The sequence below is a fragment of the Streptomyces monticola genome (genome assembly GCF_042665355.1).
GTDB classification, from domain to species: domain Bacteria; phylum Actinomycetota; class Actinomycetes; order Streptomycetales; family Streptomycetaceae; genus Streptomyces; species Streptomyces monticola.
On record NZ_JBHTCF010000001.1, the window covers coordinates 1,148,765 to 1,335,771 of the forward strand.

The following is a 187,007-nucleotide window of genomic DNA, read 5'->3' on the forward strand; positions in this document are numbered from 1 at the left end:
CCGCCTTGTCGCTCGCGCGGTACGCGACCGTGTGGCGGCCCGTGCGGTCCACCACCAGGGGCTGGGTGTACGCGAGGTAGGGCGCCCCGTCGAGCGAGTACTCCACCTTGTCCACGCCCGAGTCGGCGTCCGTGGCGGTCACGGTCACCGTCGCCCTGCCGACGTACGCGCCATCGGAGTTGAGGGTCCCGTCGACCTTCGCGGCGGTCTCCGGCGGCGTCTTGTCCTCGGCCGGCGGCGCCACCACCACGAAGTCCACGGCCTTCTCGGCGGCCGCGTTGCCCGCCTTGTCGGTGGCCCGGTAGCGCACCTTGTAGGTCCCCGGGTCGTGGAACATCACCGGCGCCGTGTACGCCTGCCACGCACCCGAGTCGCCGACCGCGTACTCGACCTTGTTCACCCCGGAGCCCGCGTCGGACGCGGCCACGGTCACCGTCGCCATGCCGACGTACTGGCCCTGGTCGTTCTTCTCACCCGTGACGGTCGCCGAGGTCTCCGGCGGCGTGGTGTCGTCCGTCGGCGGCGCCACCACCGCGAACTCCACGGCCTTCTCGGCCGCCACGTTGCCCGCCTTGTCGCTCGCTCTGTAGCGGATCTTGTGGCTGCCTACCTGGTTCACGACGACCGGGTTCGTGTACGGCTGCCAGGCACCGGAGTCGCCGACCGCGTACTCGACCTTGTCGACCCCGGAGCCACCGGTGTTGTCCGTGGCGGTCACCGTGACCGCGGCCTGCCCCACGTACGCGCCGTCGGCGTTCTGCGTCCCGTCGACCTTCGCCGAGGTCTCCGGCGCCGTGGTGTCCTCACCGCCGCCCTCGGTCACCGTCAGGATGCCCTGCATGGAACCGTGGCCGGGGATCGTGCAGTGGTAGCGGTAACGGCCGGGGGAGAGGGTGACCTCGGCGGTGTGCTTGCCGCCCTCCGCGTCGGACGGGTTGGCGAGGATGTTCAGCGGTACGTCGTTGTTGTACTCGGGGTCCGAGACGTCGAACGTCAGCGTGTGCGGCATGCCGGTGGTGTTGCCGGTGGCCGCGCTGTTCTCGAAGACGATCGTCGTCGCGCCCGCCACCGCCGTGGTCGGCGCGGACAGATACTTGTCGATCGGGTCGCCCGCGGTCCAGGTCAGCACCTGTTGTGCGGCGGCGGCACCGTCCTGGACCGGCCGGGAGCCCGGATCGGGCTGCCCGTAGGCGGCCGGCGCGGTCAGGCCGAGCACCATCAGGAGCGCGGCGAGCAGCAGCTGCAGAGAGTTCCGTCTGTGTCGTCCGTTTCTCACCGGTCAGCCCTTCCTGGCCAGCTGGTCGGCGCTCGGCGTGGCCGCACCGCCCTGGTAGGTGACGCGCCACAGCGCCGACTTGGCGTCCGAGGTGAAGAAGCCGCGGCCGTAGTCCAGGACGTAAAGGACGCCGTCGGGACCGAACTTCCAGTCCATGAGGTTCTTGATGCCGTCATTGCCGATCGGGACGATCTTCTTCAGCGACTCGGCGTGCACCGGGAGACCGCCCTTGCCGACCGTCCTCGGGTCCGTGAGCACCGCGTGCCGCGGCTGGTCGGTGTCGTAGAAGTCCCCGACGAACCACTTGCCGTCCCAGTACGAGGGCCAGGTGCCCTCGCGCGCCGTGTCCGCGTCGTACCGGTAGACCGGGCCGTTCATGGCGGCCTGCCCGCCGCCCTTCAGCCACGGGAGCCGGAAGATCTGCTCCTCGGTCTTGTACGAGGGCACGCCGTCGGCGTTCCGCGGGAAGTCGGGGCCGCCGCCCTGCGGTGAGTACCAGATGGTGTTCGCGGTCACCGGCGGCAGCTTGACCAGGCCGTCGTTGTTCGGCGACTCGTTCTTCGGCTGGTCGCAGTCGTACCAGCCGAGCGGCTTCGTCGGATCGGGCAGATTGCGGTCCCGGTAGGGCTGGTTGTTGCCCATGCAGTACGGCCAGCCGTGGTTGCCGGGGCCGGTGATCGCTGCGAACGTGTCGTACTTCGCCGGGCCCCATGTCGTCGACGGGGCACCCGCGTCGGGGCCGACCCAGCCCGCGTAGAGGATGTCGGTCTTCCGGTCGACGGAGATCCGCGCCGGGTTGCGCACCCCCATCACATAGATCTCGCCGCGCGTCTTGCCGCCGCCCTCGTCCTGCTCGTCACCGGTGAAGAGATTCCCGGCGGGCAGCGTGTACGTGCCGTCCGGCTCCGGGTGGACCCGCAGGATCTTGCCGTTGAGGTTGTTGGTGTTGCCCGCGGTGCGGCGCGCGTCCGCGAAGGAGACGCCCTTGTAGTTCGGCTCCGGGTTGTTGCCGGAGTAACCGTCGCTGAACCGCGATGAGTTGTTGTCACCCGTCGCGATGTACAGGTTGTTCTTCGAGTCCCAGGCCATGCCGCCGCCCGCATGGCAACAACTGTGGATCTGCACCGGCCACTTGAGCAGGACCTTCTCACTGTTGAGGTCCAGCTTGTTGGTCGCCAGGTCGAGCGTGAAACGGGAGACGCGGCGCTCGGCCATCCGCGTATCGCGGTTGATCTGCGCGTGCGGTGTGTAGTGCAGATACACCCAGCCGTTGGTCTGGAAGCCCGGGTCGAGCTCGATACCGAGCAGTCCCTCCTCGACCTTGATCAGCTCATCGCCGCCGCCCTTGTTGCCGAAGACGGAGAGCGCTCCCGCGAGCGTGACCTTCTTGGTCCTGGGGTCATAGACATGGATCTCGCCCTTGCCCTTGCCGATATCCGGGTTGTTCCAGTCGGTCACCACGGGCTGTGCGGCGTCGGCGCCGCCACGGCCGATGTAGAGCACCCGGCCGTCCTCGGCGGTGACCAGGCCGTGCGGCTCGCCGATCTGGTCGTTCTGGCCCGGCTGGTTGGGCTGGGTCAGGCGCTCCGCACGGTAGTTGGCGTTGATGGCCGCCTTGCAGTCGGCGCGCGCCAGACGCGTGGTCCACAGCAGGGCGCCGCGCAGATGCGTGCGGAAATCGCTCTCCGCGTAGGTGTCGACGGTGCCGCCCATGCCGGTGTAGAAGGAGCGGCCGCCGTCGTAGTCACGGCACCACGACACCGGGTGGTCCGCGCCGTTCGCGCCCTCGCCCGGCTTGTAGGTCGACTCCCGTACCCGCGCCACGGTGTGCACGTCGCCCGACGGGTTCTTCTCCCAGTTCAGCCACTTGTCGGGGCGTTTCCACTCAAGCGGCAGACCGGAGTTGGCGGGGTGCTGACGGTCGCCGACCTCGACGGTCGCGCGCTGCGCCGTGGCCCCGCTGCCCTTGGCGGGCCTGGCACCGACCAGACCGGTGAACCAGTCCGAGTACGGTTCGGCGCGGGCCGCGTCATGGACGCCGAGGAAGCCGCCGCCCGCCTCCATGTAGGCCTCCAGGCCCAGCTCCTGCTCCGGGTCGAGGACATCGCCGCCGCCCGTCAGGAAGACCACGGCGTTGAAGCGGCCGAGCTGCCTCTCGTCGGTGAAGACCGAGGCGTCGTCGGTGGCCCTGATGGTGAACCGCTGGTTCTCCGGGCCCGACTGGCCGATCTTCTCGATGGCTTCGATGCCGGCGTTGACGAGCGGGGTCTCCGGGCTCGCCGAACCGTGGAAGACCAGTACACGTACGTTGGACCCGCCCGGCGGAGACGGCAGAGACATCGTTGTCACAGGCGGCTCGGGATAGGGCCGAGCCGTGGCGGGGCCGGCGGCGAGCAGCCCTCCGGTGAGCGCTGCCACCGCGAGACCGGCCGCCCAGATTCTGCGGGATCTGCGTCTGCTTCTGCCCAACTGCCCTAACGCTCCGGGCTTTTGACGCGGTGCGCTGCGCATATGGTCACCCACCCCTCATCGGTCACAGCAACGGCGCCAAGGAAGTTAGACCTCTTTCGGCGGTACGCCAATAGCTATGACCGTGATGACACAAACTTTGTCCTGAGTGTGGATAAACGAAGATCCCGGAGCTACGGTGAGGCCGTCTCGGGGCCGCTGGCGCCCCGTCAATCCCGATGCGGCCATGGGGAGTTCGGTGATGTCGGAAACACTGGGCGATGAGCTGGGCAGACGTGGCTTCAATCGGCGGCTCTTCGCCGGGGGAGCGGTGGTGGCGGCCGGTCTGACATCGATGTCGGCCTCCTTGCCGGGCGCGGGCTCCTCGTCCGCCGAGAGCGCTCCCGCCGCCGCTCAGGCGGAGGCCAGAAACGAGACGCGGCACATCAAGCTGTACGCCGAGAAACTCGCCGACGGACAGATGGGCTACGGCCTGGAGAAGGGCAAGGCCTCGATACCGGGGCCCCTCCTGGAGATGGTCGAGGGCGACACCCTGCACATCGAGCTGGAGAACACCGCCGACGTGGCGGTCAGCCTGCATCCGCACGGCGTCGACTACGAGATCAGCAGCGACGGCACCCGGCACAACAAGAGCCATGTCGCGCCGGGCCAGTCCCGTACGTACACCTGGCGCACCCATGCCCCCGGCCGCCGCAAGGACGGCACCTGGCGGGCGGGCAGCGCGGGCTACTGGCACTACCACGACCATGTCGTCGGCACCGACCACGGCACCGGCGGCCTGCGCAAAGGCCTGTACGGACCGCTGATCGTGCGCCGCGCGGGCGACGTCCTGCCGGACGTGACGTACACGATCGTCTTCAACGACATGACCATCAACAACCTCCCCAAGGGGCCCGACCTCAAGGCCACCGTCGGCGACCGGATCGAGATCGTGATGATCACGCACGGCGAGTACTACCACACGTTCCATATGCACGGTCATCGCTGGGCGGACAACCGCACCGGCACCCTCGCCGGACCGGACGACCCGACCCCGGTCATCGACAACAAGATCACCGGGCCCGCCGACTCGTTCGGCTTCCAGATCGTCGCGGGCGAGGGGGTCGGGGCCGGTGCCTGGATGTACCACTGCCATGTGCAGAGCCACTCCGACATGGGGATGGCCGGGATGTTCCTGGTGGCCAAGCCGGACGGGACGATTCCGGGCCATGGGGCGGCCGGGCACGAGGGGCACTGATCCTGCCGCGGAACCCTGGAGTTGGCCGAGCAGTGCCGCGCCATCCCGGCGCCGCGCCGCTACGCTGAACGGCCCACCAGGGAGGCCGACTTGACCGGACCACATGGCACAAGCAGCGGTTACGACTACGTCGTCGTGGGCGCGGGCTCCGCGGGCTGTGTGCTCGCCGCGCGCCTCAGCGAGGACCCGGCCGTGCGGGTGGCGCTCATCGAGGCCGGGCCACGGGACCGCAAACCCGAGATCCGTATCCCCGCCGCGTTCCCCAAGCTCTTCAAGACGCCCTACGACTGGGACTACACGACCACCAAGCAGTCCGCGCTCGGTGGCCGCGAACTGTACTGGCCGCGCGGCCGCACCCTCGGGGGCTCGTCCTCGATCAACGCCATGATGTGGGTGCGCGGCCACCGCGACGACTACGACGCCTGGGGCGAGGCGGCCGGCGAGGACTGGTCGTACGACGCCTTCGAACGCTACTTCCGGCGCGCCGAACGCTGGGCGGGAGCGCCCGGTTCGGGAACCGCCCACGGCACCGGGGGCCCCGTCTGGATCTCGCCCCCGCGCGACCCCAACCCGACCACCGCCGCCTTCCTCGCCGCCTGCAGGGAAGCGGGACTGCGCGAGCTGTACGAGCTCAACGGACCCGACCACAGCGGCTTCGCCGTGACCCCGCTCAGCCAGCGCCGCGGCCGCCGCTGGAGCGCCGCCGACGCCTATCTGCGCGGCGCGCGCCGCCGCCCCAACCTGCGGATCTTCACTCAAGTGCAGGCGCACAGGCTTGAGTTCGACGGGGACCGTGTGACCGGGGTGGTCGCCGAACGCGGCGGTGTCACCCGGCTCCTGCGGGCCGGCCGCGAGGTGATCCTCAGCGCGGGCGCCATCGGGTCCCCGCAGCTGCTGCAGCGGTCCGGTGTCGGCGACCCGCAGACCCTCGCCGACGCCGGCCTGGTGAGCCGGGTCGCGTCGCCCGACGTCGGCCGCCATCTGCAGGACCACCTCTCCTACGCGGTGACCGTGCGCTGCCCCGAGCCCCTCACTCTGACCGGTGCCGACACCCCGGCCAACTTCGGCCGCTTCCTGCTCGCCGGCCGCGGGCCGCTCACCTCGAACGTGGGTGAGGCCGTCGCGTTCATCAAGACCCGGCCCGAACTCGACGCCCCCGACATCGAGTTGATCTACGCGCCGGTGCCGTTCGTCGACCACGGTCTCACCCCGCCGACCGAACACGGCATCACCATCGGTGTGGTCCTGCTGCAGCCCGGCAGCGAAGGCCGCATCACCCCGGCCGCCGACGCCACCGGCGCACCCGGCATCGACCCCGGCTATCTGACCGACCCGGAGGATCTCAGGACCCTCGTCGCCGGGGTGCGCCGCGCGGAGGAACTGCTCGCGAGCCGCTCCCTCTCCGCCTATACGTCAGGGCCGTTCGCCCGCTACCCCGGTGTCGTCGGCGACGAGGCGCTCGCCCGCGCGGTCAGGGAGGGCGCCGAAACGCTCTACCACCCCGTGGGCACCTGCCGGATGGGCGCCGACGAGGAGTCGGTCGTCGACCCGCGCCTTCGGGTCCGCGGCACCCGGGCCCTGCGCGTGGCGGACGCCTCCGTCATGCCGCGGATCACCCGTGGTCACACCAACGCGCCCACGATCGCCCTCGCCGAGAAGGCCGCCGAGATGATCATGGAGGACGGCGACCAGGACGGCTGAAGCTTGAGGGCCCGAGGAGCTGAGGGGCCTGAGGGGCTGACAGGCCTGAGGGGCTGGCGGGCCTGAGGGGCCTGAGGGGATGACAGGCCTGAGGGGATGACGGGCCGAGGGGCTGGCGGGCCTGAGGGGCTGGCGGGCCTGAGAGGCGTCAGGGCCATGAGGGGTCGGGGGTGAGAGGAGGCGTGACAGGTGCGGCCTCTGGCGTCTTCACCAAGTCTCCGGCCCCTTCACCAACGAGGTGCACCCGGAATATGAGAGCGCTCTGAACGGCCCAGCCGACGGTGACTATTCTGACGTCAGCCGCCGTACGCAGCCGTGAGGAGACCCAAGGTGACCGAGCCGTCAGGCGCCGTGCCGCGCCCCACCCTGGAGGCGGTGGCCGCACACGCCGGAGTCTCCCGCGCGACCGTCTCCCGCGTCGTCAACGGCGGTGCGGGAGTGCGTACTTCACTCGCGGAGAAGGTGTTGCGCGCGGTCGACGAGCTCGGATACGTACCGAACCAGGCGGCCCGCAGCCTGGTCACCCGCCGCCACGACGCGATCGCCGTCGTGATCGCCGAACCGGAGACCCGGGTCTTCGCCGATCCGTTCTTCGCCCAGCAGCTGCGCGGGATCAGCAAGGAACTCACCGCCCACGACTCACAGTTGGTGCTGCTCCTGGTGGAGGGAAAGGATGACTACGCGCGCGTGGGCCGCTACTTGGCGGGCGGACACGTCGACGGCGCCCTGGTCTTCTCCGTGCACCTGGACGACGAACTGCCCGCGATCATCCGCAAGGCGGCCCTGCCCACCGTCTTCGGTGGCCGCCCCGAGGTGAACGAACAGCGGGTCCCGTACGTCGACTGCGACAACCGCGGCGGCGCCCGTGAGGCCGTACGCCATCTGCGGGCCCTCGGCCGCGGCTTCATCGCCCATATCAGCGGGCCCCTGGACCAGACATCGGCCGTCGACCGGCTGGACGGCTACCGCGACGTCCTGCCCGACGCGGACCCCGCCCTGATCGTCCAGGGCGACTTCACCCCCGCCGGCGGGGAGCGCGCCATGCGGGAACTCCTCGACCGGTGCCCCGATGTGGACGGGGTCTTCGCCGCCAACGACCTGTCCGCCGCGGGCGCCCTGCGTGTGCTGCACGAGCGCGGCCTGCGGGTGCCCGACGAGGTGGCGGTGGTCGGCTTCGACGACATGGAGTCCGTGGCCACGCAGACCGATCCGCCGCTGTCCACGGTGCGCCAGGACATCGAGGAGATGGGGCGCCTGATGGCACGGCTGCTCCTGCGCGGCCTGGAACGGGGCGCCGCCGGGAACGAGATCCCGGGCAGCGCCCCGTCATCGATCGTCACGCCCACGTCACTCGTGCTGCGGGACTCTGCCTGAGCTGAGCGCTCCGCGGGAAGTCCGGTGCATCATCTGCGGGTGCGTCGTGGCGGCTCGCGCAGTTCCCCCGCGCGCCTTTGGGGCCGGGGCCACGAAGAGCCGTACCGGACTGCCCCGAAGCCGCTCAGGACCCCACCGCGACCGTGAACCGCCGCGGGTTGCCGTCGTGTGCGGCGCCGGACACATCGGGCTGGCCGTCCGGGCGCACGTCGTCGTACGGGAACGCGTACCCGATGGGGGAGTTGGCGTGGACGACGCGCGCCCAGTGATTGGTGACCGGGTCCTTGTAGTAGTCCGCGGCCGTGGCGCCGTTCGGCTGCTCGGGGTGGCTGAGCATGATGCTCCGGTTGAAGCCGGCGGCGAGCCGGGCGAGCAGTCCCTTCTTGTCGTCCGGGTCGTTCGGGTTGTTGGTGAACGGCCCGTGATTACAGGTGAAGATGTCCTTGGAGGTCGGCTTGGAGAAGGTGTGGCCGCCCTCGAAGGTGAGGGTGTCGCCGCTGACCCGGCCGACCTTGACGCCGCGGCCGCCCTGCAGATCGATCCGCAGGTCGGTGGAGCGGTACTTGTCCCAGACCTGGTCGATATGGCCGTTCCACAGATCGCGGAAGGGCATCTCGGCGGGACGGTCGAAGTAGGGGGCCATCAGGTTCTGCGGTGAGATCACCCGCAGGACGCCGCCGCCGTCACCGCGGATGACGAGCTTGTCCCAGGGCTGGCCGTCCTTCGCGGCCTGTGCCACCAGGTCGTCGGCGATCTTCTGCACCGCCCCGTCCGGCAGCGGCGCCACGTCATGGGTGCCGTCGCCCTCCAGGCGCAGACCGATCGGCAGCGCGGTCACCAGATCGACATAGCTGATGTTGGCGTACAGCTGCTGCGGGTTGAAGGTGAACTCGCAGAACGACCAGGTGCGGCCGTAGTTGGGGTCCTCCTTGGTGGCGAAGGCGGGCTCGACCAGGGAGGGGCCCGGGTTGAGGAAGAAGTCGAGCTTGTCGTCGCGCACGAAGTAGACCCGGGCGCCGAACATCTGAGGCAGCGTCAGTACGACTGGGTCCTCGCCCGGTCCGCGCAGCGGGATCGCGCAGTCGACCGGGAGCGGGGTCTGCGGCTGCGCCGGGGACTCGGGCCGGTAGACGCCGCCGTCGGGCTTGAGCAGCACCCAGCGGTCGGTTCCCTGCTCGTGCCCGGTCACGTAGGCGTGCACGGTGCCGGACAACGACTTGTTCTGCAGGGCGAGTTCGCAGGTCTCCGGTGCGGCCTTGGCGCTCGGGCTGAGAGCGCTTCCCCAGATGGGATAGGTCAGTGCGGTGGTCGCACCGGCTGTTGCGGTCAAGAACACTCTGCGCGATATCACGGAGTCTCCTGGGAGATGTGGGGGAACGCGGGGTGGGGGGGGCGCCCGCGGATGCGACCACCATTGCCAAGTCGGGCTGTGTCGTCAAGAGTTGTTGCTGAGAGCGCTCTCACTCGAAGGAATCCTTCACAAGTCGGTGGAGGTGAAAGGCAGTTGAGGGTGGCGAGGTCGAGCAGGGGGGAGGCCGGAGCGGGACCGGAGGGCGCCTGCGGCGGTGCGGGCCCCGGGTTCGGAGGGCGATTGTCAGTGCCCGGTGCCAGACTCGGAGGCGGCAGAAGAAGAGGGGTCCGCACGGTGCGGATCCCGGAGGAGCGGACATGCTCACTACCCGTTTTGTCACCGGCTCCCTCGTCTGGGCGGACTTCAGCACCCCGGACATCGAGGGCGCCAATGCCTTCTACGGCACGCTGTTCGGCTGGGACGCCGAGTCGTCGGGCGAGGAGTTCGGCGGATATGTCATGTACCGCAGCGACGGCAAGGACGTCGCCGGCGGTATGGCCGTGCCCCCGGAGCAGGGTCCCGCGGCCTGGTCGCTCTATTTCCGGACGCCCGACGCCGATGCCGCCGCCAAAGCGGCGGAGCAGGCCGGCGGCGCCGTCGTCTTCGAGCCCATGGACGTCGGGGATCTGGGCCGGATGGCGGTCCTGAAAGACGCCGAGGGCGCCTCCTTCGGCGTCTGGCAGCCCGGCGTGATGCAGGGCTTCGGAGCGGTGCAGGTCCCGGGCTCGCTGTGCTGGGCGGAGCTCTATGCGGCGGATGTGCCCGCGGCGGCGGCGTTCTACAGCGCGGTGCTCGGCCTGCAGTCCTTCGACGTGCCCTTCCCCGGCGGCAGTTACACGACGCTGCACCCCGCCGGCACCGAGGCGGACGCGATGTTCGGCGGCATCCTGCCCGCCGCCGCGGCCCCGGCAGGGGCGGACGGCGGGGCGCACTGGCTGCCGTACTTCGAAGTGACCGACTGCGACAGCGCGGCCCGCCGGGCCGGGGAGCTCGGCGGTGCGGTGCGCAAGGCGCCGACGGATCTCGAAGGTGTCGGCCGCACGGCGCACCTCGCCGATCCTTACGGCGCGCGGTTCGCGGTGCTCAAGAGCGTCCCGCAGGAGGGCAGCGGGGCGGGCGCCAAGCCGTAGCGCCAAAGCGTAAGCGGAAGACCGTAAGCGGAAGACCGTAAGCGGTGGGTCCCATGCGGCGCACCGTGCGCCGCAGGACGTAAGCGGTCCCGGAGTCAGGGCAGAAGGTCCCGGACCTTCTGCCCTGGTTTATAGGTGACGGTCATTGTTTATATTCATTGCATGACCGAAATGACCGGTAGTGAGGCCGCTGAGCGTGTGCATCGCGCCCTGGCTGTTCCTTCGCGACGGCGTCTGATGTCCCTGCTGCGGGAGGCGGACGGCCTGCTGGGCGTGGACGAGCTGGCGACCGCTACCGGCCTTTCGGTGGCGACGGTCCGGCATCATCTGGTCGCGCTGGCCGACGCCGGACTGGTACGGGCCACCGCAGCGGCGGGACCCGGGCGCGGACGGCCGAAACTTCGCTATACGGCCGTCCGCGCCACCGACGCGGAAGCGGCCGGGGCCGGGGCCGGGGACAGTGCGTACCACGACCTGGCGGCCGCCCTCGTCGAAGCCCTGGCCGAGCAGACAGCGGGCGGCGTGAAGCCCGCAGGCGGCGTGACGTCCGTGGACCACGAGAAGACCGCGAGCGGCGTGACGCCCGTGGACGGCGAGAAGACCGCGGCGCGTGCCGCCGGGCGGGCCTGGGGTCGCCGCCTCACCCGGAGCGGGGCCACCGGCACAGCGCCCGCCGAGCGGGTGTTCGCGCATGCCGCGCGCATGGGCTTCGACCCGGAGCAGGTGCCCGCGCCCGCGGGCACCGCGCGCGTGCTGCTGCACGCCTGCCCTTATCGCGACCTTGCGCGGCGAAGCCCCGAAGTCGTCTGCGCCCTCCACCAGGGCGTACTCGACGGGCTCTTGGAGGACGGCGACACCCGGGCGGACCTCACGCCGTTCGTCGGTCCCGACCTCTGCCGCGCGGACCTGCGCCGGGCGCCCGCGGCCACCTGACCCACCACCCGCACCACCCGCACCACCCTGACTCACCTCACCTCACCTCACCCCACCCGACCCGGGCCGCAAGGTCCGCCCCCTCACGAAGGAGGACCGCCGTGTTTCCCATCAGCATCGGCACCCAGTACGTCCGCGGCGATATGCCCGTGGTCCGGATCGACCCGCAGGGTGCCCCCTTCAAGGAGCTCGCCGCGGGCCGTATCCAGCTCCTCGCCCACACCGACCTGGAGGCGCACTCCTACGACGACTCGGAGCTGCTCCTCACCGGCGTCGACGGTGTGGTGGAGGTCGGCAACCCGGGGCGCGGCACCGTCGCCGTCGGCCCCGGCGCCTGCGTCATGGTGCCCAGGGGAGAGCTGTTCACCCTGGCCAACCGCACCGCCCAGCCCGCCACCGTCCTCGCGGTCTTCTCGCGCAGCGACTTCGTCGACAACCTGCCGCGCCCGCGACGGCTGCGCGAGCGCGGCGAGGACCGCGCCCGACTGCAGGCCGTGGCCTGAGCCCGACCCTGCGGACCTTGCGGCACCCGTCCCTGCGGCACCCGTCCCTGCGGCACAGCCCCCGCCGCATCCGCCCCCCCCGCGGTAACCCGCACCCCACACAAGAGAGTTCAGGAATCCCATGTTCGGCATGACCATCGACACCGCCCACGACACCGAGTCGCTGAGCCTCGCGCTGCGCCTCGACCCCGAGAACGGCCCCTTCCGCAGCCTTGCCGCGGTCCGGATCCAGGTGCCGGCGAACGGCGGCATACCCGCGCACGCCCACGAAGGCTCCGAGCTGCTGCTCACCGGCGTCAAAGGCGTGGTGGAGGCCTCCTGCAAGTGCGGTACGAAGGTCGTCGGCCCCGGCTCCTTCGCGATGCTGCCCGCCGGCAAGGAGATCACCCTGGTGAACAAGGGCAACGAGGACGCCACCCTGCTCGCGGTGTTCTCGCAGAGCGAGTTCACCGAACGCCTGCCGCGCGCGGCCGCCCAGGGCTGCGGCTGCCACAGCGGACACGACTCCTGACCTCGCTGACACGACTCCCGACCTCGCGGACATGGCCCCTGACCTCGCGGGCATGGCTCCTGACCCGCGCTCTGTCCAGGCCCGACACCCCGGTGCGAAACGGCCGTTGATCGTTCATTGATCGGTTGTTTCGCGGCGCCCGGCAGCATGGCAGTCATGATCGGCAAGTCATCTACCCAGGCCCCGCACACCGGGGCGACCGACCGCGACCAGAGCTGGCTCGAACTCGCCCTGTGCGCACAGACCGGGTCGGCCTTCTTCTTCCCCGAGCCCGGCAGCTCCGTACGCGAGGCCAAGCAGATCTGCCTGGCCTGCGAGGGGCGTGCCGCGTGCCTTGAGTACGCCCTCACCAACGACGAACGGTTCGGCGTCTGGGGCGGCCTCTCCGAAAAGGAGCGCGACCGCCTCAGGCGCGGCCCGGCCCCGCGTGGCTACGAGGGCACGTGAACAGTCACCCGTACTCGGCAGTCACCCGTACTCGACCATGAACTGCCGTGTCCCGGCGGGCACTTGTACGTCGTTGCCGATGGCCTCCAAGGGTTGTCGCCCGGCCCAGGCCTGGAGCACCGTGCCGAAGCGGCACGGATAGACGAAGCGCACCTGGGACGGGGCCCGGGTGATCTCCACGGTGACCGTGTGATCGGTGGCGTTGTGTGTGAGGCGGTAGCCGAAGGGTGCCCCGAACAGCGTCGGCGCCTCGTCGACCGCGACGCTCTCGCCGTCCGGCACCCAGTGGGGCCGTACGCCGGGAGCGAGATAGAGGTGCGGATCGCGGTCCTCGTCGGCCTCGAAGAAGAGGATGTCGCGCAGGAGCAGCAGATACTCGGCGGCGGCCCAGCCGTGCGGGATGTCGCCCATGTACCAGTGGCGGCCGGGTACTTCGGCGTAGTCGGAGGCGATCGGAAAGGCGTGCTGCTCGTTCCACGCGCCGAGCGCCACCGCCCGCTCCTGTGTCCGCGGGAAGGCGGCGGCCACCGTCCAGCCGAGCAGCCGGTCCATCTTCTCCGCGTCCCCGGCCAGCAGATACGCGTGCGCAAGCTGCATCGTCAGATACGGCCCGTACGCGTTCCAGGCCGCCTCGTGCCGGAAGCCGCCGGTGACGAAGCGGCCGTACATCGTGTCGAGCGTGTACCGGGCCGCCCGGTCGATGTCGTCGCCCAGCTTGCTGCCCATGTGCAGACGCAGCGGATGGAAGTACGCCGCCGCCCCGATCATCGTCGAGTCGCGCCGGCCCACGTCGCCGGGCCCGGTCGGGATATAGGTCTCCCACTCGCCGCGCCTGGCCTGTTCGGCGAGCACCCAGCGGATGGACGCGGCGGTGGCGGCCTTCAAGTCGTCGAAGGCGCCCCACAGTTCGGGCACTTCGGGCGCCCCGAGCCGCTCCGCGAGCCGGGCCGCCTCGTAGAGACCGGCGAGGCCCCACAGGTCGTCCCAGTAGTGCGGCTTGTCGCGTTCGCCGAGGTGTTCGGCGCTCCAGCCGCTGTGCAGCAGGCCGTAGCCGTCGCGGTTGTCACGCAGCCAGCGGGCGCCGTCCACGACGTACGGCGTGTAGAGCTTCGCGCCGAAGGCGGCGGCCTGCCCCTGCGTGCGGTCGTAGCGTCCGATCGCCCACAGCGCCTGCCCGTTGGAGTCCCACTCGCGGTCGTCCTTCTCGTGCGGCCCGCCGAAGAAGCCGTATTCGGCGCACGGCCCGATCCGCCCGCCGCCGCGGTTGAACTTCAGCGGATAGTGCGTGCCCAACTGCCGCCCCGCCAGGGCCCCGTCACCCACCAGGGAGCACGCGGTGGCCTCCACCGAAGAGTCCCGGATCCAGAAGGAGTCGTACACGGTCGGGCCCGGATGGATCTCGCCGTGGTCGGAGAGGACGAGGAGCTGCGAGCGTGACTGGCGGAACATATCCGTCAAATGAGTGACGGGGGAGGGGAGTTGGGGCTGCACTCCCTGGTGCAGCAGCTTGGCGTCCCAGAACGCCCGGTTGGCCGCCTCCAGATCGGCCGCGGGCACCGAACGCAGCTCTTCCAGGTCGTCGGGACCGTCGTAGAGATCGACGGGCAGGCGTACGTCGAGCGCGAAGACCTCGTCCTGCGCGACCCGGAACGGCCAGGCGAACACCGCGCTGCACAGCCCGGCCACCTGGTCCTGCGCCTCGGGCGCGCCGTTCAGCTTGCCGCCGCCCGCCAGGTCGTGGAACGGGCTGCGCCGCAGATACGCGTCCGGGTCCAGGGAGAAGTCCGGGTTGCCGTAGACCCCGAACTCCGCGGGCGCCGTGTCGAACAGCGGCCCCCAGCCGGAGTTGGTCTCCACCCGGGCCTCCTGCGGCACATACCGCAGATGGGTCAGGCGCCGGTCGGTGATCTGCCGGCCGTTGCGGTCGTGCCGCTGGAAGCCGCTCGGTCCCGCGGGCAGGACGGCGGCGCACAGCCAGCCCTCGCGCTGCTCTCCCGTGGGCGTGCCCACGGTCAGCCGGGTCACCGTGACATCCCGCTGTCGCGCCCCGAGCGCCGTGGCGAAGGTGCGCTGCACGAACTCCACACCGTTGGGGGCGCGGAAGGTCGTCAGGACCACCGGCAGATGCGGGGCCTCCATGCGCTGCTCGACGGGCGGGCCGCTGTTCCTCCCGTCGGTGTGCGGCAGTTGGGGAAGATGCAGCTGCCCCGCGACCGGGTCGTAGAGGAAGAAGGAAAGGCAGTACTTGTCGTAGACGGGCTCGATCTCACCGGCCTGTCCGATGAGGCTCTCCTGGCGGTGGTCCTTGACGCCCACCATGTGCCAGTACCGGTACAGGGCGTTGGAGGCGAAGGCCGCCTCCTTCGATTCGTAGGTGCCGCGGTCGAAGTCGTCGCTCCAGTGCCGGAAGTTCGCCTGGGCCCACCAGGGCACGGGATACGGCACCCCTTCACGACCGGCCCAGCCGCGCCACATGACCTCGTAGAACATCCACTCATGGGTCTGTGCCATGACGGTCACCCCCTGCGGGCACAGTTGCACCGCAGGGGGTGGACGTAAATGGCCGTATCGGGCCGTACTGGAGCGGCGGCCCCGTCGGTTCTGGAGTGGCGGCCCTGTCGGACCGTGCCGGGAACTCCGTCAGCCGGCCGCGCGGGCCGCGAGGCGGGCCTTGCGGGCCGCGAGCTTCGCGTCGAACTTCGCGGCCTCGGCGTCGAGTCCGCCCATGTACAGGCCGAGTTCCTCCTGCGCCTTGAGACCCTCGGGCCCGAGGCCGTCGATCTCCAGGACCTTCAGGTGGCGAAGGACGGGCTGCAGGACGTCGTCGTGGTGGATGCGCATGTTGTAGATCTCGCCGATGGCCATCTGCGCGGCGGCGCGCTCGAAGCCGGGCATGCCGTGGCCGGGCATCCGGAAGTTGACCACGACATCGCGCACGGCCTGCATCGTCAGGTCGGGGGCGATCTCGAAGGCCGACTTCAGAAGGTTGCGGTAGAAGACCATGTGCAGGTTCTCGTCGGTGGCGATCCGCGACAGCATCCGGTCGCAGACCGGGTCGCCCGACTGGTGGCCGGTGTTGCGGTGCGAGATCCGGGTGGCGAGCTCCTGGAAGGCGACATACGCGACCGAGTGCAGCATCGAGTGCCGGTTGTCCGACTCGAAGCCCTCGCTCATGTGCGCCATCCGGAACTGCTCCAGCTTGTCCGGGTCCACGGCACGCGAGGCGAGCAGATAGTCGCGCATGACGATGCCGTGCCGGCCCTCTTCCGCGGTCCAGCGGTGCACCCAGGTGCCCCAGGCGCCGTCGCGGCCGAAGAGGCTGGCGATCTCGTGGTGGTAGCTGGGCAGGTTGTCTTCGGTCAGGAGGTTGACGACCAGGGCCGTCTTGCCGATGTCGGTGACCTTGGACTGGCCGGGCTCCCAGGCTTCGCCGTCGTCGAAGAGGCCGGGGAAGTTACGGCCGTCCGTCCAGGGGACGTACTCGTGCGGCATCCAGTCCTTGGCGACCTTCAGATGCCGGTTGAGCTCCTTCTCGACCACTTCCTCCAGGGCGTAGAGAAGCCGGGCGTCGGTCCAGGTGTCCGGGCTGCCGAGGTGGGGAGAGGCGATCGTCACGGGGGCTCCTGCGGGGACGGAGGTGCTTACCTTGGGGCTTACCTACGGCTACGTAGGTTACGAGACCGTAGGTTAAGTGGCGGGTAAAGGAGATCCCTGATCAGGGGGGTCCGGGGCACTTTTCGTCCGGTTATGTCGTATTGAGTTGCGGTCGATATACGCGGTGGTGTGCGCTATGCCCGGCTCAGGCATACAGCCCGCGCAGCCGGACCGAGAGACACGTCACGCAGCCTTCGAGCTTCTCGAACTCGCCGATGTCCACGAGTACCGGCTCGTAGCCGAGGTCGGCGAGCAGCTCCGCGGACTTGGGCGCGCTCGCCGCCATGAGCAGCTTGTCGCCGCCCAGCCGCACCACGTGGGCGCCCGACTCCTCGGGCACCGGCAGGAACGGGGCGAACAGCGACGGGGTGTCCACCAGTGGTTCGTGCCCGATCACCGTGCCGTCCGGCAGCGCCGTCACCGCGGACTTCAGATGCAGCACCTTGGCGACCGGCACCGCCACCACCCGCGCTCCCAGCGGCTCGAAGGCGGCCCGCAGCTGCTGCACCCCGGCGGCGTTGGTGCGTCCGCCGCGCCCCACGTACACCGTGTCGCCGATCTTCAGGACATCGCCGCCATCGAGGGTGCCCGGCTCCCACACCCAGTTGACGGAGGCGCCGAGCCCGGCGACGGCCTGCTCGACAGCGGTCGTCTCGGGACGCCGCGACTGCGCACCCGGGCGCGCGATCAGGGCGACATTGCGGAACATCACCACGGTGTCCTCGATGAACACCGAGTCCGGGCAGTCGTCGGCCGGCTCGACCTCGACGGTCTCCCAGCCGTGTGTCCGCAGCGCCTCGACGTACGCCTCCCACTGTGCGAGCGCGAGCCCGGCGTCCACCGGAGAGCGCTCCAGATGCGTCACCAGTCCCTCGGACAGACGGGGGCTCGGACGGCGGATCAGGGCCTTCTTGCTTGCCACGGGCGGTGACTCCCTCTGCGACACGGGCTGCGACACGGGTGCGTGGCGGCCATCATGCAGCCCGCCGCCCGCTTCGCGGAACCCCGCAATCCACACGCGGAAGGGGTCTTTCGCCTGCCGCTGCCGCTTCAGGTCCGCCCCGTCCCGTCGGACCCCGTCCCGTCCCGCTGATCCGTGGCGCGGTAGTCCGTGATCCGGTACTCCGCCTCGTCGTCGATGGCGTCCTCCTCGTAGTCGAGGGAGATCCGCACCGGGTGCCCGTCGGCGGCGTAGCGCGCTTCGGCCCGGTCGGCGTGGTGCTCCGAGCGGGCGGCCTCCAGTTCGTCGAGGAGGTCGCCGATGGTGGGCACCTCACCGAGGTCGCGTACGAACTGCCGGCCCGGTTCGTCGTGCCCGACAGCCGCCACCACCTTGTGGCCGCGCACCGTCACCGTGTAGGTGCCGAGCCCCGAGCGCTCACCGGCGCTGGATTCGACCGTGTAGCGGTATGCGGCCGGCTCCCGCCACTCGTTCGACCGGCCGCCGGTGTCCTCGGCGGCGCAGCCCGCCGTGCCCGCGACCAGCGCGAGCACGGCGGCCCCCGGCCACCCCCTCCGTCCCCTCATGCCCCCTGCTCCCCCCGGTCCCTACCGCTGCTGCGATGCCCCTTGGACGGTGGCGGTCAGCCGGCGGTTCCCGGTTCGCGGCGCAGGTATTCAGCCGTGAAAGAGCCCTCTGCGCCGAGGAGCCGGGCCGGGGTGCCCTCGAACACGACCTGGCCGCCGTGCTTGCCGCCGTCCGGGCCGAGGTCGATGATCCAGTCGGCGCGGCGGACCACATCGAGGTTGTGCTCGACCACGATCACCGTGTTGCCGGCGTCGACGAGCCGGTCGAGCAGCGCCACGAGCCCGTCGATGTCCGCCATGTGCAGTCCGGTCGTCGGCTCGTCCAGGACGTACACCGCGCCCGTGCGGTGCAGCTGGGTGGCCAGCTTGATGCGCTGTCGCTCACCACCGGAGAGCGTGCCGAGCGGCTGGCCCAGGGTGAGATAGGTGAGCCCCACATCACGCAGGGCGCGAAGCCGGCGGCGTACTCCCTTGTCGGGCAGCGCGGCGAAGAACTCGAGCGCGTCGTCCGCCGTCATCTCCAGTACGTCGACGATCGAGCGGCCCGCCACGGTCAGCCGCAGCACCTCGTCCTTGAACCGCCGCCCCTCGCACGCCTCGCAGGTCGTCGTCACCGGGTCCATGAACGCCAGGTCGCTGTAGATGACCCCACGGCCCTGGCAACTCTCGCACGCCCCTTGTGAGTTGAAGCTGAACAGGCCCGGTTCGCTCCCGGTCTCCCGGGCGAACAGCTTGCGCACCGTGTCCATGATCCCGAGATAGGTCGCCGGTGTGGAGCGCGCCGAGATGCCGATCGCCGACTGGTCGACGACCACCGCCTCGGGGTACGCGGCCGTGAACGCCCCTGACACCAGGGTCGACTTGCCGGAGCCCGCGACCCCCGTGACCGCCGTGAGCACCCCGGCGGGGAACCGCACCGTCACGTCCTTGAGGTTGTGCAGCTCCGCGCCCTTGACCCACAGGTCGCCCGTAGCGGTGCGCGGATGCTCCTTGACGCCCGAACTCCTGCGCAGACAGCGGCCGGTGAGGGTGTCCGAGGCACGCAGACCGGTCACCGAGCCCTCGTACACGACCTGCCCGCCGCCGCTGCCCGCGCCGGGGCCCATGTCCACGACGTGGTCGGCGATGGCGATGACATCCTGGTCGTGCTCCACGACGAGCACCGTGTTGCCCTTGTCGCGCAGCCGCAGCAGCAGGTCGCCCAGGCGTCCCACGTCCCGCGGGTGCAGCCCGACGCTGGGCTCGTCGAAGATATACGTCATGCCGGTGAGGCTGGAGCCCAGATGCCGCACCATCTTCAGGCGCTGCCCCTCGCCGCCGGACAGGCTCGGCGTCGGCCGGTCGAGGCTGAGATAGCCGAGGCCGATCGCCTCGATCCGTTCGAGGGCGGTGACGGCGGCCGCGGCGATGGGCCCGGCGACCGGGTCGTCGATGCGCGCGAGCAGCGGGATCAGATCGGAGACCTCCATGGCGGCGGCCTCGGCGATGTTGAGCCCGTCGATACGGGAGGCGAGCGCCGCCTCGTTGAGGCGCGCCCCGTGGCAGCGCGGGCAGACGCCCTCGCTCAGAAATCCCTGCACGAGGTCGCGGGTCTTCTGGCTGAGTGCCGACAGATCCCGCTTGAGATAAAGCCGGTCGAAGCGGTCGGCGAGGCCTTCGTAGTCGTTCTCGACCTCGAAGGTGGAGCCCTTCACCCACACCTTGCCGCCGCGCCCGCGCATCAGGAACTCCCGCTCCTCGGCGGTGAACTGGGCGACCGGCTTGTGCGCGTCGAGGTCGAGGCTGTTGATGTACGTCTGCCCGTGGAAGGTGCCGGGCCGGAACGGCGGGAAGACGATCGCGCCGTCGGCCAGGGACTTCGACTCGTCCAGGATGCGCGTGTAGTCGGGCCTGACCGTACGGCCGAGGCCGTCGCACTCCGGGCACATCCCGGACGGGTCGTTGAAGGAGTACGCCGTCGCCGGGCCCGCGCTCGGCGTGCCGTACCGGGAGAACAGCACCCGGATCACCGAGTAGATGTCCGTCATGGTGCCGACGGTGGAGCGGGAGTGGCCGCCGATCGGCTTCTGGTCGACGACGATCGCGGGCGCGAGGTCCTCCAGGCCGTCCGCGTGCGGCCGCTCGTACTTGGGCAGCCGGTTGCGGACGAACCAGGTGAAGGTCTCGTTCAGCTGGCGCTGTGACTCGACCGCGATCGTGTCGAAGACGATCGACGACTTTCCCGACCCGGACACCCCGGTGAAGACCGTGAGGCGGCCTTTCGGGATGCGCAGGCTGACGTCCTTGAGGTTGTTCTCGCGGGCTCCGGTGATGACGATGTGCTCGGGCAGGTAGGACATGGCCTTGACGCTAACCGGGATACCCGACAGCTACTGTCCGGTTTTATTGCACGCTTCTGTCCCTTTTCCCGGTTGCTTCTCTGTCGCTGTCACCCGTCGCTGCTTCCGGTCGCTTCCCGTCGTTTCCCCTCGGTCCCGACGTTTCCCGTCACTTCGACGCCATCAGGTCCCGTACCTCCTCCTCGGACGTGTCCGTCAGCTCACCGTCGAGCAGCAGCCAGCGGGTGATCCCGATCGACTCCAGGAACGGCAGATCGTGGCTGGCCACGATCAGGGCCCCCTGGTAGGCGTCGAGTGCCGATGTCAGCTGTCCGACGCTCGCGATGTCGAGGTTGTTGGTCGGCTCGTCGAGCATCAGGAGCTGGGGCGCGGGCTCCGCGAGCAGCAGCGCCGCAAGCGCGGCCCGGAAGCGCTCTCCGCCGGAGAGCGTCGCCACTTCCTTGTCGGCCTTGGCCCCCTTGAACAGGAACCGGGCAAGGCGCGCCCGGATCCGGTTGTTGGTGGCGTCCGGCGCCATCCGCGACACGTTCTCGACGACGGTGAGGCCGTCGTCGAGAACGTCGAGCCGCTGCGGCAGGAAGCGCAGCGGCACGTGCGCCGTGGCCTCGCCCGCGACCGGGTCGAGCTCTCCGGCGAGGGTGCGCAGGAGCGTGGTCTTGCCCGCGCCGTTACGGCCCACCAGTGCGATCCGCTCCGGCCCGCGCAGCTCGAACTCGCCCTGTACTTCCGCTCCGTAACGGAGTTTCAGCTCGCGCAGCGTGAGCACGGACCGGCCCGGCGGTACCGCGGTGAACGGCAGGTCGACGCGGATCTCGTCGTCGTCCCGTACCGCCTCCACGGCTTCGTCGAGCCGTTCCTTGGCCTCGGTGAGCTTCTCCTCGTGCATGATCCGGTGCTTGCCGGCGGCCACTTGGGCCTCCCGCTTGCGGGCGTTCATGATGATCTTCGGCTCGCGCTTGTTGGCGGACATCTTGTTGCCGTAGCGCACACGGCGTGCCAACTTCATATGAGCCTCGGACAGTTCGCGCTTCTGCCGCTTCAGATCGGTCTCGGCGACGCGCACCATGCGTTCCGCGGCCTCCTGCTCGACGGCGAGTGCCTCCTCGTACGCGGAGAACGTGCCGCCGTACCAGCGGACCTCGCCGGCCCGCAGATCGGCGATCTGGTCGACCAGGTCGAGGAGTTCACGGTCGTGGCTGACCACGACGAGCACTCCGGACCAGGCCTGGACGGTGGCGTAGAGCCGCTGCCGCGCGAACAGGTCCAGGTTGTTGGTCGGTTCGTCGAGCAGCAGCACGTCGGGCCGGCGCAGCAGCAGGGCGGCCAGCCTGAGCAGCACGGACTCGCCGCCCGACACCTCGCCGATGGTGCGGTCGAGGCCGATGTGGCCGAGTCCCAGCTGGTCGAGGGTGGCGGCGGCGCGCTCCTCGACGTCCCAGTCGTCGCCGACCGCGGTGAAGTTCTCCTCGCTCGCGTCGCCCGCCTCGATGGCGTGCAGGGCGGCCCGGGTCGCGGCGATACCGAGCGCCGCGTCGACCCGGAGCCCGGTGTCGAGCGTGACGTTCTGCGGCAGGTAGCCGACTTCGCCTGTGGTGCGCACGGTGCCTTCGGCCGGGGTGAGGTCCCCGGCGATCAGCTTCAACAGGGTTGATTTCCCTGAGCCGTTGAGGCCGATCAGACCGGTCCTGCCGGGGCCGAAGGCGATCTGTAGGCCGTCGAAGACCTCGGTGCCGTCGGGCCAGGTGAAGCCGAGCGAGGTGCAGCTGATGGATGGGGAGTAGGTAGACATGAGCGGTCCTCCGATGCACGCCGGGATGGGGGCAGTAGCTGGCGCGTGCGGGACACCGGAAGGGGCGGCGGCCCGGGCAGGGAGGTCCGAAGGTCCGCCGGGGCGGGGATTCCATGAAGAGGTCCTGGACTGTGAACAAGTCCGGGTCTCAAGAGGCCGGGGGCGAAGTGCCCCGGGGCCATGGAAGAACCCTGCTGCGCGGAGACGGCTCACCGCCGAGGTCGCACCGGGCGTACGCAGGAGTCAGCACTGCGCTACGCGGTGTCCCAAGACCTCAGATGAGCAACGTCCCACTCCGATCGACGACAACAAGGCTTGTGAACCGTAAGGGAAGGTTTTCGCGGCGGTCAACTGATTAATCACGACCGGGCACCGGCGGGCGGCGGAGGGATGTCGGCTGCCGCAACAACGGGCGGCAGCCGATGTCGATGTCGGAATTCCGCCAGACGCCGCGCCCGGCGGACTGGTTGAGTGACGCTCATGCCGATCACGCCTGACCCGACAGGACTCCGCAGCAAGGCCGAAACCCTGCGCGCTCTGCACATTCCCGGTACGCCCCTGGTGCTGCCCAACGCCTGGGACGCGGCCAGCGCCCGCATCGTCGAAGCGGCCGGAGCCGCGGTCGTGGCGACCACGAGCGCCGCGGTCTCCTGGGACCAGGGCGCCGCGGACGGCCGGCATCCGGACCGCGACCGTGCGGTCGCCGTGGTCGCACGGATCGCCGCGGCGGTCGATGTGCCGGTCACCGCGGACATCGAGAGCGGTTACGCCGACGACGCGGAAGGCGTGGCCGTGACGGTACGGGCCGTGCTCGCGGCCGGCGCCGTGGGCGTCAACCTGGAGGACGCCCCGGGCCCGGACGGCGAACCGCTGCTCCCCGTCGAGGAGCAGTGCCGGCGGATCGCCGCGGCGCGGGCGGCTGCCGACGCGGTGGGTGTACCCCTCTGCATCAACGCCCGCACCGACATCCATCTGCGCGCGGTGGGGGAGCCGGCGGAGCGGCTCGCGCTGACCCTGGACCGCGCGGCGGCCTTTCTCGCGGCCGGGGCGGACGGGATCTTCGTGCCGGGCGTGGTCGACCCGGTGCCGGTCAAGGCGCTCGTCGAGGGCATCGAAGGACCGCTGAACGTGATGGCGGGACCGGGAGCGCCGCCGGTGGCCGAACTGGCCGGACTCGGGGTGGCCCGGATCAGCGTCGGCGCGGGCATCGCACAGGCCGCCCACGCACTCGTACGCCGGGCCGCGCAGGACCTGCTCACCACGGGCGGTTACGAGGCGCTGGCGGGAGGCCTGGCCTACAGCGACCTGAACCCGCTGCTCGGGGGCGGTCGGTAGGGGCCCGGAGCTCGGCGGGAGCGAGTCCGGTACAGGTAGAGGTTGAGGCATCGGGCCTCGGCGGGTGCCGCGGACCTCAGCAGGCGTCCCGCATCAGTTCCGCCAGGTCCTCGTCCATGTCCAGGTGCAGATGCTCGCGGCCCGAGGGCACGAGGTCGTCGGCGCGCTTGAGGAAGCGGCGCAGCTCGGCGGTGCGCACATGCACGATCGCCGTGCCCTCGGGGGCGTGGAACTCCAGGACGGTGCGGTCGTAGCCGTACGGCCGCACGCGTACGTCACCTTCGCCCGAGCCCTCGTCGACGCCGGCGGCGAGCAGGTCGCGGGCGAACGTCCAGGACACGTCGACGCCTTCGAGCGTCGCCGGGGCCGGGAAGGCCATCCGCACGGCGAACGGGTCACCCACGTCGTAGTGCAGGGTCGCGGGAATGGTGGCCATGCGCGGCGCGGCGGCGACGAGGCGGGCCTCAACGGCTTGCTCGATGACGAGGGACAACGCCTGCTCCCTTACGACTGCTGGGTGGATGGGCCTGGCACATGCATAGACGGTGGAACGCGGAAATCCGTGCACGCGGTCGCCCGTGACCTGTGTCACCGAGGCGTGGCCCGTACCCGATGTGTGCGCGCCCCCGGCCTCGTCTCCCGCGGCGACGCCACGCTAGAGCCGGGCGCGGGCCGCCGCGACCGCCGCAAGGGGGACAAACGCGCGGCCGTGGGCACGGCGCCGCACGCACCCTGGACGGCCCCTGCGGGGTGGGCTAGCTTCGCGGCCCATGAGGGGGCTGAGGGGGCTGAGGGGGCTGAGGGCTTTGAGGGGGCTGACGGGTATGAGGGTTCCGAGGCGCATGGAGAAGGAGAAGTCGGTACGCGTGCGGCGCGCGGTCTCCGCGGGGGTGTGCGGCCTGGCTCTGGCGGCCGCACCGACGATGCCGACGACGGCGTACGGGAGTACGGGGACCACGGCGAACGGCAGCGGCGGGCAGGCGGCAGGCGCGAGCGCCGGAGCCGCGGCGCCCGCGGCGAGCGGCGCCGCGGCCATGCTCGCCTGGCAGCTGAAGCCCAGCGGAACGACCGCCCGGTTCCGGGGACTCGCCGCGGTCAGCCGCTCGGTGGCCTGGGTGGCGGGCTCGAAGGGGACGGTGCTGCGCACATCCGACGGCGGCCGCAGCTGGCGCGATGTCTCGCCGCCCGGCGCGGGAGCCCTGGAGTTCCGTGACGTCGAGGCCTTCGACGGGCGCAGGGCGGTGGTCCTGGCCATCGGCGAGGGCGAGGCGTCGCGGGTGTTCACGACCGAGGACGGCGGGGCGAGCTGGACGGAGTCGTTCCGCAATCCCGACCCGAAGGCGTTCTACGACTGCATGACGTTCTTCGACCGCAGGCACGGGCTAGCGATGAGCGACCCCGTCGACGGCAAGTACCGCATCCTGTCCACCGCCGACGGCGGCCGCTCCTGGAAGGTGCTGCCGAGGGACGGCATGCCGCCGGCGCAGGAGGGCGAGGCGGGCTTCGCGGCCAGTGGCCAGTGCCTGGTGTCGGCAGGGACGAGAGACGTGTGGCTGGCCACCGGCGGCGGCGCCCACGCGCGCGTGCTGCACTCCGGGGACCGCGGCCGCACCTGGACGGCCACGACGACACCGATCCCGGCGGGCGACCCGGCCCGCGGGGTCTTCGCGCTTGCCTTCCGCGACCGCACGCACGGCCTGGCGGTGGGCGGCGACTACCGCCCCGACCAGGCGTCGCCGGACGCCGCCGCCCGCTCCACGGACGGCGGCCGCACCTGGACAGCGGCCGGGGTGCCCCCGCCCGCCTACCGCTCGGGCGTGGCCTGGCTGCCGCACAGCCGGTCCGCGGCCCTCGCGGTGGGGCCCACGGGAACCGACGTCACGACGGACGCGGGCCGTACCTGGCACACCGTCGACACGGGTTCCTTCGACACCGTCGACTGCACCCCCGACCTCAGCTGCTGGGCCTCGGGCGAGAAGGGCCGCATCGCAGGGCTCGGCCCCGGACACCACTGAGGTGGTTCCGCCAGTTCAGGCGGGCAACTCCTGCTTGTAGGCGGCGAGTTCGGGTGCCGTCTTGGTGGCGGTGAACTCGGTGATCCGGTACGCGCACACTCCGGCGACGGTGAAGGGGTCGGCCGCGGCGATCTTCTCGATCCGCGCGCGGTCGTCCCCGGCGGCGAGGATGATCCCGCCGTCGCGCGGGTTCTTGCGGCCCGAGGCGATGAAGGTGCCGTCGGCGTAGTGCTGGTCGAGCCAGTCGACATGGGCCTGCAGATGCTGGTCGACGTCGGTCACCGGCGCGGTGTAGGTGAGCTCAAGAACGAACATGCCCGGGAGGCTACCCGGCCCGCTCACCCCTGCTGACAGGTGCCCGCCAGATGTCCAGAGGTGCTCACCGGATGGCCGGAGACGCCCACCGGGTGATACGTGAGCGCTGCAAGTGATACATTTATGTCTCATTCGCAGAAAGGTTGACTCACCATGTACACCCCCGCCGCGCCTCCGGTCGTGGACCGGATCCATGCGCGCCGGTGGATCGTCCTCGCCATCCTGTCCGGCAGCCTGCTGCTGATCGCGATGGACACCACGATCCTCAACGTGGCCTTCCCGTCCCTGGTCGCCGATCTCGAACCCGGCGCCGTGGAGCAGCTGTGGATCATCGACGCGTATGCGCTCGCCCTGTCGGGTCTGCTGGTCACGGCCGGTGCGCTGGGGGACAGGTGGGGCCGTAAGCGGCTGCTGCTCGCGGGCTTCGCGCTGTTCGCGCTCGCCTCGCTCGCGGCGGTGTTCGCCACCGAGCCCTGGCAGGTCATCGCCGCCCGCGCGCTGCTCGGTGTCGGCGGCGCGGCGATCATGCCGGCCACCCTGTCGATCCTGCGCCATGTCTTCACCGACGCCCGTGAGCGCGCCTTCGCCTACGCGGTGTGGGCGGCCGTCATGGGCGGCGGCATGGCGCTCGGCCCCGTCGTCGGCGGACTCCTGGTACAGGACTACGGCTGGACCTCCGCGTTCCTGCTCAACATCCCCATCGCTGTGGCCGTCATCGGCTTCGGCGCCTGGCTGCTGCCCGAGTCGCGCTCGCCGCGCACCGGACGCTGGGACTGGGCGGGCGTGGGCCTCTCGGTCGTCGGCATGATCTCCCTCGCCGGCGGCATCAAGCAGCTGGGCAAGAGTGGCCTCACCGCGCCCGTTCCGTGGCTGCTGCTGCTCCTCGCGGCCGTCGTCCTGACCGTCTTCGTGCGCCGCCAACTGCACCTGGAGTCACCGCTGTTGCAGGTTCGGCTGTTCCGCAGCCGGGCCTTCAGTGTCTCCGCGCTCGCGCTCTTCCTCGGCATGATGGCGCTCGGGGCGGTGCTGTTCCTGCTGACCCAGTGGTTCCAGTACGCCCAGGGCTACTCGCCGCTCGAAGCCGGTCTGCGGGTACTGCCCGCGCCGCTCGCCCTGGTCGTGGCCTCGATGGCCGCGCCGTGGCTCATGCGGACACTGCCCATCCGGCACGCCATGGGAGGCGGCCTCGTCCTGATGGCCGCCGGGCTCGCCCTGCCGTGGCTGGCGCAGGGCTCCGACGGGCGTCTCGGGTACCCGGCGATGGCCCTGGCCCTCGCCCTGCTCGGCCTCGGCGCCGGGGTGGCCACGACCGTCGCCTCGGTGACGCTGATGGCGGCGACCCCCGCCGAGGACGTCGGTGGCGCCGCGGCCCTCGAAGAGACCTGCTACGAACTGGGCGCCGCCCTCGGTGTCGCCGCCCTCGGCTCCCTGGCCGGATCGCTGTACCGCGCCCATCTGCCCGCCGGGCTGCCCGATTCGGTGCGCGGCTCGGTGGGCGAGGCGGCCCATACGGCCAGGGAGCTCGGCGGTGCACAGGGTGCCGGTCTCCTGCAGCAGATCTCGGACGCCTTCACCCGGGGCATGACCCCCGCGTTCGCCGTCGGCTCGGCGCTCGCCCTGGCCGCGGCGGCGATGGCGTGGACCTGGATCCCGCGCGGCATCCGCCCGGCGGACAGCGCGCACTGACCGCACGCCCGTCCCGGCTGCACGCCCTTCCCGCCCGCACCGTTCGCGGGCGGGGTCGGCGGGGCCGACCGGCCGAAGTGCCTCAGTGCCGGTGCCGGACGAGACGGATGTAGCCGTCGACCTGCTCCCGGTCGTAACCCCTGCGGACGAGGTCGAACTCGGGGGCCGGTGGCGTGAGTCCGGCGAGAATCTGTGTCACATACGCATCCACCTGCCGGGTGTCGTAACCCCTGCGGACCATGTCGAAGTGCGGCAGAGGGGGCGTGTCCTGCGGGGCCGCGCTCTGCGCCTGTGGCCGGTTCGCGCTCTTCGCCTGCACGATCTGCGCGAGGGCCTGGTCGACGTCCGAGATCCGCTGGTGATCCAGGCCCGTGCCCTGCTGCGGTTCCAGGCCCGCGCCCTGACGGCCGTCACCCGAGTTCTGTGTCTGCGCCGAGACCGCCGCGCCGGCCAGCTGGGCGAGCATTTCGCGGACATTGGTCAGCTGGGTGTTGATCGAGTCACGACGCTGCATGAGCGCCGCCAGTTCGCGCTCGGATTCGCTGCGGATCCGGTTGGCCTGGGCGTTGGCGTCCGCCACGACGTCCTCGGCCTGCCTCTGCGCCGTCTCCACCGTCACCCGGGCCCGGCGTCCGGCGTCGGTGCGCAACTGCTCGGCCTCCAGGCGCAGTTGCTCCGCGCGGTGCTCGATCTCCGCGAGCCGCTTCTCGGCCATGGCCTGACGCGAGGCCAGATCGCGCTCGGACTGCTCGCGGCGCCTGGCGAGGTTGGTCTCGAAGTCGGAGGCGGCCTGCGCGGCCTTCGCGCGGGTCTCCTCGAACAGTGTGTCGGCCTCTTCGCGCTTCGCCTGCGCGTGCCGCTGCGCCGACGTGTACTCGTCCTCCGCCTCGGCGCGCAGCGCGGCCGCCGCCTCCTCGGCCTCCTGGCGGACGAGCCGGATCTCCTCCTCCGCCTGCGCGCGCAGGGCGGCGACGGACGTCTCCACGTCCCCGCGGACCTCCCGGGCGGCCGACTCGGTCAGCTCCCGGTGCTCCTGCGCGGCCCGGTGCGCCGCCTCCCGCAGCTCCCGCGCCTCCTCCTTGGCGCGGCGGCGGATCTGCCGGGCCTGGGTGAGCAGCCCGCCGGCCAGGGCGGAGCCCAGGCCGAGGTGCAGGGGGTCGGGGCCCTCGTCGGCCGGGTCGTCCGCGGCGTGCTCGAGGAGCAGGGTGCTCAGCTCCTCGTGCACACGTGCCGCGTCGTCGGGCCGCTCCTCCCGGTCCTTGGCGAGGAGGCGCAGGATCAGCGCGTCGAGCGGCGCGGGCAGACCGGTGCGGAGCGTCGCCGGAGGCTTGGGGGCGTCGTCGATCTGCATCCGCAGGACGGCCATCTGGCTGGTGGCCGTGAACGGCGGCTTTCCGGTGACCGCGTGGTAGAGCAGACAGCCGAGGGAGTACAGATCGGTGCGGTGGTCCACCTCCCGCTCGCCCAGGGCCTGTTCGGGCGACATGTAGTGCGGGGTGCCGAGGTAGGCGCCCGTCGCCGTCAGGCCGTGCGCCTGCAGCGTGTCGTCGATGAACTTGGCCACGCCGAAGTCCAGGACCTTCGCCGTGCCGTCGCCGGTCAGGAGTACATTGGCCGGCTTGATGTCCCGGTGCACCACATGGCCGCCGTGCGCCGCGTGCAGCGCCTCGGCGATCTGCAGGGCCCAGCCGACGGCGACCGGCCAGGCGGGCACCTCCTGCTTGAGGATCCGCTGCAGGGAGTCGCCCGACAGCAACTCCATTACCAGGTAGAGGGTTTCGTGGCTGCCGATGGTCGTGCGGCCCCAGTCGTGGACCGTGACGATGTTGCGGTGGACCAGGCGTCCGGCCAGCTGCACCTCGCGCTGGAACCTGGTCTGCGTCTCCGAATCGCCCATCACCGGAAGGCTGTTGACGACCTTGACCGCGACCTCGCGCTGCATGTGCTCGTCGAGCGCCGCGTAGACCTGGCCCATGCCGCCCGCACCCAGCAGGTCGTCGATCCGGAACCGCTGATCGAGCAGTGTGCCCCGCACGCGTGCCCTCCCCGTCGGCGGGCGGTCGTCGCGGCCGCCCGGTTCTCAACTCCAGTATCACCCGCGCCGGTTGGTCACGAGCCCGCCGAACTCCCGGAACTGCCGTAGGAGCCGCCCGCGAGCCGCCGAAGCCGCCGCGCCTCGTCCTCGATCCGGTGCGAGACACCCTCGCGGCCCGCGCTGTCGTCGAGCCCGGTGGCCCGCAGCTGCGCCGCCAGGGAGGTGAAGTAGTGGGCGGTACGCAGGAGATGGTCCTCCGGGTCGGTGACCCTGCCCTGCGCGGAGGCGTCCCCGGCGCCCCCGCCCTGCACGGAGACGTCCTCGATCACCCGGTTGATCTCCCCGGCGATCTCATCGCGGGCGCCCTGGGCGAGCCCGACGGCCCGCCCGACCTGGGAGAGGATGGAGTGGCACGAGCGGGTCAGCTCGCCGAGCAGCCGGAAGTCGCGGCCCATCGGACTGGTGCCCTGGGAGTAGGGGCCGATGTTGCCGGACATGATGCGCCCGCCCGCGGCCGTGGGCTCGTAGCGGTGCACGTCGATCGCGCTGGTCGCGCCGAGTGCCGCGCGGAAGCACGGATGCACATGGAGTTCCGGCTCGTACGGCTGCACCGGCAGCTCCGAACCGCCGGTGAAGACCACGCTGTTGCCGCGCCGCACCCCCAGGAAGCCCACCGAGTACAGGACGTCGACGATGTTGTCGACCGCCAGGGCCTCGGCGTACGCGGGAAACAGCCGGTGCAGGGTCGCCGCGGCCGCGTCGAAGCGGTTGCCGAGGGCTGCTCGTGTCACGACGTATCCGGTGTTCTGGAACAGCGGGAAGAGGCTCTCCAGGAAGGGGTGGGCGACCAGATACTCCTGCACCAGGTCCTTGAGCTTCCAGGCCGAGAACTGCCGGCCCGCCGCCAGCACGTCCTCCTCCAGGATCCGGTCGCGGCCGTGTGTCAGCCAGGCCGTCTCCTGGCAGAGGTTGAGGAACTGGATGGCGTCCCGGGGCCGCGGCAGACAGCGGTCGAAGACATACGTCGCGGTCTCCTCGCCGTTCACCGTCGGCGGGAAGATCTCCCGCCACAGCTGGTCCTCGGTGAGCCCGGCGCCGGCCGCGGCCCTGGCCCGCGCGAGAGCGAGCCGGCGCAGCGCCTGGTCGGTCCAGGCGATCCGCAGCTCGTCGCTGTGGAACTTGTCGCCCTCGCCGAACAGCAGCGAGTCGTAGATGTCCGCCCGCAGGAACAGCAGACAGCGGGCGGCTCCCGCGTAGAGCCCCGCCGCGTGCTTCGCGGCGAGCAGGAGACCGATCACCATCGAGTTGCTGTCCGGCTCGGCGGACCACACCTGCTCCAGCTGGTCCACCAGAAGCAGCAGCGGCGCATGCGACCCGGCGCAGCCCAGGTCGGCGAAGGCCTGCGCCACGCCCTGCTCCACGACGGCGAGCTGCCGCGCCGCCCGGCTGCCCTCCGAAGCCGTCTGGGCGATGTCCACACCCGCCTTGAAGCCGAACGCCTCCAGCGAGAGGGAGGTCTGCAGTCCGCTCGTCGCCTGCGCGAGCCGGTCGCCGAGGCCGTCGCCCGGCAGCTCGTCGTTCTGCTTGAGGAAGCGGCGCAGCGCCTTCACCGAGGCCGGCGGCCGGCCGTGGGCGTCCTTCGCGTGCTCCACCACATGCCGCGCGGCGTGCACGGCGAAGAGGTACCGCCAGATCAGCGCCTTCGCCGAGTCGCCAGGCAGCCCCTGCAGTTCGAACCTGCGGATCTCGTCGCCGGCGGCGTCGCCCGGGGTGATCAGGGCCTTGCCGCCGTCGTAGTTGCCGTCGGCCATGAGATGCATGCAGATGGCGCTCTTGCCCGAGCCCTTGCGCCCGATGATCAGCATCTTCTCCCCGGACAGCGCGGCGCGCGAGGCCGCCGTGGGCAGAAAGCCGCCGCGCAGCAGCAGCCCGTCGCTCACGTCCCGCTCGGCGTCCTCACGCCCGAAGCGGAGCCGTGCGAGCACTGCCTGATCCGCCTGACCTGCCTGATTCGCCTGATCCGCCATGTCCGGCGCCCCCCGGTCCCGGTCCCAGTTCCCGTCCAAGGCCTGGCCCCAACTGGTGACGTGTGTAGGACAGTTGTATCCCAATCGTCCATGTGCCGGGGCGCGGGATCCGGAGTCGGGACGGGCGGTCCGGAGGAGGGGGCGCTCAGATGAGTTCGCGGGGCCCGTAGCGGGCCGCCTCCGCGCCAGTGAGCAGGGCCCAGTAGCGGTCGCCGTAGGACCAGTGCCACCACTCCGTGGGGTAGTTGACCAGGCCGGCGGCGGTCAGCGCGGCGGCCAGGGTGGTGCGGTTCGCGCGGGCGCGGTCGCCGATGTTCGGGGCCTGCGTGTAGCAGGCGCCCTCGCTGTCCTCGGGGCTCGCGTCGATGGGCGTGCCGAGGTCCAGCTCGTGGCCGTCGGCGTCGGCGAGCGTCAGATCCACGGCGGCCCCCGCGCTGTGCGGCGCGATCTCCGGCGGTGAGACGAAACGGCTCGCCGCGGAGCGCAGCCGACCGTCCTGCCAGTCCGGATGGACCGACCGCAGGCGCTCCGCGTACCCCTCGAAGTACCGCCGCTGCAGGGCGGGCGGCCGGTAGCCCTCCACGAACAGCAGCCGCAGCCCGTCGGGCAGCAGCGCCTGTGCCTCCAGGAGCCGCCGCAGCACGCCCTCCCGCAGATGCGCGAAGGCGCCCACCGCGTCCGTGCCCTGCTCCCGTGCGTCGACGAGGAGTTCACCGCCGCGACGCACATCCACGAGCCGCTCATCGCAGTCCTGCACGGGTACGGCGGCGACCCGGGCGTCCGACATCAGGATGATCTCGCTCCGCTCACCGGCCGCGGCGGCGGGCGCGGGCCCGGGGGCGGCTCCCGCTGCGGCCCCGGGTGCGGTCGGGGATGCGGATACGCCGGCCACGGCGGCTTCCGGCTGCTCGTTCGTACTCATACGGAGATCATCTCCCGCCCGCCGCAAGGGTCTTCGCGCGGGCCCGCTCATCCGACATGGATGCGCGGCCGCCGCTCCGGATCCCGTTCCACGCGGCGCAGCACCTCGCGGGTGACCGGGGCGACCTCGCCGTCGCCGAAGACCAGGAACCGCAGGAGATGGCTGACCGGGTGGCCCTCGGTCCAGTTGAAGTAGGCGTGCGGGATCTCCTCGGTGCGGTCGCGGAGTTCGAGCAGGACCGCCGCGATGGTGTTGCCGACGACGGGCCCCGCGACGCGCAGCCGCCGGGCGCCGTGGCTCTCGTCGCCGTGTACGACCAGATCGGTCCTGAACTCCGAGGAGTCCTGGACGTACACCTCCAGGAAGAGCACCGGACGGCCGTAGGGGATATGGGTCTCGTCGCGCTGGCTGTGCTCCTTGGCGCGGTACTCGACGGCGGCACGCTTGGCCGGCGGGTCGTCGAGCTTGCTGCCGGCCCGCGGCTCGTGGGCGATGATCTGCAGCGGCCCCTGGCTGGCGGCCGCGTCGATGAGCCGCTGCGCCGTGGCGTCGAACGTGACGTCCAGGGCGCGCAGTTCGAACGCCCGGTGGATCCGTGAGGCGAACGAGAACAGCATGATCGCGAGGATGAACAGGGCGGCGATCCGGATGCCGTCCGGCCGCTCCACCACATTGTCGACCAGGGTGTAGGCGAGGACGGCCGTGATGGCCCCGAAGCCGTAGACGGCCTTGCGCTGACCGGCGTGCCGGGCCGCAGCCGTGCACGCGAAGGCCGCCGAGAGCATCAGGACCAGGACGCCGGTCGCGTAGGCACCGCTCTGGTCGTCGACGCTCGCGTTGAACCAGAGCGTGATGAACACGGCGATCGCCATGAAGACGAGGACCAGGGGCCGCACCGCCCGCGTCCACTCCGGCGCCATTCCGTAGCGCGGCAGATAGCGCGGTACGAGGTTGAGGAGACCGGCGAGCGCGGAGGCGCCGGCGAACCAGAGGATCGAGATGGTGGAGACGTCGTAGACCGTGCCGAAGGCCTCGCCGAGGTGCTGGTGCGCGAGGAACGCGAGGGCCCGCCCGTTGGCCTTGCCGCCGCTCTCGAACTCCTGCTGCGGGATGAGGATCGTCGTCGCCAGGCTGGAGAGCAGCAGGAAGCAGCTCATGATGACGGCGGCCGTGGTCAGCAGCTTGCGGGTGTCCCTGATCCGTCCGTCCGGATGCCGGTGCGTATCCGTGGCATCGCCCTTGACCTGCGGCATCACCGCGACCCCGGTCTCGAACCCGGACATGCCGAGCGCGAGCTTCGGGAACACCAGGAGCGCGACGCCGATCATCGCGAGCGGCGAGGAGTGCGCGGCCGTCATCGCGTGCGTCCAGTCGGTGATCTGCACCGGCTCGGTGAGGATCTCGACGGCGGCCGTGGCGAGCACCACCACGTTGAGGGTCAGATACGTCGCCACGAGCACCACCGCGACGCCGATCGCTTCCTTGAACCCCTTCAGGAACACGGCGCCGAGGGCGGCGATCAGGACCAGTGTGATGAGGGTGTGCTCGCCGTCGAGCCAGCTGGGCGCGAAGGGGTTCTCCGCGACATGGGCGGCGCCGTCGGCGGCCGAGAGCGTGATCGTGATCATGAAGTCGGTGGCCGCGAAGCCGAGCAGCACGAGGACGAAGATCTTCCCCGACCACCACGGGAGCAGCCGCTCCAGCATGTGGATCGAGCCCTCGCCGTGCGGGGACTCCTTGGCCACGCGCCGGTAGACCGGCAGGGCGCCCAGGAGGGTCAGGGCGATCAGGACGACGGTGGCGAGCGGCGAGAGCAGCCCGGCCGCGAGGGCGGCGATGCCCGGCTGGTAGCCCAGGGTGGAGAAGTAGTCCACACCGGTGAGGCACATGACCCGCCACCACTTGTGGCCCTTGTGCTCCGCCGGAAGGGTGGCGTGCGGTCCGGGATGCCGGGCCGACTGTTCGCTCAGCCCGTCGAGCAGCCAGCCACGCCCCCGCCCGCCCCGCTGTGCGGACGCGGCCGGGCCGTTGGTCGGGGAGGCGGTCTCTCTGCGGTCCACCCGCACATATTCACCCGGGCCCCGGACAGGGGCGACCGCAGCCGGACCGGGGCCCGGGCCGGTGCTACTTCAACCCGGAGATCCGGAACAGCAGATGGGCCGTCTCGCTGTCGATCCGCCGCGACAGCTGCCGCAGGGCCGTCGCCCCGCAGGTGAGCAGCCCCCGCTCGGCGGAGCAGCGGGCACCCTGCTCCAGGAGGTGCCACAGGTCCGGGTTGGAGGTGAGCACCCTGGGGTCGAGTTCGATCCGGGTGCCGTACAGATCGCGCAGGACGAGGCGGCGCGAGACGCCGTCGAGCCAGCGCAGGGAGACCAGGCAGTCGGTGCGCACCCGGCGCTCGCGCAGCCCCCCGCGCGCGGCCAGCCAGCCGGTGCCCGCGGTCACCCGGGGCGGCAGCAGCACGAGGAACAGCAGCAGCGCGAGCCCCGCCCACAGCGCGGCCCGGGCCGCCGAGAGATCTCCGGCGGCCAGATCGACCAGGAGCAGCAGACCGAGCAGCGCCACCGAGCAGACCGCGCCTTCGCGCAGGGCGGCTCCCCAGTACCGGTCGTGAGCGAGGGCGCGGTGGCCGTTCCCGTCGCTGTCACGGTGACTGTCGCTGTCACGGTGGCCGTGGCTGCCGCTGTGTCCGTGACCGTGGCTGCCGAGGTGTCCGTCGGGTGCGTCCCCGTCCCCGTCCCCGTGTCCGTGTCCATGTCCGTGCCGGTGGCCGTCGCTGTCGCCGTGTGCGCCCATGGAGCCGCCTCTGAGGCCGTCCGCGAAGTCGTCCGTCATGAGAGGGACGCTAGGACTCACCGGCCGGGCGCACAGCCCCTGTTGACGGTTCGCTGACGACGGCGGGTCCAACCCTGACGCGTCATGGGCGCGTATCCCGGCTCGCTGCCGGTTCACCGCCTGTTCGGGTGCACTGCCTGTTCCCGCCTTGACGCCACCCGACGCGACTCGCCGCCGCTCGACGCCGCATAAACTCGGGCCATCATGACGACCATGAGCATCACCCCGGCCGGCTGGCCCACCACCGAAGCCCGGGCGCGCGAGGTCCAGGACGAACTGCGCACCCGCGTCGAACTCCACGAGCCGGGTCCGCCGCCGGGCACCGGAACGGTCACCGGGGTGGACGTGGCCTACGACGACGAGCGCGATGTCGTCGTGGCGGCCGCGGTGGTCCTGGACGCGTCGAGCCTGCAGGTCGTGGAGGAGGCCACCGCCGTGGGCCGGGTCGCCTTCCCGTACGTCCCCGGACTGCTCGCCTTCCGCGAGCTGCCGGCCGTCCTCGCCGCCCTCGGCCGGCTGACCGCCCCGGCAGGCCTGGTGGTCTGCGACGGCTACGGTCTCGCGCACCCGCGCCGCTTCGGGCTCGCCAGCCATCTCGGGGTGCTCACCGGCCTGCCGACGATCGGCGTCGCCAAGAACCCCTTCACCTTCGCCCACGAGGAGCCGGGCGCCCTGCGCGGCAGTACGTCGCTGCTGGTGGACGACGTGGCGGGCGCCGAGGAGGTCGGCCGCGCGGTCCGCACCCAGGACGGCGTCAAGCCGGTCTTCGTCTCGGTGGGCCACCGCGTCGCCCTGGACACGGCGGTGGCCCACACCCTCCACCTGGCACCGCGATACCGGCTCCCCGAGACCACCCGCCGCGCGGACAGCCTGTGCAGACGAGCCCTGACACAAGCAACCGGCTGACCCCGGTCGGACGAGCCCTGACACAAGCAACCGGCTGACCCCGGCCGCCACCGCGCGCGGGGGCCCGCCTCAGCCGGTCCGCGTCGCCGCCACCCGGAAAGTGATGCCCGCCGCCTGCAGGCGTTCGCGGAGGGCGTCGCCCATGGCGACTGCCGTGGTGACCTGTCCCGAGGTCTCCGGCAGGCTGTCGAAGGCGAGGCACAGCGCGGACTCGGCGAACATCTTCGCCGTCTCGCCGTAGCCGGGATCGCCGCCCGCCACCTCGGTGTAGACGCGCCGGCCGCCGCCGTCGCCCACGAAGCGCACCGAGAACCAGCTCTTGGCCCTGCGCTCCTCGCTCGGGCCCTCTCCCGGCTTGAGCCGGTCCGACAACCAGCGCCGCGCGGGCGGCAGTTGGGCCGCCGTGACCAGGGCGCCCGCCGCCGCGGCGCCGCCGAGCGCCACCGGCAGGTGCTTGACGGCGGCGTAGTGGCGGTAGCGGAAGTCCGGGCCGTACCGCTCCAGGTCGCGCGCCGACCGCTGCACGATCTGCGGGTCGATCGTCGGCAGCGGCAGTGCCCACGCGCCGACCTCCTTGCCGTAGCGCGGCACGCTCAACGGTGCGTACGCGCGCCGCCCCACCAGGCGCGGCTGATGGTGCTTGCGCTCCTGCGCGGCCGCCAGGGCCTGCCGCCCGCGCGACATGACGGTGAGCGCGGAAGCGAGAGTCCCGCCGGAGAACGTCGCGTTGGACCGTACGAAGCCGTCCACCCGCAGCGGTACGCCCTCGGGCAGCTGCTGCACCGTGAACTGCACACCCAAGTCGTGCGGAATGGAGTCGAAACCGCAGGAATGCACCAGGCGTGCCCCGGTCTCACGCGCGCGTGCGTCATGCCGCACATAAGTGAGGTCGATGAACTCCGGCTCACCGGTGAGATCCAGATAGTCCGTGCCCGCCTCGGCGCAGGCCGCGACCAGCTCCTGCCCGTACGAGATGTAGGGCCCCACGGTGGTGGCCACCACGCGCGCGTGCCGGGCGAGTTCCGCGAGCGCGGCCGGATCGTCGGCCTCGGCGCGGAGTACCGGCAGCTCGGCGAGCTCCGGGTCGATCCCGGCGAGCCGCTCGCGCAGCCGCTCCAGCTTGGGCGTGCTGCGCCCCGCGAGGGCCCAGCGCAGTCCCTTCGGGGCGTGCGCGGCCAGATACTCCGCGATGAGCACGCCGACAAAGCCCGTCGCCCCGTACAGGACGACGTCGTAGGTCCGCTCTGTCTTGTCCCCTGTGGCCATGACACCCCTCACCTTGCTCGATTCACCTGTGCTCGACCTGTGCTCGCGCCGCTGTCGGTGGCCGAGGCTAGCGTGAGCGGGACGAAGGAGTCCGAGCACCCCGGAGAGTGCCATGGTCGAGCGGAAGAGTCCGGCGCGTAAGGCCCCGAAGGCGGTTCGTGACACATGGGGCAAGGTGCGCGCCTTCGCCCTCGGGATGCCGGGCGCCGTCGAGGAGTTCCCCTGGGGCGAGTCCGTCGCCAAGGTGAACAAGAAGGTGTTCGTGTTCCTCGGCGTCGAGGACGGCAGCTGGCCCCTGGGCGTCACCGTCAAGCTCAAGGACCCGGAGGTGCATGCCCACGCCCTGTCCTGCCCGGGAGCGGAGCCCGCGGGGTACGGCCTGGGGAAGGCGGGCTGGGTGCGCGTCCCGCTGGAGGAGAAGGGTGCTCCCGGGGCCGAACTGCTCTGTGACTGGGTGGAGGAGAGCTACCGCGTCATCGCGCCGAAGAAGCTGATCGCGGAACTCGACGCCCAGTAAGTCGACGCTCGGCAACTCGAGGCCCAGTAACTCGACGCCCAGTAACTCGACGCCCATCAGCCCCGCGTCCCCGTTCACCCGCACCCCGTTCACCCGCACCGCGATCAGCCTCCGTGACCGGCCGAATGCGAGGTGATTTCTAAGCGCTTGCTCGCCAACCCTTGTGCGGAGTGGAACGCGTTCTTAACATTACTGATGTTACATCAGTTGTGTCACAGTGCTGGGGGCTTGATGGCAGGGACAGCAAGGGGACAGCACGGCCCGCTCGACGGGGTCAGAGTGGTCGAGCTGGCAGGCATCGGGCCCGGCCCGTTCGCGGCCATGCTCCTGGCCGACCTCGGCGCCGACGTCGTCCGTGTCGACCGCCCCGGCGGTGGCGGACTCGCGGTCAACCCGGAGTATGACGTCACCAACCGCAATAAGCGCTCGGTCCTCGTCGACCTCAAGTCGGAGCACGGCCCGGCACAGGTTCTCGATCTCGTCGAGCGCGCCGACATCCTCATCGAGGGCTACCGCCCGGGTGTCGCCGAGCGCCTCGGCGTCGGCCCCGAGCAGTGCGCGGCCCGCAACTCCCGCCTGGTGTACGGGCGGATGACGGGCTGGGGGCAGGAAGGCCCGCTCGCCCAGCGCGCCGGGCACGACATCGCGTACATCGCCATCACCGGCACCCTCGGCATGATCGGCAAGCCGGACGAGGCCCCGGCCATCCCGGCCAACCTGGTCGGCGACTACGCGGGCGGCTCGCTCTATCTCGTCGTCGGCGTCCTGGCCGCCCTGCAGCACGCGCGCGTGACGGGCGAGGGCCAGGTCGTGGACGCCGCGATCGTCGACGGAACGGCCCATCTCGCCTCGATGATCCACGGCATGATGGCGGCCGGCGGCTGGCAGGACCGGCGCGGCGCCAACCTCCTCGACGGCGGCTGCCCGTTCTACGGCACCTATGAGACGGCGGACGGCGGCTACATGGCCGTGGGCGCCCTGGAGCAGCAGTTCTACGACGAGTTCGTCGAGCTCCTCGGTATCGCGGACCGGGCCCCCGCCCGTAAGGACCTCGCCGCGTGGGGCGAGTTGAAGGACGCCATCACCGCGCAGTTCAAGACGAGGACCCGGGACGAGTGGACCGCTCTCTTCGAGGGCTCCGATGCCTGTGTGGCCCCGGTCCTCTCGCTGCGCGAGGCCCCGCACCACCCGCATATGGCCGCCCGCGGCACCTTCACCGACCACGGGGGCATCACCCAGCCGGCGCCCGCGCCGCGTTTCTCCGCGACCCCGGGCGCGGTGCGCAGACCGCCCGCGCAGCCGGGCGCGGACACCGAAGAGGTCGCCCGTGACTGGGGCGTGGACAGTCTGACCGGGGGCGGCGCGGACGCCCCGACCAAGGAAGCCAAGGAAGAGGCCTGATGGAGCTGTCGATTCCGCTCTCCTACGCCGGCGACCCGCGCGAGGCCTGTGACCAGGCCGCGGCGCTCGAAGCGGCCGGCGTCGACGCGGTCTGGGTGGCCGAGGCCTATGGCTTCGACTCGCCCACGCTCATGGGATATCTGGCGGCCCGCACCGAGCGTATGCGGATCGGCGCCGCCATCCTCAATGTCTACTCCCGCACCCCCGCCCTGATCGCCCAGACCGCCGCCGGGCTCGACGCCATCTCCGGCGGCCGCGCCCTCATCGGGCTCGGGGCCTCGGGCCCGCAGGTCGTCGAGGGCTGGCACGGCAAGGCGTACGACAAGCCGCTCGGCCGCACCCGCGAGGCCATCGAGCTGACCCGCCGCATCCTGCGCCGCGAGGTCATCGACCACCACGGCATCACGGATATGCCGCTGCCGCCGGAGAAGGGCGGCAAGCTGGGCAAGCCGCTGAAGATCCTCACCAAGCCGGTACGCGACCAAGTCCCGCTCTACGTCGCCTCCTTGGGTCCCGCCAACGTCCGGATGACCGCCGAGGTCGCCGACGGCTGGCTGCCCACCCTGTTCATCCCGGAGAAGGCGCACGACGTATGGGGCGCCCCGCTCGCCGAGGGCGCGGCCAAGCGCTCCCCGGAGCTCGGGCCGCTGCAGACCGTCGCCGGCGGACTGCTCGCCATCGGTGCGGACGCGGCGGCCGTACGGGACTTCGCGCGCCCCCAGATCGCGCTCTATGTGGGCGGTATGGGCGCACCCGGCAAGAACTTCTACAACGACCTCGCGGTCGCGTACGGGTACGAGAAGGAAGCGAAGCTCATCCAGGAGCTGTATCTGTCGGGGAAGAAGAAGGAGGCCGAAGCGGCCGTCCCCGACGAGTTCTGCGAGCTCGTCTCGCTGTGCGGGCCCGCGAGTTACGTACGGGAGCGGATCGAGGCCTTCCGCGAGGCGGGCGTCACGATGCTCAACGTCATCCCCGTCGGCCCCGAGCCGGCCAAGTCGATCGAAACCGTCAAGGGCTGGCTCTAGGAGGCCGAAGGAATGACGTCACAGACACCATCGGGCATGAAGCGGACGCTCTACGAGGCCGAACACGAGGCCTTCCGTGAGACCGTGCGCACCTTCCTCGCCAAAGAGGTCGCGCCGCACTACGAACAGTGGGAGAAGGACGGCATCGTCTCCCGCGAGGCCTGGCTCGCGGCCGGAAAGCAGGGCCTCCTCGGGCTGGCCGTACCCGAGGAGTACGGCGGCGGCGGGAACGACGACTTCCGCTACAGCGCCGTACTCGCCGAGGAGTTCACCCGCGCGGGCGCCGCCGGACTCGCCGTGGGCCTGCACAACGACATCATCGGCCCCTATCTGACGGGCCTCGGCACCGACGAGCAGAAGCGGCGCTGGCTGCCGAAGTTCTGCAGCGGCGAGACGATCACCGCCATCGCCATGACGGAGCCGGGCGCGGGCTCCGATCTGCAGGGCATCCGTACGGCCGCCGTGGACCAGGGCGATCACTGGCTGCTCAACGGCTCGAAGACCTTCATCAGCAACGGCATCCTCGCCGACCTCGTGATCGTCGTCGCCAAGACCACCCAGGAGGGCGGCGCGCACGGCCTGTCGCTGCTCGTCGTCGAGCGCGGCATGGAGGGCTTCGAGCGCGGCCGCAACCTCGACAAGATCGGCCAGAAGGCCCAGGACACCGCCGAGTTGTTCTTCAACGACGTGCGCGTGCCCAAGGAGAACCTCCTCGGCGAGCTCGACGGCGCGTTCATCCACCTGATGACCAATCTCGCGCAGGAGCGCATGGGCATCGCGGTCGCCGCCATCGCCGCCGCCGAGTATCTCCTGGAAATCACCATGCAGTACGTGCAGGAGCGCGAGGCCTTCGGGCGCAAGCTCGCCAAGCTGCAGCACATCCGCTTCGAGATCGCCGAGATGGCCACCGAGTGCGCCGTCACCCGGACGTTCCTCGACCGCTGCATCACCGATCACTCGAACGGTGAACTCGACGCCGTGCACGCCTCCATGGCCAAGTGGTGGGCGACCGAACTGCAGAAGCGGGTCGCCGACCGCTGTCTGCAACTGCACGGCGGCTATGGCTACATGACGGAGTACCGCGTCGCCAAGGCCTTCACGGACGGCCGTATCCAGACCATCTACGGCGGTACGACCGAGATCATGAAGGAGATCATCGGCCGCTCCCTGCTGCCGTGACCCGCTGACCTTCCGACCCGCCCGCCCCTCGCCGGGCCACCCTCATCCCGCACCCGAAAGGCTTGAGACCTTGAGCACCGAAGCGTACGTGTACGACGCGATCCGCACCCCGCGCGGGCGCGGCAAGGCCAATGGGGCCCTGCACGGCACCAAGCCCATCGACCTGGTGGTCGGTCTGATCCATGAACTCCGGGAGCGCTTTCCCGGCCTGGACCCGGCCGCCATCGACGACATCGTCCTCGGCGTCGTCGGACCCGTCGGCGACCAGGGCTCCGACATCGCCCGGATCGCCGCCATCGCCGCGGGCCTGCCCGACACCGTGGCCGGCGTCCAGGAGAACCGCTTCTGTGCCTCGGGCCTCGAAGCCGTCAACCTGGCCGCGATGAAGGTCCGTTCGGGCTGGGAGGACCTGGTGCTCGCGGGCGGCGTCGAGTCGATGTCGCGGGTACCGATGGCCTCGGACGGCGGCGCCTGGTTCGCCGACCCGATGACCAACTTCGAGACCGGCTTCGTGCCGCAGGGCATCGGCGCCGACCTCATCGCCACCATCGAGGGCTTCTCACGGCGCGACGTCGACGAGTACGCCGCCCTGTCGCAGGAGCGTGCAGCCGCCGCGATGAAGGAAGGGCGCTTCGACCGCTCCGTCGTCCCGGTCCGGGACCGCAACGGCCTGACCGTCCTCGACCAGGACGAGTTCCCGCGCCCCGGCACCACCGCCGACTCCCTCGCGAAGCTCAAGCCGTCCTTCAAGGACATCGGCGACCTCGGCGGGTTCGACGCGGTGGCGCTGCAGAAGTACCACTGGGTGGAGAAGATCGACCACGTCCACCACGCGGGCAACTCCTCCGGCATCGTCGACGGCGCATCCCTGGTCGCCATCGGCTCGAAGGACGTGGGGGAGCGGCACGGCCTCACCCCGCGCGCCCGGATCGTCTCCGTCGCCGTCTCCGGCTCCGAGCCGACCATCATGCTCACCGGCCCCGCGCCCGCGACCCGCAAGGCGCTCGCCAAGGCGGGCCTGACCATCGACGACATCGACCTGGTCGAGATCAACGAGGCCTTCGCCGCGGTCGTCCTGCGCTTCGTCAAGGACATGGGCCTCGACCTGGACAAGGTCAACGTCAACGGCGGCGCCATCGCGCTCGGCCACCCCCTCGGCGCCACCGGCGCGATGATCCTCGGCACGCTCGTCGACGAACTGGAGCGCCAGGACAAGCGCTACGGCCTCGCGACCCTGTGCGTCGGCGGCGGCATGGGCATCGCCACCATCGTCGAGCGCGTCTGAACGTCCTTTCCCGCACCGGCATTTACGGAGCCTTTGACTATGACCGAGAGCACGACCATCCGCTGGGAACAGGACGACACCGGTGTCGTCACCCTCGTACTCGACGACCCCAACCAGTCCGCGAACACCATGAACCAGGCGTTCAAGGAGTCGCTGACCGCGATCGCCGACCGGCTCGAAGCCGAGCGGGAGAGCGTCCGGGGCATCATCTTCACCTCGGCGAAGAAGACCTTCTTCGCCGGCGGTGACCTGCGCGACCTCATCGCCGTCACCCCCGAGACCGCCGAACTCGCCTTCGCCGCGGGGCAGGGCATCAAGCGCGACCTGCGCCGGATCGAGACCCTCGGCAAGCCGGTCGTCGCCGCCGTCAACGGCGCGGCACTCGGCGGCGGTTACGAGATCGCGCTCGCCTGCCACCACCGTGTCGCCCTCGACGCGTCGAGCACCAAGATCGGCCTGCCCGAGGCCACGCTCGGGCTGCTGCCGGCCGGTGGCGGCGTCACCCGTACCGTACGGCTCCTCGGCATCGCCGACGCGCTGCTCAAGGTGCTGCTCCAGGGCAACCAGTACAACCCGCAGCGCGCCCTCGAGAACGGTCTCATCCACGAAGTGGCCGCCGACAAGGACGAGTTGCTGGCCAAGGCCCGCGCGTTCATCGACGCCAACCCGGAGTCCGCGCAGCCCTGGGACAAGCCCGGCTACAAGATCCCCGGCGGCACTCCGGCCAACCCGAAGTTCGCCGCGAACCTGCCCGCCTTCCCGGCCAACCTCAAGAAGCAGACCGGCGGCGCCAACTACCCGGCGCAGCGCAACATCCTCGCGGCCGCCGTCGAGGGCTCCCAGGTCGACTTCGAGACCGCCCAGACCATCGAGGCCCGCTACTTCGTGGAGCTGGTCACGGGCCAGGTCTCGAAGAACATGATCCAGGCGTTCTTCTTCGACCTGCAGGCCGTCAACTCCGGCGCCAACCGGCCGAAGGACATCGAACCGAAGACGGTCCGCAAGGCCGCCGTGCTCGGCGCGGGCATGATGGGCGCGGGCATCGCCTACTCGTGTGCGCTCGCCGGCATCGACGTGGTCCTCAAGGACGTCTCCCAGGAGGCCGCCGACAAGGGCAAGGCCTACTCCGAGAAGCTCTGCGCGAAGGCGGTCTCCCGCGGCCGTACGACCCAGGAGAAGGCGGACGCGCTGCTCGCCCGCATCACCCCGACCGCCGACCCGCAGGACCTCGCGGGCTGTGACGCGGTCATCGAGGCGGTGTTCGAGGACCCGGCGCTCAAGCACAAGGTGTTCCAGGAGATCCAGGACGTCGTCGAGCCGGACGCGTTGCTGTGCTCCAACACCTCGACGCTGCCCATCACCCTGCTCGCCGAGGGCGTCTCGCGCCCCGTCGACTTCATCGGCCTGCACTTCTTCTCGCCGGTCGACAAGATGCCGCTCGTCGAGATCATCAAGGGCGAGCGCACCGGCGACGAGGCCCTGGCCCGCGCCTTCGACCTGGTCCGGCAGATCAAGAAGACCCCGATCGTGGTGAACGACTCGCGCGGCTTCTTCACCTCCCGCGTCATCGGCCACTTCATCAACGAGGGCGTCGCGATGGTCGGCGAGGGCATCGAGCCCGCGTCGGTGGAGCAGGCGGCGGCGCAGGCCGGCTACCCGGCCAAGGTCCTCTCCCTCATGGACGAGCTGACCCTGACCCTGCCGCGCAAGATCCGCAACGAGACCCGCAAGGCCATCGAGGACGAGGGCGGCAGCTGGCCCGAGCACCCCGCCGACGGCGTCATCGACCGCATGGTCGACGAGTTCGGACGCACCGGGCGCAGCGGCGGCGCGGGCTTCTACGACTACGAGGACGACGGCAAGGGCAAGCGCGCCGGCCTGTGGCCCGGTCTGCGCGAGCACTTCACCAAGCCGGGGTACCAGATCCCGTTCCGCGACATGCAGGAGCGGATGCTGTTCTCCGAATCCCTCGACACCGTACGGCTGCTGGAGGAAGGCGTCCTCACCTCGGTGGCCGACGCCAACATCGGCTCCATCTTCGGTATCGGCTTCCCCGGCTGGACCGGCGGTGTGCTGCAGTACATCAACGGCTACGAAGGCGGCCTGTCCGGCTTCGTAGCCCGCGCCCGCGAGCTGGCCGAGCGCTACGGAGAGCGCTTCGAGCCGCCGGCACTGCTCGTCCAGAAGGCCGAGAAGGGCGAGAAGTTCAGCGACGCCTGAGCCCTGCGCACCGCGCCCGGAGCCCCGCGCTCCGGGCGCGGTCGTGCGCCTGGTAGAACGGTGCGGTACTTGGAGCTACGGGGGAGGGCCGAAGTGGTGTCGAGGCTGGGCAGGACGGGGCGGACGAGCGCGGTCGCGGCGGTCCTGGGAATCGCGCTGACCGTCTCGGGCTGCGCAGCAGGCCAGGGGAGCACGGCCGAGGACGATCCGGCCCCGCGGAGCAGCGCGCCGACGACACCCGCCGCCGAGCGACACGACATCCCGGCCGTGGGGGTCGTGCCGCTGGCCACCGACATGCCCGAGCCGCTGAGGCTGACCCGCAGCTCCGAGCACTACGGCGAACTCCAGGGCGTCAAGGGCACCATGAAGTGCCCGAAGAGCGAGAAGCGGTGCGAGGGCGTCATGGGCGGGGGCAACACCGAGTACGGCGAGGACGCGGACGACAAGAACGCCCAGCGCGCCAAGTTCTCCGTGTGGGAGTACCCGAGCTCCGTCAGTGCCCGGGTCGCCTTCGACCACTGGGGCAAGTACCTCGGCAGTCTCGCGAAGGGCTATATGCCCCTCGCCCAGGGCGAGTTCGGCGAGGGCGCCACGGCGGTCAGCGACGCGGCCGCAGGGCAGATGGGCGAACGCGCGATGGTGGTGCGCCAGGGCAAGTACGTCGGCGTGGTCGTCACCTACACGAAGGCCGACATCGCGGACGACGGCAGCCCCGGCCCCACCGCGCTCTACGGACTGACGAAGATGCTCGTGGAACGGATGCGCCGGGCCGATCTGAACCAGGTGCCCACGGCCTCGGCGCACCACCTCGACCTCACGTCACCCTGACGCGGACCCACCCGCGTACCGCGCCCGCAGCTCCTCCTTGAGGGACCGCTGGAAGGCCGTCACCAGGGCCTGCACCACCATCGGCTGCATATGGGCGGAGAGCGATTTCATCGCCGCCACCGCCTCCGGGTCCCGCTCGCGTTCGCTGTAGGGACCCCACACCTCGTCCTGGAAGAGCCGGGTCAACTCCCTTGCGGCCTCGCGTGAATGCTCCAGCATCACCGTGCGGGCCGCGAGGATCGTCTCCAGCTCGATCGGTACGTCGAGCAGACGCACTCCCAGGTGCAGGATGCCCGGGTCGATCCTGAAGGTGTCCGGGGCGTCGGTGCGCTCCAGGACGTTCATGGCGGCGAGCCGGTCCACATCGGAGTCCGTCAGCTCCCGCCCGGCCCGCCGCTCCAGCTGCTCGCGGCTCGCCTCCTCGGCGCTGTCCGGGATCCAACTCGCCACCAGGGCACGGTGGATGGCCAGATCGTGCTCGCTCATGTCGGGCGGCAGCTGCTCCAGATAGCGCTCGATCGCGGCGAGGGTGAGGCCGTGGTGCTGCAGCTCCTCGATGAGCGCGAGCCGCGAGAGATGGTCCGGTCCGTAACGGCCGACGCGGCGCGGCCCGATGACCGGCGGGGGCAGCAGTCCGCGGGTGCTGTAGAAGCGGATGGTGCGCACGGTGACGCCCGCCCGCGCGGCCAGCTCGTCGACGGTCAGGGCCGGCTCGGCGGCCCCCGGGTCCGTGACGGTGTCCGTTTCGGTCGCCATGACAGCGCTCCCTTTCCGCACCTGTGGGGGTGCACCCGCGTTGTGCATCAATCCAGTGCAACAGTATTGCTGTCTCACCACTGTTGTGAAAGTGTCCGGGCCAGCTGCGATACACAGTGGCCGCAGACCGAGCGGCACGGCAGAGCAGTCCGGCGGCCACGCCCCGCAGTGCCACGGCCCTGCAGCTGCACTGCGCCACAGCCCCCCGATATCCACAGCGCCACAGCCCTGCAGATCCGTACATCCGCACTCGCAGAGCCGTAGTTCCGTAGATCCGTAGATCCGCACCCGCAGATCCGTACATCCGTAGATCCTGTCGATGACGACGCCAGGAGGCGGTCATGACCACGATCCTGCGCCTTCCCGGAGAACCCTCCGAACTCACGCTCCCCGCGCTCCTCTTGCGCAATGCCGAGGACCACGGCGAGCGGCCGGCCCTCTCCTGGCGCACCGGCACCGAATGGTCCACGCTCACCTGGGCCGAGGTCCGCCGCAAGGTCGGCGTTCTCGCCGCCGGGTACGCGGCGCTCGGCGTGGAGCGCGGCGAGCACGTCCTGATGATGATGGGCAACAGGCCCGAGCACTGGCTCACCGACCTGGCCCTCGTGCACCTGGGCGCGGTGCCCGTCACCGTGTACGGCACGTCCGCGCCCGAGCAGATCGCGCATATCGCCCGGCACAGCCGTGCCCGTCTCGCCGTGATCGAGGGCGAACGTGAACTGGCGCGCTGGGAGCCGCTGTTGACGGACCCCGAGGCGCCCCTGGGGAAGCTGGTCGTCGTCGAGGCGGAACAGGCCGGGGGCCATGGGACCTACGCCTCCGTGCAGGCCACCGGCGCCGTGCGCTATCAGCCCGACGGCTTCGAGAAGGCCTGGCGGGAGACCAGGGCGGGCGACCCGCTGACCGTCGTCTACACCTCGGGCACCACCGGGGACCCCAAGGGCGTACGGATCACCCATCGCAATATGGTCCTGAACGCGCTCTCACTCGACCAGGTCGTGGAACTCCCCGACCATGTCGAGCACATCAGCTACCTCCCGTTCGCCCATATCGCGGAGCGGATGCTCGGTATCTACCTGGTGACCTTCCGTGCCGCCCATGCCCACCTCTGCGCCGACCCGGCCGAGGTCGCCGCCACCGCCCGCGAGCTGCACCCCGCGCAGTTCTTCGGGGTGCCACGGGTCTGGGAGAAGCTCGCCGCCTCCGTACGGGCCGCTCTCGCCCAGCTCCCGGAGGAGCAGCAGCAGGCCATCGCCGCCGCCGGTGAGACCGCCCGCGCCCACGTCGGGTACCGCGAACGGGGCGAGGAGCCGCCCGCCGAACTCGCGGCCGCGTACAGCCGGGCGAAGGAGCGGGTGCTCGACCCGCTGCTCGCGATGGCCGGGTTCGACCGCCTGGTGTGGACGGCCAGTGCCTCGGCGCCGATGCCGCCGGACGTCGTCCGGTTCTGGGCCGGCTTCGGGATCGTGATCATGGACGCCTGGGGGCTGACGGAGACCACCGGTGTGGCCACGACCAACTGCCCCGCCGGGTTCCGGCTCGGCTCGGTCGGCCGCCCCATCGAGGGTGTGGAGGTGAAGACCGCCGACGACGGCGAGATCCTGGTGCGCGGCGCGAGCGTCTTCGACGGCTATCTGCGCGCCGACGGCACCGTCGACCCCGCGGTGGACGCGGAGGGCTGGTTCGCCACCGGTGACATCGGGCGGCTCGACGAGGACGGCTTCCTCTGGCTCACCGACCGCAAGAAGGAAATGATCATTACCTCGACGGGCAAGAACGTCTCACCGGCCCTGGTCGAGAACGCTCTCAAGGAGCATCCGCTGATCGGCCAGACGCTGGTGCACGGCGACGGCCGCTCCTATCTCGTCGCCCTGCTCGTCCTGGACTCCGAAATGGCCCCCGTCTGGGCCGCGTCCCATGGCATCGAGGCACCCGAAGGGCCCGCCGGCCTCGCCGCGCTGGCCGAACACCCCGCCGTACAGGAGGAGATCGACCGCGCCGTCGAAACCGCCAACTCCCGCCTCAACCGCACCGAACAGATCAAGCGTTACCGTCTGCTCGCCGAGGAGTGGGGCCCGGAGACGGGCGAGCTCACCCCGTCCCTGAAGCTGCGCCGCCGGGTGATCAGGGACAAGTACCAGCAGGCGATCGACGACTTGTACGGCCCCTGACCGGTTCCCGTACAACCCCTGATCGCGACCTGTACAGCCCCTGATCACCATGTGAGATAGAACGCTATGTGACATGCGCCACCGCATAGATCGTCAAATCCAGGTGAAGGTGTGCCGTTGGTCCATGCCGCGATCAGGGGCGGCGCGGACCAAGGTCCCTCGTCGAAGTGGTGGACGCCGCTCCTCCCGCGGACGTCACCGAACGGCTTCGACGACGGCCTGGCACTGCCGCACCAGAGAAAGTTGAACCACCCCGTGAGCAAGGAAGCCGTCAACACGGCCGAGGACGCGTCCCGCGCGGATGCCGCCCACAAGCCCGCGGATGCGGGCGACGCCGGTTACAGCAAGGACCTCAAGGCCCGTCACATCAACATGATCGCCATCGGTGGCGCGATCGGCACCGGGCTCTTCCTCGGCGCCGGAGGCCGCCTCAACTCGGCAGGCCCGGGTCTCGCCCTCGCCTACCTGGTGTGCGGCATCTTCGCCTTCTTCGTCGTCCGCGCCCTCGGCGAGCTCGTCGTCTACCGGCCCTCGTCCGGTTCCTTCGTCTCGTACGCGCGTGAGTTCCTCGGCGAGAAGGGCGCATACGTCGCCGGCTGGGCGTACTTCCTCAACTGGTCGACCACCGGCATCGCGGACATCACCGCGATCGCGCTCTACACGCACTACTGGAGCTTCTTCACCGATATCCCGCAGTGGGTTCTGGCCCTGATCGCGCTCGCGATCGTGCTCGCCGTGAACCTCATCTCGGTGAAGATCTTCGGTGAGATGGAGTTCTGGTTCTCCATCGTCAAGGTCGCGGCCCTCGTGGCCTTCATGCTGATCGGCATCTTCCTGCTCGTCACCCAGCACGAGGTCGGCGGCCAGACCCCCGGCCTGCATGTGATCAGTGAGAACGGCGGCTGGTTCCCCGAGGGCATCCTGCCCGTGGTGATCGTGATGCAGGGCGTCGTCTTCGCGTACGCCTCGCTGGAGCTCGTCGGTGTCGCGGCGGGCGAGACGGCCGAGCCGCAGAAGATCGTCCCGCGCGCGGTGAACTCCATCATGTGGCGCGTCGGCCTGTTCTACGTCGGTTCCGTGGTCCTCCTGGCCCTCCTCCTGCCGGGTTCGATGTACTCCGGCGACGAGAGCCCGTTCGTCACGGTCCTGTCCAAGATCGGTGTCCCGGCGGCGGGCGACGTGATGAACCTGGTCGTCCTGACGGCCGCCATGTCCTCGCTGAACTCCGGCCTCTACTCCACCGGCCGCATCCTGCGCTCGATGGCGATGGCGGGCTCGGCCCCGAAGTTCACGGCCCGGATGAACCGCTCGAAGGTGCCCTACGGCGGCATCATGCTCACCTCCGCGGTGTGCGTGGCGGGTGTCGGCCTGAACTTCCTGATGCCGGAGAAGGCCTTCGAGATCGTTCTCAACGTCGCCTCGATCGGCATCATCACCACCTGGATCACGATCATGGTGTGTCACATGGTGTTCGTCCGGCGCACCAAGCAGGGCCTGATCGAGCGCCCGAAGTTCCGCCTCCCGGGCAGCCCGGTCACGGAGATCGTCACGATCCTCTTCCTGCTGACCGTGCTCGTCCTGATGTGGCAGGACCCGGAGATCGGCCGCCGCACCCTGTATCTGATCCCGGTCGTCGCGGCGGCCCTGGTCGCCGGCTGGTTCGTGGTCCGCAAGCGGGTCGCGCAGAACCAGCTGGACCGCGACTACGAGGAGCTGGGCATCAAGTAGCCCGCACGGCCCTCGGCGCCCGCACGGCTCCCGGCGCCCGCACGGCTCCCGGAGCCCGCCCTGTCAGCGGGGCCCCCTACGGTGGCGTCATGCCGGAGATCACATATCTCCGGCATGACGCCACCGTTCTGTTGGGCGAGGGCGCCTGTACAGGTGGGCGCGGGGAGCGTTGTCAGACCTTCGTGTCACGATGCGGATCATGAGCACTTCCGAACGCACCATGCCGCCCCTGAACGCCGACGACCGGACCGGTCTTGCCAGTTGGCTCGACTTCTACCGCGCCACCCTCGTCCAGAAGTGCGAGGGTCTGGACGAGCGCCAGCTGCGCGAGGCGTCCGCGCCGCCGTCCACGATGACGCTGCTGGGCCTCGTCCAGCACATGGCGGAGGTCGAGCGGAACTGGTTCCGCCGGGTCCTCGCCCAGGAGGACGCTCCGCCGATCTTCGACCCCGAGGCCGGCACCGAGGGCCACGACGGCGGCTTCGACCTCGCCGATGACGCCACGTATGAGAAGGCGCACGCCATCTGGGAGGCGGAGACGGCCCGTGCCCGGGAGAACTGCGCGGCCCGCGGCCTCGACGACACCAGCCCCTTCATGGGCGGCCGGGTCACCCTGCGCTGGATCTACACCCACATGATCGGCGAGTACGCCCGCCACTGCGGCCACGCGGACCTCATCCGGGAGCGGATCGACGGGGCCACGGGCGTGTAGCGCGGGCGGCCGGAGGCGGGCGGGTGGCGGGCGGGTGCTGCTGGCCTCGCCGCTACGCGAGGTGGTGGGCGAGCGCCGCATGCGGATCGTGTGCCGTATGCGAGTCATGTGCCGTATGCGGCGCGTGGTCCACATGGACCGTCGCCGCCGTCAGGCGGGGGACCGCGTGCAGCAGCGCGTGTTCCGCGGCGACCGCCACCGCGTGCGCCTCGACCACGGTCAGCCGCGGGTCCACCACGATCGCAGTCTCGGCGCGCAGCGTATGGCCCAGCCAGCGCAGCCGCACCGAACCGACCCCGCGGACGTCCTCGACGTGTGTGAGGGCGTGCTCGGCCGCGTCCACCAGGCCCGGGTCCACCGCGTCCATCAGGCGGTGCCAGATCTCGCGTGCCGCCGAGCGCAGGACCAGCGCGATGGCGGCGGTGATGGCCAGGCCGATCAGCGGGTCCGCGAGCCGCCAGCCGAGGGCCGCGCCACCCGCGCCGAGGAGCACGGCGAGCGAGGTGAAGCCGTCCGTGCGGGCGTGCAGTCCGTCGGCGACGAGGGCCGCCGAGCCGATCCGGCGCCCCGTGCGGATCCGGGCGCGGGCCACCCACTCGTTGCCGAGGAAGCCGACGAGACCGGCGGCGGCGACGGCCGGCAGATGGGCGACGTCCTGCGGCGAGACGAGGCGGCGCAGCGCCGCGTAGCCCGCGAACAGCGCGGAGGCCGCGATCACCAGAACGACGAACACCCCCGCCAGATCCTCGGCACGGCCGAAGCCGTAGGTGTAGCGGCGGGTCGCCGCGCGCCGGCCGAGGACGAAGGCGAGGGCCAGGGGGAGCGCGGTCAGGGCGTCGGCGCCGTTGTGCACGGTGTCGCCGAGCAGCGCGACCGAGCCCGACAGCGCGGCGATCACCGCCTGGACGACGGTGGTCGCCGCGAGTACCGCGAGCGAGAACCACAGGGTGCGCAGACCGGCCGCCGAGCTCTCCAGGGCCGCGTCGACCTTGTCGGCGGTGTCGTGACTGTGCGGGGTGACGGCGTGCGCGAGGCGATGGCGGAGCCGGGCCCACCGCCCCGGCCGGTCGACGTGCTCATGCCCGTGCTCATGCCCGTGTTGATGACCGTGACCGTGCCCGTGTTTGGGACCGTGACCGTGCCCGTGTTCATGACCCTGGCCGTGCCCGTGTCCGCTCGTCATGCGGTCACCGTGGCACCCCAACTCCCCTGCAGCAACTGCCGAAAAGCGGTCTCCGGCCAGCTGCGCAACGCTCGCAGCTGCCGCCCCTGGGCTACTGCCCCGACGCCGTCACCGGGTAGTGGTCGGACAGGTTCGTGTACGTGTACTCCTTGCCCCAGCTGGAGACCGTCCACGGCGCGCTCTGCTCCTTGACGACGTGGTTGTTCCAGCCCGCGGGCCGCGCGTGCCCGGTGCGGTGCAGGACGTAGTCGAGGTCCTCGCGCGGGTCGTCGGGGTAGCGGTCCGCGGCGACGGAGTTGTCCCGGGTGTCGAAGGAGTACGTGTGCCCGGTGCGGGACTCGGCTCCGTCCAGGCCCCCGTCCTTCAGCATCGAGGCGTACTCGGCGCTGTGCGAGTCCACATTGAAGTCGCCCGCGACCAGGACCTGTTCGGAGGCGGGGATGTTCTTGGCGTCGAGGAACGCGTCGATCGCCTTGAACTGCAGGCTGCGCGTGCGCACCGACTCGCCGTCGCCGCAGCCCGGGTCGGTGGACTGGGTGTGGGTGCCCACCACGTGCACCTTCTTGCCGTTCACGTCGAGTACGGCATAGACGAAGCCCTTGTTGGAGTACCAGTCGGAGCCGCACGCGTCCGGGAAGACGTACTGCTCCTTGCGCACGATCGGCCACTTGCTGAGCAGCGTCACGCCGCCGTCCTCCGGCGTGGTCGCCGAGAAGTTGCCGCCGGTCGCGTCCCAGCCGTCCTTGCTGCGGCCCACCACCGGGGTCTGGTGCGGATAGGCGCCCGCGGCCTGCTTCTTCAGGGCGTCGGACGAGGAGTTGTCGAAGGCCTCCTGCAGGACGACCACGTCCTGGCCCTGGAAGAAGGAGGTCTTGGGGATCTCGGCCGCGCGGTGGTCCTGCCCCCAGTTCGGGTAGAGCGACTTGCTGAAGAGGAAGGCGTTGTACGTCAGCACCTTGAGGTTCTGCGCCTGCTGCGCCGCGCCGGAGTCCGCGGTCGCGGCCGTGGCCGGTGCGGTCGCGGCGAACGTGGTGGCCGCGACCGCGGCGGCGAGAGCCGCACCGGAGGTACGGCCGAGCAAGGACTGGGGCACTGGTGTCTCCCGGGGTCAGTGGGGGGCAGGAATCGCGCCCCCATCCAACCAGCCAAAGTTACTTCCGGGTAGCCCCAGGCTTGAGCCCGGGTTACAGTCCGTAGCTCTTGCCGATGATGTCCCGCTGGATCTCACTCGTTCCGCCGTACACCGTCGACACCACCGCCGCGCGCAGATGGCGTTCCATGTCGTACTCCGTGGCGTAGCCGTAGCCGCCCATCATCTGCATGCCTTCGAGTGCCGCGTGCTTGGCCGTCTCGGTGGCCTTGAGCTTGGCCATCGAGGCCTCCCTCGGGAACAGCCGGTCCGGCTCGGCGTCGCACTTCGCCGCCACGTCGAAGACGAGCAGCCGGGCGCACTCGATCTCGGTCGCGAGGTCCGCGAGGCGGTGGCGCAGCGCCTGGAACGAGCCGACCGGACGGCCGAACTGCTCGCGCCCGCGGACATACGTGAGGGTGTCCTCCAGGATCCGCTCCGACAGGCCGAGCATGTTCGCGGCCAGGAACAGGCGCTCCGCGTTGAGCCCCGCCATCAGCTGCTGCCAGGCGCCGCCGACCCGGCCGACCACGGCGTCGGCCGGCAGATGTACGTCGGTGAAGTAGACGTCGTTGACCTCACGGCCGCCCATCGTCTCGATGCCCCGCACCTCGATCCCCGGCGCGGCCGCGGGCACATGGAACATGGTCAGGCCCTCGTGCTTGGAGTCGCCCGAACCGGTACGCGCCACGAGCAGGATGTACTCGGCGAGATGCGCGTTGGAGATCCAGGTCTTGTGGCCGTTCACCAACCAGCCACCGCTCGGCTGCTGTTCGGCGCGGCAGCGCAGCGCGCCGACGTCCGAGCCCGCCTCCGGCTCCGACATCGCGATGGACAGCACCTGCCCGGCGACCGCCCCGCCGACCGCGGCCTTGCGCTGGGCGGCGCTGCCGAAGCGCTCGTACGCCTTGGCCGTGATCACGGACGTGACGAAGCCGCCCGCCGGCACCAGGCCGCGTGCCGTCTCCCGCAGGAACAGACAGGCGTCGGTCATGCCGCCGCCGGCCCCGCCGTACTCCTCCGGCAGGCATACGCCGAGCCAGCCGAGCTCCGCCAGCTTGGCGTACAGGGTGGGGGAGTGCGGGCCGCCCGTCTCGGCGGTGAGCGCGTCGCGCTGCTCGCGCGTTCCGCACTCGCGGCGGGCGAAATCGCGCAGAGCGGCGGTGAATTCGCGCTCGGCGCTGCCGACCGTCATGAACGCCTCCGTCATGAACGCCTCCTGAAGTGGGATGAGTTACAAAGATATTGAGTTAGTCTCTGTGCATCTTTGGATCTGTGGTTGAGTGGGCAAGGAGATATGGGGAGGCGCCATGGCGGGGGTACCGCAGACCGGTGAAGCGCTGCTTGCCGGCGCCGTCGACGGATCGGCCGCGCCGCCCGACGACCCGCTGATCGAGCAGATACTCGACGCGGCACGCGAGCAGTTCACGACCTTCGGCCTGCGCCGCTCCACCGTCGACGACGTGGCCAAGCGCGCCCGGATCTCCCGCGTCACCGTGTACCGCCGCATCGGCGGCAAGGACGCCCTCGTCTCGGCCTGCCTGATGCGCGAGTACCGGCGCTTTCTTGCGGAGGTCGACGCCGCGGTGGCGACGCTGCCCACGATGGAGGACCGGCTGGTCGAGGGCTTCGTCGCCGTCCTGCGGCATATCCGCGACCATCCCCTCGTGGGCGGCCTCCTGCGCCTGGAGCCGGAGACGATGCTGCCGTTCCTGACGCTCGAGTCGGGCCCCGCGTTCAAGGCGATGCGGGCGTATCTGGCGGACCGGCTGCGCCGGGCGGAGCGCGCCGAGGGCAGGCCGGAGCGCGATCCCACGCCGGTCGCCGAGCTGATGGTGCGGATCACCGTCTCCTTCCTGCTCAATCCGGTGAGCTGCTTCGAACTCGACGACGACGACCAGGCGCGGAACTTCGCCCGCCGCTACCTGGTACCGCTGCTCGACTCCTGACCGGTCAGATCCGTGCGTGGATCCTGCGCCCCAGTTCCACGGCCCGTTCCGCCCGCTCACGGGCGGTCGCGAACGACGTGAGATCGGCGTACGGCGCGAACCGTCTGACCGTCACGGACCGCGGCACCGCGAACGCCCGCAGCCCCTCCTCGCCGTGGATCCGCCCGTACCCCGACTCCCCGGTCCCGCCGAACGGCAGCGAGGGCACCGCCGCGAAGCCGAGCACCGAATTGACGGCCACGGCACCGGAGTCGAGGCGCTGGGCCACCGCGAGGCCGCGCGCCCGCGAGCCGCTGAACACGGCGGCCCCCAGGCCGTACGCCGAGGCATTGGCCCGGGTCACCGCCTCGTCCAGGTCGCGGACCCGGTTCACCGCCACCACAGGCCCGAAGGTCTCCTCGGTCATCGCGGGCGAGTCCTCGGGGACGTCCACGAGCACCACCGGGTGTACATAGGGCGGCCGTACCGACTCGGGCCCGCCCAGGGGCGCCCGGGCCCCGCCGGCCAGAGCCTCCTTCATATGCCGGTCCACGACGTCGAGTTGACCGCTCAGCGTCATCGGGCCGTACTGCGTGCCGGGGGCCAGTTCGCGGGCCGCCCGCACGATCCGCTCGCACAGCTCCTCGTGCACGGACTCGACCGCGTACACCCGCTCCACACCCGCGCAGGTCTGCCCGGCGTTCGCCATCGCGCCCCACACCACGGCATCGGCGGCCGCGCCCAGGTCGGCGTCGGCGTCGACCAGGACCGCGTCCTTGCCGCCGCACTCGGCGAGCAGCGGGGTCAGCGAACCGGCGCAGACGGCCGCCACCTTGCGGGCCGTACCGGGCGAGCCGGTGAAGGCGACCTTGTCGACGCCCGCGGCGGCGAGGGCCTGCCCGGTCTCACCCGGCCCTGTCACGCACTGCAGGAGATCGGCACAGTCGGGCGCCGCGTCCGCGAACGACGCGGCCAGGAACTCACCGACCCCCGCGGTCAGTTCGGAGGGCTTGAAGACCACGGCGTTGCCCGCGGCGAGCGCATAGCCGATCGAGCCCATCGGGGTGTACACGGGGTAGTTCCAGGGGCCGATCACCCCGATCACACCGAGCGGCCGGTAGCCGAGCAGCGCCCGCTGATGGGCGGAGAGCGGCCCGGACGGCACCCGGCGCACCTTGAGCACCCGCCTGGCGTTGCGCGCCGCCCAGTCCAGATGGACGACGGCGAGCAGCACTTCGGCCCTGGCGTCGTGCACCGGCTTCCCGGTCTCCTCGGCCACCAGGGACGCCAGCTCATCCATCCGGCGGGCGAGAGAGCGCTTCCAGGCGAGCAGCCGCTGCTTGCGCCCGGACCAGCCGAGGCCCGCCCACGCTGCGGCGGCCCGCCGGCCGCGCGCCACCGCGGCGGCCACTTCCTCCGCACCGTGCACGGGATGCTCGGACACCACCTGCCCCGTGGCGGGGGAACGGACGGCGAAGACGGAGCTCGCTCCGGCCGGGCTCTGTGCGGCCGGACCTTGCGCTGTCGGACCTTGCGCGGATGGACTCTCTGCGGTCATCGGGGCTCCAGCGGCTGCTCGTCGGAGAGCGGGGTGAGCGGTCGGCCATGGGCCCAGTGCGGACCCAGGTCGTCGAGGGTGTAACCGAAGGGATACGAACGGGGCTTGGGCTTGCTGGGCCACCAGCGGGGCCGCGGCGGCAGCGCCCGGACGAACTGGGAGCGCGCCCGGACCGCGCGTTCGGCGAGCCGGCGTATCCAGCGCGGCTGCGGTTCGTAGCCGATCGCGCGCAGCAGCGGCTCGTCGAGGAGTGCCAGGGTGAACCGGGCGATCAGCGGGCGCAGCGGCCCCGGATACCAGGAGGACGTGACCCGGAAGGTGGCGGTGGCGACCCGGTGGTTGGCGGGGGAGTAGGCGAACATCTCGCGCTCGTAGTCGTCGAGCAGCTTCTCGAAGCCGTCGTACGTCGTCGGGGCGCCCTCGATGTTCATCAGCTGCGCAAGTTTGTGGCCGACCAGGGCGAGCGACTCGACCTCGTTGGCGCACAGGCGCCGCCAGCCGAAGCGGTCGATCCAGCGCTTGGGGCCGACGACGGTGGTGGCGAGGACGTACAGGAAGTCCTCGTTGGCGATCTTGTACTTGCCGTGGATGCGGTTGAGGTGGCGGGCCGCGGCCCGGCCGCGCTCCGAGTCGAAGCCGTCCTCGGCCATCTCGTAGGCGAACAGCAGTGTGTCGTCGTAGCGCTTCTGTCCGGCCTTCTCGAACTCCTGGGTGCGGTCGAGGAGTTCGGCGATCCGGGGCACTCCGTAGTCGCGTATGAAGGCGACAGCGATGCCCTGGCTGTAGTCCCAAGGGAACTCATACTGCGAGATGAGCTTGTGTATCTGTTCGTAGTCACGGTGCGGATCCATCCGGCGGATGGCCCGCAGCCGGCTGTAACGGCCCATGCTGCTCCTCTGCTCTCTCTGCTGCGGCTTCCCCGATTGCTGTCGCCTCTGCGGGCGACTTCTCAACTGCCCCGCAGAGGGCTGCTGTTGAGAATGGTGTAGCGGACATCGGCAGCATCCACGAGTACCTGCCCGGCTGTCACCGGTGCCAAGGTGAGTTCGGGAAGTTGGACGGCGACGGGCAGATTCGCGGGGATCACATCCGCGCCGACGCAGATCCGCGGGGTCCTGACCCTGAGATGCGGAATCTCGATCGCTCCCTTCAGGTAGGTCGCGTAGACATCGACGTCACGGATGTCCAGCTGCACGTCCAGCACATGCGTACGGCCGCCGGGTCCCTTGACCTCGAAGTGGTAGTCACGGGCGACGATCCGCTCGGCGTGCACCCACAGCACCTTGATCCGCCCGCCACCGGCCGTCGGCAGATAGGTGGATCCGTGAATGATCGCGTCAGTGGCGGCGAGCCGGGCGGCGTCGACGGTGGGGTGATAGGGGCTGACGGGGTAGGTCGCGCGGCCGGGGCCCGGCTGATCGCCGACGACGAGCGGTGGTTTGAGCGCGGTGAGGTCGTCGGGCGCGCCCGTCCTGCCGCGCCCGGCGGTCTTTTCGGGGACGCCGTTCTTGCCCCCGGAGGAGGGTCCGGCCCCGGAGGGCGGCTCGCCTTCGGGCGGCGGGTTGTCGAGGCCCCCGGTGTCGACGCCGGTCAGACACGGCAGCGAGACCTCGGCGCCGCCGCCCTCGCCCCCGTCCTCGCCCCCGTCCTCTGCTCCCTTGCCGTCCTCGCCGCCCTTCTCGTCCGTGCGCTCGGCGTCTTCATCGGTACGGGGGCCGCCTGCGGGGTTCGACGGGCCGCCGCTTCCTGGGCTCAACGGGCCCCCCTCGTCAGGCACTTGACCGTCCCCGGTGCCGTCGGGGCACAGCGGCAGATCGCGCTCCCAGGGCAGCGGGGGCGCCGGCAGATGGTTCAGGGGCCACGGCAGCCGCTTCGGTTCGCGGCAGCGTTCCGCGGCCACTCCGGTGCCGGGCGCACCGGCGAGCAGGCCGGCGGCCAGCACGAGGACGAGAGCCGCGCCGCCCCCGGCCGACAGGGCCGGGGTGCGCCGTGCGGGGCGGCTCTCAGGCGCTTTTGGGGACGCCACCTCACCCACCGGGGTGGGGGCGGCGACGGCCCTGGAGTCCGGTGCGGCGGGACGCCGGTGCGGCAGCCAGCCGAACGCCATCGACGAGCCGAGCAGGCCGAGCCCCACGCCGATACCGAAGCCGCCCAGATTGGTCGTGGCGAGCGACACCAGCGAGGCGATGGCCGTCACCACTGACACGAACATCCGCTGCGCGGGCGCGAACACGAAGAAGAGACCGCCCGCGATCAGCACCAGGCCGACCCCGATGGCCGACATCGCGCCGACGCCGACCTTCAGCATGAGCGGCAGCGGCGCCAGCGGCAGAAAGATCATCTCCAGCCCGCCGAGCACGGTCCACAGACCCGCCCAGAACGGCCTGCGCCGCCGCCAGGACCGCAGCCGCGCCCGCGCCCGCGGCGCCGGAAGCAGCCGGTCGAGCCACGCCCCCGTCTCCTTGGCGAGCTCGGCGCCGAAGCCGAGCACGAGTCCGATCACGGTCGTCCCTCCGTCCCTGTGCGTCCTGTGCGTCCTGTGCGTCCTGTGTGTCTTGTGCGTGTTGTGCGTGCTGGGTGTTCCGGCTGCCTCGGGCCCTGCTCAGTAGCACTCTTTGCCGTCATGGCTCAGCTCGATCTCCACCTTGTCGAGGGTGAGCGAACCCCCGTTGGACGCCCAGGCGGTGGACTTCACATCGCGTGCCAAGGCCGTGCCCGCCTGCACGCCGAAGAGGCCCTCGGGGCCCGAGACGCCGGGTGCGGCATCGAGCGTGGACGCGTCACGGCCGGCCTGTACGCCGGTCACGCGACCGCCGCTGCTGGTCAGCGCGTCGGCGTTGACGACCAGGTTCTCGCCCCGAATGGGCCTCTGCGCACCGGACTTGACGAGCAGGGAGACCTCGCCGACGAGGGGAAGGCGCTGCTTCATCGACAGGCAGACGCCCTTCGCCGTACCGCTCTTGATGCCCGCGAGCAGCACCGCATGTCCCTTGCCGTCCTTGGAGCCGATCGACGAAGGGAAGCTGGATATCCCCTGGCCCGTGATCTCTTCGGCCGAGACCTTGAAGTTCTTGCCGGACACCGCGAACGACGCGGCCATCGCCCCCTGCGCCAGGGCGATCACCACGGCGCCGACCGCGAGCACGCCGGGCACGAGCATCACTGCGGTGCGCTTCCAGTGTGTACGCCCCTCGGGAGCCAACTCGCCTTCTCTGTCGGTCATCTGACGTTCCCTCACAGCTGGAGAGTCAAAGTTACAAAGACTATTGACTTGTTTCACCGGCCGCGTCAACACTGCTGACACGGATTCAACGAAGGGAGCTGCCGGCATGAGTGGCGCAAGCGGCCCGGACGGCATGGGCAACCCCACGTACGCCTCGTCCATACGAGCTCCGCGACGTGGCGGTGCCGCCTGGCGGTACTTCGGCGACACCCGCAACTTTCTGATCTCGCCCCAACTCCTGCTGCTCCAGGTCGCCCACCCCGTGGTGGGCGCGGGCGTCGAGCAGCACTCCCAGTTCCGCGCGGAGCCCTGGCAGCGCCTGTGGCGCACCGTCAGCTCCCTCAGCACCGTGATCTACGGCGGGCAGCAGGCCGCCACCGCGGAGGCCGACCGGCTGCGCGCGGTGCACCGGGACATGAAGGGCGTCGACGGCCAGGGCCGCCGCTACCACGCCCTCAACCCGGAGGCGTACCACTGGGTGCACGCGACCCTGGTGCGCGGCGCCTTCGACGGTCACCGGATCTTCGGCAAGGGACTCGACGACGCGGAGGCGGAGGCGTACTACCGCGACATGCGGGACGTCGGCCGGGTCTGGGGCCTCAAGGAGCACCACATGCCCGCCGACTGGAAGTCCTTCTGTGCCTACTACGACGAAATGGTCCGCGACCGCCTTGAGTTGAACCAGTCGGTGCGGGATGTGCTCGACGAGCTGGCCCGTCCGCAGAAGCCACCGGTGCGGCTGCTGCCCGGATTCGTGTGGCGCCCCTTCGCGGCACTCTCGGCGCACTACGCACTGCTCGTGAACATAGGCACCCTGCCGCCGGTGCTGCGCGAGCGCCTCGGCCTGTCCTGGACCCCGCGCCAAGAGCGCTCTCTGCGCCGCTTCCGCCGGGTCGTACGCGTAGTGATGGCCCTGGTGATACCGCCCCTGCGGATAGCCCCGACGATGGCGGTCGCCTACTGGAACACCCATAAACCGGGCACGGATCCAGGAGTGAGGCGCCCCCTGGGCGCGGGGGAGCAGCTCGCATGAAGGAGACTCCGCGGCCCCCTTCCTACTCGCCTCCGCGCCCCCCCTCCCCCTCGCCTACGCCGCCGCCTCCGCCCGGAGGGATCCTGTGGAGCATCGCCGGCGATCTCCGCATGCTGCTCACGCTGCCGTCCGCGCTCACCATGCAGGTCGCCCACCCGGCGGTCGGAGCGGGCGTCGATGAGCACTCGGTGTTCCGGACCGACCCCTGGGGCCGCGGAGAGCGCTCCCTGCGCTCGGTCCAACTATGGGTCTACGGCGGCGAATCGGCCGCGGAGGAAGGCCGTCGGCTGCGTGCGCTGCACAAGACGATCCAGGGCACGGACACCCGGGGGCGGCGCTACCACGCGCTGACACCCGCGTACTACGCGTGGGTGCACGCCACCGGCTTCCCCGTGTTCCAGCACACCGGCAAGTACCTGAACCGCCGCCCGTACACCGAGGCCGAGGAGCGGCAGTTGTACGCGGAGTGGCTGCAGGTGGGGCGGATCCTCGGGATACGCGACCGGGACATGCCCCAGACGATCGAGGAGTTCTGGCCGTACTACCGCAAGGTCCTCGCCGAGGAGCTGGACGAGACGGAGGTCGTACGCGAACTCATCGCCGTCGACCGGCCGGTGCCGCCGCCCGGACGGGGCCTGGTGCGGCTGGCGTGGCCGTTGCTGCTCCCCCTCCTGGCCCGTTTCCGCCGGTTCATCACGATCGGGCTCATGCCGCCGGATGCGCGTACGGCGATAGGTCTGCCGTGGTCGCCGGCCCAGGAGCGCCGCCTGCGCCGCTTCGGGCGGGTGGTCAGGGTGTTGGTTCCGCTGCTGCCGGAGCGGCTGCGGTATCTGCCGCTGGCGAGAGAGGCCCGGGCGCGGGAACGCCGGAGGGGCTGAACGACCAGCCCCTCCGGCGTCTGAACGGAGCCGAGGAAAGGACCCGAGGAAAGGACCCGAGGAAGGGCCCGAGGAAAGGCCCGAGGAAAGGACCCGAGGAAAGGGCCCGCGGTCAGTGGTCGTGCACGGAGTTCGTCGCCGCGATCTTCTTCCACGACTTGGGCCGGGCCACATCCGCCCCCGAAGGCGCCACCTCGGCCGAACGCGCCGCGGGCGAACCCGGCTTGGCGGCCTGGTACAGCCACGTGTCGAAGAGCGCGGCCAGCGGCTTGCCCGACACCCGCTCCGCGTACTTCACGAAGTCCCCCACCTTCGCGTTGCCGTACGCGTGCTCACTCGGCCAGCCCTTGAGGATCTTGAAGAAGGACTCGTCGCCGATCTCGTTGCGCAGCGCCTGCAGGGCGAGCGCGCCCCGGTCGTACACGGCCAGGTGGAACTGGTTCTCGGGGCCGGGGTCGCCCGGCTTGACCGTCCAGAACTCGTCGTCCGCGGGGTGCGAGGCGTACACGTAGTCCGCGAGTTCCTGGGCCGTGCCCTCGCCCTCGCGCTCGGACCAGAGCCACTGGCTGTAGCGGGCGAAGCCCTCGTTGACCCAGATGTCCTTCCAGCCGTCGACGGAGACGCTGTCGCCGTACCACTGGTGCGCCAGTTCATGGACGACGACGGAGACGTTGGAGCCGTTCGCGAACTGGCGCGGGCTGTAGAACGGCCGCGTCTGGGTCTCCAGGGCGTAGCCGCTCGGCACGTTCGGGACGTATCCGCCGAGGGCGTTGAACGGGTAGGGCCCGAAGACCTCCTCCAGCCACTCCGCGACCTCCCCCGTGCGCTCGATGCTGGCGCGGGCCGCCCCCGCGTTGTCGCCGAGGTCCTTGCTGTAGGCGTTGAGGACCGGCAGGCCGGTGGCCGTCTTGTCCGTGGTGATGTCGAACTTGCCCACGGCGAGCGTCGCCAGATAGCTCGCCTGCGGCTTGTTGGAGCGCCAGCTGTAGCGGGTCCAGTCGGAGCCCACGGGCCGGGTGCCCTGCAGGACGCCGTTGCTGATGGCCTGGGTGCCGTTGGGCACCTGGACCGAGACGTCGTAGGTCGCCTTGTCCAGCGGGTGGTCGTTGGACGGGAACCACCACACGGCCGAGTCGGGCTCCTGCGCCGCGACCCCGCCGTCGGGCGTACGGTGCCAGGCCGTGAAGCCGTTGATCTCGAGCTCGGACGGCTTGCCCGCGTACCGCACGACGACCGTGACCGCACTGCCCTTGGGCAGCGCGGCGGCCGGGGTGATCTCCAGCTCCTGGGTGCCGGACGTGGTGAAGGCGGCCTTCTTGCCGTTCACCCGGATCTCGCTGACCTTCAGACCGAAGTCCAGGTTGAAGCGGGACAGATCCTGCTTGGTGGTCGCGAGGATCGTCGCCGTGCCCTCCAGCAGGTCCGTCTTCGGCTGATACTTGAGGCGCAGGTCGTAGTGGGAGACGTCGTATCCGCCGTTGCCGCTTGCCGGGTAGTAGGGGTCGCCGATCCCGGGTGCGCCCGGAGAGTAGGTCGCGGCCGATGCCGGGATCGCCAGCAGGAACGAGGCCGCGAGCACGCTCGGGACGATGAGTCTGCGGTGCACGAATAGCTCCAGAGTTCTCAAATAGGAGGTCTGCAGGGACTGTTCGACCCTATTCAGACCCTCCCGTCCGGGTCATGTCCATGGTCACGACTGTCACACGATCGCCATTCGGCCGACATGTGCGAAAACGTCTCATGCCCCTTTCTCTGCCTCGTACTGTCGGCTACTGCCCTCTTTTGCGCGGGAGTTGACCGGAGTACGTTCCGCGCATGCCGATACGCGCGCTGCTCGCCGTAGCAGTCCTGTTCGCCGCCGTACTGACCGCTCCGGCGCACGCTGCCGACGTGAGCACACAGAGCCGCGAAAGCCGGGAGAGCAAACCCGTCTACTCCTACGCCGACGCGATCCGTGAATCCGTCTGGGTCGACACCAGGATCGACGGGGACGGCGACGGGAAGAACGACCGCGTCGCCGCCGACATCATCCGCCCGCGCGAACCCGCGCAGCAGGGCCGCCGGATACCCGTGATCATGGACGTCAGCCCGTACTACCAGTGCTGCGGGCGCGGCAACGAGAGCCAGAAGAAGACCTATGACGCGGACGGCAGGGTCGTCCAGTTCCCGCTGTTCTACGACAACTTCTTCGTCCCGCGCGGCTACGCCTTCGTCGCCGTCGACCTCGCCGGCACCAGCCGCTCCGACGGCTGCGTGGACGTCGGCGGCCGCTCCGACGTGCAGTCCGCCAAGGCCGTCGTCGACTGGCTGAACGGCCGGGCCCGCGCCTACACCAGCCGCACCGGCACCGCCCGCGCCCAGGCGAACTGGACCACCGGCGCCACCGGAATGATCGGCAAGAGCTATGACGGCACGGTCGCCAACGGCGTCGCCGCCACCGGAGTCGAGGGCCTGAAGACCATCGTCCCGATCGGCGCCATCTCCTCCTGGTACGACTACTACTTCCAGCAGGGCGCCCCGCTCTACGACTCGGGCCCGGAGTGGCTGTCCAACTATGTCGAGAGCCCCGAGGCCCGCGCCCGCTGCGCCGCCGTACAGAAACGTCTGGTCGACGGTGCGCCACGCAGCGGCGACCGGACCCCGCTCTGGGACGAACGCGACCATGTGCCCGACGCGGACGACGTACGGGCCAGTGTCTTCCTCGTGCACGGCATGCAGGACCTCAATGTCCGCGCCAAGCACTTCGGGCAGTGGTGGGACGCCCTCGCCGAAGCGGGGGTCGAGCGCAAGATCTGGCTGAGCCAGACCGGCCACGTAGACCCCTTCGACTTCCGGCGTGCGGACTGGGTGCGCACCCTGCACCGCTGGTTCGACCATGAACTCCTCGGCTACGACAACGGCGTGGACGACGAGCCGATGGCCGACATCGAGCGCGCCCCCGACCGCTGGACCACCGACCGGCACTGGCCGCCGCGCGGCACGGCCACCACGACGCTGCGTCCCGGCAAGGGCGCACAGGCCGGCGTCGGCACTCTCGGCCCGAAGCCCGCCCCCGCCGGGGCCGCGGAGTCGTTCACGGACGACCCGAAGCGCGGCGAGGCCGACTGGGCCGCGCAGATCGACACCGCTACCCCGGACAAGGCAGGCTTCGTCACCAGGCCGCTGGCCAAGGACCTGCGTCTGTCCGGCTCCTCACGGGTCACCGTGACCGCCACCCCGTCCACTTCGAGCGCCCATCTGTCGGCCGTCCTGGTCGACCTGGGACCCGACACCATCCGTGACTACACCGGTGCGGGCGAGGGCATCACCATCCTCACCGAGCGCAGCTGCTGGGGCGCGGCCAGAACCGGCGACAGCCCCTGCTACAAGGAGACCCGGGCCGACACCGCGGACGTGGACTTCACCGTGGTCAGCCGCGGCTGGGCCGATCTGGGCACCTACGCGGACCCGGACAAGGGCCGTCCGCTCACCCCGGGCAGGCCCTACACCCTGACCATCGACGTCGCCGCGAGCGACCACGTCGTACCGGCCGGGCACCGCCTCGCCCTGATCGTGGCCGGCACCGACGCCGGGCTCATCGAACCCCCGGACTCCACCCCGAGGTTGAGCCTCGACCTGGCCCGCACCAGGGCGGCGCTGCCGCTCGTCGGCGGTGCCCGTGCCTTCGCCGCCGCCACCGCAGGGAGCACGGAGCAGGCCGCACCGCGCGAGAGCCGCTACGAAGGCCTCACCGATCCGCCGGCAGGGCGGCGCGTCCCGTAACGCAGGCCCGTTCCGCCGCCGGCCCGTTCCAGTCGCCGGGCCGTTGCGCCGCAGGACTCACTGCGCCCCCAGCCCCACCGCAACCCCAGCCCCACCGCACCCGATCGTCCACCGTCAGGGAGGCCCCGCCCCGTGAGACCCCGCACCCTCGTCCTCGCCGTCGCGACCGCGCTCGCGGCCCCGCTCCTCGTCACCCCGGCAAGCGCGGGCGCCGCCACCACCCCGCCGCGCACCGGCTTCGAGACCACGAACGGCGCCCGCTGGACCACGCAGCCCGAGGAACAGGACTTCCTCGCGCGGATCGACCGGGACAAGCACGACGTCTCCATCGACCGCATCGGCACCACCAAGCAGAACCGCCCGCTCCAACTGGTCCGGATCGGCGCCGGACACCGCACCGCCAACACCGTCCTGCTGGTCTGCAGCCAGCACGGCGACGAGCCGTCGGGACGCGACGCCTGTCTGTCCAGGACGCGTGACCTCGCCTACGCGAAGGACGCGGCGACCCGGGCGTTCCTCGCCACCACGACCGTCCTCGTAGTGCCCACCGCCAACCCCGACGGCCGCGCCGCCGACACCCGGGGCAACTCCGACGGCGTCGACATCAACCGCGACCACATGGCCCTGAAGACCGCGGAGGGCCGCGCCCTGGCCGCCGTCATCCGCGACGAACGGCCCGAAGTCATCTACGACCTGCACGAGTACGGTGCCACCCCGCCGTACTACGACAAGGATCTGTTCGACCTGTGGCCGCGCAACCTCAACACCGACGCCGCCGTGCACAAGGAGGCCCGGATCCTGTCGGGGCGTCATGTGCGGCCCGCGGCCGAGGAGGCCGGGTACTCGACGGGGACGTACGGCATCTGGACCGACCCCGCCACCGGTGAGCCGATCAAGCAGGTCGCAGGGGACGGGCAGGAGCGCATCCTGCGCAACGCATCCGGTGTGAAGCACTCCGTGGGCCTGCTCATCGAGAGCCGCGTCGACCCCCTCACCGACGCTGAGAAGGCCGACGAGGCATACAACAACCGGCGCCGGGTCCACTCCCAACTCTCCGCCCTCGACGGACTGTTCGGCTTCACCGAGGAGCGCGCGGGGCGGATCGCCGCTGCCACCGCGGCGGCCCGCAGGGCCGGTCACGCCGACCGCGGACCGGTCTATCTGGGCGGCGCCGACAACGACCCCGCCGAGCCGGCGGAGACCCTCCAGGACCCGCCCTGCGGCTATCTCCTCGACGCCGCGCAGTACGCAGAGGTGCAGGACGAACTGCGGCTGCACGGGGTTGCGATCAGGTCACGCGGCGACGGTGCCTTCGTCCCCGTAAAGCAGACGATGCGGGCACTTGTACCCCTGCTCCTGGACGAACGAGCCGCCTATCACCTCGTCAAAGCGCGTCCCGCTACGGACTGTTGATGGGTGATAGTGCCGCCACCTGTGGTAAGGGGTAGCGGAGACCGAAATTCGCTGCCCCGAAAGGTGCACTTGTGACGCAGGACGCAGACAAGACGGCTGACCGGGGAGAGGAGCCGCCGCCCGTGGTGGCGGACCTCCCCGGCAGCCCGCACGAAACACGACCACCCCAGACCGACCGCATCGTGTTCGGCGTCACCGCCGTGCTCACGCTGCTCTTCGTGTTCTGGGGCGCCCTGTGGACGGACAGCCTCGAGGACCTCTCGGGCAAGATGCTCAACGGGCTGATCCACAACGGCGGTTGGGCGTTCGTGCTCGCCGCATCCGGCTTTGTGATCTTCGCGCTGTGGCTGGCGATCAGCCGCTACGGAAAGATCACCCTCGGTGCGGAGGGCGAGGCGCCGGAGTTCCGTACGGTGTCGTGGGTCGCCATGATGTTCAGCGCCGGTATGGGCATCGGCCTGATGTTCTACGGCGTGAGCGAGCCGCTCAGCCACTACACCACGCATCCGCCGGGCACCGACCCGGCGGACTCGGCGGCGGCCATGGAGACCTCCCTGGCCACCACCCTCTTCCACTGGACGCTGCACCCGTGGGCGATCTACGCGGTGGTGGGCCTCGCCATCGCCTACAGCAGCTTCCGGCGCCGCCGCCGGCAGACCATCAGCGCCGTGTTCACGCCGCTGATCGGCGAGCGCCACGCCAACGGCGGTGTCGGCCGGGCCATCGACATCCTCGCGATCTTCGCGACGCTGTTCGGCTCGGCGGCCTCCCTGGGCCTCGGCGCGCTGCAGATCGGCAGCGGCATGAGCGAGCTCAACTGGGCCGAGAAGGTCAGCACCGGAGTCCTGGTCGCCATCATCGCGGTCCTGACCGTGGCCTTCGTGGCCTCGGCCGTCTCCGGTGTGGAGAAGGGCATCCAGTGGCTGTCCAACATCAACATGGTGCTCGCCGGAATCCTGGCGTTCTTCGTGTTCATCGTGGGCCCCACGGTCATCGTCCTCGATCTGCTGCCGACCTCGCTCTTCTCGTTCCTGGGCGACCTGCCGCAGATGGCCGGGCGCACGGAGGCCGCCAGCGGTAAGGGCATCGCCGACTGGCTCGGCAGCTGGACGGTCTTCTACTGGGCCTGGTGGATCTCCTGGACGCCCTTCGTGGGCATGTTCATCGCCCGGATCAGCCGGGGCCGGACCATCCGCCAGTTCATCGGCGGTGTGATCCTGGTGCCGTCGACGGTCTCGCTCCTGTGGTTCGGGATCTTCGGCGGTACGGCGATGAAGCTGCAGGAGAACGGCAAGCTCGCCGGCGAGACCACGCCTGAGGGCCAGCTCTTCGCCGTGCTGCAGCAGTACCCCATCGCCACCGTGATGAGCCTGCTCGTGATGATTCTGGTCGGTATCTTCTTCGTCTCCGGAGCGGACGCCGCCTCGATCGTGATGGGCACGCTGTCGCAGAAGGGCTCCTTCGAACCGACCAAGTTCGTCGTCATCTTCTGGGGCTGTGTGACCGGTGCGGTCGCGGCCATCATGCTGCTCATCGGCGAGGGCAAGCCCGACGCCCTGGAAGGTCTGAAGAACCTCACCATCCTCGTCGCGGCACCGTTCGCCATCGTGATGATCGGTATGTGCTGGGCCCTCATGAAGGACCTGCGCCGCGACCCGCTCATCGTGCGTGGCGAGCGGGGCGAGGAAGCCGTCGAGATGGCCGTGATCGCGGGCCATGAGAAGTACGACGGCGAGTTCGAACTCCGCATCGGGCCCGCCCCGGTGGAGGCGGAGGCGGAAGCGGGGACCGGCACCAAGCAGTCCTGAACCCCCGCACCACCGCATACGGCGCTGCCCCTCGGTCACACCCGGGGGGCAGCGCCGTTTCCTACGGGCGGATGCGGCGACGGCCCCGTGTCCGGCCCGGACGGCGGTTCGGGGCAGCACGGCGGCGGAACGGGGCGGCGCAGGCGGCGGAACGGGGCGGCTCAGGGCACGAGGCCCGCGGCCGTGTCCGCGCACCCCCAGGCCACGGTGACGCCGGCCCCGCCGTGCCCGTAGTTGTGCACCAACAGGCCGCCGCCGGCCATGCGTTGACGCTCGATCCGGACCGCGTGGCGTGCCGGGCGCAGGCCCACCCGGTGGGCGAGCACCCGCGCGTCGGCGAGCCCCGGATGGATCCGTGAGCAGCGCTTGACGATCGCCGCGGCCATCGCCGGATCGGGGGTGCGCTCCCAGGAGTCCTCGTGCGCGGTACCGCCCAGGATCACGCCGTACGGCTGCGGGAAGACGTAGGTCGTCTCCGTCGGCGACTCGGTGGCCACGAACCACTCGTCGATCCCCGGGTTCTCCACCACGACCAGCTGTCCGCGCACCGGCCGCACCGAAGGGTCGGGCACCAGTGAACGCGCCCCGAGCCCCGTGCAGTTGACCACCGTCCGCGCCTCGTTGAGCGGCTCCTGCAGATCGCTCACGTCCCGCCGCTCGACCACACCGCCCGCACCCTCCAGACGCTCCGACAGATACCGCAGATGTACGGGCATGTCGAGCAGCGGCACCGTCGCCCGCAGGCCCGGCGCGAACCCCGGGGGCAGTTCGCCGGGCCGGGCCTCGCGCAGCCCGGTCAGCCGCCGTGACCACTCGCCCAGGGCGGCGGGCGAGGTACCGGCCATGACGCCCGGGACCATGCGCACCCCCGTCGCCACCGGATCCTGCGCGAGCGGCACATAGGCGTCGAGCGACCGCAACGACCAGGCGCCGACGAGCAGTCGGGGCTCGATGCGGTACGGCCAGAACAGTGCGCCCGCCACCGCCGATGTGGTCTCCGCGGCCGGGTTCCGGGCCCACACCCGCACCCGCTCGCCCCGCTCGGCGAGTACCACCGCTGTCGTCAACCCGATGACCCCGCCGCCCACCACGATCACATCAGCACTCATGTCCGGACCCTAACCGGCACACCACAACCTGCCTGGTGCTGCAGGTGAATCCCGGCCGTCGCGCTCAGAACACGCCGCGGCCGGGGATACTCACCCCATGTCTGCCGAGTACACGACCTTCGGCCTCGCACCGGCGGTCCGCGCCGGGGGAGTCCTCGCGGACGGTGGCTACCAAGTGCACCGGGATTTCCTGGACTTCATCGTCGACGGCCGCCCGCTGCTGTTCCAGCTCTCCGACCTCGACGCCGTCTCGCCCCTCGCCTCCGACGTGGCGCCGGCGATCTTCACCGCACATGTGCGCCGGCTCCTTCTGGAAGCCGAGGCCCCGCTGCGCGGCGGCCGCTATGTCATCTACGGCTGCCCGGAGTGCGAAAGCCTCGAATGCGGAGCCGTCACGGCCGTCATCGAGCGGGCGGCGGACGGCAGCGACGACTACGTCTGGCGGGACTTCGCCTGGCAGACCGGCGAGGACGCCGATCTGGAGCGCAACGGCTACCACGGAATCGGCCCGTTCCGCTTCCGCGCCGAGCAGTACCGCAGCGAGCTGAACCGGCTGCTCGGCGCGCCGGAACCCGAACGCGCCCTGCGCCGCCGGGTGCTGCTGATCGGCGCCCGTGCCGCCCTCCTCGCAAAACTCGCCGCGGCCCTGCGGATCATCGGTGTCGGCGCGGAGATCGCCGCCCCCGACGCCCTGGACACCCCCGCCGACGAGCTCCGCACCTACGGCGCCGTGGCCTTCGGCCGCGCCGTCACCGAGGAGCAGCGCGCCGCCGTCCGCCGCACGTTCGAGAGCGCAGGTGTGGACGTGGCGTACGTCGACGGCCTCGCCCCGATCGTGCCGCTCCTCGTCGCCCAGATAGAACACGCCCTGGACCGGGTCCCGTTGGCGCAGCGGCGCCTGACACGACTGACCGCACGGCCCGGCGAGGCCGAGGTGGAACTCACCTCGGCCTGCCGCATCCGTCTCACCGCATACCGCCTGGACCGCTTCTACCGCCCCCGCACCCACGAGTTGTACGACGGCACACTCGCCCCCGGCGTCCACCGGATCCCTCTGGACGCGAAGTCGACGAAGGGGGAGTCATTCCTGGTGGCCCGGGCAACGGGAAGCGTTCTGGTGGCCAAGCAGCAGTAGGCCTGCCGGCGTTGGACCGGCATCTACAGCCCTTCCGGCGTTGGCCGGTCATCCATAGCCCCTCCGGCGTTCGACCGGGCATCCCATAGCCCCTCCGGCGTTCGACCGGGCATCCCATAGCCCCTCCGGCGTTCGACCGGGCATCCCATAGCCCCTCCGGCGTTGGCCGGTCATCCATAGCCCCTCTGGCGTTTGAGGAGCGGGGTGGGGGGCGGCGCCCCGAGCGGGGGCCCGGGGGCGCAGCCCCCGAAGCCGTCCGCAGGACTTCAGGGAAGGGGCGGGGTGGGGAAGAAAACCCCGTCACCGCCCCCGCTTCGGATCCTGCACAAGCCCCGCCTTCCGCAAGGCATCCGCCATCGCGCTGTTGGCGGGCGCAGGCGCCGGCCGCCCACCACCGCGACGCTCGCCACCGCCACCACGGCGCTCACCGCCACCGCCACCACGGCGCTCACCGCCGCCACCGCGCCGGTCACGCTTGCCGTCACCATCACTCCCGCCGCGCTGCTGCGGAGGCCGCCCGCCCTGGCCACGGCCGCTGCCCCGCTCGCGCCGCTGCCCCTGCCCGGAGGACTGCCCGGACCGGCCGGAACCCTCACCGGGGGCGGAGGCCGCCGCCTCGTCATCGAGCCGCAGCGTCAGCGAGATCCGCTTGCGCGGAATGTCGACGTCGAGCACCTTCACCTTGACGATGTCGCCGGGCTTCACCACGTCCCGCGGGTCCTTGACGAACGTCTTGGACATCGCCGACACATGCACCAGACCGTCCTGGTGCACACCGATGTCCACGAAGGCGCCGAACGCCGCGACATTGGTGACGACACCTTCCAGGACCATCCCGGACGACAGGTCGCCGAGCTTTTCGACGCCCTCCTTGAAGGTGGCCGTCTTGAAGGCGGGCCGCGGGTCGCGTCCGGGCTTCTCCAGCTCACGCAGGATGTCCGTCACGGTCGGCAGGCCGAAGGTGTCGTCGACGAACTCGGCGGGCTTGAGGGAGCGCAGCGCCGACGTGTTGCCGATCAGCGAGGCGACCTCGGCGCCCGTCGTCTTCACCATGCGGCGCACCACGGGGTACGCCTCCGGGTGCACGGACGACGCGTCCAGCGGGTCGTCGCCGCCGCGGATACGCAGGAAGCCCGCGCACTGCTCGTACGCCTTCGGGCCGAGGCGGGCCACGTCCTTGAGGCCCTTGCGGTTCCGGAACGGGCCGTTGGAGTCGCGGTGCGCCACGATGTTCTCGGCGAGCCCGGCGCCGATGCCGGAGACACGGGCGAGCAGGGGCGCGGAGGCGGTGTTCACATCGACCCCGACGCCGTTCACACAGTCCTCGACCACGGCGTCGAGCGAGCGTGACAGCTTCACTTCGCTCAGGTCGTGCTGATACTGACCGACACCGATCGACTTCGGGTCGATCTTGACGAGCTCGGCCAGCGGGTCCTGCAGACGCCGCGCGATGGACACCGCGCCGCGGATCGACACATCGAGGTCCGGCAGCTCCTGCGAGGCGAACGCGGAGGCGGAGTACACCGAGGCGCCGGCCTCCGACACCATCACCTTGGTGAGCTTCAACTCCGGGTTCTTGGCGATGAGTTCACCGGCAAGCTTGTCGGTCTCGCGGGATGCCGTGCCGTTGCCGATGGCGATCAGGTCGACCGAGTGGTCCGCGGCGAGCTTCGCAAGCCTGGCGAGGGCCTCGTCCCACTTGTTGGCCGGGACGTGCGGGTGGATCGTGTCGGTGGCGACGACCTTGCCGGTCGCGTCGACGACGGCGACCTTCACGCCGGTACGGAAACCGGGGTCGAGGCCGAGGGTCGCGCGCGTGCCCGCGGGGGCGGCGAGCAGCAGATCGCGCAGGTTGGCGGCGAAGACCTTGACCGCCTCGTCCTCCGCGGCGGTGCGAAGGCGCAGGCGCAGATCGATGCCGAGATGCACCAGGATCCGGGTCCGCCAGGCCCAACGCACGGTGTCCTGCAGCCACTTGTCGGCCGGACGGCCGCGGTCGGCGATCCCGAAGCGGTGCGCGATGATCGGCTCGTACGAGGACGGGGCGGACGGCGATGTGGCCGCGGCGGCCGGGTCCGTGCTCGGCTCCTCCGGCTCCAGGACGAGGTCGAGAACCTCCTCCTTCTCGCCGCGCAGCATGGCGAGCACCCGGTGCGAGGGCAGCTCCGTGAAGGGTTCGGCGAAGTCGAAGTAGTCGGCGAACTTGGCGCCTTCGGTCTCCTTGCCCTCACGGACCTTGGCCGCGAGCCGCCCGCGCGTCCACATGCGCTCGCGCAGCTCACCGATCAGGTCGGCGTCCTCGCCGAACCGCTCGGTGAGGATCGACCGGGCGCCGTCGAGCGCGGCCTGCGGGTCCGCGACGCCCTTGTCGGCGTCGACGAACGCGGCGGCAGCGGCGAGGGGGTCCACGGAAGGGTCCGAAAGGAGTCCTTCGGCGAGGGGTTCGAGCCCCGCCTCCCGCGCGATCTGCGCCTTCGTGCGCCGCTTCGGCTTGAAGGGCAGATAGATGTCCTCCAGGCGCGCCTTGGTCTCGGCGCCCCTGATCTGCGCTTCGAGCGCCTCGGTCAGCTTGCCCTGCTCGCGCACGGACTCGAGGACGGCGGTGCGCCGCTCCTCCAGCTCCCGCAGATAGCGCAGCCGTTCCTCGAGCGTGCGCAGCTGCGCATCGTCGAGCATTTCGGTCGCTTCCTTGCGGTAGCGGGCGATGAAGGGCACGGTCGAACCGCCGTCAAGGAGGTCGACGGCCGCCTTCACCTGCCGCTCCCGCACGCCGAGCTCCTCGGCGATCCTGCCCTCGATGGACCCTGCGACGGACGCCGTACCTACGGATGCCGTACCTGTGGTCACGATTCCCCTACCGCCTTCTCGCTGAGCTTGAAGTCAGCCTTGCTGAGCTTGAAGTCAGCATTGTGGCAGGTGGCGGTGACAGTCGAGGGGCGGGGCGGTCAGACCCGGCGTGCCCGTCCGGTGCGCCGCCCGCTGCGGGAGGCCCCGCCGAACAGCCGGGCGAGGGCCCGGAACGGCAGCGTCACCACGGTGGCGATCGCTCCGGCGATCTGGCGCAGTACGTCTGCGATGGCACGGAACACGAGTCATTCCTCTCGTCACGACGCGCCTTGCACGCGCCCGCGGCTCACGTCCCACGGACGCGGCGTGCCCGTCCGTCACCGGCCGGAGGTGGCCGGTGACGGACGGGTAGCCGGGTGGGGGCGCCGCAAACGCCGGCGCGCAGCTCAGGCCTTGCCGAAGAGGTCCGAGGGGAAGGCGCCGGCGGTGAGCGCCGTCCCGATGAAGCCCTTGCCGAGTTCGGTCAGGCGCGCCACGTCCGCGGCGCCCAAGTGCTCGTAGGGTGCGGCGTCGAGACGGTCGGTGGCCAGCTCGACGTCCGTGCGCAGGGCCTCGCCCGCCTCGGTCAACTCGCCGTCGGCGCCGACCAGTTCCCGCTCCTGGAGCCGCCGTACCGCCGCGTCCCACTCCTCCTGGGTCCAGCCGCGCGTGGCGAGGACCCACTTGGGCGCCATGCCCTTGCCCGTGGCGGTGTGGCTGACCAGGGCCTCCATCGGGTCGAGGCCGGCGCCGAGGAGCGCGGTGAGATGGCCGTCGCCGCGGTGTTCGCGCAGGAGCGTGGCGGCGTGCCAGTAGGCGAGGTGCGGGGCGTCGGGCACCGGCTGGTCGGCGTGCGCGGCGTACAGCGGCCGGGCGTGCCGGGTGCACGCCTCGGTGGCGCGCAGTGCGAGCCGGGCGGCTTCCGCCATCTCGTCGGAGTTCAGAGTGTCTTCGCCGAGCAGCCGGCGCAGGGTCGCGTCGGCGGCACGCACGCGTGCCGCCACCACGTCCTCGGGGGCCACGGTGTCCCACATGGCGGGCACGAGGCTCGCGATGAAGTCGTACTTGTAGTTGTAGAAGGCGGCCGTGACCACGCCGGGCCCGACTCTGCCCAGGGGTGCGGCCCGGCCGATGAAGGTGGTGGCACGGGAGTCGACACCGATCGCGGCCAGTTCCTTGGCGTAGTCGGGTGAGAAGTAGACGGTGGAGTGCAGCGGGTTGAGGACGTTGTGACAGCGGCGTCCGGCGCGTGCGGGCAATGAGGTCATGACGGCAAGCTACCGACTGGTTGGTACGACTGATAGCCCGGGGCACCGATGGCAGGAAAGGTGGGCTGCTCGTCATTGCGGCCATCGGACGGGCCCAGAAGAATCGACGGTATGAAGTCCTCGCGCACCGCCAAGGATGTGCTCCTCGTCCTCTTCGACGGCGTCCAGAGCCTGGACGTCACGGGCCCCGCCGAGGTCTTCGCCATCGCCGCGCACCTGGTGGGCGAGCCCGGCGGCTATCGCGTCAGCACCGCGTCCCTGGACGGCGCCCCGGTCCGCACCTCTTCCGGCCTCACCGTGGTCCCCGACCGCACGCTCGCCGCCGCGCCCGTCCCGCACACCCTCCTCGTCCCCGGCGGCCCCGGCACCCGCGCCAGTGACCCCGATCTGATCGCCTGGCTGCGCGGGCACGCCCCGCGCGCCCGGCGCCTCGTCTCCGTCTGCACCGGCGCCCTGGTGCTCGCCGAAGCGGGCCTTCTGGAGGGGCGGCGGGCCACCACCCACTGGGCGTTCTGCGACAAGCTCGCCCGCGACCACCCCGGGGTCGAGGTCGAGTCCGACCCCATCTACGTACGCGACGGCCATGTCGCCACCTCGGCGGGTGTCACCGCGGGCATCGACCTGGCGCTCGCCCTGGTCGAGGAGGACCTGGGCCGTGACATCGCGCTCGGCGTCGCCCGGCAGCTCGTGGTCTTTCTGCGCCGCCCGGGAAACCAGTCGCAGTTCAGCGCCCAGCTGTCCGCCCAGACCGCGCAGCGCGCGCCTCTGCGCGAGGTCCAGCAGTGGATCACCGAGCATCCGGCCGGTGATCTGTCCGTCGAGGCGCTCGCCGCCCGCGCCCGGCTCTCACCGCGCCATTTCGCCCGCGCATTCCAGGCCGAGACGGGTACGACACCCGGCCGCTACGTGGAGCGCGTCCGTGTCGAGCACGCGAGACGCCTCCTGGAGGACACCGCCGACGGCGTCGAGGAGGTCTCCCGTACCTGCGGCTACGGCACGCCCGAAGCCATGCGCCGCGCCTTCGTCAGAACCCTCGGCACGGCCCCGGCCGACTACCGCCGCCGCTTCCGCACCACCACCTCCTGAACTGCGCTTCCGCACCACCACGCCCTGAACTGCGCTTCCGCGCCCCGGCCCCCGGAAAGGCCTCCGATGCAGATCGCCATCGTCCTGTTCGACCGGTTCACCGCCCTCGACGCGGTCGGCCCCTACGAAGTCCTCAGCCGTCTGCCCGGCGCCGAGACCGTCTTCGTCGCCGAGCACACCGGACCGTTGCGCAACGACAACGGCGGGCTCGCCCTCACCGCCGACCAGACCCTCGCCGAAGTACGCCGCCCCGACATCGTCGTGGTCCCCGGCGGCCCGGGCCAGACGCCGCAGATGGACAACGAGACCCTCATCGACTGGCTGCGCGCGGTGGACGCGACCAGCACCTGGACGACGTCGGTGTGCACGGGCTCCCTGCTGCTCGGCGCCGCCGGACTGCTCAAGGGCCGCCGCGCCACCTCGCACTGGCTGGCCCTGGAGGCGCTCGGCGGCTTCGGCGCCGAGCCCACCGGGGAGCGGGTCGTCTTCGACGGCAAGTACGTCACCGCGGCGGGTGTCTCCTCCGGTATCGACATGGGCCTGGCCCTCGCGGGGCGGATCGCCGGCGACCGCACCGCCCGGTCCGTCCAGCTGCTCATCGAGTACGACCCCCAGCCACCCTACGACGCCGGCTCGCCGGACAAGGCACCCGCCGACCTCGTCGCGGAGTACCGCGAGAACACCCGGCACCCGCAGTAGGCACCGGCCATCCAGTCATCCGGCGATGTCATCCCGCCGTCCTGTCATCCACTGTCCCGCCATCCCGCCGAGAGGCCTGCCATGCAGATCGCGATCCTCCTCTTCGACCGGTTCACCGCCCTGGACGCGGTAGGGCCGTACCAGACGCTCAACCCGCTCCCGGACTCCGAGACCGTGTTCGTCGCCGAGCAGGCCGGACCCGTCACGGACGACAGCGGCAGCCTGACCCTGACCGCCCGGAAGTCCCTGTCCGAGGTGGACCGGCCGGACATCGTGGTGGTCCCCGGCGGCCCCGACGTCCCGGTCGGGAACGAGGCACTGCTCGACTGGCTGCGCAGGGTGGACGCGACCAGCACCTGGACGACGTCGGTGTGCACCGGGTCCCTGATGCTCGCCGCCGCCGGACTCCTGGACGGCCGCCCGGCCACGACCCACTGGCTGTATCGCGATGTCCTCGGCGGATACGGCGCGAAGCCCACAGGCCGTCGCGTCGTGTCCGACGGCAAGTACGTCACCGCGGCCGGTGTCTCCGCCGGCATCGACATGGGCCTTGCCCTGGCCGGCCGGATCGCGGGCGACGAGCACGCGCAGTGCGTCCAGCTGATGATCGAGTACGACCCGGAGCCGCCGTACGACGCGGGCGCACCCGAAAAGGCGCCGGCCGCCCTGGTCGAGATGATGCGCGGTCAGTTCGCCGCCCCGGCCTGACAGTTCACCCGGCGACCGGGCACGCCGGTTCGCCCGCAGCCCTGCCGACCCGCCGCCCCTGCCGGGCGGCCCGCTCAGCGACCCGGCCCGACCGTCCACTCGAACCGCGGCGCCCGGCGCTCCAGGAACGCGGCGACACCCTCCGCGGTGTCGCCGCTGCCGCGCGCCTGCCGCGCCCAGTAGTCGTCCCGGTCCACCCGCCCGGCCGCGAACTCCTTCGCCGCCGCCTGCGTCAGGAGCGAGCGCGAGGCGAGCACCTTCGCGAACTCGGCCACCCGCTTGCCCAGTTCACCCGTGGCGAGCACCTCGTCCACGAGGCCGGTCCGCAGCGCCCGCTCCGCGCCGATCAACTCACCCGAGAACAACAGGTACTTGGCGGTCGCCGGCCCCACGAGCTCCACCAGGCGCCGGGTGGACGAGGCGGCGTACACGATCCCCAGCTTGGCCGGAGTGATCCCGAACGACGCGCCCTCCTCCGCGAACCGCAGATCACAGGCCGCCGCCAGCTGGCAGCCGCCGCCCACGCAGTAGCCGCGCACCGCCGCGAGCGTCGGCTTGGGGAACGCTGCGAGCGCCTCCTCGGCCGCCACCGCGAGCCCCTGCGACTCTCCGGACGAGCCCCGCAGCCCCGCGATGTCGGCGCCCGCGCAGAAGGTGGCGCCCGCGCCGGTCAGCACCAGAACGCGTACGGCGGGGTCGGCGGCGAGTCCGTCGAGCAGCGGCGGCAGCGCGCGCCACATGTCGGTGGTCATCGCGTTGCGCTTGGCGGGATGGTCGATGACGACGGTCGCGATGCCGTCGGCGGCCGTGTGCCGCAGCTGCGGGAGCTCGGAGTGCGCCATGCGCCGGATGCTATCCGTCCCGTACGAACGTACGATCAAGGAGGGGGCGGCCCGCTTCGACTCGCGAGGAGGCGTGATGGCCAAGCCCAAGGGCGAAGGCGAGAAGCTCCACCGGAGCTTCGGATGGCTGGCGGCACTGGGAGTGATCCTGGTCCTCGGCGGCCTCGCCGGACTCTTCTATGCCGGTGTCGCCACGCTCACGACGATGATCCTGTTCGGCTGGCTGCTGCTCATCGGCGGCTGTGTGGGCCTGCTCCAGGCCATCCAGCAGCGCGGCACGACCTTCTTCTGGCTGGGTGTCGTGGTCGCCGCTCTCAATATCGCGGCGGGCGTGGTCATCCTGGTGCACCCGAAGGTCGGAGCCCAGGCGCTCACCCTGTTCGCGGCCCTGCTCTTCCTGACCGGCGGTGTGTTCCGCCTGGTGGGCAGCGTGGTGGTACGCGGCTCGCAGTTCGCCCTGACGCTCGCCCAGGGAGCCTTCGGCGTCCTGATCGGCGTTCTCGTCCTCGCCGAATGGCCCAGCAGCAGCCGGTACGCCATCGGCTTCTTCATCTCCCTGGCGCTGCTCTTCGACGGCCTCGGGCTGATCGCCATGGGCATCGGCGGCCGCCGGATCGTGAGTCTGGCATCCGATGCGGTGACCCCCGGTAACCCCGAAGACCCGCAGGCCCCGAGCGCACCATCCGGCACAGAGCGCTTGAAGACGGAACAAGAAGGCCAGGACCAGTCGTCCAAGTGACGCTGTCATACGCGCATGATCAGAAGTCATCGATAGGCGACGAGTTCTGATCACTGATCCGGTCCGGACCAAAACCTTCCCAAACTCGATGTGTGGTGACAATCGAGCGTGAGGGCAGGGACCGGACGATGGGCGACCACGGCAGCGCGGCAACCGACGCGACATCGGCCGCCGGACCGCTGCCGTACGAAGGAGTCTGGAGGTTCACCGCGCCCGCGATGGACGCCTCGGTGCCGCAGGCCAGGCACGCGGTGCGCGATCTGCTCGCGCGCCAGGGAGTGCCCGCGGCCGACGAGGTCGTACAGGGACTGCTCCTGATCGTCTCGGAGCTGGTCACGAACTCCGTGCGGCACGCGGCACTGCTGTCGCCGATGATCGCCGTGGAGGTCGCCGTCGGCGCCGAGTGGGTGCGGGTCTCCGTCGAGGACAACCACCCCTACCGCCCCACGGCCCTGGAGGCCGATCAGGGCCAGACCGGCGGCCGCGGTCTGCTGCTCGTCCGTGAGATCACGAAGGAGGCGGGCGGCGCCTGCGACGCCGAGCACACGGCGGGCGGCGGCAAGGTCATCTGGGCGGCCCTGCCGCTCAAGCCCGCGGGCCCGGTGCCGCCGTAGAAACAGCGCCGCCGTCTACCAGTCGGCGGCGGGCCCCGTGAGTTCCTTGATCGCGGGCCGTGCCGCCTGAAGGACCGTCATGAACCAGGAGGAGAACGGCGCCTGGTCGTGCCGCACCGCCAGCTCGTCCGCCGTCACGAAGGCCGTCTCGCCGACCTCCTCGGGATCGGGCCGCACCGGCGACTGCACCATGCCGACGAAGAGATGGTTGAACTCCTGCTCCACCAGGCCCGAATCGGGGTCCGGGTGGTTGTAGCGCACCGTGCCCGCCTCGGCGAGCAGCGAGGGCGAGACACCCAGCTCCTCGTAGGTCCGCCGGGCCGCGGCCGCGAACGGCGACTCCCCCGGATAGGGGTGCCCGCAGCAGGTGTTGGACCACACGCCGGGGGAGTGGTACTTGCCGAGCGCGCGGCGCTGGATCAGCAGCCGCCCCTGCTCGTCGAAGAGGAACACGGAGAACGCCCGGTGCAGTTGGCCGGGCGCCTGATGGGCGGAGAGCTTCTCCGCGGTGCCGATGGTGTTGCCGTCCTCGTCGACCAGTTCCAGCAGGATCTCGGCGGCGGAGCCGTTCGTCGAACTGTTCGCCGCGGCGCCTTGTGTGATCGGCATAACCATCCTTCGTATCGGTCTTCGAGCCCCAAGTCTGCCGTACGAATCCGGCACTTTTGGCACTTCCCGCACCCCGCATGTCCCGGCCCCGCCGCGGTGGTACCGCGGCGGGGCCGGAACGGAACAGGAGCGGGGCCCGTCAACGGGCCGGCCGTGCCTCAGACGCCGAATGCCGCCGGATAGGTGATCGTGCCCTGCGGCACCGCGCCGGAATCATCGAGGACAAGCGCCATCAGCGCCTCGTCCGGCACCTCGAAAGCGACCCCGACGCCGAACCCGGAGGCCCGCGTGAAGCCGAACCGCGGGTAGTACTCGGGATGCCCGAGCACCACCACGAGCCGCTCCTCGCCACGCGCGCGTGCCGCCTCCAGCAACGCGGACACGACCGCCGTTCCTGCGCCCTGCTTCTGGTGCTCCGGCGCGGTCGCGACCGGCGCCAGACACAGCGCGGGCGCGTCGCCCACCCGGCAGCGGGTGATCAGGGCGTACGCCGCGATCGACCCGTCCGGCGCCTCGGCCACGTACGACAGACCCGGAATCCAGGCCTCCTGGTCCCTGCGCAGGGCGTCGACCAGGTCGGCCTCGTCCTCGGTGGGAAAAGCGGCGGCGTTGACCGCGTGCACGGCCTCGGCATCCGCCTCGGTCTCCGGCCGCACCCGCCACTCCGAGGGCTTGAGGACATAGCCGGTGTAGCCGTATTCGGAGCCGTGCTCGTTGCGCATGCTGATCTCCTCGCGGGTGGCGGCGAGCGCGGCGGCCATACCGGGTGCGGCCGGGTCCGCGGCGGCGGCGCGCTCGCCGAGCGGGCCGTAGTACGCGTCCCAGTCGGACTCGGGCTGGTGATGGACGCCGAGCAGCGCGTACCCGGCGGCGATCGCGGCACGCCGGTTCGCCTCGGTGGTACGCAACGCATAGTGCCGGTCCCAGAAGGCGCGCGCCTGCCGGGACGGCTCGGCGGTGGTCCACTCGCACTCGGTGACGACCAGGGTGCCGCCGGGTGCGAGCAGCCGGCGCCAGGAGCGCAGCGCCGTGTCGAAACCGATGCTGTACGCCGAGCTCTCCGCCCACACCAGGTCGAACGACCCGTCGGGGAAGGGGAGTTCGGCCATATCGGCGTGGACGGTGGTGATCGACCCCGCGAGCCCGCGGGCGGCCGCGGCCGCGTCGAGCTCGGCCAGGAAGGGCCGGTGCAGATCGACGGCCGTCACCTCGGCGCCCGCCTCCGCCGCGAGCAGCAGGGCGGCACGGCCGGGACCGCAGCCCAGGTCGAGCACCCGGGGCCGCTCGGGCAGCGGTCCCGTGAGGGAGAGGAGATGCCGGGTGGTGGCGTCGGAGCCGGGGCCCTGCCGGGGGAGTCCGTGGTGCAGGGCGAAGAAAGCCTCGTAGGAGGCGGCGTTGTCGGACAACGTGAGAGACCCTTTGGGTGTCAGGGCTCGCGGACGGCGCTCTCGCCGGTCAGTCGCGAGCCCGGGAAATGGGGACAACCGTGTCGCTGCGCACAGCAGCGCCGAACGCGACAGTCATCAACCCACCTCCTAGATCGCTGGCCACGATATCACCCACAGTGCGTACGGTCGAAGTCCGTCCCCGCACCCGGCGGCCGGCCCCCGTGATCAGTGGCACACCTTCGCCTCGTGCTCCGCGTGCCCGCTCGGCTCCAGCTGGAAGGTGCAGTGTTCGACGTCGAAGTGGTCGCCGATGCAGCCCTGCAGCTCGTGCAGAAGCTTTTCGTGGCCCACCGTGTCGAGTACGTCGTGGCCGACCACCACATGTGCGGAGAGCACCGGCATCCCGGAGGTGATGGTCCAGGCGTGCAGATCGTGGACGTCCTCCACACCGGGCAGCTCGATTATGTGGGCCCGCACCTCGGCCATGTCGACGCCCTTGGGTGCGGATTCGAGCAGCACGTTGACGGTCTCGCGGAGCAGCCTGACCGTGCGCGGCACGATCATGAGGCCGATCACCAGGGACGCGATCGGGTCCCACGCCTGCCAGCCGGTGAACACGATCAGGACCGACGCGACGATCACGGTGGCCGAGCCGAGGGCGTCGGCGAGGACTTCGAGGAAGGCGCCGCGCACGTTCAGGCTCTCCCGCTGCCCGCGCAGGAGCAGGGTGAGGGAGATCATGTTGGCCACCAGGCCGATCACGCCGTAGACGATCGCGAGCCCGCCCTGCGTCTCGGAGGGTGTGATGAACCGCTCCACCGCTTCGATCAGTACGAAGCTGCCGACGCCGAGCAGCAGCAGACAGTTGGCGAGCGCGGCGAGGATCTCGGCACGGGCGTAGCCGAAGGTGCGGTTGCCCGTCGCCGGGCGGTTGGCGAAGTGGATCGCGAGCAGCGCCATGGCGAGGCCGAGCGCGTCGGTCGCCATATGGGCCGCGTCGGCGACCAGGGCCAGTGAGTTCGCGGCGATGCCGCCGACTATCTGCACCACCATCACGCCGAGCGTGATCGTCAGCGCGATCCGGAGCCGTCCGCGGTACGCGGCCGCCGCCGTGCCGCCGCCGGGTCCGCCGTGTCCGTGCGCATGCCCGTGATCGTGCCCGGCTCCCATGGGTCCCCCTAGAGGTCGCACCAGTCCCGCAGTCGTCCTCCCGCCCCCTTGTCCCCGGACGGGAGAGGCCAGTGAACTACGGGGCAGGGGTATGGGGCAACACGGCACTGAACACCGTTGTCATGTGCCCTGACCTGCGGAAATGACTGCAGGTCAGAGAGCTGGCAAGATCATTGCCGACGGTGGTCGAACAGAGCGCGGTTTGTGGGGCGGGCATCGCATCGAGGATGATGACGGATGCGGTCGCGCCCTCGCAGACCGTGCTTGTCGGGCCGTAAACGGGCGGTGAACGGCCGCTTCCATTAATCCGATAGCCTCTGCCGACGTGCCGCCCGGCCCGCCCTTCGGCCGGGGGCCCTCGCACGCTGCCCGGCGCGCCCTCAGCGCCGACCCCCCAAGGAGTGAGTTCGTCTGTCGACCGCCATCCTCACCGGCCAGCCGGTCCCCGGCTCGTCGCTCGAGGGCGACCTGCGGGCCCTCGGCTTCGACGTGATGGTCGCCTCGGGTGCGGCGGACACCGAAACGCTGCTCGCCGCGGTCCCCGCGGGCGAGCGGGTCGCGGTCGTCGACGCCGGCTTCGTCGGTCATGTGCACGCCCTGCGCCTGGGCCTCACCGACCCGCGCTTCCACGCCTCGGCCATCCCGGGCGCCGTCACCGCGCTGCCCTCGGCACGCGCGGCCCTCACCCGCGCCGTCCGCTCGACCCTGGACACCGCACCGGGCGGCACCGCCGTCAAGACGGACGCCGTCGCCGACCGCATAGCCGCGGAGCTGGCCGCCGACGCCGATGACGTGGCGCTGCACCGGCCCGAACTCGGCTCGCTGGTCGCCACGGTGCCCGCCGACCCGCAGGCCCGCAACGAAGCCCGCCAGGCCGTCGCCGCCGTGGACGACGAGGCGATCAGGCTGCGTACCGCCGTGAAATCCCGCGACGGCTTCTTCACGACGTACTGCATCAGCCCCTACTCGCGCTATATCGCCCGCTGGTGCGCACGCCGCGGCCTGACCCCGAACCAGGTCACCACCGCCTCCCTGCTCACCGCCCTGATCGCCGCGGGCTGCGCGGCGACCGGCACCCGTGCGGGCTTTGTCGCGGCGGGCGTGCTGCTGCTCTTCTCCTTCGTCCTGGACTGCACCGACGGGCAGCTAGCCCGCTACTCCCTGCAGTACTCGACGATGGGCGCCTGGCTGGACGCCACCTTCGACCGGGCCAAGGAGTACGCCTACTACGCGGGCCTCGCGCTCGGCGCCGCCCGCGGCGGTGACGACGTGTGGGCGCTCGCGCTCGGCGCCATGATCCTGCAGACCTGCCGGCACGTCGTGGACTTCTCCTTCAACGAGGCGAACCACGACGCCACCGCCAACACCAGCCCCACAGCGGCCCTTTCGGACAAGCTCGACAGCGTCGGGTGGACGGTCTGGGTGCGCCGGATGATAGTGCTGCCGATCGGTGAGCGCTGGGCGATGATCGCCGTACTCACGGCCCTCACCACCCCGCGTATCACCCTCTACGCCCTGCTCATCGGCTGTGCGATCGCCGCCTGCTACACCACGGCGGGACGTGTCCTGCGCTCGCTGACCCGTCGCGCGCACCGTACGGACCGGGCGGCGCAGGCACTCGGGGACCTCGCCGACAGCGGCCCGCTCGCACAGGGCCTCGCGGGGGCGTTCCGCTCGGCCGCGCGCGGTCTGCCCGGCTTCGCGGCGCCGGCGCTCGCCCTGCTCGGCGGTGTGCTGGTTGTCACCGTGGCGGCCGTCACGGACTTCGGCGGCCCCTGGCCGCTCGCCGCCGCCCTCGCCTACGTCCTCATGTCCGGCCTCGCGGTCGCGGCGCCCCTCAAGGGCTCCCTCGACTGGCTGGTCCCGCCGTTCTTCCGGGCCGCCGAGTACCTGACGATCCTGGTGCTCGCTGTCAAGGCGGATGTGAACGGGGCCTTGCCCGCGGCTTTCGGCCTGGTGGCCGCGGTCGCCTACCATCACTACGACACGGTGTACCGCATTCGCGGTGGCACCGGCGCGCCCCCGCACTGGCTGGTGCGGGCGATCGGCGGACACGAAGGCAGGACGCTGGCTGTCGCAGTCGCCGCCGCTCTGCTGTCCGCTCAAGGTTTCACCGTCGCGCTCACGGCTGGCGCCGTGGCCGTGGCACTTGTGGTGCTCGTGGAGAGCATCCGCTTCTGGGTCGCCGCCGGGAAACAGGGCGCACCCGCCGTACACGATGAAGGAGAACCCGCATGATCGGCCTCGTCCTTGCGGCAGGCGCCGGACGGCGTCTGCGTCCGTACACGGACACCCTGCCCAAGGCCCTGGTGCCCGTCGATGGTGACACCACCATCCTCGACCTGACGCTCGGCAACTTCGCCGAGATCGGACTCACCGAGGTCGCGATCATCGTCGGCTACAAGAAGGAAGCCGTCTACGAGCGCAAGGCGGCACTGGAGGCGAAGTACGGCCTCAAGCTGACCCTCATCGACAACGACAAGGCCGAGGAGTGGAACAACGCCTACTCCCTGTGGTGCGGCCGTGACGCCATCAAGCACGATGTGATCCTCGCCAACGGCGACACCGTGCACCCGGTCTCCGTCGAGAAGACCCTGCTCGCCGCCCGCGGCAACGGCCAGAAGATCATCCTCGCCCTCGACACCGTGAAGCAGCTCGCGGACGAGGAGATGAAGGTCGTCGTGGACGCCGAGAAGGGTGTCCAGAAGATCACCAAGCTGATGGACCCGGCCGAGGCCACCGGTGAGTACATCGGCGTCACCCTCATCGAGGGCTCCGCCGCCGACGAGCTCGCCGACGCCCTCAAGACCACCTTCGAGCGGGACCCCGACCTCTACTACGAGGACGGCTACCAGGAGCTCGTCAACCGCGGCTTCAAGGTCGACGTCTGCCCCATCGGCGACGTGAAGTGGGTCGAGATCGACAACCACGACGACCTCGCCAAGGGCAGGGAGATCGCGTGCCAGTACTGACGAGGCTCATCCCCTCGCCGGTCGTCGTCGACATCCGGGCCGGCGCCCTTGACGACCTGGCCGGCGTCCTCGCCGACCAGCGGATCTCGGCGCACGGCAAGCTCGCCATAGCGATCAGCGGTGGCTCCGGGGCGAAGCTGCGCGAGCGGCTCGCCCCGGCGCTGCCCGGCGCGAGCTGGTACGAGGTCGGCGGCGGCACGCTCGACGACGCCATCAAGCTCGCCGACGCCATGAAGTCCGGGCACTACGACGCGGTCGTGGGCCTGGGCGGCGGCAAGATCATCGACTGTGCGAAGTTCGCCGCGGCGCGGATCGGCCTCCCGCTGGTCGCCGTCGCCACGAACCTCTCGCACGACGGGCTCTGCTCGCCGGTCGCAACCCTCGACAACGACGCGGGCCGCGGCAGCTACGGCGTACCGAACCCGATCGCGGTCGTCATCGACCTCGATGTGATCCGTGAGGCACCGGTCCGCTTCGTGCGCTCCGGCATCGGCGACGCCCTGTCCAACATCTCCGCGGTGAAGGACTGGGAGCTGGCCGCCCGCGAGCGCGGCGAGGACATCGACGGACTGGCCGCGGCCATCGCGCGCCAGGCGGGCGAAGCCGTTCTGCGCCACCCCGGTGGCGTCGGCGACGACGACTTCCTGCAGGTCCTGGCCGAGGGCCTGGTCCTCACCGGGATCGCGATGTCGGTCTCGGGAGACTCCCGGCCGGCCTCCGGCGCCTGCCACGAGATCAACCACGCCTTCGACCTCCTGCACCCCAAGCGCGCCGCCAGCCACGGCGAGCAGTGCGGTCTGGGTGCGGCCTTCGCGATGCATCTGCGCGGGGCCCACGAGGAGTCCGTCTTCATGGCCGAGGTGCTGCGCAGGCACGGCCTGCCGGTGACGCCGGAGGAGATCGGCTTCACGGTGGACGAGTTCGTGAAGGTCGTGGAGTTCGCTCCGCAGACCCGTCCCGGCCGCTACACCATCCTTGAGCACCTCGACCTGAACACCGACCAGATCAGGGACGCATACGCCGACTATGCAAAAGCCATCGGTAGCTGAACTCCGCCCGGTCGTTCACCCCCCGGGGGTGAAGGACCGGCGGAGCGGCGAGCACTGGGCCGGCCGGCTCTACATGCGTGAGCTCTCGCTGCGCATCGACCGGCACCTGGTGAACACCAAGGTCACGCCCAACCAGCTGACCTACGTGATGACCGTCGCCGGCGCCCTCGCCGCACCGGCCCTGCTGGTGCCCGGCATCACGGGCGCCGTGCTCGGCGTGCTCGCGGTCCAGCTCTACCTGCTGCTCGACTGCGTCGACGGCGAGATCGCGCGCTGGAAGAAGCAGTACTCCATGGCCGGCGTCTATCTGGACCGGGTCGCCGCCTATCTGTGCGACGCCGCGGTCCTGGTCGGCTTCGGCCTGCGCGCCGCCGATCTGTGGGGCTCGGGCCGGATCGACTGGCTGTGGGCCTTCCTCGGCACCCTTGCCGCCCTCGGCGCCATCCTGGTCAAGGCGGAGACCGACCTCGTCGGTGTGGCCCGGCACCAGGGCGGGCTCCCGCCGGTCAAGGAGTCGGCGTCCGAGCCGCGCTCCTCCGGTATGGCGCTCGCCCGCAAGGCCGCCGCCGCGCTCAAGTTCCACCGCCTCATCCTCGGGGTCGAGGCGTCCCTGCTGATCCTGGCCCTCGCGGTCCTGGACACGGTCAGGGGCGATCTCTTCTTCTCCCGTCTCGGCGTCGCCGTGCTCGCCGGCATCGCGCTCGTCCAGACCCTGCTCCACCTCGTGTCCATCCTCGTTTCGAGCAGGCTGAAGTGAGTACGGCCCCGCAACAGCTCAAGGTCGGCGCGGTTGTCATCACCATGGGCAACCGCCCCGACGAGCTGCGCGCCCTGATCGACTCGGTCGCCAAGCAGGACGGCGACCCGGTCGAGGTGGTCGTGGTCGGCAACGGCTCCCCGGTCCCCGACCTGCCCGAGGGCGTACGCACCGTCGAGCTGCCGGAGAACCTCGGCATCCCCGGCGGCCGTAACGTCGGCATCGAGGCCTTCGGCCCCGGCGGCACCGACGTCGACATCCTGCTCTTCCTGGACGACGACGGACTGCTGCCGAAGAACGACACCGCACAGCTGTGCCGGGAGGCCTTCGCCGGCGACCCGGAGCTCGGCATCATCAGCTTCCGTATCGCCGACCCGGACACCGGCGAGACCCAGCGGCGGCACGTGCCGCGCCTGCGCGCCTCCGACCCGATGCGCAGCTCCCGCGTCACCACCTTCCTGGGCGGCGCGAACGCGGTGCGCACCGCGGTCATCAAGGAGGTCGGCGGACTTCCCGACGACTTCTTCTACGCCCATGAGGAGACCGACCTCGCCTGGCGGGCCCTCGACGCGGGCTGGCAGATCGACTACCGGGCCGACATGGTGCTCCACCACCCGACGACCGCCCCGTCCCGGCACGCGGTCTATCACCGGATGGTGGCCCGCAACCGCGTCTGGCTCGCCCGCCGCAATCTGCCCGCGCTCCTGGTCCCCGTCTACCTCGGGGTCTGGCTGCTGCTCACCCTCGCCCGGCGCCCCTCGAAGCCCGCGCTCAAGGCCTGGCTCGGCGGGTTCAAGGAGGGCTGGACGAGTCCCTGCGGACCCAGGCGTCCCATGAAGTGGTCCACGGTGTGGCGGCTGACCCGACTGGGCCGACCTCCTGTCATCTGACAAGCTCGTGTCTGAGAGCATTCGGGCCATATCCCGGCCCTGGTTTCTGCTGCGCACAAACCGGCAGCGCATCTTGAAGACGAAAGTTTCCACTTGTGAGTGAGACAACGCATGACGGCGGTGTTGCGGTGAGCGTGACCCCGTCGCCCGATGACGGGCTCTCCCGGGCAGAACTGGCCGCCAAATACGGCCTTGCACAGAGCGGTGCCCGGCCCGGCCTGATCGAGTACATCGGTCAGCTGTGGGACCGGCGCCACTTCATCCTCGCCTTCTCGCAGGCCAAGCTCACCGCGCAGTACAGCCAGGCCAAGCTCGGCCAGCTCTGGCAGGTGGCGACCCCGCTCCTGAACGCGCTGGTGTACTTCTTGATCTTCGGTCTGCTGCTCGGCGGCCGCGGCGGCATGGACATGAGGACGTATATCCCGTTCCTGGTGACGGGTGTCTTCGTCTTCACCTTCACGCAGAGCTCCACGCTCGCCGGCGTCCGGGCGATCTCCGGGAATCTGGGTCTGGTGCGGGCGCTGCACTTCCCGCGCGCCTCGCTGCCCATCTCGTTCTCGCTGCAGCAGCTCCAGCAGCTGCTGTTCTCGATGATCGTCCTGGTGGTGATCCTGCTCGGATTCGGCCACTTTCCGAGCTGGGCCTGGCTGCTGATCGTGCCGACCCTGGCGCTGCAGTTCGTCTTCAATATGGGCCTCGCGATGATCATGGCGCGGCTCGGCAGCAAGACCCCCGACCTGGCACAGCTGATGCCGTTCGTGCTGCGCACCTGGATGTACGCGTCCGGCGTGATGTTCCCGCTGCAGCCCATGCTGGAGAAGGCGAACGCCCCGGGCTGGGTCGCGGAGGTGCTGCTCGCCAACCCGGCCGCGGTCTACATGGACCTGATGCGCTTCGCCCTGATCGACAACCTTCCTCCGGACCAGGCGCTGCCGAACCACGTCTGGGCCCTGGCACTCGGCTGGGCCCTGGTCGTCGGCATCGGCGGCTTCATTTACTTCTGGAAGGCAGAGGAGAAGTACGGCCGTGGCTGACCAGAACCCGACGGACGCGCGGCCGCAGGAGCCGCGCACTCCCACCGTCATCGCCGACGAGCTGCACATCGTCTACCGCGTCAACGGCGGCAAGGGCGGCAAGGGCAGTGCCACCGCCGCCCTGAGCCGGATCGTCAAGCGCGGCGAGGAACGCGGCGTACGCAAGGTGCACGCGGTCAAGGGCGTCTCCTTCACCGCGTACAAAGGCGAGGCCATCGGCCTGATCGGCTCCAACGGCTCCGGCAAGTCCACCCTGCTCCGGGCCATCGCGGGTCTGCTCCCGGCCGAGGAGGGCAAGGTCTACACCAACGGCCAGCCCTCGCTGCTCGGCGTCAACGCGGCCCTGATGAACGACCTGACCGGCGAGCGCAACGTCATACTCGGCGGGCTCGCGATGGGCATGTCACGCGAGCAGATCAGGGAGCGCTATCAGGACATCGTCGACTTCTCCGGGATCAACGAGAAGGGCGACTTCATCACCCTGCCGATGCGCACCTACTCGTCCGGTATGGCGGCCCGTCTGCGCTTCTCCATCGCGGCCGCGAAGGACCACGACGTCCTCATGATCGACGAGGCTCTGGCCACCGGCGACCGCAAGTTCCAGAAGCGCTCCGAGGCCCGCATCCGCGAGCTGCGCAAGGAGGCCGGCACGGTCTTCCTGGTCAGCCACAACAACAAGTCGATCCGCGACACCTGCGACCGGGTCCTGTGGCTGGAGCGCGGCGAGCTGCGCATGGACGGGCCCACCGACGAGGTGCTCAAGGAGTACGAGAAGTTCACCGGCAAGTAGCCGGAGACCGGATCTGGGGCCCCGCCGGAACCCTCCGGCGGGGCCCCGGCTCGGTCAACGCTTGGTCAACTCCGTTGGCCGGGCGGAATGTTGACATGAATCGGTGCGTTGTTGTGATGTGCAGAACACCCCGGCATACCCCCCGGCGCTGTACAACGTAAGCTGGATCGGTCGGCGGCGTGTCCGAAATGGGCTGTATTGGGTTGGCAGTGTAGAACGGGAGATGTGACGGCAATGGCTACGGAAGACTCCCTGATCCGCCAGGCTTCCGCCGCCCCCGCACCGGGCAGCGCACGGTGACGGGAAGCCGGACGGCGAGTCCGGGCGCCCCCGCGCGCGCCACCCTCGACAAGGCCGCCGACGAGAACTTCCCGGTGGCTCCTTTCTTTCTGCCGCGCGCCTGGCGCGCGGATCTGATGGCGATCTACGGCTACGCCCGTCTCGTCGACGACATCGGTGACGGCGACCTCGCCCCGGGCGGCGCCGACGCCCGCCACCTGGGCCTCGGCCCGGCCGCCGGTGAGGACCGCCTCGCCCTGCTCGACGCCTTCGAGGCCGATCTGCGCCGGGTCTTCGATGGGAGCCCGCGCCACCCGCTGCTGCGCAGGCTGCAGCCCACCGTGCGCCGCCATCGCCTCACCGCCGAGCCCTTCCTCGGTCTGATCGCGGCCAACCGCCAGGACCAGCTCGTCAGCCGCTACGCGACCTATGACGACCTCCTGGCGTACTGCGAACTCTCCGCCAACCCCGTCGGCCGGCTCGTCCTCGGCATCACCGGCACCGTCACCCCCGAGCGGGTGCGACGGTCCGACGCCGTGTGCACCGCGCTGCAGATCGTCGAGCATCTTCAGGACGTCAGCGAGGACCTCGGACGCGACCGGATCTATCTGCCCGCCGAGGACATGAAGCGCTTCGGTGTGCGAGAGTCCGATCTCGCGGCGGCCGGCGCAGGGGCATCGGTGCGCGCACTGGTCGCCTACGAAGCAGAACGCGCCCGGAACCTCCTGAATGAAGGCATGCCCCTCGTGGGTAGCGTGCACGGGCGACTGCGACTGCTGCTTGCCGGATTCGTTGCGGGGGGACGCGCGGCGCTGCGAGCGGTCGAAGGGGTGGGCTACGACGTACTTCCGGGACCGCCGGGACCCACCAAGCTGCGCTTGCTGCGCGAGGTGGGAGCGACTCTGCGAGGTAAGGGGTGAGCCAGATGAGCGTGGCAGGCGCCGAGGGGGGCCCGCACGTGTCCGCGCCGGTACTCGCTGCCTACAGCTACTGCGAGGCCGTCACCGGGCAGCAGGCGCGCAACTTCGCGTACGGCATCCGGCTGCTGCCGACGCCCAAGCGCCGCGCCATGTCGGCGCTCTACGCCTTCTCGCGGCGGGTCGACGACATCGGCGACGGCGCCCTCGCCGCCGAGATCAAGCACACCCGCCTCGAAGAGACGCGTCAGCTGCTCCGACGTGTGCGTGCAGGCGCAGTCGACGAGGACGACACCGACCCCGTCGCGGTCGCCCTCAGTCATGCCGCCACGGCGTTCCCGATCCCGCTCGACGGCCTCGACGAACTGATCGACGGCGTCCTGATGGACGTACGCGGCGAGACCTATGAGACCTGGGACGACCTCAAGGGCTACTGCCGCTGCGTCGCGGGCGCCATCGGACGGCTCTCGCTCGGCGTGTTCGGCACCGAGCCGGGCGCCCGGCAGTCGGAGCGCGCCCCCGAGTACGCCGACACCCTCGGACTCGCCCTCCAGCTCACCAATATCCTCAGGGACGTTCGCGAGGACGCCGAGGGCGGTCGGGTCTATCTGCCGGGCGACGACCTGGCCAAGTTCGGTTGTTCGGCCGGGTTCGCCGACCCCAAGGCGCTCGCCGGAGCCGACTTCGCGGGCCTGGTGCACTTCGAAGTACGGCGCGCCCGCGCCCTGTTCGCCGAGGGCTACCGGCTGCTGCCGATGCTCGACCGGCGCAGCGGCGCCTGTGTCGCCGCCATGGCGGGCATCTACCGGCGCCTCCTGGACCGTATCGAGCGCGACCCCGAGGCCGTCCTGCGCGGCCGTGTCTCCCTGCCGGGGCACGAGAAGGCGTATGTCGCCGTGCGCGGTCTGTCCGGACTCGATGCGCGCCATATCTCCCGGCAGTCGGCCAGGAGGCGTACGTGAGATGCACTTCCGCCGAGGGCCGCACCCACTGTCGGGCCGGGACGAATCCGGTCAAGTGGCGGGCAACCCTCCGTGGCGCGATCGCGTCCCTGACTGAGATGGCCAGCTCAGCGCTCTTGATCGGCACGATGCGTACGGTCGAAGGGGAGGGTGCATGACCGCGAACCACACAGGGGCGGCGGGCGGGCAGGGGGCCGCCGTGGTCGTCGGGGGAGGCCTCGCCGGCATCACCGCCGCACTCGCGCTCGCCGACGGCGGGCTGCGGGTGACCTTGCTCGAAGGGCGGCCGCGCCTCGGCGGCCTCGCGTTCTCCTTCAAGCGCGGGGACCTGACCGTCGACAACGGCCAGCATGTCTATCTGCGCTGCTGCACCGCCTACCGCTGGTTCCTCGACCGGGTCGGGGGCGCCGCGCTCGCTCCGCTGCAGGACCGTCTCGACGTACCCGTGCTCGACGCGGACCGGATGCGCCTCGGCCGCCTGCGGCGCACCGCGCTTCCGGTGCCGCTGCATCTGGCCGCCAGCCTGTCGACCTATCCCCATCTCTCGCTCGCCGAACGCGCCAAGGTGGGCCGGGCCGCGCTCGCGCTCAAGGGGCTCGACCTGGACGATCCGGCCCTGGACGACCAGGACTTCGGGACCTGGCTCGCACAGCGCGGGCAGTCGCCGCGGGCCATCGAGGCGCTGTGGGACCTGGTCGGCGTCGCGACCCTGAACGCCGTCGCGGGGGACTCCTCGCTCGGTCTTGCCGCCATGGTCTTCAAGACGGGGCTGCTCTCCGACCCGGGCGCCGCCGACATCGGCTGGGCCCGGGTGCCGCTCGGCGAACTGCACGACACACTCGCCCGCAAGGCCCTCGACAAGGCGGGCGTCCGCACCGAACTGCGCACCAAGGTCTCGGCCATCTCCCGTACGCAGGGCGGGAGTTGGCAGGTCGACGTGGACGGCGAGCGGCTCGAGGCGGACACGGTCGTACTCGCCGTACCGCAGCGTGAGGCGCACGAACTGCTGCCCGGCGGAGCGCTCCCCAACCCGGACGCGCTCCTGGAGATCGGCACCGCGCCGATCCTCAACATCCATGTCCTGTACGACAGGAAGGTGCTGAAGAAGCCGTTCTTCGCGGCGCTCGGCACCCCCGTGCAGTGGGTCTTCGACCGCACCGACGCCTCGGGCCTGACCGAGGGCCAGTACCTCGCCCTCTCCCAGTCCGCGGCGCAGGACGAGATCGACGCACCCGTCGCGGAGCTGCGCGAGCGGTATCTGCCCGAGCTGGAGCGGCTGCTGCCCGCCGCACGCGGCGCCGGCGTACGGGACTTCTTCGTGACCCGGGAACGCACGGCGACGTTCGCCCCCACCCCGGGTGTCGGCCGGCTCAGGCCCGGCGCCCGCACCAATGCATCCGGCCTCTACCTGGCCGGCGCGTGGACCGCCACCGGCTGGCCCGCGACCATGGAGAGCGCGGTGCGCAGCGGCACTCAGGCCGCGCAGGCCGCTCTCTCCGCACTCGGCCGCCCCCACCACCATCTCTTTCAGGAGGCGGCATGAGCAGCAGTACCAGTACCGGATCAAGAGGAGAGACTGTGCCGACTGTGCCTTCGGCTGCCGGCGTCGCGGACGTGACCGCGTTGCTCGACCGCGGACGGACGATGGCCACGCCGGTGCTGCGCGCCGCCGTGGACCGCCTCGCGCCGCCCATGGACACCGTGGCCGCCTACCACTTCGGCTGGATCGACGCCGAGGGCCGCCCGTCCGACGGTGACGGCGGCAAGGCCGTGCGGCCCGCGCTCGCGCTGCTCTCCGCCGAGGCCGCGGGCGCCGCACCGGAGGTCGGTATCCCCGGCGCCGTGGCCGTGGAGCTGGTGCACAACTTCTCGCTGCTGCACGACGACCTGATGGACGGCGACGAGCAGCGCCGCCACCGCGACACGGTGTGGAAGGTGCACGGCCCCGCGCAGGCCATCCTCGTCGGCGACGCCCTGTTCGCCCTCGCCAACGAGATCCTGCTCGAGATCGGCACCGTCGAGGCGGGCCGTGCCACCCGCCGGCTGACCACCGCCACAAGGAAGCTGATCGACGGTCAGGCCCAGGACATCTCCTACGAGCACCGCGAGCGGGTCACCGTCGAGGAGTGCCTGGAGATGGAGGGCAACAAGACGGGCGCCCTGCTCGCCTGTGCCGTCTCCATCGGCGCGGTACTCGGCGGCGCCGACGAGCGCACCGCCGACACCCTGGAGCGCTACGGCTACCACCTGGGCCTCGCCTTCCAGGCCGTGGACGATCTGCTCGGCATCTGGGGCGACCCGGAGGCCACCGGCAAGCAGACCTGGAGCGATCTGCGCCAGCGCAAGAAGTCCCTGCCCGTGGTGGCCGCGCTCGCCGCCGAAGGAGCGGCCGCCGAGCGCCTCGGCGAACTGCTCGCCGCCGACGCCAAGAGCAATGACTTCGAGAACTTCTCCGAGGAGGAGTTCGCCGCGCGTGCCGCCCTCATCGAGGAGGCGGGCGGCCGCCAGTGGACCGCCGAGGAAGCCCGCAGGCAGCACACCATCGCCATCGAGGCGCTCGACGGGGTCGATATGCCGGCCCGGGTCAGGGACCAGCTCGTCGCCCTGGCCGACTTCGTCGTCGTACGAAAGAGATGATCGCCATCAGCAGCCGTATATGACTCGCAGTCGCCGGCCGGTGCGCTGACGCCACGTCAGTCGCCGGCCGACGGCCCACCCCAGCACATCAGCACGTCAGCGTGTCGAACTGCACGAAGGGGAAGCCATGACAGCGACGACCGACGGAAGCACCGGAGCCCTCCGGCCCCGCGCAGCCTCGGCCACCGGAACCGACCCGACCTCCGCCCCTCTCGACGCGGCCCGGCGGGCCACCGAGCGGGCCACGGATTTACTGCTCTCGAGGCAGGACGCCGAAGGGTGGTGGAAGGGCGACCTCGAGACCAATGTGACGATGGACGCGGAGGATCTGCTTCTGCGTCAGTTCCTCGGCATCGGGGACGAGAAGACCACGCGGGCCGCGGGCCTCTTCATCCGTGGCGAGCAGCGCGAGGACGGCACCTGGGCCACCTTCTACGGCGGGCCCGGTGAGCTCTCCACCACCATCGAGGCGTATGTCGCGCTGCGCCTGGCCGGCGACGCACCGGACGCGGAGCACATGGCGAAGGCCTCCGCGTGGATCCGGGCCCACGGCGGTATCGCCGAGAGCCGTGTGTTCACCCGGATCTGGCTCGCGCTGTTCGGCTGGTGGAAGTGGGACGACCTGCCCGAACTTCCGCCGGAACTCATCTACTTCCCGAAGTGGTTCCCGCTCAACATCTACGACTTCGGGTGCTGGGCGCGGCAGACCATCGTGCCGCTCACCGTCGTCTCCGCGAAGCGCCCGGTGCGGCCCGCGCCGTTCGCCCTGGACGAGCTGCACGCGAACGCCCGTGACCCAAAACCCTTCAAGCCACTTGCTCCGGTGGCCAGTTGGGACGGTGTGTTCCAGCGGCTCGACAAGGCGCTGCACGCGTACCACAAGGTCGCCGTGCCCGGTCTGCGGAAGATGGCGATGCGCTCCGCCGCCCGCTGGATCATCGAGCGGCAGGAGAACGACGGCTGCTGGGGCGGTATCCAGCCCCCGGCCGTCTACTCGGTGATCGCCCTGCATCTGCTCGGCTACGACCTCGACCACCCGGTGCTGCGCGAAGGGCTCGCCTCGCTCGACCGGTTCGCGGTGTGGCGCGAGGACGGGGCGCGGATGATCGAGGCCTGCCAGTCGCCGGTGTGGGACACCTGTCTGGCCACCATCGCCCTCGCCGACGCGGGTGTGCCCGCCGACGACCCGCGCCTGGTCAAGGCCGCCGACTGGATGCTCGCCGAGCAGATCACCCGGCCCGGCGACTGGTCGGTGCGTCGGCCCCAACTGCCGCCGGGCGGGTGGGCGTTCGAGTTCCACAACGACAACTACCCCGATATCGACGACACCGCCGAGGTCGCCCTCGCGCTGCGCCGGGTCAAGCATCCCGAGCCGGCCAGGGTCGACGACGCGATCCGCCGTGGCGTCACCTGGAACCTCGGGATGCAGTCGAAGAACGGCGCCTGGGGCGCCTTCGACGTCGACAACACCAGCCCCTTCCCCAACCGGCTGCCGTTCTGCGACTTCGGCGAGGTCATCGACCCGCCGTCCGCCGACGTCACCGCGCATGTGGTGGAGATGCTGGCGTACGAGGGCAAGGCGGACCACCCGGGCGCACGGCGCGGTATCGAGTGGCTGCTCGCCGAACAGGAGGCGGACGGCTCCTGGTTCGGCCGCTGGGGCGTCAACTACCTGTACGGCACCGGGTCCGTGGTGCCCGCCCTGACGGCGGCAGGCCTGCCCGCCGCGCACCCGGCGATCCGGCGCGCGGTGACCTGGCTGGAGTCGGTGCAGAACGACGACGGCGGCTGGGGCGAGGATCTGCGCTCCTACGTCGACAAGCGGTGGGTGGCGCGCGGCGAGTCCACCGCGTCACAGACCGCGTGGGCCCTGATGGCGCTGCTCGCCGCCGGGGAGCACGACTCCAAGACCGTGGAGCGGGGCGTCGCCTGGCTCGCCGAGACACAGAACGCCGACGGGTCCTGGGACGAGCCGTACTTCACCGGCACCGGCTTCCCCTGGGACTTCTCCATCAACTACCACTTGTACCGGCAGGTCTTCCCGCTGACCGCGCTCGGCCGTTACGTCCACGGCACCGGCCACGGGACCGCCCCCGGGGCGGATTGATGACCGGCGCCACCGAGGAGTCCGCTCCGCCGCTGCTCATCGCCTGTGCGCTGCGTATCGAGGCACTGGCCCTGCGCACCGGCGAGCGCGGCGGCGCCGGCGGCCCGGTCACCGTCCTGCGTACCGGCATGGGACCCGAGGCCGCCGAGCGTGCCGTCACGCGCGCGCTCGCGGCCCCGGCCCACCGGGACGCGGCGGTGATCGCCACCGGGTTCTGCGCGGGCCTGGCCCGCGGCATGCACCCCGGTGACCTAGTGGTCGCCGACCGGGCCGGCGACGGACAGGGCAGCACCGCCTGCGAAGGCACCGAGCTGCTGGTGAAGGAACTGGCCGCCGCCGTCCCCGGGCACACCGTGCACACGGGGCCGATGACCGGCTCCGACCATGTCGTACGCGGTCACGAGCGGGCCGCACTGCTCGCCGATGGTGCCATCGCCGTCGACATGGAGTCCGCCGTCACGCTGCGGGAGGCGGTGCGGACCGGGCCGCGTCCGGTTGCGGCCGTCCGGGTGGTCGTGGACGCTCCCGAGCATGAACTCGTCCGTATCGGCACGGTGCGCGGTGGAATATCTGCTTTCCGCGTTCTTCGTGCGGTACTACCCGCTTTCTATGAATGGCACCGTTCTTTGCTGCTCCCCAGGAGGTGAGCCGAGTTATGGCCATGCCGCTTCGTCAGTCCATCAAAGTTGCCACGTATCTCGCTGAACAGAAGATCCGCAAGCGGGACAAGTTCCCGTTGATCGTGGAGCTGGAACCGCTCTTCGCGTGCAATCTCAAATGCGAGGGCTGCGGAAAGATCCAGCATCCGGCGGGCGTCCTCAAACAGCGCATGCCGGTGGCGCAGGCCGTGGGCGCGGTGCTCGAGTCCGGGGCGCCCATGGTGTCCATCGCGGGCGGCGAGCCGCTGATGCACCCTCAGATCGATGAGATCGTGCGGCAGTTGGTGGCCAAGAAGAAGTACGTCTTCCTGTGCACCAACGCGATGCTGCTGCGCAAGAAGATCGACAAGTTCACCCCCTCGCCGTTCTTCGCCTTCGCCGTGCACATCGACGGCATGCGTGAGCGCCACGATGAATCGGTGGCCAAGGAGGGCGTGTTCGACGAGGCGGTCGCGGCCATCAAGGAGGCCAAGCGGCGCGGCTTCCGGGTCACCACCAACTCGACCTTCTTCAATACGGACACCCCGCAGACGATCATCGAGGTCCTCAACTACCTCAATGACGATCTGGAGGTGGACGAGATGATGCTCTCGCCCGCGTACGCCTACGAGAAGGCGCCCGACCAGGAGCACTTCCTCGGCGTCGAGCAGACCCGCGAGCTGTTCAAGAAGGCCTTCGCGGGCGGCAACCGGCGGCGCTGGCGGCTGAACCACTCCCCGCTGTTCCTCGACTTCCTCGAGGGCAAGGCCGACTTCCCGTGCACCGCCTGGGCCATCCCGAACTACTCGCTGTTCGGCTGGCAGCGGCCCTGCTACCTGATGAGCGACGGCTACGTGCCCACGTACCGGGAACTCATCGAGGAGACCGACTGGGACAAGTACGGCCGCGGCAAGGACGACCGCTGCGCCAACTGCATGGCGCACTGCGGCTACGAGCCCACCGCGGTGCTCGCCACCATGGGGTCCCTGAAGGAGTCGCTGCGAGCCATGCGGGAGACCGTCTCCGGGAACCGTGGGTGACGCCATGAGCGCGGAACCTGTCTCTCTGGGACTGCCCGGGCCGCCGCCCCGGCCGATCGCACCGCGGCGGCGCTCGCGGCAGATCCAGGTCGGGACGGTTGCGGTCGGTGGTGACGCGCCGGTGTCGGTGCAGTCGATGACGACGACGCGCACCTCCGACATCGGCGCGACGCTGCAGCAGATCGCCGAGCTCACCGCGTCCGGCTGCCAGATCGTCCGGGTCGCCTGCCCGACCCAGGACGACGCCGACGCGCTGTCGACGATCGCCCGCAAGTCGCAGATCCCGGTGATCGCCGACATCCACTTCCAGCCGAAGTACGTGTTCGCCGCCATCGACGCCGGATGTGCGGCGGTCCGGGTGAACCCGGGCAACATCAAGCAGTTCGACGACAAGGTCAAGGAGATCGCCAAGGCGGCCTCCGAGACCCGCACCCCGATCCGGATCGGCGTCAACGCCGGCTCCCTGGACGCCCGCCTCCTGAAGAAGTACGGCAAGGCCACCCCCGAGGCGCTCGTCGAGTCGGCGCTGTGGGAGGCCTCGCTCTTCGAGGAGCACGGCTTCCGTGACATCAAGATCTCGGTCAAGCACAACGACCCGGTCGTGATGGTCAACGCCTACCGGCAGCTGGCCGCCGCCAGTGACCATCCGCTGCACCTGGGCGTGACGGAGGCGGGCCCCGCCTTCCAGGGCACGATCAAGTCAGCCGTGGCCTTCGGGGCGTTGCTGGCCGAGGGCATCGGCGACACCATCCGGGTCTCGCTGTCCGCGCCGCCCGTCGAGGAGGTCAAGGTCGGAATCCAGATCCTGGAGTCGCTCGGGCTCCGGCGCCGCCGCCTGGAGATCGTCTCCTGTCCGTCGTGCGGCCGTGCCCAGGTCGATGTCTACAAGCTCGCCGACGAGGTGACGGCAGGTCTCGAAGGCATGGAGGTGCCGCTGCGCGTCGCCGTCATGGGCTGCGTCGTGAACGGGCCGGGGGAGGCCAGGGAAGCGGATCTCGGGGTGGCGTCGGGCAACGGCAAGGGGCAGATCTTCGTGAAGGGCGAGGTCATCAAGACCGTCCCCGAGTCGAAGATCGTCGAGACCCTGATCGACGAGGCCATGAAGATCGCCGAGCAGATGGAGAAGGACGGCGTCGACGGCGGCGCCCCGATGGTGACGGCCGGGTGAGGCGTCCGTCGCGCCCTGATCCGTTGCTCCTGAGCCGCCGGTCCTGAGCCGTCGCTCCCGAGCTGGTGTTCCCGAGCCGTTGCTCCCGAGCTGCTGTTCCGTGGCTGCTGTTCCTGAGCCGCAGACCGTGAGCCGCCGTCGTCCTTCCAGATGAATCCGGCCCGTCGCGCCGTGAGTTGACGTTCCATTCGAGAGGGGGCCCAAGCATGACGATCTTGGAGAATATTCGGGGGCCGCACGACCTGAAGGTGCTGACCGAGGAGGAACTCGACGAACTCGCCGAGGAGATCCGCCAGTTCCTTGTGCACGCCGTGGCCCGCACCGGCGGGCATCTCGGGCCGAACCTGGGTGTCGTGGAGCTGTCCATCGCCCTGCACCGGGTCTTCGAGTCGCCCGTCGACCGGCTGGTGTGGGACACCGGCCACCAGAGCTACGTACACAAACTCCTGACCGGACGCCAGGACTTCTCCAAGCTGCGCGGCAAGGGCGGCCTCTCCGGGTATCCCTCGCGCGAGGAGTCCGAGCACGACATCGTCGAGAACAGCCACGCCTCCACCGCACTCGGCTGGGCCGACGGACTCGCCAAGGCCCATCAGGTGACCGGCAGTCCCGGCCATGTCGTCGCGGTCATCGGGGACGGCGCGCTCACCGGCGGTATGGCCTGGGAGGCGCTGAACAACATCGCCGCCGCCAAGGACCGGCCACTGATCATCGTCGTCAACGACAACGAGCGCTCGTACGCACCCACCATCGGCGGCCTCGCCAACCACCTCGCCACCCTGCGCACCACGGACGGCTACGAGAAGGTGCTCGCCTGGGGCAAGGACGTGCTGCAGCACACCCCGGTGATCGGGCAGCCGCTGTACGAGTCGCTGCACGGTGCGAAGAAGGGCTTCAAGGACGCCTTCGCGCCGCAGGGCATGTTCGAGGACCTGGGGCTCAAGTACCTCGGGCCGATCGACGGCCATGACCTCGCGGCCGTCGAGTCCGCGCTGCGCCGGGCCAAACGCTTCCACGGGCCGGTCCTCGTGCACTGTCTGACCGAGAAGGGCCGCGGCTACGAGCCCGCCCTCGCCGACGAGGCCGACCGCTTCCACACCGTCGGCGTGATGGACCCGTTGACCTGCGAGCCGCTCGCGCCGTCCAACGGCCCTTCCTGGACCTCGGTGTTCGGCGACGAGATCGTGCGGATCGCCGAGGAGCGGCCGGATGTCGTGGGCATCACGGCGGCCATGCTGCACCCGGTGGGCCTGACCAAGTTCGCGGAGCGCTTCCCCGAGCGGGTGTGGGACGTCGGCATCGCCGAGCAGCACGCGGTCGTGTCCGCGGCCGGTCTCGCCACCGGCGGTGTGCACCCGGTCGTCGCCGTGTACGCCACGTTCCTCAACCGCGCCTTCGACCAGCTGCTCATGGATGTCGCCCTGCACAAGTGCGGGGTCACCTTCGTGCTCGACCGCGCGGGTGTCACGGGCACCGACGGCGCCTCGCACAACGGCGTGTGGGACATGTCGATCCTCCAGGTCGTTCCGGGGCTCAGAATCGCCGCACCGCGCGACGCCGACCAGCTGCGGACCCAGCTGCGCGAGGCCGTCGACGTGGCGGACGCGCCCACCCTGATCCGGTTCCCGAAGGAGTGCGTGGGCCCGGCCATCGAGGCCAGGGGCCGGGCCGGCGGCATGGACGTCCTGCACCGCGGGGCCAGTGCTGATGTGCTCCTGGTCGCGGTCGGCGTGATGGCCGCGGACTGTCTGCAGGCGGCCGAGCTGCTCGCGGCGCGCGGGATCGGCTGCACCGTGGTCGACCCGCGGTGGGTCAAGCCCGTCGACGCGGCCCTGCCCGCCCTCGCCGCGCGGCACCGCATGGTGGCGGTCGTGGAGGACAACAGCCGTGCCGCCGGGGTGGGTTCGGCCGTCGGGCAGGCGCTGCGCGACGCCGAGGTGGATCTGCCGCTGCGTACCTTCGGCATTCCCGAGCAGTTCCTGGCGCACGCGAAACGCGGTGAGGTGCTCGCCGACCTCGGCCTCACCCCGGTGGAGATCGCCGGGCGGATCGGGGCCACGCTGGCGCGGATGGACGAGGCGGCACCGGCGGGCGACGAGGCGAAAACGGCGGTTAAGGAGAACCACGAATGAGCAGAGCGGCGGACCACGAAGCGGCCGGTGCGGGCAGGGACAGAGAAGCCGCTGCGGGCAGGAAGCAAGAGGCCGGTGCGGGCAGGAGCAAGGAGTTCGACCTCGGCAGGCTGCTCGCCGAGCGCGGCGCCGAGCGCTACGAGCTGCACGCCCGGCATCTGAACCACCAGCTGCCGCGGATGCTGCACACCATCGGCTTCGACAAGGTCTACGAGCGGGCCGAGGGCGCCCACTTCTGGGACGCCGACGGCAACGACTACCTCGACATGCTCGCCGGGTTCGGGGTGATGGGGCTCGGCCGGCACCACCCCGTCGTACGCAAAGCCCTGCACGACGTGCTCGACGCCTCGCTCGCCGACCTCACCCGCTTCGACTGCCAGCCGCTGCCGGGCCTGCTCGCCGAGAAGCTGCTCGCGCACAGCCCGCACCTGGACCGGGTGTTCTTCGGGAACAGCGGCACGGAAGCCGTCGAGACGGCGCTGAAGTTCGCCCGCTACGCCACCGGCAAGCCGCGCATCCTGTACTGCTCCCACGCCTTCCACGGGCTGACCACCGGGTCGTTGTCGGTGAACGGCGAGGCCGGTTTCCGTGACGGTTTCGCCCCGCTGCTTCCGGACACGGCCGTGGAGATGGGTGATCTGGGCGCGCTGGCACGGGAGTTGAAGCGCGGGGATGTCGCGGGTTTCGTCGTGGAGCCCATCCAGGGCAAGGGTGTGCACGAGGCGCCGCCCGGATTCCTGCGCGCCGCCCAGGAGTTGCTGCACCGGCACAAGGCGCTCCTCATCGCCGACGAGGTGCAGACCGGGCTCGGCCGCACCGGCGACTTCTACGCCTACCAGCACGAGGAGGGTGTCGAGCCCGACCTGGTGTGCGTCGCCAAGGCCCTGTCGGGCGGGTACGTGCCGGTGGGTGCGACGCTCGGCAAGGACTGGATCTTCAAGAAGGTCTACTCGTCCATGGACCGGGTCCTGGTGCACTCGGCGAGCTTCGGCGCCAACGCGCAGGCCATGGCCGCGGGCCTCGCCGTCCTCACGGTCATGGAGGACGAGCAGACCGTCGCCAACGCCCGGCTCATGGGGGAGTTGCTCAAGTCCCGGCTCGGCGCGCTCGTCGAGCGCTATGAGCTGCTGCACGATGTCCGCGGCCGGGGCCTGATGGTGGGCATCGAGTTCGGCAGGCCGAAGTCGCTGAAACTGCGCAGCCGGTGGGCCGCGCTGCAGGTCGCCCGCAAGGGGCTGTTCGCGCAGATGGTCGTCGTACCGCTGCTGCAGAAACACCGGATCCTGACCCAGGTCTCCGGCGACCACCTCGAAGTGATCAAACTGATTCCGCCGCTGGTCATCGGTGAGCAGGAAGTCGACCGCTTCGTCACGGCCTTCACCGAGGTGATGGACGACGCGCACAGCGGTGGCGGGCTCATGTGGGACTTCGGGAAGACGCTGGTGAAACAGGCGGTCGCCAACCGCTGACCGCCCGACTCGGACCGCCCCGACTCGGACCGCGACGACTGAGACCGTCACGGCTCTCCAGCGCTTTTGCCTCTGGGGCAAGAAAGTTGCCCCAGAGGTAAGGGTCTGGCTGAATCAGCGGTATGAGTCCTGCCGACCCCGGGGGTGCGTCCGACGCGGTGGCCGTGGTCGCGCCCCGGCTGCGCGAACTGCGCCGCCGTGCCTCGCTCACGCTGGAGGCCGCCGCCCGTGACGCCGGGCTCTCGCCCGCCCACCTCTCGCGCCTGGAGACCGGGCAGCGCCAGCCGTCCCTGCCCGTACTGCTCGCTCTCGCCCGTATCTACGGTACGACCGTCTCCGAACTCCTCGGTGAGGCCGTCGCCGACCGGGACGCGGTGATCAGGGGCGACGCGATGGAGCCGTCCGAGGCGGGCGGCTGGACCTACCGGCAGGCGGGTGCGCCGGGCCGGGGGATGCAGGCCCTGCGGGTGAAGGTGCCGTACGGCGCGCAGGGCGACATCGTGCGGGTGCATCCCGGCGAGGAGTGGCTGCATGTCCTCAAGGGACGGCTGCGGCTGCATCTGGCCGCTGCCGTCCATGTCCTCGCGCCCGGTGACAGCGCGCACTTCGACTCGCTCACCCCGCACCGGATCGCCGCCGCGGACCGCCACGGGGTGGAGCTGCTCTTCGTTCATACGCTGCTGCAGAGTCCGGCCACCGCGCTGTGCCTCGGCGGCGGCACAAGCCCGGGAGACCCGCGATGACCGAGCCCGAACCGATGACCGAGCCCGAACCGCAGCAGCCCGCCCGCCGTTCCATGGAGGAGAAGTTCCCCCGTGGACTGTGGGTCCGCCTGATCGTGTACGTGGCCGTCGGCCATCTCTTCGCGGCCTTCGTCTATCTGCTGTTCACGCTGGGCGCGCAGAACCAGTAGCGGGCGGGACCCGGAATCCGCTCCCGCCCGGCCGGCCGGGAGCGGTCTCAGTCGAGCAGGTTGTCCCGCAGGCGCTGGCGCACCTCGGGGGTGACCTTCAGGCCCTCGGTGACATACCGCTCGACACTGCCCCAGGTCTCCTCGATGGCGTCGAAGGCGGCGGCCAGATACTCGGCGCGGGCGTCGAAGAGCGGGCTGAGCAGCTCCATGACCTCGGGCGACATGGCATCGGCCGAGGTGCTCGAACGGTGCACCTTGTAGCGGCGGTGCGAGGCGTTGGACTCGAGGTAGTCGGCCTCGATCGCGGACCGCTCGACGCCGACCGCGAGCAGGGTGACCGCTATCGACAGCCCCGCACGGTCTTTGCCGGCCGCGCAGTGCATCAGGGCCGGCACGCTGTCGTCGGCGAGGGCGTGCAGGACGCGGCTGTGCTCGGAGGTGCGCTGCGTGATGATGGCGCGGTACGACTCCACCATCCGGTTCGCGGCCCGGCCGTCGGACAGCAGTGAGCGCAGCTGCTCCAGATCGCCGTCGCGGACCATCTTCCAGAACTCGGCGCCGTCGGCCGGGTCGGTCAGCGGCAGATTCACATTGAGCACGCCGGGCAGCTCGACGTCGGGGCCCTCGAGCTTCTGGTCCGCGGCATTGCGGAAGTCGAAGATGGTGTGCAGGCCGAGGGTGGTGAGGAAGGCGGCGTCGGCCGCGGTGGCGTGCGCGAGGTGACCGCTGCGGAAGAGCCGGCCCGCCCGCACCCGCCTGCCGTCCACGGTCGGAAGCCCGCCCACGTCGCGGAAGTTGCGCACTCCTGCGAGCTCGGGCTCTGTCGACGGGACCTGCTGCGTCACGGGGGCTCCTCCCATTCGGACGCCGACGCGACTCGTCGGCGGGCGCGGCTTCGACGATACGACATGCATTCCCGGGGCAATCAATCGTTCTGCCTGCTGGAATTGCCTGCGGGGGACGTCTCTGCTACGGACTGATGCACGGTCAGTCAAGGCAGCCAAGGCGACTTGTCCTCAATGACCGATTCAGGGCTGATTCAGGACGTTCGTGGTAACTGGCCCTGGACTAAAGGCCTCTGGCGCCTTCCTTGGTGAGCGGGATCATAGTCGTGACGGTGCGTGGTGATCCGCCGGAGCATTTTCCGAGGGTAAGGGAACGGTAAAGATCAATTCTGTACGGAGTGTGACGGGAATTCCGGGAATGGATCATCACCGTGCAATAGCCCGGGAATTGAATGCTTGTCGATTCGCTTCGCGCTCGATTACGGTCGCCGACGTCCGGGCGGACGCCCAATCCTGCCGCCGCTCGGATTTCCGCACACCCACCCGTGTACGGCAGGAGCGGGGGACCCACGGTAAGACGCCGGATCCGGTCCACCGGAGCGGCTTGGGGTGAAGTCGCGTGAAAACGCGGCCGGGCATCTCCAGTCCGAACCCGACAGCTCACCTCGCAGGCGCCGGAGAGGAATCCGTCATGCCCGCGAAGGGTAAGCACCGCCGTCCCAAGACCCAGCGGCTCAGCCGTGGTTTCGCCGCCGCGGGCACCGGAGGAGCCGCGCTCGCGCTGCCGCTTCTCGGTGCCACCGGCGCCCACGCCGCCGCCCCCGCAGCGGCCGGCGTTCCCGCGTCGGCGGGTATTCCGCAGTCCGCCAAGGCGGCCGTTCCCGGTGCCGCCGTTTCGAAGGCCGCCGAGAAGGCCGACGCCGAGACCTATTCCGTGGTGCCGGGCGACTCGCTTTCCAAGATCGCTGACGAACTGAATGTCGACGGCGGCTGGAAGCAGCTCTACAAGGACAACCGGAAGGCCGTGGGCGGTGACCCCGCGCACATCCTTCCCGGAATGAAGCTGACGGTCGGCGCCGCAGCCGCCAAGGCTGAGGCCAAGCCCGACAGCGAGCCGAAGAAGGCCGAATCCGGCGACGCGTCCCCGTCGAAGTCCGCGCAGTCCGACGGCGACGGCGGCGCCGCCGAGGCCGAGCCCGCGGCCGCCGCGAACGGCTTCACCGCCCCGGTCGAGGGTGCGATCTCCACCTCGTACCGCACCGCCGGCGGCATGTGGTCCAGCGGCTATCACACCGGCACCGACTTCTCGGTCCCGTCCGGCACGGCGATCAAGTCCGTCGGCGAAGGCACCGTCGTCTCCGCCGGCTGGGGCGGCTCGTACGGCAACGAGGTCGTCATCCGGCACGCCGACGGGCACTACTCGCAGTACGCCCACATGACGTCCCTCAATGTGTCCACCGGCCAGACGGTCAGCGGCGGCCAGCAGATCGGCCTGTCCGGTTCGACGGGTAACTCGACCGGACCGCATCTGCACTTCGAGATTCGGACCGGTCCCGGTTACGGCTCCGACGTGGACCCGATGGCGTATCTGCGCTCGCACGGCGTTTCCCTCTGACCCGTACGACCTCTCTCGCCCGTTCGTCCGGCGCGAGTGACGGTGATGTGGCGACGGCCGGAATTCCTGCGGGAGTTCCGGCCGTCGCCATGTGCGCGACCGGCGGGCGCCCAGCGGGGGGGGGCAGGGTCGGTCGGCCAAGCCGGAGTAATACGGGCAGTCCGGCCTATTCCTACTTGATCGACTCTTTACCGGTGTCATATCTCACCAGCCGTCAACCCCCACCTACGGTGGCGTAGGTCACTTAGGGAGGTGAAAGATATGCCGACGTGGCAGACGATTCGACACCCCTCATCCGCAGCGGCGGTTCCGACCTCGGTTCCTACGCGGCCGTCGGCGACAGCTTCACCGAAGGCGTCGGAGACCCTGGCCCCGACAGCACCTTCGTAGGCTGGGCCGACCGCCTCGCCGTGCTGCTCTCCGACCGGCACCCCGAGCACACCTTCGCGTACACGAACCTCGCCGTACGCGGAAAGCTCCTCGACCAGATCGTGGCCGACCAGGTGCCGCGCGCCAAGGAACTCGCGCCCGACCTGGTGAGCTTCTGCGCCGGCGGCAACGACATCATCCGGCCGGGCAGCGACCCCGACGACGTGGCCGAGCGCTTCGAGCGGGCCGTCGCCGACCTCAAGCAGTCCGTCGGCACCGTCATGGTGACCACCGGCTTCGACACCCGGGGCGTCCCGGTCCTGCGCCATCTGCGCGGCAAGGTCGCCACGTACACCGCCCATGTCCGGGCCATCGCCGACCGCTACGACTGCCCGGTCCTCGACCTGTGGTCCCTCAAGTCCGTGCAGGACCGGCGGGCCTGGGACGGCGACCGCCTGCACCTCTCGCCCGAGGGCCACACCCGGGTCGCGCTGCGCGCCGCCCAGGTCCTCGGCATCGAGGTCCCCGCCGACCCCGACCAGGAGTGGCCGCCGCTGCCGCCGCGCGGCCCCCTCGAAGGCCGGCGCGACGACATCCAGTGGGCCCGCGAGTACCTGGTGCCGTGGATCGGGCGCAGGCTGCGCGGCGAGTCCTCCGGCGACCACGTGGCGGCCAAGGGCGTCGTGGACCCCTATGTCCTCAAGTCGCATCTGGAGTCGGCGACCTGAGGGCGCGACACCCATGGGACCGGTGAGGTGACACCGGGCACGGGAGCGGGAGTGGCACCCGGAGGCCGGGCGTCCGCGGTGCTGGGATGACCGCGCACCCTCTCTGGAAGCCAGGGCAGGACCCGTACCGGCGGAAGGACTCCACGCCATGCCCGAACAGGCCGTACCCCTGACCACCACCGGCGCTCCCGCGGTCGCCCGCGCCCTGCGCCCGCTCGCCGTGGCCGTCCTCGCCGGCGGGCTGCTCACCGCGGCGGCCGTACCCGCCGTCGCCGCTCCGGCCGCCGGCACCGTATCCGCCGGCGCATCCGCCCCCGCACCTGCCGTGGCGCCCGAGCCCGCCACGGTGACCGTGACCGGGGAGGGCAGCGCGTCGGCGGCGCCCGACATGGCGGTGATCACCGCGGGTGTGGAGGTGCGCAGGCCGAGCCCGCAGGAGGCGCTCACCGCGCAGAACGCCGCGGCCGACCGGCTGCTCGCCGCGGTGCGCAAGCAGGGCGTGGCAGATCGCGACGTACGCACCGAGAACCTCTCGCTGTCCGCGGTCACCGAGCAGCCGCCGAACGCCACCGCGAAGGTCACCGAGTACCAGGCGGGCCAGGTGTTCTCCATCCGTGTCCGGGACATCAAGAAGACCGGGCCCGTCATCCAGAAACTCATGGACGCCGCCGGGGACGCGGGCCGGATCCACTCCGTGGCGTTCGACGTCGCGAAGCCCGGCAAGCTGCGCGCCGAGGCCCGCAGGGCCGCCCATGAGGACGCGCGGGACAAGGCCGAGCAGCACGCCCGCCTCAGCGGCCGCAAGCTCGGGCGGCTGCTCTCCCTGAACGAGGGCGACAGCGGTCGCCCGCGCCCCGTCGCCATGCCGGCCGTCGCCTTCGACAAGGAGGGCGTGCCGGTGGCCCCGGGCGAGGTCGAGGACAACATCACGGTGACGGCGGAGTTCGAGATGAAGTGACCGCCGCTGGTCGCGGAATGTGTGGTTCTGGAGTGTGTGGTCCGGCCCCCGGTGACGTCCGTCGCCGGGGGCCGGACCATGTCGTCACGGCTGCGATGGCGGCTGTGCGGACGTGACGGCCCGCCGCCGCACACGCTCGTGCCCGGCTGTCCGGGGTCACGGTGTGTTGCGGTTGTCGTCGCGGGTGCCGCGCACGGCCCGGCGCACTCTGCGCCAGGAGCGGATCAGCTCGGGGAGCTGGTCGAGGACGCAGCGTGCCGCGAAGAGGAGCACGGAGATCGCCCCGGCCGCCGCGAGTGCGTGGAGGACCAAGCTGTCGGCCACCGATGTGCCTTCCGGATCAGGTGGCCGAAACGATGGTCGCGGGACCAGTCCGGCCACGTGAGTACGTGGACGAACTGACTTCCCGCCGGCACCAAGAACGTCAGGCCGGGCTTGGCCCCCCGGTGGGACGAACAGGGTCATGCGTGCAGGCCCGGGCCCGCGGTGTCGAATCCACTCCCTGGCCGCCCATGCCGGAGGCCGCACCAGTTCTGTGGATCCCTTCCTGGCACCCCGGCCTCTTGCCGGGCCGCCCAGGGAGCGGACAGTCCGGGCGTCACGCCCGGACTGAGATTGCTCGGGAAACTAGCAGAACTCCGTTGCGGGGAGCGGGAGTTGAGCTCGTTCGGGTGCTTCCTGGGGGCGTGGCCGGCGCGGTGCGGCCGGATTCCGTACGATGCGCGCCCCGCGCACTGACGCCCGGTCACCGTGCCTTCCGGGCCTCCTGTGCCTCCTGTGCCTTCTGTGTCTCCGGCGTTCCCTGTGCCTTTTGTGCGTCCCGTAGATCGCACGACTCCTTGAAGCCCTGGCTCGTCAGGCCCATCGCGGCGTTGAAGCGGGAGCGGAGGTTCTCCACCGCGACCATCATCGTCAGCTCGACGAACGCCGGCTCGCCCAGGCGGTCGACGAGCCGGGCCGCCAACTCGTCGGTGACCTCAGGGGGGTTGGCGGTGGTGGCCTCGGCGTACTCCATGACGTCCCGCTCCAGGTCCGTGTACGCATCGCTTTCGCGCCAGAGCGGGATGTCACGGAGCTTCTTCGGGTCCATCCCGCGCTCGTGGTTCTCCCAGTAGCCGAAATCCATGCACCAGGAGCAGCCGATCGACGCCGCGGAGGCCATCACGGCGAGGGCCTTGAGGTCGGCGTCGAGCTTGTTCCACTTGGCCACCGACTGCTCGAAGCGCAGCTGGCCCCAGAGCAGCCGGGGGTGGTGGGCCGACGCCTTCGCGGGGTCCATGACCTTGCCGTAGGTGCGCTTCGAGTACCACTCCACCACGCGGTAGAAGAGGGTGCGGCGGGGAGTGAGGGAAATCCGGGCCATGGCGGCCACCTCCTGGGTCGGACCGTGTGTCGCCTGTACGACGGGTGGGGGCCCGCGGAATGTGACATGCGGGCCGGACGCCGTGGCGGAGCGCGTGCGTGGGGCGCGTATGCGGGGGCGCGTGGGGGCCGGAATCCTTCGGGGGGTCCGCACGTTGAGCAGGGCATGACGGCAGCAGACGCACATCAGGACGCCTTGTTGAAGCTGGTCTCGGAGCACGCCGGCGGGGTTCTCGTCACCCTCAAGCGCGACGGCCGCCCCCAGCTGTCGAACGTGACGCATCACTACTACCCGCAAGAGCGCGTCATCCGGGTCTCGATCACGGACGACCGGGCCAAGACCCGCAATCTGCGCCGCGACCCCCGGGCCTCCTACCACGTCACCAGCGCCGACCGCTGGGCCTGGACCGTCGCCGAGGGCACCGCCGACCTCACCCCGGTGGCAGCGGATCCGCACGACGCGACGGTGGAGGAGCTCATCGCGCTCTACCGCGACGTGCAGGGCGAGCACCCGGACTGGGACGACTACCGCGCGGCGATGGTCCGCGACCGGCGCCTCGTGCTGCGGCTGCACGTCGAGCGGGCGTACGGCCAGGCGCACCGCTGACCCGGCCGCACGTGCCCGAGCCGCCCCCCTCGCCACTTGGCCCGTTGGTCCGGGCGCCGGACTCCGACCGGCGCTGTCGGACCCGCGGCACATAATGGAAAACCTGACCGACCCACCCCCGCTGGAGGTTCCGTGACCGGCATCCGTCCCCCACGCTCCGGGCTCCGCTCGCTGCAGCCCGACGCCTTCGGCGCGGAGCCGACCGGCGAGCGGCTGGCACGGATCCGCAGATCACCGCACTTCGCCGACGGGCAGTTCAAGAACCCGCTGGGCGCCGGTATCCGTCCCTCCGGTTCGATGCTGGAGTTCGCCTCCAGATACTTCCGCAAGGAGCAGCGGGTCCGCCGCGCCCCGGCGGGCACCGTGCCCGTGCACCCCACCACCCTCGCCGACCTGGCCAAGGCCCCGGCCAGCGGACTGCGCCTGACCTGGATGGGGCACTCCAGCGTGCTCGCCGAGATCGACGGCAGGCGGGTGCTCTTCGACCCGGTCTGGGGCGAGCGCTGCTCGCCCTTCGCGTTCGCCGGGCCCAAGCGGCTGCACCCGGTGCCCGTGCCGCTCGCCGCGCTCGGCCCGGTCGACGCCGTCGTGATCTCCCACGATCACTACGACCACCTCGATATGCCCACCATCAAGGCCCTGGCCGGCACGGACACCGTCTTCGCCGTGCCGCTCGGCGTCGGGGCCCATCTGGAGCACTGGGGCGTGCCCGCCGACCGGATGCGGGAGCTGGACTGGCAGGAGACCACCAAGATCGCGGGTCTGAGCCTGACCGCGACCCCGGCCCGGCACTTCTGCGGGCGCGGCCTGCGCAACCAGCAGCACACGCTCTGGGCCTCCTGGGCCGTGGCCGGTGCCGAGCACCGGATCTACCACAGCGGTGACACGGGCTACTTCCCCGGCTTCAAGGACATCGGCGCAGAGCACGGCCCCTTCGACGCCACGATGATCCAGATCGGTGCCTACTCCGAGTACTGGCCGGACATCCACATGACCCCCGAAGAGGGCGTCCGTACCCACCTCGACCTGCAGGGCGGTGCCCACGGCGCGCTCCTGCCGATCCACTGGGGCACCTTCAATCTCGCCCCGCATCCGTGGGCGGAGCCCGGCGAGGGCACGCTCGCCGCGGCCCGCAAGGCCGGTGTCACCGTCGCCCTGCCGCCGCCCGGCGCACCCTTCGAGCCGGGTTCCGCCGAGCTGCCGCAGACGCCGTGGTGGCGCGGCGTGGCCCCCGGCCCCGCCCCGGCAGAGGCGGCCACGGACCGGGTCACGGCGGGTGGCCCCGAGGACCGCGGGGAGCAGCAGGCGGCACCGGTCGCCTAGCCGGGCATCCACGGACGGGAGGGACGAGTCGGTTCGTCCGGCTCTGCGAACCGGGCGGTCACCGGGCACCCCCCCCCGGGTGCGAGGGTCGATGAGTTCGTATGTCGGCTGGGCCCGGGAGGGTCGATGAGTTCGTATGTCGGCTGGGCCCGGGAGGGTCGATGAGCTCGTACGTCGGTTCGGCCCGGGAGGGGCGATGAGCTCGTACGCCGACAGGGTCCGGGAGGGTCGATGAGTTCCTACGGTGACTGGACCGAGGAGCACGGCCTGCCCGCGTTCGCCCTCCGGTCAGGGGCCGCGCGGCGCCGCGCGTGGAACCGGTTCATCGACCCGCCCACCCGCAGGCGCTGGGTCCATCTCGGCAACCGCCGTCTCACCCTCGTCGCCGACACGGAGGGGCGCAGCGGCCTGTGGGACGAGCACCTCGGGCTCGACTGGCTCACCGAACCCGAGCCGCGGGGCACGGGTGTCAGCACGCTGGAGCCCGTGCCGCCGGACGCGGAACCCTTCGCACCTGATGGCGAGCCCTTCGCACTTGACGGGGAGCCCTTCGCGCCGGACACGGAAGTCCTGAGTTCCGGGGACCCCGAGGCCGAGCTGCTCTTCGGGCCGACCTACGCGCGGGTGCGGGTGGCGCGGCCCGGGGTGCGTCTGGAGCGGACCGTGCTGTGTCCCGAGGGGGAGGCCGCGTATGTCGTCGTCCGCGTCGAGGTCGTCAACTGCGGTGAGCGGGCGGCGCGTTGGCGGCTGAGTGAGGAGTGGGACGTACGGCAGCGGAGCCTCGACTATCTGGAGATCGGGCCGCGCGCGGACGTGCCGACGTACGAAGGCGGCGTCGTGCTCGCGCTCGACGTCGTCGGAGGTGCGGGCGGTGGTGCGCGGGCGCAGGCGCGGGCCGAGGGGCAACAAGGGGTGCTGCGGGTCGGCGTGCCCGTCGAGCTCGCGCCGGGGGAGCGGTACAGCGCCTGGTTCCGCTTCGGGCCCGCCGACGCCGTCGCGGAAGGCCGACTCCTGGCGCCGCAGGACGAGTTCGAGCAGTCCCTCGCCGCCCTCCGCGACCGGCTGCCCCGTGCCGCGGCCCGGCAGGCACCCCAGGCGGCCACCGAAATCCCCTGGCACGCCGCTCTGCTGACCGGCGCCGCCGCCGTCGACGGGCTGCTCGGCGGGCACACCCTGGACCAGGGCTCGGCGTACTCCTACCGGCACGGCTTCAACGGCGCGGCCCGTGACCCGCTGCAGCACGCCCTGCCGCTCGTCTACAGCGAACCCGACCTCGCCCTGTCCGTGCTGCGCAACACCTGCGCGTGGGCCGGCCCCGACGGGGAGCTGCCGTATGCCCTCGACGCGCGCAAGCAGCCCCGCACCGACTTCTTCCGGCCGTCGGACCAGAATCTGTGGGCGCTGTGGCTGGCCGCTGAGTACGCCGCCGCGACGGGAGATCTCGCCGCCTTCGACGCTCCCGTCGGCTTCCACCCCGCCCACGGAGTGCCCGAGGTGCCGCTCGGCGAGCATCTGCGGCGCCAGTTCCGGTACTTCAGGGATGTCGTCGGTACCGGCGAGCACGGGCACGTCCGGATCCGGAACGCCGACTGGAACGACCTGGTGCTCGACGAGGCGGGTGTCGACCGGCAGACGATGATCGAGCGCGGCGAGTCCGTCCTCAACTCCGCCATGGCGGCCTGGGTCCTGCCCGTGTTCGCGGGGCTCGCCGACCGCCTCGGTGACGATGTGACGGCACGTCAGGCACGGTCGTACGGTGAGCAGTTGCGGGAGCGGGTGGCGGGGGAGTGGAACGGGCGCTGGTTCTGCCGGGCGCGCGGGCCCGGCGCCGTGACGGTCGGCGCGGACGATCTCTGGCTCGAGGTGCAGCCCTGGGCGATCCTGTGCGGTGCCGCCGAGGATGACCGGGCCCGCGAACTCCTCGCGACGGTCGACGAGTTGACGCGCAGGGGCTCGCCGCTCGGAGCCCGGCTTCGCCCGCCCGGACCGGACAGTGACCTCGGCGCGGTCTGGTTCGCCGTCAACGCCACCCTGGTGTGGGCGGCGGCCCGGCTCGATCCCGCTCTGGCCTGGGACGAATGGCGGCGTATGACATTGTCCGCGCACACGGCCGCGTACCCCGGGCTGTGGGAGGGCACCCTGTCCGGGCCCGACGCCTATCTGCCGCCCGAGTCCGGGCGGCCAGGACAGACCTGGGTGCTGCCCGAGATCGGCGTCGCCATGCAGTCCTGGCCGGTGGCCAACCAGCACAGCCACGCCCAACCCCTGTTCGCCTACCTGCGGTTGCTCGGCGTCGGCCCCACCCCCGAGGGCCGGCTGACGGTGGCGGGCGGCGCCCACTTCGAAAGCCGCACCTTCACCGTCCACCCCGACGGCTCGGGCCGGCTCCACACCACGGGCCCGACCGAGATCGTGACCCCGTCCGGGACGGTACGGGGCGGGTCGGGGGAGATTGCTTGGGGCGGCGGCTTGGGAGGCTCGGGCTGAGCGGGCGGATCGTGCGGCTCGGGCTGACCGGGCGGATCGTGCGGCTCGGGCTGACCGGGCGGATCGTGCGGCTCGGGCTGAGCGTGCGGATCGGTCGGGGCGGGTCGGGCGGTCTGGGTGATCCGGGCGGTCCCGGTGATCCGGACGGCTTGGGCGGCCTCGGCGGGCCTTTGGGGCCTGGCGGTTCGGGCGGCCTTGGCGGGCCTGTTGGGCTGCGGGCCAGTTGGGCCAGTTGGGGATGTCGGGACTGCCAGGTCCATCGGGTCCGCCGGGCCTGTCGGGTTTGGTGGGCCGGGTGGATCTTGCGGCGCTGGCGGGCCTGTCGGTCCTGGCGGGCCGGGTGGGCGTGTCGGACCGAGGTGTCCTGTCGGTACCGGCAGGCCCGGTGGTCCTGACGGTCTCGACGATCCGGCTGGGGTGCGTGAACCTGACAGCCCTGCCAGGACTGGCGGGGGTCTCACGGGTGCGGGCTGAACTCGCGTACCCGGATTCGAGATTCGTGTCCCGCAGTGAGAGCCCGGCCGCACCCCGGCGCGGGGGCGCGAGGTGGTCGGCATGCGCCGTGCGCCGGACGCGGCGTGCCGTTGGGAGCCCCACTGCGCCCGGACCGCGATACCGGTGGTGCGGGGAGGCGCCCGGTCCCGTGCCCGCCCTCAGGTCGTCGACCGCGTTCCGTGAGCGTGAACGTGGGATTCCGGCGCGGGGGCCGGTGGCCGCCAGGGGCCGCGCCCCGTGGCGCCCGCCCCGCCGCGGGGCTCGCGGACCCTCCCGCATACTCACGGGAACACCCGTCCGACCTGCGATTCGGTCGATTGTGCGGGGCATCATGCCAGAGTGGGAAGCGGTTCGCTGGAGTTTGTCAACTGCCCGCCGTACTTGATGCGTTGGCGACTACCGTGTGTGCCCGTCGATCAACGCAGGGCGCATCCCGTGCTGCGCGGTGATCGGCGCCGCGATGCCGTATGCCCTCCCGGACCGCACTGCATCGCACCGCACAGCACCGCACCCAGTCCGCACACACCGAGTCCACTCGAGGACGCTGATGTCTCACCTTCGCGAACCGGCCGCACGCGCAGACCGCCGTGAGGGCGGACGCCACGGCAGGCCGGGCCCTCGCGCCGCTCAGCATCTGCCCGAGACCCATATACGCCGACAACTCTTCCGCACCGCGGTCCTGCCCGCCGTCGCCGTGGCCCTGTGCGGTGCGGCCGCCGTGCTGTTCACCCTCCGGTCGACGGGTGTGCGGCCCACGCCCGAGCTGTGGGCCGTCCTGACCGGAGCCGCGACCGTCGCCGCCGCCGGGATCGGCGCCGCCGCCGTGTCGGCCGACCGCAGCGCGCGCGCCATCCTCGACCGCCTCGCCGCCTTCCGCCGCAACACCGCCCGCAGCCAGGCCGATCTGCGCGGCCTCGTCGAGCAGCTGCGGCGCGGCGAAGGCGTGTCCGCGCGCCGTTCGACGACTCCGCCCAGGGCCGTTTCGGGCGATGAATTCGACCAGCTGGCCCATGAGTTGACCCGGGCCCACGACATCGCCGTGGCGTCCGTCGTGCAGGCCTCGCAGCTCTCCAGCCACGCGGGCAGCGAGCAGAAGGTCGAGGTCTTCGTGAACCTCGCCCGCAGGCTGCAGTCCCTGGTGCACCGCGAGATCCAGCTCCTCGACGAGCTGGAGAACGAAGTGGAGGACCCGGAGCTGCTCAAGGGGCTCTTCCACGTCGACCACCTGGCGACCCGGATCCGGCGGCACGCGGAGAACCTCGCCGTCCTCGGCGGCGCCATCTCGCGCCGCCAGTGGTCCAACCCGGTCACCATGACGGAGGTGCTCCGGTCCTCGATCGCCGAGGTCGAGCAGTATTCGCGGGTCAAGCTGGTGCCGCCGATCGACGGCACCCTGCGCGGGCACGCCGTCGCCGACGTCATCCACCTGCTCGCCGAACTCGTCGAGAACGCCTCGGTGTTCTCCGCCCCGCACACCCAGGTACTGCTGCGCGCCAGTCATGTGACGGCGGGCCTCGCCGTGGAGGTGGAGGACCGGGGCCTCGGCATGCCCGTCACCGAGCAGAACAAGATGAACGCCCTGCTCTCCGACCCCGACCAGGTCAATGTGGCGAGCCTGCTCTCGGACGGGCGTATCGGTCTCTTCGTGGTCTCGGCGCTGGCCCGCAGGCATGGCATCGCGGTACGTCTGCAGACCAATATCTACGGCGGAGTCCAGGCGGTCATCGTGCTCCCGCAGGGGCTGCTCGGCGCAGACTCGCAGGCCGCCACGGACGAAGCCAAGCAAGCCAAGGAGGGGCAGCAGGGACAGCAGGGACAACAGGCCGAGCAGGCCCAGCAGGCCCAGCAGGCCCAACAGGCAGTGGGCGCAGCGGAGTCGGAGTCCGCCGCCACCGCCACCGCCCCCGCCCCCGCCCCGGAGCAGCTCACCGCCCCGCCCGCCGCCGTACCCGAACCGGCGCAGCTCTCCCGTAGCGCCGATGCCCCCGCTCTGACCCTGCACACCGCGGCCCCTACGCATGTGGCGCACGTACCGCAGCAGCCGGCACGCGACGAGGCCCCTGCCGGAGTGGGCGGCGCCGCACCGCTGCCCGTGCGCGGCGCGCACGAGGAGCGGCCCACGCCCGCCGACGCCGTCCCGGGCATCAGGCCCGGGGAGCGGGCCGCGGCCGAGGGGCACAGCTCACCGCAGTCGGGCGGGCTGCCCGGGTCTGCGGGACCGTCGGGCCCCGCCGTGCGCGGCACCATGGGCCGGCCCCAGCTGCCCAAGCGGCGCGCCCAGGAGCACCTGGTCCCGCAGCTGCGGGACGCCCCGGCGGCCCCGCCCCAGGACGACGGGCACCTCGTGGGCCACGACCCGGGCCTCATGGCCGCCTTCCAGCGCGGCATCGGGATGGCCGAGGGCCACGGCGACCCGCAGCAGCACCACAGCCAGTACGACCAGCACAGCCAGAACGGCCAGCACAGCCAGTACGGCCAGACCAGTCAGAACGGCCAGAACGGCCAGAACGGCAGCCCCGTACCCCAGCAGTCCCACGACCACCCGGGCGCCGAAGACCAGCACCCGGGCACCGGCCCTCGCCATGCGCACCACGACAGCGCCCGGCACGGGGGAGCCGAACCGGCCGGGTGACCCCGCGCCGGCCGCACCCTCTCGCAGGCCGCACCCCCACGAACTCCCGCAAGCAGACGCCCGTACCCCCCCAAGGAGTCGATCCCCCATGGCGAGCGATGTGCCGACCGGCCAGGTTTCCGACCTCGACTGGCTGTTGAGCGGCCTCGTGCAGCGCGTTCCGCACACACGCAGTGCGGTTCTGCTCTCCTCCGACGGACTGGTGAAATCGGTCCACGGCCTCGACCCGGACAGCGCCGACCACATGGCGGCCCTCGCCTCCGGCCTCTACTCGCTGGGCAGAAGCGCGGGCGCGCGCTTCGGGGACGGCGGTGAAGTACGCCAGGTCGTGGTCGAGTTGGCGCACAGCCTGCTCTTCGTCTCCACCGCGGGCTCCGGCACCTGCCTCGCCGTACTCGCGGGCCGTGACGCCGACGCCGCGGTCCTCGGCTACGAGATGGCGATGCTCGTCAAGAGCGTGCGGCCCTACCTGGTCACGCCCGCGAGGCAGACCGCCGAACCCTCGGCATTGAGGCCTTGAACGTGGCGGCCCCGCAGGACGGGCCGTGGCTCGACGACGCTGCCGGCAGGCTCGTCCGCCCCTACACGGTGAGCAATGGCAGGACCCGCCCGACGGCCCCGCTCGATCTGCTCTCCCTGGTGATGCCCACGGGTACGGCGCCCGGGGGCCATATGGGTCCCGAACACTCACAGGCCCTCGGCCTGTGCGACGCGGGACCCACCTCGGTCGCCGAGATCGCGGCGCAGCTGCGGCTGCCCGCCGTGGTGACCAAGGTGCTTCTCTCCGATCTCGTCGACTGCGGGGCGCTCACCGCGAAGGCCCCCGCGTTCCGCCACAACCCCACTGACCGGTCCCTATTGGAGGCAGTGCTCGATGGTCTACGACGACGGCTCTGACCCCTACGCCGCCGACACCTTCGACGCCGGGGACGAGTTCCCGGCGGACGACGGCTTTCCGAACGCGCTGAAGATCCTCATCGCGGGCGGGTTCGGGGTCGGCAAGACGACCTTCGTGGGTGCGGTCAGCGAGATCGAGCCGCTGAGCACGGAGGAACTCCTCACCACGGTCAGCGTCGCCACCGACAGCCTGGACGGTGTGGAGAGCAAGACCACCACGACCGTGGCCATGGACTTCGGACGGATCACGCTCGACAAGGGGCATGTGCTCTATCTCTTCGGCACGCCGGGCCAGGAACGCTTCTGGTTCATGTGGGACGAGCTCTCCGACGGCGCGCTCGGTGCCGTCGTGCTCGCCGACACCCGCCGGCTGCAGGACTGCTTCTCCGCCGTGGACTTCTTCGAACGGCGCGGCATCGGCTTCGTCGTCGCCGTCAACGAGTTCGACGGCTCCTACCGCTACGAGCCGGAGGAGGTGCGCGCCGCCATCGACCTGCGGCCCGACGTGCCGGTGCTCCTCTGCGACGCGCGCATCTCCAGCTCGGGCATCCAGACCCTGGTGACCCTCGTCCAGCATCTGCTCACCACCACCCCGGCACCGAGCTACGGAGCGACCACATGACGTACGACCCGACCGGCCATCTGCTGCTGACCCCCGTCGACAAGGAGGCGCCGGGCCGGGTGCAGCGGCTGCGGCAGCTGGGGCTCGGCGATCAGGCGGATCCGGCCTTCGACGCCTTCGCCGACCGGCTCGCCGAGGTCACAGGGGCGCCGTTCTCGATGGTCAACTTCATTGATGAGAACCGGCAGTTCTTCGCCGGTCTGCACACCCCGCAGGGCTCCCACTCCGGCACCGACCTCGGAGCGGCGGCGGCCGGCAGCGGGGTGAGCCGCTATATGGCCCGCGACCACGGCTACTGCCCGCATGTGGTGGTACGGCGCAAGGCACTCGTCCTGGAAGACGTCTGCGACTACCCGCGCTTCGCGGGCAACCCGGTCGTCGACGAGATCGGTATCCGCTCCTATCTGGGAGCGCCGCTCATCGACCGCACCGGTATGGCGCTCGGCACGATCTGCGTGGTCGACACCGAGCCGCGCCCCTGGGGGAGGGCGGGGCTCGAAACGATCAAGTCGCTCGCCGCCGAGATGATCGAGCAGATCCATCGCCGCGAGGACGGCCGGATCTGACGGCTCCCGGGCGCGGCGGGCCGCCGCACGACGGCGGCCCTTGGGTGCGTACGACCCGCGCGACCTGTGTGGCCTGAGTGGCCTGCGAGGCCTGAGTGGCCTGTGCCAACTGTATTGGTTTGTGCCAACTGCACTGGCCTGTTCGGTCTGTTCGGCTTGCTTGGCCTGTTCGGCTTGCTCGGCCGGGTGCGGTCAGACGACCGCGGCCCGTACGGTCGCCCCACGCGAAGTGACGGCCGCGGCAGCGGTGTGTCTGCGCTGTGCCGGTACGTGGGGTTCGCCGTCGGCGTGTAAGGCCTCGGGTTCGGCCCGTACCCCGCCGGCTTCCGTACGTCCTGCCACGGCCTCGGGTCGTCCGACGACGGCCTCGGTGCGTACGACATCGGAGAGCCGCTCCGACCAGCTGCCCTTGGCCGAGCCGAGCGCCACCTCGGCGAGACGGAGCAGCTGGATGTCCGAGGTGCCCGCGGGCGCGAAGATATGGTGCGCGTCGCGCAGATAACGCTCGATGGGGCGGTCCGTGAACAGACCGGCCGCCGCGTGGATCTCCATCGCGTTGCGCGCGGAGTCCAGGGCCGATTCGACGTTCACCAGCTTGGCGTTCATCAACTCGGCGTCACAGGACTGCCCTTGGTCGAGCAGATGCGCCGCGTGATAGGCCGCCAGGCGCGCCGTCATCAGACGCGACTGCATCTGTCCCAGCTTCAGCTTGATGTTGGCGAGCGCGTGCAGCGGCTTGCCGTAGCGCTGCCGCTCCTCGCTGAAGCGCGTGCACTCTTCGAGTAACGCCTGGTGGATGCCGAGGGAGACCGCTGTGAGGTTGGCCCGCCCGTACAGGACGCTGGAGGAGTACGCGACCGCGAGGCCGTCGCCCTCCTCGCCCAGCCGATTGGACGCGGGGACACGGCAGTTGTCGAAGTACAGCTCGCCGAAGCTGAAGCCGTGCAGTCCCATCGTGTCGCGCTGTTCGCCGAGTGAGAAGCCGGGCCTGTCCGATTCCACGAGGAAGGCCGTGAGGCCCTTGGAGCCGGGGCCCGTACGGACGACGACGCCATGGAGGTCGCCCACATGGCTGTTGCCGACGTATACCTTTCGGCCATTGAGGATGTAGTCCTCTCCGTCGCGCACCGCGCTCGCGGTCATACCGAGCACATGACCGCCCGACTCGGGCTCGGTGACGGCGATGGTGGGCAGGCAGTCGCCTGCGGCCACGGCCGGCAGCCAGGTCTTCTTCTGTGCGTCGCTGCCGAAGTGGACGATCTTCGCGACGCCGAGCTGCGAGGCCTGCACCATCGCGCCCATCGCGCCGCTGACCCGGGACAACTCCTCGATGATGATGGTCTTCGCGAGGTGCCCGGCGCCCATGCCGCCGTGCTCCCTTGAGATGGTCGCGCCTATCCAGCCCTGCCGGGCGATCAGCCGGGAAAGTTCATGCTGAACGGTGCGGGTCGCCTCCATCGCGGGTATGCGCGGCCGGACTTCCTGTTCGGCGAAGCCACGGACGTGTGCGCGGAGTTGATGGTGGAGCCGACTGGTGAAGTAGTCGCCCATCGCGAGCCCTCCTGTGCGGTTCGCCTGCTCGTGGGGGGAGAACGAGCAGGTGGTGCATCAGCAGTGGTCCCGTCCCGACCAGGCCACCACACCATCTTGTTGAAACTTGGCCAAGGTACAAGATCGCTCTGAAAACTTGGCCCAAATACAGATAGTTGACGTTTGGTTTGGATTGTGCGCGGTGTGGTATGGCCCGTTCGGCCCACCTCCCTGGCATTCCCCTCGGACTTCTCGGTGCCACATGCCAAAGGCAAAGGTTTCGTGGGCATATGGCACCGAGGGTCATCTGACGGGCCTCAGATGCTCAGAGTGTCGCCATCCGGGGAAAGAATTCGGACACTGTTGTCCTGCGCGGCGCAGCAAGTGGACTCTCTGAGCGGCCTCGGATGTATCGCATCCTGAGACGGCGCAACCAGAGTGGTGGGCACGTTTCTGCTGCTCGCGTGGTTCGTGTGGTGTGCACGGTGCGGAAGTCATGACGCGCGGAGTGCGGCCTCCAGTTGCTCGCCTCGACCTCGCGGGCCCACCCGGTCTCTCCGTGCCGACGCGGAGGGCCTGACGAAAGTGCTGGTCAGGGTCGCATTGCTGGGGAGCAAGGGGTCATTCGCAGCCGTCCGCCTGCACCGGCGGCACCGTGCGAGCGTGTCGTATGCCCGTCCGTGGGGACCGTCACTCACACGGGATTCTCCCCCCGCTGCACAGGGATCTCCCGCGGCCCGTACGCCACAGGGTCCTTCACCAGGGCGAAAACAGCCCTGCTGTCCGGAAGTTGTACCCCGCAACCGAATGTCGTTCTTCGGCCATGACCCTCAAACGGCTTGATGCGCGTGCGGCGCGAAGTGGCACTCGGGGGTGTGATCAGCGCAAGGTGGTGGCCCACAGCGCGCGCCAGGGCGTGTTCGCGGGCCCCGGGCGCCGTCGTGGCGGATCAGGTGAACTCGCCCTGAGCTGGGGAAACGTGGGGTGGGCCGGACGGTCCCGGGCGAGGCGCACACATCATCGACTGCCGTGGACGCGGTGGGCTTCACTTGCGGTGGGCGCGGGAGCGGCAGGTACCGCTGGGCGTAACGCCGTTGCCGCGCGCGGGCGTTGAGGTCGTGGTCTCAGGGCAGGGAGCCGGGCCGCCTCGTGCTGGCGCGCAGGACGACCTCACCGGGCACCCGCTCCACGCGTGAACGCGTCCCGCGGGGTTCGCGCAGGGCCAGGGCGATGGCGCTCTGCCCCATGCGGGCCAGCGGAAGGGCCACCGTGGTGAGGGGCGGGGTGAGTTCGCGTACGAGAGGGATGTCGTCGAAGCCCGCCAGGGAGATGTCCTCCGGCACCCGCACCCCGTGCTCACGGAACGCGGCGAGTGCGCCGACGGCCATCACGTCGGTGACCGCGAAGACACAGGTGGGCCGTCGCCCCCGGGCGAGGAGTTCGACGGCCGCGGCATGGCCGCCGTCACGCGTGAACGCGCCGCGCACGATCCGCCCCGCGGGCAGCGCGACCCCCGCCGCGGCGAGCGCCGCACGGAAGCCGGTGAGCCGGTCGGCGACCGTGGTGAGTTCGGCGGGACCGGTGAGCACCGCGAACTCCCGGTGCCCCAGGGCGAGTAGAGCGCGGGCGAGATCGGCGGCGCCCGCGTGGTTCTCGGGCAGCACCGTGTCGACGCGCAGGCTGCGGTGCCGGCTGACGACGGCCACGCGGCCACCGGCCGTTATATAGGGGGTGAGTTCGGCGTCCAGCTGCCGCTCCCATGCGCGGTCCTCGATGCCGGAACCGATCAGCAGGATGGCGCGGGCCCGCTGGGCGCGCAGCATCGAGACATACGCGATCTCGCGGCCCGGCGCGCGGAACGTGGACGCCAGCATCACGAGCACGCCCTGCTCGGCCGCGGCCCGCATGACACCGCCGGCGACGGCCGCGAAGTAGGGATCGCTGACGTCATGGCAGATGACACCGACCGTGTTGTTGGAGGCGCTGGCGAGCGCCTGGGCATGGGCGTTGGGGATATAGCCGAGCTCCGCGGCCGCGGTGAGCACCCGGCGGCGCAGCTCGTCGCGGACCCGGGTGGTGCCGTTGAGCGCGCGCGAGGCCGTGGCGGGGGAGACGCCCGCGGCGGCGGCCACGGTGTGCAGGGTCACGGGGAGCGGTGCGATCTGGCGTGGACGTTCCCGTTCACTCACTGCGCCCCCTTCGGGCGTGGTGGCTGAGGGGTGCCCGGGGAAACTTCCCGACGGCCTCTTGACCGTGCTCGCGGGCGGTCATTAGCGTGACTGACATCGTATCAGAAAGCGCTTTCTGAAAGCGTTTTCGGACCTACGGAAGTCGCGTCGGCCGATCTCAGCTCGCTCCAATCGCTCCAACCACCTGCGGATACAGGGGAGTTACTCGTGAGCCAGAGCGCACTGTCCGCACCGCCCGGCAGGACAGCGGGCGTTGCCGTACGTGAGCGTCCGGGGCTGCGGCAGCGGACCCGGGAAGCCGCCGAGAAGAGCTGGCGCCCGGTGGCCCTGCTGCTCGCCTGTTTCGCCGCCTGGTGGGTGATCGCCGCCGCCGAACTCGTCGAGCCCTACCTCGTGCCGTCGCCGGGAGCCACGCTCGACGTGATGCTCGACAAGACGGACTACCTCTGGCAGCACAGCTGGGTGACCACGTACGAGACGCTGCTCGGCTTTGTGATCGCGGTGGCCGTGGGTGTGCTCGCGGCGGTCGTCATGGTCTACTCGGCCACCGTCGAGAAGACCCTCTATCCGATCCTGCTGTTCGCCCAGGTCGTCCCGAAGATCGCCATCGCGCCGCTGTTCGTGGTGTGGCTGGGCTTCGGGATCGCGCCGAAGATCCTGATCGCCGTGCTCATCGCGTTCTTCCCGGTCGTCATCTCCATGGTCACCGGGCTCAAGGCCGTCGACCCGGAGATGCTGCAGCTCTCCTCGACGATGGGCGCGAGCCCCTGGCAGACCTTTGTGAAGATCCGCCTTCCGGCCTCGCTGCCGCATCTGTTCTCCGGCCTGAAAGTGGCTGTGACGCTGGCCGTCACCGGCGCCGTCGTCGGTGAGTTCGTCGGCGCCAACGAGGGCCTCGGCTATGTGATTCTGCAGGCCAACGGCAACCTCGACACCCCGATGCTGTTCGCGGGGCTGCTGGTGATGTCGCTGATCGGCGTGGTCCTCTTCGTCCTCGTCGAGATCGCCGAACATCTGCTGCTGCCATGGCACGCGAGCCGCAGGGACGCCTCCGCCACCACCGCGTACTGAGCGCGACAGACCTACCACCGCCGCCCGCTGCCTGCCGTTTGAGCCGTCGCCCGCCCGCCACGGTGACGGCGCACCGACCTCCTCGGCCAAGGCCACCGATCCCAGTGAAAGGGCCGTCCCCCCCATGACCCCGCGCAGATCCCTGACCGGCCTCGTCCCGCTGCTGCTCGTCGCCGCCACCGCCACCGCCTGCGGCGGGGACGACTCCGCGACGAGCACCAGTGACTCCGGCAAGAAACTCGACAAGGTGACCCTGACGCTCAACTGGTATCCGTACGGCGAACACGCGCCCTTCTACTACGGCAAACAGCAGAAGATCTTCGAGAAGCACGGCATCGACCTGCAGATACAGGCCGGGCAGGGCTCGCAGAAGACCGTGCAGGCCACCGGTGCAGGGCAGAGCGACTTCGGCTGGGCGGACACCCCGGCGGTGCTCGCGGGCGTCGAGTCGGGTGTGAAGGTCAAGAGCCTCGGTGTCTTCCTGCAGACCACACCGGCGTCCGTGCAGTTCTTCGCCGACCAGGACATCAAGGCGCCCGCCGACCTCAAGGGCAAGACCGTCGCGGGCACCACGGGCGACGCCCTGTCACGTACCTTCCCGGCGTTCCTGAAGGCCAACGACCTCAAGGAGTCGGACGTCAAGGTCCAGAACACCGACCCCGCGGGCAAGATCGCCGCAGTGATCTCCGGCAAGACGGACGGACTCCTCGGCTACGCCAGCGACCAGGGCCCGATCATGCAGAACAAGGCCAAGAAGGACGTCGCGTATCTGCGCTTCTCCGAGCACGGCCTCAACTTCTACTCCAACGGCCTGATCGCCGGGCAGCAGGTGCTGCAGGGCAGGAAGGACCTGGCCGCCCGGATGGCGAAGGCGGTCAGCGAGTCCTGGAGTGCCGCCGAGAAGTCACCCGGGCCCGCCGTCGCCGCCATGGACGGCGCATCGGACCAACTCCCGCCCGAGGGCGTCCTGTCGGAGCAGTTCAAGACGACCCTGACCCTGCTGCACACCGACGCGACCAAGGGCAAGGCGCCCGGCGTCAACACCGACGGCGACTGGCAGCAGACCATCGACGTGTTCAAGCAGGCCGGCATGGTCAAGGACGGCAAGCCGGTCGCCGACTACTGGGCCTCGGACGCGGCCGTGAAGGGCTGACTGACCATGCCGAACGACGTGACGGTGCGCAAGGACAGTCCGGTACCGCGCGAGGCCGGTGCGCCCTCCGTGCGGATCGACGGCGTCGATGTGCGCTTCCGCAGCAAGAAACGCGATGTCACCGCGCTGCGCGAGGTCTCCGTCGATGTGGCCATGGGGGAGTTCGTGGCGATCGTCGGCCCCTCGGGCTGCGGCAAGTCCACTCTGCTGAAGCTGGTCGCCGGCCTGCTCGCACCGTCCAGGGGTGAAGTGCGCCTGCAGGGCGAGCGGGTGAGCGGGCCGCGCCACGACATCGGCTATGTCTTCCAGCGTGCCGCGCTTCTGGAGTGGCGCTCCGCCCGCCGCAACATCCTTCTCCAGGCGGAGATGCGGAAGATGCCCGCGCAGCAGGCACGCGCGCGTGCCTGCGAACTGGTCGCGATGACCGGTCTCGAGGGTTTCGAGGACGCCTATCCGCACGAGCTGTCCGGAGGTATGCAGCAGCGCGTCGCCCTGTGCCGGGCGCTGCTGCACCAGCCGCCCGTGCTCCTCATGGACGAGCCCTTCGGTGCCCTGGACGCGCTCACCCGCGAGCAGATGAACATCGAACTGCACCGCATCTGGCGCGAGACCGGCACGACGATCCTCCTGGTCACGCACTCCATCGCCGAGGCCGTCTATCTCGCCGACCGCGTCGTGGTGATGAGCCCGCGCCCCGGCACGATCACGGAGATCATCGACGTGGGCCTGCCCGCGCGCCGTGACTACGCCGAGACCATGGGACGCGACGAGTTCCGGGACGCGACGACACACATCCGGGGGCTGCTCGGTACGGCGGCGGCGGGCGACTGAGCCTCAGCCCCACTGCGAGCACGGGGCATTCGCGTGCGCACGAGGCGTTCGCGTGTGCACGAGGCGTTCGCGTGTGCACGAGGCGTTCGCGTGTGCACGAGGCGTCCGCCGGGACGGGAAACGCATCCGAAACACGCCCTGCTTAAGATCGTCCGGTCCACGGTTCAACGGTCCGGACTGTGGCGAAGGCGAGGGTGGGTGCCATGAGTACAGAGGTCGCCAGCGAGCTCGACCGGCCGGGTCCGACGGCGGTTCGCTGTCTGAGCGGCTCCGAACTGCGCACTCTGGAAGGCGAGTTCGCGGACCTTCTGGTCGACACGGTGCAGGGCGGCAACTCCCTTGGTTTCCTGGCGCCGCTGCCGCGCGCGGAGGCAGGATCGTGGTGGCGTGAGCGCGCCGACGACGTGGACACGGGAATGTTGCTCGTCCTGGCCGTGCGGCACGAGGACCGGGTCGCGGGAACCGTGAGCGTCGCCCTCGTCGACAAGCCCAACGGCCGCCATCGCGCCGAGATCGTCAAGCTGATGGTGCACAGCTCGGCACGCGGCCTTGGCCTCGGCCGCACCCTGCTGACCGCTGCGGAGAGCGCGGCGGCGGCGCGCGGCGTCACGCTCCTGGTCCTGGACACCGAGACCGGCAGCCGGGCAGAGGGCTTCTACCGGGCGGCGGGCTGGACGGAGGCGGGCTCGATCCCCGACTACGCGGCGGACCCGCAGGGCGTGTTGCACCCCACGACGCTGTTCTTCAAGCGCCTGTAGCAGGAACGCGGGTGCCGCCCCCTACGCCGCCTCGTACTCGTGCGCCGGGCCCCCGCGCCACTGCACCCACGCCGGGTCGTCGAGAAGCTGCTCGGCGTCGGGGATACCGGCGCGGCGCAGGAACTCGAGGAGGTCATCGTCGTGGTGGGCGAGGCCGAGGATCACGCCGTGTGCCGTGACGCGGCGGCCCCCGGAACCCTGCGTCGGGTGGACGACTATCGGTGCGCTCATGCCTCCAGGGTGCACCGCCATGGCAAGTCCGGCACCTAATCCATGTATCCGTCGCCGTCGTCGTCGTAGCCGTCGCTGTGGACGGCGGACGCGAGCGAGTCGGCGATGCCGTCCTCGTCGGCGAGCGTGCCGACGGCGACGTTGATGATCGTGTCGTCGTAGGCCGCAGCGATGCCACCGCCACCGGGGCTGCCGTCGTTCTCGCCCATCGGCGCGAGGCCGCCACCGGGGCTGCCGTCGTTCTCGCCCGGCGGCGCGAGGCCGCCATCGGGGCTGCCGTCGTTGTGGCCCATCGGCGCGAGGCCGCCACCGGGGCTGCCGCCGTGTTCGCCCGGCGGCGCGAGACCCGCACCGCCGGGCGAGCCGGCGCCCTCGTCCGCCGCCGCGGCGCATGTTCCCGCCACGAGTGCCCCGGTCGCCAGGAGTGCGACCGCCGAGGCTCGCGCCAGTGTCTTCTTGATGGCCATGAGGCCCCCTCCGCTTCACGGTCTGCCGCAGGGGACGATGCCTGCCCGGTGACCGGGCCGCGACAAGTTTCGGCCCTCCCCGAAACCACGATGCGCGACGCATGGCCGGTGGGCGCGGCAGGGCGCCCCGGAACACCGTCCCGGGGCGCCTGCCTTTCAGTACCGCTCCAATGCCGCGCCGGCACTGCTCCGTACGGGAGCGATCAGTACCGCAGTGCCGCCAAGTACCCGTAGCTGTTGCGGGCCGTGGCGAACGGGTCGGCCGGGGAGTCGTGTTCCACGAGCCACTGTCTGACCCCGCCCACATGCGCGGGCCGGAACATCGCGGCGAAGTCCAGGACACCGGAGCCGACGTCCGCGAAGGAGCCGTCCGGGGCCATGTCCTTGACGTGGAGCGCCGGGAAGCGGTGCGGATGGCGCACGAAGTAGCGGGCCGGGTCCGCGCCGCCCTTGGCCGCCCAGTAGACGTCCAGTTCGAAGCCGACGAGCTCGGGGTCGGTCTCGTCGACCAGGATGTCGTAGAGCACCTCGCCGTCCACGGCGGCATGGTCGTCGCCGTGGTTGTGGAAGAGGAGCCGCCCGAGCCCGGCCTCGCGCGAGGCCTGCCCGATCCGGTTGAACTCCCTTGCCGCTTCCCGGAATCCGGCCGGAGTGTGCAGCGCGCCCGGCAGGCTCGGCACCACCGGCCACTTGGCGCCGAGGGTGTGCAGGTCCGCCAGGGCCTGGGGGAGGCCCGGGCCCCGCAGGGTGTCGTACGCGACGTGCTCAAGGACCGCCCGCAGTCCCGTCGCGTCGAGCATGCCGCGGATGGCGGCGGCGCTGTGTCCGTGCCGTCCGCTGACGCCGACCGTGGCGTAGCCGATCCGCGCGAGCCGTTCCAGGGTGCCGTGGAAGTCGGCCGCCAGCGGGGTGCGCATCGTGTACAGGTGCATGCCGATGCCGCCGCGCGGAATGCGCCGCAGAGACTGCGCGTCGGCGGCCCTGGCCGTGGACGGTGCTGCGGCAAGCGCGGCCGCGAGCCCCACGGACGCACCGAGGAACGCCCGTCTGGTGGATGGAGCGGATGCGCTGGATGTGAACCGCATGGGAGCCTCCCTCACTTCACCGTGATCCGGACCGCGCCCGTCGTGGTGTCGCCCTTGTCGTCGGTGACGGTCAGATGCGCGGTGTAGGCGCCCTTGCGGGCGTAGGTGTGCTGGGCGGTGGCGCCCTCCTCGCCCGCGGGCTTGGCGTTGTCACCGAAGTCCCAGTGGTACGAGGCGGCCTGACGCCCCGGCAGGAGTTTGACGGTGCTGCTGAGCCTGACCGCGAGCGGCGCCGTTCCGTCCGCAGGCGCGGCCGCGACCGTCACCTGGGAGGCCGGGGTCTTCTCCACGCCGTGGCCGTTGAAGTGCAGCCAGTCCAGGGCGAGCAGATCGGGTTTGCCGTCCGCCCACTGGGAGTTGGTGAACACGGCGTACACCTTGACGCTCTTGCCCGGGTCCCTTAGCGCGGTCGTCGGCGAGACGAGATTGCCGTAGCCGCCGGTGTTCGCCACGGACACCTTGCCGAGCAGTTCGCCGGTGGGCGAGCCGGCCCGGAACTCGATGTCGCCGCCGAGCCCGCCCGAGCCCGCGCCGACCGTCACGGACTCGATGCCCTTGAGGTGCGCGGGTGAGAAGGCGATCCAGTCGCCGTGCTCGATCTCGCCGAGGCGTTTGCCGCCCGAGGCGTCCGTGCGGCTGACCACCTCCGCGCCGCCGTGGGCGCCGCCGGTCGTGGTGAAGTGCTCGGCCTCACGGAAGGTGGTGCGCAGCGTGAGCGAGGCGGAACCGGTCAGGGCCGGCACTCCGCCGGGGCCGCCCTTGTCCTCGTACTGCGCGCTGATGCCGTAGTACAGGTTCTGCCCCGGCCCGTGGCTGTCACCGGCGTCCGTGACGATCTCGCCCGCGCAGCCGGTGTAGTTGTCCAGCGGATGCAGATGGGAGTCATGGCCGAGCTGGGACTGCACCACGACCCGGCCGCAGTCGATGGTGCCGTCCTCCGGGTCCGTCACCTTCACCTCGAAGGGAATGGTGTCCCCGAACGCGAACATGCCGCCGTTCACGGGAGTTTGGACCGTCACCTGGGGTCTGGTGTTGCCGACGGTGACCTCGTGTACGGCGAGCCCGGTCAGCTCCTTGGGCGCGGTCACCTTGAGGCGGGCGCTGAACTGCCCCTTCTCCTTGTAGGTGTACGTCGGGTTCGGCTCGGTCGAGTCGGTGGTGCCGTCGCCGTCCAGGTCCCAGGCGTAGCTGACCGGGGTACCGTCGGGCAGTCCCGAGCCCGCGCTGGAGAACTTCACGGTGAGCGGGGCGGTGCCGTTGTCCGGGGTCGCGGTGATCCGGGCGTCGGGCAGCCGGTCGTCGCCGACGTGGTCGATGCGGTAGATGCCCGCGCCCTCGTTGCTGCCGCCGCGCCCGGTGCCGCTGCCGAGCCCGAAATCGATCACGTACAGGGCACCGTCGGGCCCGAAGTCCGCGTCGAAGGGCTGGTTCCACTTCATGTCGTCGAAGACCGGGTTGATGGAGTGCAGATCTCCGGCCTTGGCGGGCGGGAAACGGGGATCGCTGAAGCTCTGGTCCTTCTGCTGGATCGAGAAGGACTTGAAGTACGTCCGGGTCAGCTCGTAGTTGAGCCACTTGCCCTCGAACGCCTCGGGGAATTTGGTGCGGTAGGTGTTCGCGGCGTCGTAGTCGTACACCGGGCCGCTCATCGGGCCGCCGCCCCCGGTGCCGAGCTCGGGGAACTGCGCCGAGGCGGAATACGCGTACCAGACCAGGGCCTTCTGCGCGGGCGGCAGTTCCCGCAGCCCGGTGTTGTTGGGGGAGTCGTTCACCAGGGCGCCGCAGTTGAATTTCGCGCCCGAGGTCTTGGTCGCGAAGTCGTAGTCGTTGAACGGTGTGTTGTCGCCGACGCAGTACGGCCAGCCGTAATTGCCCGCCTTGGTGATGCGGTTGTACTCGACGGTGCCCTCGGGGCCGCGGTCCGGCTTCGCGGCTCGCGCGTCGGGCCCGTAGTCCGCGACGAGCAGGGCGCCGCTGAGCGGGTCGGTGGTGATACGGAAGGGATTGCGCATCCCCATCGCATAGATCTCGGGACGGGTCTTCTCGGTGCCGGGCGCGAAGAGATTGCCCGCCGGGACGGAGTAACTCCCGTTGTCCTTCGGCGTGATACGCAGAATCTTGCCGCGCAGGTCGTTGGTGTTGCCCGAGGTGCCCTGGGCGTCCCAGGCGCGCCGGCCCTCGCGCTCGTCGATCGGCGCGAAGCCGTCCGAGGCGAACGGATCGGTGTTGTCCCCGGTGGCCACATAGAGATCGCCGTTCTTGTCGAAGGCGATCGAGCCGGCCATATGGGAATTGGCGCGCCCCTCGTTGCGGAAGGTGGGAACGGTGAGGAGGCGTTTCTCGGACGCCATGTCGACCTTGCCGCCGCTCTCCGTGAACCGCGACAGGTTCAGCCGTTTCTCGGTCTTGTCGGAATGCAGCAGATAAAGCCAGTGGTTGTCCTTGAACCTGGGATCGAGGGCGAGGCCGAGCAGTCCGTCGGACTGGCTCGTCATCTCCGGCGTGTAGGCGAAGTCGAGCGCGGTGGAGACCTTCAGGGTCTCCTGGTCGATGATCTTCAGCTTGCCGGTGCGCTGGATGAAGAAGACCCGGCGGTCGGGGGCCACCGCCAGTTCGAAGGGGTCCGCGAGATCGGAGGTGACCAGGGGAGTGCGCTGGAAGGCGCCGGTCTTGGTCGCCGTGCAGTCACCGGGCTTGTTGCCCGCGGCCCACTGGATACCGCCGAGCAGATGCTTCAGGAAGGCCTCCTCGGAGAAGGCCGCCTTGTCGTGTCCGCCCGCCGTGTACCAGGAGCGGCCGCCGTCGTAGTTCTGGCACCAGGACCACGGGTGGTCGACGCCTTCGTCCAGGCCCTCGACACCGTCACGGACCTTGATCTGCGCGAGGGTGTGCACCTTGCCCGTCGGATTGGCGCGCCAGTTGTACCACTCCTCGCTGCGCTCCCACAGCTCGGGCAGGCCCTTCGTGGAGGGGTGCGCCTGGTCGAGGACCTTGATCCGGCCGGTCTGCACCGCGGGGTGCTTGTCGAAGATGGCGCCGACGAGGCCCTCGTACCACTGCCAGTCGCGTTCGCTGGCCGATGCCGCGTGCAGCCCGACCCAGCCGCCGCCCGCGCGGATGTACTTCTGCAGCGCGGTGCGCTGACCCGCGTCGAGCAGATCACCCTTCTCCGGCGTGGAGTTGGTGTTGTTGAAGACGACCGCCTGGAAACGCGCGAGATTGGCGTCGGTGAACGCGCCCGCGTCGTCGGTGGCCTCCACCTCGAAGCCGTGCTCACTGCCCAGCTTCTTGATCGCGTCGATCCCGGCGGGAATCGAGTCGTGGTAGAAGTTCGTCACTTTCGAGAAGACCAGAACGCGAAAAGGCGCCGCCTGCGCGGGAGTCGGAGTCGAAGTGACCCCCAGCGCGAGGACGAGCGCCAATAAGGAGAGAAGGGCGATGAGTGATCTTCGGACGGGGTGCCAAGCGGGACGGCCGGCGGGGTGACTCATGGGCGCTCCCTGTGCTCGTTGGACGGCTGTGGGGTTAGAAAGCGCTTTCTGGAGTGCGTCGTTCAGAGTAGGTTCCTGGCTTCCGGGGGGTCAATGGGTCGTACGAGGGGTCAGTGAGCGGTGCGGGAGGGGCGCCGAGTCGCGCGGCAGGGGTGCTGAGCCGTGCGGGAGGGGGCGGAGCCGCGCGGGAAGGCGGCGAGCCGCGCGGAAAGGCGGCGAGCCGCGCGGGGCGACCGGCTCGCCGCCGTGAGTTGCCGCAGACCCCTGGCATGACGGGCCGCCGTCGGGGGAGGGTCGTGCGAGGACACGATCACCGCACGAGCCGAGGAGTCGTACTCGATGACGTACACCGTGGGAACGGCCACCGCCCGCGACGGCGTGCAGAGCGTCACCTATACCTGGCAGCCCGACGGCGGCCGTCCGCGCGCCTGGGTGCAGATCGCGCACGGCGCCGCCGAACACGGCCTGCGCTACGACCGGTTCGCCCGCCATCTGACGGGCCACGGCTATGGCGTGATCGCCTCCGACCACCGCGGTCACGGCGCCACCGCCAAGGCCACCGGCGGCTACGGCGTCACCGGCGCCGACATCGAGGACTCCTGGCGGGCCATCGTCGACGACCTCAAGGCCATCGGCGACCAGGTGCGCGCCCTGCACCCCGGTATCCCGCTGGTCCTTCTCGGCCACAGCATGGGCTCGCTCCTGGCCCGCGACTACGCCCAGGAGTACGCCGACGACCTCGCGGGCCTGATCCTCTCGGGCACCTTCCGTTCCCTGCCGGGCGCCGAACTCGACGGCTCCGCGGCCCGCCTGGAGCGAGAGATCGCCGAAGGCGGCCGTACCGCCCTGTCCGGCTACATCCCCGAGCTGTTCGCCTCGTTCAACGACCCGTATCAGCACCGCACCGGATTCGAGTGGCTCTCGCGCGACGAGGCCGAGGTGGACGCGTATGTCGCCGACGAGCGCTGCGGCTTTCCCTTCTCGGCCGGGCTCGCCCTCGACTGGGTGCGCAACTCCCGCAAGATCAACGACCCCCGCAATATCGCCCGTATCCCCGCCGACCTGCCCATCCATGTGGCCGTCGGCACCGAGGACCCGTGCAACCAGCGGATGACCCTGGTCTACGAACTCCTGGAGGACTTCCGTTACGCCGGGATCACCGATCTGACCTGGAAGGGATACGAGGGGGCCCGCCACGAAATCCTCAACGAGACCAACCGCGACGAGGTCCAGGAGGATCTGACGGTGTGGCTCGACAAGCACGTGTGAGGGGGGCGAAGCCGGTGGGTGTCGTGGGTGCCGCGTGCGGGGTGGGCGCCTGCCGGGTGTCCATGGGCGTCTGCCGGGTGTCCGTGAGGGCGGTGCCGCTTCCGGCTTGCCTTGCCGTGCCGGTTGTCAGCGGCATGTCCTAACGTCTGTGCCATGGCTACGTCCTTGACCTCCGACGATGTGCGCGACGCCGCGCTCGCGCTGCCGCAGACCACCGAGAAGATCGCCTGGTCGATGCCCACGTTCAGGGTGGCGGGAAAGATGTTCGCGACACTGCCGGAGGACGAGACGTCCATCGCCGTCCGATGCCCCAAGGAGGAGCGGGACGAACTGGTCCTCGCGGAGCCGGAGAAGTTCTGGATCGCCGACCACGAGGCGCAGTTCGCCTGGGTGCGGGTGCGCATCGCCGCCCTGGAGGACGCCGCCGAGCTGCGTGACATCCTGGCCGACTCCTGGCGCCAGGCCGCCCCGGGCGAACTCGTCGAGGAACACCCGGAGTTGGGGCTTCCGGCCGCGGGCTGACGGACCGCCGGCCGGAGCGCGCCCCCGCATTCTGTGTTGTTACGCCGCGGCCGGCACGGTTGTCACGCCGAGGCCGGTACCGGCAGGAACGCGCTGATGCGCTCGCGCAGGGACGCCGGGTCCAGGCCGTGGGCGGCCAGGTGCTCGGACATGTCTCCGTAGCGGCGCAGCTCGCGGCGGGCCACGCCGAGGCCGAGCACCCGGTGCGGCACGGACTGCAGAGCCGCGCCGGCGGCGGCGTTCGACGTCCCTTCCAGATAGGGCTCGACGATCACCACGTGCGGGCTCTTCGCGGCGGCCCGGCGCAGTGTGGCGGCGTCGAAGGGGCGCACCGTGGAGGCGTACAGGACCGTGACGTCGAGGCCCTCGACCGCGGCGAGGACGGCGTCCAGCATCGGGCCCACGGCGATCACGACCCCGCCGTTGCCCTCGCGCACGGTGAGGAACCGCGCCCCGTCCACCGCGAGTCCCTCCGTGTTCGACTGCTGCGACAGACGTACGTAGACCTTGTTGTCGCCCGCCGCGACCGCGTGCCGGATCAGGGTCTCGGCCTCGTCGGGGTGGCCGGGCACGTGCACGGTCCAGCCGTCCAGGGTGTCCAGGAGCGCCACGTCGCCCGGTGACATATGGGTGAAGCCGCCGGCGGGCCAGTCGTAGGAGCCGCCCGCGCTGACCAGGACTCCGCCCACTCCCTGGTGCCCGAAGTCCAGCTTGATCTGCTCGAAGGGCCGCTCCACCAGAAAGCTGGCGAAGGTGTGCACGATGGGCCGCAGCCCGGCGAGCGCGAGCCCCGCGCCCGTGCCGATCAACAGCTGCTCCCGGATCCCGACGTTGATCACGCGGTCCGGGTGCCTGTGCTCGGCGTCCTCCAGGCGGTCCCTGCTGATCTCGGCAAGGACGAGGGCGAGGCGCGGGTCCTCGTCGAGGAGACGGGTGACGGTGGTGGTGAAGCGGTCACGCATGGTGTCCATGATCATCAGTCCTCGGGGTATCGGTGGCGGGTGCTGCGAGTGGGCGGTACGGGGCGCTGTGCGGAGGTCGGCGGTTCACGCGTTCTTGGGCTCGACGCGGGCGACGACCACATGGGGCCGGCCCGGGTGCGGCGCGGTGTACGCCGCGTGGAGCGCCTCGTGGTCACGGCCGTCGACGGTCACCGCCGACCAGCCGGCCGCCTCGAAGCGGGCCGCGATCCCGCCCGGCCGCGCATGGCTGGCGGAGGCGTTGTCGATCACCAGGGTGTGCAGCCGGTCCAGGCGTGCGGGCCCGGCGAAGGCGATGGCCTCGTGGTTGCTGCCCTCGTCCAGTTCGGCGTCGCCGACGAGCACCCACACAGCCGGTTCGGCCAGGCCCTGCGCGCGCAGGCCGAGCGCGCTGCCGACGGCGAGCGGCAGTCCGTGCCCGAGCGAGCCGCTGCCGATCTCGGCGCCGGGCACGAGCACCCGGTCCGGGTGGTGGCCGAGCCGCGAGCCGTACGAGCCGAAGCCCGGAAGCTCGTCGACGGGCACGAAGCCCTTCGCGGCGAGTACCGCGTAGTACGCCATCGGCCCGTGCCCCTTCGAGAGCAGGAACCGGTCGCGCCCCGGGTCGTCGGCGCGCTCGGGGGAGACCCGCAGCACCCGGTCGTAGAGCACCCAGAGCGCGTCGAGCGTCGAGGTGGCGGCGGGCCCGTGCTTCTCGTCGCCGGTCATCAGGCCCATGAGGCGGGGCAGGTCCGCGTAGTCGTAGTTGCGGTCGTAGTTGTGGTCGTGGGCGATGGCGGTGGGCGTCGTCGTAGTCGTCATGTGCAGCAGCCTCGTACCTCAATCAAACTTGAGGTCAAGAGCTCCGGTGCGCTGATTCTTCGCGAGGTCGCCGTGACTCTGTGTGGTGGGGTGAAAACGGGTTCACGACCACCCGCCTGAGTGCGGTATTGTTTCCGTGCGCGTTCGGCCGGGGGAAACCCCAGGTCACAACGAGCACCGGGACGTGGCGCAGCTTGGTAGCGCACTTGACTGGGGGTCAAGGGGTCGCAGGTTCAAATCCTGTCGTCCCGACGGTGCACAGCGCAGCTCAGGGCCCATCTCCGGATGGGCCCTGAGGCGTTTCCGGCCTCGACGTCCGCCCCGTTCAGGCCGCTCGCCCCGAAGCCAGGAGCCTGTATGGAACCGGTGGACGCCGCCCGTGAGTTGGTGGCCGGACGTCATCCCGAGGCCCTGGCGGTGTTCCTCGGCGGGAGTGTGCTGACGGCGCGGCGTACCGCCCTCTCCGATCTGGACGTCGTGGTGCTGCTCGGCGCCGACGCGGTGCCGTACCGGGAGAGCTGCCGTTTCGGTGGCTGGCCGGTGGAGCTCTTCGTGCACAGCGAGGACAGCTGGCGGGGGTTCGTGGAGCGGGAGACCGTCCGGCGACGCTCGCCCCTGCTGTGGATGTGCTCGGCCGGGACCCTGGTCGTCGACCGCGACGGCACCGGTGCCCGGCTTCAGGCGGAGGCCAGAAGGCGTACCGATGCCGGGCCCGCGCCGGTGACGGCCCAGGAAATCGAGGATGGGCGATATGCGCTGAGCGATCTGCTCGATGACCTCGCGGGCTGTACGCACCCCGGGGAGCGGCTGTACGTCGTCACCGAGATCGCCCGCAGGACGGGGGAGTTGCTGCTGCTCGCCGAGGGGGCGTGGCTGGGCGCGGGCAAGTGGCTGGCCCGGCGGGCCGACGAGGTCCTGCCGGGGTTCTCGGAGCGCCTGGACGCCGTGGTGCGGGATGCGCTCGACGGGCGTCCGGAGCGCCTTGTCGCGCTGGCCGACGAGGTGCTGGCGGGGGTGGGCGGGCGGCTTTGGGAGGGGTACCGGCGCGGTGGTGTGACCTGAGGCGGGGAGGCGCCGAGCCGCAGGGTGCTTCCTGCCGCGCCGGGTCGCCGGGGCGCCGGATCCTTGGCCGCCCGCCATCACGCCGGTCGGCCGTGCCGGATACCCGCTGTCGCGCCGGGCCTGAGCCGGCCATGGACCCTCCTGGCCCGGGCGACGGGTTCGTGCGACTCCCGGGCGAGGGTAAGCCGCCGGTCCACGGCCCGGTCGGCCGGGGCGTCGAGCGTCGCGCGGATCTCGCTGATCCGGCGGGCCAGAGCCGGGTCACGCTCGGCGAGGGACTCCCCGTCGGAGCGGGCCTCGAGGGTGTGCGACCACGGCACGTCGCGGCCCTGCTCCAGCAGATCGAGCGCCCGGCGGCGATCGCGCGGCTCGCCGCCCCGGTGGTCAGGCCCGTCCAGTCGGCGAGGAGATGCTCGCGGTCGGCCGGCCCCACGCCCCGCTGCCACCGGCGCGCTCACCGTGTGCAGGCGCCGGCCTCGTCACCCCGGAACGTGCGGTACAGGGGCAGTGGCTTCTCGCCCTTCTTGAGCTTGACCGGGGGGTGCTCGACTACGGGCACCGGTTTGCACACCGCCCACTGGTCGTTGCGGCCCGGACCTTCGAAGCCGTAGGTGCCGGCCGCGCCCCGCAGGCAGTTGTTGGTGCAGCCGCCCGCGGAGATGGTGGGGAAGATCAGGGTGTTGTAGAGATCGTGCTTGGTCGGGATCTTGCGGGCCGGGGTGGTGGCGTCGCCGCCCTCGCCGCCCTCGTTGAGCTCGCTGTAGGTGCGGTCGACGGCGTCGGCGAGCAGTGTGAACGCGTCGTAGTACATGACCGCGTAGCCGTCGTCGAGGGCCGTGCCGTTCAACTCGTGCTTCTTCTGCAGCTGTTGGAAGCGGGTGAGGAAGCGCTCGTAGGCCTCGGGCGGGTTGTGCTCGCCCTGGCGCCAGGCCGGGTCGACGGACGACGCGTCGACGATCGAGGCGTGTGCCTCCTCCAGCCAGCGGGTGGGCTCGGCGGCGCTGAGGGTCGGCTCCAGGCCGATGCCGACCTTGAGGATGCGCAGGCGCGACTCGCGGCCGCAGTCGCCTTCCTGGGCCAGGCGTTTGATGAAACTCGGCAGGTCCTGGTCGCGGCCCGCGAAGAAGACGGTGTCGGACTTCTCGTTGCAGATCTTCTGTACGGCGTCGGTGAAGCGGTTGGGGATGCCCTTGTCGGCGCCGGAGGAGCCGGTGAAGTTGGAGTTGTGGTGGTCGAGGGAGTAGACGACGCCGAAGTGCCGCTCGTAGATCTCCTTGAGGTTGCGCGAGTACACGTCCTCCTGGCGGTTGTCCCACACCAGGAAGCCCTTCTCGTCCCCGGGCCGCTCCTGGAGATAGCGCTCGAGCGCGCTCACGAACTCGTCGTTGTTCGGTGAGGTCTTGAAGAAGTACGGCGCGTTCATATTGGCCGCGGTGATCACCGGGCCCACGGTGGGGATGCTGTGTTGGCTGAGCGCCGCGATCGTCTTGCGGGAGGCGTCGGTGCTGCTCGGGATGCCGGTGACGCCGACCAGCGGGGTGCGGTTGTCGTCGGCGAGCTCGGCCAGGCGGTCGACCACCGGCTCCCACTGGAGCATATGGCGGCCGTCGGGCGCGAACAGGAGCTGGTAGTACGGTCCGTAGCCGCTGTTGGCCTCCAGCTGCGCGGCCAGGGCGCCGGCCAGGGCGCGGCGGATCATGTCCTTGGTCATGGCGCTGGAGCCGTCCGAGGTGAACGGCATCATCAGGGCGATCCGTACATACGGGACGCGTGCCTCGCCGTTCCGCTTCTCCGCCCGGTTCTTGACGCGGGCGTTCTCGTCCGCGACGGCCTTGATGAGGCTGTCCAGGGCCGGGTCGGCGGCGAAGGCGTGCTCGGTGACGCCCACGCAGTCCCCGTCGACCTCGTGCAGATCCGCACCGCACCGGCCGGGCCCCGGCAGGGTCAGGGCGAGTACGGCGGCCACGGCGGCGAGCACCGCGGCGAGCCCGCCCACGGCCACCCATTCGACCGGCCCCCATTCACGGGGATGACGACGGAACAGCATGCTGCCTCACTGTCTGGGAGGAGAAGGCTCACTGCCTGGGGATCGGAAAGGGCTGCCTCTTGCGGGCCGCGGTGGGCCAGCTGCGGGCGGCCTGACTCAGTACGGCGTGCCAGGACGGGTGGCGCGGCGAGAGATACGCCAGCTCCTCGCCGACGGCCTTGCACAGGTCGGTGTCCGGCTCGGTGTGCGGCTCGGACAGGTACCACAGGGCGTGCAGCAGCCGGTTGACGCAGCGCTCCGTCTCGTGCAGGTCGGCGAAGCGGCCGTCGTGCGCGCCGAGCGCCAGGGCCATCCGCTCGTCGGCCCAGTCACGGGCCGGGGGAGTCGGTGCCGTCGCGGCGTACTGCAGACAGAACAGCCAGTGTGCGGCGCCCTGTTCGTCCTGCTCGGACTGGAACTCCTCGGCCAGGGCGGCCACCACGGTGTCCGCCTCCCCGGCGGCGAGAGTGTGGCGCAGCGCGTCCGCCTCGCCGTCCGCGCCGCGCTGTGCGTGGTGCATCCGCAGGAAGCGGTGCACCTCCTGCCAGCCGCGCCGGTCATCCGCGCCCGCCGAGCGCCGCCGCGCCTCGTGCACCAGGAGGGTCTGCAGCAGCGTGTCCGACACCAACGGGCGGTCGGGCAGGGTGAGTTGCTGCCACTGCTGGCTCTCCAGGTACTCGGTGACGGCGTTGGCGGGCAGCTGCTCGGGGCCCTCAAGGCGCAGATGGGCGGCGAGGGCCGAGGCGGCCGCGTTGTCTCGGGCCAGCGAGAGCAGGGTCAGCCGGTCGCGCTGACGGCGGTCGGGAAGCAGCCGCTCCAGGAGCGCTTCGGTGACCGGCCTGCCGTCCTTCGTGGTCAGCTCCAGGAGGGTACGCGGGGTGACCTCGGTGCCCTTCTTCGCGGTGTGCAGGACCGCGGCGCACAGCATCGTCGTCGCCGCCGGGTGCCCACCTGTCAACGAGTGCACGGCGGAGGCCAGATAGGGGTGCAGGGGCCGCGCGGAGCGGGCGACCGCGAGCAGCGGCAGCACGTCGTCACGGCTGAGCGGGGTGAGCGGGACGGCGAGGAGGCCGGCGTACGGCGTCGGGCCCGTGCGTCGCCAGCCGGAGGACTTCACCAGGTCCGCGAGGTCGCGGCGGACCGCGTCGGCGGCCGCGTCGGGCAGCTCGCCGAGGCGGGTGGCGACGACCACGGTCTCCTCGCGGTGCGGGCGGTCGGGCCGTGCGCGCTGCTCCAGGAGCAGCTCGAGGAAGCCCTCGCCGGTCTCGGTGTGCGCGTCGTCGAGCAGGATCAGCGGCCAGGGTTCACGGTTCCAGCGCTGCAGCCGGCCGTAGGCGGCGGCGATGTCGTGCAACAGGGCGGCGGTCAGGGCCTGTTCGGCCGCGTGGCGGTAGTCGCCGCCCAGCTGGAACCACTCGCCGAGGCGCAGCAGCGGACTCCCGGAGTCGCCGCTGTGCGGAATGCGGCCGCGGTACCAGGCGGGTGCCTCGCCGAGCTGATGGCGCTCGGCGTACTCGGCGATCACGGCCGCGGTGATGCCGTCCTGCCGCTCGGCGTGGTCGAGCTCGTCCAGACGGCCCTCGACGGCTGCGGCCCAGGCGTGCCGCAGCGGGTCCACGGGCCCGCGCTCCAGATGGCAGGCGATCAGGGCCCGGGCGAGGAGCAGGAACCGCGCGTCCCGCTCCTCGTCGTTGTCGTACCGCCAGCCGGCCACGGCGAAGAGCCCCGGCAGCAGTACGGGGAAGCGGCGCCGCAGATCGGGGGCGAGGGCGCAGACCAGCTCGGCCAGGAGCTCCACGGTATCGGCGGCGACCGCGGGCACACCGGGGCCCGAGGGCGCGGACGGCACGGGCTCGGCGGTCGGCGGCACGGCCCGGATATGGGCGAGCGGAAGGCGGCCGCGGTAGTGGGCGGCGAGCTCGGCGAGTACGGCGCTGCGCCCCATGCCGTGCCGGCCGGTGACCAGGACCACGGGCGGATCGCCCTGGTGCTCGCGGGTGGTGCGGGACCGCTCGTCGTGGGCCAGGCCCGTGAGCCGGGGGACGAGCGCGCGCAGGAGCGGGTCCCTGCCGTACAGCGATGGCCCTTCCGTGGTGCCCATCAGGCTGCGTTCCGCCTCCGTGTCGTCCGTGTCCTTTGCGGCGACAACGACTCGGAGACAGGCGGTACCGCTCCCCCGTGACGTCAGCCGCTGACGTCCGTACCAACTACGCCTGGAGCCATAGAACTTACCGTTCGCGCGCGGCACGTGCCAGCAGAATGCGGCACTGTGTGCTCCTGTTGTTACCTGGTGTATCCGCCGGAGCGGTGCCTCGATCCGACCGGAGCGGCGCCCCGGGGACAAGGGCGCACGGGGGGCTCAGGGGTGCGGATAAATCTCGAGTTCCACGCTGTCCGTGAGGGCCTCCGCGCCGCGGATCTCGCCGGGGTAGGCGAGCCGCACCCGGCGCAGGCGGCGCAGTCCGGCGAGCGAGGCGAGGTCGAGCTCGGCGACCTGCGAGAGGTGGATCTCCTCAAGTCCCGGCAGGCGCAGGGCGATCCGGCGCAGCGGGACCGGCGCCCCGGGTGCCGCCCGGACATTGAGATGGGTGACCTGCGGGATCTGGGTGCGGGGCGCGAACAGCAGCATGCTCAACTGCGAGGGGGACAGGGTGAGTCTGCGCAGTTCCGGCAGCGCGGCCAGGGACGAGCCCCACTCGTCGGGTGTCAGCCGCTCGCTGGCGTCCTGCAGGCGCAGCTCCTCCAGGGTCCGGAAGGCGGCGATACCGTCGAGCCGGGTGGCCGTGGGCGGCAGCGAGAGCACCCGGAGCCGCTCGGGGCGCGGCAGGTCCGCGAGTCCGCGGTAGGGCACTTCCTGGCCGACCATGAGCGCTTCGAGGCGGTCGCAGCCGGCCAGCGTCTGCAGCGGCTCGAACTGGGGGAGGTCCTTGAGGGCGAGCCGGCGGAGGTGGGGCAGCCGGGTCAGGGGGTCGGGGTCCCTGACGTTGCGGCAGCCCTGCAGGACCAGCGACTCCAGGCCGGGGTGGTCCAGGAGCAGCGAGAGGTCTTCCAGCTGCAGATTGCCCCGCAGGACCAGCTCGCGAAGGCGTCCGGGATCGAGGGCGCCGCGAATCTCCTCGGGCGTGAAATCGCCGTTGAAGCCGACGCGTTGGCAGCCCGGCATGGTGCGCAGGGCGTCCAGCTCGGCGCGGGAGCGCACCGTGACCAGCTCGTCGGGGGAGGTGTCGAGAAGCGGGCGGACGATCTCCTCGGCGTAGGTGTCGGTGTCGAACCGGTCCCAGTGGTCGAGGAGTTGGGCGCGTACGGCGGACTGGCCGGTGCGCAGGAACTCGCGCAGACGGGGGATCGCCGCGTCCCCGCCGATCTGGCATATCGCGTGCACGGTGGCCAGTTCCTCGTCGCCCTCCAGATCCTTGGCGTCCGGCAGCAGCTTGAGCAGCAGCGGCCCCGTCTGGGCCAGGGAGCGGGCCTCACGCAGGCTGCGCGGCGGCAGCATCCGGGCGGCCTGGCTCTCGATGGCCTCGCGGACGGCGGGGTCGAGGCGGGTGGCCTGTTCGAGGGAGGCGAGGGCGAGGAGGCGGAGGCGGGCCTGGACGGCGGCGTCCTTCTCGCGGTCGCCGCGCTCGCGCAGCCGGGTCAGGAGGTCGACGCGTTCCTGGTGGCGGGCTTGAGCAACGGCCATCTGAACCACGTCCTCCCACTGGTCCAAGTGTGCGTTGTTCACCAGCATGCCCAGATCCCGCTCTTCGAGCACGGCCCGGGCGCCGAGGAAGTCCTGGAATGTGCGGTGGATGAAGTTCACGGCGCCCGCGCGGGGCTCGCGCAGCAGACCGGAGCGTTCGAGGAGCACTTGAAGTGCTTCTTCCGCCGTGCCGATCTGCGCGAGCCGGGGCACGGCCGGCTGGAGCCGGCGCACCACGTCCACCGCGTCCGGCCAGTCCAGCTGGGTGCGCTCGTTGCGGATCAGCCAGTACGCGAGCCGCTGCAGCGGTTCCGTCGCCGACTTCTGGTCGAGATCCGGGGCGCGGGTGCGGCCGTAGACCTCCCGTTCGAGGTCGCGGCGCTCCAGGAGCATGGAGAGCGCGGCCTCGTACAGCGAAGCGCGGCCCTGGGGCAGAAAGCCGCGGCGCTCGCGGTGCAGGGCGCAGATCAGGCCGCACATCAGCGGGTTGGTGGCCAGACGGCTCAACTCGGGGTTGCTGCGCAGCGAGCGGGTCAGCGTCTCGCCCAGCTCCTGGGCGGCGCCCGCCGCGGTGTGCCAGCGCCGGACGAACAGCTTCATATCGGCGGGGCGCAGCGGGGAGAGCGCGAATTCACGGAAGCCCTCGCGGCGCAGCCAGCTCCGGTCGAGCGCGGAGGGGCGGGCGGTGACCAGCCACAGATTGCCGGGGAAGACGGCGAGGAGTTTCTTGAGCCAGGCTCTGGTGCGCGTCCGGTCGTCCTTGGGGATCTCGTCCGCGCCGTCGACCAGCATCACCGCGCGCCCGTGCCGCAGCACCCGGGCCGCCCAGCCGTCCGGCTCGGTGCCCACGAGGGGGCAGCCGATCCAGCGCAGGAAGTCCTCGGGCATGGGCAGTTCGGCGTCCTTGCGGGCCAGGGTGCGCAGCGGGAGCACGAAGGGTACGCGGCCGACGAGCTGCGACAGATCGGCGGGCACCCCGTCCTGGCGGGCCGTGGTGAGGGCGAGCCACTGGACCAGGGTGGTCTTGCCGGTGCCGGCGACACCGCGCAGCAGGACGCGCTCATGCCCGGCGAGTGTCGCCTCGACGGGGACGGCGGCGGCCTCGGGGTCGGCGTCGCGGTCGGCGCCCGGGACGCCGCCCATGACCGGGACCGGCTCGGCGGCGCCGCGGTAGGGCATGGCCTCCAGGCTCAGGTACGCGGATTCGAGGGGCCAGTCCTGGCCGTCGGGCTCGCGCAGGTCGACGCCGTAGATGGTGAGACGGCTGTGGCTCTCGATGATGTAGCGCGCGTACTCCCGCTCGAACTCGGCGTCCTGCCGTGTGACGTCCGGCAGGCGCTGCAGGATCAGCGCCAGCTTCTCGCTCTGCTCGCGCAGTTCACGGCTCTGCTCGATCTGTGCGCGGGCCGCGAACCCCGGCTGCTGGCTGAAGAACCGCACCAGGTGCACACAGGCCGTCTCCAGGAGCCGGTCGTGGAAGGCGGCCGCGTCGTCGCTGAGGAGGCGGCGGGTGGCGGGTCCCGCGCTCCTGGCCAGCTGTGCGGCGAGCCGCTCGGGACCGAGTGCGAAGGCGTGCACGTCGTCGATGTCGAGGTCGCCGAGCGCGTGCAGGGTGCGGGTCAGGGCCTGTCCGACGGCGTCGTGCTCGTCGGGGCTGACCGGCGGGTCGTGCGGCCCCGCGGCCCGGACGGCACGGCGGACCAGCTCACGGGCGAGCTTGTGGAGATCGTCCTCGGTGAGGGTGCGGTGCTCCTTGGCGAAGGCCAGAAAGCGCCGGATGGGCACCGGGCGCTCGGCGTACTCGGCGGCCGCCGCTTTCGGCGCGGGCAGCAGTAAGCGTTTGAGCAGGGGGGTGACCACCGCTGACGCGATACGCAGCCCCACCGTGCCCCCGTCCACGGAAAGCGCCTCCCTCCCCAGGGCCACTCCCCGTGTGCGGCCCGGCGTCCCGCCAGCGTAGACCCCCGCGCCGGGCCCCGGGGCATGATGATGTGAGGTGGGCCATATACGTTTATTGCCCGAATATGGGTTACTTGCTAGGTTCCCCCGAGCACTGCCGCGTCCTTCGCGGTGCCCGCCGAACACCGCCGCGCCCCCGCCGCGGCGCCTGCCGAACACCGCCGCGCCCCCGGCCGCGGCCGCCGCCGAACCTTTCAGGGAGCCCCATGCGTCGCCGAATACGCCCCGCACAGCTGCACCCCGCCGTCCTCGCGGGCGGTGCGCTGGTGGTGGGGGCCGGTGGTCTCTATCTGGCCGGGACGCTGCTCGCCGGGGACGACATCGACGCCGGCACCCGAATACACGGCATCGACGTCGGCGGCATGAGCCGTGCCGACGCCGAGCGCAAGATCGAGAAGGAACTGGTCGCGGGGGACGGCAGCAAGCCCCTGTCCCTGAAGTTCGGCGACCGTACCGACACCGTCGACCCGGCCGCGGCCGGGCTCTCCGTCGATACCAAGGCCACCGTCGACGAGGCCGCCCGCACCGGCGCCGACCCCATCACCGTGATCGGCGGACTCTTCCGCTCCGGTGGTGACGTCGACCCCGTCATCCGCGTCGACGAGCCCAAGGCCCGCGCCGCCCTCCAGAAGCTGGCGGAGAAGAACGAGCAGAAGGTGCGCGACGGCGCCATCACCTTCTCCCAGGGCAAGGCCGAGGAGAAGGCCCCCCGCAGCGGCCACACCCTCGACGCCGACGGGGCACTCGACGCCCTGCGCGGCGCCTATCTCGGCGACGGCTCCGCCACCGAGCTGCCCACCCGCGAGACCAAGCCCAAGGTGACCGCGGACGAGACCGGCCGTGCCCTGCGCGAATTCGCCGAGCCCGCCATGTCCGGGCCCGTCACCCTCAAGGTCGCCGGCAAGCAGCTCACCATCAACCAGTCCGTCCTCGGCAAGCACCTCACGCTCAAGCCGGACGACAGCGGCAAGCTCACCCCCAAGCTCGACAGCAAGGGCCTGCTCGCCGACCCCGCCGTGTCCCAGCCCCTCACCGCCCTGACCGGCAAGGCCGAGAACGCGAAGCTGCGCCTGGACGGCGACCGCGTCGTCGTCGCCAGCGACGGCAAGGCGGGCCAGGAGGTCACCGACAAGGCGCTCGGCAAGGCCGTCCTTCCACTGCTCACCAAGACCGGCGCCGCCGCCCGTACCGGCGAGGTCGCCGCCACCACCAAGCAGCCGCAGGTGACCCGCGAGAACGCCGCGCAGCTCGGCCTGAAGGAGAAGATGTCCTCCTTCACGGTCAACTTCGAGCCCGCCGCGTACCGCACGAAGAACATCGGCCGGGCCGCCGAGCTCATCAACGGCTCCGTCGTCATGCCGGACCAGACCTGGAGCTTCAACCGCACGGTCGGCGAACGCACCAAGGCCAACGGCTTCGTCGACGGCACGATCATCCTCAACGACCAGTACACCAAGGCCTCCGGCGGCGGTGTCTCGGCCGTGGCGACCACCATGTTCAACGCGCTCTTCTTCGCCGGTGTGAAGCCGGTGGAGCACGGCGCCCACTCCTTCTACATCGAGCGCTACCCCGAGGGCCGCGAGGCCACCGTCGCCTGGGGCAGCCTCGACCTGAAGTTCCTCAACGACTCCGGCAAGGCCATCTACATCCAGGCCGAGGCCACCGACACCTCCATCACCATCACCTTCCTCGGCACGAAGAAGTACGACGAGGTCACGGCCGTGCAGGGCCCGCGCGAGAACGTGAAGCAGCCCGGCGAGCGCAAGAACGACTCGAAGAAGTGCGAGCCGCAGACGCCGCTCGAAGGCTTCGACATCACCGTCGAACGGGTCCTCAAGCAGGGCGGCCAGGAAGTGAAGCGGGAGCCGTTCCGTACGCACTACACGCCGCGGGACAAGGTGACCTGCGAGTAGCGGCACCCCGCGGGGTGGGCGCCCCGCCGGGGCTGCGCCCCCAGGTCCCCCCGTCGCCCTCCGGGCTCGTCACCACACCTCCCGTATGACACCTGGGGGTGCGTCGTGGCTGGTCGCGCCCGCGCGGCGGCGCCGCATAACGACACAGCCCCGCGCCCCTTTGGGGCACGTCCCTCCAGCCGGACCCGAGGGCGCCCCCAGAGTGGCTCTATTTGGCCCCACGTCGCACTCACCCTCCCCGCCCCCATCCCTTACGCTGCGGGCCGTGAACAGGGTGGGGACGTCTTTCGGTGCGCGGCCGCGACGGCTCGGGCTGCGGCTTGCGGCCGGGGCGGGGGCCGCTCTGGGGGCCGGGGCGGCCGGTGCCTGGGGATATGCGCAGGCGGGCGGCGGCGGTGGTGACATCGTGCGGGACCTGGCCGTGGGCTGGGCCTACGCGGGCGCCGGCCTCGTCGCCTGGTGGCGCAGGCCCGCCAACAGGACCGGCCCGCTGATGGTCGCCGAGGGCGTCACCTGGTTCATCGGCAATCTGCAGGGCACCTCCGTGCCGCTGCTCTTCGCCGCAGGAGCCTGGTGGGAAGCGCTCAATCTGGCCGTTCTCGTCCACCTCGTGCTCACCTTCCCCGACGGCCGCACCACCAGCACCTTCACCCGCCGCCTGATCGTTTTCACCTACGGCCTCGTCGCCGTCGGCGGCCTTGCCCGCACCCTCGTCTACGACCCGGCCGTCGCCACCGACGCCACCTACCTGGACTGCCGTGACTGCGGCCCCAACCCCCTGCTCGTGGACGGCGCCACCGGCCTGTTCGACCCCGTCGACCTGACCTACCGCACCCTCGCCCTCGCCGTCTCCGCCGTCATGGTCGCGGCGATCGTGCGCCGCTGGCAGCAGGCGTCGGTCGCCCGCCGCAGGGCCCTCCTTCCGGCCTGGATCGCGATCAGCGTCTCGCTCGTCTTCGTCGCCTGGGACGTGGTGCTGCTCGCCGTGCCGCAGCTCGGCGGCCACGGCGAGGACGCCGTGCTGCTCCTGTCCGACCTCGCCCAGACCGCCGTACCGCTCGCCTTCCTCGCCGGGCTCCTGCGGATGCGGCTGCAGCGCGCCGAGGTCAGCGGCCTGGTCATCGAGGTCGGCGCCGAACCGACCCCGGCACGGATGCGGGCCGTGCTCGCCCGCGTCCTCGGCGACTCCACACTCCGGCTCGGCCTGTGGCGCCAGGGCCAGGGCATCCGGGGCGGATACGTCGACGAGTACGAACAGCCCGTACGCGCTGACGGCCCCCGCGCCACCCGCGTCGACTCCGCACGCGGCACGCCGCTCGCCGTGCTCGACCACGACCCGGCACTCACCGAGGACCCGGAACTGCTCGCCGCCGTCGGGGCGGCCCTGCGGCTCGGCCTGGAGAACGCCTGGCTGCGCTCCGAGGCCAAGCAGACCACCTCGCGCATCGTGCGCGCCGCCGACAGTGAACGGCGGCGCCTGGAACGGGACTTGCACGACGGCGCACAGGCCCGGCTCGTCTTCGCCCTGATGGCGCTGCGCCGGGTCGCCAAGGGCGTCGCCGACCACCCCGACGAGCGGGTCCGCGGCTCGGTCGCCGAAGTCGAGCACAGCCTGCGGCTCGCCCTCGAAGAGCTGCGCGGCATCGCCCATGGCATCCACCCCGCCGTCCTCACCCGCGAGGGCCTCGGCCCGGCCCTGAGCGAACTGGCCCGCCAGGCCGAACTGCCGGTGGTGGTCGCCGCCGAGCCGGGCCGCTACGACCCGGTCGTGGAATCCACCGCCTACTTCACCGTCTGCGAGACCCTCTCCAACGCCGCCAAGCACGCCCAGGCCAAGGCCGTCAGCGTGTCCGCGCGCCGGCACGGCGGGATGCTGGTGATAGAGACCGTCGACGACGGCATCGGCGGCGCCGACACCGCGCGCGGCTCCGGCCTGCGCGGCCTCGCCGACCGGCTCGCCGCCGTCGACGGTGTGCTGCAGGTGCACAGTCCCGCGGGCGGCGGCACCCGGATCAGGGTGGAGCTGCCGTGCGGGTGATCGTGGCCGAGGACTCGGCGATCCTGCGGCAGGGCCTCGTACGTCTGCTCACCGACGAGGGCTTCGAGGTGCCCGCGCAGTGCGGCGAGGCCGGGCCGCTGCTCGAACTCGTGGACCAACACCGGCCGGACGCCGTCCTGTTGGACATCCGGATGCCGCCCACCCACACCGACGAGGGTCTGCACGCGGCCCTCACGATCAGAGAGCGCCACCCCGGCATCGGCATTCTGCTCCTGTCGCAGTACGTGGAGACCACGGCGACCGTACAGGCGCTCGCCCATGGCGCCGGCGGCTTCGGCTATCTCCTCAAGGAACGCGTCGCCGACGCCGACGAACTCGCCCGCTCCCTGGAACGGGTCGCCGCGGGCCGGACGGTGATCGACCCCGAGGTGGTCGCCCGGCTCATGGCGGCCCCGCGCACGGCCGGCGCCCTGGCCGAACTCACCGCCAGGGAAAGGGATGTGCTCGCCCTCATGGCCGAGGGCCGCACCAACGACGCCATCTCCCACCACCTGGTCATCGGCGCGAAGACGGTGGAGTCGCATGTCCGCAGCATCTTCACCAAGCTCCGCCTGGGCACCGACCAGCACGAACACCGCCGCGTCATGGCCGTCCTCGCCTACCTGCGCGACGCCTGAGCCGCTCTCTTCCGTGCCCGGCCGCCGCCCCGCGGTGGACGCTTCCCGCGAGCCCCCCCGTGACTCGTCCCCCGTGACTCGTCCCCCGTACGTCCAGTGCGGAGCGGTGCCGGTGCCCACCACGCTAGGAGCTGCGGCCGGGCGGCACATCAGGGCCAGCCCTTAAATCCGCGCGGGTAGGCTCGATGCCCGATGTCCAAGGACCCGCACCTCCTGATCCTCGGCGGCACCGCCGAAGCGCGCCGCCTGGCCGCCGCCCTCGACGGCCGCCCGGACCTGCGCGTCACCACCTCGCTCGCAGGCCGGGTGACGCGCCCCGCAGAGCTGCCCGGGGAAGTCCGTGTCGGCGGCTTCGGCGGCGTACCGGGCTTGGCGGCCTGGCTGCGCGAGCACGGTGTGACGGCCGTCGTCGACGCCACGCACCCCTTCGCCGGCACGATCAGCGAGCATGCCGCAGCGGCCGCCCGGCAGTGCGGAGTACCTCTGGCAGCACTGCGCCGCCCCGGCTGGGAGCCGGTCCCCGGCGATCGGTGGCATCCGGTCGCTTCCCTCGCCGAAGCGGCGGCGCCGCTGCCGGAGTTGGGCCCGCGGGTCTTCCTCACCACGGGCCGCCTGGGCCTCGCCGCCTTCGCCCACCTCACCGGACTCCACTTCCTCGTACGGTCGGTGGAGCCCCCCGACCCGCCCCTGCCCCCGTCCACCGTCGTACTCCTGGACCGCGGCCCCTACACCGTCGAGGGCGAGACGGCACTCCTGCGCGAACACCGCATCGACGTCGTCGTGACCAAGGACAGCGGCGGCGCCGCGACAGCCGCGAAGCTCCGGGCGGCAAGGGAGTTGAGCCTCCCGGTCGTGGTGGTACGACGCCCACCGGGCCCGGAGGGCGTGGTGACGATGCCGGATGTGGCCACGGTGCTGGAGTGGCTCCAGGCCGTTTAGGCGTGGCCTTGACCGAGCCCGCAGAACAGCCCGTCCGGCGTTTGCCAATGAGCCCGTCCGGCGTTTGAGGACGAGCCCGCAGGGCGATGTAGCGGTGCGCCGTACGGCGGTGCGGAAAACCGGGACCTAGGCCGGCACCCGATCCCGCGCCGCAGGCCCGGGCATCCCGTGCGCCAGATCCTCCGCCAGCAGCCGCTTCGCGATCGCGTCGACCGCGCTGCGCAGCTCGGGCCCGGCCGGGCGCCCCCGGTCCTCCTCGAGGCGCGCACCCAGCCACTCGCCCCACGCGTCGCTGATCACTCCGGCCTCCCGCGTCCCCGCCGGTGTGTGCGAGAAGAAGGCGCCCTCGCGGGTCAGATAGCCCTCCTCCACCATGCGGTCGAAGACCGGTACGAGAACCTCGGGCGGTACCTCGCGGCGGGCCGCGATCAGGCCGAGGCTCGCGTGGCCGACCATCCGCGTGTAGAGCTCGACCTGCATCACCGCCCAGGCCCCCGCCATGTCGAGCCGGCTGTCGGACGCGGCCAGGACGCCACGGGCCTCGTTCAGGCCCGTCGACCGGACGATCTTGCCGACGGCGAGTTCGAGGAGCTTCGCGGAGTCACCTGTCGCGGTCGGCGACGAGAAGCCCTCGCCCATGTCGGCCGAGGCCATCCGGGCGCTGTCCCGCAGCTTGACCTGCTTGAGGAAGAGCGCCACCAGGAAGCCGAGCACCGCCACCGGAACGGTCAGCAGGAACACGGTGTGCAGCGTGTCCGCGTACGCCTCGATCACCGGCGCCGCCTGCTCCCGTGGCAGCTGGTGCAGACCCTGCGGACTCTCCGCGGCCCTGGCGACGGCCGCCGGATCGGCGCCGCCGCCCGCGCGCGCCGCGGCGGCGACCCCGTCCGTCAGATTGGGCTTGAGGGTGTTGGCGTAGATCGTGCCGAAGACGGCGGTGCCGAAGGCGCTGCCGAGGGTGCGGAAGAAGGTGACACCGGACGTGGCGGTGCCCAGGTCGGCGTAGTCGACGGTGTTCTGCACGGCGATCGTCAGGACCTGCATGCACAGGCCGATGCCGGTGCCGAGCACGAACATGTAGAGCGATTCCAGCCAGGTGTTGGTGTCCGCGCCCATCAGGGACAGCAGATACAGGCCGAGGCCCATCACCAGAGAGCCGACGATCGGGAAGATCCGGTACGTGCCGGTCTTGCTGACCACGTTGCCGCTGAAGATCGAGGCGATCAGGAGCCCCGCCACCATGGGCAGGGTGCGCACCCCGGAGATGGTGGCCGAGTCCCCGTCGACGTACTGCAGATAGGTCGGCAGGAAGGTCATCGCGCCCAGCATCGCGAAGCCCACGATGAAGCTGAGCACGGAGCAGACCGTGAACACGGGGTTGGCGAACAGGCGCATCGGCAGCATCGGTTCGGCTGCTCGCGTCTCCACCCAGCAGAACAGCGCGAGCGCCACCGCGCCGCCCGCGAACAGGCCGATGATGACGCCCGAGCCCCAGGCGTACTCGTTGCCGCCCCAACTCGTCGCCAGAATCAGGGCACTTGAGCCGATCGCCACGAGCGCGATACCGAGGTAGTCGATGACCGGGCGGGCCATGGACTTCACACTGGGGATGGTGCGGGCGGCCGCGACCACCACCAGGATGGCGATGGGGACGTTGACGTAGAACGCCCAGCGCCAGGACAGATGGTCGGTGAACAGGCCGCCAAGGAGCGGCCCGATGACCGTGGAGACCCCGAAGACCGCGCCGATCGCGCCCTGGTACTTGCCGCGCTCGCGCAGCGGGATCACATCGGCGATCAGCGCCATGGCGGTGACCATGAGGCCGCCCGCGCCGATGCCCTGCAGGCCGCGCCAGGCGATCAGGAGCGTCATGTTGGTCGCGAGGCCGCACAGGAACGAGCCGGTGATGAAGATGATCGCGGAGATCTGGAAGACGACTTTGCGCCCGAACAGGTCGCCGAACTTTCCGACCAGGACGGTGGCCACGGTCTCGGCGAGCAGATAGGCCGTCACGACCCACGACATATGGGCGCCGCCGCCCAGGTCCGCGACGATCGTGGGCAGGGCGGTGCCCACGATGGTCTGGTCGAGCGCCGCGAGCAGCACCCCGAGCATGATCGTCACGAAGACGACATTGCGGGTCCGCGCGTCGAGTACGGGCGGGGCGGCGGCGCTGGCCTGCGGGCTCTCGGCTGTGGTGGTCACACCGCCACTCTTGTGCGCGGGGCCGCCGGGCGCATGCGGCGCGGGGCCGGACCGGTGACGCACGCCCGCCCTGCCCGGACTCCCGGGGCGCCCGCTCGGCCGCCCGGATCCCGGCGGCCGAGCCTCCCGGTTGCGGCGGCTCAGCCTCCCGGGTTGCGGCGCAGCAGATACGTGTCCATGATCCAGCCCTTGCGGGCCCGGGCTTCGGCGCGCAGTTCCGCGATCCGGGGTGCGGCCTCGGCGAGTGGCCCGGAGACCAGGATCTCGTCCGGGGTGCCGATGTACGCGCCCCAGTGGATCTCGATGTCCTGGTCGGTGTAGTGCGTGAAGGACTGGTGCGCGTCGAGCATCACGACCACGTCGTCCACGCCCTCGGGGAAGCCCTGTGCGAGCCGCCGCCCGGTGGTGATCTGCACGGGGCGCGCCACCCGGTTCAGGCCGGTGCGGTGCCGTGCGACGAGCGCCGAGACACTGCTGATGCCGGGGATGACGTCGTAGCTGAACTCCACCCGGCCGCGCTCCAGGATCTCCTCCAGGATGCCGAGCGTGGAGTCGTAGAGCGCCGGATCGCCCCAGACCAGGAAGGCGCCGGTCTGTCCGTCGTCGAGCTCTTCGCCGATGAGACGCTCGTAGATATCCGCCCGGCGGCTGCGCCAGTCGTCCACGGCGGGCGCGTAGTTGTCGGTCTTGCGGTCCCGCGCGGGGTCGCGGGCCTCGACCACCCGGTAGGAGCCGTCCGGTATGTGCTCGTCGAGCATGGCCTTGCGCAGCCCCGTCAGATCCGACTTCTCCTCGCCCTTGTCGAGGAGGAAGAAGACCTCGGTGGCCTTGATGGCCTTGATGGCCTGCAGGGTCAGGTGGTCGGGGTCGCCCGCCCCGATACCGATCACGTGAATCGTTCGCACCGGGTCAGTCTGCCGTACCGCCCGCGCGCCCATCCCGCCAGGTCGCAGCCGTCGCTCGCGGCGCGGGCTCACCGTTCCAGGTCGCAGCCGTCGCTCGCGTGCACGTCCCAGACGGGGAAGGGGTCGGGGAGCCGGGTCCAGCAGGCGGGGCCCGCGGTCAGCTCGGCGTCGGTGAGCAGACAGCGGCCGAGCGCCGCGCGCAGCTCGTCGTGGCGCAGACCGGTGCCGATGAACACCAGTTCCTGGCCCTGCACGGGGTCGTCGCCGTGCGCCGCAGCCGAGGGCTCGAAGCGGGCCACACTGCCCGCGTGCGACCACAGTCCGGTGACGCCCGGCCGGGTGGCGAGCGTGAAGAACCCCTTGGACCGCAGGACTTGGCCGTACGCGCCTTCGTCGAGAGGACCCGTCACCAGCTGCCACAGCCGCTCCGGGTGGAAGGGCCGCGGGTCGCGCAGGACGAGTGAGGAGATGCCGTACTCCTCGGTCTCGGGGATGTGGTCGCCGTTGAGCTCGGCCACCCAGCCGGGCGCCTGCTCGGCCTTGGCGAGGTCGAACAGGCCGGTGCCGAGCAGTTCGGCCGGGTCGATGACGCCGTGCGCGATCCGGCGTACCCGGGCAGCCGGGTTGAGCCGGACCAGGGTCGCTTCGAGCCGTGCGGCCTCGTCCGTGCCGACCAGGTCGGTCTTGTTGAGCAGCAGGACGTCCGCGAACTCGATCTGGTCGACGAGCAGATCGCTGACGGTGCGCTCGTCGTCCTCGACCGGCGCGAGGCCACGGTCGGTCAGGTCGTCGCCCCGGTCGAGCTCGGGCAGGAAGTTCACCGCGTCCACGACGGTCACCATGGTGTCCAGGCGGGCGAGGCCGGTCAGTGTCGCTCCGTCGTCGCGGGCGAAGGCGAAGGTGGCGGCGACCGGCATCGGCTCGGAGATGCCGCTGGACTCGATCAGCAGATGGTCGAAGCGCCCCTCGTGCGCGAGGCGGGCCACTTCGTCGAGCAGGTCGTCGCGCAGGGTGCAGCAGATGCAGCCGTTGGTCAGCTCGACCAGACGCTCCTCGGTACGCGACAGGCTGCCCCCGTCCCGTACCAGCGAGGCATCGATATTGATCTCGCTCATGTCGTTGACGACGACGGCGACCCGCAGGCCCTGGCGGTTGGCGAGCACATGGTTGAGCAGGGTCGTCTTGCCCGCGCCCAGGAATCCGGAGAGGACGGTGACCGGCAGCGGGCCGTCAGCGGGGCGGTGGGGGAGTGCGGGCACGGGTGATTCCTCGCTCGGTGGGGTGGTCACGGCGCGGAATGCACGCTAGCTTAATGGAAACGATTTTCACAAACGGTTGGTTGTCCGGCCTGCGGACTGCCGCCCCGGGTGACCCGGCGGTCACGGCTCCGGGCGGTGAGAGGCGCGGTGACCGTCGGTGGTCACCGCGCCGCGCGCAGCACCGGGGCGCAGGCGGCGGCGTCCACCGGCGCCGCGTCGCGCTCCACGCGCGCCGCCAACTCCTCGGCCCAGGCGGTCAGTCCGGCGATGTCGATGCCGTACGGCACGGGCGCGGCCGCGCCGATCGCCCCGGCACCGCGGCGCAGCAGCCGCGCCCCGCCTGTCACATTGCCGCGCGCCGCGTGGGTGAGCCCCACCGCCAGCTGCGCGAGCCCGCGCCACAGCGCACGCTCCTCCTCGGGCCCCGACTTCCAGGCGTCCTCGAAGACTTCGTGCGCGTGGAACGGCTTGCCCTCGTCGAGCAGCGCCTGTGCCTCGGTGAGGCTCTGCGCCGGGGTGCGCACGATGCCCTCCGGCTGGCGCTCCACTCCGGGTGCCCCGTAGGGCAGCGGCCGTCCGAGGCCGTCACGCGGACGGGAGTTACGGGCGCGCCCCTCGGGGTCGCGGTCACGGTTGCGGGGGTCGCGGTCCCGGTCCCGGGGCTCTGGTGCGTCTGAGCTGTTCACCCTGCGATTGTCCCCGGGCGGGGGTGATCGGCGCAGGTCCGGGGTGAGGTAAGGTTTCTACTGCACGCCACGGGGGTCACCACCCCGTGAACGGCACCGGGACGTGGCGCAGCTTGGTAGCGCACTTGACTGGGGGTCAAGGGGTCGCAGGTTCAAATCCTGTCGTCCCGACTCGTATGGCTCAGCAGCTCGTATGAGTCGTGGGCCGGAGGCCGGATCGGAGAAATCCGATCCGGCCTCCGGCCTTTTCGGCCCATGGTCAGGAGCACGTCCAGGCGGAGGGCGTCCCGTAGTTGTAGCCGTCGTGGTATCCGCCCACGGTCCCGTCGTCGCCGAGCGCCTGGGCGACGTCGAGCGGGGTGCCGAAGGTGCCGATGTACGTCCCCAACTTCCATACCTGCATGCCGTACTGCTCCTTGCCGCCGCCCTGGCCGACCGTGGAGCCGACGATCAGGCCGCTGCTGTTGATCAGGTACTCGGAGTTGTTGGTGTCGGCCGCCGTGTTCGGCAGGATGCGCACCGATCCGTTCTGGTCCATCAGAACGGCGACCTGCTTGTCGTTCGCGCCGTACAGGCCCGCCCCGACGACCCGGCCGTTGGACATGCTGTGCGGCGACCAGTCGAGGCCGTCGAGCGTGGGCAGCGGGGTGGCCTTCCCGTCCCGCCAGATGCCCTCGTGGAACAGGAGGGTCCTGCCGTCGTCGGACGCGTCAAGCAGGGTGCGCCAGTCGGCCGGCACTCCGGGCACCGGCGTGACCTGGGTGGGGTTGGCGGCGGGCCAGCGCACCGAGGTGTGACCGCCGGAGCGGGACGCGACACCGAAGGCGTCCCCGTTGGCGCTGATGGCACTCACGTAGGTGCGGTCGTGGTTCGCGAGCCAGGGCAGTTGCGTCATGGCGCCGCCGCGCACGATGTACGAACTGATGGCCCTCGTGTACGGAAGGCCCGTTGTGCGTTTGAGGCCTTGGCCGACGAACGTCCCTGAGCTGTTCTGGTCGGCGACCGTGACCAGGTCGGCGCCGGCCGGGACTCCGTGGTCGGTGACGGTTCCGTTCTTCCAGCTGTAGGCGCTCCAGCCGGCCGGGGCGTAGCCGGCGAAGCCCGCGTGATCGTCGGTGCCCGCGATGAGCGCGTCGGTGATGCCCGAGGGAAGCGGTAACTCGGTTCTCGCCAGGGTGCATCCAGGGGCCCAGGCTTCGGTGCCGGCAGCGGCGTGTGCCGGGGCGGCCGGCACCAGGAGCGCCCCGAGCAGCACGGCGGCGCCAAGGATTCTGTTCTTCATGCGGTGTCCTCTCACGGTGAGCCGTTCGCAGGCGTGCACATACGCGCCTGCGTACGGCCGAGCCTGCACCGCCCCGAAGTACGGCCGTACGCGAACAGCGCGCCGCAGGGGGGCGTGACCGGTGAGTGAGGGGGTACGAGAGGAGATCTCAGGGACTTCTCAGGGGCAACCGGGTAGGGGCCGCCCTTCCCGGCCGTGGAGGGGAGACGGGGCGGGTGCGGCGGGGTGTCCGCACCCGCCCCGGAGGCCTACTCCTCGAAGTGGGCGTCCAGCGCCTCGTCGAGTTCCGTTTCCCAGCGCTTGAGTGTGGCCTTGTTCGGGGCCTGGACCTCGGCGGGGTAGGCGCGGCCCTGCAGGGTGTGGGCCGTGACCGTGAGGCGGCGGCCGAAGCGGGAGGTGGCGTGTTCCACGGCCCCCAGCTCGTCCCAGTCGAACTCCGCCTCCTGGTCGTCCAGGCGGAACCGGACGCCGGTGCCGTCGACGGTGATCGAGCCGCGGTGGTCGGTGGCCTCGAACTCGGGGCCGTCGGCGTCGGCGTCTGCCGCGAGGTCACTTTGGGAGGCTTCCGCTTCGCCTGCTTCGGCCGCTTCGGCTGCTTCAGCCGGTTCGGCCGCCTCCGTCGAGGGTTCTTCCGCCGCCGCTTCCGGGGCCTCGTCCGGGTCCTGTGCGGACTCCGGCACGTCCTCGGCCTCTTCGGGCTCCGGCGCGGACACGTCCGGCTTCGCCGGGGTGATGCCGGGGATGTACCCGGGGTCCGTCGAGGCGGCTTGCAGGGGAGTGGGGTCGGGCACGGCGGGGGCCTTCCGGTCTATGCGCTTTTCCACGGTGCGCAGTATGGCCGATGTATCTGTGCTTCGCGCCACCCGCGGGCGCGGGCGGAGGGGGGATCAGGGCACGGGCGCGCTCATGTCGCGCTGGTGCGGGATCGCGGCGATGTCCGGCAGCGGGGCGCCGTTCTGCTGCAGGGCGACCGTGCGGGCGGGGGCCGGGACGCGGATGCCCTCGGTGCGGTAGCGCTGGTGCAGGAGCTTGATGAACTCGTGCTTGATCCGGTACTGGTCGCTGAACTCGCCGACCCCCAGGATCACGGTGAAGCCGATCCGTGAGTCGCCGAAGGTGTGGAAGCGGACGGCCGCTTCGTGCTCCGGGTCGCCGCCGTCGACGTCCGCCATCACGCTGTCGACGACCTCCATGGTCACCCGCTCGACATGCTCCAGGTCGCTGTCGTAGCCGACGCCCACCTGGACCATGATGGTCAGCTTCTGCTCGGGCCGGGTGTAGTTGGTCATGTTGGTGCCCGAGAGCTGGGCGTTGGGGATGATGACCAGGTTGTTGGAGAGGTTGCGCACCACGGTGTTGCGCCAGTTGATGTCGACGACATAGCCCTCTTCGCCGCTGCTGAGCCGGATGTAGTCACCGGGCTGCACCGTCTTCGAGGCGAGGATGTGCACCCCCGCGAAGAGGTTGGCGAGTGTGTCCTGCAGGGCGAGGGCGACCGCGAGACCGCCGACGCCGAGTGCGGTGATCAGCGGGGCTATGGAGACTCCGAGCGTCTCCAGGACGACGAGGACGCCGATCGCGAGGACCACGACCCGCGTGATGTTCACGAAGATCGTGGCGGAGCCCGCCACTCCCGTACGTGACTGGGTCACCGACTGCACGAGGCCCGTGATCACCCGGGCCACGATCAGCGTGGCGACCAGGATAAGGAGCGCCGTGAGCGACTGGTTGACGATGGTGCGCACCTGCCGGGTCAACGGCAGCGCCATGGTGCCGACAGCCGCGCCGCCGATCGCCGCCGCCCACGGGGCGAGTGTGCGCAGCGCGGCCACGATCACGTCGTCACCGCTCCAGCGGGTGCGTGTGGCGTGCCGGCCGAGCCAGCGGAGCAGGATCCGGAGCAACAGTCCGGCGGCGATGCCCGCGGCCAGGGCGACGGCGGCGAGAATCGCGTCGTGCAGGGTCAGATCCCGGCTCATCGATCACCGCCCGCTGTGCGGGGGCCGGGGCACACGGGGTGCTGTCTCGTCAGGTTCGTCACCTGGGTCACCTGGTCACCTGCTTGTCTCTCGGGTGCGGCCGGGCGTGCGCTTGTGCCGGAAACGTGTGGATCACGTGCCGGACGTACGTACGACTCGGGGCGAAACAATGCGTCATCCTGCCGCATGCGGGCGGACGTTGGGACACCAGGGCCGGTCCTGCGGGCGTGAGAATCCGCATACCGGGTGGTCAACAGCGCAAAGCCGGGGCCCGGTGAGCTGCACCGGGCCCCGGCAAGGGCAGTGACGTTCTGTCAGGCGATGATCAGGCAGTGATCAGGCGGTGATCAGGGCCGGGTCGCTCACGCCCGGCTTGCCCGTCTCCACATGGCCCGCGAAGCGGCGCAGGAACGTCTCGTCCGTCGCGGACTTGACGCTCACGTCGTACCAGCGCTTGCCCGCGCGGGTGTCCACGGTGTGCTTGACCGTCTTGCCCGCACCGACCGTGACGGTCTTGCCCGCACCGCCGTAGGCGTTGGTCAGCGTGAGGCGTACGGCCGCCTCACCCGCGTTGGTCAGGGTCAGTTCGAGGGTGCCGTCGGCCCGGTGGCGGGCCGTCACCTCGGGGCCCGCCACCTTGCCGGCGCCCTTGAACGTGCGCAGGAAGCCGTTCGGGCCGTGCACCGTCAGGTCGTACGCGTCCTTGGAGTACTCGGTGTTCCAGGTGTCGGACACCGTCTTGCCGGCCTCGGCCGTGTACGTCCACGGGCCGTCGGCGCGATTGCCCGTCGTGACGTAGAAGTGGCCGCCCGCCTTCCGGCCCGCGCTGAACGTCAGCGTGAAACGGCCGGTCGACGGGGTCGCCGCGCCGTCCGCGTACGGCGCGTAGGGCAGCGGCCGGGTGGGGCGTGTGCCCGCTTCCTGCTTGGGGAGTTCGGGCTCGGCCGGCGGCTTCGGCACATAGCTGTCGTGCCGTTCGTTGTCCGGCGGCCGGTAGCCGTCGGTGCCGGGCAGCTCGGCCGGGTCCGTGTCCTGGAGGCTGAAGTCGAAGGCCGAGGTCAGGTCGCCGCAGATGGCCTTGCGCCAGGGCGAGATCTGGGGCACGCCGACACCGAAACGGCGCTCCATGAAGCGCAGGATCGAGGTGTGGTCGAAGGTCTCGGAGCAGACGTAGCCGCCCGTGGACCAGGGGGAGACGGCCAGCATCGGCACGCGCTGGCCCATGCCGTAGGGCCCGGCGCCGTACTTCGCGCCGCCCTCGTAGTAGTCCAGGGTGGTGTCCACCGTGGACTTGCCCTGGTCGGCGGAGGCCGGCGGGTAGGGCGGCACCACGTGGTCGAAGTAGCCGTCGTTCTCGTCGTACGTGATGAACAGGGCCGTCTTCGACCACACCTCGGGGTTGGAGGTGAGCGCGTCCAGGACCTGCGAGATGTACCAGGCACCGTAGTTCGCGGGCCAGTTGGGGTGCTCGGAGAAGGCCTCGGGGGCGGCGATCCAGGAGATCTGCGGCAGCTTGCCGGCCTTCACATCGGCCTTGAGGACGTCGAAGAAGCCGTCGCCCTTCTTGGCGTTCGTGCCGGTGCGGGCCTTGTCGTAGAGCGGGTCGCCGGGCTTGGCGTCGCGGTACTTGTTGAAGAACAGCAGCGAGTTGTCGCCGTAGTTGCCGCGGTAGGCGTCGTCGATCCAGCCCCACTTGCCGTCCGCGTCCAGGCCGTCGCCGATGTCCTGGTAGATCTTCCAGGAGATCCCGGCCTTCTCCAGGCGCTCGGGGTACGTCGTCCAGTCGTAGCCCAGCTCTTCGTTGCCGAGTACCGGGCCGCCGCCCTTGCCGTCGTTGCCGACGTGGCCCGTGTACATGTAATAGCGGTTGGGGTCCGTCGCCCCGATGAACGAGCAGTGGTACGCGTCGCAGACGGTGAAGGCATCGGCGAGCGCGTAGTGGAACGGGATGTCCTTGCGCGTCAGATGGGCCATCGTGCCCGCGGTCTTCGCGGGTATCCACTGGTCGTACTTGCCGTCGTTCCAGGCCTTGTGGCCGCCCGCCCAGTCGTGGTCGAGGCCCTCGATGAACTGCATCCCGAGGTCCTCGGCGTCCGGGTGGTACGGCAGTACCTCCTTGGCGCCGTCCGGCTGGTGGAACACGGACTTGCCGCTGGGCAGCGTCACCGGTCGCGGGTCGCCGAAGCCACGGACGCCCTTGAGCGCACCGAAGTAGTGGTCGAAGGAGCGGTTCTCCTGCATGAGCACGACGATGTGCTCGACGTCCTCGATGGTGCCGGTGCGGCGCGCGGCGGGGATGGCGGTGGCGCGCGTGATGCTGCTCGCCAGGGCCGCGGCGCCCGCGGCACCCGCGGTGGCACCGGCGATCTGCAGGAAACGGCGGCGGTTGAGTTCTGCCATGGGTGGGGGGACCTCTTGAAACGGGGGTGGACTTGTTTGGACAAGTTAAGTGGAGTGCCAGAAGAGGTCCGAGGTCAAGGGGACAGAGAGTGACACTTGTGTGACCACCGAGGAAGACACTGAGGAAAACGGAGCGGAAGTGGCACGGTATCGGCCCCGAGTGAGCGGGCCGCACACTCGGTGACGGGGCGCGTCGCGCGCTCCTGTGCGGGGGCGCCGCACGGCTCCTGTCCGGGCGCCGCACGGCTCTGTCCGGGCGCCGCACGGCTCTGTCCGGGCGGCACGCGGCTCCTGTGCGGGGGCGGCGTCAACACGGTGCGCACCGGGGCGGCCGTCGCGCTGTTCGTTCTCGCCGGGCGCGAGACGGCCGTCGCCGGGCGGACCCAGGACCCCGACGGGCCGCTGCCGGGCGGGTCCGGGCGGCCCTCCCCGCCGGATTCGAGGGGGGAGCGGGGAGGGCTGTGTCCGGGCGGGCGTCGGCCGGCTGGCTCACCGACAAGCCAGCCGGCCCGCTCCTGCCGTACACCCTCCATCCTGCCCTGTGAGCAGGGCGATCACCGCACCCGAAGACCTTCCTCCGTATACCTAAATCCGCTGGCCCGGGGGAGAATCGGTATACGTAGGGGGGTGCGTACTCCGAACTGCCCCGTATTCGTGTGCTCTTCGTGAAGAGCGGCTGTAGCGACGGTGTGAGCTGCGTATGGTCGGGGTCGCGCGACGCAACGACCTGTGAGGGCTGCACATGACATTCGGGTTGATCCGCAGACGTCCCGGCGAACTCCCCGTGGAGGTCACCGGATTCGTCGGCCGGACAGAGGACGTCGCCCGCCTGGACACGACGTTGCGCAACGCCCGCATGGTCACCGTCACCGGGCCCGGCGGCGTCGGCAAGACCCGGATCGCGCTGCGCACCGCCGCACGCATAACCGACCGCTACGAACACGGTGTGTGCCTCGTCGAACTCTCCGGTCTGCGCGACCCCGAACTCCTGCCGCACACCGTGGCCGCCGCGCTCGGACTGCCCGAGGACGGCGCGCGCTTCCCGCTCGACGCCGTCCTCGACCATCTGCGCACCCGCCGCGCCCTGCTGATCCTCGACACCTGCGAGCACCTCGTCGACGCCTGCGCCATGCTCGCCGACATCGTGCTGCGCGAGACCCCGGGCATCTCCGTCCTGGCCACCAGCCGCCAGCCTCTCGACGTGGCCGGTGAACACACCTGCCCCGTCGCGCCGTTGCCCGTGCAGGAGTGCGGTGGCGAAGCCGTGGAGCTGTTCGCCCAGCGCGCCGCCGCCGTCGTGCCCGGCTTCACCGTCGACGACTCCAACCGCGCCGACGTGGTGCGCCTGTGCCGCCGCCTCGACGGGATGCCGCTCGCCATCGAACTGGCGACGGTCCGGCTGCGCGCGGTACCCCTGAGCCAGCTCCTCGACCGTATCGAGGACCGCTTCCGGCTGCTCACCGGCGGCCGGCGCACCGCCCTGCCGCGCCACCAGACGCTGCGTACCGCCATCGAGTGGAGCCACGACCTGTGCACCGCACAGGAACAGCTGCTCTGGGCGCGGCTCTCGGTCTTCGCGTCCAGCTTCGACCTGGAGGCCGCCGAAGAGGTCTGCGCGGGCGGCGGACTCCCGGTGGAAGAGGTACTGCCCGCCCTCGTCGGCCTGGTCGACAAGTCGGTGGTGCTGCGCGTCGACGAGCACGGCGGGCGCTACCGGATGCTGGACACCCTGCGCGAGTTCGGCGCCGAACACCTCTGCGCGAGCGGCGAGGAGGCGGCCCTGCGCGAACACCACTGCGCGCGCTATCTGTCCCTGGCCGAGTCCTTCGACCGCAACTTCCTCGCGGACGACCAGATCCAGCGTTACCGCGCGCTGCGCCGCGAGCACGACGACCTGCGCCTGGCCGTCGAGTACGCGCTTGCCGTACCCGGCAAGGAGACCCAGGCGGCCGCCCTGACAGGTGCCCTGTGGGGGTACTGGCATATCTCGGGCCTGCACACCGAGGGCCGCTACTGGTACGCGAAGATCACCGACCGGTTCCCCGGCGATGTCCGCCAGCGGGCCTGGGCGCTCGCCATGAGCAGCTACCTCGGCGCCTTCCAGGGCGATCCGGCCGCCCTCGACCAGGCCCAGGAGTGTGTACGGATCGCCGACAAGATCGGCGACCCGGTCACCGCGGGCCGCGGCCGTGTCTATCTCAATCTGTCGCTCACCTTCACCGGGCGGCACGCGGAGGCCGCCCAGGCGGCCGCAGAGGCACAGCAGATCCTGCTGTCCGTCGGCGACACCGTGGGCCTCGTGACCCTGGAGACCCAGATCGGCTATATGAACCACCTGATGGGAGAGCTGGGCAGCGCCCTGGAGGTGTGCGAACGCGGGCTCGCCCGGCTCGGCCCCGACTCCACCGAGGGCTGGGTGCGCGGCTATCTGCACTACGTGATCGGCGTGACCCACTACCGCCGCGGTGAGCACGGCAAGAGCGCCGAGTCCGGCATCACCGCGCTGCGCATCAAGCACGAACTCGGCGACGGCGTCGGCATGGGGTACTGCCTGGAGCTGCTCGCCTGGCTCGCCGTGCACGACGGCCGTTACGAAGAGGCGGTACGTCTGCTCGGCGCCGCGGACCCCATCTGGAAGCGGGCCGGGGCGCGGCTCGGCGGCACCGCCCTCATGGAGGACTCCCACCTGGAGGCCGCCCGCAAGGCCCGTGAGGCGCTCGGTGACGAACCCTTCGAGCGGCTTCGCGCGCTCGGTGCCGCACAGCCCCTGTCCGAGGTGGTGGCCCACGCCACCGGGCAGGTCCCGGCCCCGGTGCCCGAGCCACGAGGGGCCGAACCCGCCCCGCGGCGCGGCTCGTTGACCCGGCGCGAGCACGAAGTGGCGCTGCTCGCCGCCGAAGGCCTCTCGAACCGGGAGATCGGTGAGCGTCTGGTGATCTCCAAACGCACCGTCGACGCCCACCTGGAACGGATCCTCGCCAAACTGGGCATCTCCGCCCGCGGGGACATCGCGGGGGTGCTCGGGGCGGGGCAGGGGTGAACGTCACCGCGCAGGGCGGGCCGTGGCGCCGGATGCGGCCGGGGCGGCTCCCGCCGTGACTCCTGTTGTGACTCCCGCCGTGACCGTCAAGTTGCTTGGGCATAGCATCAGTTCCCGGAATGGACACGATCACTATCTGGGAACTGGCCGTGCTCGCCGCGGCAGCGGCCCTCGTCGGCTTCTCGAAGACCGCCGTGAGCGGGGCCAACACGGTCAGCCTCGCGATCTTCGCCGCGGTCCTTCCGGCCCGTGAGTCCACCGGCGTCCTGCTGCCCGTTCTGATCGCCGGAGACGTGCTCGCCGTGCTGACCTACCGCAGGCACGCCCACTGGCCCACGCTGTGGCGGCTGTTCCCCGCGGTCGCCGTCGGCGTCCTGGCCGGCACGGTCTTCATGATGTGGGCGGACGACGCGGCGGTGCGCACCTCGATCGGTGCGATCCTGCTGATGATGGCCGGTGTCACCGTGCTGCGGCGACGGGCCGCCGCGGCCGCGGCTGATGCCGGTGCCGGTGGGGGTGGGTGTGCCGCCTCCGGGGCCGATGATGAGCCGCCGTCCGTGCGGAGCCGCGCAGGGCGGATCAAGGCCCGCTCCTACGGTGTGCTCGGCGGGTTCACCACCATGGTCGCCAACGCCGGCGGCCCCGTGATGTCGCTGTATCTGCTCTCCGCGGGCTTCCGGAAACTCGGGTTCCTGGGCACGTCCGCGTGGTTCTTCCTGATCGTCAACAGCTTCAAGGTGCCGTTCAGCGTCGGCCTCGGCCTGATCGACACACGCTCCCTGCTCCTCGACGCGGCGCTGATCCTCTTCGTCGTGCCGGGCGCCTACCTGGGCAAAGTGTGCGTGGACCGGATCGACCAGCGGCTCTTCGAGCGCCTGGTGATCGGCGCGACGGCACTCGGCGGTCTCCAACTGCTCCTTCGCTGAGGCCCGTTCATACCCCTGCCCCCTCACACCTGGCTACGGCCCTGCCAGTCCCGCGCCGCCGTCTCAAGGGCCACGAGCGTGCGGGCGATCACCGGCTGCTCCGCGCTTCCACGCCGTACGCACGCCACCAGACTCCGGGTCGGCGCGGGCCGCCCGGCGAGCGGTACGCGCCGCACCGGGAGACCGGCGGGCAGCGGCGCGAGCCGGGGGAGCAGAGCGACACCGTGACCGCAGGCCACGAGGGCGGCGACCGCGTACCAGTCGACGGCGGCGTGCGCGAGGCGGGGAGTGAACCCGGCGCCCGCCGCGGCCTGCAGCAGCAGCCGGAGCTGGTCGGCCGGATCGCCCGCCCGGATCCAGGTCTCCGCCGCGGCCTCGGTCAACTCGACCCGGTCCCGGTGCGCGAGAGCGTGACCATCGGGCACGAGAAGATCGAGCGGCTCCGTGAGCAGGTGCCGCCGCTCCAGGCGCCCGGGGTCCGGCAGCGGCGCGTCCGGCGTGGGGATGACCACCGCGATGTCCGTGCGGTCGGTGAGCAGCAGCAGCGTCCGGTCCTCGCCCGGGTCCTCACTCAAGTGGCAGGTGACGTCCGGGACTTCGGCCCGCAGGGCGCGCAGGGCGGGGGCCACCACCGCGGCCAGGGCGGTCGCGACCCCCGACACCCGGATGTGCCCGGCCACCCCCGAGCGATGCCGGTCGAGGGCCGCCGTGGCTTCCTCCCACCGCGCGTGCAGCCCGTCCGCGTACTCGATCAACGTCAGCGCGGCGGGTGTCAGGCGTACCCGGCGGCCCTCGGGACGCAGCAGCTCCACGCCGAGTTCGGCGGCGAGCTGGCGGAGCTGCTGGGAGACCGTCGACGGCGTGAGGTGCAGCGCCGCGGCGGCGGCCGTGACGGTGCCCTGCGCGTGCAGCACGCGCAGGGTCTGCAGACGGGGGTCGATCATGCGGCTCCTGTGCACGGTACGGTGCGGAAATCATCGATGGATTTCCCGGCCGGGCCGAGATGAGAATGAAACTCAATCGCCCGGCGGAAAAGGGGAGTTCAGTATGTACGAAGCAATGGTCGCGGGTTTGTGGGCCGGATACGGACTCGCCGTTCCGGTGGGCGCGGTCGCGGTCCTCATGGTGAACATGACGGCGCGTACGTCCTTTCGCGTGGGCCTGGCCGCTGCCCTGGGAGCGGCCGCGGCCGACGCACTCTACGCCGTGGCGGCGGTCCTGGGCGGCGCGGCCCTGGCCGGTGCGGTACGGCCGTTCGCCGGGCCGCTGCGGTGGGCGGCCTTCGCGATCCTGGTGGTGATGGCCGTACGGATCGGCCGTGGCGCCTTCCGCGGCCACACGGGCGAAGCGCGGGAAAGGGCGTCGCCCGGCGGTGCACGGATATCCGGCGGTGAAGTGACAGTGGGCGGTGGCGGGGTGAGACCGCTGCGTTCCTTTCTTGTCTTCTTCGGCCTTACCGCACTGAATCCCTGGCCCGCCCTCTATTTCGTGGCGCTGATTCTCGGACGGCAGGCGCACGAGCATAGGGGCGGAATCGAGAACGCAGCTTATGTGGCGGCGATCGTGGTGGCGTCGGCGAGCTGGCAGATTCTGCTCGCGGGCGGTGGCGCGGTGTTCGGCAGAGCCCTGACGGGACCGCGCGGGCGGTCGCTGACGGCCCTGGTCTCCAGCGGCCTGATCCTCGCCCTTGCCACCGGGACGGTGCTCAATGGGTAGCGGCTACGATCCACGCCATGAGCGGATCTGATCAAGAGCACGACCACCTCCAAGGCGAGCAGTCGGACACCTCACAGGCCGAGGAGCCCGATGAGGCCGAGGAGATCGAAGAGGCGGATGGCGCGGCCGCGGCGGCCGGCCCGGGGTTCGCCGGGCTCACCCCGCGCCAGGCACGGCGGATACGGATAGCCGTCGCCTCGCTGCTCATGGCCGCGGCCGCCGTGGTGCTCGCGGTGCGCCTGGAGACGCGCGCCTCCGTCCTGGTCGTCGGTGTGTACGGACTGCTGCTCATTCTCTGCGGCATCGTCATCGACCTCAGCCGCAGGGGCCGTACCCGGCTCGGCAGTTGGCTGCTCGGTGCGGGGCTCGTCGCGGCGCTGGCCGCGGACTGGGTGCTGCTTCCTTGATGAGCTGAGCGTTACGCGATCCAGTGCGTTCGCCGGCCGCCAAGTGCCGGTGAGACACCGTCGGCGAGCGCGGCGGCCAGGCGCTGTACGGCCTCGCGCAGCGTGTCCGGCGGCGTCGTGTACGGAATGCGCAGCCGCTGTTCGAAGAGGCCGGGCTCGGTGGCGAAGCAGGCGCCGCTCTCGATGCGTACCCCGTGCTCCATGGCCCGCTCGGCCAGCGCCGAGCCGATGGGCTCGCCCAGGTCGGCCCAGAGCGAGAGGCCGCCGGGCGGTTGCCGCAGCTTCCACTGCGGGAGGTGTTCGGCCAGCGCCGCGGTCAGCGCCGCGCGTTGACGACGCAGCCGCTCCAGACGCTGCGGCAGCAGTTCACCGGCCCGGGCGAGCAGGGCGAGCGCCAGGAGCTGGTCCAGGACCGAGCCGCCCATGTCGCCGGCGATCCGCTGCCCCGCGAGTTCGGTGACCAGACGCGCGGGTGCCCGCAGCCAGCCGATGCGCAGCCCCGCCCAGTGCGTCTTGCTCATGGAGCCGACGGTGATGATCTGGCCGGTGCTCCCGGGGGAGGCATGGGCGGCGAAGGGGCGCGGAGAGGGCCCGTCGAGGGCGAGCTCGGCCAGGGTCTCGTCGATGACGAGCCAGGTGCCGGAGCGGGCCGCGGCGTGCAGGACGCGGGCGCGCTCGGATTCGGGCATCAGGGCGCCGGTCGGGTTGTGGAAGTCCGGGATCAGATAGGCCAGTTGAGGCACCGACTGGCGTAGCGTCGACTCGATGATCTCGATGTCCCAGCCGGCGTCGGTCACCGGCACGCCGACCGTGCGCAGCCGGGCCCTGCGCAGGGCGTCCAGGGCGTTCGGATACGACGGGTTCTCGGTCATGACCCGGTCGCCGGGGCCGCAGAGCAGACCCAGGGCGAGGGTGAAGGCGTGCTGGGCGCCGGAGGTGACGAGGATCTGCCCGGGCACCGTGGGCAGGCCGCGGCGGGTGAAGCGGTCGGCGATGGCGGCACGCAACTCCGGGAGCCCGTAAGGGTGGTAGCCGGGGGTAAGCGCGTGCTCCGCGATCTCGGGGGTGATCTGCGTGAGCGCGTCCGTGAGGGTCTGCCCGGCCAGCTCGGGGGCTGCCCTGGCCAGGTCGATCGCGGCGTCCCGCGGTGCGACGAGGCGGGCGATGCCACTGGGCGCCCGGCCCTCGGGCAGCGCCGTCCAGGTGCCCGCGCCCTGCCGGCTGTGCGCGTATCCGCGCTCGTGCAGCAGGTCGTACACGGCGGTGATGGTGGTCCTGCTGGTGTTCAGGGCGGCGGCCAGCGCGCGTTCGGCGGGGAGCCTGGCGTGCAGGGCGATCCGGCCGTCCAGGATCAGGGTGCTGATCGCCTCGGCCAGATGCCGGTAGGCGGGCCGTGCCGCCGCCGGGTCCGGCAGCAGCGTGGCGAGCTGCCGGCTGCCCAGGGTCCGCTCAACGCTCGCTGCTCGCTGCTCACCGCTCCTCACCAGTCCTCCTCTCCGACCCTTCAACCAAACCAATCGCTGTGGATTGGCCATGTAATCCAAGCCAATCACTGTACAGAGTTGCCCCAATGGCCTTGCGAGTGCGGGCATACCGGACGATCTAGGGAGCAGCCACCTATGCGGCGGACCATGCGCCGAACCATGCGGGTCATACGGACCGCGCCTGCCTCGCGGACCACCCGGACCCCCGGGGGCCGGACCGGTCCGCCCCCGCTCACGTATCTCCCCTTCCGGGAGCGCCCGCTCAGACGCCTTCCGCAGCTCTTCACCGGTCTCGCGCTGTACGGCTTCAGCGCCGCGCTCATGGTCAGAGCCGCCCTGGGCCTCAACCCCTGGGGCGTGCTCAACGAGGGGGTCGCGGGCCGCACCTGTCTGAGCTTCGGCACCGTCACCGCCGCCGTGGGGGTGCTCGTGCTGCTCCTTTGGATTCCGCTCAGACAGCGCCCGGCCTTCGGGACCGTCGCCAATATCGTCGTCGTGGCGGGCTCGTCCGACCTCGGACTGCTGCTCGTACCCGAGGACTTGGGGCTGCCCGCGCGTGCGGGGCTCTTCGCCGCCGGTGCCCTCCTCAACGGCCTCTCCATCGCCGTGTACGTCGGCGCGCGCTTCGGGCCAGGACCAAGGGACGGCCTGATGACCGGCCTGGCCGCCGTGACCGGGCGCTCGATCCGCTTCGTGCGCACCCTGATCGAGGTCTCGGTGCTCGTCGTGGGCGCGCTGCTCGGCGGGACAGTCGGTGTCGGCACCGTCCTGTACGCGCTCGCGATCGGCCCGGTCACACAGTTCTTCCTGCCCCGGTGCGCCTGTCGGACCCGGGCCGAAGCGGACGCGCCGCGCGGGCCCCTCGACTCCTAGTTGCTGAAGTGGAGTCGGGGTGTGCCCCGACCCGGGCGCGGCTGTGGACTCCTGTACCCGTACGCACCACCCTGTGCGGGTGGACTCTCCCCTCGTGACCGCACTGGTGCCCGCGGTGCTCGCAGCGATCATGTTCGGCCTCGGGCTCAGCCTCACCGTCGGCGACTTCCGGCGGGTCGTGGAGCACCGGCGTACGGTCGCCGCCGCGCTCGGCTGCCAGCTGCTGCTTCTGCCCGCCGTCTGCTTCGGTCTGGTCGAGCTGTTCGGCCTCGCGGCCGCACCCGCCGTCGGGATGCTGCTGCTCGCCGCGTCGCCGGGCGGCACGATGGCCAATGTCTACAGCCATCTCTTCGGCGGCGACGTGGCGCTCAACATCACGCTCACCGCGGTCAATTCGATCCTCGCCGTCGTCACGCTGCCGATCGTGGTCAATCTGGCCGTCGCGCACTTCGACCCGGCGGGCGACGGCGGCGAGGTGGGGCTGCAGTTCGGCAAGACCACGCAGGTCTTCGCGATCGTCCTGGTCCCGGTGGCGCTCGGCATGGTGGTACGGGCCAGGCGGCGGCGGTTCGCGGAGCGCGCCGAGCGGCCGGTGAAGGTGCTGTGCCTGGTGCTGCTCGCCGGGATCGTGCTCGCGGCGCTCTTCGCCGAACGCAAGAACGCGGGCGGCTATCTCGTCGAAGTAGGCCCGGTGGCCGTGGTGTTCAGTGTGCTGTCCCTGGCCACGGGGTACTACGCGGCCCGCCTCGTCCGCGCCGGGCACGCCCAGGCCGTCGCCGCCTGCATGGAGATCGGCATGCACAACACCTCGCTCTCCCTCACCATCGCGCTGAGCCCCTCGCTGCTCGACAGCACGGAGATGGCGGTACCCAGCGCGGTGTACGCGATCCTGATGTACTTCACGGCGGGTGCCGCCGGGCTGCTGCTCCGGCGGGCGGCGCCGACGCCCGTGAGCCCTGCCGGTGAATCCCCTCGCTGAACTCCCGTACAGCTGAAGCGCCTTGAGCCGCACCCGTACGGCTGAAGCGCCTTGAGCCGTACCCGTACGGCTGAAGCGCCTTGAGCCGTACCCGTACGGCTAAAGCACCTTGAGCCGTACCAGCGCCCCGAGTGTCAGCGCGCCCGGCAGCAGCGGCAGCCAGACGGTGATGATGCGGTACGCCACGACCACCGCCGTCGCGACGGCCGCGGGGCCGCCGGCCGCGACCAGGGCCACGACCAGCGCGGCCTCCACCGAGCCGAGCCCGCCCGGCGTCGGCACCAGCGCCACCGCGACGGTCGCCGCGAGATACGCGAGAGCCATGTGCATCACCGGTACCTGCAGACCGAAGGAACGGCCCACCGCGACGAGTCCCGTGGCCTGCAGCGCGGGAAAGGCCAGGCTCCCGCCCCAAAGGGCCAGGACGCGGGCAGGCCGGGTGTGCACGGAGCGGGCCTCGCCGAGCGCGGTGCGCGCGAAGGAGGACACGGCCTCCCGCACCTTGCGCACCGCGACGAGCACCGTCACCGTCACGCACACCACTCCGGCCGCCACCAGGAGAAGGGTGTCCAGGGCGCCCGGCGGCAGCAGGGCCGAGACGCGCAGAGCGCCGGGGAAGGCGACGAGGAGCGCCACGAGCAGGGTGACGCGGCCGATGCTCTCCGCCGCCAGGTAGAGGGCGAGCGCGGCCGACGAGCGGGCGAGCGGCAGCCCGCACACCGTCATGAACCGCAGATTCACCGCGGAGGCGCCGAGCCCGGTCGGCAGCATGTGGTTGGCGGCGCCCGCCGCGAACTGGGTGGCGAGCAGCCGGAACGCCGGCAGCCGCTGCACCACCGCACCCTGCCGCGTGAACGAGGCCGCGACCCAGGCGAGGCAGGTGGTGGCCCCGGCGGCGAGCAGCCAGGGCCAGTCGGCCGACGGCAGCCGGGCGAAGCCCTCGGCGAGCACCTGCCGGTGCCGTACCGCGAGGGCCACGACGACGGCGAGCGGCAGCAGGCACAGGACCTGGCGCAGGCTCGGCAGGGACCAGCGGAGCGGTCTCACGTCAGGACATGTTTTCCACACCGGACCAACCTCGGGTTGCGGGCTCGGATACGGGCGCTGACACGCCGGTCAACGCGGGAGGCCCGGCCATGACGGTCATGAGGGCCATAGCGGTCACGGCGGTCACGGCGGTCATGAATGCGGCCATCGGGCCATCAGCGGGGTCGTGAACTCCCCTTGACCTCAACAATGCTTGAGGTTCTACGTTCCTTCTCATGAGCATGGAAACCACCGCCTGGACGCAGCTGCACAGCGTGATGAACGCGCAGCAGGACCGCCGCCCCTTCGCCCGCGCCACGCTGCGCCGCATCGGCGCCTTCGCCCGGCCCCATCGCCGACGTATCACCCAGTTCGTGTTGTTGAGCGTGGTGACCGCGCTGCTCGCCGTCGCCACCCCGGTGCTCGCGGGCCGTGTCGTCGACGCGATCTGGGGCGGTTCCGACAGCGGTCTCGTGCTGCGGCTCGCGGGCCTCATCGCCCTGATCGCCCTCGCCGAGGCCGGGCTCGGCCTCCTCAACCGCTGGCTCTCCGCGAGCCTCGGCGAGGACCTCATCCTCGATCTGCGCACCGCGGTCTTCGACCACGTGCAGCGCATGCCCGTCGCCTTCTTCACCCGCACCAGGACCGGCGCCCTGGTGAGCCGTCTCAACAACGACGTCATCGGGGCGCAGCGGGCGTTCTCCAACACACTGTCCGGGGTGGTCTCCAATGTGGCGACCCTTCTTCTGGCACTCGGTGTGATGCTCAGCCTGTCCTGGCAGATCACCCTGCTCGCCCTGGTGCTGCTGCCCGTCTTCGTTGTACCCGCTCGCCGTATGGGCAGCCGGATGGCCCGGCTGCAGCGCGAGGCGGCCGGCCACAACGCGGCGATGGGCACGCGCATGACCGAGCGGTTCTCCGCGCCCGGCGCCACCCTGATCAAGCTGTTCGGCCGGCCGGGCGCCGAGTCCGAGGAGTTCGCGGCCCGTGCGAGCAGGGTGCGTGACATCGGCGTACGCACCGCCATGGCACAGTCCGCCTTCATCACCGCCCTGACCCTGGTCTCGGCCCTCGCTCTCGCCCTCGTCTACGGGCTCGGCGGCTACTTCGCCCTGCGGGGCTCACTCGAACCGGGCGCCGTCGTCGCCCTGGCCATGCTGCTGACCCGGCTTTACGCACCGCTGACCGCGCTCGCCGGTGCCCGGGTCGAGGTGATGAGCGCCCTCGTCAGCTTCGAGCGGGTCTTCGAGGTCCTCGACCTCAAGCCGCTGATCGAGGAGAAGCCGGACGCCCGCGCCGTGCCCGAAGGCCCCGTGTCCGTCGAGTTCGACGACGTCCGCTTCGGCTACCCGGCCGCCGACAAGGTCTCCCTCGCCTCCCTCGAAGAGGTCGCCTCGCTCGACACCCGGGGCGGCTCCGAAGTCCTGCGCGGTATCTCCTTCCGCGCCGAGCCCGGACAGACCGTCGCCCTGGTCGGTTCGTCGGGCGCGGGCAAGTCGACCATCGCGCAGCTGGTGCCGCGGCTGTACGACGTGGACTCCGGTGCCGTACGCCTCGGAGGCGTGGACGTAAGGGAGTTGAGCGCGGGATCGGTGCGCGAGACGCTCGGCATGGTGACCCAGGACGGCCATCTCTTCCACGAGTCGGTCCGCGCCAACCTCCTGCTCGCCCGGCCCGACGCGAGCGAGGACGAGCTGTGGGACGCACTGCGCCGGGCCCGCCTGGAAACCCTGATGTCCGAGCTGCCCGACGGGCTCGACACCGTGGTGGGGGAGCGCGGCTACCGGCTCTCCGGCGGTGAGCGCCAGCGCCTGACCATCGCCCGACTCCTCCTCGCCCGCCAGCGCGTCGTGATCCTCGACGAGGCCACGGCCCATCTCGACAACACCTCCGAGGCGGCCGTCCAGGAGGCCCTGGCCGAGGCGCTCGCGGGCCGCACCGCCGTCGTCATCGCCCACCGTCTGTCGACGGTGCGCGCCGCCGACCTGATCCTCGTCGTGGAGGACGGCCGGATCGTGGAACGCGGCCGCCACGAGGAGCTGCTCGCCGCGGACGGCCGCTACGCGGAGCTCCACCGGACACAGTTCGCGCAGCCGCAGGACGCCGAGCCGGTGGGTACGGAGGTTGCGGCCTAGTGCCCGCGTGGTCCGGCGGTGGCGGGGGTGGGGCACATCTCACCCCCGCCACCGTCCGTCCCGCCGCTACCCTGGCAGGCGTCGGCGCGCACCCGCACAGGGGCGCGACCCTCGACCCCAGGAGCAGAAGCCATGCTGCGCACCATGTTCAAGTCCAAGATCCATCGCGCCACCGTCACCCACGCGGATCTGCACTACGTGGGATCCGTGACCGTCGACGCCGACCTGATGGACGCCGCCGACCTGCTGCCCGGCGAACTCGTGCACATCGTCGACATCACCAACGGCGCCCGCCTGGAGACCTATGTCATCGAGGGCGAGCGCGGCAGCGGCGTGATCGGGGTCAACGGCGCCGCCGCCCACCTCGTGCACCCCGGCGACCTGGTCATCCTGATCAGCTACGCCCAGGTCGACGACGCCGAGGCACGGGCCCTGCGCCCCCGCGTCGTGCACGTCGACGCCGGCAACCGGATCGTCGCCCTCGGCGACGACGCCTCCGCCCCCGTGCCGGACGGCGACACCCGCCGCAGCCCGCACGCGCGCGTACCGGCGTAGGCCCGCCCCGCGTCGCGCAGCGGCCGGCGTGCGCGGGAGACTGGGCTCATGAACAAGATCGAAATCCGGGACGAGCGCGGTCAGGGGCGTATCGAGGCCCGCACGGGCGGTGAAGTCGTCGGCCGTATCGACTACTTCACGCTCGACGCCCCGGCCCGTGCCCTCGTCGCGGTGCACACCGTCGTCGAGCCCGCCCATGAGGGCCAGGGCATCGCCGGTGCCCTGGCGCGGGAGCTGTACGTGATCGCGGGGCGCGAGGACGCCGCGGTGGTACCGCTGTGCCCCTACGTCGCCCGCTGGGCGGAGCGCCACCCCGACGAGGCCCCGGCCGCCACCCCGGCCCTCACGACCGCGGCCAGGGAACGACTCGCGTCGGAGCCGGACAAGTGGTGACCCAGGCAGGACGGGGGCCCGTCGACCGTGAGCGCGCCGAGCCGGAGCGCGGTGGGGTGCGGGGTGTGCTGGCCCTGCTTCACACCTCCCCGGTCCATACCCCCGCCTTCGACGCTCTCGGGGACTCGGAGTGTCCGGAGCTCGTGCTGCGTCACCTCGTGTGCGAGGAACTGCTCGTGCGGGCCCGGGCGGAGGGGCCCGGCGCCGTGGCCGGCGAAGTGCGGGAGGCCGTCGTCGGGGCCGGGCGGGACGGGGCGGGGGCCGTGCTGTGCACCTGCTCCACCATTGGCGGTGTCGCCGAGGCGGCCGGGCAGGCTGCCGGGGTCCCGGTCGTACGGGTCGACCGGCCGATGGCCGTCGCTGCCGTCGCCGCCGGGCGGCGGATCGCGGTCGTCGCCGCCCTGGACAGCACCCTCGGCCCGACCCTCGCCCTGGTCGAGGAGGAGGCCGCACGCGCGGGCCGCCCCGTCGACGTCCGCACCCACGTGGTGGCCGGGGCCTGGGAGCGGTTCGAGGCGGGCGACCGCGAGGGATATCTCGGCGCCGTCGCCACGGCCGTGGACCGGATCACCGGGGCCGACGTGATCGTGCTCGCCCAGGCCTCCATGGCGGACGCCGCCGCGCGGACCGCCACCCGTGTCCCGGTCCTGTCGAGCCCGCGCCCCGGCCTGCGCGCCGCGGCGGCGCTCGCCGTGGGGAACACCGCCTCCGGGTGCGGGCGTTGACCCACCAAACCGACGGAAGGACAGGCGTGCCGCAGGACGAAGAAGTCGTGATCAGCCCCACCGGCTGGGTGGCGGAGCAGGCCCGGCTCTATGAGGAGTCGGGCGGCACCAAGGGCACCACGGTGCAGGGCGCGCCCTGCCTGCTGCTCGACTACCGCGGTCGGCGCACCGGGCAGTGGCGGCGCACCGTCCTGATCTACGGCGAGGACGGCGGCGACTACCTGATCGTGGCGTCGTACGGCGGCGCCGACGAGCACCCGAAGTGGTACCTCAACCTGGAGGCGGAGCCCGAGGTCCGGGTGCAGGTCGGCCCGGAGCGGTTCAGGGCCCGCGCCGAGACCCTCTCCGCCGCGGACAAGGAGCGGGTGTGGCCGGGGCTCGTGGAGCTGTTCGCGCCGTACGCCGAGTACCGGAAGAAGACCTCGCGGGACATCCCCGTCGTGCGGCTGCGGCGGATCGAGGACTGAGCCGAGCCCTGGACCGCGGACAGGCCTGAGGAGCCGCCGCGGCCTTGACAGCGAGAGAGCCGCCCGCCAGCATGCAAACTGCTCGCACTGAGCAGCAATTCCCTTTCAGCGAGACGTAATTGGCGTACGGAAGCCCGCCACGGGTCAACACCGGTGGGCCTTCCGCACGCCGAGCAATGCGCGGCCGGCGCGCGCCTTGCCTGACACCCCACGCACGTCAGGAAGGAAGCTCCATGTCTCGGATGTCTCGGATATCTCGACGGTCCGGATGGTCTGGACGCGTTCCCGCGCGCGCCGTACCCGGCCGGCTGCTCGCCGTGCTCCTGCTCGTCCTCGGCCTCGGCGCGCTCACCCCGCAGGCCGGTGCCCGGCCGGCCCCCACGGCCGGCCCCGCCGCGGCGCAGGACGTCCATCTCTTCTACTACGCCTGGTACGGCGCCCCGGGCACCGGCGGCGCCTGGCGGCACTGGCAGCAGGGCGGCCACACCCCGCCCGAGGACATCGGCGCCGATCTGTACCCGGCCCTCGGCCCTTATGACTCGGGGGACTTCGAGGGCGCCGTGGCCCAGCACATGAAGTGGGTGGCGCGCTCCGGCGCGGGCGTCGTCGTCTACAGCTGGTGGGGGCGCGGCAGTTACGAGGACGGCCTCGCCCGTGGAGTGCTCGACGCGGCACAGCGCGAGGGCGTCCAAGTGGCCTGGCACATCGAGCCGTACGCGGGCCGCACCGGCGCGTCCGTGGCCGCCGACATCGCGTATCTCAACGACACCTACGGCGCCCATCCGGCGTTCCACCGCTCCGCCCGGCACGGCGGCAAGCCCGCCTTCTACGTCTTCGAGAGCCTCAGGACCACCGACTGGAGCGCCCTCGACCAGGTCACGGGCGCGAATATCGTGCTCGCCCAGACCACCGACACCACGAAGATCGCGCACTTCTCCGGGATGTACACCTACGACGGCCTGGCCGGCGCCACCGCCCCCGGCTGGAAGCAGGCCGGCGACCACGCCCGCGCCCACGGCCTCATCTGGGCGCCCTCCGTCGCGCCGGGCTACGTCGACGACCGCGCGGTGCCCGGCAACACCACCCCGACCCTGGACCGGGCCGGCGGCGCCGCCTACGACAAGCAGTGGTCCAACGCCCTCGACCCGGCAGTCGGCGGCTCGCCCACGTGGGTGTCGGTGACCTCGTTCAACGAGTGGCACGAGGGCAGCTCCATCGAGCCCGCCGCGGCCGAACCGCCCCCCGGGCACGGCTATCTGACCTACGACGGCGCCTACGGCAGGACGGGCGCGGACGCCGGGACCGCGTATCTGGACCGGACGGCGTACTGGACGCAGCGGTTCGCGGCAGCGCGCGCAAAGGCCGGGTAGTAGCAGTCCGCAGTACGGTTCGCGGCCGCGCGCCGAGGCCTCGTCCGCGAGGCCCTTCGCCCGCTCGTAGACGGTGGAACGGGTGTCCTTGTCGAAGGGGCGGCCGTCGTAGTCCCGCTCGATGAAGTACTGCTGCACTTCCGGACGGATCGTCTCCATCACGTAGCGCAGATGGCCCACGACGGGATAGTTCCGCAGCACCGAGTGCCGGCGCTGGACGATGTCGTACGTCCCCACGGCGGCGATCACCAGGAGCGGCGCCGCGGCCATCCACCACCAGGCGCTCACGGTGAGGGCCAGGGCACCGGCGGCGAGGGCCACCGCCGCGAGGGCGGCCACGATCGAGGTACGCAGCACGGTCTCGGTCACCTCCTCCCTGCGCCCACCCCGTTCCCTGCCTGCCTACCAGGGGGTTCCGCGGGACACGAGGCGAGGGCCGGTGTTGCGGGGGCACCGCGGGGGGCCGAGGCTGGTGGGTGGTGCCGCCCTGCGGACGCACCACCGGACGCGTCTCGTACGGCGGGCCCACGAAGGTCACCCGTCCGTGAGGAGAAGGCGATGCCCAGCGGCTCGAGCCCCAAGCGGGAACGCCAGTACGAGCACATCAAGGAGAGCGCCGAGCAGCGCGGCGAGAGCACCAAGCGGGCCAAGGAGATCGCGTCCCGCACGGTCAACAAGGAGCGGGCCCGCTCCGGCGAGTCCCGCAGCGCGAGCCGCAGCTCCACCCAGGACATGTCCTCCGGCAAGCGCGGCGGACAACGCTCCCACTCCGGCAGCAAGGGCCCCACGTACGACCAGCTGTACGCGGAGGCCAAGCGGCGCGGCGTCGAGGGCCGCTCGTCGATGGACAAGGCCCAGCTGAAGAAGAAGCTCGGCCACTGAACCGTGGCCCCGGGGCCCGTTATGACACCTGCGGGTGCGTCGTGGCTGGTCGCGCAGTTCCCCGCGCCCCTCCGGGGCGCGGCGCACCACACGGGGATCCGTACGCGTGGACTTCCCGCGCGCGGGAACGCGTGCCGGGAGAGACAGTAGGACCGCGGGCCACAGGCCCGGCGGGCGCGTAGTGGCGCGTCCGCAGTGATCACCCTCCTTTGGAGGAGTTCCCCATGACGCACCCGTTCCCCGACCCCGTTCCTCCCGGGCCGACTCCGGGACCGGGACCCGGGCCCGACCGTCCGGACCCGGGGCCCTTCCCCTCGCCGGTGCCCGACCCGCAGCCGGGCCGTCCTGAGCCCGAGCCGTCGCCGGTGCCGAAGCCGCCGGGCCCCGACCCGGTGCCCGAGCCGGAGCCCGCGCCCGGGCCGATGCGGTAACAGCCCTTCAGGAAGGGGCAGTTACCGCCTGCCGGACGTCCCGCGGAGCGCTACGCCGGCACCTCGGACCGGTCGCCGCCCCACAGCGTGTGGAACGAGCCCTCGCGGTCCGTGCGCCGGTAGGTGTGCGCCCCGAAGTAGTCCCGCTGGCCCTGGGTCAGCGCGGCCGGCAGGCGCTCCGCGCGCAGCGCGTCGTAGTACGCGAGCGCCGCCGAGAAGCCCGGCGTCGGTACCCCCTGCTGTGTCGCGGCGACCAGGACGGCACGCCAGTCGTCCTGGGCCGCGCCGATCTCCTCGGCGAAGCCCTTGTCGGACAGCAGGCTGGGCAGATCCGCGCGGGCGTCGTACGCGGCCCGGATGCGGTCGAGGAACGCCGCGCGGATGATGCAGCCGCCGCGCCAGATCGCCGCCACGGCGCCCAGGTCGATGTTCCAGCCGTACTCGTCGCTGCCCGCCTGGATCTCGTGGAAGCCCTGCGTGTACGACACGATCTTCGAGGCGTACAGGGCCTGTTCGACCTGGTCGGCGAAGGCCGCGGCCTCCGTCTCGCCGAGCGCCGCGGCCTTCGGCCCCGCCAGGTCGCGTGAGGCCTCCCGCAGCTCGGAGTGGCCGGACAGGGAGCGCGCGAACACCGCCTCCGCGATGCCGGAGACGGGCACGCCCAGGTCGAGGGCGATCTGCACGGTCCAGCGCCCGGTGCCCTTCTGCTCGGCCTGGTCCTGGACCACGTCCACGAACGGCTTGCCGGTCGCGGCGTCCACATGGGAGAGCACCTCGGCGGTGATCTCGATCAGATACGAGTCGAGGCGGCCGGTGTTCCAGGTGCGGAAGATGTCCGCGATCTGGGCCGGCTCATAGCCCGCCACGGTGCGCAGCAGGTGGTACGCCTCGGCGATCAGCTGCATATCGGCGTACTCGATGCCGTTGTGCACCATCTTCACGAAGTGACCGGCGCCGTCCGGGCCGCAGTGCGTCACGCACGGGCTGCCGTCGGCGGCCTTCGCGGAGATCTTCTCCAGCATCGGGCCGAGCGTGGCGTACGACTCGGCGGAGCCGCCCGGCATGATGCTCGGGCCGTTCAGGGCGCCCTCCTCGCCGCCGGAGACGCCGGTGCCGACGAAGTGGATGCCCTGCTCGCGCAGCTCCTGCTCACGGCGCCGGGTGTCCGCGAAGTGCGCGTTACCACCGTCGATGATCATGTCGCCGGGTTCAAGGAGCGGTGCGAACTCGCGGATCACGGCATCCGTGGGCTCACCCGCCTTGACCATGACGACGAGCCGCCGCGGTCGCTCCAGGGCGGCGACGAACTCCTCGGCGCTCTCGGCGGCCACGAAGGACCCCTCGTGGCCGAACTCCTCGACGAGGGCGCGCGTCTTCGCCGCGGTGCGGTTGTGCACGGCGACCGCGAAGCCGTTGCGCGCGAAGTTCCGGGCGAGATTGCGCCCCATGACCGCGAGCCCCGTGACGCCGATCTGGGCTGAAGTGCTCATGCCTATAGCTCCTGGACCTGGAATCGGAAATGCTGCCGTTCGGCCCAGTATCCACGCGCGCGGTAATTGCTCTTTCCGACATCGTGTCAGAGCCCGGATCACCCGACGTATCACGGGAGTGTGCTGCTCATGGCCCTGTTCGACCTGCCGCTCGACCAACTCCGGAGCTATCGGCCCGAGTTGCCGGAGCCGGCCGACTTCGACCAGTTCTGGCTCACGACGCTCGCCGAGGCCCGGGAGTGCGATCTGGACGCGCGGTTCGAGCCGGTGTCGCTGCCCCTGCCCGGGGTGCGGGTCTTCGACGTCGGCTACGCGGGCTTCGGCGGCCACCCGGTCAAGGGCTGGCTGGTGCTGCCCGCCGGGGCGCGCGAGCCGCTGCCCGCGGTGGTCGAGTACATCGGCTACGGCGGCGGCCGCGGACTGCCGCACATGCACCTGCTGTGGGCGGCGGCCGGGTTCGCGCACTTCGTGATGGACACCCGCGGTCAGGGCAGCGCGGGCTGGGCCCAGGGCGACACCCCCGACCCGGTGGGCAGCGCACCCGCGTACCCCGGCTATATGACGCGCGGTATCGAGGACCCGCACACCTACTACTACCGCCGCCTCTACACCGACGCCGTGCGCGCCGTCGAGGCCGCCCGCGCGCATCCCCTCGTGGACCCGGCACGGGTCGCCGTCGCCGGGATCAGCCAGGGCGGCGGCGTCGCGATCGCGGTCGGCGGACTCGTACCGGATCTCGCCGCCGTACTGCCCGATGTGCCGTTCCTGTGCGACTTCCCGCGCGGCTCGACGCTCACGGACCGTCCGCCGTACAAGGAGATCGGCCTCTACCTCAAGGCCCGCAGGGGCGGCCGGGAGCAGGTCTTCCATACGCTCTCGTACTTCGACGCCGTGCACTTCGCCGCCCGCGCCCCGGCCCCCGCGCTGTTCTCGGCCGCGCTCGAGGACCAGACCTGTCCGCCCTCGACCGTCTTCGCGGCCTTCAACTCCTATGCGGGCGAGGAGAAAAGCATCGAGGTGTACGAATTCAATGAGCACGAGGGCGGCGGACCTTATCAGCAGGAGGCCCAACTCCGCTGGCTCCCAAGGTACTTGACCAAACCGTGACACGACCCCTTGTCAGGCGCCGCCGCGGGCCCATACGTTTGCGGCGCCTGACGCGTCGGGGAACACAGGTGTGTCCCCCGGAGAATGAAGCTCTAGGGGGCTCTCATGGGCTTACGCGGCCGTCATCGCCGGTACAAAGCGAGCAGGATCAACCGCGCCTCGCTCACCGTCACGGCCGGCGGCGCCGGCATGGCCCTCCCGCTGATCGGCAGCGGCACCGCGGGCGCGGCCGATCTCGAGACCTGGAACAAGGTCGCCGCCTGCGAGTCCACCAGCAACTGGGCCATCAACACCGGCAACGGCTACTACGGCGGCCTGCAGTTCTCGCAGTCCACCTGGGAGGCCTACGGCGGCACGAAGTACGCCCCGCGCGCCGATCTGGCCAGCAAGGGCGAGCAGATCGCCGTCGCCGAGAAGGTCCTGGCCGGCCAGGGGCCCGGCGCCTGGCCCACCTGCTCGACACGTGCGGGCCTCACCCGCGGCGGCGACGCCCCGGACACCGCTGCCTCCGCCGACAACTCCGGCTCCTCCGGCACCGCCGTGCGCAGCGCCGCCAAGCGTGCCGCCCGGCCGCCCGCCGTCAGGCCCGAGACCACCCCGCAGTCCAAGGCGGGCAGGGCCGAGCTGTACACCGTCGTACGCGGCGACAGCCTCTCCGGCATCGCCGACGCCAAGGATGTCGAGGGCGGCTGGCAGCGGCTGTACTCCGCCAACCGCGAAGTCGTCGGCGGTGACCCGGACTTGATCGTCCCGGGGCAGCGGCTCTCCCTGCGCACGGACGGCAGGGCCCCGCGCGCCGAGGAGCGCGAGAAGCCCGCCGAGAAACCCCAGGCCAAGCCGAAGCCGGCCCCCAAACCGAAGCCGAAGCCGCCGCCCAGGGACGACGACAAGGCACAGGGAGCGTCCGCGCCCCGCACCGGCGGCCTCGCCGCACCCGTCTCCGCGAACCCCAGCACCCCGTACCACGCGGCGGGCGCCTCCTGGTCGAGCGGCTATCACACGGGCGTCGACTTCGCGGTGCCGACCGGCACGTCCGTGAAGGCCGTCGCCGGAGGCCGGGTCGTCTCGGCCGGCTGGGGCGGTGCGTACGGCTATCAGGTCGTGATCCGGCACAGCGACGGCAGGTACAGCCAGTACGCCCACCTGTCGGCGCTCACCGTGAAGGCGGGCCAGAACGTGGGCGCGGGGCAGCGCATAGCCCGCTCCGGCGCCACCGGGAACGCGACCGGACCCCATCTGCACTTCGAGGTGCGGACAGGGCCCGGGTACGGCTCCGACATCGACCCGCTGGCGTATCTGCGGGCGGGCGGCGTCAGGATCTGAGGCGCGTTTCAGGGACGGCGGGGTTTGTGCAGGTTGGGCTTGTGCCGGGTGCCGGGTACCAGGTCAGGATCCGACCCGGTCACGGTTGCCCATGTGCTGTCCGCCGACGGGTGCGGGCGCCTGGCCCGGGATGCCGTCCAGTTGTGTGAGGCCCGCCGGATCGTCCGGGACCAGCGGGGACACGGCCGGTTCGGGCAGGGCAGCCGGTGCGGGCAGGGCCGCGGCCGCATCGGACAGGAGCGCCGCCTCGGGAAGAGGCAGCACCGCGGGCGCGGGCGCCGGTGAGACGGCTCCCGGCTCGGCCCCGTCGGTCAGCGGCGGGTGCGGCGTCGAGTGCGTCGAGTGCGGGGCGACCTTCCTGCCGACGGCCGCCTTCCTGCCGACGGCAACCTTGCGGCTGCGGGCCGGCTCCCGCTGCGTACGGCCGATGCGCTCCGTCGTCAGCAGGATCAGCCCGCCCGCCGCGACCACACCGCATACCAGGGCGACGACCGTGCCCGGCGTGCCGTAGCGGAACGATTCGCCGAACAAGGTGAGGCCGACCGCCGCTGCGGCCACCGGGTTCACCACCGTCACCACGGCAAGCGGCGCCGCGAGGCCGGCGCCGCGGTAGGACGCCTGGGAGAGCAGCAGCCCGCCGGTGGCGAGGACGGCGATCACCGCCAGGCTGGACAGACCACGGAACGCCGCGTCCGAAGAGAGGTCGACCGCGACCGACTTGGTGAACACCGAGGCCATGCCGAACGCGATGCCCGCCGCACCCGCGAGCAGCACACTGCGCACCACCGGGTGCCGGTGCACCGCATGGGCCGCGATCATCAGCGCCACGACCGCGCCGAACGTCGTCACCGCGACGAGCAGCCGCTCGGAGCCGCCGAGCGAAGTCGAGTCGACGCCGTCGGTGAGCGCGAGCAGACCGGCGAGCCCCACCGTCGCCATGATCGCGCCGCGCCACGCGGTGGGGCCGGCTCCGCGGCCGACGAACAGCGCCGCCATGGGCAGGGCGAAGACGATGGTCAGGGCACCGAGCGGCTGCACCACACTGAGCGGACCGAACGCGAGGGCCGCGACGTGCAGGGCGGCGCCCAGGCTGTTGAGTCCGACCGCGATCCACCAACTCGGGCGGCGCATGGGGGCGTAGGGGCGGTCGGGGCTGCTCACCGCCACGCGTTCCTGGATGATCGCACCGCCCGCGTACGCCACGGCGGAGATGAGGGAGAGCAGCACAGCCAGTGCCAGGGCGCTCATCGGCTGCTCCTTGCCTGCTCCTGTGGCTCCTGCGGGAAACGGTCGCCTTTCATAACATCCACGATGACGTCCGCATTCCACCGCGTCGTCGTACCTGAGCAGGCATTTGCTCCTACTGCCGATGGAGTACGGGGCACACCGCGTACACCCGAGGGTGGTCGCCACCGGCCGAGGCAGGGCCCGTCGGGCCGTACTCGCCCGCCAGGTCATCGCAGGCCAGAGGGCCGGTCCAAAGGGAGGCGCAGCCGGCTGGAGCCCGCCTTGAGAAGTGCTCCGGCAGGGGTCGAGGGCGAAACGGGGTGCGGGCGGCTCCGAGGAAATTTCCGGGGCCGGGGCCGGGGCCGGGACCGGGGGTGGGGCGGGGGAGCGGGGCGACTCCTCGAACTTGACCTCGACGCACGGCGGGTCGGCACCGGTCACGCCCGGTGGAAGCGGACCTTCCCGGAGTCGAGGTCGAAGAGCGCTCCGGTGACGGTCGCGGTTCCGAACGCGCCGTCCCGGGTGAGGCGGGCGCAGACCCGGGAGATGTTCGCCCGCACCGCGTTCTCCACCCAGTCACCGGCAGTGAAGCGTGTGCCCCGCGCGGCCGGGGCGATCTCGTCGACGACGCGGGTCAGATGGCCGTGCACCGGTGCGCCCGTACGCACCTGGCGGACCGCGGCGGACACCGCCCCGCAGCGCTCGTGCCCGAGGACCACGACGAGCGGGACGCCGAGTTCCTCCACGCCGTACTGCACGCTGCCGAGCACCGCCTCGTCCAGGGCGTGCCCCGCGGACCTGATCACCAGGAGGTCGCCCAGGCCCTGGTCGAAGATGTGCTCCGGCGGCACCCTCGAATCGATGCAGCCGAGGACGACGGCGAACGGATGCTGCCCCCGGGCGAGGGAGCGCCGCCACCCGCGCCCTTCGTGCGGATGCCGGCTGTGCCCCGCCGCGTACCGGGCGTTGCCGTGCCGGAGCCGGGCAAGCGCACGCCCGGCGGTCCGCGGCGCCGCCACGGGGGCCGGCGGCCCTCCGTCCGGCCAGGCGGCGGCGGGCACGGCGCCGAGCCCGAGCCCGAGAAAGGCCCTGCGATTGCGGTGCGTCATGGCGCCAGGGTGAGCGCCCCGGCGCTCGGGCACGCCGGGTTCGGGCCAGGTGCGCACATGTGGGTGACGCCCGGAACGCGCCGCCGCCCCCTGGACGGGGCCCGCGGCCCTGCTGCCCAGAGCTCTGTCACCTCCGCGTGGCCTGGGCGTACCGCCCGCGTGCCCCGTGCCTCTCCTCCGCGTGGCCTGGGCGTATCGTCCGCGTGCCCTGTGCCTCACCTCCGCGTGGCCTGGGCGTGCCGTCCCCGTGCCCCGTGCCCCGTGCCTCACCTCCGCGTGGCCTGGGCGTACCGCCCGCGTGCCCCGTGACCCACCTCCGAGTGCCCTGGGCGTACCGCCCGCGTGCCCCGTGACCCACCTCCGAGTGCCCTGGGCGTACCGCCCGCGTGCCCCGTGACCCACCTCCGAGTGCCCTGGGCGTACCGTCCGCGTGCCCCGTGCCTCACCTCCGCGTGGCCTGGGCGTGCCGTCCCCGTGCCCCGTGACCCACCCGCGCGTGCCCTTGCCCGGGCGCGCGGCATGATGGGGGCGTGGATCTTCAACTGCTCGGCTCCGTGGGCGGATTCTTCGCGTTGCGCACCGGCCGGCCCAGTCGTGCCGTACCGCTGGCGGAGGTGTACGGGGGTGACGGGAGGCCGCTCGCCGTGCGCGTGGACAAGGTGACGGCGCGGCTCGGGGCGCCGGAGGTACGGATCGGGGTGTCCGTGGCCCACCTGGGACTCGTCGCCCGTCTCTGGTCGGTCGGACTCGGCGCCGCCGTGCTGCACGGGCGGCTGCCCGACCTCGACGCGGAGCGGCTGAGCTGGGACCCGGACGGCAGCAGTCCGGACGATCTGTGGCTCGACGGGGTACGGACCGTCGACGCCGACCGCATCGGCGAAGTCATCGTGGACGGCCATCTCGCCCCGCTCGCCGCCGCCCTGCGTCACCACTACCGGATCTCCGCGGCCCTGCTGTGGGGCAACGCGGGCTCCGCGCTCGCCGGTGCCGTACGCGAACTGCACGCCTGGGCGGGACGCAGCGGGCGCCCGGAAGCAGCGCGGTCCGCCCTGGACCTCGGTCACGCCCTCTTCCGCCGCCCCGAGCTGCACGCCACCGGCACCCTCACCACCACCGGCCCCGCCCCCGCCTTCCGCCGCCGCAGCTGCTGCCTCTACTACCGCTGCCCGAGCGGCGGCCTGTGCGGCGACTGCTGCTTCGACCGCCCACCGGGCCGGAGTTGAGCCCCGAGTAACCCGGCCGCCGGACGGAGGGTTTCGGCGCCGCCCGCCGCCCGCC

Annotated in this window: 153 protein-coding genes, 2 tRNA genes, 2 pseudogenes and 1 riboswitch (1 of these 158 cut by a window edge); of the genes and pseudogenes, 94 read left to right on the forward strand and 63 right to left on the reverse strand. The window is 71.1% G+C overall.

Annotation, left to right across the window (positions count from 1 at the left end; translation table 11 throughout):
* Window positions 1–1,219 carry the 5' portion of an OmpL47-type beta-barrel domain-containing protein gene (locus tag ACFQVC_RS04740; RefSeq protein WP_381827114.1) on the reverse strand. Its footprint begins 959 nt before the window's first position, so the window shows 1,219 of its 2,178 coding nt (coding positions 1–1,219); the start codon lies at window positions 1,217–1,219; its stop codon lies off the left edge, out of view.
* Between the two features lie 60 nt (window positions 1,220–1,279).
* On the reverse strand, window positions 1,280–3,787 hold the full coding sequence (locus ACFQVC_RS04745) for a ThuA domain-containing protein (RefSeq protein WP_381826703.1): 2,508 nt from the start codon (window positions 3,785–3,787) through the stop codon (window positions 1,280–1,282).
* A gap of 223 nt (window positions 3,788–4,010) precedes the next feature.
* On the opposite strand from ACFQVC_RS04745, the gene ACFQVC_RS04750 reads away from it, so the two are divergent.
* The 3 genes from ACFQVC_RS04750 (at window position 4,011) to ACFQVC_RS04760 (ending at window position 8,057) form a co-directional block, all read left to right on the forward strand.
* A complete protein-coding gene (locus ACFQVC_RS04750) occupies window positions 4,011–4,982 on the forward strand; it encodes a multicopper oxidase domain-containing protein (RefSeq protein WP_381827116.1) in 972 nt (323 codons plus the stop codon).
* Window positions 4,983–5,072: 90 nt separating this feature from the next.
* Entirely contained in the window at window positions 5,073–6,683 is a 1,611-nt protein-coding gene (locus tag ACFQVC_RS04755) for a GMC family oxidoreductase (RefSeq protein WP_381826705.1), read from the forward strand.
* A 330-nt stretch (window positions 6,684–7,013) separates the two neighbouring features.
* Window positions 7,014–8,057: a LacI family DNA-binding transcriptional regulator gene (locus tag ACFQVC_RS04760; protein ID WP_381826707.1), complete on the forward strand. Its 1,044-nt coding sequence runs from the start codon at window positions 7,014–7,016 to the stop codon at window positions 8,055–8,057.
* 124 nt (window positions 8,058–8,181) lie between these two features.
* On the opposite strand, the gene ACFQVC_RS04765 is transcribed toward ACFQVC_RS04760, so the two are convergent.
* Complete coding sequence (locus ACFQVC_RS04765; RefSeq protein ID WP_381826709.1) at window positions 8,182–9,408, reverse strand: glycoside hydrolase family 64 protein; 1,227 nt, start codon at window positions 9,406–9,408, stop codon at window positions 8,182–8,184.
* Between the two features lie 317 nt (window positions 9,409–9,725).
* Between ACFQVC_RS04765 and ACFQVC_RS04770 the strand changes: the two genes are divergently transcribed.
* From ACFQVC_RS04770 to ACFQVC_RS04790, 5 genes are all read left to right on the forward strand, one after another.
* A complete protein-coding gene (locus ACFQVC_RS04770) occupies window positions 9,726–10,538 on the forward strand; it encodes a VOC family protein (protein ID WP_381826711.1) in 813 nt (270 codons plus the stop codon).
* A gap of 162 nt (window positions 10,539–10,700) precedes the next feature.
* Window positions 10,701–11,471 (forward strand): ArsR family transcriptional regulator, encoded by a 771-nt coding sequence (locus ACFQVC_RS04775; protein ID WP_381826713.1) that lies wholly within the window; start codon window positions 10,701–10,703, stop codon window positions 11,469–11,471.
* 101 nt (window positions 11,472–11,572) lie between these two features.
* Window positions 11,573–11,974 (forward strand): cupin domain-containing protein, encoded by a 402-nt coding sequence (locus tag ACFQVC_RS04780; protein WP_381826715.1) that lies wholly within the window; start codon window positions 11,573–11,575, stop codon window positions 11,972–11,974.
* A gap of 130 nt (window positions 11,975–12,104) precedes the next feature.
* Window positions 12,105–12,485 carry a cupin domain-containing protein gene (locus ACFQVC_RS04785; RefSeq protein ID WP_381826717.1) on the forward strand — a complete coding sequence of 127 codons (381 nt, stop codon included), beginning with the start codon at window positions 12,105–12,107 and terminating at the stop codon, window positions 12,483–12,485.
* A 156-nt stretch (window positions 12,486–12,641) separates the two neighbouring features.
* Entirely contained in the window at window positions 12,642–12,932 is a 291-nt protein-coding gene (locus ACFQVC_RS04790) for a WhiB family transcriptional regulator (RefSeq protein WP_381826719.1), read from the forward strand.
* A 21-nt stretch (window positions 12,933–12,953) separates the two neighbouring features.
* On the opposite strand, the gene ACFQVC_RS04795 is transcribed toward ACFQVC_RS04790, so the two are convergent.
* The 6 genes from ACFQVC_RS04795 to ACFQVC_RS04820 form a co-directional block, all read right to left on the reverse strand.
* Entirely contained in the window at window positions 12,954–15,443 is a 2,490-nt protein-coding gene (locus ACFQVC_RS04795; protein ID WP_381826721.1) for a prenyltransferase/squalene oxidase repeat-containing protein, read from the reverse strand.
* 129 nt (window positions 15,444–15,572) lie between these two features.
* On the reverse strand, window positions 15,573–16,547 hold the full coding sequence (locus tag ACFQVC_RS04800; RefSeq protein WP_381826723.1) for an acyl-ACP desaturase: 975 nt from the start codon (window positions 16,545–16,547) through the stop codon (window positions 15,573–15,575).
* A gap of 184 nt (window positions 16,548–16,731) precedes the next feature.
* A complete protein-coding gene (gene ddaH, locus ACFQVC_RS04805) occupies window positions 16,732–17,508 on the reverse strand; it encodes a dimethylargininase (RefSeq protein ID WP_381826725.1) in 777 nt (258 codons plus the stop codon).
* Window positions 17,509–17,636: 128 nt separating this feature from the next.
* A complete protein-coding gene (locus ACFQVC_RS04810) occupies window positions 17,637–18,113 on the reverse strand; it encodes a DUF6174 domain-containing protein (RefSeq protein WP_381826727.1) in 477 nt (158 codons plus the stop codon).
* Between the two features lie 56 nt (window positions 18,114–18,169).
* Window positions 18,170–20,452: an ATP-binding cassette domain-containing protein gene (locus ACFQVC_RS04815; RefSeq protein WP_381826729.1), complete on the reverse strand. Its 2,283-nt coding sequence runs from the start codon at window positions 20,450–20,452 to the stop codon at window positions 18,170–18,172.
* A gap of 148 nt (window positions 20,453–20,600) precedes the next feature.
* On the reverse strand, window positions 20,601–22,241 hold the full coding sequence (locus ACFQVC_RS04820; RefSeq protein ID WP_381826731.1) for an ABC-F family ATP-binding cassette domain-containing protein: 1,641 nt from the start codon (window positions 22,239–22,241) through the stop codon (window positions 20,601–20,603).
* 480 nt (window positions 22,242–22,721) lie between these two features.
* On the opposite strand from ACFQVC_RS04820, the gene ACFQVC_RS04825 reads away from it, so the two are divergent.
* On the forward strand, window positions 22,722–23,576 hold the full coding sequence (locus ACFQVC_RS04825; protein ID WP_381826733.1) for an isocitrate lyase/PEP mutase family protein: 855 nt from the start codon (window positions 22,722–22,724) through the stop codon (window positions 23,574–23,576).
* Window positions 23,577–23,652: 76 nt separating this feature from the next.
* Here ACFQVC_RS04825 and ssgD read toward each other — a convergent pair whose 3' ends face one another.
* A complete protein-coding gene (gene ssgD, locus ACFQVC_RS04830; RefSeq protein ID WP_381826735.1) occupies window positions 23,653–24,069 on the reverse strand; it encodes a spore wall synthesis regulator SsgD in 417 nt (138 codons plus the stop codon).
* A gap of 430 nt (window positions 24,070–24,499) precedes the next feature.
* Here ssgD and ACFQVC_RS04835 point away from each other — a divergent pair, with 430 nt between their 5' ends.
* Window positions 24,500–25,591: a WD40/YVTN/BNR-like repeat-containing protein gene (locus ACFQVC_RS04835; RefSeq protein ID WP_381827118.1), complete on the forward strand. Its 1,092-nt coding sequence runs from the start codon at window positions 24,500–24,502 to the stop codon at window positions 25,589–25,591.
* 15 nt (window positions 25,592–25,606) lie between these two features.
* Here ACFQVC_RS04835 and ACFQVC_RS04840 read toward each other — a convergent pair whose 3' ends face one another.
* A complete protein-coding gene (locus ACFQVC_RS04840) occupies window positions 25,607–25,906 on the reverse strand; it encodes a YciI family protein (protein ID WP_381826737.1) in 300 nt (99 codons plus the stop codon).
* Between the two features lie 153 nt (window positions 25,907–26,059).
* Here ACFQVC_RS04840 and ACFQVC_RS04845 point away from each other — a divergent pair, with 153 nt between their 5' ends.
* Complete coding sequence (locus tag ACFQVC_RS04845; RefSeq protein ID WP_381826739.1) at window positions 26,060–27,592, forward strand: MFS transporter; 1,533 nt, start codon at window positions 26,060–26,062, stop codon at window positions 27,590–27,592.
* A gap of 376 nt (window positions 27,593–27,968) precedes the next feature.
* Here the strand turns inward: ACFQVC_RS04845 and ACFQVC_RS04850 are convergent.
* The 5 genes and pseudogenes from ACFQVC_RS04850 to ACFQVC_RS04870 form a co-directional block, all read right to left on the reverse strand.
* Window positions 27,969–29,627: pseudogene (locus ACFQVC_RS04850) on the reverse strand (serine/threonine-protein kinase); the annotation flags it as partial.
* A gap of 74 nt (window positions 29,628–29,701) precedes the next feature.
* On the reverse strand, window positions 29,702–31,654 hold the full coding sequence (locus ACFQVC_RS04855; protein WP_381826741.1) for a P-loop ATPase, Sll1717 family: 1,953 nt from the start codon (window positions 31,652–31,654) through the stop codon (window positions 29,702–29,704).
* Window positions 31,655–31,799: 145 nt separating this feature from the next.
* Complete coding sequence (locus ACFQVC_RS04860; RefSeq protein WP_381827120.1) at window positions 31,800–32,441, reverse strand: M15 family metallopeptidase; 642 nt, start codon at window positions 32,439–32,441, stop codon at window positions 31,800–31,802.
* A gap of 182 nt (window positions 32,442–32,623) precedes the next feature.
* Window positions 32,624–34,636: an APC family permease gene (locus ACFQVC_RS04865; RefSeq protein ID WP_381826743.1), complete on the reverse strand. Its 2,013-nt coding sequence runs from the start codon at window positions 34,634–34,636 to the stop codon at window positions 32,624–32,626.
* A gap of 64 nt (window positions 34,637–34,700) precedes the next feature.
* Window positions 34,701–35,411 (reverse strand): hypothetical protein, encoded by a 711-nt coding sequence (locus ACFQVC_RS04870; protein WP_381826745.1) that lies wholly within the window; start codon window positions 35,409–35,411, stop codon window positions 34,701–34,703.
* Between the two features lie 204 nt (window positions 35,412–35,615).
* On the opposite strand from ACFQVC_RS04870, the gene ACFQVC_RS04875 reads away from it, so the two are divergent.
* Window positions 35,616–36,317 (forward strand): endonuclease V, encoded by a 702-nt coding sequence (locus ACFQVC_RS04875; RefSeq protein ID WP_381826747.1) that lies wholly within the window; start codon window positions 35,616–35,618, stop codon window positions 36,315–36,317.
* A 69-nt stretch (window positions 36,318–36,386) separates the two neighbouring features.
* Here the strand turns inward: ACFQVC_RS04875 and ACFQVC_RS04880 are convergent, their stop codons facing one another.
* The gene (locus ACFQVC_RS04880) at window positions 36,387–37,583 is read right to left on the reverse strand and encodes a saccharopine dehydrogenase family protein (protein WP_381826749.1); all 1,197 of its coding nucleotides are present in this window, start codon (window positions 37,581–37,583) and stop codon (window positions 36,387–36,389) included.
* Between the two features lie 112 nt (window positions 37,584–37,695).
* Here ACFQVC_RS04880 and ACFQVC_RS04885 point away from each other — a divergent pair, with 112 nt between their 5' ends.
* From ACFQVC_RS04885 to ACFQVC_RS04915, 7 genes are all read left to right on the forward strand, one after another.
* Window positions 37,696–38,100 carry an MmcQ/YjbR family DNA-binding protein gene (locus tag ACFQVC_RS04885; RefSeq protein WP_381826751.1) on the forward strand — a complete coding sequence of 135 codons (405 nt, stop codon included), beginning with the start codon at window positions 37,696–37,698 and terminating at the stop codon, window positions 38,098–38,100.
* A gap of 195 nt (window positions 38,101–38,295) precedes the next feature.
* Window positions 38,296–39,501 (forward strand): CaiB/BaiF CoA transferase family protein, encoded by a 1,206-nt coding sequence (locus ACFQVC_RS04890; protein ID WP_381826753.1) that lies wholly within the window; start codon window positions 38,296–38,298, stop codon window positions 39,499–39,501.
* Window positions 39,501–40,526, forward strand: a complete 1,026-nt coding sequence (locus ACFQVC_RS04895; RefSeq protein ID WP_381826755.1) for an LLM class F420-dependent oxidoreductase — start codon at window positions 39,501–39,503, stop codon at window positions 40,524–40,526. Before ACFQVC_RS04890 ends, ACFQVC_RS04895 begins: the two co-directional genes overlap by 1 nt.
* A 36-nt stretch (window positions 40,527–40,562) precedes the next feature.
* Entirely contained in the window at window positions 40,563–41,705 is a 1,143-nt protein-coding gene (locus ACFQVC_RS04900; protein WP_381827122.1) for an acyl-CoA dehydrogenase family protein, read from the forward strand.
* A 70-nt stretch (window positions 41,706–41,775) separates the two neighbouring features.
* Window positions 41,776–42,990, forward strand: a complete 1,215-nt coding sequence (locus tag ACFQVC_RS04905; RefSeq protein ID WP_381826757.1) for an acetyl-CoA C-acetyltransferase — start codon at window positions 41,776–41,778, stop codon at window positions 42,988–42,990.
* 39 nt (window positions 42,991–43,029) lie between these two features.
* Window positions 43,030–45,210 carry a 3-hydroxyacyl-CoA dehydrogenase NAD-binding domain-containing protein gene (locus tag ACFQVC_RS04910; RefSeq protein WP_381826759.1) on the forward strand — a complete coding sequence of 727 codons (2,181 nt, stop codon included), beginning with the start codon at window positions 43,030–43,032 and terminating at the stop codon, window positions 45,208–45,210.
* Window positions 45,211–45,303: 93 nt separating this feature from the next.
* On the forward strand, window positions 45,304–46,038 hold the full coding sequence (locus tag ACFQVC_RS04915; protein ID WP_381826761.1) for a hypothetical protein: 735 nt from the start codon (window positions 45,304–45,306) through the stop codon (window positions 46,036–46,038).
* Here the strand turns inward: ACFQVC_RS04915 and ACFQVC_RS04920 are convergent.
* Window positions 46,030–46,794: a MerR family transcriptional regulator gene (locus ACFQVC_RS04920; RefSeq protein WP_381826763.1), complete on the reverse strand. Its 765-nt coding sequence runs from the start codon at window positions 46,792–46,794 to the stop codon at window positions 46,030–46,032. The two genes, ACFQVC_RS04915 and ACFQVC_RS04920, sit on opposite strands and share 9 nt — an antisense overlap.
* Window positions 46,795–47,135: 341 nt before the next feature.
* Between ACFQVC_RS04920 and ACFQVC_RS04925 the strand changes: the two genes are divergently transcribed.
* From ACFQVC_RS04925 to ACFQVC_RS04935, 3 genes are all read left to right on the forward strand, one after another.
* Window positions 47,136–48,965: an AMP-dependent synthetase/ligase gene (locus tag ACFQVC_RS04925; RefSeq protein WP_381826765.1), complete on the forward strand. Its 1,830-nt coding sequence runs from the start codon at window positions 47,136–47,138 to the stop codon at window positions 48,963–48,965.
* A gap of 255 nt (window positions 48,966–49,220) precedes the next feature.
* The gene (locus ACFQVC_RS04930; RefSeq protein WP_381826767.1) at window positions 49,221–50,693 is read left to right on the forward strand and encodes an amino acid permease; all 1,473 of its coding nucleotides are present in this window, start codon (window positions 49,221–49,223) and stop codon (window positions 50,691–50,693) included.
* 199 nt (window positions 50,694–50,892) lie between these two features.
* Window positions 50,893–51,405 carry a DinB family protein gene (locus ACFQVC_RS04935; protein ID WP_381826769.1) on the forward strand — a complete coding sequence of 171 codons (513 nt, stop codon included), beginning with the start codon at window positions 50,893–50,895 and terminating at the stop codon, window positions 51,403–51,405.
* 52 nt (window positions 51,406–51,457) lie between these two features.
* Here ACFQVC_RS04935 and ACFQVC_RS04940 read toward each other — a convergent pair whose 3' ends face one another.
* The 3 genes from ACFQVC_RS04940 to ACFQVC_RS04950 all read right to left on the reverse strand — a co-directional run bounded on the left by ACFQVC_RS04940 (window position 51,458) and on the right by ACFQVC_RS04950 (window position 54,927).
* On the reverse strand, window positions 51,458–52,588 hold the full coding sequence (locus ACFQVC_RS04940; protein ID WP_381826771.1) for a cation diffusion facilitator family transporter: 1,131 nt from the start codon (window positions 52,586–52,588) through the stop codon (window positions 51,458–51,460).
* Between the two features lie 91 nt (window positions 52,589–52,679).
* Window positions 52,680–53,681 carry a sphingomyelin phosphodiesterase gene (sph, locus tag ACFQVC_RS04945; RefSeq protein WP_381826773.1) on the reverse strand — a complete coding sequence of 334 codons (1,002 nt, stop codon included), beginning with the start codon at window positions 53,679–53,681 and terminating at the stop codon, window positions 52,680–52,682.
* A 91-nt stretch (window positions 53,682–53,772) separates the two neighbouring features.
* A complete protein-coding gene (locus ACFQVC_RS04950) occupies window positions 53,773–54,927 on the reverse strand; it encodes an acyl-CoA dehydrogenase family protein (protein ID WP_381826775.1) in 1,155 nt (384 codons plus the stop codon).
* Window positions 54,928–55,027: 100 nt separating this feature from the next.
* Here ACFQVC_RS04950 and ACFQVC_RS04955 point away from each other — a divergent pair, with 100 nt between their 5' ends.
* Window positions 55,028–55,666: a TetR/AcrR family transcriptional regulator gene (locus ACFQVC_RS04955; RefSeq protein WP_381826777.1), complete on the forward strand. Its 639-nt coding sequence runs from the start codon at window positions 55,028–55,030 to the stop codon at window positions 55,664–55,666.
* 4 nt (window positions 55,667–55,670) lie between these two features.
* On the opposite strand, the gene ACFQVC_RS04960 is transcribed toward ACFQVC_RS04955, so the two are convergent.
* The 4 genes from ACFQVC_RS04960 to ACFQVC_RS04975 all read right to left on the reverse strand — a co-directional run bounded on the left by ACFQVC_RS04960 (window position 55,671) and on the right by ACFQVC_RS04975 (window position 60,426).
* Complete coding sequence (locus ACFQVC_RS04960; RefSeq protein WP_381826778.1) at window positions 55,671–57,203, reverse strand: aldehyde dehydrogenase family protein; 1,533 nt, start codon at window positions 57,201–57,203, stop codon at window positions 55,671–55,673.
* Window positions 57,200–58,090, reverse strand: coding sequence for an oxygenase MpaB family protein (locus ACFQVC_RS04965; protein WP_381826780.1), 891 nt, complete (start codon window positions 58,088–58,090; stop codon window positions 57,200–57,202). The genes ACFQVC_RS04960 and ACFQVC_RS04965 overlap by 4 nt, the downstream gene beginning before the upstream one ends.
* Before the next feature lie 62 nt (window positions 58,091–58,152).
* Window positions 58,153–59,706 (reverse strand): DUF6114 domain-containing protein, encoded by a 1,554-nt coding sequence (locus ACFQVC_RS04970; protein ID WP_381826782.1) that lies wholly within the window; start codon window positions 59,704–59,706, stop codon window positions 58,153–58,155.
* A gap of 99 nt (window positions 59,707–59,805) precedes the next feature.
* The gene (locus ACFQVC_RS04975; RefSeq protein WP_381826784.1) at window positions 59,806–60,426 is read right to left on the reverse strand and encodes a DUF6230 family protein; all 621 of its coding nucleotides are present in this window, start codon (window positions 60,424–60,426) and stop codon (window positions 59,806–59,808) included.
* A gap of 106 nt (window positions 60,427–60,532) precedes the next feature.
* Here ACFQVC_RS04975 and ACFQVC_RS04980 point away from each other — a divergent pair, with 106 nt between their 5' ends.
* Both ACFQVC_RS04980 and ACFQVC_RS04985 read left to right on the forward strand, forming a co-directional pair.
* Window positions 60,533–61,459, forward strand: a complete 927-nt coding sequence (locus tag ACFQVC_RS04980; RefSeq protein ID WP_381826786.1) for an oxygenase MpaB family protein — start codon at window positions 60,533–60,535, stop codon at window positions 61,457–61,459.
* Between the two features lie 110 nt (window positions 61,460–61,569).
* Window positions 61,570–62,337 carry an oxygenase MpaB family protein gene (locus tag ACFQVC_RS04985; protein WP_381826788.1) on the forward strand — a complete coding sequence of 256 codons (768 nt, stop codon included), beginning with the start codon at window positions 61,570–61,572 and terminating at the stop codon, window positions 62,335–62,337.
* 112 nt (window positions 62,338–62,449) lie between these two features.
* Here the strand turns inward: ACFQVC_RS04985 and ACFQVC_RS04990 are convergent, their stop codons facing one another.
* Window positions 62,450–63,943 carry a M1 family metallopeptidase gene (locus tag ACFQVC_RS04990; RefSeq protein WP_381826790.1) on the reverse strand — a complete coding sequence of 498 codons (1,494 nt, stop codon included), beginning with the start codon at window positions 63,941–63,943 and terminating at the stop codon, window positions 62,450–62,452.
* A gap of 209 nt (window positions 63,944–64,152) precedes the next feature.
* Between ACFQVC_RS04990 and ACFQVC_RS04995 the strand changes: the two genes are divergently transcribed.
* The 3 genes from ACFQVC_RS04995 to ACFQVC_RS05005 all read left to right on the forward strand — a co-directional run bounded on the left by ACFQVC_RS04995 (window position 64,153) and on the right by ACFQVC_RS05005 (window position 69,320).
* Window positions 64,153–66,099 carry a Xaa-Pro dipeptidyl-peptidase gene (locus ACFQVC_RS04995; protein WP_381826792.1) on the forward strand — a complete coding sequence of 649 codons (1,947 nt, stop codon included), beginning with the start codon at window positions 64,153–64,155 and terminating at the stop codon, window positions 66,097–66,099.
* 132 nt (window positions 66,100–66,231) lie between these two features.
* On the forward strand, window positions 66,232–67,512 hold the full coding sequence (locus tag ACFQVC_RS05000; RefSeq protein WP_381826794.1) for a M14 family metallopeptidase: 1,281 nt from the start codon (window positions 66,232–66,234) through the stop codon (window positions 67,510–67,512).
* Window positions 67,513–67,583: 71 nt separating this feature from the next.
* Entirely contained in the window at window positions 67,584–69,320 is a 1,737-nt protein-coding gene (locus ACFQVC_RS05005; protein ID WP_381826796.1) for a BCCT family transporter, read from the forward strand.
* Window positions 69,321–69,481: 161 nt separating this feature from the next.
* Here the strand turns inward: ACFQVC_RS05005 and ACFQVC_RS05010 are convergent, their stop codons facing one another.
* Window positions 69,482–70,429, reverse strand: coding sequence for an FAD-dependent oxidoreductase (locus ACFQVC_RS05010; protein ID WP_381826798.1), 948 nt, complete (start codon window positions 70,427–70,429; stop codon window positions 69,482–69,484).
* A 97-nt stretch (window positions 70,430–70,526) separates the two neighbouring features.
* Between ACFQVC_RS05010 and ACFQVC_RS05015 the strand changes: the two genes are divergently transcribed.
* Complete coding sequence (locus ACFQVC_RS05015; RefSeq protein WP_381826800.1) at window positions 70,527–71,564, forward strand: oxidoreductase; 1,038 nt, start codon at window positions 70,527–70,529, stop codon at window positions 71,562–71,564.
* A gap of 300 nt (window positions 71,565–71,864) precedes the next feature.
* Here ACFQVC_RS05015 and ACFQVC_RS05020 read toward each other — a convergent pair whose 3' ends face one another.
* The 3 genes from ACFQVC_RS05020 to ACFQVC_RS05030 form a co-directional block, all read right to left on the reverse strand.
* On the reverse strand, window positions 71,865–74,411 hold the full coding sequence (locus ACFQVC_RS05020; protein ID WP_381826802.1) for a Tex family protein: 2,547 nt from the start codon (window positions 74,409–74,411) through the stop codon (window positions 71,865–71,867).
* Window positions 74,412–74,509: 98 nt separating this feature from the next.
* Window positions 74,510–74,653 carry an LPFR motif small protein gene (locus ACFQVC_RS05025; protein WP_381826804.1) on the reverse strand — a complete coding sequence of 48 codons (144 nt, stop codon included), beginning with the start codon at window positions 74,651–74,653 and terminating at the stop codon, window positions 74,510–74,512.
* 144 nt (window positions 74,654–74,797) lie between these two features.
* Window positions 74,798–75,658 (reverse strand): SCO6745 family protein, encoded by an 861-nt coding sequence (locus tag ACFQVC_RS05030; RefSeq protein WP_381826806.1) that lies wholly within the window; start codon window positions 75,656–75,658, stop codon window positions 74,798–74,800.
* 111 nt (window positions 75,659–75,769) lie between these two features.
* Here ACFQVC_RS05030 and ACFQVC_RS05035 point away from each other — a divergent pair, with 111 nt between their 5' ends.
* The 3 genes from ACFQVC_RS05035 (at window position 75,770) to ACFQVC_RS05045 (ending at window position 78,151) form a co-directional block, all read left to right on the forward strand.
* Window positions 75,770–76,744, forward strand: coding sequence for a GlxA family transcriptional regulator (locus ACFQVC_RS05035; RefSeq protein ID WP_381826808.1), 975 nt, complete (start codon window positions 75,770–75,772; stop codon window positions 76,742–76,744).
* A gap of 66 nt (window positions 76,745–76,810) precedes the next feature.
* Window positions 76,811–77,443, forward strand: coding sequence for a DJ-1/PfpI family protein (locus ACFQVC_RS05040; protein WP_381826810.1), 633 nt, complete (start codon window positions 76,811–76,813; stop codon window positions 77,441–77,443).
* A gap of 81 nt (window positions 77,444–77,524) precedes the next feature.
* A complete protein-coding gene (locus tag ACFQVC_RS05045; RefSeq protein WP_381826812.1) occupies window positions 77,525–78,151 on the forward strand; it encodes a DJ-1/PfpI family protein in 627 nt (208 codons plus the stop codon).
* A gap of 74 nt (window positions 78,152–78,225) precedes the next feature.
* Here the strand turns inward: ACFQVC_RS05045 and ACFQVC_RS05050 are convergent, their stop codons facing one another.
* A complete protein-coding gene (locus ACFQVC_RS05050; RefSeq protein ID WP_381826814.1) occupies window positions 78,226–78,993 on the reverse strand; it encodes an enoyl-CoA hydratase/isomerase family protein in 768 nt (255 codons plus the stop codon).
* 76 nt (window positions 78,994–79,069) lie between these two features.
* Here ACFQVC_RS05050 and ACFQVC_RS05055 point away from each other — a divergent pair, with 76 nt between their 5' ends.
* Together ACFQVC_RS05055 and ACFQVC_RS05060 are read left to right on the forward strand one after the other, a co-directional pair.
* Complete coding sequence (locus tag ACFQVC_RS05055; protein WP_381826816.1) at window positions 79,070–79,732, forward strand: HdeD family acid-resistance protein; 663 nt, start codon at window positions 79,070–79,072, stop codon at window positions 79,730–79,732.
* Between the two features lie 92 nt (window positions 79,733–79,824).
* A complete protein-coding gene (locus ACFQVC_RS05060; RefSeq protein ID WP_381826818.1) occupies window positions 79,825–80,346 on the forward strand; it encodes an ATP-binding protein in 522 nt (173 codons plus the stop codon).
* A gap of 15 nt (window positions 80,347–80,361) precedes the next feature.
* Here the strand turns inward: ACFQVC_RS05060 and idi are convergent, their stop codons facing one another.
* From idi to ACFQVC_RS05075, 3 genes are all read right to left on the reverse strand, one after another.
* Complete coding sequence (gene idi / locus ACFQVC_RS05065; RefSeq protein WP_381826820.1) at window positions 80,362–80,955, reverse strand: isopentenyl-diphosphate Delta-isomerase; 594 nt, start codon at window positions 80,953–80,955, stop codon at window positions 80,362–80,364.
* A 158-nt stretch (window positions 80,956–81,113) separates the two neighbouring features.
* Window positions 81,114–82,361, reverse strand: a complete 1,248-nt coding sequence (locus ACFQVC_RS05070; protein ID WP_381826822.1) for a GNAT family N-acetyltransferase — start codon at window positions 82,359–82,361, stop codon at window positions 81,114–81,116.
* Window positions 82,362–82,568: 207 nt separating this feature from the next.
* Entirely contained in the window at window positions 82,569–83,513 is a 945-nt protein-coding gene (locus ACFQVC_RS05075) for a cation diffusion facilitator family transporter (RefSeq protein WP_381826824.1), read from the reverse strand.
* Between the two features lie 411 nt (window positions 83,514–83,924).
* On the opposite strand from ACFQVC_RS05075, the gene ACFQVC_RS05080 reads away from it, so the two are divergent.
* From ACFQVC_RS05080 to ACFQVC_RS05170, 19 genes are all read left to right on the forward strand, one after another.
* The gene (locus ACFQVC_RS05080; RefSeq protein WP_381827124.1) at window positions 83,925–85,751 is read left to right on the forward strand and encodes a DUF5941 domain-containing protein; all 1,827 of its coding nucleotides are present in this window, start codon (window positions 83,925–83,927) and stop codon (window positions 85,749–85,751) included.
* Complete coding sequence (locus tag ACFQVC_RS05085) at window positions 85,748–86,485, forward strand: phosphocholine cytidylyltransferase family protein (protein ID WP_381826826.1); 738 nt, start codon at window positions 85,748–85,750, stop codon at window positions 86,483–86,485. Before ACFQVC_RS05080 ends, ACFQVC_RS05085 begins: the two co-directional genes overlap by 4 nt.
* The gene (locus ACFQVC_RS05090) at window positions 86,473–87,534 is read left to right on the forward strand and encodes an iron-containing alcohol dehydrogenase family protein (protein ID WP_381826828.1); all 1,062 of its coding nucleotides are present in this window, start codon (window positions 86,473–86,475) and stop codon (window positions 87,532–87,534) included. Before ACFQVC_RS05085 ends, ACFQVC_RS05090 begins: the two co-directional genes overlap by 13 nt.
* Window positions 87,512–88,291, forward strand: a complete 780-nt coding sequence (locus ACFQVC_RS05095; RefSeq protein WP_381826829.1) for a CDP-alcohol phosphatidyltransferase family protein — start codon at window positions 87,512–87,514, stop codon at window positions 88,289–88,291. The genes ACFQVC_RS05090 and ACFQVC_RS05095 overlap by 23 nt, the downstream gene beginning before the upstream one ends.
* Before the next feature lie 44 nt (window positions 88,292–88,335).
* On the forward strand, window positions 88,336–89,181 hold the full coding sequence (locus ACFQVC_RS05100) for a glycosyltransferase family 2 protein (protein ID WP_381827126.1): 846 nt from the start codon (window positions 88,336–88,338) through the stop codon (window positions 89,179–89,181).
* A 95-nt stretch (window positions 89,182–89,276) separates the two neighbouring features.
* A complete protein-coding gene (locus tag ACFQVC_RS05105; RefSeq protein WP_381826831.1) occupies window positions 89,277–90,215 on the forward strand; it encodes an ABC transporter permease in 939 nt (312 codons plus the stop codon).
* Window positions 90,208–91,005, forward strand: coding sequence for an ABC transporter ATP-binding protein (locus tag ACFQVC_RS05110; protein WP_381826833.1), 798 nt, complete (start codon window positions 90,208–90,210; stop codon window positions 91,003–91,005). The genes ACFQVC_RS05105 and ACFQVC_RS05110 overlap by 8 nt, the downstream gene beginning before the upstream one ends.
* Window positions 91,006–91,301: 296 nt before the next feature.
* Window positions 91,302–92,204: a squalene synthase HpnC gene (gene hpnC / locus ACFQVC_RS05115; protein ID WP_381826835.1), complete on the forward strand. Its 903-nt coding sequence runs from the start codon at window positions 91,302–91,304 to the stop codon at window positions 92,202–92,204.
* Window positions 92,205–92,209: 5 nt separating this feature from the next.
* Entirely contained in the window at window positions 92,210–93,163 is a 954-nt protein-coding gene (hpnD, locus tag ACFQVC_RS05120) for a presqualene diphosphate synthase HpnD (protein ID WP_381826837.1), read from the forward strand.
* Between the two features lie 154 nt (window positions 93,164–93,317).
* The gene (gene hpnE / locus ACFQVC_RS05125) at window positions 93,318–94,706 is read left to right on the forward strand and encodes a hydroxysqualene dehydroxylase HpnE (protein WP_381826839.1); all 1,389 of its coding nucleotides are present in this window, start codon (window positions 93,318–93,320) and stop codon (window positions 94,704–94,706) included.
* Window positions 94,703–95,800 carry a polyprenyl synthetase family protein gene (locus tag ACFQVC_RS05130; RefSeq protein WP_381826841.1) on the forward strand — a complete coding sequence of 366 codons (1,098 nt, stop codon included), beginning with the start codon at window positions 94,703–94,705 and terminating at the stop codon, window positions 95,798–95,800. The genes hpnE and ACFQVC_RS05130 overlap by 4 nt, the downstream gene beginning before the upstream one ends.
* Window positions 95,801–95,927: 127 nt before the next feature.
* The gene (gene shc, locus ACFQVC_RS05135) at window positions 95,928–97,907 is read left to right on the forward strand and encodes a squalene--hopene cyclase (RefSeq protein WP_381826843.1); all 1,980 of its coding nucleotides are present in this window, start codon (window positions 95,928–95,930) and stop codon (window positions 97,905–97,907) included.
* Window positions 97,907–98,554, forward strand: a complete 648-nt coding sequence (locus ACFQVC_RS05140) for a phosphorylase family protein (RefSeq protein WP_381826845.1) — start codon at window positions 97,907–97,909, stop codon at window positions 98,552–98,554. Before shc ends, ACFQVC_RS05140 begins: the two co-directional genes overlap by 1 nt.
* Before the next feature lie 8 nt (window positions 98,555–98,562).
* The gene (gene hpnH / locus ACFQVC_RS05145) at window positions 98,563–99,585 is read left to right on the forward strand and encodes an adenosyl-hopene transferase HpnH (RefSeq protein ID WP_381826847.1); all 1,023 of its coding nucleotides are present in this window, start codon (window positions 98,563–98,565) and stop codon (window positions 99,583–99,585) included.
* 4 nt (window positions 99,586–99,589) lie between these two features.
* Entirely contained in the window at window positions 99,590–100,753 is a 1,164-nt protein-coding gene (ispG, locus tag ACFQVC_RS05150) for a flavodoxin-dependent (E)-4-hydroxy-3-methylbut-2-enyl-diphosphate synthase (protein ID WP_381826849.1), read from the forward strand.
* 206 nt (window positions 100,754–100,959) lie between these two features.
* Window positions 100,960–102,885 (forward strand): 1-deoxy-D-xylulose-5-phosphate synthase, encoded by a 1,926-nt coding sequence (gene dxs / locus ACFQVC_RS05155; RefSeq protein WP_381826851.1) that lies wholly within the window; start codon window positions 100,960–100,962, stop codon window positions 102,883–102,885.
* Window positions 102,882–104,354: an aspartate aminotransferase family protein gene (locus ACFQVC_RS05160; RefSeq protein WP_381826853.1), complete on the forward strand. Its 1,473-nt coding sequence runs from the start codon at window positions 102,882–102,884 to the stop codon at window positions 104,352–104,354. The genes dxs and ACFQVC_RS05160 overlap by 4 nt, the downstream gene beginning before the upstream one ends.
* A 122-nt stretch (window positions 104,355–104,476) precedes the next feature.
* Window positions 104,477–105,097: a helix-turn-helix domain-containing protein gene (locus ACFQVC_RS05165; protein WP_381826855.1), complete on the forward strand. Its 621-nt coding sequence runs from the start codon at window positions 104,477–104,479 to the stop codon at window positions 105,095–105,097.
* Window positions 105,094–105,267 carry a DUF6126 family protein gene (locus ACFQVC_RS05170; RefSeq protein ID WP_381826857.1) on the forward strand — a complete coding sequence of 58 codons (174 nt, stop codon included), beginning with the start codon at window positions 105,094–105,096 and terminating at the stop codon, window positions 105,265–105,267. Before ACFQVC_RS05165 ends, ACFQVC_RS05170 begins: the two co-directional genes overlap by 4 nt.
* Before the next feature lie 47 nt (window positions 105,268–105,314).
* On the opposite strand, the gene ACFQVC_RS05175 is transcribed toward ACFQVC_RS05170, so the two are convergent.
* Window positions 105,315–106,112: a tyrosine-protein phosphatase gene (locus tag ACFQVC_RS05175; RefSeq protein ID WP_381826859.1), complete on the reverse strand. Its 798-nt coding sequence runs from the start codon at window positions 106,110–106,112 to the stop codon at window positions 105,315–105,317.
* A 466-nt stretch (window positions 106,113–106,578) separates the two neighbouring features.
* A riboswitch (cyclic di-AMP (ydaO/yuaA leader) is annotated at window positions 106,579–106,739 on the forward strand.
* A 4-nt stretch (window positions 106,740–106,743) separates the two neighbouring features.
* On the opposite strand from ACFQVC_RS05175, the gene ACFQVC_RS05180 reads away from it, so the two are divergent.
* From ACFQVC_RS05180 to ACFQVC_RS05190, 3 genes are all read left to right on the forward strand, one after another.
* A complete protein-coding gene (locus tag ACFQVC_RS05180) occupies window positions 106,744–107,667 on the forward strand; it encodes a M23 family metallopeptidase (RefSeq protein ID WP_381826861.1) in 924 nt (307 codons plus the stop codon).
* 269 nt (window positions 107,668–107,936) lie between these two features.
* Window positions 107,937–108,764 carry an SGNH/GDSL hydrolase family protein gene (locus ACFQVC_RS05185; RefSeq protein ID WP_381826863.1) on the forward strand — a complete coding sequence of 276 codons (828 nt, stop codon included), beginning with the start codon at window positions 107,937–107,939 and terminating at the stop codon, window positions 108,762–108,764.
* A gap of 148 nt (window positions 108,765–108,912) precedes the next feature.
* Entirely contained in the window at window positions 108,913–109,722 is an 810-nt protein-coding gene (locus ACFQVC_RS05190) for an SIMPL domain-containing protein (RefSeq protein ID WP_381826865.1), read from the forward strand.
* Window positions 109,723–109,878: 156 nt separating this feature from the next.
* Here ACFQVC_RS05190 and ACFQVC_RS05195 read toward each other — a convergent pair whose 3' ends face one another.
* Window positions 109,879–110,046, reverse strand: coding sequence for a hypothetical protein (locus tag ACFQVC_RS05195; protein WP_381826867.1), 168 nt, complete (start codon window positions 110,044–110,046; stop codon window positions 109,879–109,881).
* Between the two features lie 421 nt (window positions 110,047–110,467).
* Window positions 110,468–111,085, reverse strand: coding sequence for a carboxymuconolactone decarboxylase family protein (locus ACFQVC_RS05200; RefSeq protein WP_381826869.1), 618 nt, complete (start codon window positions 111,083–111,085; stop codon window positions 110,468–110,470).
* A gap of 165 nt (window positions 111,086–111,250) precedes the next feature.
* Between ACFQVC_RS05200 and ACFQVC_RS05205 the strand changes: the two genes are divergently transcribed.
* The 8 genes from ACFQVC_RS05205 (at window position 111,251) to ACFQVC_RS05240 (ending at window position 120,713) form a co-directional block, all read left to right on the forward strand.
* Window positions 111,251–111,691: a PPOX class F420-dependent oxidoreductase gene (locus ACFQVC_RS05205; RefSeq protein ID WP_381826871.1), complete on the forward strand. Its 441-nt coding sequence runs from the start codon at window positions 111,251–111,253 to the stop codon at window positions 111,689–111,691.
* A gap of 132 nt (window positions 111,692–111,823) precedes the next feature.
* A complete protein-coding gene (locus ACFQVC_RS05210) occupies window positions 111,824–113,014 on the forward strand; it encodes an MBL fold metallo-hydrolase (protein ID WP_381826873.1) in 1,191 nt (396 codons plus the stop codon).
* A 231-nt stretch (window positions 113,015–113,245) separates the two neighbouring features.
* Entirely contained in the window at window positions 113,246–115,501 is a 2,256-nt protein-coding gene (locus ACFQVC_RS05215; protein ID WP_381826875.1) for a GH36-type glycosyl hydrolase domain-containing protein, read from the forward strand.
* A 1,042-nt stretch (window positions 115,502–116,543) separates the two neighbouring features.
* On the forward strand, window positions 116,544–118,628 hold the full coding sequence (locus tag ACFQVC_RS05220) for an ATP-binding protein (protein ID WP_381826877.1): 2,085 nt from the start codon (window positions 116,544–116,546) through the stop codon (window positions 118,626–118,628).
* Between the two features lie 88 nt (window positions 118,629–118,716).
* Window positions 118,717–119,148, forward strand: a complete 432-nt coding sequence (locus tag ACFQVC_RS05225; protein WP_381826879.1) for a roadblock/LC7 domain-containing protein — start codon at window positions 118,717–118,719, stop codon at window positions 119,146–119,148.
* 2 nt (window positions 119,149–119,150) lie between these two features.
* Window positions 119,151–119,525, forward strand: coding sequence for a DUF742 domain-containing protein (locus ACFQVC_RS05230; RefSeq protein WP_381826881.1), 375 nt, complete (start codon window positions 119,151–119,153; stop codon window positions 119,523–119,525).
* The gene (locus ACFQVC_RS05235) at window positions 119,503–120,147 is read left to right on the forward strand and encodes a GTP-binding protein (protein ID WP_381826883.1); all 645 of its coding nucleotides are present in this window, start codon (window positions 119,503–119,505) and stop codon (window positions 120,145–120,147) included. The genes ACFQVC_RS05230 and ACFQVC_RS05235 overlap by 23 nt, the downstream gene beginning before the upstream one ends.
* Entirely contained in the window at window positions 120,144–120,713 is a 570-nt protein-coding gene (locus ACFQVC_RS05240; protein ID WP_381826885.1) for a GAF domain-containing protein, read from the forward strand. Before ACFQVC_RS05235 ends, ACFQVC_RS05240 begins: the two co-directional genes overlap by 4 nt.
* Window positions 120,714–120,905: 192 nt before the next feature.
* On the opposite strand, the gene ACFQVC_RS05245 is transcribed toward ACFQVC_RS05240, so the two are convergent.
* On the reverse strand, window positions 120,906–122,264 hold the full coding sequence (locus ACFQVC_RS05245) for an acyl-CoA dehydrogenase family protein (protein WP_381826887.1): 1,359 nt from the start codon (window positions 122,262–122,264) through the stop codon (window positions 120,906–120,908).
* A 1,103-nt stretch (window positions 122,265–123,367) separates the two neighbouring features.
* Window positions 123,368–124,390: a LacI family DNA-binding transcriptional regulator gene (locus tag ACFQVC_RS05250; RefSeq protein WP_381827128.1), complete on the reverse strand. Its 1,023-nt coding sequence runs from the start codon at window positions 124,388–124,390 to the stop codon at window positions 123,368–123,370.
* Between the two features lie 249 nt (window positions 124,391–124,639).
* Between ACFQVC_RS05250 and ACFQVC_RS05255 the strand changes: the two genes are divergently transcribed.
* From ACFQVC_RS05255 to ACFQVC_RS05270, 4 genes are all read left to right on the forward strand, one after another.
* A complete protein-coding gene (locus ACFQVC_RS05255; protein WP_381826889.1) occupies window positions 124,640–125,503 on the forward strand; it encodes an ABC transporter permease in 864 nt (287 codons plus the stop codon).
* 124 nt (window positions 125,504–125,627) lie between these two features.
* Entirely contained in the window at window positions 125,628–126,656 is a 1,029-nt protein-coding gene (locus ACFQVC_RS05260; protein WP_381826891.1) for an ABC transporter substrate-binding protein, read from the forward strand.
* A gap of 6 nt (window positions 126,657–126,662) precedes the next feature.
* Window positions 126,663–127,487, forward strand: coding sequence for an ABC transporter ATP-binding protein (locus ACFQVC_RS05265; protein WP_381826893.1), 825 nt, complete (start codon window positions 126,663–126,665; stop codon window positions 127,485–127,487).
* 203 nt (window positions 127,488–127,690) lie between these two features.
* Window positions 127,691–128,245: a GNAT family N-acetyltransferase gene (locus ACFQVC_RS05270; protein ID WP_381826895.1), complete on the forward strand. Its 555-nt coding sequence runs from the start codon at window positions 127,691–127,693 to the stop codon at window positions 128,243–128,245.
* A 21-nt stretch (window positions 128,246–128,266) separates the two neighbouring features.
* On the opposite strand, the gene ACFQVC_RS05275 is transcribed toward ACFQVC_RS05270, so the two are convergent.
* From ACFQVC_RS05275 to ACFQVC_RS05290, 4 genes are all read right to left on the reverse strand, one after another.
* Window positions 128,267–128,476: a hypothetical protein gene (locus tag ACFQVC_RS05275; protein ID WP_381826897.1), complete on the reverse strand. Its 210-nt coding sequence runs from the start codon at window positions 128,474–128,476 to the stop codon at window positions 128,267–128,269.
* 35 nt (window positions 128,477–128,511) lie between these two features.
* The gene (locus ACFQVC_RS05280) at window positions 128,512–128,943 is read right to left on the reverse strand and encodes a hypothetical protein (RefSeq protein ID WP_381826899.1); all 432 of its coding nucleotides are present in this window, start codon (window positions 128,941–128,943) and stop codon (window positions 128,512–128,514) included.
* 203 nt (window positions 128,944–129,146) lie between these two features.
* The gene (locus ACFQVC_RS05285; RefSeq protein ID WP_381826900.1) at window positions 129,147–130,028 is read right to left on the reverse strand and encodes a sugar phosphate isomerase/epimerase family protein; all 882 of its coding nucleotides are present in this window, start codon (window positions 130,026–130,028) and stop codon (window positions 129,147–129,149) included.
* Window positions 130,029–130,039: 11 nt separating this feature from the next.
* Complete coding sequence (locus ACFQVC_RS05290; protein WP_381826902.1) at window positions 130,040–133,519, reverse strand: ThuA domain-containing protein; 3,480 nt, start codon at window positions 133,517–133,519, stop codon at window positions 130,040–130,042.
* A gap of 339 nt (window positions 133,520–133,858) precedes the next feature.
* Between ACFQVC_RS05290 and ACFQVC_RS05295 the strand changes: the two genes are divergently transcribed.
* Complete coding sequence (locus ACFQVC_RS05295) at window positions 133,859–134,788, forward strand: alpha/beta fold hydrolase (protein ID WP_381826904.1); 930 nt, start codon at window positions 133,859–133,861, stop codon at window positions 134,786–134,788.
* A gap of 153 nt (window positions 134,789–134,941) precedes the next feature.
* A complete protein-coding gene (locus tag ACFQVC_RS05300) occupies window positions 134,942–135,310 on the forward strand; it encodes an MmcQ/YjbR family DNA-binding protein (RefSeq protein WP_381826906.1) in 369 nt (122 codons plus the stop codon).
* A 62-nt stretch (window positions 135,311–135,372) separates the two neighbouring features.
* Here ACFQVC_RS05300 and ACFQVC_RS05305 read toward each other — a convergent pair whose 3' ends face one another.
* Window positions 135,373–136,281: a transketolase family protein gene (locus tag ACFQVC_RS05305; RefSeq protein ID WP_381826908.1), complete on the reverse strand. Its 909-nt coding sequence runs from the start codon at window positions 136,279–136,281 to the stop codon at window positions 135,373–135,375.
* A 75-nt stretch (window positions 136,282–136,356) separates the two neighbouring features.
* Window positions 136,357–137,091 carry a transketolase gene (locus ACFQVC_RS05310; RefSeq protein WP_381826910.1) on the reverse strand — a complete coding sequence of 245 codons (735 nt, stop codon included), beginning with the start codon at window positions 137,089–137,091 and terminating at the stop codon, window positions 136,357–136,359.
* A gap of 178 nt (window positions 137,092–137,269) precedes the next feature.
* Here ACFQVC_RS05310 and ACFQVC_RS05315 point away from each other — a divergent pair.
* Window positions 137,270–137,343 (forward strand) — tRNA-Pro (locus ACFQVC_RS05315).
* Between the two features lie 105 nt (window positions 137,344–137,448).
* The gene (locus ACFQVC_RS05320) at window positions 137,449–138,153 is read left to right on the forward strand and encodes a nucleotidyltransferase domain-containing protein (RefSeq protein WP_381826912.1); all 705 of its coding nucleotides are present in this window, start codon (window positions 137,449–137,451) and stop codon (window positions 138,151–138,153) included.
* Between the two features lie 77 nt (window positions 138,154–138,230).
* On the opposite strand, the gene ACFQVC_RS05325 is transcribed toward ACFQVC_RS05320, so the two are convergent.
* The 4 genes from ACFQVC_RS05325 to ACFQVC_RS05340 all read right to left on the reverse strand — a co-directional run bounded on the left by ACFQVC_RS05325 (window position 138,231) and on the right by ACFQVC_RS05340 (window position 145,760).
* Window positions 138,231–138,473 (reverse strand): hypothetical protein, encoded by a 243-nt coding sequence (locus tag ACFQVC_RS05325; RefSeq protein ID WP_381826914.1) that lies wholly within the window; start codon window positions 138,471–138,473, stop codon window positions 138,231–138,233.
* Between the two features lie 134 nt (window positions 138,474–138,607).
* Window positions 138,608–140,200, reverse strand: a complete 1,593-nt coding sequence (locus tag ACFQVC_RS05330) for an ABC transporter substrate-binding protein (RefSeq protein WP_381826916.1) — start codon at window positions 140,198–140,200, stop codon at window positions 138,608–138,610.
* Between the two features lie 28 nt (window positions 140,201–140,228).
* Entirely contained in the window at window positions 140,229–142,280 is a 2,052-nt protein-coding gene (locus ACFQVC_RS05335; RefSeq protein ID WP_381826918.1) for an ATP-binding protein, read from the reverse strand.
* Window positions 142,281–142,538: 258 nt separating this feature from the next.
* Complete coding sequence (locus ACFQVC_RS05340) at window positions 142,539–145,760, reverse strand: NACHT domain-containing protein (protein ID WP_381826920.1); 3,222 nt, start codon at window positions 145,758–145,760, stop codon at window positions 142,539–142,541.
* Between the two features lie 266 nt (window positions 145,761–146,026).
* On the opposite strand from ACFQVC_RS05340, the gene ACFQVC_RS05345 reads away from it, so the two are divergent.
* From ACFQVC_RS05345 to ACFQVC_RS05360, 4 genes are all read left to right on the forward strand, one after another.
* Complete coding sequence (locus ACFQVC_RS05345) at window positions 146,027–147,733, forward strand: VanW family protein (RefSeq protein ID WP_381826922.1); 1,707 nt, start codon at window positions 146,027–146,029, stop codon at window positions 147,731–147,733.
* Window positions 147,734–147,998: 265 nt separating this feature from the next.
* Complete coding sequence (locus tag ACFQVC_RS05350) at window positions 147,999–149,771, forward strand: sensor histidine kinase (protein ID WP_381826924.1); 1,773 nt, start codon at window positions 147,999–148,001, stop codon at window positions 149,769–149,771.
* Window positions 149,768–150,409, forward strand: coding sequence for a response regulator transcription factor (locus ACFQVC_RS05355; RefSeq protein WP_381827130.1), 642 nt, complete (start codon window positions 149,768–149,770; stop codon window positions 150,407–150,409). The genes ACFQVC_RS05350 and ACFQVC_RS05355 overlap by 4 nt, the downstream gene beginning before the upstream one ends.
* Before the next feature lie 192 nt (window positions 150,410–150,601).
* Window positions 150,602–151,348: a cobalt-precorrin-6A reductase gene (locus ACFQVC_RS05360; RefSeq protein ID WP_381826926.1), complete on the forward strand. Its 747-nt coding sequence runs from the start codon at window positions 150,602–150,604 to the stop codon at window positions 151,346–151,348.
* Window positions 151,349–151,474: 126 nt separating this feature from the next.
* Here the strand turns inward: ACFQVC_RS05360 and ACFQVC_RS05365 are convergent, their stop codons facing one another.
* The 4 genes from ACFQVC_RS05365 to ACFQVC_RS05380 all read right to left on the reverse strand — a co-directional run bounded on the left by ACFQVC_RS05365 (window position 151,475) and on the right by ACFQVC_RS05380 (window position 156,403).
* Complete coding sequence (locus ACFQVC_RS05365; protein WP_381826928.1) at window positions 151,475–153,553, reverse strand: MDR family MFS transporter; 2,079 nt, start codon at window positions 153,551–153,553, stop codon at window positions 151,475–151,477.
* 140 nt (window positions 153,554–153,693) lie between these two features.
* A complete protein-coding gene (gene cobF / locus ACFQVC_RS05370) occupies window positions 153,694–154,458 on the reverse strand; it encodes a precorrin-6A synthase (deacetylating) (protein WP_381826930.1) in 765 nt (254 codons plus the stop codon).
* 68 nt (window positions 154,459–154,526) lie between these two features.
* Window positions 154,527–155,717 carry a GTP-binding protein gene (locus ACFQVC_RS05375; protein ID WP_381826932.1) on the reverse strand — a complete coding sequence of 397 codons (1,191 nt, stop codon included), beginning with the start codon at window positions 155,715–155,717 and terminating at the stop codon, window positions 154,527–154,529.
* Between the two features lie 161 nt (window positions 155,718–155,878).
* A complete protein-coding gene (locus ACFQVC_RS05380; RefSeq protein ID WP_381826934.1) occupies window positions 155,879–156,403 on the reverse strand; it encodes a DUF309 domain-containing protein in 525 nt (174 codons plus the stop codon).
* A gap of 97 nt (window positions 156,404–156,500) precedes the next feature.
* Here ACFQVC_RS05380 and ACFQVC_RS05385 point away from each other — a divergent pair.
* A tRNA-Pro gene (locus ACFQVC_RS05385) sits at window positions 156,501–156,574 on the forward strand.
* Between the two features lie 88 nt (window positions 156,575–156,662).
* Here the strand turns inward: ACFQVC_RS05385 and ACFQVC_RS05390 are convergent.
* From ACFQVC_RS05390 to ACFQVC_RS05405, 4 genes are all read right to left on the reverse strand, one after another.
* Window positions 156,663–157,685: a hypothetical protein gene (locus ACFQVC_RS05390; RefSeq protein WP_381826936.1), complete on the reverse strand. Its 1,023-nt coding sequence runs from the start codon at window positions 157,683–157,685 to the stop codon at window positions 156,663–156,665.
* 248 nt (window positions 157,686–157,933) lie between these two features.
* Complete coding sequence (locus ACFQVC_RS05395) at window positions 157,934–158,509, reverse strand: hypothetical protein (protein ID WP_381826938.1); 576 nt, start codon at window positions 158,507–158,509, stop codon at window positions 157,934–157,936.
* A 63-nt stretch (window positions 158,510–158,572) separates the two neighbouring features.
* The gene (locus ACFQVC_RS05400) at window positions 158,573–159,664 is read right to left on the reverse strand and encodes a mechanosensitive ion channel family protein (protein ID WP_381826940.1); all 1,092 of its coding nucleotides are present in this window, start codon (window positions 159,662–159,664) and stop codon (window positions 158,573–158,575) included.
* Between the two features lie 336 nt (window positions 159,665–160,000).
* Window positions 160,001–162,064 (reverse strand): phosphocholine-specific phospholipase C, encoded by a 2,064-nt coding sequence (locus ACFQVC_RS05405; protein ID WP_381826942.1) that lies wholly within the window; start codon window positions 162,062–162,064, stop codon window positions 160,001–160,003.
* 742 nt (window positions 162,065–162,806) lie between these two features.
* Here ACFQVC_RS05405 and ACFQVC_RS05410 point away from each other — a divergent pair.
* Both ACFQVC_RS05410 and ACFQVC_RS05415 read left to right on the forward strand, forming a co-directional pair.
* The gene (locus tag ACFQVC_RS05410; protein ID WP_381826944.1) at window positions 162,807–165,104 is read left to right on the forward strand and encodes an ATP-binding protein; all 2,298 of its coding nucleotides are present in this window, start codon (window positions 162,807–162,809) and stop codon (window positions 165,102–165,104) included.
* 119 nt (window positions 165,105–165,223) lie between these two features.
* Complete coding sequence (locus ACFQVC_RS05415; RefSeq protein ID WP_381826946.1) at window positions 165,224–166,030, forward strand: sulfite exporter TauE/SafE family protein; 807 nt, start codon at window positions 165,224–165,226, stop codon at window positions 166,028–166,030.
* A gap of 23 nt (window positions 166,031–166,053) precedes the next feature.
* Here the strand turns inward: ACFQVC_RS05415 and ACFQVC_RS05420 are convergent, their stop codons facing one another.
* Complete coding sequence (locus ACFQVC_RS05420; protein WP_381826948.1) at window positions 166,054–166,974, reverse strand: LysR family transcriptional regulator; 921 nt, start codon at window positions 166,972–166,974, stop codon at window positions 166,054–166,056.
* A gap of 103 nt (window positions 166,975–167,077) precedes the next feature.
* On the opposite strand from ACFQVC_RS05420, the gene ACFQVC_RS05425 reads away from it, so the two are divergent.
* Both ACFQVC_RS05425 and ACFQVC_RS05430 read left to right on the forward strand, forming a co-directional pair.
* Window positions 167,078–167,746, forward strand: coding sequence for a LysE family transporter (locus tag ACFQVC_RS05425; RefSeq protein WP_381826950.1), 669 nt, complete (start codon window positions 167,078–167,080; stop codon window positions 167,744–167,746).
* A gap of 17 nt (window positions 167,747–167,763) precedes the next feature.
* Entirely contained in the window at window positions 167,764–168,153 is a 390-nt protein-coding gene (locus tag ACFQVC_RS05430; protein WP_381826952.1) for a hypothetical protein, read from the forward strand.
* A gap of 11 nt (window positions 168,154–168,164) precedes the next feature.
* Here ACFQVC_RS05430 and yczR read toward each other — a convergent pair whose 3' ends face one another.
* Window positions 168,165–169,637, reverse strand: a complete 1,473-nt coding sequence (gene yczR / locus ACFQVC_RS05435) for a MocR-like transcription factor YczR (RefSeq protein ID WP_381826954.1) — start codon at window positions 169,635–169,637, stop codon at window positions 168,165–168,167.
* 147 nt (window positions 169,638–169,784) lie between these two features.
* Between yczR and yczE the strand changes: the two genes are divergently transcribed.
* Window positions 169,785–170,510 (forward strand): membrane protein YczE, encoded by a 726-nt coding sequence (gene yczE / locus ACFQVC_RS05440; protein ID WP_381826956.1) that lies wholly within the window; start codon window positions 169,785–169,787, stop codon window positions 170,508–170,510.
* A 79-nt stretch (window positions 170,511–170,589) separates the two neighbouring features.
* Window positions 170,590–171,489, forward strand: a complete 900-nt coding sequence (locus tag ACFQVC_RS05445) for a bile acid:sodium symporter family protein (protein WP_381826958.1) — start codon at window positions 170,590–170,592, stop codon at window positions 171,487–171,489.
* 99 nt (window positions 171,490–171,588) lie between these two features.
* Here the strand turns inward: ACFQVC_RS05445 and ACFQVC_RS05450 are convergent, their stop codons facing one another.
* Window positions 171,589–172,536 carry a lysylphosphatidylglycerol synthase transmembrane domain-containing protein gene (locus ACFQVC_RS05450; protein ID WP_381826960.1) on the reverse strand — a complete coding sequence of 316 codons (948 nt, stop codon included), beginning with the start codon at window positions 172,534–172,536 and terminating at the stop codon, window positions 171,589–171,591.
* A 215-nt stretch (window positions 172,537–172,751) separates the two neighbouring features.
* On the opposite strand from ACFQVC_RS05450, the gene ACFQVC_RS05455 reads away from it, so the two are divergent.
* The 8 genes and pseudogenes from ACFQVC_RS05455 (at window position 172,752) to ACFQVC_RS05490 (ending at window position 179,473) form a co-directional block, all read left to right on the forward strand.
* A complete protein-coding gene (locus tag ACFQVC_RS05455) occupies window positions 172,752–174,650 on the forward strand; it encodes an ABC transporter ATP-binding protein (RefSeq protein WP_381826962.1) in 1,899 nt (632 codons plus the stop codon).
* Window positions 174,651–174,782: 132 nt separating this feature from the next.
* Window positions 174,783–175,205, forward strand: coding sequence for an aspartate 1-decarboxylase (gene panD / locus ACFQVC_RS05460; protein ID WP_381826964.1), 423 nt, complete (start codon window positions 174,783–174,785; stop codon window positions 175,203–175,205).
* A gap of 48 nt (window positions 175,206–175,253) precedes the next feature.
* The gene (locus tag ACFQVC_RS05465; protein ID WP_381826966.1) at window positions 175,254–175,598 is read left to right on the forward strand and encodes a GNAT family N-acetyltransferase; all 345 of its coding nucleotides are present in this window, start codon (window positions 175,254–175,256) and stop codon (window positions 175,596–175,598) included.
* Window positions 175,599–175,663: 65 nt separating this feature from the next.
* Complete coding sequence (locus tag ACFQVC_RS05470; RefSeq protein ID WP_381827132.1) at window positions 175,664–176,323, forward strand: aspartate/glutamate racemase family protein; 660 nt, start codon at window positions 175,664–175,666, stop codon at window positions 176,321–176,323.
* Window positions 176,320–176,790: a nitroreductase family deazaflavin-dependent oxidoreductase gene (locus ACFQVC_RS05475; protein WP_381826968.1), complete on the forward strand. Its 471-nt coding sequence runs from the start codon at window positions 176,320–176,322 to the stop codon at window positions 176,788–176,790. Before ACFQVC_RS05470 ends, ACFQVC_RS05475 begins: the two co-directional genes overlap by 4 nt.
* Window positions 176,791–177,194: 404 nt before the next feature.
* Window positions 177,195–178,160 (forward strand): annotated as a pseudogene (locus tag ACFQVC_RS05480) (glycoside hydrolase family 99 protein); the annotation flags it as partial.
* A gap of 558 nt (window positions 178,161–178,718) precedes the next feature.
* Window positions 178,719–179,042, forward strand: a complete 324-nt coding sequence (locus ACFQVC_RS05485) for a plasmid stabilization protein (RefSeq protein WP_381826970.1) — start codon at window positions 178,719–178,721, stop codon at window positions 179,040–179,042.
* 224 nt (window positions 179,043–179,266) lie between these two features.
* Window positions 179,267–179,473 carry a hypothetical protein gene (locus ACFQVC_RS05490; RefSeq protein WP_381826972.1) on the forward strand — a complete coding sequence of 69 codons (207 nt, stop codon included), beginning with the start codon at window positions 179,267–179,269 and terminating at the stop codon, window positions 179,471–179,473.
* Between the two features lie 50 nt (window positions 179,474–179,523).
* On the opposite strand, the gene gndA is transcribed toward ACFQVC_RS05490, so the two are convergent.
* On the reverse strand, window positions 179,524–180,963 hold the full coding sequence (gene gndA / locus ACFQVC_RS05495) for an NADP-dependent phosphogluconate dehydrogenase (protein WP_381826974.1): 1,440 nt from the start codon (window positions 180,961–180,963) through the stop codon (window positions 179,524–179,526).
* A gap of 129 nt (window positions 180,964–181,092) precedes the next feature.
* Here gndA and ACFQVC_RS05500 point away from each other — a divergent pair, with 129 nt between their 5' ends.
* Together ACFQVC_RS05500 and ACFQVC_RS05505 are read left to right on the forward strand one after the other, a co-directional pair.
* A complete protein-coding gene (locus tag ACFQVC_RS05500) occupies window positions 181,093–182,070 on the forward strand; it encodes an acetylxylan esterase (protein WP_381826976.1) in 978 nt (325 codons plus the stop codon).
* Window positions 182,071–182,175: 105 nt separating this feature from the next.
* Entirely contained in the window at window positions 182,176–183,393 is a 1,218-nt protein-coding gene (locus tag ACFQVC_RS05505; RefSeq protein WP_381826978.1) for a transglycosylase family protein, read from the forward strand.
* A gap of 63 nt (window positions 183,394–183,456) precedes the next feature.
* Here ACFQVC_RS05505 and ACFQVC_RS05510 read toward each other — a convergent pair whose 3' ends face one another.
* Window positions 183,457–184,641 (reverse strand): DMT family transporter, encoded by a 1,185-nt coding sequence (locus ACFQVC_RS05510; RefSeq protein WP_381826980.1) that lies wholly within the window; start codon window positions 184,639–184,641, stop codon window positions 183,457–183,459.
* A 416-nt stretch (window positions 184,642–185,057) separates the two neighbouring features.
* On the reverse strand, window positions 185,058–185,729 hold the full coding sequence (locus ACFQVC_RS05515; protein ID WP_381826982.1) for a carbonic anhydrase: 672 nt from the start codon (window positions 185,727–185,729) through the stop codon (window positions 185,058–185,060).
* Window positions 185,730–186,259: 530 nt separating this feature from the next.
* Between ACFQVC_RS05515 and ACFQVC_RS05520 the strand changes: the two genes are divergently transcribed.
* On the forward strand, window positions 186,260–186,952 hold the full coding sequence (locus ACFQVC_RS05520; protein WP_381826984.1) for an IucA/IucC family C-terminal-domain containing protein: 693 nt from the start codon (window positions 186,260–186,262) through the stop codon (window positions 186,950–186,952).
* Window positions 186,953–187,007 lie beyond the last annotated feature (55 nt).

Bases quoted from the DNA above. Each gene is read 5' to 3' on its own strand.
- ACFQVC_RS05410 (WP_381826944.1), top strand. From the start codon at position 162,807: ATGACATTCGGGTTGATCCGCAGACGTCCCGGCGAACTCCCCGTGGAG.
- ACFQVC_RS05430 (WP_381826952.1), top strand. From the start codon at position 167,764: ATGAGCGGATCTGATCAAGAGCACGACCACCTCCAAGGCGAGCAGTCG.
- ACFQVC_RS05040 (WP_381826810.1), top strand. From the start codon at position 76,811: ATGCAGATCGCCATCGTCCTGTTCGACCGGTTCACCGCCCTCGACGCG.
- ACFQVC_RS04885 (WP_381826751.1), top strand. From the start codon at position 37,696: ATGGTCGAGCGGAAGAGTCCGGCGCGTAAGGCCCCGAAGGCGGTTCGT.
- ACFQVC_RS05360 (WP_381826926.1), top strand. From the start codon at position 150,602: ATGTCCAAGGACCCGCACCTCCTGATCCTCGGCGGCACCGCCGAAGCG.
- ACFQVC_RS04965 (WP_381826780.1), bottom strand. From the start codon at position 58,090: ATGGGCCGTTACAGCCGGCTGCGGGCCATCCGCCGGATGGATCCGCAC.
- ACFQVC_RS05300 (WP_381826906.1), top strand. From the start codon at position 134,942: ATGGCTACGTCCTTGACCTCCGACGATGTGCGCGACGCCGCGCTCGCG.
- ACFQVC_RS05335 (WP_381826918.1), bottom strand. From the start codon at position 142,280: ATGGGCACCACGGAAGGGCCATCGCTGTACGGCAGGGACCCGCTCCTG.
- ACFQVC_RS04860 (WP_381827120.1), bottom strand. From the start codon at position 32,441: ATGTCGGACGCCCGGGTCGCCGCCGTACCCGTGCAGGACTGCGATGAG.
- ACFQVC_RS05190 (WP_381826865.1), top strand. From the start codon at position 108,913: ATGCCCGAACAGGCCGTACCCCTGACCACCACCGGCGCTCCCGCGGTC.
- ACFQVC_RS05215 (WP_381826875.1), top strand. From the start codon at position 113,246: ATGAGTTCCTACGGTGACTGGACCGAGGAGCACGGCCTGCCCGCGTTC.
- ACFQVC_RS05515 (WP_381826982.1), bottom strand. From the start codon at position 185,729: ATGACGCACCGCAATCGCAGGGCCTTTCTCGGGCTCGGGCTCGGCGCC.
- ACFQVC_RS04810 (WP_381826727.1), bottom strand. From the start codon at position 18,113: ATGAGGGGACGGAGGGGGTGGCCGGGGGCCGCCGTGCTCGCGCTGGTC.
- ACFQVC_RS04825 (WP_381826733.1), top strand. From the start codon at position 22,722: ATGCCGATCACGCCTGACCCGACAGGACTCCGCAGCAAGGCCGAAACC.
- ACFQVC_RS05345 (WP_381826922.1), top strand. From the start codon at position 146,027: ATGCGTCGCCGAATACGCCCCGCACAGCTGCACCCCGCCGTCCTCGCG.
- ACFQVC_RS04920 (WP_381826763.1), bottom strand. From the start codon at position 46,794: ATGGCGACCGAAACGGACACCGTCACGGACCCGGGGGCCGCCGAGCCG.
- ACFQVC_RS05505 (WP_381826978.1), top strand. From the start codon at position 182,176: ATGGGCTTACGCGGCCGTCATCGCCGGTACAAAGCGAGCAGGATCAAC.
- ACFQVC_RS04995 (WP_381826792.1), top strand. From the start codon at position 64,153: ATGCCGATACGCGCGCTGCTCGCCGTAGCAGTCCTGTTCGCCGCCGTA.
- ACFQVC_RS05030 (WP_381826806.1), bottom strand. From the start codon at position 75,658: ATGACCTCATTGCCCGCACGCGCCGGACGCCGCTGTCACAACGTCCTC.
- ACFQVC_RS04870 (WP_381826745.1), bottom strand. From the start codon at position 35,411: ATGACGGACGACTTCGCGGACGGCCTCAGAGGCGGCTCCATGGGCGCA.
- idi (WP_381826820.1), bottom strand. From the start codon at position 80,955: ATGCCGATCACACAAGGCGCCGCGGCGAACAGTTCGACGAACGGCTCC.
- ACFQVC_RS05310 (WP_381826910.1), bottom strand. From the start codon at position 137,091: ATGACGACTACGACGACGCCCACCGCCATCGCCCACGACCACAACTAC.
- ACFQVC_RS05510 (WP_381826980.1), bottom strand. From the start codon at position 184,641: ATGAGCGCCCTGGCACTGGCTGTGCTGCTCTCCCTCATCTCCGCCGTG.
- ACFQVC_RS05225 (WP_381826879.1), top strand. From the start codon at position 118,717: ATGGCGAGCGATGTGCCGACCGGCCAGGTTTCCGACCTCGACTGGCTG.
- ACFQVC_RS05015 (WP_381826800.1), top strand. From the start codon at position 70,527: ATGTCTGCCGAGTACACGACCTTCGGCCTCGCACCGGCGGTCCGCGCC.
- ACFQVC_RS05170 (WP_381826857.1), top strand. From the start codon at position 105,094: ATGACCGAGCCCGAACCGATGACCGAGCCCGAACCGCAGCAGCCCGCC.
- ACFQVC_RS05320 (WP_381826912.1), top strand. From the start codon at position 137,449: ATGGAACCGGTGGACGCCGCCCGTGAGTTGGTGGCCGGACGTCATCCC.
- ACFQVC_RS05095 (WP_381826829.1), top strand. From the start codon at position 87,512: ATGCAAAAGCCATCGGTAGCTGAACTCCGCCCGGTCGTTCACCCCCCG.
- hpnH (WP_381826847.1), top strand. From the start codon at position 98,563: ATGGCCATGCCGCTTCGTCAGTCCATCAAAGTTGCCACGTATCTCGCT.
- ACFQVC_RS04875 (WP_381826747.1), top strand. From the start codon at position 35,616: ATGACGACCATGAGCATCACCCCGGCCGGCTGGCCCACCACCGAAGCC.
- ACFQVC_RS05260 (WP_381826891.1), top strand. From the start codon at position 125,628: ATGACCCCGCGCAGATCCCTGACCGGCCTCGTCCCGCTGCTGCTCGTC.
- ispG (WP_381826849.1), top strand. From the start codon at position 99,590: ATGAGCGCGGAACCTGTCTCTCTGGGACTGCCCGGGCCGCCGCCCCGG.
- ACFQVC_RS05420 (WP_381826948.1), bottom strand. From the start codon at position 166,974: ATGATCGACCCCCGTCTGCAGACCCTGCGCGTGCTGCACGCGCAGGGC.
- ACFQVC_RS05295 (WP_381826904.1), top strand. From the start codon at position 133,859: ATGACGTACACCGTGGGAACGGCCACCGCCCGCGACGGCGTGCAGAGC.
- ACFQVC_RS05330 (WP_381826916.1), bottom strand. From the start codon at position 140,200: ATGCTGTTCCGTCGTCATCCCCGTGAATGGGGGCCGGTCGAATGGGTG.
- ACFQVC_RS05485 (WP_381826970.1), top strand. From the start codon at position 178,719: ATGCCCAGCGGCTCGAGCCCCAAGCGGGAACGCCAGTACGAGCACATC.
- ACFQVC_RS05160 (WP_381826853.1), top strand. From the start codon at position 102,882: ATGAGCAGAGCGGCGGACCACGAAGCGGCCGGTGCGGGCAGGGACAGA.
- ACFQVC_RS05280 (WP_381826899.1), bottom strand. From the start codon at position 128,943: ATGGCCATCAAGAAGACACTGGCGCGAGCCTCGGCGGTCGCACTCCTG.
- ACFQVC_RS04975 (WP_381826784.1), bottom strand. From the start codon at position 60,426: ATGACCGACAGAGAAGGCGAGTTGGCTCCCGAGGGGCGTACACACTGG.
- ACFQVC_RS05425 (WP_381826950.1), top strand. From the start codon at position 167,078: ATGTACGAAGCAATGGTCGCGGGTTTGTGGGCCGGATACGGACTCGCC.
- ACFQVC_RS05405 (WP_381826942.1), bottom strand. From the start codon at position 162,064: ATGGCAGAACTCAACCGCCGCCGTTTCCTGCAGATCGCCGGTGCCACC.
- hpnE (WP_381826839.1), top strand. From the start codon at position 93,318: ATGACCGCGAACCACACAGGGGCGGCGGGCGGGCAGGGGGCCGCCGTG.
- ACFQVC_RS05270 (WP_381826895.1), top strand. From the start codon at position 127,691: ATGAGTACAGAGGTCGCCAGCGAGCTCGACCGGCCGGGTCCGACGGCG.
- ACFQVC_RS04950 (WP_381826775.1), bottom strand. From the start codon at position 54,927: ATGACGGAGGCGTTCATGACGGTCGGCAGCGCCGAGCGCGAATTCACC.
- ACFQVC_RS05205 (WP_381826871.1), top strand. From the start codon at position 111,251: ATGACGGCAGCAGACGCACATCAGGACGCCTTGTTGAAGCTGGTCTCG.
- ACFQVC_RS04910 (WP_381826759.1), top strand. From the start codon at position 43,030: ATGACCGAGAGCACGACCATCCGCTGGGAACAGGACGACACCGGTGTC.
- ACFQVC_RS04785 (WP_381826717.1), top strand. From the start codon at position 12,105: ATGACCATCGACACCGCCCACGACACCGAGTCGCTGAGCCTCGCGCTG.
- ACFQVC_RS04855 (WP_381826741.1), bottom strand. From the start codon at position 31,654: ATGGCGGATCAGGCGAATCAGGCAGGTCAGGCGGATCAGGCAGTGCTC.
- ACFQVC_RS04845 (WP_381826739.1), top strand. From the start codon at position 26,060: ATGTACACCCCCGCCGCGCCTCCGGTCGTGGACCGGATCCATGCGCGC.
- ACFQVC_RS04820 (WP_381826731.1), bottom strand. From the start codon at position 22,241: ATGTCTACCTACTCCCCATCCATCAGCTGCACCTCGCTCGGCTTCACC.
- gndA (WP_381826974.1), bottom strand. From the start codon at position 180,963: ATGAGCACTTCAGCCCAGATCGGCGTCACGGGGCTCGCGGTCATGGGG.
- ACFQVC_RS04770 (WP_381826711.1), top strand. From the start codon at position 9,726: ATGCTCACTACCCGTTTTGTCACCGGCTCCCTCGTCTGGGCGGACTTC.
- ACFQVC_RS04790 (WP_381826719.1), top strand. From the start codon at position 12,642: ATGATCGGCAAGTCATCTACCCAGGCCCCGCACACCGGGGCGACCGAC.
- hpnD (WP_381826837.1), top strand. From the start codon at position 92,210: ATGAGCGTGGCAGGCGCCGAGGGGGGCCCGCACGTGTCCGCGCCGGTA.
- ACFQVC_RS05100 (WP_381827126.1), top strand. From the start codon at position 88,336: ATGGGCAACCGCCCCGACGAGCTGCGCGCCCTGATCGACTCGGTCGCC.
- yczE (WP_381826956.1), top strand. From the start codon at position 169,785: ATGCGCCGAACCATGCGGGTCATACGGACCGCGCCTGCCTCGCGGACC.
- ACFQVC_RS05390 (WP_381826936.1), bottom strand. From the start codon at position 157,685: ATGAAGAACAGAATCCTTGGCGCCGCCGTGCTGCTCGGGGCGCTCCTG.
- ACFQVC_RS05240 (WP_381826885.1), top strand. From the start codon at position 120,144: ATGACGTACGACCCGACCGGCCATCTGCTGCTGACCCCCGTCGACAAG.
- ACFQVC_RS05085 (WP_381826826.1), top strand. From the start codon at position 85,748: ATGATCGGCCTCGTCCTTGCGGCAGGCGCCGGACGGCGTCTGCGTCCG.
- ACFQVC_RS04890 (WP_381826753.1), top strand. From the start codon at position 38,296: ATGTTACATCAGTTGTGTCACAGTGCTGGGGGCTTGATGGCAGGGACA.
- ACFQVC_RS04935 (WP_381826769.1), top strand. From the start codon at position 50,893: ATGAGCACTTCCGAACGCACCATGCCGCCCCTGAACGCCGACGACCGG.
- ACFQVC_RS04835 (WP_381827118.1), top strand. From the start codon at position 24,500: ATGCCGACGACGGCGTACGGGAGTACGGGGACCACGGCGAACGGCAGC.
- ACFQVC_RS05165 (WP_381826855.1), top strand. From the start codon at position 104,477: ATGAGTCCTGCCGACCCCGGGGGTGCGTCCGACGCGGTGGCCGTGGTC.
- ACFQVC_RS05200 (WP_381826869.1), bottom strand. From the start codon at position 111,085: ATGGCCCGGATTTCCCTCACTCCCCGCCGCACCCTCTTCTACCGCGTG.
- ACFQVC_RS05400 (WP_381826940.1), bottom strand. From the start codon at position 159,664: ATGAGCCGGGATCTGACCCTGCACGACGCGATTCTCGCCGCCGTCGCC.
- ACFQVC_RS04925 (WP_381826765.1), top strand. From the start codon at position 47,136: ATGACCACGATCCTGCGCCTTCCCGGAGAACCCTCCGAACTCACGCTC.
- dxs (WP_381826851.1), top strand. From the start codon at position 100,960: ATGACGATCTTGGAGAATATTCGGGGGCCGCACGACCTGAAGGTGCTG.
- ACFQVC_RS05075 (WP_381826824.1), bottom strand. From the start codon at position 83,513: ATGGGAGCCGGGCACGATCACGGGCATGCGCACGGACACGGCGGACCC.
- ACFQVC_RS05455 (WP_381826962.1), top strand. From the start codon at position 172,752: ATGAGCATGGAAACCACCGCCTGGACGCAGCTGCACAGCGTGATGAAC.
- ACFQVC_RS05220 (WP_381826877.1), top strand. From the start codon at position 116,544: ATGTCTCACCTTCGCGAACCGGCCGCACGCGCAGACCGCCGTGAGGGC.
- ACFQVC_RS04940 (WP_381826771.1), bottom strand. From the start codon at position 52,588: ATGACGAGCGGACACGGGCACGGCCAGGGTCATGAACACGGGCACGGT.
- ACFQVC_RS05035 (WP_381826808.1), top strand. From the start codon at position 75,770: ATGAAGTCCTCGCGCACCGCCAAGGATGTGCTCCTCGTCCTCTTCGAC.
- ACFQVC_RS05490 (WP_381826972.1), top strand. From the start codon at position 179,267: ATGACGCACCCGTTCCCCGACCCCGTTCCTCCCGGGCCGACTCCGGGA.
- ACFQVC_RS05130 (WP_381826841.1), top strand. From the start codon at position 94,703: ATGAGCAGCAGTACCAGTACCGGATCAAGAGGAGAGACTGTGCCGACT.
- ACFQVC_RS05290 (WP_381826902.1), bottom strand. From the start codon at position 133,519: ATGAGTCACCCCGCCGGCCGTCCCGCTTGGCACCCCGTCCGAAGATCA.
- ACFQVC_RS05055 (WP_381826816.1), top strand. From the start codon at position 79,070: ATGGCCAAGCCCAAGGGCGAAGGCGAGAAGCTCCACCGGAGCTTCGGA.
- ACFQVC_RS04840 (WP_381826737.1), bottom strand. From the start codon at position 25,906: ATGTTCGTTCTTGAGCTCACCTACACCGCGCCGGTGACCGACGTCGAC.
- ACFQVC_RS05275 (WP_381826897.1), bottom strand. From the start codon at position 128,476: ATGAGCGCACCGATAGTCGTCCACCCGACGCAGGGTTCCGGGGGCCGC.
- ACFQVC_RS04880 (WP_381826749.1), bottom strand. From the start codon at position 37,583: ATGGCCACAGGGGACAAGACAGAGCGGACCTACGACGTCGTCCTGTAC.
- ACFQVC_RS04960 (WP_381826778.1), bottom strand. From the start codon at position 57,203: ATGACCGCAGAGAGTCCATCCGCGCAAGGTCCGACAGCGCAAGGTCCG.
- ACFQVC_RS05305 (WP_381826908.1), bottom strand. From the start codon at position 136,281: ATGGACACCATGCGTGACCGCTTCACCACCACCGTCACCCGTCTCCTC.
- ACFQVC_RS05465 (WP_381826966.1), top strand. From the start codon at position 175,254: ATGAACAAGATCGAAATCCGGGACGAGCGCGGTCAGGGGCGTATCGAG.
- ACFQVC_RS05045 (WP_381826812.1), top strand. From the start codon at position 77,525: ATGCAGATCGCGATCCTCCTCTTCGACCGGTTCACCGCCCTGGACGCG.
- ACFQVC_RS05180 (WP_381826861.1), top strand. From the start codon at position 106,744: ATGCCCGCGAAGGGTAAGCACCGCCGTCCCAAGACCCAGCGGCTCAGC.
- ACFQVC_RS04815 (WP_381826729.1), bottom strand. From the start codon at position 20,452: ATGTCCTACCTGCCCGAGCACATCGTCATCACCGGAGCCCGCGAGAAC.
- ACFQVC_RS05265 (WP_381826893.1), top strand. From the start codon at position 126,663: ATGCCGAACGACGTGACGGTGCGCAAGGACAGTCCGGTACCGCGCGAG.
- ACFQVC_RS05010 (WP_381826798.1), bottom strand. From the start codon at position 70,429: ATGAGTGCTGATGTGATCGTGGTGGGCGGCGGGGTCATCGGGTTGACG.
- panD (WP_381826964.1), top strand. From the start codon at position 174,783: ATGCTGCGCACCATGTTCAAGTCCAAGATCCATCGCGCCACCGTCACC.
- ACFQVC_RS05245 (WP_381826887.1), bottom strand. From the start codon at position 122,264: ATGGGCGACTACTTCACCAGTCGGCTCCACCATCAACTCCGCGCACAC.
- ACFQVC_RS04900 (WP_381827122.1), top strand. From the start codon at position 40,563: ATGAAGCGGACGCTCTACGAGGCCGAACACGAGGCCTTCCGTGAGACC.
- ACFQVC_RS04980 (WP_381826786.1), top strand. From the start codon at position 60,533: ATGAGTGGCGCAAGCGGCCCGGACGGCATGGGCAACCCCACGTACGCC.
- ACFQVC_RS05285 (WP_381826900.1), bottom strand. From the start codon at position 130,028: ATGCGGTTCACATCCAGCGCATCCGCTCCATCCACCAGACGGGCGTTC.
- ACFQVC_RS05235 (WP_381826883.1), top strand. From the start codon at position 119,503: ATGGTCTACGACGACGGCTCTGACCCCTACGCCGCCGACACCTTCGAC.
- ACFQVC_RS04895 (WP_381826755.1), top strand. From the start codon at position 39,501: ATGGAGCTGTCGATTCCGCTCTCCTACGCCGGCGACCCGCGCGAGGCC.
- ACFQVC_RS04795 (WP_381826721.1), bottom strand. From the start codon at position 15,443: ATGGCACAGACCCATGAGTGGATGTTCTACGAGGTCATGTGGCGCGGC.
- ACFQVC_RS05140 (WP_381826845.1), top strand. From the start codon at position 97,907: ATGACCGGCGCCACCGAGGAGTCCGCTCCGCCGCTGCTCATCGCCTGT.
- ACFQVC_RS04775 (WP_381826713.1), top strand. From the start codon at position 10,701: ATGACCGAAATGACCGGTAGTGAGGCCGCTGAGCGTGTGCATCGCGCC.
- shc (WP_381826843.1), top strand. From the start codon at position 95,928: ATGACAGCGACGACCGACGGAAGCACCGGAGCCCTCCGGCCCCGCGCA.
- ACFQVC_RS05050 (WP_381826814.1), bottom strand. From the start codon at position 78,993: ATGGCGCACTCCGAGCTCCCGCAGCTGCGGCACACGGCCGCCGACGGC.
- ACFQVC_RS05415 (WP_381826946.1), top strand. From the start codon at position 165,224: ATGGACACGATCACTATCTGGGAACTGGCCGTGCTCGCCGCGGCAGCG.
- ACFQVC_RS04955 (WP_381826777.1), top strand. From the start codon at position 55,028: ATGGCGGGGGTACCGCAGACCGGTGAAGCGCTGCTTGCCGGCGCCGTC.
- ACFQVC_RS05500 (WP_381826976.1), top strand. From the start codon at position 181,093: ATGGCCCTGTTCGACCTGCCGCTCGACCAACTCCGGAGCTATCGGCCC.
- ACFQVC_RS04985 (WP_381826788.1), top strand. From the start codon at position 61,570: ATGCTGCTCACGCTGCCGTCCGCGCTCACCATGCAGGTCGCCCACCCG.
- ACFQVC_RS04745 (WP_381826703.1), bottom strand. From the start codon at position 3,787: ATGCGCAGCGCACCGCGTCAAAAGCCCGGAGCGTTAGGGCAGTTGGGC.